At 73.0% G+C, this 228,127-nt stretch carries 194 protein-coding genes and 2 pseudogenes (2 of these 196 running past the window's edge); 84 read left to right on the top strand and 112 right to left on the bottom strand.

The window, feature by feature from the left end; genetic code table 11:
* The 3 genes from D1J63_RS01485 to D1J63_RS01475 all read right to left on the bottom strand — a co-directional run.
* Positions 1-623, bottom strand: partial view of an RNA polymerase sigma factor SigF gene (locus D1J63_RS01485; RefSeq protein WP_125627368.1) — the 5' portion only. 223 nt of this gene lie to the left of the window's left edge; only the first 623 of its 846 coding nucleotides appear in the window; the start codon lies at positions 621-623; the stop codon falls past the left edge of the window.
* Between the two features lie 151 nt (positions 624-774).
* On the bottom strand, positions 775-1,704 hold the full coding sequence (locus D1J63_RS01480) for an anti-sigma factor RsbA family regulatory protein (RefSeq protein ID WP_125627367.1): 930 nt from the start codon (positions 1,702-1,704) through the stop codon (positions 775-777).
* Positions 1,701-2,054: an STAS domain-containing protein gene (locus tag D1J63_RS01475; protein ID WP_125627366.1), complete on the bottom strand. Its 354-nt coding sequence runs from the start codon at positions 2,052-2,054 to the stop codon at positions 1,701-1,703. The genes D1J63_RS01480 and D1J63_RS01475 overlap by 4 nt, the downstream gene beginning before the upstream one ends.
* A gap of 174 nt (positions 2,055-2,228) precedes the next feature.
* Here D1J63_RS01475 and D1J63_RS01470 point away from each other — a divergent pair, with 174 nt between their 5' ends.
* Positions 2,229-2,585, top strand: a complete 357-nt coding sequence (locus tag D1J63_RS01470; protein WP_007389548.1) for a PRC-barrel domain-containing protein — start codon at positions 2,229-2,231, stop codon at positions 2,583-2,585.
* 68 nt (positions 2,586-2,653) lie between these two features.
* Here D1J63_RS01470 and D1J63_RS01465 read toward each other — a convergent pair whose 3' ends face one another.
* Both D1J63_RS01465 and D1J63_RS01460 read right to left on the bottom strand, forming a co-directional pair.
* Positions 2,654-3,217, bottom strand: coding sequence for a DNA starvation/stationary phase protection protein (locus tag D1J63_RS01465; RefSeq protein WP_102927819.1), 564 nt, complete (start codon positions 3,215-3,217; stop codon positions 2,654-2,656).
* A gap of 93 nt (positions 3,218-3,310) precedes the next feature.
* Positions 3,311-3,916, bottom strand: a complete 606-nt coding sequence (locus D1J63_RS01460) for a flavodoxin family protein (RefSeq protein ID WP_125627365.1) — start codon at positions 3,914-3,916, stop codon at positions 3,311-3,313.
* A gap of 44 nt (positions 3,917-3,960) precedes the next feature.
* Here D1J63_RS01460 and D1J63_RS01455 point away from each other — a divergent pair, with 44 nt between their 5' ends.
* The 3 genes from D1J63_RS01455 (at position 3,961) to D1J63_RS01445 (ending at position 6,470) form a co-directional block, all read left to right on the top strand.
* Positions 3,961-4,701 carry a class I SAM-dependent methyltransferase gene (locus D1J63_RS01455; RefSeq protein ID WP_125627364.1) on the top strand — a complete coding sequence of 247 codons (741 nt, stop codon included), beginning with the start codon at positions 3,961-3,963 and terminating at the stop codon, positions 4,699-4,701.
* Between the two features lie 106 nt (positions 4,702-4,807).
* The gene (locus D1J63_RS01450; RefSeq protein ID WP_232250525.1) at positions 4,808-5,638 is read left to right on the top strand and encodes a hypothetical protein; all 831 of its coding nucleotides are present in this window, start codon (positions 4,808-4,810) and stop codon (positions 5,636-5,638) included.
* Positions 5,639-5,747: 109 nt separating this feature from the next.
* The gene (locus D1J63_RS01445; protein WP_125627362.1) at positions 5,748-6,470 is read left to right on the top strand and encodes an FAD binding domain-containing protein; all 723 of its coding nucleotides are present in this window, start codon (positions 5,748-5,750) and stop codon (positions 6,468-6,470) included.
* A gap of 32 nt (positions 6,471-6,502) precedes the next feature.
* Here the strand turns inward: D1J63_RS01445 and D1J63_RS01440 are convergent, their stop codons facing one another.
* Positions 6,503-7,336: a lysozyme gene (locus tag D1J63_RS01440; protein ID WP_102927824.1), complete on the bottom strand. Its 834-nt coding sequence runs from the start codon at positions 7,334-7,336 to the stop codon at positions 6,503-6,505.
* A 327-nt stretch (positions 7,337-7,663) separates the two neighbouring features.
* On the opposite strand from D1J63_RS01440, the gene D1J63_RS01435 reads away from it, so the two are divergent.
* From D1J63_RS01435 to D1J63_RS01415, 5 genes are all read left to right on the top strand, one after another.
* Positions 7,664-9,388, top strand: a complete 1,725-nt coding sequence (locus D1J63_RS01435; protein WP_241235496.1) for an ATP-binding protein — start codon at positions 7,664-7,666, stop codon at positions 9,386-9,388.
* A 158-nt stretch (positions 9,389-9,546) separates the two neighbouring features.
* The gene (locus tag D1J63_RS01430; protein ID WP_164417489.1) at positions 9,547-9,966 is read left to right on the top strand and encodes a roadblock/LC7 domain-containing protein; all 420 of its coding nucleotides are present in this window, start codon (positions 9,547-9,549) and stop codon (positions 9,964-9,966) included.
* Positions 9,963-10,319: a DUF742 domain-containing protein gene (locus D1J63_RS01425; protein WP_031038983.1), complete on the top strand. Its 357-nt coding sequence runs from the start codon at positions 9,963-9,965 to the stop codon at positions 10,317-10,319. Before D1J63_RS01430 ends, D1J63_RS01425 begins: the two co-directional genes overlap by 4 nt.
* Complete coding sequence (locus D1J63_RS01420) at positions 10,300-10,959, top strand: ATP/GTP-binding protein (RefSeq protein WP_233644759.1); 660 nt, start codon at positions 10,300-10,302, stop codon at positions 10,957-10,959. Before D1J63_RS01425 ends, D1J63_RS01420 begins: the two co-directional genes overlap by 20 nt.
* Positions 10,956-12,218, top strand: a complete 1,263-nt coding sequence (locus tag D1J63_RS01415) for a cytochrome P450 (RefSeq protein ID WP_125627360.1) — start codon at positions 10,956-10,958, stop codon at positions 12,216-12,218. The genes D1J63_RS01420 and D1J63_RS01415 overlap by 4 nt, the downstream gene beginning before the upstream one ends.
* 13 nt (positions 12,219-12,231) lie before the next feature.
* Here D1J63_RS01415 and D1J63_RS01410 read toward each other — a convergent pair whose 3' ends face one another.
* The 3 genes from D1J63_RS01410 to D1J63_RS01400 all read right to left on the bottom strand — a co-directional run bounded on the left by D1J63_RS01410 (position 12,232) and on the right by D1J63_RS01400 (position 15,148).
* Positions 12,232-13,455 (bottom strand): cytochrome P450, encoded by a 1,224-nt coding sequence (locus tag D1J63_RS01410; protein ID WP_102932650.1) that lies wholly within the window; start codon positions 13,453-13,455, stop codon positions 12,232-12,234.
* An 81-nt stretch (positions 13,456-13,536) separates the two neighbouring features.
* Positions 13,537-14,262, bottom strand: a complete 726-nt coding sequence (gene pepE, locus D1J63_RS01405) for a dipeptidase PepE (protein ID WP_125627359.1) — start codon at positions 14,260-14,262, stop codon at positions 13,537-13,539.
* 43 nt (positions 14,263-14,305) lie between these two features.
* On the bottom strand, positions 14,306-15,148 hold the full coding sequence (locus D1J63_RS01400) for an IclR family transcriptional regulator (protein WP_125627358.1): 843 nt from the start codon (positions 15,146-15,148) through the stop codon (positions 14,306-14,308).
* Positions 15,149-15,279: 131 nt separating this feature from the next.
* Between D1J63_RS01400 and D1J63_RS01395 the strand changes: the two genes are divergently transcribed.
* The 5 genes from D1J63_RS01395 (at position 15,280) to ykgO (ending at position 19,377) form a co-directional block, all read left to right on the top strand.
* Positions 15,280-16,233 carry a DUF1177 domain-containing protein gene (locus tag D1J63_RS01395; protein WP_125627357.1) on the top strand — a complete coding sequence of 318 codons (954 nt, stop codon included), beginning with the start codon at positions 15,280-15,282 and terminating at the stop codon, positions 16,231-16,233.
* An 8-nt stretch (positions 16,234-16,241) separates the two neighbouring features.
* Complete coding sequence (locus tag D1J63_RS01390; RefSeq protein WP_164712678.1) at positions 16,242-17,630, top strand: cytosine permease; 1,389 nt, start codon at positions 16,242-16,244, stop codon at positions 17,628-17,630.
* A complete protein-coding gene (locus tag D1J63_RS01385) occupies positions 17,627-18,955 on the top strand; it encodes a M20/M25/M40 family metallo-hydrolase (RefSeq protein WP_125627355.1) in 1,329 nt (442 codons plus the stop codon). Before D1J63_RS01390 ends, D1J63_RS01385 begins: the two co-directional genes overlap by 4 nt.
* A 105-nt stretch (positions 18,956-19,060) precedes the next feature.
* On the top strand, positions 19,061-19,225 hold the full coding sequence (gene rpmG, locus D1J63_RS01380) for a 50S ribosomal protein L33 (RefSeq protein ID WP_019330754.1): 165 nt from the start codon (positions 19,061-19,063) through the stop codon (positions 19,223-19,225).
* Between the two features lie 29 nt (positions 19,226-19,254).
* Positions 19,255-19,377 (top strand): type B 50S ribosomal protein L36, encoded by a 123-nt coding sequence (ykgO, locus tag D1J63_RS01375; RefSeq protein WP_003978293.1) that lies wholly within the window; start codon positions 19,255-19,257, stop codon positions 19,375-19,377.
* An 86-nt stretch (positions 19,378-19,463) separates the two neighbouring features.
* Here the strand turns inward: ykgO and D1J63_RS01370 are convergent, their stop codons facing one another.
* Entirely contained in the window at positions 19,464-21,305 is a 1,842-nt protein-coding gene (locus D1J63_RS01370; RefSeq protein WP_125627354.1) for a TerD family protein, read from the bottom strand.
* A 151-nt stretch (positions 21,306-21,456) separates the two neighbouring features.
* Here D1J63_RS01370 and D1J63_RS01365 point away from each other — a divergent pair, with 151 nt between their 5' ends.
* Positions 21,457-22,530 carry a polyprenyl synthetase family protein gene (locus D1J63_RS01365; RefSeq protein ID WP_125627353.1) on the top strand — a complete coding sequence of 358 codons (1,074 nt, stop codon included), beginning with the start codon at positions 21,457-21,459 and terminating at the stop codon, positions 22,528-22,530.
* A 169-nt stretch (positions 22,531-22,699) separates the two neighbouring features.
* Complete coding sequence (locus D1J63_RS01360) at positions 22,700-24,133, top strand: WGR domain-containing protein (protein ID WP_125627352.1); 1,434 nt, start codon at positions 22,700-22,702, stop codon at positions 24,131-24,133.
* 12 nt (positions 24,134-24,145) lie between these two features.
* On the opposite strand, the gene D1J63_RS01355 is transcribed toward D1J63_RS01360, so the two are convergent.
* Together D1J63_RS01355 and D1J63_RS01350 are read right to left on the bottom strand one after the other, a co-directional pair.
* Positions 24,146-24,568: a DUF350 domain-containing protein gene (locus D1J63_RS01355; protein WP_061440648.1), complete on the bottom strand. Its 423-nt coding sequence runs from the start codon at positions 24,566-24,568 to the stop codon at positions 24,146-24,148.
* Positions 24,569-24,664: 96 nt separating this feature from the next.
* Positions 24,665-25,765 (bottom strand): DUF475 domain-containing protein, encoded by a 1,101-nt coding sequence (locus tag D1J63_RS01350; RefSeq protein WP_125627351.1) that lies wholly within the window; start codon positions 25,763-25,765, stop codon positions 24,665-24,667.
* A 194-nt stretch (positions 25,766-25,959) separates the two neighbouring features.
* On the opposite strand from D1J63_RS01350, the gene D1J63_RS01345 reads away from it, so the two are divergent.
* The 4 genes from D1J63_RS01345 to D1J63_RS01325 all read left to right on the top strand — a co-directional run bounded on the left by D1J63_RS01345 (position 25,960) and on the right by D1J63_RS01325 (position 30,324).
* Positions 25,960-26,415 (top strand): Fur family transcriptional regulator, encoded by a 456-nt coding sequence (locus tag D1J63_RS01345; RefSeq protein ID WP_125627350.1) that lies wholly within the window; start codon positions 25,960-25,962, stop codon positions 26,413-26,415.
* Positions 26,416-26,439: 24 nt separating this feature from the next.
* On the top strand, positions 26,440-28,662 hold the full coding sequence (gene katG, locus D1J63_RS01340; protein WP_125627349.1) for a catalase/peroxidase HPI: 2,223 nt from the start codon (positions 26,440-26,442) through the stop codon (positions 28,660-28,662).
* Between the two features lie 140 nt (positions 28,663-28,802).
* Entirely contained in the window at positions 28,803-29,813 is a 1,011-nt protein-coding gene (locus D1J63_RS01335; protein ID WP_125627348.1) for a phosphotransferase, read from the top strand.
* Positions 29,814-30,057: 244 nt separating this feature from the next.
* Positions 30,058-30,324, top strand: a complete 267-nt coding sequence (locus D1J63_RS01325) for a hypothetical protein (protein WP_102927352.1) — start codon at positions 30,058-30,060, stop codon at positions 30,322-30,324.
* Here the strand turns inward: D1J63_RS01325 and D1J63_RS01320 are convergent.
* Positions 30,267-31,295 (bottom strand): MerR family transcriptional regulator, encoded by a 1,029-nt coding sequence (locus tag D1J63_RS01320; RefSeq protein WP_125627347.1) that lies wholly within the window; start codon positions 31,293-31,295, stop codon positions 30,267-30,269. The genes D1J63_RS01325 and D1J63_RS01320 overlap by 58 nt on opposite strands.
* A gap of 93 nt (positions 31,296-31,388) precedes the next feature.
* Between D1J63_RS01320 and D1J63_RS01315 the strand changes: the two genes are divergently transcribed.
* The 6 genes from D1J63_RS01315 (at position 31,389) to D1J63_RS01285 (ending at position 39,166) form a co-directional block, all read left to right on the top strand.
* Positions 31,389-32,975, top strand: a complete 1,587-nt coding sequence (locus tag D1J63_RS01315; protein ID WP_125627346.1) for an alpha/beta hydrolase — start codon at positions 31,389-31,391, stop codon at positions 32,973-32,975.
* A gap of 52 nt (positions 32,976-33,027) precedes the next feature.
* Complete coding sequence (locus D1J63_RS01310) at positions 33,028-34,629, top strand: molybdopterin-dependent oxidoreductase (protein ID WP_125627345.1); 1,602 nt, start codon at positions 33,028-33,030, stop codon at positions 34,627-34,629.
* A 176-nt stretch (positions 34,630-34,805) separates the two neighbouring features.
* Entirely contained in the window at positions 34,806-36,500 is a 1,695-nt protein-coding gene (locus tag D1J63_RS01305; protein ID WP_125627344.1) for a cellulase family glycosylhydrolase, read from the top strand.
* A gap of 91 nt (positions 36,501-36,591) precedes the next feature.
* The gene (locus D1J63_RS37520) at positions 36,592-37,098 is read left to right on the top strand and encodes a hypothetical protein (RefSeq protein ID WP_277601456.1); all 507 of its coding nucleotides are present in this window, start codon (positions 36,592-36,594) and stop codon (positions 37,096-37,098) included.
* Positions 37,099-37,151: 53 nt separating this feature from the next.
* Entirely contained in the window at positions 37,152-37,841 is a 690-nt protein-coding gene (locus tag D1J63_RS01290) for a response regulator transcription factor (RefSeq protein WP_164712677.1), read from the top strand.
* Complete coding sequence (locus tag D1J63_RS01285) at positions 37,838-39,166, top strand: HAMP domain-containing sensor histidine kinase (protein WP_125627342.1); 1,329 nt, start codon at positions 37,838-37,840, stop codon at positions 39,164-39,166. The genes D1J63_RS01290 and D1J63_RS01285 overlap by 4 nt, the downstream gene beginning before the upstream one ends.
* Before the next feature lie 49 nt (positions 39,167-39,215).
* Here D1J63_RS01285 and D1J63_RS01280 read toward each other — a convergent pair whose 3' ends face one another.
* Positions 39,216-40,085 carry a CAP domain-containing protein gene (locus D1J63_RS01280; protein ID WP_125627341.1) on the bottom strand — a complete coding sequence of 290 codons (870 nt, stop codon included), beginning with the start codon at positions 40,083-40,085 and terminating at the stop codon, positions 39,216-39,218.
* 461 nt (positions 40,086-40,546) lie between these two features.
* Here D1J63_RS01280 and D1J63_RS01275 point away from each other — a divergent pair, with 461 nt between their 5' ends.
* The 4 genes from D1J63_RS01275 to D1J63_RS01260 all read left to right on the top strand — a co-directional run bounded on the left by D1J63_RS01275 (position 40,547) and on the right by D1J63_RS01260 (position 46,601).
* Positions 40,547-40,825: a phosphopantetheine-binding protein gene (locus D1J63_RS01275; protein ID WP_102932127.1), complete on the top strand. Its 279-nt coding sequence runs from the start codon at positions 40,547-40,549 to the stop codon at positions 40,823-40,825.
* Entirely contained in the window at positions 40,822-42,102 is a 1,281-nt protein-coding gene (locus tag D1J63_RS01270; protein WP_125627340.1) for a beta-ketoacyl-[acyl-carrier-protein] synthase family protein, read from the top strand. The genes D1J63_RS01275 and D1J63_RS01270 overlap by 4 nt, the downstream gene beginning before the upstream one ends.
* On the top strand, positions 42,099-43,100 hold the full coding sequence (locus tag D1J63_RS01265; RefSeq protein ID WP_125627339.1) for an acyltransferase domain-containing protein: 1,002 nt from the start codon (positions 42,099-42,101) through the stop codon (positions 43,098-43,100). Before D1J63_RS01270 ends, D1J63_RS01265 begins: the two co-directional genes overlap by 4 nt.
* Positions 43,101-43,226: 126 nt before the next feature.
* Positions 43,227-46,601, top strand: a complete 3,375-nt coding sequence (locus tag D1J63_RS01260; RefSeq protein WP_125635102.1) for a pyruvate carboxylase — start codon at positions 43,227-43,229, stop codon at positions 46,599-46,601.
* A 62-nt stretch (positions 46,602-46,663) separates the two neighbouring features.
* Here the strand turns inward: D1J63_RS01260 and D1J63_RS01255 are convergent, their stop codons facing one another.
* Positions 46,664-49,210, bottom strand: coding sequence for a discoidin domain-containing protein (locus tag D1J63_RS01255; RefSeq protein WP_125627338.1), 2,547 nt, complete (start codon positions 49,208-49,210; stop codon positions 46,664-46,666).
* 210 nt (positions 49,211-49,420) lie between these two features.
* Here D1J63_RS01255 and D1J63_RS01250 point away from each other — a divergent pair, with 210 nt between their 5' ends.
* Positions 49,421-49,810 (top strand): hypothetical protein, encoded by a 390-nt coding sequence (locus tag D1J63_RS01250; protein ID WP_125627337.1) that lies wholly within the window; start codon positions 49,421-49,423, stop codon positions 49,808-49,810.
* Positions 49,811-49,895: 85 nt separating this feature from the next.
* Here the strand turns inward: D1J63_RS01250 and D1J63_RS01245 are convergent, their stop codons facing one another.
* The 9 genes from D1J63_RS01245 to D1J63_RS01205 form a co-directional block, all read right to left on the bottom strand.
* On the bottom strand, positions 49,896-51,422 hold the full coding sequence (locus D1J63_RS01245; RefSeq protein WP_125627336.1) for a CYTH and CHAD domain-containing protein: 1,527 nt from the start codon (positions 51,420-51,422) through the stop codon (positions 49,896-49,898).
* Between the two features lie 28 nt (positions 51,423-51,450).
* Positions 51,451-52,644 carry a M23 family metallopeptidase gene (locus D1J63_RS01240; RefSeq protein ID WP_125627335.1) on the bottom strand — a complete coding sequence of 398 codons (1,194 nt, stop codon included), beginning with the start codon at positions 52,642-52,644 and terminating at the stop codon, positions 51,451-51,453.
* Between the two features lie 129 nt (positions 52,645-52,773).
* Positions 52,774-55,446, bottom strand: a complete 2,673-nt coding sequence (locus tag D1J63_RS01235) for a SpoIIE family protein phosphatase (RefSeq protein WP_125627334.1) — start codon at positions 55,444-55,446, stop codon at positions 52,774-52,776.
* 272 nt (positions 55,447-55,718) lie between these two features.
* A complete protein-coding gene (locus tag D1J63_RS01230) occupies positions 55,719-57,044 on the bottom strand; it encodes an alpha-glucosidase/alpha-galactosidase (protein WP_102930471.1) in 1,326 nt (441 codons plus the stop codon).
* On the bottom strand, positions 57,041-57,997 hold the full coding sequence (locus tag D1J63_RS01225) for a carbohydrate kinase family protein (RefSeq protein WP_125627333.1): 957 nt from the start codon (positions 57,995-57,997) through the stop codon (positions 57,041-57,043). Before D1J63_RS01225 ends, D1J63_RS01230 begins: the two co-directional genes overlap by 4 nt.
* A 46-nt stretch (positions 57,998-58,043) precedes the next feature.
* Positions 58,044-58,934 carry a carbohydrate ABC transporter permease gene (locus D1J63_RS01220; RefSeq protein ID WP_125627332.1) on the bottom strand — a complete coding sequence of 297 codons (891 nt, stop codon included), beginning with the start codon at positions 58,932-58,934 and terminating at the stop codon, positions 58,044-58,046.
* Positions 58,931-59,881 (bottom strand): sugar ABC transporter permease, encoded by a 951-nt coding sequence (locus tag D1J63_RS01215; RefSeq protein ID WP_125627331.1) that lies wholly within the window; start codon positions 59,879-59,881, stop codon positions 58,931-58,933. Before D1J63_RS01215 ends, D1J63_RS01220 begins: the two co-directional genes overlap by 4 nt.
* A 14-nt stretch (positions 59,882-59,895) precedes the next feature.
* Entirely contained in the window at positions 59,896-61,224 is a 1,329-nt protein-coding gene (locus D1J63_RS01210; protein WP_125627330.1) for an ABC transporter substrate-binding protein, read from the bottom strand.
* A 37-nt stretch (positions 61,225-61,261) separates the two neighbouring features.
* The gene (locus D1J63_RS01205) at positions 61,262-62,089 is read right to left on the bottom strand and encodes an endo alpha-1,4 polygalactosaminidase (protein ID WP_125627329.1); all 828 of its coding nucleotides are present in this window, start codon (positions 62,087-62,089) and stop codon (positions 61,262-61,264) included.
* Positions 62,090-62,462: 373 nt separating this feature from the next.
* Here D1J63_RS01205 and D1J63_RS01200 point away from each other — a divergent pair, with 373 nt between their 5' ends.
* On the top strand, positions 62,463-62,684 hold the full coding sequence (locus tag D1J63_RS01200) for a hypothetical protein (RefSeq protein ID WP_125627328.1): 222 nt from the start codon (positions 62,463-62,465) through the stop codon (positions 62,682-62,684).
* A 31-nt stretch (positions 62,685-62,715) separates the two neighbouring features.
* On the opposite strand, the pseudogene D1J63_RS01195 reads toward D1J63_RS01200, so the two are convergent.
* Positions 62,716-63,546: pseudogene (locus D1J63_RS01195) on the bottom strand (glycoside hydrolase family 16 protein); the annotation flags it as partial.
* A gap of 152 nt (positions 63,547-63,698) precedes the next feature.
* Positions 63,699-64,178 (bottom strand): annotated as a pseudogene (locus tag D1J63_RS01190) (family 20 glycosylhydrolase); the annotation flags it as partial.
* A 275-nt stretch (positions 64,179-64,453) separates the two neighbouring features.
* Here D1J63_RS01190 and D1J63_RS01185 point away from each other — a divergent pair.
* Positions 64,454-65,299 (top strand): GntR family transcriptional regulator, encoded by an 846-nt coding sequence (locus tag D1J63_RS01185; RefSeq protein ID WP_125627326.1) that lies wholly within the window; start codon positions 64,454-64,456, stop codon positions 65,297-65,299.
* A 210-nt stretch (positions 65,300-65,509) separates the two neighbouring features.
* Positions 65,510-66,931 (top strand): Gfo/Idh/MocA family oxidoreductase, encoded by a 1,422-nt coding sequence (locus D1J63_RS01180; protein WP_125627325.1) that lies wholly within the window; start codon positions 65,510-65,512, stop codon positions 66,929-66,931.
* 36 nt (positions 66,932-66,967) lie between these two features.
* Here the strand turns inward: D1J63_RS01180 and D1J63_RS01175 are convergent, their stop codons facing one another.
* Entirely contained in the window at positions 66,968-67,720 is a 753-nt protein-coding gene (locus tag D1J63_RS01175; protein ID WP_125627324.1) for a hypothetical protein, read from the bottom strand.
* A 331-nt stretch (positions 67,721-68,051) separates the two neighbouring features.
* Between D1J63_RS01175 and D1J63_RS01170 the strand changes: the two genes are divergently transcribed.
* Complete coding sequence (locus tag D1J63_RS01170) at positions 68,052-68,255, top strand: cold-shock protein (RefSeq protein ID WP_019330262.1); 204 nt, start codon at positions 68,052-68,054, stop codon at positions 68,253-68,255.
* Between the two features lie 96 nt (positions 68,256-68,351).
* On the opposite strand, the gene D1J63_RS01165 is transcribed toward D1J63_RS01170, so the two are convergent.
* From D1J63_RS01165 to D1J63_RS01135, 7 genes are all read right to left on the bottom strand, one after another.
* Positions 68,352-69,185 carry an alpha/beta fold hydrolase gene (locus D1J63_RS01165; protein ID WP_125627323.1) on the bottom strand — a complete coding sequence of 278 codons (834 nt, stop codon included), beginning with the start codon at positions 69,183-69,185 and terminating at the stop codon, positions 68,352-68,354.
* A gap of 58 nt (positions 69,186-69,243) precedes the next feature.
* Positions 69,244-70,056, bottom strand: a complete 813-nt coding sequence (locus D1J63_RS01160; RefSeq protein WP_125627322.1) for an SAM-dependent methyltransferase — start codon at positions 70,054-70,056, stop codon at positions 69,244-69,246.
* A 95-nt stretch (positions 70,057-70,151) separates the two neighbouring features.
* On the bottom strand, positions 70,152-70,724 hold the full coding sequence (locus D1J63_RS01155) for a helix-turn-helix domain-containing protein (protein WP_125627321.1): 573 nt from the start codon (positions 70,722-70,724) through the stop codon (positions 70,152-70,154).
* 30 nt (positions 70,725-70,754) lie between these two features.
* On the bottom strand, positions 70,755-71,549 hold the full coding sequence (narI, locus tag D1J63_RS01150; protein WP_125627320.1) for a respiratory nitrate reductase subunit gamma: 795 nt from the start codon (positions 71,547-71,549) through the stop codon (positions 70,755-70,757).
* The gene (gene narJ / locus D1J63_RS01145; RefSeq protein WP_125627319.1) at positions 71,546-72,358 is read right to left on the bottom strand and encodes a nitrate reductase molybdenum cofactor assembly chaperone; all 813 of its coding nucleotides are present in this window, start codon (positions 72,356-72,358) and stop codon (positions 71,546-71,548) included. Before narJ ends, narI begins: the two co-directional genes overlap by 4 nt.
* On the bottom strand, positions 72,355-73,890 hold the full coding sequence (gene narH, locus D1J63_RS01140; RefSeq protein ID WP_125627318.1) for a nitrate reductase subunit beta: 1,536 nt from the start codon (positions 73,888-73,890) through the stop codon (positions 72,355-72,357). Before narH ends, narJ begins: the two co-directional genes overlap by 4 nt.
* A gap of 1 nt (position 73,891) precedes the next feature.
* Entirely contained in the window at positions 73,892-77,590 is a 3,699-nt protein-coding gene (locus tag D1J63_RS01135; RefSeq protein WP_125627317.1) for a nitrate reductase subunit alpha, read from the bottom strand.
* 481 nt (positions 77,591-78,071) lie between these two features.
* Between D1J63_RS01135 and D1J63_RS01130 the strand changes: the two genes are divergently transcribed.
* Positions 78,072-79,136 (top strand): nitroreductase family protein, encoded by a 1,065-nt coding sequence (locus D1J63_RS01130; RefSeq protein WP_125627316.1) that lies wholly within the window; start codon positions 78,072-78,074, stop codon positions 79,134-79,136.
* Positions 79,137-79,194: 58 nt separating this feature from the next.
* Entirely contained in the window at positions 79,195-80,424 is a 1,230-nt protein-coding gene (locus tag D1J63_RS01125) for an MFS transporter (protein ID WP_125635100.1), read from the top strand.
* A gap of 58 nt (positions 80,425-80,482) precedes the next feature.
* Here the strand turns inward: D1J63_RS01125 and D1J63_RS01120 are convergent, their stop codons facing one another.
* Both D1J63_RS01120 and D1J63_RS01115 read right to left on the bottom strand, forming a co-directional pair.
* The gene (locus D1J63_RS01120; protein WP_125627315.1) at positions 80,483-81,703 is read right to left on the bottom strand and encodes a globin domain-containing protein; all 1,221 of its coding nucleotides are present in this window, start codon (positions 81,701-81,703) and stop codon (positions 80,483-80,485) included.
* A 235-nt stretch (positions 81,704-81,938) separates the two neighbouring features.
* Complete coding sequence (locus D1J63_RS01115) at positions 81,939-82,403, bottom strand: pyridoxamine 5'-phosphate oxidase family protein (RefSeq protein ID WP_102929908.1); 465 nt, start codon at positions 82,401-82,403, stop codon at positions 81,939-81,941.
* A gap of 239 nt (positions 82,404-82,642) precedes the next feature.
* Here D1J63_RS01115 and D1J63_RS01110 point away from each other — a divergent pair, with 239 nt between their 5' ends.
* Both D1J63_RS01110 and D1J63_RS01105 read left to right on the top strand, forming a co-directional pair.
* Positions 82,643-83,335, top strand: a complete 693-nt coding sequence (locus D1J63_RS01110; RefSeq protein ID WP_102929907.1) for a response regulator transcription factor — start codon at positions 82,643-82,645, stop codon at positions 83,333-83,335.
* A gap of 150 nt (positions 83,336-83,485) precedes the next feature.
* Positions 83,486-85,213, top strand: coding sequence for a GAF domain-containing protein (locus D1J63_RS01105; protein WP_125627314.1), 1,728 nt, complete (start codon positions 83,486-83,488; stop codon positions 85,211-85,213).
* Positions 85,214-85,230: 17 nt separating this feature from the next.
* Here D1J63_RS01105 and D1J63_RS01100 read toward each other — a convergent pair whose 3' ends face one another.
* The 9 genes from D1J63_RS01100 to D1J63_RS01060 form a co-directional block, all read right to left on the bottom strand.
* A complete protein-coding gene (locus tag D1J63_RS01100) occupies positions 85,231-85,689 on the bottom strand; it encodes a cyclic nucleotide-binding domain-containing protein (protein ID WP_102929905.1) in 459 nt (152 codons plus the stop codon).
* A 217-nt stretch (positions 85,690-85,906) separates the two neighbouring features.
* Positions 85,907-87,070, bottom strand: coding sequence for a YncE family protein (locus tag D1J63_RS01095; protein WP_125627313.1), 1,164 nt, complete (start codon positions 87,068-87,070; stop codon positions 85,907-85,909).
* A complete protein-coding gene (locus D1J63_RS01090) occupies positions 87,067-87,717 on the bottom strand; it encodes an ankyrin repeat domain-containing protein (protein WP_125627312.1) in 651 nt (216 codons plus the stop codon). The genes D1J63_RS01095 and D1J63_RS01090 overlap by 4 nt, the downstream gene beginning before the upstream one ends.
* A 457-nt stretch (positions 87,718-88,174) precedes the next feature.
* Complete coding sequence (locus tag D1J63_RS01085) at positions 88,175-88,828, bottom strand: maleylpyruvate isomerase N-terminal domain-containing protein (RefSeq protein ID WP_125627311.1); 654 nt, start codon at positions 88,826-88,828, stop codon at positions 88,175-88,177.
* A 117-nt stretch (positions 88,829-88,945) separates the two neighbouring features.
* Complete coding sequence (gene glpK, locus D1J63_RS01080) at positions 88,946-90,469, bottom strand: glycerol kinase GlpK (RefSeq protein ID WP_102930440.1); 1,524 nt, start codon at positions 90,467-90,469, stop codon at positions 88,946-88,948.
* 147 nt (positions 90,470-90,616) lie between these two features.
* Positions 90,617-91,447: an ammonia-dependent NAD(+) synthetase gene (nadE, locus tag D1J63_RS01075; protein WP_125627310.1), complete on the bottom strand. Its 831-nt coding sequence runs from the start codon at positions 91,445-91,447 to the stop codon at positions 90,617-90,619.
* 136 nt (positions 91,448-91,583) lie between these two features.
* A complete protein-coding gene (locus tag D1J63_RS01070; RefSeq protein WP_125627309.1) occupies positions 91,584-94,601 on the bottom strand; it encodes a family 16 glycoside hydrolase in 3,018 nt (1,005 codons plus the stop codon).
* Positions 94,602-94,744: 143 nt separating this feature from the next.
* Positions 94,745-96,064: a DEAD/DEAH box helicase gene (locus D1J63_RS01065; protein ID WP_125627308.1), complete on the bottom strand. Its 1,320-nt coding sequence runs from the start codon at positions 96,062-96,064 to the stop codon at positions 94,745-94,747.
* 174 nt (positions 96,065-96,238) lie between these two features.
* Complete coding sequence (locus tag D1J63_RS01060; protein ID WP_125627307.1) at positions 96,239-96,673, bottom strand: PGPGW domain-containing protein; 435 nt, start codon at positions 96,671-96,673, stop codon at positions 96,239-96,241.
* A 264-nt stretch (positions 96,674-96,937) separates the two neighbouring features.
* Between D1J63_RS01060 and D1J63_RS01055 the strand changes: the two genes are divergently transcribed.
* Both D1J63_RS01055 and D1J63_RS01050 read left to right on the top strand, forming a co-directional pair.
* Positions 96,938-98,803 carry a CocE/NonD family hydrolase gene (locus D1J63_RS01055; RefSeq protein WP_164712676.1) on the top strand — a complete coding sequence of 622 codons (1,866 nt, stop codon included), beginning with the start codon at positions 96,938-96,940 and terminating at the stop codon, positions 98,801-98,803.
* A gap of 38 nt (positions 98,804-98,841) precedes the next feature.
* Entirely contained in the window at positions 98,842-99,081 is a 240-nt protein-coding gene (locus D1J63_RS01050) for a DUF5302 domain-containing protein (RefSeq protein ID WP_125627305.1), read from the top strand.
* Positions 99,082-99,168: 87 nt separating this feature from the next.
* On the opposite strand, the gene D1J63_RS01045 is transcribed toward D1J63_RS01050, so the two are convergent.
* Positions 99,169-100,116: a methionyl-tRNA formyltransferase gene (locus tag D1J63_RS01045; protein WP_125627304.1), complete on the bottom strand. Its 948-nt coding sequence runs from the start codon at positions 100,114-100,116 to the stop codon at positions 99,169-99,171.
* Positions 100,117-100,292: 176 nt separating this feature from the next.
* Here D1J63_RS01045 and D1J63_RS01040 point away from each other — a divergent pair, with 176 nt between their 5' ends.
* The 9 genes from D1J63_RS01040 to D1J63_RS36865 all read left to right on the top strand — a co-directional run bounded on the left by D1J63_RS01040 (position 100,293) and on the right by D1J63_RS36865 (position 120,753).
* A complete protein-coding gene (locus D1J63_RS01040; protein ID WP_125627303.1) occupies positions 100,293-101,645 on the top strand; it encodes a lysine N(6)-hydroxylase/L-ornithine N(5)-oxygenase family protein in 1,353 nt (450 codons plus the stop codon).
* An 11-nt stretch (positions 101,646-101,656) separates the two neighbouring features.
* Positions 101,657-102,721, top strand: coding sequence for an iron ABC transporter permease (locus D1J63_RS01035; protein ID WP_164712675.1), 1,065 nt, complete (start codon positions 101,657-101,659; stop codon positions 102,719-102,721).
* The gene (locus D1J63_RS01030; protein WP_125627301.1) at positions 102,718-103,833 is read left to right on the top strand and encodes an iron ABC transporter permease; all 1,116 of its coding nucleotides are present in this window, start codon (positions 102,718-102,720) and stop codon (positions 103,831-103,833) included. The genes D1J63_RS01035 and D1J63_RS01030 overlap by 4 nt, the downstream gene beginning before the upstream one ends.
* A gap of 38 nt (positions 103,834-103,871) precedes the next feature.
* Positions 103,872-104,735, top strand: a complete 864-nt coding sequence (locus tag D1J63_RS01025) for an ABC transporter ATP-binding protein (RefSeq protein ID WP_125627300.1) — start codon at positions 103,872-103,874, stop codon at positions 104,733-104,735.
* Positions 104,736-104,822: 87 nt separating this feature from the next.
* Positions 104,823-105,881, top strand: coding sequence for an iron-siderophore ABC transporter substrate-binding protein (locus D1J63_RS01020; protein WP_125627299.1), 1,059 nt, complete (start codon positions 104,823-104,825; stop codon positions 105,879-105,881).
* On the top strand, positions 105,878-107,680 hold the full coding sequence (locus tag D1J63_RS01015; RefSeq protein ID WP_125627298.1) for an ABC transporter ATP-binding protein: 1,803 nt from the start codon (positions 105,878-105,880) through the stop codon (positions 107,678-107,680). The genes D1J63_RS01020 and D1J63_RS01015 overlap by 4 nt, the downstream gene beginning before the upstream one ends.
* 61 nt (positions 107,681-107,741) lie before the next feature.
* Positions 107,742-118,856, top strand: a complete 11,115-nt coding sequence (locus tag D1J63_RS01010) for a non-ribosomal peptide synthetase (RefSeq protein ID WP_125627297.1) — start codon at positions 107,742-107,744, stop codon at positions 118,854-118,856.
* Positions 118,843-120,543, top strand: a complete 1,701-nt coding sequence (locus tag D1J63_RS01005) for an ABC transporter ATP-binding protein (RefSeq protein ID WP_164712674.1) — start codon at positions 118,843-118,845, stop codon at positions 120,541-120,543. Before D1J63_RS01010 ends, D1J63_RS01005 begins: the two co-directional genes overlap by 14 nt.
* A 69-nt stretch (positions 120,544-120,612) precedes the next feature.
* A complete protein-coding gene (locus tag D1J63_RS36865; RefSeq protein WP_167751753.1) occupies positions 120,613-120,753 on the top strand; it encodes a hypothetical protein in 141 nt (46 codons plus the stop codon).
* Positions 120,754-120,798: 45 nt separating this feature from the next.
* Here D1J63_RS36865 and D1J63_RS01000 read toward each other — a convergent pair whose 3' ends face one another.
* Positions 120,799-121,914 carry an alpha/beta hydrolase-fold protein gene (locus tag D1J63_RS01000; RefSeq protein ID WP_125627296.1) on the bottom strand — a complete coding sequence of 372 codons (1,116 nt, stop codon included), beginning with the start codon at positions 121,912-121,914 and terminating at the stop codon, positions 120,799-120,801.
* A gap of 88 nt (positions 121,915-122,002) precedes the next feature.
* Between D1J63_RS01000 and D1J63_RS00995 the strand changes: the two genes are divergently transcribed.
* A complete protein-coding gene (locus tag D1J63_RS00995) occupies positions 122,003-122,215 on the top strand; it encodes an MbtH family protein (protein ID WP_061440594.1) in 213 nt (70 codons plus the stop codon).
* Positions 122,216-122,479: 264 nt separating this feature from the next.
* Here the strand turns inward: D1J63_RS00995 and D1J63_RS00990 are convergent, their stop codons facing one another.
* Complete coding sequence (locus tag D1J63_RS00990) at positions 122,480-123,052, bottom strand: TetR/AcrR family transcriptional regulator (protein WP_125627295.1); 573 nt, start codon at positions 123,050-123,052, stop codon at positions 122,480-122,482.
* A gap of 148 nt (positions 123,053-123,200) precedes the next feature.
* On the opposite strand from D1J63_RS00990, the gene D1J63_RS00985 reads away from it, so the two are divergent.
* The gene (locus tag D1J63_RS00985) at positions 123,201-124,379 is read left to right on the top strand and encodes an FAD-dependent monooxygenase (protein WP_125627294.1); all 1,179 of its coding nucleotides are present in this window, start codon (positions 123,201-123,203) and stop codon (positions 124,377-124,379) included.
* 114 nt (positions 124,380-124,493) lie between these two features.
* Here D1J63_RS00985 and D1J63_RS00980 read toward each other — a convergent pair whose 3' ends face one another.
* Complete coding sequence (locus tag D1J63_RS00980; protein WP_102932704.1) at positions 124,494-125,012, bottom strand: lytic polysaccharide monooxygenase auxiliary activity family 9 protein; 519 nt, start codon at positions 125,010-125,012, stop codon at positions 124,494-124,496.
* Positions 125,013-125,235: 223 nt separating this feature from the next.
* Positions 125,236-126,786, bottom strand: a complete 1,551-nt coding sequence (locus D1J63_RS00975; protein WP_125627293.1) for a hypothetical protein — start codon at positions 126,784-126,786, stop codon at positions 125,236-125,238.
* A gap of 73 nt (positions 126,787-126,859) precedes the next feature.
* Here D1J63_RS00975 and D1J63_RS00970 point away from each other — a divergent pair, with 73 nt between their 5' ends.
* Positions 126,860-127,681 carry an inositol monophosphatase family protein gene (locus tag D1J63_RS00970; protein WP_125627292.1) on the top strand — a complete coding sequence of 274 codons (822 nt, stop codon included), beginning with the start codon at positions 126,860-126,862 and terminating at the stop codon, positions 127,679-127,681.
* Between the two features lie 195 nt (positions 127,682-127,876).
* The gene (locus D1J63_RS00965; RefSeq protein WP_164712673.1) at positions 127,877-128,968 is read left to right on the top strand and encodes a ferritin-like protein; all 1,092 of its coding nucleotides are present in this window, start codon (positions 127,877-127,879) and stop codon (positions 128,966-128,968) included.
* A gap of 51 nt (positions 128,969-129,019) precedes the next feature.
* Here the strand turns inward: D1J63_RS00965 and D1J63_RS00960 are convergent, their stop codons facing one another.
* A complete protein-coding gene (locus D1J63_RS00960; RefSeq protein WP_125627291.1) occupies positions 129,020-130,525 on the bottom strand; it encodes a SulP family inorganic anion transporter in 1,506 nt (501 codons plus the stop codon).
* A gap of 394 nt (positions 130,526-130,919) precedes the next feature.
* Between D1J63_RS00960 and D1J63_RS00955 the strand changes: the two genes are divergently transcribed.
* Entirely contained in the window at positions 130,920-131,327 is a 408-nt protein-coding gene (locus D1J63_RS00955) for a MerR family transcriptional regulator (RefSeq protein ID WP_176152751.1), read from the top strand.
* A gap of 71 nt (positions 131,328-131,398) precedes the next feature.
* Here the strand turns inward: D1J63_RS00955 and D1J63_RS00950 are convergent, their stop codons facing one another.
* The 3 genes from D1J63_RS00950 to D1J63_RS00940 form a co-directional block, all read right to left on the bottom strand.
* Positions 131,399-131,791: a VOC family protein gene (locus tag D1J63_RS00950; protein ID WP_125627290.1), complete on the bottom strand. Its 393-nt coding sequence runs from the start codon at positions 131,789-131,791 to the stop codon at positions 131,399-131,401.
* A gap of 214 nt (positions 131,792-132,005) precedes the next feature.
* Positions 132,006-133,082: a P1 family peptidase gene (locus D1J63_RS00945; RefSeq protein ID WP_125627289.1), complete on the bottom strand. Its 1,077-nt coding sequence runs from the start codon at positions 133,080-133,082 to the stop codon at positions 132,006-132,008.
* A 33-nt stretch (positions 133,083-133,115) separates the two neighbouring features.
* Positions 133,116-135,782 carry a SpoIIE family protein phosphatase gene (locus D1J63_RS00940; RefSeq protein WP_125627288.1) on the bottom strand — a complete coding sequence of 889 codons (2,667 nt, stop codon included), beginning with the start codon at positions 135,780-135,782 and terminating at the stop codon, positions 133,116-133,118.
* Positions 135,783-135,958: 176 nt separating this feature from the next.
* Here D1J63_RS00940 and D1J63_RS00935 point away from each other — a divergent pair, with 176 nt between their 5' ends.
* Together D1J63_RS00935 and D1J63_RS00930 are read left to right on the top strand one after the other, a co-directional pair.
* Positions 135,959-136,789, top strand: a complete 831-nt coding sequence (locus D1J63_RS00935; protein WP_102928450.1) for an alpha/beta hydrolase — start codon at positions 135,959-135,961, stop codon at positions 136,787-136,789.
* A 53-nt stretch (positions 136,790-136,842) separates the two neighbouring features.
* Positions 136,843-137,775: a 2-dehydropantoate 2-reductase gene (locus D1J63_RS00930; protein WP_125627287.1), complete on the top strand. Its 933-nt coding sequence runs from the start codon at positions 136,843-136,845 to the stop codon at positions 137,773-137,775.
* A gap of 17 nt (positions 137,776-137,792) precedes the next feature.
* Here D1J63_RS00930 and D1J63_RS00925 read toward each other — a convergent pair whose 3' ends face one another.
* The 8 genes from D1J63_RS00925 to D1J63_RS00890 all read right to left on the bottom strand — a co-directional run bounded on the left by D1J63_RS00925 (position 137,793) and on the right by D1J63_RS00890 (position 148,182).
* Positions 137,793-138,611 (bottom strand): siderophore-interacting protein, encoded by an 819-nt coding sequence (locus D1J63_RS00925; RefSeq protein ID WP_164712672.1) that lies wholly within the window; start codon positions 138,609-138,611, stop codon positions 137,793-137,795.
* A gap of 15 nt (positions 138,612-138,626) precedes the next feature.
* Positions 138,627-140,945, bottom strand: coding sequence for a glycoside hydrolase family 3 N-terminal domain-containing protein (locus D1J63_RS00920; protein ID WP_125627286.1), 2,319 nt, complete (start codon positions 140,943-140,945; stop codon positions 138,627-138,629).
* On the bottom strand, positions 140,942-142,876 hold the full coding sequence (locus tag D1J63_RS00915) for a cellulase family glycosylhydrolase (RefSeq protein WP_125627285.1): 1,935 nt from the start codon (positions 142,874-142,876) through the stop codon (positions 140,942-140,944). The genes D1J63_RS00920 and D1J63_RS00915 overlap by 4 nt, the downstream gene beginning before the upstream one ends.
* 67 nt (positions 142,877-142,943) lie before the next feature.
* On the bottom strand, positions 142,944-143,987 hold the full coding sequence (locus D1J63_RS00910) for a LacI family DNA-binding transcriptional regulator (protein ID WP_125627284.1): 1,044 nt from the start codon (positions 143,985-143,987) through the stop codon (positions 142,944-142,946).
* The gene (locus tag D1J63_RS00905) at positions 143,984-144,811 is read right to left on the bottom strand and encodes a carbohydrate ABC transporter permease (RefSeq protein ID WP_102927208.1); all 828 of its coding nucleotides are present in this window, start codon (positions 144,809-144,811) and stop codon (positions 143,984-143,986) included. The genes D1J63_RS00910 and D1J63_RS00905 overlap by 4 nt, the downstream gene beginning before the upstream one ends.
* 14 nt (positions 144,812-144,825) lie before the next feature.
* On the bottom strand, positions 144,826-145,767 hold the full coding sequence (locus D1J63_RS00900) for a sugar ABC transporter permease (protein WP_125627283.1): 942 nt from the start codon (positions 145,765-145,767) through the stop codon (positions 144,826-144,828).
* Positions 145,768-145,849: 82 nt separating this feature from the next.
* The gene (locus D1J63_RS00895) at positions 145,850-147,139 is read right to left on the bottom strand and encodes an ABC transporter substrate-binding protein (RefSeq protein ID WP_125627282.1); all 1,290 of its coding nucleotides are present in this window, start codon (positions 147,137-147,139) and stop codon (positions 145,850-145,852) included.
* A gap of 143 nt (positions 147,140-147,282) precedes the next feature.
* Entirely contained in the window at positions 147,283-148,182 is a 900-nt protein-coding gene (locus D1J63_RS00890; protein ID WP_125627281.1) for an NAD-dependent protein deacetylase, read from the bottom strand.
* A gap of 462 nt (positions 148,183-148,644) precedes the next feature.
* On the opposite strand from D1J63_RS00890, the gene D1J63_RS00885 reads away from it, so the two are divergent.
* Together D1J63_RS00885 and D1J63_RS00880 are read left to right on the top strand one after the other, a co-directional pair.
* The gene (locus D1J63_RS00885; RefSeq protein ID WP_102927596.1) at positions 148,645-149,475 is read left to right on the top strand and encodes a PP2C family protein-serine/threonine phosphatase; all 831 of its coding nucleotides are present in this window, start codon (positions 148,645-148,647) and stop codon (positions 149,473-149,475) included.
* A gap of 39 nt (positions 149,476-149,514) precedes the next feature.
* Positions 149,515-150,504, top strand: coding sequence for an MASE1 domain-containing protein (locus D1J63_RS00880; RefSeq protein WP_102927597.1), 990 nt, complete (start codon positions 149,515-149,517; stop codon positions 150,502-150,504).
* Positions 150,505-150,541: 37 nt separating this feature from the next.
* On the opposite strand, the gene rhaS is transcribed toward D1J63_RS00880, so the two are convergent.
* The 3 genes from rhaS to D1J63_RS00865 all read right to left on the bottom strand — a co-directional run bounded on the left by rhaS (position 150,542) and on the right by D1J63_RS00865 (position 153,643).
* On the bottom strand, positions 150,542-151,621 hold the full coding sequence (gene rhaS / locus D1J63_RS00875; RefSeq protein WP_125627280.1) for a rhamnose ABC transporter substrate-binding protein: 1,080 nt from the start codon (positions 151,619-151,621) through the stop codon (positions 150,542-150,544).
* A gap of 164 nt (positions 151,622-151,785) precedes the next feature.
* Positions 151,786-153,132 (bottom strand): MFS transporter, encoded by a 1,347-nt coding sequence (locus tag D1J63_RS00870; protein WP_232249053.1) that lies wholly within the window; start codon positions 153,130-153,132, stop codon positions 151,786-151,788.
* A 64-nt stretch (positions 153,133-153,196) separates the two neighbouring features.
* Positions 153,197-153,643, bottom strand: coding sequence for a MarR family transcriptional regulator (locus D1J63_RS00865; RefSeq protein WP_125627278.1), 447 nt, complete (start codon positions 153,641-153,643; stop codon positions 153,197-153,199).
* A gap of 302 nt (positions 153,644-153,945) precedes the next feature.
* On the opposite strand from D1J63_RS00865, the gene D1J63_RS00860 reads away from it, so the two are divergent.
* Both D1J63_RS00860 and D1J63_RS00855 read left to right on the top strand, forming a co-directional pair.
* Positions 153,946-155,328, top strand: coding sequence for a peptidoglycan recognition family protein (locus D1J63_RS00860; RefSeq protein WP_125627277.1), 1,383 nt, complete (start codon positions 153,946-153,948; stop codon positions 155,326-155,328).
* On the top strand, positions 155,322-156,620 hold the full coding sequence (locus D1J63_RS00855; protein WP_125627276.1) for a hypothetical protein: 1,299 nt from the start codon (positions 155,322-155,324) through the stop codon (positions 156,618-156,620). The genes D1J63_RS00860 and D1J63_RS00855 overlap by 7 nt, the downstream gene beginning before the upstream one ends.
* Here the strand turns inward: D1J63_RS00855 and D1J63_RS00850 are convergent.
* Positions 156,557-157,612 carry a helix-turn-helix domain-containing protein gene (locus D1J63_RS00850; RefSeq protein ID WP_125627275.1) on the bottom strand — a complete coding sequence of 352 codons (1,056 nt, stop codon included), beginning with the start codon at positions 157,610-157,612 and terminating at the stop codon, positions 156,557-156,559. The genes D1J63_RS00855 and D1J63_RS00850 overlap by 64 nt on opposite strands.
* Positions 157,613-157,761: 149 nt before the next feature.
* Here D1J63_RS00850 and D1J63_RS00845 point away from each other — a divergent pair, with 149 nt between their 5' ends.
* The gene (locus D1J63_RS00845; RefSeq protein ID WP_125627274.1) at positions 157,762-158,160 is read left to right on the top strand and encodes a DUF2809 domain-containing protein; all 399 of its coding nucleotides are present in this window, start codon (positions 157,762-157,764) and stop codon (positions 158,158-158,160) included.
* Here the strand turns inward: D1J63_RS00845 and D1J63_RS00840 are convergent.
* From D1J63_RS00840 to D1J63_RS00830, 3 genes are read right to left on the bottom strand one after another with little or no spacing between them, the layout of a single operon-like run.
* Entirely contained in the window at positions 158,147-159,004 is an 858-nt protein-coding gene (locus D1J63_RS00840; RefSeq protein ID WP_125627273.1) for a biotin-dependent carboxyltransferase family protein, read from the bottom strand. The genes D1J63_RS00845 and D1J63_RS00840 overlap by 14 nt on opposite strands.
* Complete coding sequence (locus tag D1J63_RS00835; RefSeq protein ID WP_241235495.1) at positions 159,001-159,723, bottom strand: allophanate hydrolase subunit 1; 723 nt, start codon at positions 159,721-159,723, stop codon at positions 159,001-159,003. Before D1J63_RS00835 ends, D1J63_RS00840 begins: the two co-directional genes overlap by 4 nt.
* Positions 159,720-160,472 (bottom strand): 5-oxoprolinase subunit PxpA, encoded by a 753-nt coding sequence (locus tag D1J63_RS00830; protein ID WP_125627272.1) that lies wholly within the window; start codon positions 160,470-160,472, stop codon positions 159,720-159,722. The genes D1J63_RS00835 and D1J63_RS00830 overlap by 4 nt, the downstream gene beginning before the upstream one ends.
* 217 nt (positions 160,473-160,689) lie before the next feature.
* On the opposite strand from D1J63_RS00830, the gene D1J63_RS00825 reads away from it, so the two are divergent.
* The 4 genes from D1J63_RS00825 (at position 160,690) to D1J63_RS00810 (ending at position 164,136) form a co-directional block, all read left to right on the top strand.
* Positions 160,690-161,409 (top strand): DUF969 domain-containing protein, encoded by a 720-nt coding sequence (locus tag D1J63_RS00825; RefSeq protein ID WP_125627271.1) that lies wholly within the window; start codon positions 160,690-160,692, stop codon positions 161,407-161,409.
* Entirely contained in the window at positions 161,406-162,380 is a 975-nt protein-coding gene (locus D1J63_RS00820; protein ID WP_125627270.1) for a DUF979 domain-containing protein, read from the top strand. The genes D1J63_RS00825 and D1J63_RS00820 overlap by 4 nt, the downstream gene beginning before the upstream one ends.
* A gap of 80 nt (positions 162,381-162,460) precedes the next feature.
* Positions 162,461-163,111, top strand: a complete 651-nt coding sequence (pcp, locus tag D1J63_RS00815; protein WP_125627269.1) for a pyroglutamyl-peptidase I — start codon at positions 162,461-162,463, stop codon at positions 163,109-163,111.
* Positions 163,111-164,136: a DUF2891 domain-containing protein gene (locus D1J63_RS00810; protein ID WP_125627268.1), complete on the top strand. Its 1,026-nt coding sequence runs from the start codon at positions 163,111-163,113 to the stop codon at positions 164,134-164,136. Before pcp ends, D1J63_RS00810 begins: the two co-directional genes overlap by 1 nt.
* A gap of 20 nt (positions 164,137-164,156) precedes the next feature.
* On the opposite strand, the gene rpmF is transcribed toward D1J63_RS00810, so the two are convergent.
* Positions 164,157-164,327: a 50S ribosomal protein L32 gene (gene rpmF, locus D1J63_RS00805; protein ID WP_125627267.1), complete on the bottom strand. Its 171-nt coding sequence runs from the start codon at positions 164,325-164,327 to the stop codon at positions 164,157-164,159.
* A gap of 295 nt (positions 164,328-164,622) precedes the next feature.
* Between rpmF and D1J63_RS00800 the strand changes: the two genes are divergently transcribed.
* On the top strand, positions 164,623-165,951 hold the full coding sequence (locus D1J63_RS00800) for a GDSL-type esterase/lipase family protein (RefSeq protein WP_125627266.1): 1,329 nt from the start codon (positions 164,623-164,625) through the stop codon (positions 165,949-165,951).
* Positions 165,952-165,964: 13 nt separating this feature from the next.
* Here D1J63_RS00800 and D1J63_RS00795 read toward each other — a convergent pair whose 3' ends face one another.
* Complete coding sequence (locus tag D1J63_RS00795) at positions 165,965-166,588, bottom strand: TetR/AcrR family transcriptional regulator (protein ID WP_164712671.1); 624 nt, start codon at positions 166,586-166,588, stop codon at positions 165,965-165,967.
* Between the two features lie 84 nt (positions 166,589-166,672).
* On the opposite strand from D1J63_RS00795, the gene D1J63_RS00790 reads away from it, so the two are divergent.
* A complete protein-coding gene (locus tag D1J63_RS00790; protein ID WP_125627265.1) occupies positions 166,673-167,614 on the top strand; it encodes an aldo/keto reductase in 942 nt (313 codons plus the stop codon).
* Between the two features lie 47 nt (positions 167,615-167,661).
* On the opposite strand, the gene D1J63_RS00785 is transcribed toward D1J63_RS00790, so the two are convergent.
* The 3 genes from D1J63_RS00785 to D1J63_RS00775 all read right to left on the bottom strand — a co-directional run bounded on the left by D1J63_RS00785 (position 167,662) and on the right by D1J63_RS00775 (position 169,367).
* Entirely contained in the window at positions 167,662-168,195 is a 534-nt protein-coding gene (locus D1J63_RS00785; protein ID WP_102928587.1) for a TetR/AcrR family transcriptional regulator, read from the bottom strand.
* 22 nt (positions 168,196-168,217) lie between these two features.
* Positions 168,218-169,054 carry an alpha/beta hydrolase gene (locus tag D1J63_RS00780; protein WP_125627264.1) on the bottom strand — a complete coding sequence of 279 codons (837 nt, stop codon included), beginning with the start codon at positions 169,052-169,054 and terminating at the stop codon, positions 168,218-168,220.
* Between the two features lie 82 nt (positions 169,055-169,136).
* Positions 169,137-169,367, bottom strand: a complete 231-nt coding sequence (locus tag D1J63_RS00775) for a hypothetical protein (protein ID WP_102928589.1) — start codon at positions 169,365-169,367, stop codon at positions 169,137-169,139.
* 227 nt (positions 169,368-169,594) lie between these two features.
* Between D1J63_RS00775 and D1J63_RS00770 the strand changes: the two genes are divergently transcribed.
* The 3 genes from D1J63_RS00770 to D1J63_RS00760 are packed head-to-tail and all read left to right on the top strand — an operon-like array spanning position 169,595 to position 172,359.
* On the top strand, positions 169,595-170,581 hold the full coding sequence (locus D1J63_RS00770) for a PmoA family protein (protein WP_125627263.1): 987 nt from the start codon (positions 169,595-169,597) through the stop codon (positions 170,579-170,581).
* Positions 170,575-171,327, top strand: a complete 753-nt coding sequence (locus tag D1J63_RS00765; RefSeq protein ID WP_125627262.1) for a cupin domain-containing protein — start codon at positions 170,575-170,577, stop codon at positions 171,325-171,327. Before D1J63_RS00770 ends, D1J63_RS00765 begins: the two co-directional genes overlap by 7 nt.
* A gap of 15 nt (positions 171,328-171,342) precedes the next feature.
* Positions 171,343-172,359 carry a homoserine dehydrogenase gene (locus D1J63_RS00760; RefSeq protein WP_125627261.1) on the top strand — a complete coding sequence of 339 codons (1,017 nt, stop codon included), beginning with the start codon at positions 171,343-171,345 and terminating at the stop codon, positions 172,357-172,359.
* A gap of 38 nt (positions 172,360-172,397) precedes the next feature.
* On the opposite strand, the gene D1J63_RS00755 is transcribed toward D1J63_RS00760, so the two are convergent.
* Together D1J63_RS00755 and D1J63_RS00750 are read right to left on the bottom strand one after the other, a co-directional pair.
* The gene (locus D1J63_RS00755) at positions 172,398-173,387 is read right to left on the bottom strand and encodes an NAD(P)-dependent alcohol dehydrogenase (RefSeq protein WP_125627260.1); all 990 of its coding nucleotides are present in this window, start codon (positions 173,385-173,387) and stop codon (positions 172,398-172,400) included.
* An 84-nt stretch (positions 173,388-173,471) separates the two neighbouring features.
* Positions 173,472-174,125 (bottom strand): dihydrofolate reductase family protein, encoded by a 654-nt coding sequence (locus tag D1J63_RS00750; protein ID WP_164712670.1) that lies wholly within the window; start codon positions 174,123-174,125, stop codon positions 173,472-173,474.
* Between the two features lie 164 nt (positions 174,126-174,289).
* On the opposite strand from D1J63_RS00750, the gene D1J63_RS00745 reads away from it, so the two are divergent.
* From D1J63_RS00745 to D1J63_RS00735, 3 genes are all read left to right on the top strand, one after another.
* The gene (locus D1J63_RS00745; protein ID WP_125627259.1) at positions 174,290-176,512 is read left to right on the top strand and encodes a bifunctional glycosyltransferase family 2 protein/CDP-glycerol:glycerophosphate glycerophosphotransferase; all 2,223 of its coding nucleotides are present in this window, start codon (positions 174,290-174,292) and stop codon (positions 176,510-176,512) included.
* Positions 176,513-176,614: 102 nt separating this feature from the next.
* Positions 176,615-177,361, top strand: coding sequence for a DUF1838 domain-containing protein (locus D1J63_RS00740; RefSeq protein WP_125627258.1), 747 nt, complete (start codon positions 176,615-176,617; stop codon positions 177,359-177,361).
* Positions 177,362-177,412: 51 nt separating this feature from the next.
* The gene (locus tag D1J63_RS00735; RefSeq protein ID WP_102928674.1) at positions 177,413-178,003 is read left to right on the top strand and encodes a DUF998 domain-containing protein; all 591 of its coding nucleotides are present in this window, start codon (positions 177,413-177,415) and stop codon (positions 178,001-178,003) included.
* Between the two features lie 20 nt (positions 178,004-178,023).
* Here the strand turns inward: D1J63_RS00735 and D1J63_RS00730 are convergent, their stop codons facing one another.
* Positions 178,024-178,386, bottom strand: a complete 363-nt coding sequence (locus D1J63_RS00730; protein WP_102928673.1) for a hypothetical protein — start codon at positions 178,384-178,386, stop codon at positions 178,024-178,026.
* Between the two features lie 100 nt (positions 178,387-178,486).
* Between D1J63_RS00730 and sigJ the strand changes: the two genes are divergently transcribed.
* Positions 178,487-179,383: an RNA polymerase sigma factor SigJ gene (gene sigJ, locus D1J63_RS00725; protein WP_125627257.1), complete on the top strand. Its 897-nt coding sequence runs from the start codon at positions 178,487-178,489 to the stop codon at positions 179,381-179,383.
* A gap of 40 nt (positions 179,384-179,423) precedes the next feature.
* Positions 179,424-180,026 carry a GPP34 family phosphoprotein gene (locus tag D1J63_RS00720; RefSeq protein WP_125627256.1) on the top strand — a complete coding sequence of 201 codons (603 nt, stop codon included), beginning with the start codon at positions 179,424-179,426 and terminating at the stop codon, positions 180,024-180,026.
* Between the two features lie 12 nt (positions 180,027-180,038).
* Here the strand turns inward: D1J63_RS00720 and D1J63_RS00715 are convergent, their stop codons facing one another.
* Both D1J63_RS00715 and D1J63_RS00710 read right to left on the bottom strand, forming a co-directional pair.
* Entirely contained in the window at positions 180,039-180,422 is a 384-nt protein-coding gene (locus D1J63_RS00715; protein ID WP_061440543.1) for a hypothetical protein, read from the bottom strand.
* Positions 180,422-180,661 (bottom strand): hypothetical protein, encoded by a 240-nt coding sequence (locus D1J63_RS00710; RefSeq protein WP_030183180.1) that lies wholly within the window; start codon positions 180,659-180,661, stop codon positions 180,422-180,424. The genes D1J63_RS00715 and D1J63_RS00710 overlap by 1 nt, the downstream gene beginning before the upstream one ends.
* A gap of 150 nt (positions 180,662-180,811) precedes the next feature.
* On the opposite strand from D1J63_RS00710, the gene D1J63_RS00705 reads away from it, so the two are divergent.
* Positions 180,812-181,903: an NAD(+)/NADH kinase gene (locus D1J63_RS00705; protein ID WP_125627255.1), complete on the top strand. Its 1,092-nt coding sequence runs from the start codon at positions 180,812-180,814 to the stop codon at positions 181,901-181,903.
* A 43-nt stretch (positions 181,904-181,946) separates the two neighbouring features.
* On the opposite strand, the gene D1J63_RS00700 is transcribed toward D1J63_RS00705, so the two are convergent.
* Genes D1J63_RS00700 through D1J63_RS00690 form a run of 3 tightly spaced genes read right to left on the bottom strand, consistent with a single transcriptional unit; the run spans position 181,947 to position 184,431 of the window.
* Positions 181,947-182,693 (bottom strand): class I SAM-dependent methyltransferase, encoded by a 747-nt coding sequence (locus tag D1J63_RS00700; protein WP_125627254.1) that lies wholly within the window; start codon positions 182,691-182,693, stop codon positions 181,947-181,949.
* The gene (locus tag D1J63_RS00695) at positions 182,665-183,753 is read right to left on the bottom strand and encodes a MerR family transcriptional regulator (RefSeq protein WP_125627253.1); all 1,089 of its coding nucleotides are present in this window, start codon (positions 183,751-183,753) and stop codon (positions 182,665-182,667) included. The genes D1J63_RS00700 and D1J63_RS00695 overlap by 29 nt, the downstream gene beginning before the upstream one ends.
* 3 nt (positions 183,754-183,756) lie before the next feature.
* On the bottom strand, positions 183,757-184,431 hold the full coding sequence (locus D1J63_RS00690) for a HEAT repeat domain-containing protein (protein ID WP_164712669.1): 675 nt from the start codon (positions 184,429-184,431) through the stop codon (positions 183,757-183,759).
* 98 nt (positions 184,432-184,529) lie between these two features.
* Between D1J63_RS00690 and D1J63_RS00685 the strand changes: the two genes are divergently transcribed.
* Complete coding sequence (locus D1J63_RS00685) at positions 184,530-185,345, top strand: SAM-dependent methyltransferase (protein ID WP_125627251.1); 816 nt, start codon at positions 184,530-184,532, stop codon at positions 185,343-185,345.
* Positions 185,346-185,362: 17 nt separating this feature from the next.
* On the opposite strand, the gene D1J63_RS00680 is transcribed toward D1J63_RS00685, so the two are convergent.
* Positions 185,363-185,797 (bottom strand): VOC family protein, encoded by a 435-nt coding sequence (locus D1J63_RS00680; RefSeq protein WP_102927729.1) that lies wholly within the window; start codon positions 185,795-185,797, stop codon positions 185,363-185,365.
* 236 nt (positions 185,798-186,033) lie between these two features.
* Between D1J63_RS00680 and D1J63_RS00675 the strand changes: the two genes are divergently transcribed.
* On the top strand, positions 186,034-186,843 hold the full coding sequence (locus D1J63_RS00675) for a phosphatase PAP2 family protein (RefSeq protein WP_241235494.1): 810 nt from the start codon (positions 186,034-186,036) through the stop codon (positions 186,841-186,843).
* A gap of 45 nt (positions 186,844-186,888) precedes the next feature.
* Here D1J63_RS00675 and D1J63_RS00670 read toward each other — a convergent pair whose 3' ends face one another.
* From D1J63_RS00670 to D1J63_RS00565, 22 genes are all read right to left on the bottom strand, one after another.
* A complete protein-coding gene (locus D1J63_RS00670) occupies positions 186,889-188,214 on the bottom strand; it encodes a glutamate-1-semialdehyde 2,1-aminomutase (RefSeq protein WP_125635086.1) in 1,326 nt (441 codons plus the stop codon).
* An 8-nt stretch (positions 188,215-188,222) separates the two neighbouring features.
* Positions 188,223-188,774 (bottom strand): dTDP-4-dehydrorhamnose 3,5-epimerase, encoded by a 552-nt coding sequence (gene rfbC, locus D1J63_RS00665; RefSeq protein ID WP_125627250.1) that lies wholly within the window; start codon positions 188,772-188,774, stop codon positions 188,223-188,225.
* On the bottom strand, positions 188,771-190,003 hold the full coding sequence (locus D1J63_RS00660) for a polysaccharide pyruvyl transferase family protein (protein ID WP_164712668.1): 1,233 nt from the start codon (positions 190,001-190,003) through the stop codon (positions 188,771-188,773). The genes rfbC and D1J63_RS00660 overlap by 4 nt, the downstream gene beginning before the upstream one ends.
* Entirely contained in the window at positions 190,000-190,947 is a 948-nt protein-coding gene (locus D1J63_RS00655) for a glycosyltransferase family 2 protein (RefSeq protein ID WP_125627248.1), read from the bottom strand. Before D1J63_RS00655 ends, D1J63_RS00660 begins: the two co-directional genes overlap by 4 nt.
* Positions 190,944-192,233, bottom strand: a complete 1,290-nt coding sequence (locus D1J63_RS00650) for a hypothetical protein (RefSeq protein WP_125635084.1) — start codon at positions 192,231-192,233, stop codon at positions 190,944-190,946. Before D1J63_RS00650 ends, D1J63_RS00655 begins: the two co-directional genes overlap by 4 nt.
* Before the next feature lie 5 nt (positions 192,234-192,238).
* A complete protein-coding gene (locus D1J63_RS00645) occupies positions 192,239-193,522 on the bottom strand; it encodes a DUF4910 domain-containing protein (protein WP_164712667.1) in 1,284 nt (427 codons plus the stop codon).
* The gene (locus tag D1J63_RS00640) at positions 193,510-194,535 is read right to left on the bottom strand and encodes an NAD-dependent epimerase/dehydratase family protein (RefSeq protein WP_102927735.1); all 1,026 of its coding nucleotides are present in this window, start codon (positions 194,533-194,535) and stop codon (positions 193,510-193,512) included. Before D1J63_RS00640 ends, D1J63_RS00645 begins: the two co-directional genes overlap by 13 nt.
* 6 nt (positions 194,536-194,541) lie before the next feature.
* Positions 194,542-195,189 carry a PIG-L deacetylase family protein gene (locus tag D1J63_RS00635; protein ID WP_125627246.1) on the bottom strand — a complete coding sequence of 216 codons (648 nt, stop codon included), beginning with the start codon at positions 195,187-195,189 and terminating at the stop codon, positions 194,542-194,544.
* Positions 195,186-195,995 carry a glucose-1-phosphate cytidylyltransferase gene (locus D1J63_RS00630; RefSeq protein ID WP_125627245.1) on the bottom strand — a complete coding sequence of 270 codons (810 nt, stop codon included), beginning with the start codon at positions 195,993-195,995 and terminating at the stop codon, positions 195,186-195,188. The genes D1J63_RS00635 and D1J63_RS00630 overlap by 4 nt, the downstream gene beginning before the upstream one ends.
* Positions 195,992-197,242 (bottom strand): class I SAM-dependent methyltransferase, encoded by a 1,251-nt coding sequence (locus tag D1J63_RS00625; protein ID WP_125627244.1) that lies wholly within the window; start codon positions 197,240-197,242, stop codon positions 195,992-195,994. The genes D1J63_RS00630 and D1J63_RS00625 overlap by 4 nt, the downstream gene beginning before the upstream one ends.
* On the bottom strand, positions 197,239-198,483 hold the full coding sequence (locus D1J63_RS00620) for a glycosyltransferase (RefSeq protein ID WP_125627243.1): 1,245 nt from the start codon (positions 198,481-198,483) through the stop codon (positions 197,239-197,241). Before D1J63_RS00620 ends, D1J63_RS00625 begins: the two co-directional genes overlap by 4 nt.
* Positions 198,484-198,485: 2 nt before the next feature.
* Entirely contained in the window at positions 198,486-199,724 is a 1,239-nt protein-coding gene (locus D1J63_RS00615; RefSeq protein ID WP_125627242.1) for an O-antigen ligase domain-containing protein, read from the bottom strand.
* 1 nt (position 199,725) lies between these two features.
* Positions 199,726-201,270 carry a right-handed parallel beta-helix repeat-containing protein gene (locus D1J63_RS00610; protein WP_125627241.1) on the bottom strand — a complete coding sequence of 515 codons (1,545 nt, stop codon included), beginning with the start codon at positions 201,268-201,270 and terminating at the stop codon, positions 199,726-199,728.
* A 32-nt stretch (positions 201,271-201,302) separates the two neighbouring features.
* Positions 201,303-203,264, bottom strand: a complete 1,962-nt coding sequence (locus D1J63_RS00605) for an alginate lyase family protein (RefSeq protein ID WP_125627240.1) — start codon at positions 203,262-203,264, stop codon at positions 201,303-201,305.
* The gene (locus D1J63_RS00600) at positions 203,261-205,447 is read right to left on the bottom strand and encodes a bi-domain-containing oxidoreductase (protein ID WP_125627239.1); all 2,187 of its coding nucleotides are present in this window, start codon (positions 205,445-205,447) and stop codon (positions 203,261-203,263) included. Before D1J63_RS00600 ends, D1J63_RS00605 begins: the two co-directional genes overlap by 4 nt.
* A 71-nt stretch (positions 205,448-205,518) precedes the next feature.
* Complete coding sequence (asnB, locus tag D1J63_RS00595; protein WP_125627238.1) at positions 205,519-207,453, bottom strand: asparagine synthase (glutamine-hydrolyzing); 1,935 nt, start codon at positions 207,451-207,453, stop codon at positions 205,519-205,521.
* A 3-nt stretch (positions 207,454-207,456) separates the two neighbouring features.
* Positions 207,457-209,019, bottom strand: a complete 1,563-nt coding sequence (locus D1J63_RS00590) for a Wzz/FepE/Etk N-terminal domain-containing protein (protein WP_125627237.1) — start codon at positions 209,017-209,019, stop codon at positions 207,457-207,459.
* Positions 209,016-210,383 (bottom strand): Wzz/FepE/Etk N-terminal domain-containing protein, encoded by a 1,368-nt coding sequence (locus D1J63_RS00585; RefSeq protein ID WP_125627236.1) that lies wholly within the window; start codon positions 210,381-210,383, stop codon positions 209,016-209,018. Before D1J63_RS00585 ends, D1J63_RS00590 begins: the two co-directional genes overlap by 4 nt.
* Entirely contained in the window at positions 210,380-211,663 is a 1,284-nt protein-coding gene (locus D1J63_RS00580) for a glycosyltransferase family 4 protein (protein ID WP_206436744.1), read from the bottom strand. Before D1J63_RS00580 ends, D1J63_RS00585 begins: the two co-directional genes overlap by 4 nt.
* Entirely contained in the window at positions 211,653-212,978 is a 1,326-nt protein-coding gene (locus D1J63_RS00575; protein WP_125627235.1) for a nucleotide sugar dehydrogenase, read from the bottom strand. The genes D1J63_RS00580 and D1J63_RS00575 overlap by 11 nt, the downstream gene beginning before the upstream one ends.
* A 70-nt stretch (positions 212,979-213,048) precedes the next feature.
* Entirely contained in the window at positions 213,049-214,512 is a 1,464-nt protein-coding gene (locus D1J63_RS00570) for a sugar transferase (RefSeq protein WP_206209983.1), read from the bottom strand.
* A gap of 464 nt (positions 214,513-214,976) precedes the next feature.
* Positions 214,977-215,825, bottom strand: coding sequence for a helix-turn-helix transcriptional regulator (locus tag D1J63_RS00565; protein ID WP_125627234.1), 849 nt, complete (start codon positions 215,823-215,825; stop codon positions 214,977-214,979).
* A 144-nt stretch (positions 215,826-215,969) separates the two neighbouring features.
* Here D1J63_RS00565 and D1J63_RS00560 point away from each other — a divergent pair, with 144 nt between their 5' ends.
* The gene (locus D1J63_RS00560) at positions 215,970-216,749 is read left to right on the top strand and encodes an NAD(P)H-dependent oxidoreductase (protein ID WP_125627233.1); all 780 of its coding nucleotides are present in this window, start codon (positions 215,970-215,972) and stop codon (positions 216,747-216,749) included.
* Between the two features lie 33 nt (positions 216,750-216,782).
* Here the strand turns inward: D1J63_RS00560 and D1J63_RS00555 are convergent, their stop codons facing one another.
* Both D1J63_RS00555 and D1J63_RS00550 read right to left on the bottom strand, forming a co-directional pair.
* The gene (locus D1J63_RS00555) at positions 216,783-217,178 is read right to left on the bottom strand and encodes an ankyrin repeat domain-containing protein (RefSeq protein WP_102927480.1); all 396 of its coding nucleotides are present in this window, start codon (positions 217,176-217,178) and stop codon (positions 216,783-216,785) included.
* Positions 217,179-217,275: 97 nt separating this feature from the next.
* A complete protein-coding gene (locus D1J63_RS00550; protein ID WP_102927481.1) occupies positions 217,276-218,739 on the bottom strand; it encodes a catalase in 1,464 nt (487 codons plus the stop codon).
* Positions 218,740-218,927: 188 nt separating this feature from the next.
* Between D1J63_RS00550 and D1J63_RS00545 the strand changes: the two genes are divergently transcribed.
* The 3 genes from D1J63_RS00545 to D1J63_RS00535 all read left to right on the top strand — a co-directional run bounded on the left by D1J63_RS00545 (position 218,928) and on the right by D1J63_RS00535 (position 220,734).
* Entirely contained in the window at positions 218,928-219,341 is a 414-nt protein-coding gene (locus D1J63_RS00545) for a Fur family transcriptional regulator (protein ID WP_125627232.1), read from the top strand.
* Positions 219,342-219,471: 130 nt separating this feature from the next.
* Positions 219,472-220,200, top strand: coding sequence for an NAD(P)H-binding protein (locus D1J63_RS00540; protein ID WP_125627231.1), 729 nt, complete (start codon positions 219,472-219,474; stop codon positions 220,198-220,200).
* On the top strand, positions 220,201-220,734 hold the full coding sequence (locus D1J63_RS00535; protein ID WP_125627230.1) for a hypothetical protein: 534 nt from the start codon (positions 220,201-220,203) through the stop codon (positions 220,732-220,734).
* Positions 220,735-220,753: 19 nt separating this feature from the next.
* Here D1J63_RS00535 and D1J63_RS00530 read toward each other — a convergent pair whose 3' ends face one another.
* The 5 genes from D1J63_RS00530 to D1J63_RS00505 all read right to left on the bottom strand — a co-directional run bounded on the left by D1J63_RS00530 (position 220,754) and on the right by D1J63_RS00505 (position 226,624).
* Entirely contained in the window at positions 220,754-222,523 is a 1,770-nt protein-coding gene (locus tag D1J63_RS00530) for an ATP-binding cassette domain-containing protein (protein ID WP_125627229.1), read from the bottom strand.
* 347 nt (positions 222,524-222,870) lie between these two features.
* A complete protein-coding gene (locus D1J63_RS00520) occupies positions 222,871-223,299 on the bottom strand; it encodes a cold shock domain-containing protein (RefSeq protein WP_125627228.1) in 429 nt (142 codons plus the stop codon).
* A gap of 63 nt (positions 223,300-223,362) precedes the next feature.
* A complete protein-coding gene (locus D1J63_RS00515; RefSeq protein WP_164712665.1) occupies positions 223,363-224,379 on the bottom strand; it encodes a C-terminal binding protein in 1,017 nt (338 codons plus the stop codon).
* On the bottom strand, positions 224,366-226,156 hold the full coding sequence (locus D1J63_RS00510; protein WP_125627227.1) for an IlvD/Edd family dehydratase: 1,791 nt from the start codon (positions 226,154-226,156) through the stop codon (positions 224,366-224,368). The genes D1J63_RS00515 and D1J63_RS00510 overlap by 14 nt, the downstream gene beginning before the upstream one ends.
* Positions 226,157-226,165: 9 nt before the next feature.
* Positions 226,166-226,624: a universal stress protein gene (locus tag D1J63_RS00505; protein WP_125627226.1), complete on the bottom strand. Its 459-nt coding sequence runs from the start codon at positions 226,622-226,624 to the stop codon at positions 226,166-226,168.
* 224 nt (positions 226,625-226,848) lie between these two features.
* On the opposite strand from D1J63_RS00505, the gene D1J63_RS00500 reads away from it, so the two are divergent.
* A protein-coding gene (locus D1J63_RS00500; RefSeq protein WP_125627225.1) for a glycoside hydrolase family 15 protein crosses the window boundary here: on the top strand, positions 226,849-228,127 show its 5' portion. 548 nt of this gene lie beyond the right edge of the window; only the first 1,279 of its 1,827 coding nucleotides appear in the window; the start codon lies at positions 226,849-226,851; the stop codon falls past the right edge of the window.

Here is a 228,127-nt window from a genome sequence, read left to right as displayed (position 1 = left end):
CCGATGAAGTCCGCGAGCGCGGACTCGCCGTCCTCGCTGCCGTTGATGGTGGCGTCCAGGGAGGCGGAGTTGTAGCCGTTGGCCGCCAGCCGGGCCTCGACGACCTCGTCCTCCGGCAGGCTCATCAGCTCCGAGAGCTCCTGCGTGGTGGGGTTGCGGCCGAGGCGGCTGCGGAGCTCCTCGGTGGCGCGGGCGAGCTGGACGCGGGCCTCCTGGAGGCGGCGGGGCACGTGCACGGCCCACGAGGTGTCCCGGAAGAACCGCTTGATCTCGCCGACGATGTAGGGCACAGCGAAGGAGGTGAACTCCACCTCACGGGTGAGTTCGAACCGGTCGATGGCCTTGATCAGGCCGATCATGCCGACCTGGACGATGTCCTCCATCTCCTCCGGTCCGCGGCTGCGGAACCGGCCGGCCGCGAAGCGGACCAGGGACATGTTCATCTCGATCAGCGTGTTGCGGGCGTACTGGTACTCGGGCGTGCCCTCCTCCAGCACCGTCAGCTGCTCGAAGAACAGCTTCGACAACTCCCGCGCGTCCTTGGGCGCCACCTTGGACGGGTCCGCGATCTCCGGCATCTCCGCCGTGGCGTGCTCGGTGGCCTGCGCGGTCGTCGTCGTCATGATGTGCCCTCCCGGTTGATCGGTCGTCGTTGTCACCTTGTCGGCCGACGCACGATCGCCTACCCCGAGTCAGACGGCGCATGCATGGCGAAGTGCCGGAACGGCCGACGAGGGCTCAGGGACGGTGCCCTCGGCCCGGGCGGCGGGCGCCTCACAGACCGAGACAGAAGCGGACCGCGGTGCCCCCGTCGGTGGTGTGCACCCGCACCAGGTCGGCGACGTAGTGGACGAGCAGGAGACCGCGGCCGCCGATCTGGCCGGGCTCCGCGGGCCGGCGGCCGGCGAGCGGATCCGTCAGCCGTCCGCCGTCGCGGACCTCGCACACCACCTGTCCCGCCTCGGCCCAGACCGCCAGCGTTCCGCCGCCGCCGCCGTGGATCACGCTGTTGGTGGTCAGCTCGGACACCGCCAGTTCCGCGTCCTGCAGCCGCCGCCCGGCCAGCCCGAGCGAGGCCGCCCGGTCGACCGCGAAACGGCGCGCCTCGGGCAGCTCCCCGGCCCCGAAGGCGAGGACGCCGGCGTCGGGCGGGCAGGTGAGCGGCTCGTTGTAGCGGGCGACGACGGCACGCCAGTCGTAGGCCTCGCTGGCCCGCGCGTCCCCCTGGGCGATGACCGTCGGGTGGGTGGCCAGGGCGTCGGCCAGGACGTTCGCGGCCAGCCGGGTCTCGTCGTACGGGCACAGGATCGTCGCGGGGCGGCCCGCGAAGGCGGCGTTGATCAACGCCTCGTGCTGGGCGCACGCGGGGTACTCCGCAGCGCTGCGCCCGGCCCAGACCGGCTCGCCGACGATCCGCACCCGGGCCCGCGCGTGCGCGTCGGCGAACGCGCGCAGCACGCCCGGGATGATCCGCCCCGGATTGCGCCCCGCCTCGGTCATGTCCAGGAAGGTGACGTCCCGCGCGTCCGCGCCCAGCCCGCCCCGCACCAGCTCCAGGTTGGGGCCGGGCACGGCCACCGCCACCGGCTCGCCCGCGGCCAGCCCCTCCCGCACGAACGCCACCGTCCGGTCCGTGTACTCGGCCTCCGAGCGGTAGAACAGCGCCGGGTGGGTGAATGTCTCCTCGGTGGTCGGCGTGCTCATCGCGGCGCCACCTCGATCCGGTGCAGGGACGGCCAGAAGAGGTCCAGGACCCGCGGAAGCTGCGGGGGCGGACGCTCCACCACGACCCGGCCGACGGGCAGCCTCATGGCCGTGACGGCCAGCGCCGTCACCCCGGCCACGTCGACGAAGCGCACGCCGGACAGTTCCACGTAGGACACGTCGGTGTGCTGCCGGGACAGCTCGGTCAGGGCCTTCTCCCAGGACAGCCGGGTGCTCACGTTGATCTCACCGCTGGCACGGATACCCGTACGGCCGGACAGCGGGCCCACGTCGAGCACCGCACCGGTCCGCACACGGGCCGGGCCGCCCGGAGCGCCTGCGCCGTCCACACTCGATCCCCCTTCGGAACTCCGCCCGGCACCCGTCCGCCGCCAGGGCACTCCTTCCGGCCAGGCAGCCTATCCCGGATCCGCCCCCGTACGCCGGTGAGGGGACAAACAGGCGACAGCCGGGCGAAGCGGGGAACACGACAGAGAGCGCGTCCTCGGAAGGGAAGAACAGGCATGTTTGAAGCCGAAAACATTCGTGACTGGCGCGGCCTCGACGTCGTGGACTACGACGGCCGCAAGATCGGGACCCTGGAGTCCATCTACTTCGACACCCTCACCGACCGGCCCGCGTTCGCCACGGTCACGATCGGCCTGCCGACCCGCCGGCGGCTCGTCTTCGTGCCGGTGGACAAGGCCACCGTGGGGCCGCAGTACCTGAAGGTGACCTACGACAAGTCGCTGGTCAAGGACGCCCCCGGAATCGACCCGGACGGTGAGCTCGCCGCCGAGGACGAGGGCGCGGTCTTCGCCCACTACCACCTGCCCTACGAGCAGGGCAGCCGCGGCGAACGCCGCCTCGGCCGGCGCTGAGGCGCCCCTCGGGGGGCCGTGTCCCGGCCGCACGGGCGGGACACGGCCCCCGGGTTCGGACAACCCGGTTACGAGACGTCCGCGCCGCGCGCCGCCCCCTCTGTCTCGGAGGTCGCACTGCCCGTGGCGAGGGTGCCGCCCGCGCTCTCGAGATGGGCCCGCACGAACCACTGGAACTGCTCCAGGTCCCTGAGCTGCCCGATCAGCAGGTCCTCCGTGGCGGTGTCGATCTTGCCGGCCTCCTCGACCGCCGCGCGCATGCCCTCGACCACGCCGGTGTACACCACGTCGAGCGCGCCGAGATGGGCGATGGCGTCCGCCCGGCCGATGGAGTAGTCGTCCCACTTCCGCTCGGCCACCAGCGCGCCGGGGGTGCCCTGGGCCACCCCGCCGAGCGCGGCGATGCGCTCCGCGACGTCGTCGGCCATCTCGCGCACCTGGTCCACCTGGGGGTCGATCATCTCGTGGACCGCGATGAAGTGCGGACCCACCACGTTCCAGTGCACGTGCTTCAGCGTCAGGTGCAGGTCGTTGAGGGCGTGCAGGCGCAGCCGGAGCACACCGATCAGCCGCCCGGCGGCCTCGCGCTCGATGCCGGGGACCGTGTACTTCGGGGTCAGGTCGTGCGTCATGGCGGACCTCAGCTCCTCATGCGTTGCGTACGTCGTTGCTCGTGCACGAATGCCCCGTATCGGCACCGGCAGACATGCCGGCCTGCGCCGCGATCAGGACGGCGGCGCCGGCAGCGGCATCGCACCGAGGGCGCGCGCCGCGTGCACGAGGTTGGACGCCATGGCCCGGCCGGTGGACACCGACCAGTCGTGGCCGCGCTCGTCGTCGAGGAAGTCCGGACCGGGACCGGGGCCGAGGTGCCAGTAGGTCCAGGCCTGGCCGGGGATGGTGTAGCCGATGTCCGCGAGCCCGCCGCAGATCTCGCTGATGACATGATGGGCGCCGTCCTCGTTCCCGGTGACCAGGACGCCCGCGACCCGGTTGTAGGCGACCGGGCGGCCCTCGTCGTCGGTCTCACCGAGCATGGCGTCCATGCGCTCCAGCACCCGCTGTGCGACGGACGAGGGGCGGCCCAGCCAGGTCGGCGACGCGACGACCAGGATCTGCGAGGCCAGCAGCTTCTCGTGCACGGCCGGCCAGTCGTCCCCGTCGCCCATGTCGGTCTCGACCCCCGGTTTCAGATTCAGGTCGACGGCCCGGACCACGTCCACCTCCGCCCCGTGACCTTTGAGCGCCGCGATCACGGTGGCGGCGAGCGCCTCGGTGTTCGACGGCTGGGGCGAGGGCTTGAGGGTGCAGTTGATGACGAGTGCGCGCATGAATTCCCCTGTTCCCCGGCCGGGTCGGCACTATCGTCGGCCGTATGGCTGACGAGTGCTTCCAACATCCGCGGCTCGCCGCGCTCTACGACGTGCTCGACACCGACCGCGGCGACCTCGAGGCGTACCTGCGCATGGCCGACGAGTTCGGCGCGAGCAGCGTGCTGGACATCGGGTGCGGGACCGGCGTGTTCGCCCTGCTGCTGGCGGAGCGCGGCATGGACGTCGTCGGCGTCGATCCCGCCGGGGCGAGTCTCGACGTGGCCCGGGGCAAGCCGGGCGCCGACCGGGTGCGCTGGATCGAGGGCGACGCCGCCGCACTGCCCCCGCTGCGCGTCGACCTGGCGACCATGACGGCGAACGTCGCCCAGGCGATCACCGGCCGCCACGACTGGCAGGCGACGCTGCGCGGCGCGTACGAGGCCCTGCGGCCCGGCGGACACCTGGTGTTCGAGACACGGGACCCGGCCCGGCGCGCCTGGGAGGAGTGGACCCGCGAACACACGCACCAGGTCGCTCGGATTCCCGGCACGGGCCCCGTCGAGAGCTGGTGCCGGCTCCTGGACGTGAGCGGCCCGCTGGTCACCTTCCGGTGGACCTACGTCTTCGCGGCGGACGGCCAGGTGCTCACCTCCGACTCGACGCTGCGCTTCCGCGAGCGGGACGAGGTGGCGGCCGACCTGACCGGGCAGGGGTACGAGGTGCGCGAGGTGCGCGGGGCCCCCGACCGCGAGGGCAGGGAGTTCGTCTTCGTCGCGCGACGCCCGGAGGCGGACGGACACTGACGCCACCGGCACCGCGGCGACCTCCGGAACCCGGCAACCAACGCCGCCTCCTCACTGCCCGGCCGCCCTCCTGACACGGCGGCCTCCGGGCGGCCACCCTCGCCGCATGGCCCGTTTTCAGCACACCGTGACCCTCGCCCCCGTACCGCGCCGCTGGTTCGAGTCGTGCGTCGCCACACTGCACGACCTGGCCGAGGACACGGACGCCGAGGACACGGACGCCCAGGGAGCGCGCCTGCGGCTGCCCGACGGCCGCCCACTGCCCGGACTGGTGCTGGCACGGGGCCGGCATCTGCGGCCGGGGGCGCGGTACCGGCCCGTGCACGAGGAGAGCGGGGAACCGGACGCGGACCAGTGCGTCACCGTGCGCGCCTGGGACCGCCGCCGGGAGACCGCGCTGGAGGTCGTCACCGTCGACGGCGCCCCGGACCACCCCGCCCGGCTGGACTGCGCCCTCACGCTCACGAGCGCCGAACGGCCGCGCGAGGCGTCGCTGTCGGTGACGCTGACCCCGAGCGGCGGCAAGCGGGACAAACACCTGGGCGGCACCGGACGTGTACACCTCGACCTGGACGGGTGGTGGCGGGCGACCGGCCGGGGCCGCCACCCGTCCCGCGCTCCCCTCACCGGAACCCTGACACACGCGTACGCCCGCGTCGGCGTCACGGTCGTGCCGCGCCCCGCCCCGGACGGACGCTGGCTGGTGACCGTGAGAATACGGGCCGGGGGCCGCTCCTTCGCCCGTCCGCTCGTGCCCCTCGCCGCCGCGCTGCTGGGACGCCGCGCCCGGCGGGCCTGCGCCGAGTCCCTGGACCGGGCCGCGGAGACGTGGAACGCCCAGGTCCCCGCACTCGTCCGCATGGACGCCGAACGCCTGCGCGCCGAACTGACCGACGCACTGCTCGGCGCGCGAAGGGCGCACACGGGAAAGGAGTGAGCCCTGTACGCGCCCCCTCCGCGGTGCGGACAATCCCAGTGACCGTGATCACCCGGCGGAAGACGCGGTGTCGTCCGGCCGCCGACTCCCGGGAAGCAGGTCGATCGCCATGCTGCTGCGTCAGCCCACATCCGTGTCCGAAGCACAGGAGTGCATGGCGCAGGGGGCGGTGCCCATCGGCGGGGCCACGCTCGTGTGGGCCACCTGGCAGCGCGACGGCTTCCCGGAACTGGCCATGTCGCTGCGCGCACTGCCGGAGGCGAACACCGTCGAACCCGAGGCGCTGGGCGCGGCCGTGGTGCTGCACCGCATGGACGACCGGGTCCCCGAGGTGCTGCGCCGGGCGGCGGGCTCGGTGGGCACCGGAGCGGTACGCCGGACGGCCACCGTCGGCGGCAACCTCGTGGGCAGCAGCCTGCGCTGCCTGCTTCCCGCGGCCCTCGTGCTGGACGCCCGCGCCACGGTGCTGGGCCCCGACCGCCCCTACGAGACCGATCTGGCCGAGGTGGTGGCGAAGCGTCACCTGATGCTCGGCCTGCGCTGGCGCACCCCCCTGGCCAGCGGCTACCGCAAGCAGCCCGCCGAAGCCGGCGGCCCGCCGCCGCTGGTGGTCGCCACCGCGGTGCACGCCGACGGCGACGGCGGGCGGCGACTGCGCGTCGCCGTCCGAGACGGCTACGACGTGCTCAGCGAGAGCGCCACCTGCGACGCGGGCGCCGACCAGGCCCTGGACCTCCTGGAACGGACGGACATCGGCGCCCTGCCCGCGGGGGTCCGGGACGTGGTCCGGGAGCAGGTCGCCGACATCCTGGACGCCCTCGCCGGCCGCTGAGACGACGGCCGGCGACGGCGCGGGTGTGCGCGTCAGCCGTTGGCCAGGGCCTTGACACGGTCCAGCGCCCCGTTGAACTTGTCGTGGTCGCCGACGGTCGGTCCGGACGAGGTGTACTGCCACATGGTGTGGAAGTCCCAGCCGGCCGGGAGCTCCCCGACGGTCGAGGCGTACCGCGCGATCCACAGCGGGTTGCTCGCGCCGAAACCGCTGTAGTTCCCGGTGCACTGCGTCCACCAGTTGGTGGACGTGTAGACGGCGGCGTGACGGCCGGTGCGCTGCTTGTACCGGTCCAGGAAGGCCCGGATCCAGCTCACCATCTGACTGTGCGTCCGCCCGTAGCAGGTGGCCCCGTACGGGTTGTACTCGATGTCCAGGACGCCCGGCAGCGTCCTGCCGTCCTTGGACCAGGCCCCGCCGTGGTCGACGAAGTAGTCCGCCTGGGCGGCGCCGCCGGAGGTGTCCGGGGTCGCGAAGTGGTACGCGCCGCGGACCATGCCGACGTCGTACGAACCGCCGTACTGCTGGGCGAAGTACGGGTTCCGGTAGGAGGTCCCCTCGGTGGCCTTCACATAGGCCCACTTCACACCGCTGTTCCAGAGGGTCGACCAGGCGACGTTGCCCTGGTGGCTGGAGACGTCCACCCCCTCGGTCTGGGCGACGCGGGTGCCGACGGGCCGGCCCTGGACGCCTTCGTGGGCGAGGACGCCCGTACCCATGTGGGCGGTACCGCGGGCGGGCGTCCGGGTGTCGTCGGCCGAGGCCGGGACGGCGGACAGCGTCAGGAGGAGTGACTGGGCGGCGAGGATGACGCCTGAGGTGAGCAGGCGTGAGTGGCGTTTCGCCACGGCTATGGGTCTGCGCATGGCATCCATCCGAACCGGAGTCGGGCCCCACCGCATCCCGCGTTCGTCCAGACGGTGCTGCCGGACGGTCCGCTCCGGAGAACCTCCGCCTCGAGAAGAACGCCAGTACCACATCGCTGCGTTCGATTGGCGAGATGTCGGGAAAGTTCCCTCCTCGGTGGGGTCTGCGCTCGGTCCGGCATGGGAGGCCAACGCGCTGACTAGCATGAGCCGCAGGCCCACCGGAGTGATCACCACGCACCCGGTGGCACGGCTCCGGCCCGCGGCCGCCCCAGGTCGACCGGCCTTCTCCCCGCTCTCAAGGACCAGAGGGACCGCGGAATGTCAATGTCTGCACCCCCCACCCCGCCCCGGACGCAGAAACCAGGCCGCTCCACCCCGGCCGTCCCGCTGCTCGTGCTCCCGGCCGCCGCCGCGGCCGCGGGCGCCGCCTGGGCGGCCGCTCCCGACACCGCCCGGAGCTGGACCGCGACCCTCGCCGTCACCTCCTGGCTGTGCGTCGCCCTCTCCGTCGGCCTCGGCTCCCACCTGGTCGGACGGGCACGCCGGACGGCGGCGGCCCGGCGGACGGAGATCAACGCCCTCAAGGGCCGGCTCGCGCAGGAGAACGCCGGCCTGGTCCACCTCGTCAACGTGGCGCTGCCGGGCATCGCGCAGCAAGTCCGCGACGGCACCGGCGCGGAGGAGGCCGTCGCCAACACCGCCCCCGCCTCCGGCCCCCACCTGCGTCAGGTCGTACAGAGCTTCGCCGCGCTGGTGGAGGACGCCGTACGGCACGCCGCGGACGCCGAGTCCCGGCGGCAGCAGGCGGTGCACGAGGCACGCAGGAGCGCCGCCGAGCTGGAACAACTCACCAAGAGCACGCTGCCCGCCGCCGTGGAGAAACTGCGGGACGGCACCTCGGCGGAGATCGTCCTGTCCGAGCTGGAGTGGCCGCGGGGAGCGGGGCCGCGCGCCTGCGCCGAGCTGTTCGTCCGGGAACTGGCCCACAGCGAGCGCCGCACCGCCGCCGCGCAGGCCGCCTCCGCCAAGTCCCTCGGCCGCGTCCAGGCCAAGGCCGTCAGCATGCTCGCCGACCTGAGGGACATGCAGGATCGTCACGGCGAGGAGGTCCTCGGCGATCTGCTGCGCCTGGACCACAGCACCTCCCAGCTCGGCCTCATCACCGACCGGCTGGCCCTCCTGATGGGCGGACGCTCCAGCCGGGCGTGGAACAGGCCCATCGTGATGGAGAGCATCCTGCGCGGCGCCGTCGGCCGGATCGCCGCCTACCAGCGGGTCCGGATGCACTGCTCCACCGACGCCGCGATCTCCGGCTACGCGGCCGAGGGCGTCATGCACCTGCTGGCCGAACTCATGGACAACGCGGCCAACTTCTCGCCACCCATCGACGAGGTCCACGTCTACGTGGAGGAACGTACCGCCGGAATCGTCGTCACCATCGAGGACAGCGGGCTGAAGATGGCCGACGCCGCCATGCGCCACGCCGAAGAGGCGGTCTCGGGACGGATGAACGACCTGGCCTCCCTCCAGGGCACCCGCCTCGGCCTCGCCGTGGTCGGACGGCTGGCCGCCAAGTACGGCGTCGGAGTCAGCTACCGGCCCTCGTCGCGCGGCGGTACGGGCGTCGTCGTCCTGGTGCCGCCCCAGCTGCTCGCCCAGCAACGGGACCCGGGGCCCGCGCCGACCGGCCGCACGTTCGGCGGTGGCGGCGGCTACGCCGTCCCCGGGCCCGCCCCCGCCGCGGAAGCCCCGGCACACGCGCGGCGTGTCCCGGACGTCCGGCCGGTGGAGCGCGCCGTGCTGCCCGAACAGGCGGCGCGACCCGGCCCCGCGGCGGCCACGCCGGGCGGACTGCCCGTGCGCTCCCCGGGCCGCACCATGGCCGAGGCCGAGGCCGAGCGTGAACAGCGGGACCACCACCGGCTGCCCGCCGACCCGGCGGCGTCCGCCCAGCGCGACGCCGGGGCCAGCTTCGGCGCCTTCCACCGCGGACGGCGGTCCGCGGGGGCCGCCGGGACACCGGAGTCCGAACCGCCCGCCCCGGACTAGGGACCGGGCCGACGCCCGTACCGGCACACGCCTCGCACCGTACGGCGCCGGCCGATTCCCCCGCCCCACCCATTCGCCCCTATCGCTCGTGCCGCTCGTGAGATTGGAGGAACGGGCCGGTGACCGCAGCACCGGGAACCACCGGCCCCGCACCCACCATGCAGACCACCGACAACAGCCTCACCTGGCTCCTGCAGAACCTCCTGGACCGCACCCCCGGTACCCGCCACGCCCTCGTCCTGTCCCGCGACGGCCTCAAGCTCTGCTGGACCGAGCACCTCACCCTGGACCGGGCCGACCAGCTCGCCGCGATCTGCTCGGGCATCCAGGCCCTCGCCCAGGGCGCCTCCGTCGAGTTCGGCAACGGAACCGGCGGCGTACGCCACTCCATGACCGAGTTCCACGGCGGCCTGCTGTTCATCGTGGAAGCGGGCGAGGGCGCCCACCTGGCCGTCGTCGCGGTCGAGGACGCCGATCCCGGTGTCGTCGGCCACCAGATGACCGAGCTGGTCGAGCAGATCGGCGACCACCTGAGGGCCGAGCCGCGCCACGCCGTCCCCGGGGGCAGCTCGTCGTGACGCGCAGGCCCGTGGACACCGGCGCACCCGACCGGCTCTACACGGTCACGGGCGGGCGCAGCCGTGCCGACGACTCGTTCGACCTCGTCACCCTGGTGGTCGCCGAGTGCGGGCCGACGGCCGGCATGCAGTCGGAACACGTCCGCATCCTCGACCTGTGCCGGCACCCCACGGCCGTGGTCGAACTCGCCGCCGAGCTGGCCCTGCCGATCACGGTGGTCCGCATCCTGCTCGGCGACCTGCTGGCCACCGGCAGCATCACCGCCCGCCACCCGCGCCTGGGGCAGACCGCCGCGTCGCACCCCGATACCGCCCTGCTCCAGGAGGTGCTCCATGGACTCCGCAACCTCTGACCCGACGGCCTCCGCGGTCCCGCACACGGTCACGGAAGCCCCCGCGCCCTCCGGCCGCACGCCGCTGACCGACGCCGCGGAGACCGGGCTGAAGATCGTCGTCGTGGGCGGATTCGGAGTCGGCAAGACCACCCTCGTCCGCTCCGTGAGCGAGATCCGGCCGCTCAACACCGAGGAGGTCATGACCCAGGCCGGGGTCGGCGTCGACGAGACCGGCTCGGTCACCGCGAAGACCACCACCACGGTGGCCTTCGACTTCGGTCGCATCAGCCTCAACGACCGCATGGTGCTGTACCTGTTCGGCGCCCCCGGTCAGGAGCGTTTCTGGTTCCTGTGGGACCGGCTGTTCTCCGGCACCCTCGGCGCGGTCGTCCTGGTGGACACCCGCCGGATGGACGACTCCTGGTACGCGATAGACCGGCTGGAACACCACCGCACCCCCTTCGTGGTGGCCGTGAACCGCTTCGACGACGACACCGCCCGGCACTCCCTGGACGAGATCCGGCTGGCCCTCGCGCTGCCCGACCACGTGCCGCTGATCGACTGCGACGCGCGGGTGCGGACGTCGGGCAAGAACGTCCTGGTCACCCTCGTGGACCACCTCTACCAACTGGCCCTGGCCCAGGAGAGCGCATCGTGACCGATCTGGACCCGTCACCCCACCCCGTCGCCGCGCCGGGCTGCCCCGCGCACCCGGACGCCGTGCCGCTGGCCGGACTGGAGTACCAGCAGACCCCGTCGGAGCTGTACCGCGGACTGCGCGCCGAACACGGCGCCGTCGCACCCGTGCTCCTCGACGGCGGCATCCCCGCCTGGCTGGTCCTCGGCTATCCGGAGGTCAGCTATGTGACCAGCCACGACGACCTGTTCGCCCGGGACTCGCGCCGCTGGAACCAGTGGGGCAGCATCCCGCCCGACTGGCCCCTGCTGCCCTACGTCGGGCATCAGCCGTCCGTCCTGTTCACCGAGGGCGAGGAGCACCGGCGGCGGGCCGGGGTCATCACCCAGGCGCTCGCCGGCATCGACCAGTTCGAACTGGCCCGGGACTGCCGGCAGCTCGCCGACCGGCTCATCGCCGCCTTCGCCGGCAGCGGCCGCGCCGAGCTGATGAGCGGCTACGCCCATCCCCTGCCGATGATCGCCGCCGTGCGCATGTGCGGGATGCCGCACAGCGGCGCCGAGACCCAGCAACTCGTCGAGGACCTGCGGATCTCCCTCGACGCGGCCGAGGGCGACGACCCGGTCGCCGCGTACACGCGCGTGGGCGAGCGCATCCACCGGCTGGTCCGCCACAAGCGCGAACGCCCCGGACCCGACGTCACCTCCCGGATGCTGACCCACCCGGCGGGACTGACCGACGAGGAGATCGTCCAGGACCTGATCTCCGTCATCGCCGCCGCCCAGCAGCCCACCGCCAACTGGATCGGCAACACGCTCCGCCTGCTGCTCACCGACGAGCGCTTCGCCCTCAACGTCTCCGGCGGCCGCCTCAGCGTGGGGGAGGCCCTCAACGAGGTGCTGTGGCTGGACACCCCCACGCAGAACTTCATCGGCCGCTGGGCCGTGGGCGACACCCAGCTGGGCGGCCGGCAGATCCGGGCCGGCGACTGCCTCGTCCTCGGCCTCGCCGCGGCCAACACCGATCCGCAGCTGTGGCCCGAGGCCCACGTCGGCGCCGAGAACTCCGCGCACCTCTCCTTCAGCAACGGCGAACACCGCTGCCCCTACCCGGCGCCGCTGCTCGCCGACGTCATCGCCCGCACCGCGGTCGAGACCCTGCTGGAACGCCTTCCCGATCTCGTACTCGCCGTCGAGCCGGGGGAGCTGACCTGGCGTCCCTCCATCTGGATGCGCGGTCTGACGGCGCTGCCCGCCGTCTTCACGCCCGTCGTGGCCTGACGCGTACGGCCCGTCAGGCCGCGGGGGTGAACCGCACCGGCAGCGACTGCGGGCCCCGCGTGAACACGCCCCGCTCCACGACCTCGAACCCGTCCTCCGTGCGCAGGTCGGGCAGGGCGTCGAGGAGCTGCCCGACCCCGGTCTCCACCTCGGCCTTCGCCAGCAGCGCCCCGACGCAGAAGTGCCGGCCCAGCGCGAAGGCGAGATGGTCGGCGGCGGCCGAGAAGGCGGTCGTGGTGGTCAGGTCGTCGCGCATGATGTCGAAGCGGTCCGGGTCGCGGTAGCGGTTCTCGTCCCGGTTGGCCGCGCCTATCAGACAGGTGACGGTGGCGCCGGCGGGTATCGTCCCGCCGCTGAGCGTGACGTCCGTCGCCGTCTGACGCATGATCATGTGGACCGGCGGGGTGTAGCGCAGCGTCTCGGCGAAGGCACGCGGGATCAGGCTCCGGTCCTCGCGCACGGCCGCCAACTGCTCCGGGTGGGCCAGCAGGTTGGCGAAGATGCCGGCGATCGCCTTGTCGGTGGTCTCGCCGCCTGCCGCGAGCAGCAGGCTGCAGAACGCCTTGATGTCCTCGTCGCTCATCCGCACCCCGTCCACCTCGGCGGCGCACAGCGTGGACAGCAGGTCGTCGCCCGGCTTCTCGCGGCGCTCCCGGATGACGGGGATCATGTACTCGGCGAACTCCACGCGGGTGCGCGCACCGGCGGCGGCGACCTCCCGGTCACCCGAGAGGTTGCCCAGGAACGCGATGACCGACGTGTACCAGCCGTGGAACCGGTCGTGGTCGGCCTTGTCCAGACCCAGCATGTCCGCGATGACGTTGACGGGGAACCGGGTGGCGTAGTCGGCGACCAGGTCGGCACGTCCCGTGTGCCGGAACGCGTCGATCAGCTCCCGGGAGTTGCGCTCGATCACCGGCAGAAAGCGCTCCTGGAGGTCGGCCCCGCGGAAGGCCGGGGCGACCAGGGCGCGCCGGACCGCGTGCTCCCGGCCGCTCAGCTGGAGGATCGTCCGGCCGTGCACGGGCTCGAGCTGCCAGTCGTAGTTCTCCGTGGTGAACTGCCCCGCACGGTCTTTGAAGACCCGTTCCACGTCCTCGTAGCGCGAGACGATCCAGCTCTGCGTGGCCTCGTGCCGGATGAGGGGCGCGCTGTCCCGCATCGTCCGGTAGGCCGGATACGGGTTCGCCGCGAACTCGGGGGAGAGGATGTCGGGGACCTGCTGCGCGGTGGACATGAGACTCCTCGGTCGACAACGGCCTTGTCCCACCAGGCTATTGACGAGGCGACGCCTTCGACAGACCGCGCGGCGGACGGGTCAGGAACGGGTGTCGAACTCGCCCCGTACCGCGAGGAGTTCGGACAGGTCCGAGCCCACCGCCAGCTCGCGCGGATCCGCTCCCCGCCGGAACAGCCGGGCGTCGCGCTCGCCGCCGAGCACGGCCCGCTCGCCCTCGACCCGCAGCCAGGACCCCTCCCGCAGGCCCAGCACGGGCACGTCGTTCTCCTCCAGGAACTCCCGGAGCCGCTCCTCGCGGGTCTCGCCCTTGTGGGTGGAGGCGGGGTCCGGGTCGAGGTAGTGCGGATTGATCTGGAACGGAACCAGCCCGAGCGTCTCGAAGGACGGCGGCTCGACGATCGGCATGTCGTTGGTGGTGCGCAGCGAGGGCGCCGCCATGTTGGTCCCGGCGCTGGCCCCCATGTACGGCAGCCCGCCGGCCACGGCCTCGATCAGCGCCTCCCGCAGCCCCGTGCGGTACAGCGCGGACAGCAGCCGGAAGGAGTTGCCGCCGCCGACGAACACCGCGTCCGCCTCGCCGAGCCGCGCGAGCGGATCGCCGCCCTCGTGCACGCCCCGCACCTCGATCCCTGCGTCGGACAGCGCGCCCCGCACCCGGGCGGTGTAGGCGTCGTGGTCGGCGAGCGCGTACGGCACGAAGGCGAGCCGGGCCCCGGTGGGCAGGAAACCGGTCACGGTGCCGAGGGCGTGTTCCAGGTAACCGCGGCCGTGCTGGGTGGAGTTGGACAGGAGCAGAAGATTCACGGGGTCGGTCCTCGCAGACGGGTGGATCGGGTGGATCGGTGGGTCAGGCGGTGGGGGGTGTGCGGGATGCACGCGGGCGTCGGTGGTGCTGGGGCGGATGCGTCAGCCGCTGCTCCAGCAGCCGGACGGCCCGGCGCAGCACCTCCAGCCGGTCCTCGGGCCCTTCGGGGAAGCGCTCCTTGGCGGCGCCGAGACTGAGGCTGCCGTAGGGCTCCGAGCCGAGGAACACCGGCATGGCGACCGTGCCGATGCCGGCGTCGTACTCGCCGACCGTCCACGCGTAGCCCTGTGCGCGGACGGTGCGGAACTCGCGCTCCAGCTGGTCCGGGTCGGTGACCGTGCGCTCGGTGAAGCGGGCCATCGGGCGCCCGCGGAAAAGCCGGTGGCGCTGGTCGTCGGGCAGGAAGGCGTAGAACGACTTGCTGGTGGCGCCCGCGTGAGCGGGGTACAGCTCGCCGACCAGCGGGTAGTAGCGCAGCGGTCCCTCCTCGCCCTCGACGGCCGCGACACAGCGCATGTGGAAGCTGTCGGGCAGGCAGAAGAGCACCGTGTCGCCGGTCGCCGTCCGCAACTCCTGGAGCACCGGTTCCGCGAGCAGTTCCAGGGAGCCCGAACGCTCCCAGAGGCGGCCCAGGCGCAGGGCGGCCGGGCCGATCCGGTAACGCCGGGTGGCCGGGTCGGAGACCAGGAAGCCGCGACCCGCGAGGGTGGAGAGCAGCCGCTGGGCGACCGAGGTGTCCCAGCCGAACTCGGCGGCGATCTCGGTGACCCCCCAGTCCGGACGGGTGCGCTCGAACGCCAGCAGCACCAGCAGGGCGCGGTCGACGGTCTGCAGCGCCCCGGCCGGTGTCCTGCGGTCCAGGGGCTCAACGGGGCGACCGGGCATGACGGCTCCTCTCCCTCACATCTCGCCATTCAGACTCGTATTGCAGATAACGGGAAACAGTTGCGGACAACGCTAGTCGATCCCGAACCTGCTGTGAGCACCGCCCCCGGTGCGGATCAGGAGAACTGCCCATGTTGAAGTACGTCCTGGACCTCGTGGATCTGCTCGACGATCCCGACGTCGACGGCAAGCGCGTCGCCGCCCACCTCGACTCCGTGGCGGGTCCGGAGGGCTCCGGCGCCGAGGTCACCACCGTCACCGGCGAGCGCGGCTCGACGGACTTCGTGCTCGTGCGGATACCGGGCCGGGCGGGCCGTACCAGCGGTGGCTCCGCGCGGACGCTCGGCGTGGTGGGGCGGCTCGGCGGCGTCGGGGCGCGCCCGGAGGCCGTCGGCCTGGTCTCCGACGCGGACGGCGCGGTCGCGGCGCTCGCCACCGCCGCCAAGCTCCTGGACATGCGGCGCCGGGGCGACGTGCTCGACGGCGACGTGATCGTGGCCACGCACATCTGCCCGAACGCCCCGACCGCACCGCACGACCCGGTGCCCTTCATGGACTCGCCGGTCGACATCGCGACCATGAACCGGCACGAGGTCACCGGGGAGATGGAGGCCGTGCTCTCCGTCGACACCACCAAGGGCAACCGGATCATCAACCACAAGGGCCTCGCCCTGTCGCCCACCGTGAAGGAGGGCTGGGTGCTCAAGGTGAGCGAGCGGCTCGGCGAGCTGCTGGCCGTGGTCACCGGTGAGCCCTTGGTCACGTACCCGGTGACCACGCAGGACATCACCCCGTACGGTAACGGTGTACACCACATCAATTCGATCCTGCAGCCGGCCACGGCGACGGCCGCTCCGGTGGTCGGCCTCGCGATCACCTCGGCGGCGGCGGTGCCCGGCTGCCAGACGGGCGCGAGCCACGAGACCGACATCGCGGCCGCCGCCCGGTTCGCCGTCGAGACCGCCAAGGCCTACGGCGGCGGACAGCTCGACTTCCACGACGATCAGGAGTTCGACGCCCTCGTGTCCCGATACGGCTCGCTGACCCGGCTGCAGACCCTCGGCCGCGAACCCGGGGGGTCGTGATCATGCCCATGGACAAGAACTCCGCCGCGAAATCGGCGCAAGCGGCCACGGGAGCCGTCGGCAGCGACGACTACGCCCTCTCCCGCGTCCCGCGCGACAAGCGGCTCGGCTTCTGGACGATGCTGCTGCAGTGGCTCGCCCAGTCCGGCTCCATCTCGCAGTTCACCCTCGGCGCCACCATCGGCGTCGGCATGACCTTCGGCGACGCCTTCCTCGCCTTCACCCTGGGCGCGGTGATCCTGGAAGTCGTGATCTTCGCGATCGGCCTCGCGGGCATGCGCGAAGGACTGGCGACCCCGCTGCTCACCCGCTGGGCGGGCTTCGGCCGCAACGGCTCGGCGCTGGTCAGCCTGGTCATCTCGGTCACCCTCGTCGGCTGGTTCGGCGTACAGAACACGATCTTCGGCGACAGCGTGTCCGCGCTCGTCGGCGGCCCCTCCTGGCTGTGGTGCACGGCCGCCGGTGTCGGCATCACGGTGCTGGTCATCTTCGGCTTCAAGTACATGGCCGTCTTCGCGAAGATCGTCACGCCGCTGTTCTTCGCCATGGTCGCCTGGTCGGTCACCGACGCGCTCAGCGACCACTCCTTCTCCGAGCTGATCCACTCCCCGGCGCCCGGCGAGACCATCCCGCTCGCCGTCGCCGCGACCGCCATCGCGGGCGGCTTCATGACCGGCGCGATCGTCTCCCCGGAGATGACCCGCTACAACCGCAAGGGCAGCCACGTCTTCCTGCAGAGCGCCTCGTCGATGATCCTCTCCGAGTACATCGTCGGCCTGACCGGCGTCCTGCTCGGCCACATGGTCGGCAGCGGCCAGGTCTCCCAGATCGTGCTCTCCACCTCCGGCGTCTTCGGCGTGCTCGTCGTCCTCATGTCCACCGCGAAGATCAACGACTGGAACCTCTACGGCTCCTCGCTCGGCGTCGTCAACTTCTTCCAGGTCGTCTTCGGCAAGCGCGTGCACCGCGGCGCGGTCACCATCGTCCTCGGCATCGCGGGCACCCTGCTCTCCGCGATCGGCATGATGACGCACTTCACCGACTTCCTGTCCGTGCTGGGCGTGGCCATCCCGCCGGTGGGCGGCATCATCGTCGCCGAGTACTGGGTGGTGCGCCGCATGCGGGCGCCCCTGGACGCCACCCGAGACGCGCAGACCCTGCCCGCCACCTCGCCGACCTGGGTGCCGATGTCCCTGGTCATCTGGGCGGTCGCCTTCTGCGTCGGCAAGTTCTACGACGGCGGCATCCCGGCCCTGAACTCCCTGCTGACCGCCTTCGTCCTCTACTGCGTCCTCGGCCTCGCCGGCTGGATCAGGACGTACGGCACCACGGCCCTGGACGACACCACCGAACCCACCCCGGCCGCCTCCGGCACGGCCACCGTAGGAGCACCGTGAGCACCACCGCACCCGCCATAGTCCCGGCCTCCGAGCAGGCACAGCGGGAGGTCGTCGACCTGTGCGCGGAGCTGATCCGCTTCGACACCTCCAATCCCACCAGCGACGAGCGGGCCTGCGCCGACTGGGTCGTGGCCCGCCTCGCCGAGGCCGGAATCTCCTCCGAGCTGGTGGAGAGCGCCCCGGGCCGCGCCAACGTCGTCGCCCGCATCCCCGGCGCCGACCCCTCGCGCGGCGCCCTGCTGGTCCACGGCCACCTGGACGTCGTACCGGCGGACGCCGTCGAGTGGCGGGTGCCGCCGTTCTCCGGCGAGATCCGGGACGGCTACCTCTGGGGACGCGGCGCCATCGACATGAAGGACACGGTGGCCGTCATGCTGGCCACCGCCCGCCACTTCGCCCGCACCGGCACCCGGCCCGCCCGCGAGATCGTCCTCGCCTTCCTCGCCGACGAGGAGGCCGGCGGCAGGTTCGGTGCCCACTGGCTGGTGGAGCACCGGCCCGAGCTGTTCGCGGGCGTCACCGAGGCGATCGGCGAGGGCGGCGGCTTCAGCTACGCCCTGGACGACACCCGGCGCCTCTACCCGATCGAGAACGCCCAGCGCGGCATGGCGTGGATGGAGCTGACGGCCGCCGGGCGCGCCGGGCACGGGTCCTCCCCGAACGACGAGAACGCCGTCACCGACCTGGCCGAGTCCCTCACCCGCCTCGGCCGGCACACCTTCCCCGTCCGGCTGATCGAGCCGGTGCGTGCCCTGCTGGCCGAGGCCGCGCGCCTCCAGGGGGTCGACCTCGACCTCGACGCCGAGGACCTGGACGCGGAGCTGGCCAAGCTGGGCCACGTGGCCGACTTCATGCAGGTCGTGCTGCGCAACTCGGCCAACCCGACCATGTTCACCGCGGGCTACCAGACGAACGTCATCCCGGGCCGGGCCACCGCCCGCGTCGACGGCCGCTTCCTGCCGGGGCACGAGCAGGAACTGATCGACACCATCGACGCCCTGCTCCTGCCCTCGGTGTCCCGCGAGTGGGTCAACCACGACATCGCGATGGAGACCTCCTTCGACGGCCCGCTCGTCGACGCCATGTGCGCCGCCGTCCGCGCCGAGGACCCGGACGGCCACCCGGTGCCGTACTGCAATCCGGGCGGTACCGACGCCAAGGCCTTCACCAAGCTCGACATCCGCTGCTTCGGCTTCAAGGGGCTCAAGCTGCCCCACGACCTCGACTACGGGCGGCTCTTCCACGGCGTCGACGAGCGGGTGCCGCTGGAGGGCCTGCGGTTCGGGGTGCGGGTGATGACCCGGCTGTGGCAGGACTGCTGACGCGCCACGGCCGACGGGAATGCCCCGGCGGCCGCCGGCGTTGTGCGGCGTGACTGACATGCGCGGGACAGAACGGCAGCCCGCGCCGCGGTCGGAAGGAGCACCATGGCACGCAGCACCGCACGCCCGGTCGTCAGGCTGAAGTCGACGGCGGGCACCGGCGTCACCTACGTCACCCGCAAGAACCGCCTCAACGACCCCGACCGGCTCGTCCTGCGCAAGTACGACCCGGTGGCGGGGGAGCACGTGCCGTTCCGCGAGGAACGCTGAACGGCGCCGAGGAACAGGAGGAGGCAGTCGTGAAGGTCCGCAACTCCCTGCGCGCCCTCAAGGCCAGGCCCGGCGCCCAGGTGGTGCGCCGCCGTGGCGTGACCTACGTGATCAACAAGAAGGACCCGCGCTTCAAGGCCCGCCAGGGCTGAGCAGCCGCGTTCGACGGCCCGGCCCCCGCCGCAGACGGACAGGGGGCCGGGCCGAGGCGTGTCCCGTTCGGGGTACGCGGCCGGGGTCAGTCGGTCACGTCGACGCCGTACCCCCGGGCGAGGGCGCCGAGGTCGTGGTCGTAGCCCTGCCCGACGGCGCGCAGCCGCCAGCTCTCCCCGCGCCGGTAGATCTCCGCCAGGAGCATCGTGCGCTCGGTGGTGGCTGCGTCCAGCGTGGCCTGGGCGAGGGCGGCCGCGCTGGTGCCGGGGCCGGAGACGATGTGCAGGGCGCCCACGTCGCCGAAGGCGGGGGAGCCGTCGATCGCCGCCGCGACGACGACCTTGCGGGCCGAGGGCGGCAGCGTGGCGAGGTCCACGCTGACGGTCTGCTCCGTCGGTCCGTCGCTCAGCAGCCGCACCGTGCCGCCCGGGTTCTCCGGGGCGCCGTAGAAGACGAAGTCCTCGTCGAAGGAGACCTGCTCGTCCTCGTCCAGCACGAACGCCACCACGTCGATCTCGCACGCCGTCTGCTGCGCCCAGGAGGCGGTGACGGTCCAGCGGTCCGCCGGCCCCCGGCCCTTCGGCAGCGGAAGGTCGACGACGCCACCGCGCGGCAGCACATGGGCGGCCGCGCGCCCCTCTCCCGCCCCGGCCGCCTCCGTGACCACCGGTGCGACCAGCCACGCGGCGTCATGGACGGGCAGGAGCAGCGCGGTGATCCTGGCGAGCCGGCGGTCGCCGTGGCCGCCGTCGAGGACGACCACGTCGGTGACACCGGCGGAGAGGTTGATGGCCGCGGCCCCGCCGAGTTCGACGACGCGGGTGCGGGCGGCCACCGCGTCGGGGTGGGTGCCGCCGAGCACGAGGACCCGGCGTCCGGTCAGTGGCCCGCGCGGCTTCCCGGAGCGCTTCGCGCCGGGCTTCGGACCGGCGGCCTCGCCCGCCGCGGGGCCGCGTGGCGTAGGCACGGCCGGGAGCCCGGGGGAGAGCGCGCTCGCCGCCCCCTCGTGCCGGGTGCCGGGGCGGACGTCGCCGAGCAGCCGCAGGAAGGCCGACTCGTCGATCACCGGCACGCCCTCCGCTCGTGCCCGGCGCGCCTTGGCCGAGCCCCCGGAGGGCTCGTTGGTGACCAGGGCACTGGTGTGCCTGCTGACCGAGCCCATCATGTTGAGGCCCGCCGCGACGCCCCGCAGCACCAGGTCCGCGCGGTCGGACCCGGTCTCCCCGGTGACGGCGACCTTCATGCCCTGCACCAGCGGCCCGCCCGGGGTCAGCCGCCCCGGGTTGCGGAAGGCGCACGGCGTCTTCGGCGGCTTCGGCGCGAACCGCGGGTCCTGTCGCGGCGGGCAGGCCACCAGGGGCAGCGGCAGGTCGAGCCCGGCCGCCGCCCGCAGCGAGGCGCGCAGCACCCCCGCCAGCACCCGCGTGTCGTCCAGCGCGTCGTGCGCCTTGAGCCGGGGCACGCCATAGTGCGCGGCGAGCGTGCCGAGCTTCAGGTCGTCGGTCGGCGGGTCGACGCGCCGGTTCAGGGCCAGGGTGCACAGCCGCCTGTTCACGGGCAGCCGCAGCCGGGCCCGTGCGAACTCGTGCGCGAGGAAGTCGTAGTCGAACTGGGCGTTGTGGGCGACCAGCACCCGGCCCTCCAGCAGTGCCCCGATCCGCTCGGCCACCTGCTCGAAGGCCGGCGCCCCGCGCAGCCGCTCCGCCGTCAGGCCGTGCACGTGCACCGGCCCCGGATCGCAGCCCGGATCCAGCAGGGTGGAGAACTCGCCGGTCTGCTCGCCGTCCGGGCCCAGCGTCACCACGGCCACGGACAGCACCCGGTCGCGGCGCGGTACGAGACCGGAGGTCTCCACGTCGACCAACGCCCATTCGAAGGCGTAGTCGCGCAAGTCGGACAGATCGGAGGGGGCAGACGCGAGAGACATGAAGGAAGGATGGAGGTGCATTCACATCTTCTTCAACTCCAACGCCCATTCCTCCCGTTATGCGGTCTTCTCCGCCCGCGTCGCACGCTCCCGGCCCGCCCTGACACACTGCTGAGCGCGTCATCCGCCCCGCCCACAGGAGGACTTCGTCATGACCGAGCAGCCGCCGGCCCGCGTCGCCGGGTACGAGCGCCGGTTCAACACGCTCTTCGCGCAGTACTTCGACACCCTGGGTACGACCCTGGACACCCCGTCCTTCAGCCGTTTCACCCCGGACTGCGTCGAGTTGCTGCGCGACCTGTCGCTGCGCGGCGGCAAGCGGATGCGGGTCGTCCTGCTGCACGAGGCCGCGCGCCTGGTGACCGCCGAGCCGGTCGAAGGGCTGGACGCCGCCGCGCTGAGCGTCGAACTCCTCCAGACCCACGGCCTGGTGCACGACGACCTCATCGACGACAGCGCCACCCGCAGGGGCGGCCCCACCACGTACTACGCCTACCGGGAGAAGTTCCCCGGGCATCCACGCGCCGCGCTCGCCCTCACGGTGCTCGCGGGCGACCTCGCCCTGGCCCTCTCCCTGCGTGTGCTGCTGGAGGCCCGGCTTCCCACCGAGGTGCGCCAGGCCATGGTCGAGGTCCAGACCCGGGCCGCGGCCGACACCTTCGTCGGCCAGATCGTCGACCTGGAACGCGACTTCAGCGCCACACCCCCGGACGACGAGATCCTGCACGCCGTCGCCGACCACAAGTCGGCCCGGTACTCGGTCCTGGCGCCCCTGCGTCTGGGACTCCTGGCCGCGGGCGAGCGACCGGACGCCCACGAACCCGGGTTGAGCGACTACGCGCGCCTGATCGGCATCTGCGGACAGATGCGCGACGACTACCTGGACCTGTTCGGCGACGCGGAGGCGATGGGGAAGCCGACCGGCACCGACATCCGCGAGGGCCGGCACACCTACACCGTGGTCCGGCTGCTGTCCGCCGTCAGCGGCGCCGAGCGGGACTTCGTGCACCGGGCCCTCGGCGATCCCGCCTGCACACCGCAAACCATCGCCGAGATCCGCGCGATCGGCGAGCAGGCCGGCGTCGCCGACCGGATGCGCGCCGACATGCGTCAGTACGCCGAGCGGGCCCGCCTGGTGGCGGAGAGCTGGCGTCCGCGCCGGCGCGAGGACGCGGTCGCCTTCTTCGAGCAACTGCCGCGGTGGAGCGTCGAACGGGCCGCCTGATCCGCTCGCACCCCGGCCGGCCGGAGCGCCGCGGTCTCCTGCGCGCCGGCCGGCAGCCGGGCGGGCCGTCCGGGCCGCTCACCACGGCCGATTGTCAGTGGCACCTTCTACGGTTCTGTCAGTGGAACCCGCGGAACACGCCGTGGGACCGACCGGGGAGAGGTCTGCCATGTCGAGGACGTACCTGGAGCTGTCGCAGGACGGCGGGGGCGCGCACAAGTTCTACGAAGTCACCGTCCAGGGACAGGTCGTGTCGGTGCGCTACGGCCGCATCGGCGCCGCCGGGCAGACCCAGACCTCCACCTTCCCCACCGCGCAGAAGGCCGAGGCCGCCGCGGCCAAGAAGATAGGCGAGAAGATCCGCAAGGGCTACGAGCCCGCCGTGCAGGGACAGCGCGCGCCCCGCGCCGTCACCCGCCGCCAGGTGGCCTCCGCACCCTCCACGGCCCGCGCGGTGGCCCCCGTCCTGTGGCGGTTCCGCACCGGCTCCGCCGCGTTCGGCATCCACATCGACGAGGACAAGTGCTGGGTGGGCAACCAGGCGGGCGACGTCTACACCCTCGCCCACGGCGGCGAGGTCCTCGCGCGCTACCAGCTGCCGGACGGCGTCAAGTGCCTGGTCGCCGACGACTTCTGGATCTACGCCGGCTGCGACGACGGCCGGGTCTACGACCTTTCGTCCAAACTGCCCTTCGCCGCCTACGACATCGCGGCCGACGTGGACATCTTCTGGCTCGACATCCACGAGGGCGTGCTGAACGTCGCGGACCGCGCAGGCCGGCTCACCGTCATCGACCACGAGGACGAGCACCAGTGGTCGCGCGGCGGGCGCGGCGAGCACGCCTGGATGGTGCGCGCCGACGACCGCGCCGTCTACCACGGGCACACCCGCGGCGTGACGGCCCACGCACCCGACGGCGGCACCGAGTTGTGGCACACCCCCACCCAGGGGGCCGTCCTCTTCGGCTGGCAGGAGGACGACGCGGTGTACGCGGGCACGGCGCGCCACACCGTCCAGCGGCTGTCCAAGGCGACCGGCGTCATCGAGGCGACCTACCACTGCGACAGCCCGGTCTACTCCTGCGCCACCTCACCCGGCGGCCGGTTCGTCTTCGCCGGCGACTCCGCGTCCTCGGTGTACTGCTTCGACCGGGACGGCACCCGCCTGTGGAAGCTCGGCACCGGCGGCGGCTCCGCCCTGTCCATGCAGTACCGCGACGAGCGGCTCTTCCTCGTCACCACGGACGGCTCCCTGGTGTGCGTGGACGCGAGCGAGACGGCGGTCGCGGCCGCGCAACAGGGCTCGGTTCCCGTCGCCCGCGACGTCAAGCTCGCCGCCACCCTGCCGACGTACGCGCCGGCCACCGCGGTCGCCGCCGTGGCGACCGTGACCGCGGCGCCCGCGGGCTCGGTGGTGGTCGAGTGCGTCCAGGAGAACGGCCGTACCCGCATCCACGTGGTGTCGGAGGGGTACGACCACTCGTGGAACGTCCAGTTCCCGAGGGCGATCAGGGAACCCGGCGCGCGGTACGTGGTCGACGCCCTGCACGCCGCGTCGGGCGGCTTCTACCGGGTGCGCGGGGACATCAGGCGCCTCCAGTGACGGGGCGCGGCGTCAGGCGATGGAGGCGGCGATGACGGCGGACACCGCCAGGTTGCACGACGCCGTCACCCATACCGCCGGGTGCGGCTCCGGCTCGACCAGCGTCGCGCCCAGCCGCCCCGGGGTGATCAGATCGACCACCAGGAAGGCCACGGCCATCATCACGAGCCCCAGCAGCCCGAACACGGCCGTGGACACCAGACCCTTGCCGAAGTCCTCGTACGTCGTCCATATGGAGGTGAAGACGATGCCGCCGATGCCGAGCAGCGCGGAGCTGAGCACCAGAGCGGCGTTGCGGTTGCGCTGCTCCCAGATCTGCCGGCCGAGCTTTCCGGGCGTCAGCAGGTCCACGAGGACGATGCCGAGGACCAGGAGGACCAGCCCCAGGCCGCCGTAGGCGGCGGCCCGGCCGAGTCCGTTGACGATGTCGGTCATGGCGTTGCCGGCTCCGTAGCGTGAGAGATCGCGCGCGTCGGATCGCGAATGATCGTGGTCAAGGCGCTGCAAAATGTAGCGCACCTGCCGTGTCGCTCAAGAGGCGGTCCGCAGCGAGCGGTTGCGCCGCACGGACGACCAGAACGACGCACCGATCAGGACCACGCCGACGAGGCCGGTGATGATCTCGTTGATCTGGTACTGGATGGTGACCAGCAGGATCAGCGACAGCGCGCCGATGGCGTAATGGGCGCCGTGCTCCAGGTAGACGTAGTCGTCGAGGGTGCCCTGGCGGACCAGATAGACGGTCAGGGACCGCACGTACATGGCGCCGATGCCGAGGCCGAGGGCCATCAGGACGATGTCGTTGGTGATGGCGAAGGCGCCGATCACGCCGTCGAAGGAGAAGGACGCGTCCAGGACCTCCAGGTAGAGGAACATGAAGAAGGCCGCCTTTCCCGCCAGCTCGACGGGGGACCCGCGCCGTCCCGCCCGTTCCGCCCTCTCCTCCGCCTGCTGCTCGCGCTCCTCCTCGTGCTCGAGCCGTTGCTCGAAGAAGCCGGAGAGGCCGCCGACGACCATGTAGGTGATGAGGCCGGCGACGCCCGCGAGCAGGACGGTCTCGGCCTTGTCGGCGTGCGTGCCGCCGTGCTGGTGGGCGTGGGCGCCGAAGGTGGTCGCCGAGATCAGCAGCACGATCAGGGCGATGCAGACCGACAGCATGTCGACGCTGCCGAGCCTGGCCAGCGGACGCTCCAGCCACCCCAGCCACTTGATCTCCCGGTCCTCGAAGACGAAGTCCAGGAAGATCATCAGAAGGAACATCCCGCCGAAGGCGGCGATCGACGGATGGGCGTCGGTCACCAGTTCCTGATAGCGGTCCTTGTCGGTGAGCGCCAGGTGCACCGCGTTCCACGGACTCAGCCGGGCACTGATCGCCACGATCACCACGGGGAAGACCAGCCGCATCCCGAAGACCGCGATCACGATGCCGACGGTGAGGAAGATCTTCTGCCAGAAGGCGTTCATCTTCTTCAGGATCCCGGCGTTGATCACCGCGTTGTCGAAGGACAGGGAGATCTCCAGAACGGAGAGAATCGCCACGATGCCGAGGGCGGTCCAGCCGTCGTAGAGCACTCCGGCGGCCAGGCCGAGGGCGGTGACCACGAAAGCCCAGCGGAACGTCTTCACAAGCACCGGCAACTCATTCCTGTCGTCGCACTGATACGGGGCGGCATCCCCTGCCAGTGCCCGCCACGCACGTTTCCTACCACGCCCGTCCGGCGGCACCCGGACAGGCGTTCCGGACGACACCCGACAGCGGCGGCCATCCAGAGTGGAGCCCCTCGTTTCCTTGAGTCGTTCGTGTGCCAGGGAGTAGGTTCGCCCCCATGACGGCATCCCGGAACTCCCGGAATCCGGCCACCGCCGACGAGCTGCGCCGGGCGGGACTGCGGGTGACCGCCGCCCGCGTCGCGCTGCTCGAGACCGTCCGGGAGGGCGACCACCTCGACGCCGAGGCCCTCACCTCGGGGGTGCGCCGACGCGTGGGGCACGTCTCCCTCCAGGCCGTGTACGACGCCCTGCACGCCCTCACCGCGGCACGGCTCGTGCGCCGTATCGAACCACCCGGCGGCCCGGCGCGGTTCGAGGGACGGGTCGGTGACAACCACCACCACGTCCTGTGCCGGTCCTGCGGCACCCTCGCGGACGTCGACTGCGCCTTGGGCGACGCGCCGTGTCTGACGGCCTCCGACGACCACGGCTTCGTGATAGACGAGGCCGAGGTCATCTACCGGGGCCTGTGCCCCGGCTGCTCCACCCCCGGCAGTTCCCCAGCACCGTGATCCGCCCCGTTCGGAAGGATTCCCATGTCCGAGAACCACGACGCCATCGTGACCGACGCGAAGGCCGAGGAGACGGGCGGCTGCCCGGTCCCCCACGGACGCGCCCCGCACCCCACGCAGGGCGGCGGAAACCGTCAGTGGTGGCCGGAACGGCTCAACCTGAAGATCCTCGCCAAGAACCCCGCCGTCGCCAACCCGCTGGGTGAGGAGTTCGACTACGCGGCCGCCTTCAACTCCCTCGACCTGCCGGCCGTGAAACGGGACATCGCCGAGGTGCTGACCACCTCGCAGGACTGGTGGCCCGCCGACTTCGGCAACTACGGCCCGCTGATGGTCCGGATGGCCTGGCACAGCGCGGGCACCTACCGCATCAGCGACGGCCGCGGCGGCGCGGGCGCCGGCCAGCAGCGCTTCGCCCCGCTCAACAGCTGGCCGGACAACGGCAACCTCGACAAGGCCCGCCGCCTGCTGTGGCCGGTCAAGAAGAAGTACGGCCAGAACCTCTCCTGGGCCGACCTGCTCGTCCTCACCGGCAACGTCGCGCTGGAGACGATGGGCTTCGAGACCTTCGGCTTCGCCGGCGGCCGCGCCGACGTCTGGGAGGCCGAGGAGGACGTCTACTGGGGCCCCGAGACCACCTGGCTCGACGACCGGCGCTACACCGGCGACCGCGAGCTGGAGAACCCGCTCGGCGCCGTCCAGATGGGCCTGATCTACGTCAACCCGGAGGGCCCGAACGGCAACCCGGACCCGATCGCCGCCGCCCGCGACATCCGTGAGACCTTCCGCCGCATGGCGATGAACGACGAGGAGACCGTCGCGCTGATCGCCGGCGGCCACACCTTCGGCAAGACCCACGGCGCCGGCCCCGCCGACGCCGTCGGCGACGACCCCGAGGCCGCCCCCATGGAGCAGATGGGACTCGGCTGGAAGTCCACCCACGGTACGGGCAAGGGCGGCGACGCCATCACCTCCGGCCTGGAGGTCACCTGGACCAGCACGCCGACCCAGTGGGGCAACGGCTTCTTCAAGAACCTCTTCGAGTTCGAGTACGAGCTGGAGCAGAGCCCGGCCGGCGCCCACCAGTGGGTGGCCAAGGACGCCCCGGAGATCATCCCCGACGCGCACGACCCGGCCAAGAAGCACCGCCCCCGGATGCTCACCACCGACCTGTCGCTGCGCCTCGACCCGATCTACGGGCCGATCTCCCGCCGGTTCTACGAGAACCCGGAGGAATTCGCCGACGCCTTCGCCCGCGCCTGGTTCAAGCTGACCCACCGCGACATGGGCCCCAAGTCCCTGTACCTCGGCCCGGAGGTGCCCGAGGAGACCCTCCTCTGGCAGGACCCGCTGCCCGAGCCCCAGGGCGAGGCCATCGACGCCGAGGACATCGCCACCCTCAAGACCAAGCTGCTGGAGTCCGGCCTGTCCGTGGCGCAGCTGGTGTCCACCGCCTGGGCCTCCGCGTCCACCTTCCGCGGCAGCGACAAGCGCGGCGGCGCCAACGGCGCCCGCATCCGCCTCGAACCGCAGCGCGGCTGGGAGGTCAACGACCCCGACGAACTGGCCCAGGTCCTGCGCGTCCTCGAAGGCGTCCAGCGGGACTTCAACGCCGGCGCGGGCGCCAAGCACGTCTCCCTGGCCGACCTGATCGTGCTCGGTGGCTCGGCGGCCGTCGAGAAGGCCGCCAAGGAAGCCGGATTCGAGGTGGAGGTCCCCTTCGCCGCGGGCCGCGTGGATGCCACGGAGGAGCACACCGACGCCGAGTCCTTCGAGGCGCTCGAGCCGACCGCCGACGGCTTCCGCAACTACCTCGGCAAGGGCAACCGGCTGCCGGCCGAGTTCCTCCTGCTCGACCGGGCCAACCTGCTCACCCTGAGCGCGCCCGAGATGACCGTCCTGGTCGGTGGCCTGCGCGTCCTGGGCGCCAACCACCAGCAGTCCCAGCTCGGCGTGTTCACCCGGACGCCCGGCTCGCTGACCAACGACTTCTTCGTCAACCTGCTCGACCTGGGCATCACGTGGAAGTCGACGTCCGAGGACCGGACCACGTTCGAGGGCCGCGACGCCGCCACGGGCGAGGTCAAGTGGGCCGGCAGCCGCGCCGACCTGGCCTTCGGCTCCAACGCCGAACTGCGGGCGCTCGCCGAGGTCTACGCGAGCGACGACGCCAAGGAGAAGTTCGTGCACGACTTCGTCGCCGCCTGGGTCAAGGTCATGAACCTCGACCGCTTCGACCTGGCCTGATCCACCCCGTCCTCGCAGTCCCACGGCCGCCGGACGGGCCGGTGCCGACACCAGCGGTACCGGCCCGTCCGGCGGCCCCGGCGGTCCTTGCGAGGGGAAAAGCGGTGGTCACGCACAGCGCGTCGTGCTGGGATGGCCCGATGCTCAGTGACGCACCGGAGGCCGTGGACCGGGGGCGGTACCGGGACACCGTCACCCCGTGGGAGGAACCGGCCTGGCGCGCCGAGGTCCTGGACTGGGTCCGGTCCGGGCTCACCGCCCGCGGGCTGCGGCCGACGGGACAGTGGCGGGTGCGGCTGCGGCCGTGGTCCGTCCTGCTGCGGCTGTCCGTCCGGGAGGGCGACGCGGTCTGGTTCAAGGCGAACCCTCCGGGCAGCGCCTTCGAGGGCGCGCTGACCGCGGCACTGGCCCGCTGGGTCCCCGGGCACGTCCTGGAGCCGCTGGCGGTGGACACCGACCGGGGCTGGTCGCTGCTGCCCGACGGGGGACCGCTGTTCCGCCAGGTCCTCGAACGGGAGACGGTCACTCCCGGCGCGTGGGAAGAACTCGTGCGCCAGTACGCGGCCGTGCAACACGCCCTGACCGCGCGGGCGCCAGAGATCGAACGCCTGGGTGTCCCCGCCGTCCCCGTGCGCGCGCTGCCCGGCGTCCTCGACCGGCTCGACGACAGCCCGCTGCCGCACCGGGACCGGGTCGCGCTGCGGGACCTGCGCCCCCGCGTGCTGGACTGGTGCGCGGAACTCGACGCCCTGGCCGTCCCCGACTCCCTCGACCACGCCGACCTGCACGAGGGGCAGTTGTTCCGTCCCGCGCCCGGCAGGTTCACCTTCTTCGACTGGGGCGACGCCGTCGTCGCCCACCCCTTCGCGGGCCTCGTCGTCCCCGCCCGCCGGGCCGCCGAGCACCACGGTCCGCAGGTGCTGCCGCGCCTGCGCGACGCCTACCTCGAACCGTGGACCGACGCCGGCCGAACGGCGGCGCGGCTGCGCCGGGCGGCGAGCCTCGCCTGGCGGCTCAGCGCCCTGAACCGCGCCGCCGCCTACGGCCGGCTCTTCCCCACCGCGTCCGGTGCCGCCGGTGCCGCCGGTGCCGCGACGGCCGCGGCGGGGGCTCGCTGTCTGCTGGAACTGCTGGACGAGCCGCCCTTCTGACCCGGTCCCGGCCCTAGGGAGTGTCGTTTGGATCTTGCCGGGGGCGCGGGGTCTGGCACGCACATCTGCGGCGTTGTCGTCGGTTGCCAGGGCTCCGCCCTGGCGCCCTCCTCCGCCTTGCAGCTGCACGCACCAGATCCCGCTCGGGTTGGCAGCAACGCACCGATGCCCGGAGTCGGCCTGATCCAAACGACACCCCCTCCTCGCACGGGTCGTTGTCAGTGCCGGATGCGAGGCTTCACGCATGGATGAGGTGGAGTTCATGCGCGGCAGGGTCTACGGCGCCGACCACGACAACCCCGGGCCGCGCGCCGGACGCGTGTACGCGCATCTGGTGGGCGGTCCCCTGGACGGCCTGCTCCTGGACGTTACGGACCTCACGGAACAGGAGCGCGGCCGCGCCGTGGCACTGGCGACGGAGATAGGCCGCTACGGCCCGGGCGGCCGCTCCGCCTACGCCCCGAGGCCGGGCGACGCCCGCCGCTTCGACTGGCGGGGCGACGTGCCCTGAACCGGCACCGCCCCCGTCTGCGCGGTCAGCGCCGCCAGCAGCCAGTCGTGCGCCGTCCCCGGGGTCGGCTCCGGCCGCCCGCCCGGCGCGGTGTTCACCTCGGACACCAGCTCCCAGTAGCCGTCCAGACGTGGATCGGCGGCGAGCTGCCCGGCCAGCCGGCGCCGGAAGTCCGGGGTGTCCCGCACCCCGTACGCGCTCGTGTACGCGCCCACGAAGCCGTCCAGCGCCTCACCCGGATGCGGCTCCCGGCCCCGGCGCAGCTGCGCCCCGGCCAGCTCGTACGCCTCCGCGAGCGCCGCGTACAGCACGGCGGCCCCCCGTGTCCCGGCGGCACGGTGGGCCTCGGGCTGGGGCTGGGCGGTGCCCGGACACGGGGCGAGGGTGAGGGCGTTGAGGCGGGCGAAGGCCAGGACCTGGGCCGGTGAGGGGTCGTCGGGCGGCTGCGGGACCGCCACGTCCAGGAAGGCCCCGGCGGACCGGGCCGGCATCCGTGCCGGCAGCCACCCGCGCCAGAACCGCACCAGCGGCGCCGTGCTGGGCGGGACGGACACGGCGCCGATCAACCGCAGCCGGTCGGCCTGCTCAGCGGGCGGCGACTCCTGCACCAGCCGCAGTGCGGCCTCCCGCCAGCGCAACGCCCTCAGCTCCGAGCCGACCTCGCGCAGCCGGCCCGCCACCGCGGCCTCCAGTGCCCCGCCCGACCCGCTCCCACCGCCCGCCGCACCGTCCGCCTGCCGCTCGTCGAGAATCCGCCGCACCTCGGGAACGCCCAGGTCCAGGGCGCGCAAGGAGCGGATCAGCCGCAGTCGGTCGAGGGCCTCGGGGCCGTAGCGCCGGTGCCCTCCGGCGCTGCGGGACGCCTCCGGCAGCAGACCTCGGTCCGAGTAGAAGCGGACCGTCTTGACGGTGACGCCCGCGCCCTCGGCCAGCTCGCCGATGCCGCACAGCCCGTCGTGGGACGTGAACACTTGAACCTCCCTCAGGGGGAGTTCCTACCGTACCGGCGACGGCGGGCCGGTGATCGGGCCGGGCCGCGCCACGGACGGAGGAGAGAGCAGACCATGACCGCGTTCATCCTGGTGTCGGGCATGTTCACCGGCACCCACATCTGGCAGGACACCGTCGCGCGCCTGACCGCGGCAGGCTCCGAGGTGCACACGGTCGCCCTCACCGGCCTCGACGGACCGCGCGCCGCCGGCGACGGTGCCGTGGACCTGGAGACCCACATCGCGGACGTGCTCGCGGTGGTCGACTCGGTGGTCGGCGCCGCGGGCGGGGCCGGGGGCCGGCGGATCGTCCTGGTCGGCCACGACTACGGCATCCACCCGGCGGTCGGTGCCGCCGACCGGCGCGCCGAGCACATCGAGCGGATCGTCTACCTGGACTCGGGCCTGCCGAGGGACGGCGTCCCGGCCCTGGCCGCCGTGCCCGACCAGTCCCTGCGCGACCGTCTCGCCCGAACTCCCGGAACCGCCGGAACCGCAGGGGCGGACGAGACCCCGGGCCTGTTGCCGCCCCCGGCGCTCGACGAGTGGCCGCGCTGGGGCAGCACCGCGGGAGTCCCCGACGCCGCACTGGACCGGCTCACCGCCCTCGCCGCGCCCCAGCCCCTGGGCACCCTGCTCCAGCCGCTGCGGCTGACCGGCGCGGTCGCCCCGGTGCCCACCACCGGCGTGCTGTGCACGGGCAACGGCACGAGCATCGAGCTGATGCAGATGCTGGTGCGCCTGGGCGACCCCGCGCTGCGCCCCCTGACCGACCCCCGGGTGACCTTCTTCGAACTCCCCACCGGCCACTGGCCGATGCTGTCCTGCCCCGCCGAGCTGACGGACGTGCTGTTGCGGGCCGCGGCGGGCGAGGGACACCGGCTGGAGCCGGTCGACGACGCCGAGGGGCCGGGGCACCTGCGGCCGTTCCTGATGGACGTGCCCGACGTCCCGAGGGAACGGCACGGAAACATCGACCTCTACCTGCCCGACGCCGGGGAGCCGCGCCCCGCGGTGGTGTTCGTGCACGGCGGCCCGGTCCCCGCCGACGCCCGGCCGACCCCCAGGGACTGGCCGGGCCTGACGGGGTACGCACGGTGCGTGGCCGGGGACGGAGCCGTGGGCGTCCTCCTCGACCACCGCCTGCACGACCTCGGCGACTACGAGCGGGCCGCCGCGGACGTGGCCGCCGCCGTGGAACTGGCGCGGGCCGATCCGCGGGTGGACGGGGACCGGATCGCGCTGTGGTTCTTCTCCGGCGGTGGCCTGATCGCCGCCGACTGGCTGGACGCGCCCCCGGCATGGCTGCGCTGCCTGGCGGCCACCTACCCCGTTCTCGCGCCGCTGCCGAACTGGGGGCTGTCCGAGACCCGCCTGCGACCGGTGCGCGCCGTGGCGAACGCGGGCGACCTGCCCATCGTGCTCACCCGGGTGGGGCTGGAGATGCCGGAGCTCGCCGCCACCGTCGAGGAGTTCCTGGCCGAGGCCAAGGACCGCGGGGCGGACGTGGAGGTGATCGACGTGCCGAACGGCCACCACGGCTTCGAGACCATCGACGTGACCGACGAGTCGCGCGCGGCGGTGCGGCACGCGATGCGCACGGTGCTCGGCCACGCCTTCGGGACGGGGACGGAGCCGGGGACCGGGGCCGGGACGCCGTGACGGCGGGCGACGCGCCACCAATCCGTCCGCCGCCCGGTGCCGGATCACCTTTGTGAGCGACCACGACAAGACCCCACGCACCTCGTCGGCCGGGACCCGGACCCGCCTCCCGCTGGGGGCCCTGAGCGGCCTCCTGGCGGGTGGCGCCGCCCTCGCCGTCGCCGAGTCGGCGGCGGCCGCGGTGCGCCCGCAGGCCGGGCCGGTCGTCGCGGTCGGCGGAGCCGCCATCGACCGTACGCCGACCGCCGTGAAGGACTGGGCGATCCGCACCTTCGGCAGCGACGACAAGCTCGTGCTCCTGCTCGGCATCCTCGCCGTACTGACCCTGTTCGCCCTGGCCCTCGGCGCGCTCGCCGTCCGCCACCGGCGCACCGGTGCCGGGGGAGTCCTCGCCTTCGGAGTCGTGGGCGCCGCGGCGGCCCTCGGCAGGCCCGACTCCACCGGTGTCACCGACGCCCTCCCCTCCGTCCTGGGGGCGATCGCCGGCGCGGTGCTCCTGTACGTCCTCGCCGGCCTCCTCCCGGCACCGCACCGGACGGAGCCGGGGGAGCGGGGCGAGGGCTGGGACCGGCGCCGTTTCGTCCTCGCGGCGACCGCCGCGGCCGCGGCCTCGGCGGGGGCCGGCGTCCTCGGCCGGGCCCTGAGCGGCGCGGGCGGCCGGGAGGCGGTCGCCTCACGCGAGAACGTCACCCTTCCGCCGCCCGGCTCCCCGGCCCCGGCGGTGCCCCGGCGGGCACGGGCCGGGGTGGAGGGGGTCAGCCGCTTCATCACCCCCAACGGCGACTTCTACCGCGTCGACACCGCCCTGGTGGTGCCCAAGGTGGACGCCACCGGCTGGCGGCTGCGCGTCCACGGCGACGGCGTCGCCCGGGAGCGGACGCTGACCTTCGACGACCTCCTGCGGCGCGAGCTGATCGAGCGGGACATCACCCTCACCTGTGTGTCCAACGAGGTGGGCGGCCCGTACGTCGGCAACGCCCGCTGGATCGGCGTCCGGCTCGCCGACCTGCTGGACGAGTGCGGCGTCCGGCCCCCGTCGAAGGGCGGCCCGGCGGACCAGTTGGTGGCCCGCTCCGTGGACGGCATGACCATCGGCAGCCCGGTCGAGGAGGTCATGGACGGCCGCGACGCCATGCTCGCCGTCGGCATGAACGGCCAGCCCCTGCCCTTCGCCCACGGATTCCCCGTCCGCATGCTCGTGCCCGGCCTGTACGGCTACGTCTCCGCGTGCAAATGGATCGAGGACATCGAGCTGACCACGTTCGACGCCTACGACGCCTACTGGGTCGAGCGCGACTGGGCCCGCGAGGCACCGGTCAAGACCCAGTCCCGGATCGACACCCCGAAACCGTTCGCCCGGCCGAAGGCGGGCACGGTGATGGTCGCCGGAGTCGCCTGGGCCCAGCACCGCGGCATCGACAAGGTCGAGATCCGCGTCGACGACGGGCCCTGGCAGGAGGCCACCCTCGCGGCCGAGGACTCGCGCGACACCTGGCGGCAGTGGTCGTACGCCTGGCAGGCCACCAGGGGCGGCCACCACCTCACCGTGCGGGCCACCGACCGCACCGGCGAGGTGCAGACCGAGAAGCGCACCCGTACCGTGCCCGACGGCGCGAGCGGCCGGCATTCCGTGGTGGTGACGGTCGACGGATGACCCCGGGCGCACGGCCTCCGGGCGGGGTACCGGCCCCGCCCGCCCGGCGGGGCAAGCGTTTTCTGTCGCGCTTATTGACGTGTACGCGGCGGCGCCAGTTTCATGGTGGTGCTTGTGGGAGCGCTCCCACAACATTGCTCGCCGTCCGTGCCCGCACTACCCGCCCTGGAGTCGCCGTGCGCACAGCAAGACGCGATACGCCCGTACCGAAGACGCTCTCCGCCCGCCTGCCGACCGTTCTGGCCGCCCTGATAGGGCTGGTCGTCGCCGGGTCCCTCTTCCCGGGGGCCGCCCTGGCCCAGTCACCCGGCACCCGGGCGGCCGGCGCCGCGCAGGCGGTCGGCCTGCATGTCAGTGACGGCCGCCTCCTCGAGCGCAACGGCAACGACTTCGTCATGCGCGGGGTCAACCACGCCCACACCTGGTACCCCGGCGAGACGCAGTCGCTCGCGGACGTCAAGGCGCTGGGCGCCAACAGCGTCCGGGTCGTCCTCTCGGACGGGTACCGCTGGAGCGAGAACGGTCCCGAGGACGTCGCCGCCGTCATCGAGCAGTGCAAGGCCAACCGGCTGATCTGCGTCCTGGAGGTGCACGACACCACCGGATACGGCGAGGACGCCGCGGCCGGCACCCTCGACCACGCCGCCGACTACTGGATCGGCCTCAAGGACGTGCTGGCCGGCCAGGAGGACTACGTCGTCGTCAACATCGGCAACGAGCCCTGGGGCAACACCGACCCCGCCGGCTGGACGGAGCCGACCACGGCGGCCGTCAAGAAGCTGCGCGCCGCCGGGCTCCAGCACACGATCATGGTGGACGCCCCCAACTGGGGCCAGGACTGGCAGGGCGTCATGCGCGCCAACGCGCGGACCGTCTACGACGCCGACCCCACCGGCAACCTCGTCTTCTCCATCCACATGTACAGCGTCTTCGACACCGCCCAGGAGATCACCGACTATCTCAACGCCTTCGTCGACGCGAAACTGCCCATCCTGATCGGCGAGTTCGGCGGCCCCGCCGACCAGTACGGCGACCCGGACGAGGACACCATGATGGCCACCGCCGAGCAGCTCGGCCTCGGCTACCTCGCCTGGTCGTGGAGCGGCAACACCGACCCGATCCTGGACCTGGCGCTCGACTTCGACCCGAGCAGGCTCAGCGACTGGGGCGAACGCATCTTCCACGGCGCCAACGGCATCGCCGGGACCTCGAAGGAGGCCACCGTCTACGGCGGCGGAGCCCCGGACGACACCCAGCCCCCCACGGCACCCGGCACCCCGGCCGCCACCGCGGTCACGGACACCTCCGTCACCCTCGGCTGGACCGCCGCCACCGACGACACCGCGGTCACCGGCTACGACGTCGTCCGGGTCGGCGACGGCACCGAGACCCGGATCGCATCCTCGACGACCACCACCGCCACCGTGACCGGCCTCAGCGCCGGCACCACGTACACCTTCGCCGTCTACGCCCGCGACGCGGCCGGCAACCGGTCCGCCCGCTCCGCCGCCGTGGAGGTCACCACCGACGAGGGCGGCGGCACCCCGGGCGCGTCCTGCTCCGTCGGATACCGCGTCGTGGGCGAGTGGCCCGGCGGCTTCCAGGGCGAGATCGCCGTCCGCAACACCGGGAGCGAAGCCGTCGGTCCCTGGACGCTCGCGTTCGCCTTCGCGGACGGGCAGAGCATCACGAACATGTGGGGAGGCACCGCCACCCAGGACGCGGGCGCGGTCAGCGTCGCCCCGGCCTCCTACACCTCCACCATCCCGGCCGGCGGCACGGTCACCCTCGGCTTCACCGCGCGCAAGGGCGACACCAACACCGCCCCGGCGGCGTTCACCCTCGACGGAGCCTCCTGCGTGACCGCCTGACCGAGGGCAGGGGCGAGAGGAGGGCGCGGGTGAGGAACGTCACCACGACACCTCACGGACGTCGGCCCGGCTCTGCGGCTGTGTCGTCGCGGTGATCTCCGAGCGGTGGCGGCTCGCCGCGAACGTCACCTTCAGCGTCTGCGGCGCGCTCTGCTCCGTACTCACCGTGAAGCCCTGGTTCGGCACCGCCGAGATCAGGCACACCCCGCCGCCGCCGAACCGCACGGTCGCCTTGCCGCCCTCGGACGGCACCGTGTACACGCCCGCCCCGCCCTCCTCGCACCCCGGGTCGCCCCCGCCCCCGGGGGACCGCGGGGGAGTGGTGCGGGCGCTCGGCGTCGGCGTGGGGGCCGGCGTCGGCCCGGGCGGCTCCGCGCTGGTGCGGGACGGCGTCGGGCGGGGCGCCCGGCTGGTGGGCGACGGGCTGGGAGTGGCCGTCACGGTCTTGGACACGGTCGGCCGGGGCGGGGCGGGAAGCTCCTTCGGCGCCGTCTGCGCGACCGGTGCGGTCGGCCGGGTCGAGCCCACCACGAAGTGGATCGTGATGATGACGGCCGTGACACTGGCCGCCGTGCAGGACAGCCAGATGATCAGGTAGCGCAGGAGGCGGGACACGACACCATAGTGACGGACCGGCTAACGTGCCTGCCCATGGCCTCCGTACTTGTCGTCGAGGACGACCCTGTGATCCGGGCCGCGCTGATCGAGGTCCTCACCGGACACGGCTACGCGGTGAAGACCGCACACCAGGGTTTCGAGGCGCTGCGCGACATCACCCAGAGCCCGCCGGACATCGTCGTGCTCGACCTCGGGCTGCCCGACCTCGACGGACTCGACGTGCTCAGGATGATCCGGGGGATATCCCGCGTCCCGGTGCTGGTCGCCACCGCCCGGGACGAGGAGTCCGAGATCATCAGGCTGCTCAATGCCGGGGCCGACGACTACCTGGTCAAGCCGTTCTCCGGCGGTCAGCTCGCGGCCCGGCTCGCCGCCGTACTGCGCCGCTCCGTGCCCGCCGACCTCCCCGCCGCACGGCCGCCCGTCCTCCGGGTCGCCGACCTGCGCATCGACCCGACCGCGCGCACCGCCCACCTCGGCGGCCGGGAACTCGCACTCACCCGGCGGGAGTTCGACCTGCTCGCCTACCTGGCCGCCAACGCCGACCAGGTCATCTCGAGGCAGCGCATCCTCACCGAGGTGTGGCAGCAGCCGTACGTCGAGGACCAGACGGTCGACGTCCATCTCTCCGCGCTCCGGCGCAAAATGGGTGAGAAGGCGCGAAAGCCCCGCTACCTCCACACCGTGCGGGGCATCGGCATCAAGCTGGTCAGCGCGCCATGAGACGAGCCCTCGCCGGGATCGCCCTGGCCGTCACCTCCATGGTGGCGCTGTCCTTCCTCATCCCGCTGGCCCTCCTCGTCCGGGAACAGGCTCGCGACCGGGTCACCACCGCGGCCGAACAGCGGGCCGCGGCCCTCTCGCCGGTGCTCGCCCTCACCACCCGGCGCGCCGACGTCCAGCAGGCCGTCGCGGAACTCGGCTCCTCCGACCAACTGGTCGTACGACTGCCCGACGGCACCTTCGTCGGGACACCGCACGCGTCCGAGGAGGCGCTCGACCGGGCCGTACGGGGGCGCGAGACCCTCGCCGTCGACACCCCCGACGGCTGGGCCTACCTCCAGCCCGTCGTGCTGCGGGGCGAGCGGGTCGCGGTCGTCGAGGCGTACGTGCCTGCCGCCGATCTCACCCGGGGCGTCGCGGCCTCCTGGGGCGTGATGGCCCTGCTCGCCGTCGGGCTGGTGGGCGGCTCGGTGCTGGTCGCCGACCGGCTCGGCGCCCGCGTGGTCCGCTCCTCCCGGGGCCTGAAGCGGGCCTCCCTCGCCCTCGGCTCCGGCGACCTCGGCGTACGGGTGGAACCGGACGGCCCGCCCGAGCTGCAGGAGGCGGGAGCGGCGTTCAACACCATGGCGGACCGGGTCGTCGACCTGCTCGCCGTCGAGCGCGAACTGGTCGCCGACCTCTCGCACCGGCTGCGCACCCCGCTGACCGCGCTCTACCTGGAGGCCGACCGGATGGGCGCGACGCCGAGCGCCCAGCGGGTCACGGAGGCGGCGGGGCAGCTCGAGCGCGAGCTGGACTCGATCATCGCGGCGGCGCGCACGCCCCTGGCGTCGGCGCAGCTCACCGGGGCCGGGCCGGGCACGGCGAAACCGTGCGACGTCGCCGAGGTGGTCGCCATGCGGCTGGACTTCTGGTCGGTCCTCGCCGCCCAGCAGGAGCGTCCGTTCGAGCGCTCCCTCACCCCGCGTCCGACGCCCGTGGCCTTCCCCGAGGACGACCTCGCGGCCGTCGTCGACGCCCTGATCGGCAACGTCTTCCGGCACACCCCGCAGGGCACCCGGTTCCTCGTGCGCGTGGAACGGCGGGAGGCGCACGTGCACCTCACCGTCGACGACGCCGGCCCCGGGGTGGCCGATCCCCGGGCGGCACTCACCCGGGGCGTCAGCGTCGGCGGTTCCACCGGGCTCGGCCTCGACATCGTGGCCCGGGCCGCCCGTACGGCGGACGGCGAACTGACGATCGCCCGCGCGCCGCTCGGGGGCGCGCGGGTGACGGTGTCGTTCGCGCTGGCGGACGCGCCGGTGCCCGGCGGCGGCGCACGCTGAGGTCCCGGTGGCGGTGTCCGCCGCGGAGCCGAGGCCGGGCCGGCCGGCGTCAGCGGCCGGTGCCGAAGTCCTGCGTCCACCAGGGGCCGCCGTCGCCGAAGTGGACGCCGACGCCCAGCTCCTTGAAGGAGCAGTTGAGTATGTTCGCGCGGTGGCCGGGGCTGTTCATCCAGGAGTCCATCACCGAGGCGGCGTCCGCCTGGCCCCGGGCTATGTTCTCGCCCAGCGTCGACCACTGGTAGCCGGCGGCCTCGACGCGGCTCGCCATGGTGGAGCCGTCGGGACCCGTGTGGGACATCACACCGCTGCTCGCCATGACATCGCTGTAGTCGTCCGCGGCCCGGGTCAGCCTGTCGTTCGCGGTGACCGGCGAGCAGCCCGCCGCGGCCCGCTCCTCGTTCACCAGCGCCAGGACCTGCGCCTCGGCACCACCGGTCGCGCCGGAGCCCGAGCCGGACCCGGAGCCGCCGCCCGACCCCGAGCCGCTGCCCGCGCCGGACGAGCCCTCGCCGCCCGGCCCGTCGCCGGCGCTCTTCGTGGTGACCTTGACGGGAGCCTCCGAGGCCGGTGCCGAAGCCTTCGCGGCACGGGTCGTCGGGCTCGCCGACTTCTCGGGCTTCTTCTTCGGCTCGGCGCTCTCGCTCGGGGAAGCGCTCGCCGTGGCGCTCGGGCTCGCCGACGCGGAGGCGAGCGGCGCCGCACCGCCCGCCGCGTCCTCGGCGTTCGGTGCCTGGTCGGCGGCGTTCGCGGTGACCCGGTCCGAGGCCCCGCCGTCCTCGCCGTCGGTGACGGCCAGCGTGATCCCGACGCCCGCCGTCAGGGTGATGGCGCCGAGGGCCAGCGCGGTGCCGCGGGTCCTGAGCCCGCCGCGGGGACGGGCGTGGGAGCGGGACGGGCGAGCGGCTCGGCGGGAACCCATGCGCAGGACACCTCGGCTTGTCGGTCGGCTGACGGAGCCCCCGTACCCGGTGGACGCGAGTGCGCCCACCGGGACTGTGGGGGGTGTTCGAGAGCCTAGGACGCGACCGGCGTGGAAACGGCCGTTCGAAGGTCATCTTCAGAAAGCCTTAAAAGAGCCGCCAAAGTCCGTTGAGGAAGTACGGCACCACCACCCGCCCCTTACGCACCCGCCGTCCGCCACCCTCGGTCCACGGCGGGGCGCTTCACAGTGAAAGGAGGACACGGGTGCCCACAGGGCCTCCGGACGTGCCCCCGACGCTCCGCCGTCACCCCGGCCACGGCGATTGCCGCCCCGGACGGCCGGACAGCCTGTCGGCGTGCAACCGGCAGATCGCCGGACACCACCGGTGCGCCCGGGGGACCGGGTCCTCCCGCCCACCGCCTCCGGGCGCACCGGCACCGACCGAGGAGGAACCGGACATGCCGTCCACCGCCGATGAATCACGGCTGCTCGACGAAGTACGTGACCTGCTGGCCGCCACGGTCGAGGACCTGGCCGTGGAGGAGATCCATCCCGACTCCTCCCTCCAGGACGACCTGGGCGTCGACTCGCTGGCCCGGCTGGAACTGGTCGCCGCCATCGAGGACCGCTGGCAGATCGAGGTGCCGCACGAGCAGGCGGAACAGCTCATGACGGTGCGGCAGATCGCCGCCCACCTCGCCGACGCCGTCGCCGCCCCCGCGGGCGGCACCGCGTGAGCCCACGGCACGCGGCCGACCCGGCCCCCGAGGAGCGGGCCGCCGTCGTCACGGGGCTGGGGCTGACCACCTCGCTGGGCGGCGACGTCCCCACCACCTGGCGGGCCCTGCTGGACGGCGTGTGCGGCGTCGAGCGGGTCGCCCTCGGGGAGCCGGACGGGCCCGCGCAGGAGTACCTCGCGGCCCCGGCCGCCGTCGACCCCGGGACCGTCCTGTCGCCCGCCAAGGCGGCGCACTGCGACCGCGCGGCGCAGTTCGCCCTCGTCGCCGCGCGGGAGGCCGTCCGCGACGCGGGGTTCACCGACGTGTCGGCACTCGCCGCGGACGGCTCGCGGGTGGCGGTGGTCGTCGGGGTGGGGCTGGGCGGGATCACCAGCGTCCTCGAGCAGGACCGCCGCCTGCGGACGCAGGGTCCGGGGCGGGTGAGCCCGCGCACCATCCCGGTCATGCTGCCCAACCACCCGGCGGCCGAAGTGGGGCTGCTGGTCGGCGCCAAGGCCGGGGTGCACGCCCCGGTCAGCGCCTGCGCCTCCGGTGCCGAGGCCCTCGCCCAGGCCCTCGGCATGATCCGGGACGGCCGCGCCGACATCGTGGTCGCGGGCGGCGCCGAGGCCGCACTGCATCCGCTCGTCCTGGCCGGGTTCGCGCGGCTGCGGGCCCTCTCCCGGCGCCACGACGACCCCAAGGGAGCCTCCAGACCCTTCGACGCCGACCGGGACGGCTTCGTCATGGGGGAGGGAGCCGGCCTGCTCGTGGTCGAGAGCGCCCGGCACGCCGCTGCCCGCGGCGCCCGCGTCCACGGCCGGCTGACCGGCGCGGGCATCACCAACGACAGCCACCACGTGGCCCAGCCGGCGCCCGGCGGAACGGGCTGCGCGGCCGCGGTCGACGCCGCGCTGCGCGACGCGGGGCTCGCTCCGGAGCGGGTCGGGCACGTCAACGCCCACGCCACCTCGACGCCGCTCGGCGACCTCGGCGAGGCGCGGGCCCTGCACAGCGTCTTCGCCAAGGGCGTGGACGACATCGCGGTGAGCGCCACCAAGGCCGCGTTCGGGCACACCCTCGGTGCCGCCGGAGCCATCGAGGCCGTCCTCACCGTGCTCGCCCTGCGGGACAGGACCGCACCTCCCGCGTGCAGTCTCGAACGGGTGGACCCGGAGGTCGGCCTGAACGTCGTCGGCCGCGACCCCGCGGCACTTCCCTCCGGGCCGCTCGCGGCCGTCACGACGAGCATGGGATTCGGCGGGCACAACGTGGCGCTCGCCTTCGCCTCATGAGGGACGGCCTCCCGGCCCCCGCCGGCGGCACACCGCGCACCGTGCTGATGTGCCCCGGCCAAGGGGCCTACCTCCCCGGCGCCCTGCGTCACCTGGGCGAAGTCCCCTCCGTCGCCCGGGTGCTGCGGACGGTGGACACCCACAGCACCGCGCTCGGCGGCCCCCGGGCGTCCGTCGCCGGTCTCCTCACCGACCCCGCGGCACCCGAACCCGGCCGGCTCGTGCGCGCCGATCCCCTGGGCTTCGACCTGGCCACCTACGCCGCGGTGGTCGCCTGTGCCACCGTCCTGCTCGACCTCGCCGTGCCGCCCGTCCACGCGGTGCTCGGGCACAGCGTGGGCGACCTCGCCGCGCTCACCGTGGCCGGCGTCATCACGCCGGAACAGGGGGTCCGGCTGCTGCACGTCCGCGACCGGCTGCTGCGCGAGGCCGCGCTGCCCGCGGCGGGCCTGCTGGCCACCGACCTGACCGCCGAGCAGGCGGCGGACCTGCTGAGCGCCGCGGACCTGCCACAGGTGCTGATCGCCGCCCGCAACGCCCCCGGCCAGACCGTCCTGGCCGGTCCCGACGACCAGTTGGCCGCCGTCCGGCACACCGTCCTGGCGCTCGGCCGCCGCGCCACCCCGCTGACCAGCCGTACGGCCTACCACCACCCGCTGCTCACCGAGGTCCACCGGGCCTTCCGGCGCCTTCTGCGAGCCCAGCCCGTCGCGCCGCCCACCCTCGCCGTGTACACGGCCACCACGGTGGGGCCCGCCCGCGCCCCGGCCCACCTGCGCACCGTGGCGGCCGCCCACCTCACCGAGCCCCTCGCCCTCCCCCGCACGCTGCACGCGATGCGCCGGGCAGGTTTCATCACCTACCTCGACAGCGGCCCCCGGGCCCTGCTGAGCACCCTCGCCCGGGCCGCCCTGCCCGGCTGCGCCACCGCCGCCCCCTCCCGCACCCCGGCCGGCCTCGACCGCATCCGCCGGCGCCTGGCCACCGCCCTGCCGTGAAGGCCCTTGACCCGGCACGGACGGCGCGCGTACATGAGGGAACCGGGAGTGGCCCGGCTCACATGGCGTACCGAGGGCGGCGCCGACACCATGGTCTCGTCACCCGGCAGGCTGAAGGGATCAAGAATGTTCCGCAAGGTGCTGGTCGCCAACCGCGGTGAGATCGCGATCCGTGCGTTTCGGGCGGGCTACGAGCTCGGCGCGCGCACCGTCGCCGTCTTCCCGCACGAGGACCGCAACTCGCTGCACCGGCTCAAGGCCGACGAGGCCTACGAGATCGGGGAGCAGGGGCATCCGGTGCGCGCGTATCTCTCCGTGGAGGAGATCGTCCGCGCCGCGCGCCGTGCGGGGGCCGACGCCGTCTACCCGGGCTACGGGTTCCTGTCCGAGAACCCCGAACTCGCCCGCGCCTGCGAAAAGGCCGGAATCACCTTCGTCGGGCCCAGCGCCCACATCCTCGAACTGACCGGCAACAAGGCCCGTGCCGTGGCCGCCGCCCGCGAGGCCGGCGTACCGGTGCTCGGCTCCTCGGCGCCCTCCACCGACGTGGACGAACTCGTGCGCGCCGCCGACGAGGTCGGCTTCCCCGTGTTCGTCAAGGCGGTCGCGGGCGGCGGCGGGCGCGGCATGCGCCGCGTCGAGGAACCCGCCCAGCTGCGCGAGGCCATCGAGGCCGCCTCCCGCGAGGCCGCCTCCGCCTTCGGCGACCCCACGGTCTTCCTGGAGAAGGCGGTCGTCGAACCGCGCCACATCGAGGTGCAGATCCTCGCCGACGGCGAGGGCGACGTCATCCACCTCTTCGAGCGGGACTGCTCGGTGCAGCGCCGCCACCAGAAGGTCATCGAGCTGGCGCCCGCGCCCAACCTCGACCCGGCCCTGCGGGAGCGGATCTGCGCCGACGCCGTGAACTTCGCCCGGCAGATCGGCTACCGCAACGCGGGCACCGTGGAGTTCCTCGTCGACCGCGACGGCAACCACGTCTTCATCGAGATGAACCCCCGCATCCAGGTCGAGCACACGGTCACCGAGGAGGTCACCGACGTCGACCTGGTCCAGTCCCAGCTGCGCATCGCCGCCGGCGAGACGCTCGCCGACCTCGGACTCGCCCAGGAGAACATCACCCTGCGCGGCGCGGCCCTGCAGTGCCGCATCACCACCGAGGACCCGGCCAACGGCTTCCGCCCGGACACCGGCCGGATCAGCGCCTACCGCTCGCCCGGCGGTTCCGGCATCCGCCTCGACGGCGGCACCACCCACGCCGGTACGGAGATCAGCGCGCACTTCGACTCGATGCTGGTCAAGCTCTCCTGCCGGGGACGGGACTTCACCACCGCCGTGAACCGGGCCCGGCGCGCGGTCGCCGAGTTCCGCATCCGCGGCGTCGCCACCAACATCCCGTTCCTCCAGGCGGTCCTGGACGACCCCGACTTCCAGGCGGGCCGGGTCACCACCTCGTTCATCGAGCAGCGCCCGCACCTGCTCACCGCCCGGCACTCCGCCGACCGCGGCACCAAGCTGCTGACCTACCTCGCCGACGTCACCGTGAACAAGCCGCACGGCGAGCGCCCCGAGCTGATCGACCCGCTGACCAAGCTGCCGGCCGTACCCGCCGGTGAACCCCCGGCCGGCTCCCGCCAGTTGCTCGCCGAGCTGGGCCCGGAGGGCTTCGCCCGCCGGCTGCGCGAGTCGCCCACCATCGGCGTCACCGACACCACCTTCCGCGACGCCCACCAGTCGCTGCTCGCCACCCGGGTGCGCACCAAGGACATGCTCGCCGTGGCGCCCGTCGTCGCCCGCACCCTGCCCCGGCTGCTGTCCCTGGAGTGCTGGGGCGGCGCCACCTACGACGTCGCGCTGCGCTTCCTCGCCGAGGACCCGTGGGAGCGGCTGGCCGCCCTGCGCGAGGCGGTGCCCAACATCTGCCTCCAGATGCTGCTGCGCGGCCGCAACACCGTGGGCTACACCCCGTACCCCACCGAGGTGACCGACGCCTTCGTGCAGGAGGCCGCCGCCACCGGCATCGACGTCTTCCGCATCTTCGACGCCCTCAACGACGTCGAGCAGATGCGGCCCGCCATCGAGGCCGTACGGCAGACCGGCACCGCCGTCGCCGAGGTCGCGCTCTGCTACACCGCAGACCTGTCGGACCCCTCCGAGCGGCTCTACACCCTCGACTACTACCTGCGGCTCGCCGAGCAGATCGTGAACGCCGGCGCCCACGTGCTGGCGGTCAAGGACATGGCCGGACTGCTGCGCGCCCCGGCCGCCGCGACCCTGGTGTCGGCGCTGCGCCGGGAGTTCGACCTGCCGGTGCACCTGCACACCCACGACACCACCGGCGGCCAGCTCGCCACCTACCTGGCCGCGATCCAGGCCGGCGCCGACGCCGTCGACGGCGCCGTGGCGTCCATGGCCGGGACCACCTCGCAGCCGTCCCTGTCGGCGATCGTGGCCGCCACCGACCACACCGAGCGGCCCACCGGCCTGGGCCTCCAGGCCGTCGGCGACCTGGAGCCGTACTGGGAGAGCGTGCGCAAGGTATACGCCCCCTTCGAGGCGGGCCTCGCCTCCCCGACCGGCCGCGTCTACCACCACGAGATCCCCGGCGGCCAGCTCTCCAACCTGCGCACCCAGGCCATCGCCCTCGGCCTCGGCGACCGCTTCGAGGACATCGAGGCCATGTACGCCGCCGCCGACCGGATGCTGGGCCGCCTGGTGAAGGTCACCCCGTCCTCCAAGGTCGTCGGCGACCTCGCCCTGCACCTGGTGGGCGCCGGTGTCTCCCCGGCGGACTTCGAGGCGGAACCGGACCGGTTCGACATCCCCGACTCCGTCGTCGGCTTCCTCCGCGGCGAGCTGGGCACCCCGCCCGGCGGCTGGCCCGAGCCGTTCCGCACCAAGGCACTGCGGGGCCGCGGCGAGGCCAAGCCGCTCGCCGAACTGTCCGAGGACGACCGCACCGGACTGGAGAAGGACCGCCGGGCGACGCTCAACCGGCTGCTCTTCCCTGGCCCGGCCCGCGAGTTCGAGACCCACCGGGCCTCGTTCGGCGACACCGGCGTCCTCGACAGCAAGGACTTCTTCTACGGGCTGCGCCCGGGCAAGGAGTACACCGTCGACCTCGACCCCGGCGTGCGGCTCCTCATCGAACTGCAGGCGGTCGGCGACGCCGACGAGCGCGGCATGCGCACCGTGATGGCCACCCTGAACGGTCAGCTCCGCCCGATCCAGGTCCGCGACCGGTCGGCGGCCACCGACGTACCCGCGACGGAGAAGGCCGACCGGACGAACCCCGGCCACGTCGCGGCGCCGTTCGCCGGCGTGGTGACCCTCGCCGTCGCCGAGGGCGACGAGGTGGAGGCCGGGGCGACCGTGGCCACCATCGAGGCGATGAAGATGGAGGCGTCCATCACCGCGCCGAAGTCCGGCACGGTGACCAGGCTCGCCATCAACCGCATCCAGCAGGTCGAGGGCGGCGACCTCCTCGTCCAACTCGCCTGAGGAACCGGGCTTCCGGCCCGACGGGCGACGCGCCCCGCACCGCTGCGGGGCGCGTCGTCGGCTCAGGGGAACTGGACGACCTTGGACGGCACGGTGTCCGTCCCCGACGTGGCCGCGCCGGTGTCGTTGATCACGTGGCGGTACTGGCCCATGCCGCCGAGCGAGATCACCTGGAGGTTGCGCATCCTGATCCCCGGCTTGACCGGCACCTGGAACCCGTGGTGCTGGACGATGGTCGGGTCCGCGGTGAAGTTGCAGTAGCTGCCCAGCGCCACCGCGTCGTGCACGTCCACCGAGTCGGCGACCTTGTAGGCCGCGTAGCCGACGATGCCGTCGTGGGTGATGGCGGCCTCGTTCGGGGCGTCGTAGGCCTTCTCGTTCTGGAAGAAGATGGTCCGCCCCCGCTCCCCGCTCCAGTAGACGTCGTACTTGTTGAAGTGCTCGACGAACAGCCCGGTGGCGAGGACGTCGTCCCCGTTGACCCGCAGGCCGTAGTCGGCTCGGTTGGTCTCCCAGCCGACGCCCTCGCCGTGGTCGGCACGCCAGATCCAGGTGTGATCGATGATCACGTCGTCGCTCTCGACCACGACGGAGTCGGTGGCCTTGCCGGGTCCCGCACCGCCGACGCGGATGAACACGTCCTGCATGGTCGTGGGGTTGGCGGAGTGGTCGGCGTTCCCGTCCGGCGTTCCGATGCGCAGCAGCGTGTCGGAGTTCTGCGGACCCGCGTCGATGAGGAAGCCCGCGAGCCGCACGCCGTCGACGTCGGCCACGTGCATGGCGTCGACGCCGCCGTCCGGAATGATCGTGGCCAGACCGAGGCCCAGCACGACGGTGTTGGCGCGGTCGACCTCGATGGTCCGGTCGATGTGGTAAACACCGGGCGTGAACAGCAGGTTGAGGCCCTGGTCGAGCGCGGCGTTGATGGTCGCCGCCGTCGCGCCGGGCTTGACGACGTAGAACTGGCTCAGCGGCAGCGAGGTGCCACCGGCGTTGGCGGGCCAGGACACGCCGCGCGCGTTGGTCCGCTTGGCGGGGACCCGCACCTTGTACTCGTCGCCGTCCAGGTACAGGAACGGCTTCTCGCGGGAGACCGGCGTGGTGTCGAGCGTGGTGTACGGGCCGGTCTCGAAGTTGCCCGCCGGCGCGCCCTCGACGCCCGTGAACGTCATGTTCCAAACCCCGTTGGTCCAGCCGCCGACCGAGCTGTCCCGGGTGTACCACTGCTGCTGGGAGTAGGGACCGACGGTGCCGTCGATCTTCGAGTCGGCGATGTAGCCGCCGGAGGCCCAGCCGTAGCCGTTGGGGGCGAGGTTGAGGCCGCCCTTGACGTGGATCCGGCGGAACGGGGCCGCCTGGGCGACGGCCCAGCGGTCGGTGCCGTTGGACGGTGTGATGGCGAGGTTCTCGGCCGAACGCCAGAAGTTCTGCGTCGCGTTGCCGTTGAACCAGCCCGCGTCCACGGTGATGTCACCGTTGATCTGCGTGTCGTCGGGGTTGAGGCCCAGACCGGAGATCGAGGTGTAGAAGCCGATCTGCGCGTTGATCCCGTTGTACGTGCCCGGCTTCAGCAGGAACTGGTAGCGCCCGCTGCCGAACTGGTTGGACTCCTGCTGGGCGAAGACCTGGTCGAACTTCTGCTGGAGGCCCGGCGTGGAGGGGTCCACGACGATGACGTTCGGCCCCAGGTCGCCGCCGCCCTCGACCGGGGGAGTGCCCGTGGTGCCGGTGTGCACGGCGACCTCCCACAGCGAGTAGCCGTAGCCGGTGGCACGGGCCGTGCCGAGGACGCGGACGTAGCGGCCGGAACCGCTGACGGCGTAGGAGGACTTGCCCCCGGTCGCGCCCGTGACGCTCTTGAGCGTCTGCCAGTTCTGCCCGTCCGAGGAAGCCTCGATCCTGAAGTCCTTGGCGTACGCGGCCTCCCAGTTCAGGTCCACCTCGCACAGGTCCCGTACGGCGCCGAGATCGACCCGCACCCACTGGGGGTCGGAGGCCTGGCTGGACCAGCGGGTGCCGGGGTCGCCGTCGAAGGCCGCGGCGGCGGGCGTCCCGGCGTTCTCGACGGAGGAGGCGGCGGCGGGCCTGCCCTGCGCGGCGTTGGCGCTGTCGCACGAGCCGCCCGGCGTGGTGCCGCCGGTGGTGCCGAAGACCTGGAACTCCCACAGGGAGTAGCCCCAGGGCGTGGCCCGGTGGACGCCCTGCATACGGACGTAGCGGCCCTGTCCCGTGACGTCGAGCGTGTCGGTGCCGCCGTCGCCGCCGGTGACCGTCTTCGCGTCGGTCCAGGTGCTCCCGTCCTGGGAGAGCTGGATCGTGTAGTCCTTGCCGTAGGCCGCCTCCCAGTCGAGCACCACGCGGGTGACGGAGGCGGTGGTGCCGAGGTCGACCTGGAGCCATTGGTCGTCGCTCGCGGCCGACGACCACCGGGTGGTCGTGTCGCCGTCGACGGCGTTGCCGGACGGCGTTGCGGCGTTCTCGGCCGAGGACGCCGTGGCCGTCCGGCCCTGGGAGAGGGGAATGTCGGCCGCGGTGGCCGTCATCGGGGCGGGAAGGGTGACGAGCGCCGCCGTGGCGACGAGCGCGACACCCAAGGATCTCAGTCTCATGCGGGTGCTTTCTGGGGATGCGGACAGGATTGGTCCACCGCGTTGTGAAGCGGCTTAGTTCAAGGTGTGATTTAAGTGGTGAGTAATCGATCCGGCAATAGTCCGGGCAGGACTTGTCAGTGCCGTGCTGAAGAATGCGGTCCATCGAGATCAACACCGGCCGGACCGGGTAGGCGTTCTCGAGTCACTGACCTGAAAGGGCCACAGCCGATGCCGCTCACCGCCGCCGTCCGTCCGCACTCCGCCGACTCGGGCGAAGCCCGGCGCCGCGCGAAACCCGGTGCCGCCGAGGCCGAGGTCCTGCGCATCGTCACCGACGCGCGGACGCCCGTCTTCGTCACGGTGCGCGCGGACGGGCGGCGCAGATACAGCTACTGGCGCCCGCTCGACTCCGTCACCGGCCGCGGCGGCTGTTACGTCGCACTGCCGACCGCCGAGTGCGACACGCTGCACGCCGCGGGCCGGATATCGCTCGGCGAGCCGCTCGCCGACCCGAACCGGATCACCTACCGGGTCAGCGCCACCCGCACCCCACCGGCTCCGCCGCGCACCCCACCGGCTCCGCCGCGCGCCCTGCCGGAGCGGGCGCGCGCGGCGTGAGGGCGGCTCTTCCCGCACGGCGCGCGAGGACACACGGAGCCGCGCGGCGCGCCGAACGGCCGTCCCGTGTGCGGCGCACCGCGGGTCAGTGTTCGAGCGGGGCCCGCAGCGCGGGGTCCGACGCCGCCCGCCACACCTCGGTCAGCTCCCGCTGCCGGGCCTCGGCCCCCGCCCGTTCGAGACCGTGCAGCAGCCCCCAGGTGAACGCGGACTCACCCGCCCCGTGGGCGGCCACCGCCAGCTCCCGCAGCGTGTGCTGGGCGACCACCGCGTCCTGGTGCTCGCCGAGCAGCTGCTGCACCGCCTTGGCGCGTTCGCCGAGCCGGGCGACCGGCTTGCCGAGCGCGGGACGCGCCACCTCGGCCGCGTAGCGGAGCTTCTTGGCCACCTTGCGGGCCTCGTGCAGCGCCGTCTCCCGCGACCGGCCCGCAGGCTGCGCCAGGGCGATCTCCATCCGTCCGGCGAGACGGCCGTACTCGTCGAGCACCGCCCGGGCCATCGTACGGGCGGGCTTCCTCCCGGCCCCGGCCCGCAGCGGCGGTCGCCGGACCAGGGCGTCCAGCGCGTCCAGCAGGCGCAGATAGCGGGGCGTGGCCAGAGCCTCCCGCGTACGGGACCGCGCCTCGCCGCCGTGGGACACCTCCCAGACGCGCAGCCGGGCGGCGACGGGACCCAGCACGAGTTCGTCCGGCAGATCCGTCAGCGCGGCACCGATGCGCTCGCCCAGCACCTCCTGATCGCGCGCCGCCCCCAACTCGCCGGCCAGCCAGCGCAGTTCCGCGCGCACGGGATCGGTGACCCGCCGGTCGAGGACCGACCGGTAGGAGCGCAGGCAAGCGCGCAGCCGCCGGCACGTGACGCGCATCCGGTGCACGGCGTCGGGCAGGTCGCCCCGGACCGCAGGATCCAGCGACACCAGCCGGCCGGCCTGCTCCCTCACATACGCGAGCACGTACGCGCCGGGAGAGCCGGCCACCACCTCCGGACCACGCTCCGGCCCCGCCCCCGCCCCCGTCTCCCGCAGGGCCCGGGCGAGCTTGGACGGGCTGTCGGCGCGGACGATCCCCTTCTTCCGCAGCTTCTTCTCGACGACATCCAGCAGCCCGGCGTCGACACCCTCGGCGAGTTCGACCTCCAGCTCGCCCCACTCGGCACGCCCACCGCCGGACGCCGCCGCGTCCGCGCGCACCTCGTCGAGGCTCAGCTCGGCGAGCACCCCGCCCTCCGCGTCGCGCAACCGCCGCACGGTACGGGTGGACCGGATGCGTACCACCGGACGCAGCTCGGCGCCCCGCGTGCGGGACAGGGCCAGCTCGCGCAGCGACTCCGGCACCTCGTCCGAGAGCGGGGCCCACACCTCCTCCCGGGTGTCCCCGGCCAGGGGCAGTTTCAGGTGCCAGCCCGCGTCCGGACCGCCCGTACGACGGCGCAACGTGGCCGAGGACCCGGCGAGCCGCAGGTCCTCGGTGTCGTGGTACACCGCGTCCAGTTCCTCGGGCCCGGCCGCGGTGACCGAGGCGACGGGCCCGACGCCGGTGAGGTCGGGCAGGCCGGCGACGCCGCCGGAGGGCGGCTCGTACTTCCGCTCTGTCTCGCGCTTCGACTGGGTCATGCTCAGTCCTTCGACACGATCGGCCGGATCAAACCCCGTTCGGGACGACCCATGGGCGCGGATCCGTGTAGTACCCGTCGAGGATGACCTCGAAATGCAGGTGCGGGCCGGTGGACAGGCCGGTGGAGCCGACCCGTCCGATCGGGGCCCCGGCCTCCACGGTCTGCCCCACGGCCACGCCCAGGGAGGAGAGGTGACTGTAGGTCGTCTCCACCCGCTTGCCCTGGATGGTCCCGTGGTCGATCACGATGCGGTTGCCGTACGCGCTGGTGAGCGCGGCGAACACGACCCGGCCCCGCCGTGCCGCCACGACCTGCGCGCCCTGCGGCGCGGCGAAGTCCACACCGGTGTGCAGCTTGGTGACCCCCGTCAGCGGATGCTCCCGCGACCCGAAGGGCGAGGTGATGGTGAGCGGGCTGACCGGCGCGGTCAGCAGGGCGCCGGCCGCCCCGCCCGCACCGCCGCCGGAGTCCTCCCGGTCGAGTGCCTCGTAACGGGGCAGCAGGGCCCGGACCTCGGCGAGGTACGTCTTCGCCGCCGACGGTACGCGCCCCGCCTCCGTGACGGCGTCCTCTCCCACGGCGTACGCGGCGAGGGTCAGCTCCACCAGGTCGCCGTTGATCCTGCCCTCGGTGCGCAGTTCGGTCACCTTCCCGGCCAGCGAGCAGTCCCGCCGGCCCAGCGCCATGATGGCGTCCGCCGGGTCGCGCGGCGAGGACCGACCGTTGCCGTCGTCGTCCTTGCCCCAGGTCCGCCACTCGTCGTCGGTGAAGGCGGCGATGCCCTTCTGGCCGGAGAGTTCGTCGGAGTCGTCGCTCCAGCCCGAGAGCTGGTCGATCTGCGCGGCGAGCACGGACGGTTCGAGGACGGTGCAGGCCGAGGCCGCCCTGCGCAGCCACGGGATGTACGAGGGGTCGATGTCCACCGCGGCGGACGGGTCCGTGGCGGAGTCGTCGTCGGACCCCGGGCTCGGCAGCCCGCCCAGCGCGAGGAAGGCGGCCACACCGGTGACGGTCACGAGAGCCGGCAGCAGCAACAGGGTGACGGGCCCCGGCCCCCGGCGCCTGCGACCGCGGGGTTGTTCCGGCTGTTCCGGCTGGTCGGGCTGTTCCGGCCGGTCGGGCTGGAGCGGGTGGTCCGGTCGACCGGGCCGGTGCGGTCCCGGCCGTGGGCCGGCCGTGTCGTCGGCCGCCTGCGTCACGGTCAGCCGCTCGTCGTTCACCAGGCCGCTCGCCGGTACGTGATGCTCACGGGGGGACGCTAGCGCCGCCCGCCCGCAGGCGTCAGGAGCCTACGAGGCAGAAGGGGATGCCCGAACGGGCAGGCCGGGCGGCGCCCGGCGCCGCGATCGTCACCCCTCGGTCGGCCCGTCGCGGTCGTGTCCGGACGAGGGGGGCGTGGGGCGGACGGCGAGGACCGCGATGTCGTCGACGCTGTCCGCCCCCAGGCCGATGAGCAGCTCGTCGCAGAACACGTCCAGGGGCTCGTGGGCCAGCTCGGCGGCGTGCCGGCGCAATCGCTCCAGCGCGTCGTCCAGGGGCTCGTCGCGACGCTCGACGAGGCCGTCGGTGTACAGCAGCAGCGTCGAGTGGGCGGGCAGCGCGTCACGCGCCGTGGCCCGGGCCGCGTCGGGGTCCATACCGAGCAGCAGCCCCGCGCCGCCGTCGAGGTAGCGGGCCCGGCCGTCCCGGGTGACCAGCAGCGGCGGCAGATGGCCGGCGGAGGAGTGCGTCAGCTCCCAGGGGCCGTGCGCGGGGCCCTTGACCAGGCCGTAGACGCAGGTGCCGGTGGCCTCCCGGTGGAGGCTGTGGTTGGCCAGGTCCAGTCGGCGCAGCACCTCGGCGGGCGGCTCCTCGCGGTCCACGGCGATGCCCCGGAGCATGCTGCGCAACTGGCTCATCGCGATGGCCGCGTCCAGATCGTGCCCCGTGACGTCCCCGATGATCACCGCGGTGTTCCCGCCGGGCAGCACGAAACTGTCGTACCAGTCCCCGCCGACCTGCGCGGTGGTCGAGGAGGCGGCGTAGCGGGCGGCCAGCCGCAGCCCCTCGACCTCCGGCAGCACCGGCAGCAGCGAACGCTGGAGCCGTTCGGCGATGGAACGGGTGTCCTGGTACAGGCGGGCGTTGTCCACCCCCAGCGCGAGACTGTGCACCAGATCGTCGACGAGCGTCAGGTCGTCCTCCGTGAACGGCCGGCCGCCGGGCGCGCGCGCCAGGGTGAGCGCGCCGAAGATCCTGCGGCGGGCCCGCAGCGGTGCGACGACGGCGCTGCCCGCCCCCAGTTCCCGGAACAGTTCGACGTACGACCGGTCCAGCGCGCTCCCGGTCCGGCCCCGCTGCGGGGCGTCCGTGAGCAGGAGCGGCCCGGCGCCGCGCAGCACCCGGGCCAGCGGGCCGCGCGACTCCTCGGAGACCTCCGCCAGCGCTCCCTCGTACGCCCCCGGGCGCAGGGCGCGGGGGTCACGGTGGACGACGCAGGCCCGGTCCACCCGCGCATCGGCGGTGTACAGGTCCACCACGCACCAGTCGGCCAGCCGCTCCGTCAGCAGCCGACCCGCCCGCTGCAGCCCCTCGTCCAGGTCGAGCGTGTTGTTGAGCTGCGCCCCCAACTCGGCCAGCAGGGTGAGCCGGTCGAGCGCCGACAATCCGCCCCGGGCACCGGCCGCCCGGGTACCGGCCTCCGGGACGCCGGGTGACCGGCCGCCGTCCGGCTCCCCGGTCGCCGCCTCCCTGATCCTGCCGGGAGCCCTCGGCCCGTCGAGGAACGTGGTCGCCCGCGGGACGAGCTGTGCGACGAAGACGGTGCGGCCGTCGGCCGTTTCCTGGGTCTGGATGTACAGCCGGACCGGCACCAGCCGTCCGCTGCGGTGCAGCGCGGGAAGCGGCACGGAGCGTCCCACGATGCGGGTGCGGCCGGTGAGCAGCATCGAGGTGAACGCGGCGGTGTGCCGCTCACGCAGGTGCTCGGGGATGAGGGTGGTCAGACGGCGGCCGACGAGGTCGTCCGGTCCCCAGCCCAGCAGATCGGCCGCCGCCCCGTTGGCCGCGACGATCCGGTTGCCCTCGTCGGCGGCGACGGTCGGCATCCTGCTGGCCCGCACCTGACCGACGTCCCAGGGAACGAGCTCGGCGGAGCTGATCTCCGGCTCGCGGGGGACCACGGTCCAGGCGGCGGGCGGCGCCCCGGTCAGCTGCCCGGCGATCTCGTCGAAGAGCCACTCCTGGAAGGCGCGGCCGCGGGGCAGCGCCGGCAGGGCCAGCAGCCGTTCCTCCCGGGCCCGCTCCTCGGCCAGGTCGAGTACCCGGTGCAGCGCTCTCACCGCGGGCACGGCGTCGGGCGGCAGCGGAAGGGGCAGGGTGCGCAGCCCCGACTCGGGAACCGGTACCTCCAGCGCGGCCGTCAACCCGGCACTGATCAGGTTGTTGACGTCGTTGGCGGCTGCGAGGTCCTCGGGCGCCACCCCGAGGAGGTCTCCCGCTGACGCGGCGAGGGTCAGCTCGCGCAGCACCACGTGCCGGTGCTGCCGGCACGCCGACTCCAGGGCGGTCGGCACGTCGACGAGCGTCACCGTCCCCTCGGCGGGCCGCGGCGGCACGGCGGTCTCCCACCCGGACGACGGCGGCGGCGGACCGTCGTGCCACAGCTCGAACCACACCGTCTTGCCCGCGTCACCGCCGTCCGCGCCGTACCGGGAGGCCAACTTCTCCACCAGAGCCAGCCCCTGTCCCGTACCGGCGTACGGCGAAAGGCGCTGCGGTACGAGTCCGCGGCCGGGCCGCCGGTCCCCGACCCGTACCCGCACCCGGCCGTCGAGGCGTGCCACGCTCACCTCCACCTCGGTGCGCGCGTGCAGCACCGCGTTGGTGACCAGCTCGCTCACCAGCAGCTCGGCCGTGCCCACCAGGTCCGAAGCGGCGCCCTGGAGCGCGGCACGCACGAACCGGCGGGCCGCCACCACGTTCGTCGGCCCGTCGGGAAAACGCCGTGACACCGCTGCCGGCGGTGGATCGGGGCAATCCATGACCCCAGTCTGTGCCCCGTACGGCCCGCCTCGCAGCGTGCGCCGTCCCGGCGCGCCCCGCTCCCGCCGGCACTCCTGTCCGCCGGTCGGGTGACGGGCGCCCGGTGAAAGGCCGGGCATACGGGCCGAGTCGCGGCCGGGGGAGGGAGTCGACGGTGCCCGGTACGACGCCGGGTCTGGCAGGCGGCCGGTTACTCCGATAGCTTGCAGGTGCGGCCCCGCGTTCTCCCCCGTACGCGGGGCCGCACCAGTCCGCCCGCGCGGCGGTCGGCTCAGCGGGCGAGCGCGCCCCGCAGCCCCGGCTGCAGCCGGTCCCCGTGGGCGCGGACCATGTCGTCGCACAGCTCCCAGATCTCCTCGACCCTGAGCGTCGCCGCCGTCGCGGGGTCGGCCATCGCCGCGTGCCGGATGTGCCGCGGGTCGTCCTCCACGGCCGCCCGCACCACCAGGTCGGTGGTGCTCAGGTAGGCCCGGTTCAGGGCCGCCAGCTGCGGGGGCAGCGACCCGGCACGGGTGGGCTGGACGCCCGCGGAGTCGACCAGGCACGGCACCTCGACGGTGCCCCGGGCGGGCAGGTTCTCGATCAGACCGTGGTTGGGCACATTGCCGTAGACCGTGCGGGGGGTGCCGGTCACGATGCTGTGGATGATCTGCGGCGCGTACTCCATGGTGCCCTCGACCGAGAGCGGCGCCCCGCAGGCCAGCGCGTCACGGGTGCGCTCGTACTCGGCCACGTTCTCGTCCACGATGCCCAGGTAGGCGCCGACGGGCAGCCGCAGCCGCTCGATCTCGCTGTCGTGGTGCAGGTACCAGGGCACGTACTCGGAGGAGTGCTCGCTGGTCTCCGTGGGGTAGTGGCCGAGGCGCCGGTACATGTCCATGCGGACCCGGCGGCGCAGCTGCGGGTCCTCGGCGATCAGGGCGTCCAGGCGAGGGTGGAGGTCCTCGCCCCCGTGCTCCAGACGCAGCACCCACGCCTGGTGGTTGACGCCCGCGGCCCGGTAGGTGACCTCCTCGTAGGGGACCTTCAGCAGTTCGCACAGGCCGTGGACCGTCCAGAAGACCGAGTGGCACAGGCCCACCACCCGCGTCAGACCGGTGGCCTCGGCGAGGTACTGGACGTTCATCGCCATCGGGTTGGTGTAGTTGAGCAGCCAGGCGTCCGGACAGACCTCGGCGATGTCCTGCCCGAGCGCCTTGAGCAGCGGGAAGGTGCGCAGCGCGCGGAAGATGCCGCCGACGCCGAGCGTGTCGCCGATGGTCTGGCGCAGTCCGTAGCGGGCCGGCACCTCGAAGTCGGTGCGGGTCGCCTCGCCCATGCCGACCTGCACGATGTTGATGACGAAGTCGGCACCGACCAGGGCCTCGCGGCGGTCCGCGTGCGCGGTGACCCGGGGCCGGGCGCCGCGTTCGGCGGCGATGTACTCGGCGGCCGCCCGCGCGGTGGCCAGACGCTCGGCGTCGATGTCGTGCAACGCGATGTGCGCGGACTTCAGCTCGTCGAACGCGAAGAGGTCGGCGAGCAGACCCTGGGTGAAGACGACGCTGCCGGCTCCGACGAAGGTGATCTTGGGTGCGGTCGGGTGGGCGGTGCTCATGCGGGGTTCTCTCCGTTGCGGGTGACCTGGGCGAACGCTTCGTCCCAGGTGGGCTGGGCGGTGGTGCCGCCGTGCGCGCGGGTGGACAGCGCGCCGCAGACGGCGGCGAGTTGGAGGGCCTCGGGCAGGGCGAGCCCGGCGAGGAGCGCGGCGACGAAACCGGCGTCGAAGCTGTCGCCGGCGCCCACCGTGTCGACGGGGCGGGCCGGGATGCCGGGCGTGCGGAGCAGGGTGTGCCCGTCGTGGCACAGGGCGCCCTCGGCGCCGTTCTTGACGACGACCGTCGGCCCCCGGTCGGCGAGCGCGGCGGCGGCCTTCCCGAGGTCCGGGCCGTCGAGCCCGGCCAGCCGCCGTGCCTCGGCCGCGTTGGGCAGCAGGTAGTCGGTGTGCGGGAGTACGGCGTCCAGGCCGGCCGGGTCCCAGCGGTCGGAGGGGTCGTCGTTGGTGTCCAGCGACGTCGTCGCGCCGTGCGAGCGCGCCGTGCGCAGCAGTTCGGGCAGACCGGCGGCGAGCGCGGGCAGCAGGAAGTACGACGCGGCGTGCACGTGCCGGGCGGCGGCGAGCAGCGCGGCCGGGACGTCCGTGGCCGTCGTGGCCGGCAGCGTGCCCGGGGCGGTGACGATGGCTCGGTCGTCGCCCCGGGTGAGGACGACGGTGAGCGGCGTCGGCAGCCGCGGATCGACGAGCAGGGCACCGGTGTCGACGCCGTGGGCGTCGAGGGTGTCGCGGACGTAGCGGCCCGCGTCGTCGTCGCCCACGCGGCCGGCGAACGCCACCCGCAGGCCGAGGCGGGCCGCGCCGCACGCCATGATCGCGGCGGAGCCGCCGAGCGTGAGGGCGCCGTCCGGGACGAGTTGTTCCCGCTGTCCGAAGGCGAGGGGGGCGTCGAGGGGCCCCACGACGACGTCGGGATTGGCGTCGCCGACGACGAGCAGGTCGAGGCTGTGCGGCATGGGTCTTCCCTGGAGTGAGGGTGGACGGCGGACGACGGGCGGGCGGTCAGCCCTTGAGTCCGCTGGAGGTGATCGACTGGATGAAGGTCTTCTGCGCGCCGAGGAAGGCGAGCAGGACCGGCAGCACGGTGATGACGTTGCCCGCCATCACGGCCGCCCACTGGGTGTGGTGCTGCCCCTGGAACGTGGTCAGCCCCAGTTGCAGCGTGTACTGCGTGTCGTGGTTGATGGCGATCAGGGGCCAGGTCAGGTCGTTCCACGTGGTCAGGAAGGTCAGGACGGCCACCGTGGCCAGCGCCGGACGCGACAGCGGCAGCACGATCCGCCACAGCACCCGCAGCCGGGAACAGCCGTCGATCCAGGCGGCCTCCTCCAGCTCCCTGGGCAGCGAGAGGAAGAACTGCCGCAGCAGGAACACCGCGAACGGCGTGACCAGGGACGGCACGATCAGCGCGCCCAGGGTGTCGATGAGGCCGAGCTTCTTCATCACGAGGAAGGTCGGGATCATCGTCAGCTGGAACGGCACCGCCATGGTGGCCAGCATCAGCCCCATCAGCACCCGGGAGCCCGCGAACCGCATCCGGGCGAAGGCGTACCCGGCCAGCGAACCGAGGACGAGGTTCGCGGCGACCGTGACGGCGGAGACGATCAGCGAGTTGACGAACCAGCGGGGGAACATCGCGTTGCCCAGCACGTACCGGTAACCGCCGAGGTCGATGCCGGACGGCCACAGGGCCGGCGGGAACCGGTTGATCTCCGCGTTGCTCATCACGGAGCTGAGCACCAGCCACACCAGCGGCACCGCGAAGACCAGCGCGAGCGGGGCGAGCAGCAGGTGCCAGGGGCTGAACGGGAGCCGGGGGCGGCGCCGTTCGGCGACGGCGGACCGTGTCGCCATTGCGCTCGTGGTGCCCGGGCGGGCGGAGGTCGCCGTCATGATCGGGCCCCTTCGAGACGGTGGCGTCCCCGACGCCGGACGAGACGGACCGCCCCCGCGACCAGGCCGAGGGCGACGGCCAGGACGTACGCGGCCGAGGCCCCGTACCCGGCGGTGGCGTTCTTGAAGGCCTGCTCCCAGATGAAGTAGACGATCACCGTCGTCGAGCCGAGCGGGCCGCCCTTGGTGGTGACGTACACGAGGTCGAAGACCTGGAGGGACTGGATGGCCTGCCACAGCACCAGGAAGACGGTGACCGGGGTGAGCGTGGGCAGCGTGACGTGGCGCAGCAGATGCCGGCGTCCGGCCCCGTCGAGACGGGCCGCCTCGATCAGCGACTGCGGCACGTCCTGGAGGGCGGCGAGGTAGACCACGACGCAGAACCCGGTGCCGCTCCACAGCGTGATCGCCACCAGCACGAGCAGCGCCTGGGAGGGATCGGACAGGAAACCCTGCGAGGAGACCCCCAGACGGTGCAGCACCGAGTTGGCCGCGCCGAACTCCGGGTCCAGGATGAAGGAGAACAGCACGCCCTGCGCGGTCGCCGACAGCACGAACGGCACGAAGATCAGCGTGCGGTAGAGGCCGACGAGGCGGATGCGCCGGTTCAGCACCAGCGCGAGGGCCAGGCCGAACAGCAGGCTCAGCGGCACGTACAGCACCGTGTAGAGCAGGGTGTTGCGGACCGCCTGGCTGAAGTTGGGGTCCTGGGCGAGGGCGCGGTAGTTGTCCAGGCCGACCCAGCGGCTGGGCGTCACCAGGTCGCTGGCCTGGAAGGACAGCAGCAGCGACCAGACCACGGGGACGATGCTCAGACCGAGGACGATCAGGACCGCCGGTGAGACGAACGCCCAGGCGGCGGTGGTCTCGCGGCGGCGCTTGCGGCGCAGCGGCCGTGGGTCCGGCGGCGGGCCCTCGACGGTGAGGGGGCGGGGGAGGCGCGGCATGGCGGTGTGGCTCCTCAACGCGGTATGAGCAGGGCGGCGTTGGCTTCGTCGGCGCAGGCACGCAGCGCCTTCTCGGGGGTGCTGCGCCCCAGGAGCACGGCGACGATCGCCTGCCCCAGAGCCTGCGAGACCTCCGGGTACGCCGGGTGCACGGGGCGTACCCGTGCCGTCTCCAACGCCGTGGTGAACACGTTCAGGCCCTCGGTGCGGGCGACCTTGTCCTGCCAGGCGGGCAGGGCCTCGGTGCGGCGGCTGAGCGGGAGGCTGCCGGCCTCGATGTCCCAGCGCACGTCCTGCTCGGGCCGGGCCAGCCAGGTCAGGAAGGTGCGGGCGGCCTTCGCCCGGGCCTCGCCGTTGTCGAACACCGTCCAGGTGTCGGGCCCCGAAATGGTGACCGGGCGCCCGCTGAAGGAGGGCAGGGGGACGACGTGGTAGTCGATCCCGGCGGTCTCGATGTCGGGCAGTTGCCACGGCCCGGTGACCACCATGCCCATGCGGCCGGACTGGAACACCTGGTACATCTGCTCGCTGCCGGGCTTGGGATCGACGTACACGCTCTTGTCCCGGGCCAGGTCGGCCACCACCTGGAGCGCCCGGGCGCCGGTGCCGGCGAAGCCGATGCCCTTGCCGCCGTCGTCGACGACGTCGCCGCCCAGGTCCCAGATCAGTGGCCACAGCCGCCACACGGTGTCCTCGTCGCCCGTGCCCGGCCAGCCGGTGCCGAACCGGCCCCGGCCCGACTCGGTGAGCGTGCGGGCCGAGGACACGAAGTCCTGCCACGTCCAGCCGGCCTTCGGCAGCGGCAGACCGGCCTCGCGGAACAGCTTCCTGTTGCAGACCACGGCGAGCGAGTCGAGCACCGCGGGTGCGGCCCTGACCCTGCCGTTGAGCGTGACGGCGTCCCTGGAGGCAGCCCAGTAGCTCTTCCACGGCACGGGGCCCGACCCGACCGTGTCGGTGAGGTCCACGACCTGCGGGCTGCGGGCCACCCGGGCCAGGTCCGACCCGAAGATGTACGCGATGTCCGGGTAGGAGCCGGCGGCGAGGGCGGCCGTCACCTTCTGCAGCATCACGTCGGCGAGCACACCGCCGCCCAGCTTCACCCTGATCTTCGGGTGGGCCCGTTCGAAGTCGGTGACGAGCCCCTCCAGGGCCTTCTTCGCCGTGTCCGCCTGGCCGTGCCACATCTCGACGGTGACCGTGCCGTCGGCCGCGACGCCGTCGTCAGGACCGGTCCCGCAGCCGGTCACCGCGGTGCCCGCGAGTGCCGCGAGGGCGGCGCCCCCGCCGGCCCGCAGCACGCCCCTGCGCGAGGGGCGCGCGGCACGTCGGACCGCATCCATCTGTACCTCCAAGGACTTCACTGTCCGTCGGCCGGGGTCAGCAGGTCTCACGGACGTAGCCGCTGCTGCCCTCCGGCGACACGTCCAGGTCGCGCCGGACGATGCTCAGCTCGTCGCCGAAGCCCGCGCACGCCTTCGACAGGCCCTTGGCGGTGTACTCGATGACGATCACCCGGTCGCCGAACGCGGCCGTGTAGTCGCCGCACTCGTCCCACTCGCCGCACTCCTCGGCGACGGCGAAGTCCAGCCCGTTCCGCTCGCGGTTCGGGGCCAGTTCGACGGTGTTCTTCTGACCGATCGCCAGCCCGTCGGAGTGCGCGCGCTCCGCCAGCAGCCTGATCAGGCCCTGGGCGTCCGCGGCGTCCAGCAGGTCGCCCGCGCGGGTGTAGCTGTCGTAGTTGTCCGGCTCGACGGCCTGGAATCCCTTGTCCGCGCAGCCGTCGATCCACGTGCCGACCTTCGCGGCGATGCGCTCGCGCTTGTCGGCGGTGCGGATGTCGAGGAAGGCCTCGCCCCAGTCGGTGTCGTAGACGACGTCGCCGTTGGCGTCGCGCAGCAACAGGTCGTCGTCCCAGTCGCCCTCGGCGCCGGGCTGGGCCTGGAAGGCGTTGACGTAACAGATGTTGTACAGGCCCGGCGCGGGGGAGGCCGTGTGGTCGCGGCTGACCACGTCCACGCCGGCCGGCGGGGTGTAGGCGCCGCCGATCTGGTAGTCGAAACCCGCGTGCGCGGGGGGCGGGGTGTAGGCGGCCGCCTCGGCCCGGGCGCTGCCCGGGACGAGGGCGGCGGCGGTGACGAGAACGGCGGTGGCGCCCAGGCCGGCCAGCACCGGCTTCCTACGGGTGTGCACCTGCGTACGGCTCATGGTTCGAGCTCCGGAGGGGTGGTGGGCACGTCCCCGCCTCGGAGGCGCGTGGCCGTCCTGGCGACTCAGTCCGGGCTTCTGGCGCGAAGCCAGCTACCGGCTGGGCGTACCTCTGCCGCCGATCACACGGCATCGGCGTTGATCGGGAGTAAATCGACCGGATCCAGCGCCTGTCAAGGGTTCGAAGCGAGAGAGCATGTGCGTGAAAATGATCGGAAAGAGCTTTTTCCATGCAGGATCAATCATCATGCGTCGATGCCCGGCCGCCCGGGAACGATGGATGCGTGCCAGGTGGGAGCCGTGATCGCACGGCTCCCGTGGGGCTGGTAGCGTCGCGTGGTCGCGGCGGGCGGCGCGAGAGAGGTGTCGGTGCGTGGGAGAGCGGCAGGACCGTGAGTGGGTGGCGATGACGCCGGGCGACTTCGACCGTGACGCCCCCCTGGTCCTCAACGTGAGCACCGGGCCCGCCGCCGTCCCGGCAGAGCCGGACGAGTACGGCACCGCCCCCCTGTTCGGCGAGGCGGCACCCGCCCCCGGCACCCGGCGCCGCAAGAGCCGGGGACGGCCTTCGGCGGCCCAGGAACCGCTGTTCTGACCGTCCCCGCACGGGTGCCTCCCCGCCAGGGTCAGGAGGCGGGCACCTCGTCCACGAACCCGGTGCCGGCGGCGCGGTACCCGGCGACCTTCGCGGCGACCTCGGCCGGGGTGAGCACCTGGTCCTTGACGTGCAGGACGTAGTCGACCTGCTGGTCGTAGGCGCGCGGCGTCGTCGACGTTTGGCCGTTCAGGTCGATCAGCCACTGGTTGAAGTTGATCGACATCGGCCGCTCGGGCAGGTACCGCGCGTCGTGGGTGCCGAACACCTGTCCGTCGACGTAGTACGTGATGGCACTGTCGTCGATGGTCACCACCAGGTCGTGCCAGCCGGCGTAGCTGCTGCGCTGCTCCGAGTGCTGGTTGACGGCCTGCCAGGGATCGGGGTCGTAGGTCTCCCACGAGGTCGTGTACAGGATGTTCGACGGCTCGCCCCACCCTCCGTTCGGCAGGTACTCGAAGTCGTACTCGGCGTAGTCGTCGGCCATCGGCGCCTTGAGGTCGTTGATGGTGAAGAACGTCTGCACCAGGTGGTCCCCGTCGGGCCCCGACTTCGGCGCGTCGGAGAACCTCACGCGGGCCGCGTAGGTCCCGTTCCGGAACTTCGTGGACTTGGTCAGCACCTCGGTCTGCGTGGTGGAGGCGCCGGTGCCTGCCGTGGAGGTCTCCAGGTTCATCACCGAGTTGCCGCCCGAGGAGACGAAGGTGACCTTCGACGGGTCCCAGGTCGCCCCGGGCACGCCGGGCCCGCCGGAGTTGGCGCGCACGCTCCAGCCGTGCGCGGAGAGCGCGGGGTCGGAGTGCGAGCCGTAGTCGAAGTCGTCGAACAGGGTCTGACCACCACCGGGCGGGTCCGTCGGGTCCGCGGTGGTCCCGCTCGCGCTGGTGCGGTACTGGACGGCGAGCCCGTCGGCCGCGGTGGCCGCCCGGGCGGGGAGGGCGGTCAGGGCTCCGCCGCCCAGCAGCACGGCCAGGGCGAGCGCCAGGCGGGCGCGGCCCGCGGAGGGTCGGTTGCTCATGCGGTTCCTTTCGGTACGGCTCCCGCCTGCGCGGAAGCCTCGGTGGGTGGTGCGCGGTGTGGGGGAACGACAGGGGGCCGGCCGCCGGCGGGTTCAGCGGCCGCCGCCCACGCGGGGCGGGACAGGGGCAGGGGCCGCGGGTCGGCGTGCGGGACGCCGGCCCAGACCCGGTCGGCGAGCGCGCACAGCCGCGGGTAGGTGAGGTACTCGATGTGCTCCGGCGTCCGCACGAACTCCGTCCACAACTGGCCTGGCGCCCAGCAGCCGGGACGCCGCCTCCGGCGTCGGCGGCGCGAGGTCCGCGCGATGAATCAGGGTTGCAGCGCGCGCGGCCCCGCGAGCGCCTCACGGGCGGCACGGGCACGCGCCCGGGGGCTGCGCTCCCACTCCGTGGTGGGGACCTCGTCGCCGCCGATGTGGACGTACGGCGAGGGGAAGACGTCCATCACCTCGTCCAGGACGGTGCGGAAGAAGTCCGGCGCCGAGCACCAGCGCGGAGGGCAGGGCGAGCGAACGGTACTTCACGGTTCACCTCTGGGAGAGCGGGGACGGACGACGCACCCATACTTGACCAGTAAGGGGCGCTTGGCTTACCAGTCGGTGTTGCTCGAAGGTGGCATGGACCAATGAGAGCGTCAACCCCTCACGTATGTACGGGCTTTCGGCCCTGTCGATGCGAAGTTTGGCTGGTTCGCGACCGATGTGGACAGGTAAGCTCGGCTGACCAGTAGACCAGTCACAGGAGTACTGCATGGAGATCGACGCCGCCGCCTCCGGTGCGGTGCTCAAGCGGGAGCGCGTCCGCGACGCCATCCTGGAACTCGTCGAGGAACGGCGCCCGGGGGACGCGATTCCCTCGGAGCGCGTTCTGTGTGCCGAACTCGGCGTCTCGCGTCCCACGTTGCGGGCGGCGGTCGACGAACTGGTGGTCGCCGGGCTGCTGGTGCGCGAGCACGGCCGGGGCATGTTCGTCGCCGCCGAGAAGATCACCCAGGAACTGGTCTCCGGCCGGCAGGCCTTCAGCCTTCCGCAGGCCGCCGGTGCCTGGACCAGCAGGGTCCTGGAGGTCCGCACCCTGCCCGCGGGCGCCCGGGTGGGCCGCAAGCTGCGTATGTCGCCCGCGGCGCAGATCCACTACGTGGCCCGCCTGCGCCTGGTCGACGGATCACCCATGGCCATCGAGTACCTGCACGTACCGGCCGACCTCGTCGCGGACCTGACCAGTGAGGAACTGGAACAGGGCGACCTGTACGAGCACCTGGGCGAGCGGCACGACGTCCGGGTCAGTGAGGCCGTGCAGTCCATCGAGCCCACCGTGGTCACCCGCGCGGAGGCCGACCTGCTGGACGTGCCCGAACTCTCCCCGGCGCTCCTCTTCGAGCGCCTGACCACCGACACCCGGGGGCGGCCCGTCGAGTACGTGCACTCCCTCTACCGGGGCGACCGCTACCGCATCGTCTCCCGGCTCACCCTGGGCCCGCGCGACCGGGCGACACTCCCCGGCGACGGACACCACCCGGGCATCCCGCCGGGGGACTTCACCACCAAGGATCCCGTCACGCTCTCCACGCGCGGAGTGGTGCAGGACGGGATGTAGCGGCGCCGTCTCCGACCCTCCCGGTGCGTGGAAGTGCTCGGAACGGCTGCGCATCGAGCACGTATTGACATGTCACGGCGGAGCCCGCAGAGTCATGCCCCGAAAGTGTTCGACAGCTCGACAGTTCGACAGTTCGACAGCCCGACGTTGCCCGACAACGCCCGACCGCGCCCCGACCGTGATGCGAACGCCACGAGGAGTGTTGCCGTCATGTCCCGAACGCCCGCTGTCTCCCGCCGACTGCTCCTGGGCTCCGCGGCCGCCTCCGGCGCCCTCGCGGCCGGGATCGGGGCCGCCGCCCCCTCCGCCGCGGCATCCGACGAGGCGCCCCGCCGCAGGCCGGGCCAGAAGTCGATGATCGGCGTGCCCTTCGCCGCCCACAGAACCGTCCGCGTCGGCATCATCGGTCTCGGCAACCGGGGCGGGAGCATGATCACCGGCTGGGCGGCCGTGCCCGGCTGCACCGTCACCGCCGTCTGCGACATCCGCGCCGACCGGGCCGAGCGCGCCGCCGACCGCCTGGAGAGCAAGGGCAGGCCGCGTCCGGCCGCGTACGGCGGCTCCGCCGACTCCTACGCACGGATGCTCCGCCGCGACGACATCGACCTCGTGTACATCGCCACGCCCTGGGAGTTCCACTACGAGCACGGCCGGGCCGCGCTGCTCAGCGGCAGGCACGCCGTCGTGGAGCTCCCCATCGCGACGGAACTGCGCCAGCTGTGGGATCTCGTCGACACCTCGGAACGCACCCGCAGGCACCTGCTCCTGTCCGAGAACTGCAACTACGGCCGCAACGAGCTGGCCATGCTGAAGGCGGCACACGACGGCCTGTTCGGCGACATCACCAACGGCCACGGCGGCTACCTGCACGACCTGCGCGAACTCCTGTTCTCCGACACCTACTACACGGACTCCTGGCGCCGCCTGTGGCACACCCGCAGCACCGCCTCCTTCTACCCGATGCACGGTCTCGCCCCGATCGCGGCGGCCATGGACGTCAACCGCGGTGACCGCATGACCACCCTGCGCGCCACCACGACGGCCCCGAAGGGACTCGCCGACTACCGGGCCCGCTTCGTCCCGCGCGACCATCCCTCCTGGAAGGAGACCTACATCAACGGTGACCTGGTCACCTGCCTGATCGAAACGGCACGGGGCAGGACGATCCGCGCGGAGCACGACGTGAGTTCGCCCCGGCCCTACAGCCGTATCAACACCCTCGCCGGCAGTCGCGGCATCGTCGAGGACTACGCGGGACCCGCCCCGACCGGCGCCCGCATCTACGTCGAACCGGACCACAGCGGCCACACCTGGCGCGACTTCGAGGCCTACCGCAAGGAATACGACCACTGGCTGTGGCAGAAGGTCGGCGACGACGCCGCGAACAACGGCGGCCACGGCGGCATGGACTACGTCCTGCAGTGGCGCACCGTCCAGCTGATGCGCGCGGGACTGGTGCCCGACATCGACGTCTACGACTCGGCCGCCTGGTGCTCGCCCGTGCCCCTCAGCGTCACGTCACTGGCCAGGGGCGGCCGCCCCGTCGAGATACCGGACTTCACCCGGGGTGCCTGGCGGGAGCGCAGGCCCGGCCTCGACTCGGAGCCCACCGACATGCCGCCCGTCGGCTGAGCACGGCACACCGGCCGCCACGCGGGCCGGGACGCCCTACCGCGCCAGGACCTCCTCCGGGCCCATGACGACGACCGGTTCCTTGTCCGGGTCCAGGGTGGTCAGCAACGTGCGCATGTGCTCCTCGCTGAGGGACACGCAGGCGTTGGTCGGCCCGTCGTGGTCCACGTGGAGCCAGACCCCGCCGCCCTTGTCCTCGCCCAGGGGGCGCGTCTTGTCCAGCGGGGTGGTGCCGGGCACCCGGTTGTAGTCGATGGCGATCACGTAGTCGAACGACCCCTCCAGGGGCTCGCCCAGATATCCGGTGCCCGACACGGAGAACGCCGGATCCTCGTCGTAGGGGAGCAGGGTGCCCGGGTCGGGCAGCCTGCCCCCCGCGTCGCTGAGGCCGAAGACGCCGATGGGCGTGTGCAGGTCGCCCGCCTCGTGGTCGTCGGTCCAGCCGCGCAGACCGTTGTGGGCGGGCCACGGACCGGCGACCGCCCGCCAGCCCTCGCCCGGATATTGCTCGTAGAGCACCACCCGGGCCTCGGACGAGTCCTCGGTCTCGCCCGTGACCACCACGGCCTGCCGGGTGCCGGCCGGGAGACGCTCCCGCACGGCCGGTCCGACGCCGGGCAGTGGACGGGGGAAGGAACGCGGGGGAGCGGGGCGCGGGGCCGCGGAACTCGCGGGTGCCTGCGCGTCCTGCGAGGAGGCGCCCGCGGGCTCCCGGGCGCAGCCGGTCGCCAGCGCACCGGTGCACATGACGGCGCCGATCACCAGGGCCAGCGCTTTCCTGACGGTCATATCGATCTCCGACTCCGTGGGTGGACTCTTCATAGCTAGACCACTTCCGGAACCGGGTTGTGCGGCCGCCTCGCCGTCTCCCCCGGATGGCGCAGCGGAGACCCGCGCCACGGTGGCCGAGGGGGCGAGCTCGGCAACATGGTTGCCGCTCGGACCCCTTACTCACTGGTGGGGCTCGGACATGCCGTGTAGCGTCAGCAGCAGATGTCGTGGTTCGCCCAGACCGCCCGCGCCGGAGTGCGGGCGGTTTGCTGTGCAATGCCGGAGGACCAGGACGACCACCTCCGGGTTCGCGCGGTGCGGATCCGATAACGGCTGAAAGGCAAAAGGCATGGCCAGCGGAACCGTCAAGTGGTTCAACTCTGAAAAGGGCTTCGGCTTCATCGCGCAGGACGGCGGCGGCCCCGACGTCTTCGCGCACTACTCCAACATCAACGCCACGGGCTACCGCGAGCTGCAGGAAGGCCAGGCCGTCACCTTCGACATCACCCAGGGCCAGAAGGGCCCGCAGGCGGAGAACATCACCCCCGCCTGACCGGGAGATCGTCCAGCGGGGCGGGCCCCCGGGAAACGCTGGTTTCCCGGGGGCCCGCCCTGTGGCACACCGCCGCCCGCGGTACGCGCGCGGCCGTCAGGGAACGCGGCGGAAGAAGTCCAGCAGGGCCGCCGTCAGCTCGGCAGGGGCGTCCTCCTGGACCAGATGGCCCGCGTGGGCGATCGGCTCCCACCGGGCACCGGGGACGAGAGCGGCGAGTTCGCGTCCCTTGGCCACGGGAATCCACGCGTCGTCCTCACCCCAGCAGACCAGCGTCGGGACCTGGAGACCGGCGTACCGCTCCTGTACCTCGTCGGTGTACCGCTGGTCCGCCTGGGCGATCTGCCGATAGAAGGCCGGCTGACCCGTTTCGCCGAGCCAGGGCTCGACCAGCCGGTCCAGGACCGCCGGGTGCAGCCCCGGACCGCCGGTGGAACCCACGTACTCGCGCACCAGCGCCCGGTGCAGCGCCCCGGGCAGCCGCCCGAAGACCTCGGCGTTCTCACGGACCAGCCGGAAGAACGGCGACCCCCAGGGCGCCAGCGCGACCGGGTCGACCAGGGCGAGCGCCCCGTACCGGGCGCCGTGCAGCAGATGCGCCCGCAGCGCGACGGCGCCGCCGAAGTCGTGGGCGGCCACGAGAGGACGCCGCAGCCCCCAGTGATCCAGCAGCTCCGCGAAGACCCGCCCCTGCGCAGCCAGGGACACGTCCTGCCCCTCGGACTTCTCCGACAGCCCGTAGCCGGGCATGTCCCAGACGAACACCTGGTGGTCGCGGGCCAGCGAGCGGGCCACCGCCCGCCAGACGTACGAGGAGAAGGGCGTGCCGTGCAGCAGCACCAGCGGGCGCCCGTCCGGAGCGCCCAGCCGGTTCCAGCGGACGGTGCCCGAAGCGCTGGGGAACGACTCGGGCAACGGCCATGCGGACATGGTGCGGCTCCCTTTCGGTACGACTCGGTACGGCGCCGTACGGCGCGGGGTCAGGGCGTCACGGCTTGCGGGCGAGCCCGCCGTGCTCGCCGATGATGTCCGGCTGGTCGGCGCCCGCCTCCGGACGCCACCGGGTCACCGGGACCACGCCGGGCTCCACCAGCTCCAGACCGTCGAAGAACGCCGTGATCTGGTCGACGGTGCGCAGGATGTACGGTGCGGCGCCGCTCGCGTTGTAGGCGTCCTGGGCCCGGTCGAACTCCGGGTCGATGCCGCGAGAGCCGTCGTTGATCGAGAGGTAGCTGCCGGACGGCAGGGCGTCGACGAGCCGGGCGGCGACGGACCGCGCCCGGTCGTAGTCGGGGATGTGGCCCAGGATGTTGCTGAGGATCAACGCGATGGGCTTGTCGAAGTCCAGCGTCTCGGCGGCCGCCGCGAGGACGGTGTCGGGGTCGAGCACGTCGGAGTCGATGTACGAGGTCGCGCCCTCGGGGGTCGAGTAGAGCAGCGCGCGGGCGTGCGAGAGGACCATGGGGTCGTTGTCGACGTAGACGATCCGCGCCTCGGGCGCGATGCGCTGGGCGACCTCGTGGGTGTTGTCGGCGGTCGGCAGTCCGGTCCCGATGTCGAGGAACTGCCGGATGCCCGCCTCGGCGACCAGGTGGGTGATGTTGCGGCGCAGGAAGGCGCGGCTGCTGCGGGCGATGGTGACGATGCCGGGGAAGACGGCGGTGTAGGCGTCGCCGGCCTGCTCGTCGACCGGGTAGTTGTCCTTCCCGCCCAGCCAGTAGTTCCAGATCCGGGCCGAGTGCGGCACAGACGTGTCGATCTTCTGCTGTGCGGCGTTGGCGGGGGTCGAGGGGTCGCTCATGGGTGCGGTCCGTCTTTCAGCCGAGGCGTGGGTGCTTGACCACAACCTACGTCGCAACGGCCTCTTCCTGTACACCGGTTAACCGACCGGACGGGTCAGACCGCCTCGCCCGCCACCGCGGCGCCGAGGGCGTCGACGCACTCGGCGAGGAGCTGCCGCAGCGTCTGCTCCCCGGGCCCGTGGATCCAGCGACCGAAGGCCACCTTGAGCACGGCGATCGCCGCCTCGGCGGCCAGCCGCGCCGTCAGGTCCGCCACGCCGCGGTCCCGCAGCGCGTCGGCGAGCGCACCGGAGAGGGACGCGAGCTTGATCAGCTCTCGTTCGCGCAGTTCCGCGTTGGCGTCGATGACGCTCTGCCGCAGGCGGACCAGGTCCCCGCGCTCCTCGAAGACGTCCGCCGCGGCGTCGAGGGCGGCCACGGCCGCCTCCATCGGCGTCGCGGCGGGGGGCGCCGCCGCGACGGCGCCCACGCAGAGTTCCTCGAGCCTGCCGGAGCCGGCGAAGAGGACTTCCCGCTTGTCGGCGAAGTGCCTGAAGAACGTCCGCTCCGTCAGCCCCGCACGCCTGGTGATCTCGGCCACCGGGGTCTGTTCGTAGCCGCGCTCCACGTACAGCTCCAGCGCCGCCTGCTCCAGGCGGCCGCGCGCGTTCGGCTCCCATCGACCCATGCCGCGGAGTCTACGCGAGGGCAGCCACTGTCATGATCGGCGTCCTCCGGTCCCTCCCACCGCGCGGGGTCGCGTCCCGGCAGGCCGGGCGGGCAGGGCCGGTGCCGCGGTGCCGCGCCGCCGGTAGACCAGGTAGGGCCGGACCAGATATCCGACCGGTGCGCTCCAGACGTGCACCAGCCGGGTGAAGGGCCACGCGGCGAAGAGCAGACAGGCGCTCAGCGCGTGGAGCCGGAAGAGCAGCGGGGCGTCGGCGATCGCCTCCGGCCGGGGCGCGAGCACGAACAGGCCGCGGAACCAGACGGACACCGTGCCCCGGTAGTCGTACCCGCCGCCGAAGACGTTGTGCGCGGCGGTGGCGGAGATGCCCAGCAGCACGGTCAGGGTCAGCAGCGGGAACAGCACCTTGTCGCTGCGGTCGGTGCCCAGCCGGATCCGCCGGGACAGCAGCCGCCGGGCGCACAGCATGCCGAGCCCCGCCACCATGGCCACGCCCGCCACCGAACCGGCCCACACCGCGCCCGTGTGGTAGAGGTGCTCGTCGATGCCCACGGCGCCGGTCCAGGAAGCGGGTACGGCCAGGCCCACCACGTGCCCGGCGATCACCATGAAGGCGCCCAGGTGGAACAGCGGGCCGCCCCAGCGCAGCCACCGGTGCTCGAGGAGCTGACTGGTGCGCGAAGTCCAGCCGAACTGGTCCTGCCGGTAGCGCCACACGTGCCCGGCCACGAACACGGCGAGACAGACGTAGGGGACGGCGACCCACAGCAGGAGTTCGGCGCCGGTCGCGGGCGCGGCGAGGGGGGACGAGGAAGTGGTGTTCATGAGCGGCCTTCGGTGCGGGGGGCGTCCGCCGTGTGCGGGGCCAGGGTCGGAGGGGCGGCCATCGGCGGGACGAAGGCGGACCGCGGGGCGAACTCGCCCTGCCCGTAGGCCGGGTGGACGTCGGCGGCTCCGTAGGGATCGAGGCCCACCTGCTCGTCGGGCGGGCCCTCGGCGGCGAGCCGCGCCACGGCCGCCCGGTCCGCGTCGGTCGCCGGCGGCAGCAGGGTCAGCAGGGCCGCGAGCAGGTGGCGGTACGGCGAGCCGGACTCCGCCAGCGCGTGCCGGATCAGCTCCAGGCCGCGCCGGTGCATCCGCAGCGGTGCCTCGCCCGTGCCGGGGCCCGCGAGCGCCGCGAACTCCAGCACGACCGGCAGATGGTCGGGCAGCTCCACGCCGTCGGTGTCCCACCCGGCGGCCCGGTAGCGCCGGGCCAGGGTGAGCAGCGCCATGCCCCGGCGCCGGGTGTCGCCGTGCAGGTAGTAGGTGAGGTACAGGCTGCTGCGGCGGCGCAGGTCGAAGGTCTCGACGTAGTGCCGGGCGAGCGCGTCGGGCTCCTCGCGGGCGAACCAGTCCATGAAGGCGCCCAGTTCGTGGGCGGCCGCCGATTCCGGCAGCGCCGCCACGGCGGACACCAGCCGCGGCCGGTGCGAGGCCAGTTCCTCGTCCGGGTACTGCGTCAGCAGCGACAGCAGACGCAGCAGCAGCGCCCGGTCCTCCGCCTCTCGCGGTGACACCGGCACCCGGCGCCGGACGGCCGCGCGGACACGGGTGCGGACGATGGCCGGGACGGTGGTGGGCAGCGGGCTCATGCGGAACCTTCCGACGGCGTACGGCGCAGGGTGGGCATGCCGAGGGCGACCTTGCCGCCGGCGGACTCGACGGGGCAGCCGCTCTCCACGGCGCCGAGCGCGGCCGCGTCCTCCTTGTGCGCGGCCGGCACCACGTAGCGGTCGGCGTACTTGGCCACCGCCAGCAGCCGGTGCAGGTCCCGGGCGTCCGCTCCGGTCAGCCCGACCGCGCCGAGCGCCGCTTCGTCGCCCGCCTCGCCGAGGGACACGGCGCGCATGTACGAGCGCAGCGCGGTCAGTTTCATCAGCACCCCGCCCACCACGTCCGGGTCCCCGGCCGTGAACAGGCTCGCCAGGTATTCGAGGGGGATGCGCAGCCGGGTCACCGCCGCGAACACGTGGTCCGGGTCGTCCTGGTCGCCGCCCGCCACGCTGACGGCGTCCAGGACGGGGGAGAGCGGAGGCACGTACCAGACCATCGGCAGGGTGCGGTACTCCGGATGCAGGGGCAGCGCCACCCGGTACCGCGCCACCAGGTCGTACACGGGGGAGCGGCGGGCCGCCTCCAGCCAGTCCTCCGGAATGCCGGACGCCCGCGCCGCCGCGAGCACCTCCGGATCGCGCGGGTCCAGGAAGACGCCGCGCTGGGCGTCCAGGAGGTCCTGCTCGTCCGGGGTCGCCGCCGCCTCGCCCACCCGGTCGGCGTCGTACAGCAGCAGGCCCAGGTAACGCAGCCGGCCGACGCAGGTCTCCGAGCAGACGGTGGGCTGGCCCGCCTCGATCCGCGGGAAGCAGAACGTGCACTTCTCGGCCTTGCCGGTGGCGTGGTTGACGTACACCTTCTTGTACGGGCACGCCGTCACGCACATCCGCCAGCCCCGGCAGCGGTCCTGGTCGACCAGGACGATGCCGTCCTCCACCCGCTTGTACATCGCGCCGGACGGACAGGCCGACACACAGGCCGGGTTGAGGCAGTGCTCGCACAGCCGGGGGAGGTGGAAGAGGAAGGTCTGCTCGAACTCGAAGCGGACCTTCTCGGCCCACTCCCCGCTCAGGTTGGGGTCGCCGCCCGCGTGCTCCGGCGCACCGCCCAGGCCGTCCTCCCAGTTGGCGCCCCAGGTGATGTCGGCGGGCCGGCCGGTCAGCACCGAGCGCGGCCGGGCGACCGGCAGGTCGGGGCCTGCGGGCGCGCTCACCAGGTTGTCGTAGTCGTAGGTCACCGGCTCGTAGTAGTCCTCGATGACCGGCAGGTCCGGGTTGGAGAACAAGGAGAGCAGCCGCCTGACCCGGCCGCCCGAGCGCAGCACCAGCCGCCCCCGGCGGTCCAGGGTCCAGCCGCCCTTCCACTTCTCCTGGTCCTCGTAGCGGCGCGGATAGCCGATGCCGGGCTTGGTCTCCACGTTGTTGAACCAGGCGTACTCGACGCCGGTGCGGTTGGTCCAGGTCTGCTTGCAGGTCACCGAACAGGTGTGGCACCCGATGCACTTGTCGAGGTTCATCACCATGGCGACCTGGGCCATCACCCGTCCGACGGTGGATTGGCCACGGGGCATGTCAGTACTCCACTCGCTGGCTTCGGCGGCGGATCACGGTGACCTCGTCGCGCTGGTTGCCGGTCGGCCCGTAGTAGTTGAAGGCGTAGGTCAGCTGGGCGTGGCCGCCGGCCAGGTGTGTGGGCTTGAGCAGCAGCCGGGTCAGCGAGTTGTGCATGCCGCCGCGCCTGCCGCCGATCTCGGTCCTCGGCACGTTCACGGTCCGGTCCTGGGCGTGGTACATGTACACCGTGCCCTCGGGCATCCGGTGGGTGACCACCGCACGGGCCGCCACGACGCCGTTGCGGTTGTAGGCCTCGACCCACTCGTTGTCCCGGACGCCGATCCGCTCCGCGTCGGCCGTGGACATCCAGATCGCCGGGCCGCCCCGGGACAGGTCGAGCATGTACTTGTTGTCCTGGTAGTTGGAGTGGATGGACCACTTCGAGTGCGGGGTCAGGTAGCGGACGGTGACCTCGGCCCGGCCGTCCTCGTGCAGGTGCTCGTCGCCGTAGTGCCCGATCGCGTTCAGCGGGGGCCGGTAGACGGGCAGTTGCTCGCCCAGCTCGGCCATCCAGTCGTGCTGGACGAAGAAGTGCTGGCGGCCGGTGAGGGTGTGCCAGGGCTTCTTGTGCTCGACGTTGATGACGAACGGCGAGTAGCGGCGCCCGCCGGCCTCCGAGCCCGACCACTCGTACGAGGTGATGACCGCGCGGGGCTGGGTGCGGGTGTCGGCGAAGGTGATCCGCTCGGCCTCGCGCTCGGCGGCCAGCTCCACCAGTCCTTCGCTGCCGGTCTGCCGCTCCAGCTCCCGGAAACCCTCCGTCGCCAGGCGGCCGTTGGTGGTGCCGGACAGGGCGAGGATCGCCTCGCACATGTCGGAGGCGGTGGCCAGCGACGGGCGCCCGGCGCCCACCCCTTCGCGCACGGTGCCGCAGCGGTGCCGCAACTCCTCGATCTCCCGGCCGGGGTGGACGGTGACGCCCTTCGTGGTCGTGCCGAGGGTGTCCAGGAGCGGGCCGACGGCGCGGATCTTCTGCGCGACGGCCGCGTAGTCCCGCTCGAGCACGACCAGTTTCGGCATCGTCCGCCCCGGCACCGGCTCGCACTCGCCGGCCCGCCAGTCGCGCACCACGCCGCCCGGCTGGGCGAGTTCGTCCGGGGTGTCGTGCTGCAACGGCATCGCGAGCACGTCGGTGCGGGTGCCCAGGTGCTCGGCCGCCAGCTCGCTGAACCGGTCGGCGATGCCCAGGAAGGTGTCGTAGTCGGTGCGCGACTGCCACGGCGGTGCGATGGCCGGGGTGAAGGCGTGCACGAAGGGGTGCATGTCGGTACTGGACAGGTCGTCCTTCTCGTACCAGGTCGCCGCCGGCAGCACCACGTCGGACAGCAGCCCCGTCGAGGTCATCCGGAAGTCCATGGTGACCAGCAGGTCCAGCTTCCCCTCCGGCGCCCGCTCGTGCCACACCACCTCCTCGGGCCGCTGCTCCGGCGGGGTCTCGGCCGAGCGGACGGCCGCGTCGGCACCCAGCAGATGGCGCAGGAAGTACTCGTTGCCCTTGCCCGAGGAGCCCAGCAGGTTCGCCCGCCACACGGTGAGCACCCGCGGGAAGTTGGCCGGGTCGTCGGGGTCCTCGACCGCGAACCGCAGCCGTCCGGCCTTCAGCTCGTCCACGACGTGCTCGGCGACCGGGCGGCCCGCGGCGGCCGCCTCGTCGGCCAGGTCCAGCGGATTGCGGTCGAAGCCCGGGTGGCCCGGCGTCCAGCCCAGGCGCACCGCCTGCGCCAGGCAGTCCGCGAAGCCCTTGCCCCGGAACCGGCCCTCCCCGAGCGGGGACGCCAACTCATCGGGACCGAAGGCCTCGTAGCGCCACTGGTCGGTGTTGAGGTACCAGTACGAGGTGCCCGCCATGTGCCGCGTCGGCCGCTGCCAGTCGAAGGCGAACGCCAGATGCTGGAAGCCGGTCAGCGGGCGGACCTTCTCCTGGCCGACGTAGTGCGCCCAGCCGCCGCCGTTGACGCCCTGGCAGCCGGTCATGGTGGTCAGCGCCAGGAACGCGCGGTAGATGGTGTCGGAGTGGAACCAGTGGTTGGTGCCGGCCCCCATGGCGATCATCGAACGGCCGCCGGTGCGCTCGGCGTTGCGCGCGAACTCGCGGGCGATACGGGCCGCCTGCGCGGCCGGCACCGAGGTGATCGTCTCCTGCCAGGCGGGCGTGTACGGCTGGTCGGCGTCGTCGTACGAGGCGGGCCAGCTGCCCGGCAGGCCGGGCCTGGACACCCCGTACTGGGCCAGCATCAGGTCGAAGACGGTGGTGACCCGCCGGCCGCCGATCCGCCGTACCGGGACCCCGCGCACCATGACCGAGCCGCCCTCGGTGGCGCCCTCGTCGAACCGGGGCAGCGCCACCTCCGCCGTCTCCTCGGCCGTCTCCAGCAGGCTCAGCTCGGGCTCGACGCCGTCGAGGTCGAGGTTCCAGCGGCCCCGCCCGGCCTCCCCCCACCGGAAGCCGAGCGAGCCGCCGGGGACGACCGTCTCGCCGGTCGCCCCGTCCAGGAGCACCGTCTTGAACCGCGCGTGCTCCTCCTCGCCGCCGAGGTCGGCCGCGGTGAGGAAACCGTCCGGGACCAGCCCGTGACCGCTCTCGCGCAGGGTCACCAGGAACGGTGCGTCGGTGTAGGTGCTCAGGTAGTCCCAGAAGTACGGCACCTCGCGGTCGACGAGGAACTCCCGCAGGATCACGTGCCCCATGGCCATCGCCAGCGCCCCGTCCGTGCCCGGGTGCGGAGCCAGCCATTCGTCGGCGAACTTCACGTTGTCCGCGTAGTCGGGCGAGACCGCGACGACCTTCGTACCGTTGTAGCGGGTCTCGGTGAGGAAGTGCGCGTCCGGGGTGCGGGTCACCGGGATGTTGGAGCCCCACATCACCAGATAACCCGCGTTCCACCAGTCCGCCGCCTCCGGCACGTCCGTCTGGTCGCCGAAGACCTGCGGGGAGGCGGGCGGCAGGTCCGCGTACCAGTCGTAGAACGACAGCAGCGTGCCGCCGATCAGGGACATGAAGCGCGAACCGGCCGCGTACGACGCCATCGACATCGCCGGGATGGGGGAGAAGCCGGCCACCCGGTCCGGGCCGTACGCCTTGACGGTGTGCACGTGCGCGGCGGCGACCATCTCGTTGACCTCGTCCCAGCCGGCGCGCACCAGACCGCCCTTGCCGCGGGCCCGCTTGTACGCCCGCGCCTTCGCCGGGTCACCGGTGATCTCCGCCCAGGCCGCCACCGGGTCCCCGAGACGGCGTCGGGCCTCGCGCCACAACTTCAGCAGCGCCCCCCGGACATACGGGTAGCGGACCCGGCCGGGGGAGTAGGTGTACCAGGAGAACGACGCCCCGCGCGGGCAGCCGCGCGGCTCGTACTCGGGGCAGTCGGCGCCGATGGAGGGGTAGTCCGTGGCCTGGTGCTCCCAGGTGATGAGGCCGTCCTTGACGTACACCATCCACGAGCAGGACCCGGTGCAGTTCACACCGTGGGTGGAGCGCACCACCCTGTCGTGCGACCAGCGGTCGCGGTAGAAGCCCTCCCATCGTCCGTCGTCCTCACCGAACACGGCGCGGCCGTCGGCGGACACCTCCCGGCGGGTCAGCAGCCTGCGGGCGGCCAGCGGCCAGTTCTCCGCGGCGCCCGACTGCCGGCGCCGCCCCTCGCGATCGTTCTCCATGGTCCGGAACGCTAGGCCGCGCCCGCCGGGCACACCCGGGGTCGCGCGGCCCCCGCCCGCTGGGCGACCGGCCCCCTTCCCGCGCCCGCTACGGGGACCAACGGCCCCGCGAAGAGGGCCGGTCGGCGCGGGGCCCGGCACGCCCCCGGGTGCATGCTGACGGTGATCGACGGGCGCCGCCCATCGGTCCGACGCACCCGCGGGCCGCCGGCCGCTGAAATCCCCCGTCCCCGGCCGGCTCACCCGGGTGCGTCGGGGCGCCCGCCCGGACGGTCACGCGTCCGGCCGTCCACCACGGCCGGACGCGATCAACACCACGGGGCGCGCCGCCAGGACGGGCGCGCGACGAGCACCGCCCGCCGCGTCGCGCGGCCGGCGGGGCCACCCGGCCCGCCGCCGGGGGCCGTTCACCCCTCCCCCCGGGTACGGCGGCGACGCAGGGTGAACGGGAAACGGGCAGAGCTTTCGCGAAGGAGCCGCCATGCAGACCCGGGAAGTCGACGCCGCCGCCGTCCAGACCCTGCTCGCCGCGGCCGTCGCGGCGCCGTCCGTGCACAACACGCAGCCCTGGCGGTTCGGCCTGGACGCGGACAGCCGGACCGTCGAGGTACACGCCGACCACGCACGGTGGCTCCCGGCCGCGGACCCCGGGCGGCGCGCCCAGCACCTGTCCGTGGGCGCCGCCGTCCTCAACCTCCGCCTGGCCGCCGACCATTTGGGCTGGGACCCGGCCGTCGAACTGCTGCCCCCGGTCGGCGACCCGAGCCTGCTGGCGACCGTACGCCTGGCCGAGCGCCCGCCGAACGGTGCGGAGCGGTGGCCGGGCGAGCCACCCCGGCCGGGCGTGCTGTACGAGGCCGTGGAGCGCCGGCACACCAGCCGGATGCCCTTCACCGGCCGCCCGGTGCCCGATCCCGTCGTCACGGAGATGGTCGCCGCCGCCCGCGCCGAGGGGGCGTACCTGGACGTCCCCGACATCGTCGCGACCCGCCGCCTGCTGCGGCTGACCGCGGCCGCCGAGGCCCGCAACGCCGCCGACGCCGAGCGCGTCGCCGAGACCCGCGCCTGGCTCACCGCGCCGGGCTCGGCCTCCCCCTATGGCATCCCCGCGACCGCCCTGGGACCCCGCGACGGCTCCGGGCACGTGCCGATGCGCGACTTCGCCGCCCCGCTGCCCGCGCTCGGCCGCCCGGCCATGCGCTTCGAACGGCACGTCCAGGTGGCCCTGTTGTGGACCTCGCACGACCGGCGCGAGGACTGGCTGCGCGCCGGGCAGGCCCTGCAACGCGTGCTGCTCACCGCCACCGCGCACGGCGTGCGCACCTCGATGCTGCACCAGGCGATGGAATGGCCCGACCTGAGGGCGGCGATGAGCGGCACCCGGCAGCGCCACCACCCGCACCTGCTGATCCGGTTCGGCTACGGACCGGAGGGCGGCCGCACCCCGCGCGCCGCCGGGACCCCCGGCCCTCCCGCCGGGGACCCTGCGACCGCCGGACGGGACCCCCGGCCCATGCCGTCGCACCGCCGTACGCCGCGAGAGTGATCAAGGACGAACTCCGCGACGGACGACGGAATCGAGGACGGACGGCATGGTCCAGCAGATGAGCGAGCAGCGGGACACGGCACCACCGGAACGCACGGACGGGCCCGGGCCCGTACCCGGCCGGGCCTGGCCGATGCTGGCCCTGGCCACGGCCGGGTTCGCGGTCAACTTCTGGGCCTGGGCGCTGCTGAGCCCGCTCGGCCCCCGCTTCAAGGAGAGCCTCGGGCTGACCTCGTTCGAGCAGTCGCTGCTGGTGGCGGTGCCCGTCGTGGTCGGCTCCCTCGGCCGGATCCCGGTCGGCGCCCTCACGGACCGGTACGGCGGGCGCGTCATGTTCCCGCTCGTGTCGGCGGCCACCATCGTGCCCGTGCTCTACGTGGGTCTGGCCGGGCACTCGTCCCTGGCCGCACTGCTGGCCGGCGGCTTCCTCCTCGGGATCGGCGGCACCTCCTTCGCCGTCGGCGTGCCCTTCGTCAACGCCTGGTTCCCGCCCGAGCGGCGCGGCCTCGCCATCGGCGTCTTCGGCATGGGCATGGGCGGCACCGCGATCAGCGCCCTGTCGACGGTGAAGCTCGTGGACGCGTACGGCACGTCCGCCCCGTTCCTGATCACCGCGGCGGTGCTGGCGGTGTACGCGGTGGCGGCCGCGCTGCTGCTGAGGGACGCACCCGGACGCGCCGTCCCCACCGAGCCGCTCGCCCGGCGGCCGGCCGCGACCCTGCGGCTGTCCCTCACCTGGCAGGCGTCCGCGCTGTACGCGGTGGCCTTCGGCGGCTACGTCGCCTTCTCCGTCTACCTCCCCACCTACCTGAAGACCGGCTACGGGCTCACCCAGGCCGACGCGGCGAACCGCATGGCCGGGTTCGTGCTGCTCGCCGTGGCGATGCGCCCGGTGGGCGGCTGGCTCTCCGACCGGATCGGACCGGTACGGGTGGTGACCGGCACGCTGGTGGTGGTGCTGGCCGCGGCGCTCGTCCAGTCCTCGACGCCCGCGCTGACCCCGGTCGGCACCGCCGCCTTCCTGTCCCTGGCCGGCGCGCTCGGCGCGGGCAGCGGCGCGGTGTTCGCCCTGGTGGCCCTGCTGGCCCCGGCGAACAGGCTCGGGTCGGTCACCGGCGTCGTGGGCGCAGCCGGCGGCCTCGGCGGCTTCGTGCCACCCCTGGTGATGGGCTCCCTCTACGGCACCTACGGCTCGTACGCGCTCGGCCTGCTCCTCCTCGGGGCCGTCGCCGCGGCGGCACTGACGTACACCGCCACCCGGCTGCGCCGCACGACTGCCGGTCGCTGACCCCGGGCAGCGCCCTGCCCCCGCCGGCCGCGTGACCGGCGGGGGCAGGGCGTCGTCGTCAGGCCCGCGGCTGCGCGGCGTCCGCCAGCCACAGGTCGGGGCCGAACACCTCGTAGCGGATGCGGCGGGCCGGGACACCGGCCGCGAGCAGCTGGGCGCGCACCCCGCGCATGAACGGCAGCGCACCGCACATGAACACCGAAGCCCCGTCGGGCAGTTCGAGCCCGGACAGGTCCATCAGGCCACTACGCGCCGCGGGCTCCTCGGGGCCGGGGCGTTCGTACCAGAACACGGCACGGGCGTCCGGCAGCCGCTCGACCAGCTCCCGCGTCTCGGCGCGCAGGGCGTGCTCGGCGGGGGACCGGTCGGCGTGCAGGACCAGCACCCGTCGGGTGGACCCCAGCGCGGCGAGGTGCGACAGCATCCCGGTGAGGGGCGTGCAGCCGATGCCCGCCGAGACCAGCACGACGGGGGCCCGGTCCCCGGCGTCGTCGAGGACGATGTCGCCGGACGGCGTCGACAGGGTCAGCTCGTCACCGCGGCACACGTCGCCGAACAGCAGGTTGGAGACCTCGCCGTCCGGTGATCCGTCGGCGCCGGTGACCCGCTTGACGGTGATCCGGCGCAGCTCGCCGCCCGGCTCCGCGGACAGGCTGTACTGCCGCAACTGCCGTACCCCGTCGGGCATCAGCACGCGCACGCTGACGTACTGGCCGGCCCGGGCGCGCGGGGCGGGCTTCCCGTCGGCCGGGCGGATCACGAAGGACACCACGTCCGCGGTCTCCGTACGGCGCTCGACCACCGTCCAGGGCCGCCAGACCTGGCCGGGCCGCAGCCCCGCCTCGTGGTACAGACGCGCCTCCATGGCGATCAGCGCGCCGGCCATCAGCCAGTACACCTCGTCCCAGGCCGCCGCCACCTCCGCGGTGACCGCGTCGCCCAGGACGTCGGCTATCGCGGCGAACAGGTATTTGTGCACGATCGTGTACTGGTCGTCGGTGATGCCCACGGAGACGTGCTTGTGCGCGATGCGCTCCAGCAGGGCGTCCGGACGGGTGTCCGGGTGGTCGAGGAGCGCGCCCGCGAACGCGGCGATCGAACCGGCCAGCGCCCTGCGCTGGGCGCCGCTCGCCTGGTTGCCCCGGTTGAACAGCCCGTCGAGCAGTTCCGGCCGGTCGTGGAACATCGTGGCGTAGAAGCGCGAGGCGATCTCGTCGAGCGCTCCGGTCACGGCGGGCAGCGTGGCCCGGACCACGGACGCGGACTCTGCGGACAGCATGGAACCTCCCGTAAGGGGATGGGGGAGTCGATGACCGCGGCACTGGATGCGGCGGCGACTTCCTGTGTATCAGCGGGCGGCCCGCGTTTTTGCCCCGTCGCGCCCCGGGCGGCGTACGCGGGACCAACGGACGCCGGAACAGGGCCGTTGGTCCCCACGGGGTCGCGTCATGCCGGGGCTCAAGGTCCCTGGGGCAGGACTCCCTGCGGCCCTGCCCCCGCACCGTCGGACGGTGTCACACCGTCGGCGAGGGCCGTGCCTCGGTGAGCCGGACGCCGGTGATCAGGTCGGGGACGATCCGGATCGCGTAGTCCATCGACCGGTCCACCCAGGGGCGCAGCAGGGCCTGATAGCGGGTCAGTTCCCCGGGGTCGGTGACCGGTTGCGCGTATCCGGTCACCACCACGCTCCAGCCCAGGTGCGTGTCCGGGTCGATGGAGTCGGCCTCGTAGGCGACCACGACGCCCGGATCACCGGCCTTCCACGTGCGGGAGGTCAGGGCCGCCCCCTCGTGGGTGCGGATCACGATGTCGCCGTCGTCCAGGACGTGGTTGACCGGCCGGATCGTCGGCAGCGCCTGCCGGGTGAAGACGACCCGTCCCAGGGACACGCTGCCCAGCAGCGCGAGTGCCTCCTCGGCGCCCAGCTCGATGCTGCGCCGCGGCGCCACCGGGGCCGAGGGGACGTGCTCGCAGGTCATGGCATGCTTTCGTCTCGGTCACAGGTACGGTCGCTTCATTGGAGCGCCGTCCGTGAGCCGTGCGCTAGGGCCGTTCGGCCCCCGGAACGGCTCTGCCCGGCCCCGCGCGGTCTGCCGCGCGCCGGACGGGGCCGACCGGCCCTGGCCCTTCGGCCCCGGGCGCTGGAGGATCTCCGTAAGAGGAGCCGCCGTCCCACGGAGAGCGGCTTGCCGAGAGAGCGCAGACGAGGAGCATGTCGATGGCGGACACCGAGCGGCCCGGCCCCGCGGACCCGATCCGGGTCTTCCTGCTGGACGACCACGAGGTCGTACGGCGCGGAGTGCGCGACCTGCTCGACGACGAGCCGGACATCACCGTCGTGGGGGAGGCGGGCACCGTGGAGCAGGCCCTCGTCAGGGTCCCCGCGCTGCGCCCCCACGTGGCGGTGCTCGACGTACGGCTGCCCGACGGCGACGGGGTGGGCGTGTGCCGGGAGCTGCGCTCCCGCATGCCGGAGCTGGCCTGTCTGATGCTGACCTCCTTCGACGACGAGGAGGCCCTGCTGGACTCGATCATGGCGGGTGCGGCCGGGTACGTGCTCAAGCAGATCCAGGGCTCCGACCTCGTCAGCGCCGTGCGCACCGTCGCCGCCGGCCAGTCCCTGCTCGACCCGAGCGCCGCGACCAAACTGATGGCGCGGCTGCGCGGCGAACAGGCCAAGGAGGAGGCGCCCGAGGCCCTGCCGGGGCTGACCGACCGCGAACGGGAGATCCTCGCCCTGATCGGTGAGGGCCTGACCAACCGCCAGATCGGACAGCGCCTCTACCTCGCCGAGAAGACGGTCAAGAACCACATCTCCCGGCTGCTCGCCAAGCTGGGCGTCGAGCGCCGCATCCAGGCGGCGGTGATCGCCACCCAGGCGCAGGACCGGCTCCGCCGGGAAGGACACTGATCCGGCACGGAGGGCGTCCGCCGCGTCGGGAAGGGTGAGGGGGCATCCGGCGGCGCCCCTGCGGCCCCGTGCCCGAGCGGTGCCCGCTACCGTGGAACGTGACCGGGGCGGCCGGCTGCCGGCGCGTCGCAAGGACCTGGAGGATCACCCGTGGACAGCCCTGACCAGGCGGAAGCCCGGGTCCGCCTGCCGCAGCTGCGGCTGGACGAGCTGCTGGAGGAACTCCAGGCCCGGCTCGACGCCGCCAGGGGCACGCGCGACCGGGTGCACAGCCTGCTCGAAGCGGTGCTCTCGGTGGGCCGCGAGCTGGACCTCGAACACGTCCTGCGCAGCATCGTGGAGGCCGCGGCCGCCCTCGTCGACGCGCGGTACGCCGCCCTCGGCGTGATCGGCCCCGACGGCAAGCGGCTCTCGGCCTTCCACACGGTCGGCGTCAGCGAGGAGCAGATCGCCAGGATCGGCCCCTACCCCGAGGGGCACGGCATCCTGGGCGAGCTGATCCGCCACCCCGAGCCCCTGCGGCTGTCCGACCTCTCCGAGCACGCCGCGTCGTACGGTTTCCCCGCGAACCACCCGCCGATGCGCACCTTCCTCGGTGTCCCCATCCGGATCCGCGACCAGGTCTTCGGCAACCTGTACCTGACCGAGAAGCGGGGCGGGGCGCAGTTCGACGAGGAGGACGAGTCGGTCCTGTCGACGCTGGCCGTGGCCGCGGGCGTCGCCATCGACAACGCCCGCCTGTACGAGCAGTCGCGGCTGCGGGAGCGCTGGCTCCAGGCGAACGCGGAGATCACCCACAGCCTGATGTCCGGCAGCGAGCGCGGCGCGGCACTCGGCCTGATCGCGGAGCGGGCCAGGGAGATCACCGGCGCGGCCCTCGTCGTACTCACCATGCCCATGCCGGACACGGACTCCCTGGTGGTCGAGCTGGCCACCGGACAGGGCGCCGAGGACCACCGGGGTCTGGTGCTGCCCATCGACGACAGCCTCACCGGCCTCGCCTTCTCCACCGCCGAGCCCGTCCGCAGTCCGGACATCACCCGGGACGCGCGCGTGTCCACCGCGGCCCCCCGCTTCACCGGGCTCGGCCCCGCGGTGGCCGTGCCCTTCGGCGCCGCCGGCGAAGGCGTACGGGGCGTGGTGCTGCTGGTGCGGCAGGCGGGCAAGGCGGTGTTCTCCGCGAAGGAGACGGAGCCGCTGCAGGGATTCGCCGCGCAGGCCGCCCTCGCCATGGAGCTGGCGGAGCGGCGCCGGGACGCCGAGCAGATCGCCGTGCTCCAGGACCGGGACCGGATCGCCCGGGACCTGCACGACCTGGCGATCCAGCGGTTGTTCGCCACCGGGATGACACTCCAGAGCGCCGGCCGGCTCATCGACAACGGCTCCGCCTCGGAGCGGGTGCTGCGGGCGGTGGACGACCTGGACGAGACCATCAAGATCATCAGGTCGACGATCTTCGGTCTCCGGGCGCGCGGCACCGCCGCCGGTGCCGGACTGCGGGGCCGCGCGGTGCGGGTCGTGGGCGAGGCGGCCCCGGTGCTGGGCTTCGCCCCCAGCCTGCGGATGGAGGGCCTGCTGGACACGGAGGTGCCCGGCAGGGTCGCCGAACACGTGGTCGCGGTGCTGTCCGAGGCCCTGACCAACGTGGCCCGGCACGCGCGCGCCGACCGGGTCGCGGTGGCCCTGGAGACCGACGGCCGCGAGGTGCGGCTGACCGTCACGGACAACGGCGTCGGCATACCGTCCGAGGGCCGGCGCAGCGGGCTGCGCAACCTGGCGGAACGCGCCACCCAGCTGGGCGGCGAGCTACGGCTCACCGGGCCCGCGGACGGCGGTACCACCCTGGAATGGCGGGTGCCCCTTCCGGACGGGGACTGAGCCCGAGGGGCCGGCGGTCAGAGCAGACCGCCGCTGCCGTACGGCGCGTACAGGTCGAGCAGCCGGATCCGGGCCGCCTGCAGCCGGTGGGCGACGACCCTGCCGACCCAGACGGCGACCGTGCGGCCGAACTCGGGGTCGCGGGCGCACATCTCCCGCATGGCGTCCGCGTCGAACTCCCAGGCTCGCACGGGGGTCGTGGCCTCACCGCCCATGTGCCACAGGTAGGGCGGGAAGTGCCAGGACCAGCCGACGAGTTCCCCGTGGCCCAGGGTCTCGATGACGGGGGGCCGGCGGCCGGGGACGCGCAGGTCGAGGCTGATGGTGCCGGTCCGGACGATCCAGAACCGGTCGGCGCGCCGTCCTTCCTCGAAGAGGCGGGTGCCCTCCGCGACGGAAACCTCCCGTGCGATCCGCATGAGGCGTTCGCGGTGGTCGCCGTGGAGGGCCGCGGACAGGGTGGTGGCAGAGGTCATCGCTCCGGCTCCTTTCATGCGGTCACCGCGGACGGACGGCGAGGGAACCGCTCGGCGGAGCGGCCGGCCCGACGGTCCGTGACCGTCGCGCGTCCGGCCGTCTCTCGCCGTTCTCTTCGGGTGCACGCCGGGGGCTGTTGAGTCCAGGGTCCCGCCGACCGGCACCGGACACCAGGGACCACCCGGTCCTCGCCATGGGCCGATCGGCCCCGATGCCTCACGCGCCGCCGAGGACCACGACGGCCAGCGGCCGCTCGCCCACCGGGAGCCGGGTCACCCCGCCGGTGCCGACGTCGACGACGCTCAGGCCGTTCCAGTAGCCGTCGCGGGTGAAGCCGCCCGAGACGTAGGCGGTGCGGCCGTCGGCCGACAGGGCCACGGTCTCGTGCGGGCCGTCCAGGGGGATGACCCGTTCGTCGCCGTCGGGCCTGCGAACGGTCAGGGACGGACCGTCGTCCTCGGACGGGTCGATCGGGCCGGTGCCCACCACGTAGAGAGTGCCGTCGGCGCCGGCCGTGACGCCGTGCTGGTGGGTGTTGGCGGTCATCTCCTCGATGCGGACCCGCCCGGTGCCGGGATCGACGACCGCCAGGCGCTCGCCCTCGAAGGGCAGCAGCAGAGCACCGTCGGAGGGGCGTACGGCGGTGTAGTGGGGCTTGAGCCAGGAGCCGAGACCGCCCTCGGTGCCGTACGGGGCGACCTCGATGCGGCGTGCGGTCCAGTCGCCGGTGTCGACGACGCTCACGTCGAAGGAGTCGTGGTTGGTGGCGTAGACGTGCCGCCCGTCGCGCGACACGTCGACGTCGAAGGGCCGGCGGCCGACCGGGACGACCCGTGTCACCTCCCGCCGCCGCGTGTCGACGACCTCCAGGGTGCCCTTGCCGCCGGGGACGTTGACCCCGACGTAGACGCGGCTGCCGTCGGGGGACAGGGCGATGCCCATGCCGCCGCCCCGGTACTCGCCGGTCGTCACGGGGCCCGTGTCCGTCCGGTAGGGGATGAGGGCGGTGCGTTCGCGGGTGCGGGTGTCCACCGCGGCCACGCCCTCCGCGGTCGCCACCCACGCCGTGCCGTCGTCGCCCAGGGCGATCCCGTACGGTGCCGTCCCGACCCGTACCGAGCCGAGGTCGGCCGCAGCGCCCCGGGCGGCGGGGTCGACGAAGGTGACGGTGTCGGCGCCGAAGTCCGTGACCAGCAGGGCGCCCTCCGGTGTGCGCGCCGAGGCGCCGCCGGAGTCCTGCGTGCGGCCGGCGGTGCCCGAGGAAGGGGCGGACACCGCGGGCGCGGTCCGGTCCTCGCCGGCGTCCGACGCGCATCCGGCCAGCGCCGCGGTGACGGCGGCCAGCGCGGCGAGGCGGCCCCCGGGGGAACGCCGGTTCACCGCCGCCCACCCTCTTCGCCGGCCCCGCCGTCGCGTGACTCGGCCCGCCGCAGCAGGTCCGCGATGGCCCCGAAGCCCCTGCGCTCGGCATGGGCCCGGGCCGTGACACCGTCACCGTCCGGCAGCGAGGGGTCGGCGCCCGCGTCGAGCAGGGCCGCCACGACGTCCAGGTGCGTACGGTCGCCGTCGCCGAGGACGACCGCTTCGAGGAGCGCCGTCCAGCCGAGCCGGTTGACGTGGTCGACGTCGATGTCCGTCTCCGCGAGCACGGCCCGGACGTAGGCCACGTGGCCGCGTTCGCTCGCCGGGATGACCGAGACGCCGCCGAAGCGGTTGGTGAGCGTGACGTCCGGCCCGCCGGGCAGCAGGGCCCGCATCATCGCGACGCTGCCCGTGACCCCGGTGACCAGCCACGCGCTGTCGTCGCGCGCGTCCTGCGCGTTGACGTCCGCGCCGGCCGAGACCAGCACCTCGGCGACCGCGACCCGGTCGGCCAGGGCCGCCCGCAGCAGCGGTGTGCGGCCCTGTTCGTCGCGCAGTTCCCGGTCGGCACCGGCCCGCAACGCGGCCCGGACGGCGTCGGCGTCGCCGCGGCGAACGGCGTCCGACAGCGTGCGGTCGGCGGGGGTGGGAGGCTTTGCGGTCATGGTCGGACGGCTCCGCGGGTCGGTGACAGGTGCCTCCAGTCTGGGCCCGCCGGACACCGGCGCGGGTCCACGCACCGGCTCCTGCGCGGCTGCCGGACGGACGACGCCCTTGTCGTCCGATCGGACGACCCGCCGCCCCTCGACGGTCCGTTGACCGGCCGCACCGTCGACCGGCCCGTCGATCGGCCGCGCCATTGACCGGCCCGTCGATCGGCCGCACCACTGACCGGTCCGTCGACCCGCCGCACCATCCATCGGTTCGTTGACCCGCCGTACGACCAGCCGGTCCGCCGACCCGCCGTACCGTCCGCTGGTCCGCCGGCCCACCGCCCGTCCGTTGATCCGGTGGACCCGCCGCACCGCCGCACCGCCGCACCGCCCACCGGTCCGTCGACCTGCCGTCCGCCCGCGCGAATCGCCGGTCAGTCGAGGCGCCGGTCAGCCCTCCCGTTCCCGGTCAGCCGACCGGAAACGGCAGCCGCGCCGCCAAGGTGCCCAGCGCGGCCGTCTCCGCCGCGGTCGGCGCACGCCGTCCGGTGCCGATCAGCAGCGCGTCCCGGTCGGTGAACGACGCGGGAAACGTCGCCGCGACGACCCCTTCCAGCAGCTCCCGCGAGCGCCTGAGCCCTTCCGCCGGCGGTCCGGCCGCGTCCGGGACGTGCGCGATCAGGTCCAGATGGTGCAGCGTCCACTCCAGGACGTACGCCGAGAGGTAGTCGCCCGCCGTGAGCACCTGGTCCTGGGTGCCGACCCGGCCGGCGGGATCCGCGAGCGCGGCGGCCCGCCCGGCGGCGGAACCGACGTCGTCCAGGTGGAATTTGAGCAGCCCCGGCTGCTCGTAGGCGGCGGCCAGCCGGACGGTCAGCGCGTCGAGCGGGTCGTCCCCCGTCGGGGGCTCGACGACTCGCCAGTAGGTCACCGCGTTCCGGGTCGGCTCCCCGGCGGAAGGGGTGGCCAGGGTGATCAGGACGTCCTGGGCGTCGATGACCAGGTGGCACACCAGGTCACGGACGAGCCACCCGGTGCAGCCGGACGGACGGGCGAAGTCATCGTCGGAGAGGTCGGCGACCGCGGCGAGCAACGCCGACCAGGAACGGGAGAAGGCATCCACGCCCGACAGCCAACACCACCGCCCGCCCCCCGCGCGACCGGATTCGCGGTGTCACCGGACGCCGCCGCGAGGACGGCGCCCGCCGTGGCCGGCGCTCGGGAACGGCGCCCGCAGGGATCAGCTCTCGGGAACCTTGACCCAGTCGAGCGTGCGCTCCACCGCCATCTTCCAGCCCGCGTACCCCTTCGCGCGCTGCTCCTCGGACCACTGGGGCTCCCAGCGCCTGGACTCGCTCCAGTGGGTGCGCAGTTCGTCGGTGTCCCGCCAGAAGCCCGTGGCCAGCCCCGCCGCGTAGGCAGCGCCCAGGGCGGTGGTCTCCGCGACGACGGGACGGCTGACGGGGACGCCGAGGACGTCCGCCTGGATCTGCATGCAGAGGTCGTTGGCGGTCACACCGCCGTCGACCCGCAGCACGTCCAGGTGGACCGAGGAGTCCTGCTCCATGGCCTCGACGACGTCGCGGCTCTGGTAGCAGATGGACTCCAGCGTCGCCCGGGCCAGATGAGCGTTGTCGTTGTACCGGGCGAGGCCGACGATCGCGCCCCGGGCGTCGGAGCGCCAGTACGGGGCGAAGAGGCCGGAGAAGGCGGGGACGAAGTACATGCCGCCGTTGTCCTCGACGGTGCGCGCGAGTTCCTCGCTCTCGGCCGCGGTCTTGATGATCTTCATCTGGTCGCGCAGCCACTGCACGGCGGACCCGGTCACCGCGATGGAGCCCTCCAGCGCGTAGACCGGCGGGTTGTCGCCGAACTGGTAGGCCACGGTGGTGAGCAGGCCGTGCTGGGAGCGGACCAGTTCGGTGCCGGTGTTGAGGACCAGGAAGTTGCCGGTGCCGTAGGTGTTCTTGGCCTCGCCGGGGGAGAAGCAGACCTGGCCGACGGTCGCCGCGTGCTGGTCGCCCAGGACCCCGGTGATGGGAACGGCGGCGCGCAGCGGCCGGGAGGTCCGGGTCGTACCGTACGCCTCCGGGTGCGAGGAGGGATTGATCGTGGGCAGCATGCTGCGCGGGATGCCGAAGAAGCCGAGCAGTTCGTCGTCCCAGTCGAGCGTCTCCAGGTCCATCAGCATGGTCCGGCTCGCGTTGGTCACGTCGGTGGCGTGGATGCCGCCGTCCGGGCCGCCGGTCAGGTTCCACAGGACCCAGCAGTCCGTGTTGCCGAACACCGCGTGTCCCTGTTCCGCCGCCTCACGGACGCCGTCGACGTTCTCCAGGATCCACTGGATCTTCCCGGCGGAGAAGTACGTCGCCGGCGGCAGCCCGGCCTTGCGGCGGATGACGTCGCCGCGGCCCGACCGCTCCAGATTCGCCGCGATGGCGTCGGTGCGGGTGTCCTGCCAGACGATGGCGTTGTAGTAGGGACGGCCGGTGCGCGGGTCCCAGACCACCGTGGTCTCCCGCTGGTTGGTGATGCCGATGGCCGCCAGGTCGGTCCCCGACAGACCGCCGTTGCGCAGGGCGTTCTGCATCACCGAGTTGGTGCGCTCCCAGATCTCCACCGGGTCGTGCTCCACCCACCCGGAGCGGGGGAGGATCTGCTCGTGCTCCAGCTGGTGCTTCGCGACCTCGTTGCCCCCGTGGTCGAAGATCATGAACCGGGTGCTGGTGGTCCCCTGGTCCACCGCGCCGATGAAGTCCGCCATGTTCGCTCCGTCTCTCCGGCCGGTGTCGGTCCTGGTTCGGGCACCTCCTCGGACAGACTAGGACGGGTTACGGCAAACCGCACATAAAGCGCATGGGGGGCGCCGTGGCCGCCGGTGACGGCGGCGCCGCCGTCACCGGCGGGTGGATCAGGGCGCGATCGGCAGCCGGCGCTTGTGGTCGGTCTGCCGGTAACGGGTGACGATCGTCTGGAAGGTCTCCTCCTTCACCGGCTTGCCCTCCAGGAAGTCGTCGATCTCGTCGTAGGTGACTCCCAGCGCGTCCTCGTCGGCCTTGCCGGGGTCGAGGGTCTCCAGATCGGCCGTCGGAACCTTCCCCACCAGCTCGGCGGGGGCGCCCAGCGCCTCCGCGACGGCGCGCACGCGGCGCTTGGTGAGACCCGTCAGCGGTACGACGTCGGCGGCGCCGTCGCCGAACTTGGTGAAGAAGCCGGAGACCGCCTCGGCCGCGTGGTCGGTGCCGACGACCAGGCCGCCGTGTGCACCGGCCACGGCGTACTGCGCGATCATGCGCTGCCGGGCCTTGATGTTGCCCTGCACGAAGTCCTGGTGGTGGGCGTCGCGGAAGGCCACGTCGGCGGCGAGCAGGGCGTCGAGCGCCGCGTCGCTGGCGGGCTTGATGTCCACGGTCAGCACGTGGTCCGGCTGGATGAACGAGAGCGCCAGCTGGGCGTCGTGCTCGTCCGCCTGGACCCCGTGCGGCAGCCGCATCGCGTAGAAACGGGCTTCGTGCCCGGCGGCGCGGGCCCGCTCCACGGCGAGCTGGCACAGCCGGCCCGCGGTGGTCGAGTCGACCCCGCCGCTGATGCCGAGCACGAGGGCGCGCAGACCGGTGGAGGTCAGCCGCTCGGCGAGGAAGGCCACTCGGCGCTCGATCTCCTCTTCGGCGTCGAAGGTCTCCGCGACCTCCAGCTCCCGGGCGATCTCCTTCTGCAGGGCGATGGACGCCGGCTCGCTCAATTCCGCTCCTTGTTCGACGGGCAGGGTGTTTCCGGTTTCAGCCTACCCAGAGGCGCCCGCGCCACCGGCCCGCCCACCGGATCCGTGGAACGGGCGGTGCGGGGCGGCCCTGAGCGACCGCCCCGCACGGCGTGCATCAGTGCAGCGGTTCGACCCGGATGTCGCGGAACCGGACCTTGTTGCCGTGGTCCTGGAGCCGGATCGCCCCGGCGGCCGGAGTCTCGGCCCGGCCCGCCGCGGTGTGCCCGTCGAGTGCGACGTCGTCGTGGACCGTCCGGCCGTTCCACACCACCGTCACCCGCGCGTCGGCGGTCTTGGCGCCGTTCTCGTCGAAGCGGGCGGCACGGAAGACGATGTCGTACGTCTGCCAGGTCTCCGGGGCCGTCGCCGCGTTGGTGTCGGGTGCCTTCTTCAGATAGATCGCCCCGGCCTCGTTGGTGTCCGGGGTGGTGTCGCCGTAGGAGTCGAGGATCTGCAGCTCGTAGCGGTCCTGGAGGTAGATTCCGCTGTTGCCGCGGTCCTGGCCGGTCACGTCGTCCGGCAGCAGCGGCACCCGGAACTCCAGGTGCAGCCTGAAGTCCTGGTAGGCGTCCTTGGTGCGGATGTCGCCGCAGCACACCTCCATCGACCGCTCCTCGGTCAGCGGCCAGGCCACCTTCCGTCCGTCCGTGTGCTGCCACTGCTCCTGCGAGGCGGCGGTGCCGTCGAACAGGGCGACCCGGGCGCCTTGACGGTGCACGGTGATCAGGTCGAGGTTGACGTGTCCGGTGTCGCCGGGGTCGTAGCGGTAGGAGACCGTGTTGTGGCCGGCGCGCAGCCGCACGCTCTCGGTCCGCGTGGACCAGGTGTCCCAGTCCCCGGTCGAGGGCAACAGGGTCTGGCGCACCTTCTCCCCGTTGGCGTAGAGGGAGAGCGACTTGGTGCCCTGGAAGGGGTTCGGGCCGTTGGAGTAGCGCAGGTTCACGTCGTAGGTGCCGGGCCTCGGCACGGTCACGTCGAAGGTCGTGGTGACCTTGCCCTCGGTGGCGTAGCGGTCGACGAACCCGCTGCCGGAGTAGCCGACGTGGTCGGTGTTGACGCCCGCCCTCCCGGTGAGGCGCGCCTCCTCGGCCTCGTACAGCGTCGCGGCGGGCGGCTGCTTGCCGGGCATCTCGTTGAGCGTGTACCAGGCCTCGGTGCTCCACAGCGTCTCGCCGGAGGCCGAGGCGAAGGGGCGCGGGGAGCGCACGTGCACGACGCGGTCCGGCTTCAGGCCGTCCAGCCGCAGCCGGACGGTGCGGCCGTCGTCCGAGAGCGTCGCGGACCGTACGGTCAGCTCCTCCTCGGCGATCTTCGGGCCGCCGTAGTCGGACGTCGGCGTGTAGCGCCACTGCTCGGCCTCGTAGCCGGCCACCAGGCCGGCGGCCGTCTCCTCGGACACCGGCTGGGTGTACGTCAGGTCGAAGCCGCCCGGCACCGCCCGCATCTTCTGGATGTCGAAGGTGTTGCCGCCGTTCGGCGTCAGCTTCTGCAGACCGAACTTCAGCTTGCCCGCCTGGCCCCAGTTCCCGTCGGCGCCGAGACCACCGGTGTAGATCGCGCCGTCGGGGCCCAGCGAGACCCGGTTGACGCCCGCCTCCAGGCCCTGGGTGTAGCGGAAGACGGCGCCCTGGTACTGGCCCTTCACCTTCTCCAGGTAGGCGCGCTGCAGCCCGCCGTAGGTGACGTCGCCGATCAGCATCTGGCCCGCGAACCTGCCCTTGGTCAGGTACAGCGGGGTGGAGGGCGAGTTGCCGATCTCGTTCTGCGGCAGCCACAGCACCGGCTCGGTGACGGGGGAGTCCTCGAAGGGCCCGGCGGGTTCGGTGTAGTGGTTGAAGAAGCGGTCCTGCTTGATCTGGACGAGCTTCGAGGCGGGCAGCCAGCCGCCCTGGTTGTCGGTGGCGAACAGACTGCCGCCCGGCCCCCAGCCGATGCCGTTCGGGGTGCGCAACCCGCCCGCGATCGGCGTGATCTTCCCCGTCTTCTTACTGACCCTGTACGTCGTCCCGCGGTTCGGCGCGGGCTGCGGGGTGGTGGTCGCGCCGCCGAGGTCGATGGCGACGGAGAGGTTCACGTAGAAGTAGCCGTCGCGGTAGAGCAGCCCGAACGCGAACTCGTGGAAGTTGCCGCCGTACGGCCAGGTGGCGACCGTGCGGTACTCGTCGGTCACGTCGTCGCCGTCGCTGTCGACCAGCCGGGTCAGCTCGTGCTTCTGCGAGACGTAGAGCGAGCCGTCGACGTACTTGATGCCCATGGGCTCGCGCAGCCCGCTCGCCACCTTCTCCACGGTCACCTTGTCGCGGCTGGTGTCACCGGTGACGTTGTCCAGGAGGTACACCTCTCCGGCAACGTTGTCGGTGCCGCCCCAGGTGCTGATCGCCAGGCGGCCGTCGGGCAGCCAGTCCATGCCGGTGACCTGCGGTTCGAAGCCCTCGGGGCGCAGGTCGGTGAGGTCGAGGTCGGGGCGCACGGAGGTGAGCGGCAGACCGTCGCCGGGGGTGTCGCGCCCGGCCTCGCACTCCTTGCGGCCCGGCGCCGTCACCCGCACGACCCCGGCGTCGGTGCTCAGCGCCTCGGTGGGTACGACGGCGAACGCGCTCTCGCCCGGCGGCATCCAGGACAGCTGGAGCTGCTGGCCGCCGCCGCGGTCGAAGTGCTCGATGCGCAGCGGGTGCGCGCCCGCGGTGAGCTCGACCGTTCCGTCCTTGGGCTCCGCGCCGTGCAGTCCGTCGTGGTCGATCACCGTGGCGCCGTCGAGGGTCAGCCGGGAGCCGTCATCGCTGACCAGCCGGAACACATAGGTGCCGTCCCGAGGGGCGGTCAGGTAACCGGACGCCTCGGAGACGAAGTTGTCGGCGATGCCGCCGAAGTCGGACGTGGTGGACCAGTCCACCGTCGGCATCAGCTTGTCGTGGTTGGGGGTCTGGCCCGGTTTGAGGGTGCACAGTTCGTCGAGGGGCGTCTGGACGTCGAACACGCGCAGCGTGACGCCGGGTTCCTGCGGCGGGACGTCGGCGGGGGCCGCCGGGGAGGCCGAGGCCGCCGGAGCCGCCCAGACACCACCGATCGAGACGGCCGACGTCAGCAGGAGGATGAGGTGTCTTCGGGCACGCGACAACAACCGTGGGCGCATTGGTCCTCCGGAAGGTGGGGACCGGACCGTGCCGGAAATCGCTCCGGTCTTGTGCGGTGGGACGGGTGTTCCGCCGTCAAGGTAGGAGACTTCCGCTTGGCATGTCCATACTTTGTCATCGGTGTGTGCAAAGTTCCGGACGGTCAGCGGCCCCTGCGCACCCGGGCCGCCGCGCGGGCCTCCGCCGCCTTGCGTGCCTCGGACGCCTTGCGCGATCCCTTGGCGGCGCGGCCCGGGCGGGTGCCCATCCCGCGGAAGGGCGCGTTTCCGGCCTCCTTGCCCTGGCCGGCCGGCGGCCGCCTGGCGCCGGTGAGGTCCGTGAGCTTCTGCTCGCCGGAGCGCACCGGCGTGACCGTCGGCCGGATCCCGGCCTCGGACATCATCCGGTTCACCTCGCGCCGCTGGTCGGGGGTGACGAGCGTGACCACGCTCCCCGCCCGGCCGGCGCGCGCCGTGCGTCCGCCGCGGTGCGTGTAGTCCTTGGCCTCGGCCGGCGGATCGACGTTGACGACCAGGTCGAGATCGTCGACGTGGATGCCCCGCGCCGCGACGTTGGTGGCCACCAGCACGGTGACCCCGCCGTCCGCGAACCGGGCGAGGGTGTGGGTGCGCTGCGGCTGCGACTTCCCGCTGTGCAGGGCGGCCGCGGACACCCCGGCGGCGCGCAGGTGCCGGGTGAAGCGGTCGACGCCGGCCTTGGTGTCGAGGAACATCAGCACCCGGCCGTCGCGGGCGGCGATCTCGGTCGCGGTCGCGTACCTGTCGGCGGGGTGGACGAGCAGTACGTGATGCTCCATCGTCGTCACCGAGGCCGACGCCGGGTCGACCGAGACGTGGACCGGGTCGTGGAGGTGGTCGCGCACCAGCTGGTCGACGTCGTGGTCGAGGGTGGCCGAGAACAGCAGCCGCTGGCCGTCGGAGGGCACCTGGTCGAGGATGCCGGAGACCTGTGGCAGGAACCCCATGTCGCACATCTGGTCGGCCTCGTCCAGCACCGTGATCCGCACGCGGTTCAGGTGGCAGTCCCGGCGGGTCACCAGATCGGCCAGCCGCCCGGGCGTCGCGACGACCACTTCGGCGCCGGCGCGCAGCGCCTCGACCTGCCGGTTGATCGACAGACCGCCGACGACCGTCGTCAGACGCACGTCCAGTGCCCGCGCGTACGGCGTCAGCGCCTCGCTCACCTGCTGGGCCAGTTCCCGGGTCGACACCAGGACGAGGGCAAGCGGCCGCTTCGACTCCGCGCGCCGGCCGGCGGTCCTGGTGAGCAGGGGCAGCCCGAAGGCCAGCGTCTTGCCGGACCCGGTCCGCGCCCGGCCGAGGACGTCCCGCCCGGCCAGCGCGTCGGGCAGGGTGGCCGCCTGGATCGGGAACGGCTCCGTCACCCCGAGGCCGGTCATCGTCTCCACCAGCGCCGGTGGCAGCCCGAGGGCGTCGAAGGATGCGGTCGGCTTCGCGTTCATGGGGGGACCTTTCTGATCAGCCGCCCGGAACGCGACCGGGTCCGTACCCCTCGGTACGGACCCGGGCGCCTCAAAACGTGGCGCCATTTTACCAGCGCGGACCCCGGGGCCGGTTTCACCGGCGCGGGCCCGGCCCCGGGGCCGGCCGACTGCGCCGAGCACCGTCCCGACGGCTCAGCGCGCTCCTTCCGACTCCGGGGCTGAGCCGCGCCGCGCCGCCCGGACGCGGCGGTGGCTCCACACGAGCAGGGCGAACAGCACGAAGCCGGAGATGATCAGACTCGCCCCGGTCGCCCACCCGGAGTACGGCAGCTCGGGAACGAGGCCCCACACCACCCCGGCGGCCATCAGGAACAGCCCCACCAGCACCGAGCCCGCGATCCGCCACCCGGAGGCGACGCTCTCCTCCGCCGCGCGCATCGCCCGGACACGGACCGGGGCCACGAACCGGTCCAGGGCCGGAACGGCGCGCGCCAGCAGCACCACCCCGGCGAACACGAGCAGCAGGCCCGGCCCGGGCAGCACCAGCAGGGCGACGCCGATCAGCAGCAGGACGGCCCCGAGGACGCCGAGGGCGGTCCGCCGGATCGACTCGACACCCCGCGCCATGGCGCCCCACTCTCCTGCGGTCGGGAAAGAACTCCGCTTCCGTCGGCGTGCCCAACCTTAGGCAGCAATCGGCGCGCGGGCGATTCCGGCGCGGACCCGGGGGCGGGGACCCCGCGAGGAGTCCGCGGGCCGTTCCGCCCGCCCTGTCCGTCAATGCCCCCTGTGGGACGGGCAGTTGTGGGCACGCCCCATCGACGTGCGGGGACTTCGCTGCTAGACCTGCACCACCCGTACCACCTGCACCCGCCTTACAAGGAGGAGCATGTGAGACCACGTCGCGCGGCCGTGCGAACCGCATCGGCACTCGTCGCCGCCCTCGCCCTGACCGCCGGACTCGGCGGCACCGCCGTCGCGGCGCACGAGGCGGAGGCCGGGCCGGCCGTCACCGGGACCGGCCCCGTCACGCACGAGCAGAACGACCGCGTTCCGGAGGGCTCGGTCTGGACCCAGCACTACTTCCCGTCCTCCGACCGCTCCGGCACCCGCCTCCACGCCGACGTCCTGCTCCCCGAGGGGCTGAAGCGGAAGGAGAAGGTGCCGGTCATCCTGTCGATCGGCCCGTACTTCGCCCACGCGGGCCAGACCGGCCCCGAGGGCTGGACGCACACCGGGCCCTCCGCCCGCTTCCAGGACTTCATCGAGGGCACCGACCTGTTCGACCGGGGCTACGCCTTCGTCATGGTGGACCTGCGCGGCTTCGGCGGCTCCACCGGCTGCCTGGACTGGGGCGGACCCGGCGAACAGGCCGACGTGAAGGCCGCGATCGACTGGGCGGCGAAGCAGCCGTGGTCCACCGGCGCGGTCGGCATGTACGGCAAGTCGTACGACGCCGTCACCGGCCTCATCGGCAACAACCTGGACCAGCGCGCGCTCAAGGCCGTCGTGGCCCAGGAGCCCCTGTGGGACATGTACCAGTACATCTACTCCAACGGGGTGCCCCGCCCGAACGTGACCGGGACCGCCGGCGCGTACAACTCCATCGCCTCGATGCCCCCGATGGCGGACGACGACCCCCGGTACCGGGCCGCCGCGCGCTACGAGGAGAGCCACCCGGAGTGCCTGACGGAGAACTCGGCCGGCTACCGGATATCCGACCAGTCGGACGAGCACTGGACCTCCCGCGACCTGGCGAGGATGGCCAGGGGCAGCGACACCCCGCTCTTCGTCACACAGGGCTTCATCGAGAACAACACCAAGCCCGAGGAGATGGAGGAGTACCTCGACAACCACCGCGGCCCCGAGCGCGGCTGGCTGGGCCAGTGGGACCACGTGCGCGGCGGCGACCGCGTCGGGGACGGACGCCTGGCCATGGGCCGTGAGGGCTGGTACGAGGAGACCCTGTCCTTCTACGACCAGTACCTGAAGGGCATCAGGCCGACCGTGCGATACCCGGCCTACGCCGTCGAGGACTCCACCGGCGCCTGGCGGGCCCAGCGCACGTGGCCCGTCGGCGAGCGGTCGGTCACCGTACCGCTCGGCGGCGGCTCCTACGTGGACGACGGCGGCGCGTCCGCCCGCGCGGCCCTGACCGCGTCCGGCAGACCGGCACCGAAGGCACCGCCGCAGCCGACCGGCGAGTGGGACATGGAGAACGCGCCCGCGACCGAGCAGCGGACCCCGCCCGGGCTGGCCGCGGAAGCGGCGCAGCGGCAGCGCGCCGGTGAGGTCGCCTCCAGCTTCTTCGTCTGGTCGAAGCCGCTGCGCAAGGAGACCCGCGTCACCGGAACCCCGCAGGTGTCCCTGACGGCCCGCGGCGAGGGCAACGTCATGCTCAAGCTGTACGACGTCGCCCCGGACGGCACCGCCGTCATGTTCGACGAGCAGGTCTCCCTGGTGAAGTCCGGCCGGATGAGCGTCGACCTGAAGGCGACCGACTGGACCCTGGCCGCCGGGCACGTCCTGGCCGTGGAGATCGGGTCCATCCAGACCGGCTCCTGGCGCGACACGCCCTCCGGCGAAACCGTCGAGGTGAGGGGAGCGAAGCTGCGGCTCGCCCTGGACGACCCGGCCGACGACGTCGCCACCCCCGGCGACCGGTCGCCGTATCTGGACACGTACCTGCGCCAGTACACGGTGAACCTGCCGGCCGGTCCGGGCACATTCTCGGTGGTTCCGGGCGGCCGGCCGTGACAAGCTGTGCTCCTGTTGTCCGAGCCCAGGAGGTCGTCATGACGGAAGAGTCTTCACCGCAGGCAGGTTCGGAACCGGCGGAGGGCGAGGGCACTACCCTGACGCCCGGCGCCGACGGTCAGTACGACCTGAAGGACAAGTTCCGGCAGGCACTGGAGCGCAAGCGCGGCAAACAGGCGGAGGCCGCGGCCCTCGCCGCCACCTCCGACGTGGCGAAGATCCGGGGCGCCCACGGTCCCGCCGCAAGTCAGCGCTCGTTCCGGCGCAAGAGCGGCTGAGAGCGCGCACGACCGCACCAAGCGGGGCCCGGCCGTGGCAGCACGGCCGGGCCCTGTGCGTGGCGGAAGCCGGGCCGGTGGGGGAGTTCAGGGACGGGCGGTCAGATAGCCGCCCATGGACGTGAAGTACTCCGACGCGGCCAATTCCCGTCCGTCCTGCGTGCGCACCCGCGTGACGGCGAGGCCGTGATTGCGGCCCCGGCGCGCGTCGGCCCCGGCGACGATCACCACTCCCTCGCCCTCGCGGTAGAAGATGCGGCCGGGCGTACCGCCGTAGCGGCCCTCGGAAACGACGGCGGCGAGGATTTCGAGCCGCCTGCCCCGGTGGAAGGTGAAGGCGCTGGGGTACGGCTCGGACTGGGCCCGGACCAGGCGCTCCAGGTCCTCGGCCGACCAGTTCCAGTCGATGCGGATGTCCTCGGCGGACCGCTTGTGGAAGAAGCTCGCCGCGGACCGGTCCTGCGGGGTGAACTCCGTCTGCCCGGCGGCGATCAGCCCGAGGGCGCCGACGGTGACCGGGGCGATGAGGTCGACGGTCTTGTGGAACAGGTCGGTGGCGGTGTCCGCCGGCCCGACCGGTACCGCCTCCTGCCGGACGATGTCCCCGGCGTCCAGCTCGTCGTTCATCATGTGCGCGGTGACGCCCACTTCGGTCTCGCCGTTGATCAGCGCCCAGATCAGCGGGGAGAACCCGGCGTACTTCGGCAGCAGCGAGTCGTGCACGTTGAGCGTGCCGTGGCGCGGCAGGCCGAAGATGCGCGGGGGGATCCAGGTCCGCCAGTTGTTGGCCACGATGATGTCCGGATCGGCCTCCTTGAGGCGCTCGAACAGTTCGTCGTCGTCCGGACGATTGCGGATCAGCACCGGGACGCCGTGCTCCTCGGCGAGGTCGGCGACGGAGTCGCTCCAGATCTTCTCGTACGCGTGCTCGCTCTTGGGATGCGTCACCACCAGGACCACGTCGTGTTCGGAGTCCAGCAGGGCTCGCAGGGTGCGGTGGCCCCAGGTCTGGTAGCCGAACATGACGACCCGCATGGGCGTTCCTCCTCGAGGCAGGGACTGACCCGGGCAGCTAAGCAAGCCTTACCTTAGTGCGCAACACCCCCTACGGGTGCGCCAGTTGGCCGGAATCGGACGTCCGTGCGCCCTATCGACAGCCGTATCTCATTAGCTTAGGCTCACCTAAGTTTCCGGTGCACGAGGGGAGTGACATGTCACAGGTTCTTCCTGCTGACTCGACGCTGGTCCACGACCTCATTGGGATCGGCTTCGGGCCGTCCAATGTCGCCATGGCGATCGCGATCCGCGAACACGACGCACGGGCCGGCGGGCAGGAGGTGCTCGACGCCCGCTTCTTCGAGCAGCAACCGCGCTTCGGCTGGCACCGCGGCATGCTGATCGACGACGCGACCATGCAGGTGTCCTTCCTCAAGGACCTGGTGACCCTGCGGAATCCGGCCAGCGAGTACAGCTTCCTCTGCTATCTGCAGAGCAAGGGGCGGCTGATCGACTTCATCAACCACAAGAACCTCTTCCCGCTGCGGGTCGAGTTCCACGACTACTTCGAGTGGGCCGCGGCCAAGGTCGACGACATGGTCTCCTACGGCCACGAGGTCGTCGGCGTCGCGCCCGTCGAGCGGGACGGCGTCGTGGACCACCTGGAGGTGACGGTCCGTTCGGGGGAGGGGCTCGAGGTCCACCGGGCTCGCAACCTCGTCGTCGGCACCGGGCTGCGTCCGCTCGTCCCCGAGGGCGTGGAACGCGGCGACCGGATCTGGCACAACTCCGAACTGCTGGCCAGGGTGGACGCGTTGGAGGGCACCTCGCCCTCCCGGTTCATCGTCGTCGGTGCCGGGCAGAGCGCCGCCGAGAACGTCGCCTATCTGCACCGCCGCTTCCCGCGGGCGGAGGTCTGCGCCGTCTTCGCCCGCTACGGCTACAGTCCGGCCGACGACAGCGCGTTCGCCAACCGCATCTTCGACCCGGCGGCGGTCGACGACTACTTCACCGCGCCCGGCAGCGTCAAACGCCGGCTGATGGACTACCACGGCAACACCAACTACTCCGTGGTGGACATCGATCTCATCGACGACCTGTACCGGCAGATGTACCGGGAGAAGGTCCTCGGCACCGAGCGGCTCCGCTTCCTCAACGTGTCCCGGCTCGGTGACGTCGAGGAGACGCCCGACCGGGTGCGCGCCACCGTGACCTCCCTGGTCACCGGCGAGGAGACCCGCCTGGACGCGGACGTCCTGGTCCTCGCCACCGGCTACGGCCCCGCCGACCCCCTCGGACTGCTCGGCCAGGTCGCCGACCGCTGTCTGCGCGACGAAGAGGGTCGGGTCCGGGTCGAACGGGACTACCGCGTCGCCACGGACCCCGACCTGCGCTGCGGCATCTATCTGCAGGGCGGCACGGAGCACACGCACGGCATCACGTCGTCGCTGCTGTCCAACACCGCCGTCCGGGTCGGCGAGATCCTCCACTCGCTCCTCGGGGGCCTCAAGTCGCCCTCCGACGAGGCCCGTACGGTCGCCGACGGGACCGGCACCGGCGCGCGTTGATGTACGACGCCATGACCACGACTGCGGCCGAGCGCCCCGAGTCCCCGCCGAGAGGACCGACAGAGCTTCGACGGCGCCGAGTTGCCGGACTGGGCGTGCTCGCGGTGCTCCTCGTGGTCGCGGCGGCGGCCTCGCTGGCGGTCGGAGCGCGGGCGCTCAGTCCCGCCGAGGTCTGGCACGGGCTGTTCGCGGCGCCGGAACCCGACCAGGGGCTCACCGAGATCAGGCTGATCGTGCAGACCGTGCGCGTGCCCCGCACGGTGCTCGCCGTCGTGGTCGGCGTCGCGCTGGGCGTCGGAGGGGCGCTGATCCAGGGATACACGCGCAACCCCATCGCCGACACGGGGCTGTTGGGCGTGAACTCCGGTGCCTCGTTCGCCGTGGTGTCGGGGATCGCCGCCTTCGGGTTCACGAGCCCCTTCCAGTACGTCTGGTTCGGCTTCGCGGGCGCGGCGGTCGCCGGAGTCGTCGTGTTCGGGCTGTCGAGCATCGGCCGGGGCGCGGGCAACCCGCTCACGCTGGCGCTGGCCGGGCAGGGGGTCACGGTGTTCCTCGCGGCGATGACCACGGCGGTCGCGCTGACGGACAAGGCATCGCTGAACGCGCTGCGGTTCTGGAACGCGGGCTCGCTGACCGGTGTCGGCTTCGACGTCATCTGGCCCGTGTCCGCCTTCGTCGCCGCCGGACTGCTGGCGGCACTGACCACGCTGCCCTCCGTCAACCTGCTCAACCTCGGCGACGACGTGGCCCGCGGACTCGGCGTGAACATCGCGCTGACCCGCACCGTCGGCATCGTCGCCATCACCCTGCTGGCCGGGGCGGCGACGGCGGCCTGCGGCCCCATCGCCTTCCTCGGGCTCATGGTGGCCCACGTCGCGCGGTATCTCACCGGCCCGGACTACCGCTGGCTGGTGCCGTACGCCGGGCTGCTCGGGGCCGTCGTACTGCTGGTCTGCGACATCGTGGGGCGCCTGGTGGTACGGCCGGGGGAGCTGGACGCGGGCGTCGTCGTCTCGCTCCTCGGCGCACCGTTCTTCGCCGTCCTGGTGTGGCGCGGAAAGTTCAAGAACGCGTGAACGGGGCGGACATGAAGGCGAGTGGAGCGAACGGTACGGACGCGGCGGGGGGCGTGACGGCGGACGGGCAGGCGTCGGTGGCGCCCGGTGTGCGGTTCGGCGGCGTGTCGTTCGTGTGGCGGCCCTGGGTCGCGGGCGTCACGCTCCTGCTCGCCGTCGCGGGCTTCCTGGTGTTCTGCCTCTCCATCGGCGTCGGGGACTTCCCCATCGGCCTGCCCCGGGTCGTCGCGACGATCCTCGGCCGGGGCGAGCAGGTCGACGAGTTCGTGATCATGGATCTGCGGATGCCCCGGGCCCTCGCGGGGCTCGTCGTGGGCATCGCGCTCGGGGTGTCCGGCGCCCTCACCCAGTCGATCGCCCGCAACCCGCTGGCCAGCCCGGACGTCCTCGGCATCACCAGCGGTGCCGGAGCGGTCGCGGTGTTCCTGGTGACGGTGTCGGGCGGCGCCGCGACGGCCGTCGTCGACTCCGTGGGCCTCTCGGCCGCGGCGCTCGCGGGCGGGCTCGGTACCGGTCTGCTGGTGTACTTCATGGCGTGGCGCCGCGGCATCGACGGCTTCCGGCTCATCCTCATCGGCATCTCGGTGAACGCCGTGATGCAGGCGATCACGACCTGGCTGCTGGTCACCGCCGACATCAGGGACGTGGCGCGGGCCCAGGCATGGCTGGTCGGCTCGCTGGACGACCGGTCGTGGAGCGAGGTCCACGTCGCGCTGTGGTGCACGCTCGTCCTCCTGGCCGTCGTCGCCTGTGTCGCCTTCCAGTTCAAGCCACTGCACTTCGGCGACGAGGTCGCCGCCGGGCTCGGCGTCCGCTACGGCGCGGTGCGCGCGGTCCTGCTGCTGTGCGCGGTGCTGCTGGCCGGCGTGGCGGTGAGCGCGGCGGGACCGGTGCCGTTCGTCGCGCTGGTGGCGCCGCAGGTGGCGATGCGGCTGGCACGCTGCCCGACGCCGCCCCTGGTCGCCTCCGGCCTGGTGGGGGCGCTGCTGCTGACCGGCTCGGACCTGGTCGCGCGCACCGCCCTGCCGGTCTCGCTGCCGGTCGGCGTGGTGACCGCGGCCATCGGCGGACCCTTCCTCGTCTATCTGCTGGTGCGGGCCAACCGCGGATAGCTGGTACAAAGTAAGGTGAGCCTAATCGAGGGGGCCTTGTGGTCGTTCAGTCCATCACCGGGACCGAGACGGGAATTGACGGCACCTCACGGCTGGCGGCCCGGGGCGTCAGCGTCGGGTACGGCGCGCGGTCCGTCATCGACGGCCTCGACGTGGCGATCCCGCCCGGCGTGATCACCACCATCATCGGACCGAACGGCTGCGGCAAGTCGACCCTGCTGCGGACCCTGTCCCGGCTGCTCAGGCCGACCAGCGGCACGGTCGTCCTGGACGGTGAGGACATCGCCGCGCTCAGGACCCGCGACGTCGCGAAGAAGCTCGGCCTGCTACCCCAGGCGCCGGTGGCGCCGGAGGGCCTGACGGTGTCCGACCTGGTCGCCCGGGGGCGCCATCCGCACCAGAGCTGGCTGCGGCAGTGGTCGTCGGACGACGCCGACGTCGTACGGCGCGCGCTGGCCATGACCGGCGTCGCCGACCTCGCGGACCGTCCGGTCGACTCGCTGTCCGGCGGGCAGCGTCAGCGCGTGTGGATCTCGATGACCCTGGCCCAGGGCACCGACCTGCTGCTGCTGGACGAGCCGACCACGTATCTGGACCTGGCGCACGCGGTCGACGTGCTCGACCTGGTCGACGACCTGCACGAGGCCGGGTGCACCGTCGTCATGGTGCTGCACGACCTCAATCTGGCCACGCGCTACAGCGACAACCTCGTCGTCATGCGGGAGGGCGCGATCCTGGCCCAGGGACACCCGCGCGAGGTGATCACGGCCGACCTGCTGCACGAGGCGTTCGGGCTGCGCGCCATGGTGATCGACGACCCGGTCGGAGACCGTCCCCTTGTCGTGCCGATCGGGCGCACCCACGCCGAACTCGGCCGAACGGCCCAGGAGTTGTCGCGGTGAGGGTAGGCTAACCTCACTCGGGCGCGATAAGGTTTGCTGCCCTCAGGCGGGGACCAGTGGACGGCGCGACAGCAAAGGGATCTCCGGATGCTCCTCAGAACGACGCGTATGAAGCCCTGGCGACGGCTCGCGGCGGTCCTGTCGGCCGCCGCGCTCGGCGTCGGCCTCCTCGCGGGATGCGGTTCCGACTCGGACGACTCCGCGGACAGGGCCGGCGGCGAGGCCCCGGCCGCCGCCGGCGCCTTCCCGGTCACCGTGGAGCACGCGTTCGGAACGACGAAGATCGAGAAGGCACCCGAGCGGGTCGTCTCCGTCGGCTACACCGACGACCAGACCGTTCTCGCCTTCGGCATCAAGCCCGTCGGCATGGTCGACCAGTACCCCAACCCGGCCGGCCGCAGCCCCGACATCAACACCCAGTGGCCCTGGGTGAAGGACAAGTGGGGCGACAGCAAGCCCGAGGTCGTCATGAAGAACGGTGACACGGGCCCCAACTACGAGAAGATCGCCGCCCTGCGCCCCGACCTGATCGTCGCCGTCTACTCCGAGATCGACCGGGCCGCCTACGACAAGCTCTCCAGGATCGCGCCCACGGTGGGCCGCACCAAGGGCGAGAAGGAGCCGTTCAGCGCCCCCTGGCAGGACAACGCGCTGCACATCGCCAAGGCGCTCGGCAAGGCCGAGGAGGGCGAGAAGATGGTGGCCGACATCCAGGGCAAGCTGGACGCGGCCAAGCAGGCGCACCCGGAGTTCGCGGAGCAGACCGCGGTCGTCCTGTCCTGGTACAAGGACTCGGTGGCCCCGTTCACCTCCACCGACGTACGCGGCCGGCTCGTGACCGGTATCGGCTTCAAGTACCAGACGAAGATCGACGAGGTCGCCGGCGGCGACTTCTACACCACGCTCTCGCCCGAGCGCGTCGACCTCGTCGACGTGGACCGCGTCTTCGTCATCAACGACAAGGCGGACCAGGACGCGCTGAAGAAGTTCGAACTGTTCACCAACCTGGACGCCGTCAAGAACGGCAAGGTGTCCTACCTGCTGGACAGCGAGGGCCCGGCGGTCGGTGCGGCCATCTCCCAGGGCACCCTGCTCTCCATGCCGTACGCCGTCGACGAACTCGTCAAGTCGGCCGGGCAGGTGTGAGCGTCACCGAAACCCGCGCCGCCACGGCCCCGGCGGCCCTGCGCACGGCCACCGGCCGCGAGGCCGGCCGCTGGGTCGCGGCGCACTGCCGCGAGATGCCGTGGCTGACGGCCACCACGGTGCTCAGCACGGTGGCCGGAGCGGCGCTCCAGGTGCTCCCGGTGCTGCTGCTCGGCCGTGTGGTCGACGCGGTGGCCGCGGACGAGTCGCCGTCGGTCCTGGTCACCGTGGGAGCCCTCATGGTCGCCGCCGCGCTGCTCGGCGCGGCGGCGACCGCGGTGTCGACCTACCTGATCGGGCGCCTCGGCGCCGACCTGCTCGCCCGGCTGCGGGAGGGCGCGGTCCGCGCGGTCCTCGGCATGCCCAGCGCACGCGTGGAACAAGTGGGCCGCGGCGACGTGCTGTCCCGGGTCGGTGACGACGTCGCCGTGATCTCCAAGGGCATCCGCACGGCCGTCCCCACGGTGTTCTCCGCGGGCGTCCTCGTCGTCATCGCCACGGCCGGAATGTTCGGCCTGGACTGGCGGCTCGGGCTGGCGGGCGCCGGCGCGCTGCCGGCCTACGCGCTGGCCCTGCGCTGGTACCTGCCGAGGTCCGCGCCGCTGTACCGCGAGCAGCGGGTCGCCCAGGCCGACCGGGCGCAGGCCCTGATCAGCGGTCTGAACGGCATCGACACAGTCCGCGCCTACCGGCTCGAGGAGGCCTTCCGCGAGCGGGTCACCCGGGAGTCCTGGCGGGTGCGCGACCTCGGCATCGAGGTGTTCCGGTTCTTCGGCCGCTTCGTCGGCCGGGAGAACCGTGCCGAGTTCATCGGGCTGACCCTCATCATCGTGGTGGGCTACGCGCTGCTGGAGGCGGATGCGGCCACCCTGGGCGAGGTGTCGGCGGCCCCGCTGCTGTTCCACCGGCTGTTCACCCCCCTGGGCGCCATCATGTTCACCTTCGACGAGGCGCAGAAGTCGGGCGCGAGCCTGACCCGACTGGTCGGCGTGCTCGGGGAGGACGCGGAGGACCGGCTGGTCGGCGACACGTCCGCCGGGACGGCGGCGGCCGGAGCGTACCCGGTGACCGTGCGGGGGCTGACGTTCACCTACCCGGGTGCCGAGGAACCCGTCCTCAGGGACGTCGACCTGACGATCCCCGCGGGTGGCTCGCTCGCCCTGGTGGGCGCCACCGGCGCCGGCAAGACGACCCTGGCCGCGCTGGTCGCGGGCATCGGGAACCCGCAGGCCGGATCGGTGTGCGTCGGACCGACCGATCTGGCGGGCCTGGACGAGGCCGGGGCGCGGGCCCTGGTGAGCATCCTGACGCAGGAAACGCACGTGTTCTCCGGACCACTCGCCGACGACCTGCGGCTGGCCGCGCCCGAGGCGAGTGACGCCGAACTCCTGGACGCCCTGCGCACCGTCGGTGCCGCCGGGTGGGTCGACGCGCTGCCCGACGGGCTGGACACCCCGGTCGGGGAGGGCGGCGAGCGGCTGGACGGGACCAAGGTCGCGCAGGTCGCGCTGGCCCGGCTGGTGCTCGGCCGGACGCCGGTGGTGGTGCTGGACGAGTCGACCGCGGAGGCGGGCAGCGAGGGCGCCGCCGAGCTGGAACGCGCGGTGCTGGCCGCGTGCGCGGGCCGCACCACGCTGTTCGTGGCGCACCGCCTGACCCAGGCCATGGCCGCCGACCGGATCGCCGTACTGGACGCGGGGCGGGTCGTCGAGGAGGGCACGCACGAGGAGTTGGTGGCTCTGGGCGGACGCTACGCACGGCTGTGGCGAGCCTGGCGCGAGGGCGGCCGGGCGGGGTAGTTAGGTTTGCCTTAGTTAGGTTAGCCTGCCTTCATTCCTTGGAAGGGGCGTTGAGTCTTCGATGATGGAACCGACCGCTTCTCTCGTCCGGCTCTCTCTTGGGCAGCTGACCGACATACGCCGGCGCACCGGCGACTTCTCCGACCGGGTGATCGCCGAGGCGTGCGCCATCGGACTGTCGTACTGGACCTCGGGCCGGGGTCCCGCCGGCCTCGACCTCGCCGAAGGCACGCTCTTCACCGACGTACTCGCCTGGGCCGACAACGGCGGCACGGCGCCCGGCGATTGGGCCGTCGGGGCCGACGGACGGAGCATCACCCTTCCGGACGGCGTCGCACCGGACGACGCCCGGCGCGCGCTCGACGACCTGGCAGACTTCCCGGACCGGCCGCTCGGCACCATCGGCCCGTCCGGCCCGGCGGAGCGGCTGGAGAACCTCGCCCGCTGGAACGACACCGGCGCCGACCGGGTCCGCCCCACCCTGGTGGAGATGTTCCGCGAACAGGCCCGCGCCAGACCGGACGCCGTGGCCGTCGTCGACGAACACCGCACCCTGACCTACCGTCGGGCGGACGAGCTGTCCGCGCAACTGGCCCACCACCTGATCGCCCGTGGGATCACCGCCGAAGACGTGGTCGGCATCTCGCTGGAACGCTCCGCCGAGATGGTGATCGGGCTGCTCGGGGTACTCCGGGCGGGCGGCGCGTTCGTCCCGCTCGACCCGCACTGGCCCGCCGAACGCCGGGCCGTCGTCGTCGAGGACGCCCGGGTCGTCGTACAGCTCAACTCCTCGGGCGAGCACGCACCGGACGAGCCGGAAGCGGTGGCCGTGGACCTCGGCGACTGGCGGTTCGGGACCCACCCCACCGAAGGACCGGGCGTCACCCTCCCCGGCGACTCGCTGGCATACGTGATCTTCACCTCCGGTTCGACCGGACGGCCCAAGGGCGCCATGATCCGGCACGAAGCCATCAGCGAGCGCCTGTTGTGGCAGATCCACGAGATCCTGGGCTTCGGGCACGACGACGCGTCCCTGTTCAAGGCGCCGCTGTCCTTCGACATCTCCATCAACGAGATCTTCCTGCCCCTCGTCAGCGGCGGCAGGCTCGTCGTCCTGCGGCCCGGCGGGGAACGCGACCCGCACCACCTGCTCGGCGTGATCGCCGAACAGCGCGTCACCTTCACCTACCTCGTCTCGTCCATGCTGGACGTCCTGCTGGAGATGGCGGGCGACTCGGGATGCCTCGACAGCCTCCGGCACGTGTGGTGCGGCGGCGAGGTCCTCACCCCCGAACTCTACGAGCGCTTCCGCGCCCGACTCGACATTCCCCTCTACCACGGCTACGGCCCCGCCGAGACGACGATCGGGGTCTCGCACGTCGTCTACCGGGGTGCGGCGGAGCGCCTGTCGACGTCGATCGGCCGGGCCAATCCCAACACCCAGCTCTATGTCCTGGACGACGAACTGCGGGCGGTCCCGGTCGGCGTCGGCGGCGAACTGTACGCGGGAGGACTGCTGCTGGGGCGCGGCTATGTGAACGCGCCGGGGCTGACCGCCTCCCGGTTCGTGGCGAACCCCTTCGCGAACGACGGCTCCCGGCTGTACCGGACCGGCGACCTCGCGCGGTTCGCCCCCGACGGCACGCTCGACTTCCTCGGCCGCGCGGACAACCAGGTCAAGATCCGCGGCATGCGCCTGGAGATCGAGGACGTCGAGGCCGGCCTCGCGGAGCATCCCGCAGTGCGCCACACCTGCGTCGTCGCGAAGAAGAACGCGGCGGGCGGCACCTACCTGGTGGGATACGTCATCCCGGCCGCCGGCCACGAGGACCTGCGCGCGGACGACGTCAAGGCCTGGGCCGGCGCGCACATGGTCGAGTACATGGTGCCCACCCACGTCGTCGTGATGACGGAGTTCCCGCTCACCGCGAACGGGAAGCTCGACCGGAACGCGCTGCCCGAGCCCGTCGTCGGCACCGCCTCGTTCGTCCCGCCCGGCACCGACGCGGAGCGGACGGTGTGCGCGGCGGTCGCGGCACTGCTCCACCTCGACCGGGTCGGCGTCGACCAGGACTTCTTCCGGCTCGGCGGAGACAGCATCCTGGCCATCTCCCTGCTGAGCGCGTTGCGCGAGGCCGGGCTCTACGTCACGGCGGGGCAGATCTTCACCCACAGCACGGTGGGCGCGCTGGCGGCGGTGGCGAGCCGCGAGGACACCACGGCCGTGGACCACCGCGACGTGCCCTTCGGCACCGTCGTGGGCTCTCCCGTCGTGCAGTGGCTCGGCGAGACCACCGACGCCGTCGACGGCTTCGTGCAATCCGTCGTGCTCAACACCCCGGCGGACCTGACCGCCGACGCCCTCGACACGATCCTCGCCGCGGTCGTCCACCGGCACCCCATGCTGCGGGCCAGGCTGGTGCGCGGTGAGCGCTGGGGGTTCGACATCCCGGACACGGACGCGGACACGGACGCGGCCAAGGACTCGGACGCGGCTACGGCACCGGCAGCGGTGCTCTGGCAGGAGAGCGACCTGCCGCTCGACGCCTGCCTCGCCCTCGCCACCGAAGGACTGGATCCGGCGGGCGGCGCGATGCTGCGCGCCGTCTGGCACCGCACGTCACGCCGGCTGGTCCTCGTCGTCCACCACGTGGTGATCGACGGCGTGTCCTGGCGCGTGCTGATGGACGACCTTGCCACGGCCTGGCGACAGCTCGCCGCCGGCGCGGCGATCGAACTCCCGGCGGAGGGAACGTCGTTCCGGCGCTGGACCCAACTGCTGGAGCGGGCGGCGTTCGACGCGGACAGCGCCCCCTACCGGCGCCCGCTGCCGGGGCCGGACGAACCACTGGGCAGACGCGACCTGACCGCGGAGGACACCGTGGCACGGGAGCGGGTCCGGACCGTCCGGGTCGACGCCCGGACCACGGCCGCGCTCCTCGGTGAGACACCCGCGAAGTTCCACGCGGGCGTCAACGACGTACTGGTGACCGCGCTCGCCGTCGCCCTCGCCCGATGGCGCCGCGACCTCGGCCAGGAGCAGACCTTCGCGCACCTCGAACTGGAGGGCCACGGCCGCGAGCCGCGCTTCGTCGCCCCGTCCGCCGGCTTCGAGCCGGAACTCTCCCGCACCGTCGGCTGGTTCACCACCCTCTTCCCCGTGACCGTCGACCCCGGCACGGCCACCGACCCCACCGCACCCGAACACCTGGCCGCCGCGCTGAAGGCGGTCAAGGAGGACCTCGCGCGCGTTCCGGACAACGGCGTCTCCTACGGCGCCCTGCGCCATCTGGCCCAGGTCGCCTTCGACACCCCCGCACCCCAGGTGCTCTTCAACTACCTGGGCCGCTTCGACGCGGGATCGTCGGCCGACTGGCAACTCGCCCGCACCACGGGGCAACTGGGCGAGAAGCGCGACCCGCGCATGCGCCTGCCCCGCGCCCTGGAGTTCAACGCGATCGCCGAACCCGCCTCCGACGGCGCCTACGAACTGGTCACCGCCGTCTCCTGGCCCGACGGCGTGTTCACCGACGCGGACATCACGACCCTCGGCACCTACTACCGGGAGGCGCTCACGGGGCTGGCCGCGCTGGAGCACGGCGGCCACTCACCAAGCGACTTCCGCCCCCTGCCGCTCAGCCAGGCCGACGTCGACGCCCTGGACGGCCCGGCGCTGCGGGACATCCTCCCGCTGACACCGCTGCAGGAAGGCCTGTACTTCCACTCGGTCTACGACGGCGAAGCCACCGGCAGCTACGTCGAACAGCAACTGCTCACCCTGGAGGGCGAGGTGGACCCGGAGCGGCTGGCGGCGGCCGCCACCCGGCTGCTCGCCCTCCACCCCAACCTGGCCGCACGCTTCGTGGCCCTGGCCGACGGCCGCGTGGTCTCCGTACTGGAGAGCGGGGCCGAGGCGCCCTTCACCACACTGGACCGTCCCGGCATCACCGACGACGAGATCCGTGAGCTCGCCGAGCGTGACCGCCGTGCCGGATTCGACCTGGCCGCCGGCCCGCTGATGCGGTACACACTGGTCCACGCCGGAGCCGGCCGGCACGTCCTGGTGCAGACCGTGCACCACATCGTCGCCGACGGCTGGTCGGTCCCGCCCATGCTGCGCACCCTGCTGGCCGAGTACCACGCGCCGGGCTCCGGGTACGCGCGCCGCGGCTTCCCCGACCACGCACGCCGGCTCGCGGCGCGGGACGACGAGGCGGGCGACCGGGTGTGGGCCGGGGAACTGGCCGGGCTCCCGGGACCGTCCCTGATCGCCGAAGGACACACGCCCTCGGAGCATTTCGCCGACTTCGCCATGACGGCGGACACCGACGTCGACGCGGCGGCCAGGTCGGCCGGCGTGCCCCTGAGCGTGGCCGTGCACAGCGCCTGGGCGCTCACGCTCGGCGCCATCCTGCACAGCCACGACGTCGTCTTCGGCTCCACGGTGTCCGGACGCGACGCCGACGTGCCCGGCATCGAGGACATGGTGGGCCTGTTCATCAACACGGTCCCCCTGCGCGCCCGGTGGGCCGGCACCACGACCGCGCGCGAACTGCTCGCCTCCGTCCGGGCGCACCAGAGCGCGGTACTGCCGCACCAGCACGTCTCGCTGGCGCGCATCGCCCGCCGGGCGGGCGCCGGAGCGCTCTTCGACACCCTGGTGGTCTTCGACGTGGCGCCCGACCTGCACGCACTCCGGCGCCCCGGCGACACCCTCGTCGTCACCGGCATCGTCAACGAGGGCTCCCCGCACTATCCCCTGACCCTGGTGGTGGAGCGCACACCGGAAGGCGCCCCGCGCTTCAATCTGGTCTTCGACGCCGAGTTGCTGCGGGAGAGCGACGTCCGCGGGATCCTGCGCACGTTCACGCGCAACCTCACGGGGCTGCTCACCCGGCCCGACGCCCCGGTCGACGACCCGATGTCCCGGGGAGCCGGGCGCGCCGAGCCGGTCGCACCGACGACCCTGAGCGAACTGTTCGACGCCGCGGCGCGCCGTGCCCCGGCCGCCACCGCCGTCACCCAGTGCGCCCTCGACGGCGCCACCCGGTCCGTTACCTACGGCGAGCTGGCCCGGGCCAAGGACGTCCTGGCCGCCGTCCTGCGCGCGGCCGGCGCCGGCCCCGGCAAGCGGGTCGCCGTCGCCGTGCCGCCCTCCGTCGAGCAGGTCGCCGCCCTGGTCGCCGTCGTCGCCGCCGGCGCGGCCTACGTACCGCTGGACCCGGCGTACCCGGACGAGCGCCTGGAGTACGTGCTCGCCGACTCCGCCCCGCAGGTCGTCCTGGTGGACCCCGGGCAGCGCGACCGCTTCACCCGGCTGCTGGCCCGCACCGGCGTGCCGGCCCGCGTGCTGGTGCCGGGGGAGGAGCACGACGACCACCCGCACCCCGCCGGGGAGCCGGGGCCGGGACCCGGTTGGCACGACCCGGCGTACGTGATCTACACCTCAGGATCGACCGGCCGGCCCAAGGGCGTCGTCGTCCCGCACTCCAGTGTCGTGACGCTCCTCGACCGCACCCGGCCCGCGATGGCCTTCGGCCCGGACGACGTGTGGGTCCAGTTCCACTCCTTCTCCTTCGACTTCGCCGTCTGGGAGCTGTGGGGCGCCCTCGCGCACGGCGGTGAGCTGCTCGTACCGGACTACGGGCTGACGCGTTCCCCGGTCGACTTCCACCGCCTGGTCCGCGAGCGCGGGGTCACGGTGCTCAACCAGACCCCGTCGGCGTTCCACCGCTTCGCCGAGGCCGACCGGCACGCGGGCGAGCCGCTGCCCGCACTGCGCCGGATCATCTTCGGCGGGGAGGCGCTGGACCTCGGGCGGCTGCGCGACTGGGTCGAACGGCACGGCACCGACGCGCCCGAGCTGGTCAACATGTACGGCATCACCGAGACCACCGTCCACGTCACCCGACGGGTGCTGACCGCCGCCGACTTCGCCCCGGGCGCCCCAACCACCAGCCCGGTGGGCGGCCCGGTCCCCGGGCTCGTCACGCACCTGCTCGACGACCGGCTCCGCCCGGTGCCGCCCGGCCGGGTGGGCGCCATCTACGTCTCCGGCGACCAGGTGTCGCTCGGCTACCTGGGCAGGCCTGGGCTGACCGCGGGCAGGTTCGTGGCGGACCCGTTCAAGGCGGACGGCTCCCGCATGTACCACACCGGTGATCTCGCCCGCCGGACCCTCGGCGGCGAGCTGGAGTTCGTCGGCCGCGCCGACGACCAGGTGCAGCTGAAGGGGTTCCGCATCGAGCCGGGCGAGGTGGAGTCGGCGATCCGCGACCTCGACGGCGTGGTCGACGCCGCCGTCACCGTGGCGGACAGCGAGGACCATCTGGTCGCACACGTCGTGGGCCGGGCGCCCGCGGACCTCACCGCGCTGCTGGCGGCGAAACTGCCCGCGCACATGGTGCCGGGCCGGGTGCTGCCCGTGGACGCCCTGCCGCTGACGGTCAACGGGAAACTGGACCGCAAGGCGCTGACCGAGCGCGCCGCGCTGCCACCGGCCGCGAGCGGGGGTGCGGCGAGCGGTGGTGCGCTGATCGGAGGTGCGGCGGGTGGTGCGCTGATCGGGGGTGCGGCCGGTGGTGCGCTGATCGGGGGTGCGGCGAGCGCTGGGGCGCCGGACGGCGGTGCGTCGATCGTCGGTGCGCCGGACGGCGGTGCGCCCGGGGGCGGGGGCCACTCCGCCCTCGCCGCCCTCGTCGGCATCTTCGCCGACACGCTGCCCGGCTCCGTCCCGGACGCCGACACCGACTTCTTCACCGCCGGAGGCGACAGCATCGTCGCCATCACCGTGATCAACCGAGCCCGGGCGCTCGGCCTGCCGGTCGCACCCCGCGACGTGTTCCTGCTCCGCACCCCCCGCGCGCTCGCCGAGCACCTGGCCACCCGCACACCCGGTGCGACGGCACCCGGGCCCGCGCCCGACCGCCAGGAGGACGGCCCGCTGCCGCCCACGCCGATCATCCTGCGCCGGCGGGCACTGGGCGGCTCGCTCGCCCGGTTCGCCCAGGCCAGGACGTTGATCGCACCCGACGGGACCGGATTCGCCGACGCGGAGCGCGCCGCACGGGCCGTCGTCGCCACGCACCCGGCGCTGCGGCTGCGGCTGCGGACCGACCACGGGGTGTGGTCCCTGCGCACCGAACCCGTCCGCGAGGTCACGGTCGCCCGCGCCGCCGGCACCGACGCGACGGCCGCGGCCGACGAGGCGGCCGGCCGGCTCGACCCCGAGACCGGCGACGTCATCGCGTTCACCTGGCTGGAGGCGAGCCGCACCCTCGTGGTGGCGGTGCACCACCTCGCCGTCGACGCCGTGTCCTGGCTGATCCTGCTGGACGACCTCGCCGCCGCCATGCGCGGTGCGGCCCCGGCCCCGCCGACCACCTCCTACGCCGAGTACGCGGAAGCACTCGCGTACCGGTCCACCCACGAGACCGACGGCCTGACCCACTGGATCCGCACGCTCCAGGCCCCCGCCCCGCTGCCCCCCGCCCAGAACCCGCGCGAGCGGACGGTCGTACTCGCACCCGACGTGAGCGACCGCGTCACGCGCACCGCGCCCGCCGCACTGGGGCTCGGCCTCACCGAGCTGCTGTGCGGCGCGCTGCGCACCGCCCTGACCCGGGTCCAGCCGTCGCCCACCGATCTGGCGGTCGACCTGGAGCGGCACGGCAGGGTCCCGGCCCTCGGCCACCACGACTACACCCGCACCGTCGGCTGGTTCACCGCCATCGCGCCCGTACGGCTCACCGCCCGCACCGACCCCGTCGCCGCGGCCCGCGAGGTCGCCGAACGCCAGCCGGACGAGCACGCGCACGTCGCCTACGGCGGGCTCAGGTACCTCAACCCGCAGACCGCCCCGCTGCTCGCCGGCGCCCACCCGCAGGTCCTCTTCAACTACCTCGGCCGGGGCAGCGAGTCGGAGGCACCACGGCTCACCGGCGCGGACCCGGACAGCCCCTACGCCGTCGAGGTCAACTCCTGGACCGACGCCGCCACCGGCCGCCTGCACGCTGTCTTCACCCTCGCCGAGGGCGTCCCCGACGAGATCACCGAGCACTGGCAGCGCGCACTGGAACACCTCGCGGACGCCGCCGGCACGGCCGAGCGGACGGCACCGGTCACCCCGCTCCAGCGGGGCCTGTACTTCCAGGCCCAGCTGACGGGCCCGGCCGGGCACTACGTCGCCCAGAGCTGGTTCACCTTCGAACGACGCCTGGACCCCGAGGCGTTGTCGCGGGCGATGGCGTACGTCCTCGCCCGGCACCCGGCCGTCGGCGCGGGCTTCACCCCGGACGAGGACGGGAACCCGGTCCAGGTGCTCTCCGCCGGTCGGCGGGTCGACGTCCGCACGGTCGAGGCGGCGACGGACGCGGAGGCCGACGCCCTCCGGCTCCGGGACCGGGAGGCCGGCTTCGACCCCGGCGAGCCGCCGTTGATCCGGCTCACCGTGGTCCGTCTGCCCGACGACCGCGACGGCCTGCTGCTCAGTTACCACCTGCTGCTGTGGGACGGCTGGTCGCGGGAGATCGTGCTGCGCGACCTCTTCGACGCCTACCGAGCCGTCGTCGAGGGCGCGCCCCTCGACGCCGTACCGGCCATGCCGCGCTTCGAGGACCACGCCCGTGCTCTCGCCGCGAAGGACCCGGCCGAGGCGGAACGCTTCTGGGCCCGGCACCTCGCCGGCCTGCCCGGCCCGACCCTGCTCGCCGGACCGTCGCCCGCCCTCTCCGACGCCCTGCCGCGCGCCCTCGTGCACACGCTGACCACCGGACAGTCGAGCGCCCTGCGCGAGGCGGCCCGGGCCCACGGCGTCACCCTGAACACCGTGCTGACCGGAGCCTTCGGCCTCCTCCTCGGCGCGCGCACCGGCCGCGCCGACGCCGTCTTCGGCGTGACCGTCTCCGGCCGCGAGGGCGCGGGACTGGCCGACGTCGTCGGCGTACTGCTCAACACTGTGCCCATGTGGACGCGGGCCCGGCCGCACGACACGGTCGGCGCCTATCTGACCGCCGTACAGGCGGCCCGGGTCGAGGCCATGGAGCACGAGCACCTCGGACTCGGCGAGATCCAGCGGGCCGGCGGCCACGACACGCTGTTCGACAACCTGTTCGTCCTCCAGAACTTCCTGGACCTGGACGCCTTCGCCGAGATGAACGCCAGGCACGGCATCACCTCGGTGCGGGCCGACGACTCGACCCACTATCCCTTCACGTGGGTGGTCACCCCCGGCGAACGGCTCACCGTCAAACTGGAGTACCGCGACCAGGACACCCCGGGCGCCCAGGACCTCCTCGACGACTACCTGCGCGTCCTGGACCGCCTGACCCGTGCCGTCGGTCCGATCGGCGCGCTGCCCGGCCCGGCCCCCGCGCCGGAGCCCGCGCCACGCACCGAGGTCGGCACGGACACCGTCGTGGACCGCTTCGACCGGGCGGCCGACCGCGACCCGCGCCGGACGGCACTCGTCGCCCACGGCTCGGCCATGACCTTCGCCGAACTGCGGGACCGCAGCCGGGCGGTGGCCGGTGTGCTCGCCCGGCGCGGCATCGGCCCCGAGACGACGGTCGGTCTCGCGATCCCGCGCTCCCTCGACTCGATCGTGGCCCTCTTCGCCGTACTGCGCACCGGCGCCGCGTACGTGCCGCTGGAGCTGGACCACCCGGACGAGCGGATCGCCGCGATCGTCGCGGACGCCCGCCCGGACGCCGTACTCACCGTGAGCACGGTGGCGCACCGGCTCACCGGCGGCCTCGACCTGATCGAGCTGGACCGTCCGCTGCCCGGGGCCGAGCCGTTCGTGACCTTCGCGCCGGACGACCCGAACCGGCTGCGGCACCCCGCCTACACGATCTACACCTCCGGCTCGACCGGCCGGCCCAAGGGGGTGGTGACCGAGTACGCCGGACTCACCAACATGCTGCTCAACCACCAGCGGCGGATCTTCGAACCCGTCCTGACGGCGCACGGCCACCGAACCTTCCGCATCGCCCACACCGTGTCCTTCGCGTTCGACATGTCGTGGGAGGAACTGCTCTGGCTCGCCGACGGCCACGAGGTGCACATCTGCGACGAGGAACTGCGCCGCGACGCGCCCAGGCTGGTCGCGTACTGCCTGGAGCACGGGATCGACGTCGTCAACGTCACCCCGACCTACGCGCAGCAACTGGTCGCCGAGGGCCTGCTCGACGACCCGGCCCGCCGGCCCGCGCTGGTGCTGCTGGGCGGCGAGGCCGTCACCCCGGCCCTGTGGACACGGCTGGCCGAGACGGAGGGCACCGTCGGCTACAACCTGTACGGGCCCACCGAATACACCATCAACACCCTCGGCGTCGGCACCTTCGAGTGCCCCGACCCGGTGGTGGGCGTCGCGATCGACAACACGGACGTGTACGTCCTGGACCCGTGGCTGCGACCGCTGCCCGACGGGGTCCCCGGCGAGCTGTACGTCGCGGGCGTCGGCATCGCGCGCGGCTACCTCGGGCAGCCCGCCCAGACCGCGCACCGCTTCGTCGCCTGCCCGTTCGGCGCCCCGGGCGAGCGCATGTACCGCACCGGGGACCTGGTGGCGCGGCGGCCGGACGGCAACCTGACCTACCTCGGCCGCACCGACCAGCAGGTCAAGATCCGCGGTCACCGGGTGGAACCCGGCGAGGTGGAGGCCGCGTTCGCCGCCCACCCGGCGGTGCGGTTCGTCGCCGCCGTCGCCCAGCCCGACCCGCAGGTCGACGGCGCCCACCGGCTGGCCGCCTACCTCGTCCTGGACGGCGCGGACCTGGCCGAGGTGGCCGCCGAAGTGGGCGCCGCACTGCCGGACTTCCTCCGCCCCACGCACTACGCCCAGGTCGACGGCATCCCGCTGACCGTGAACGGGAAGGCCGACACCAAGGCGCTCCCCGAGGCCAAGCCGCTGGGGGCGCTGACCACGGCGGTGGAGCGCGCACCGGAGACGGAGACCGAGACGACGGTGTGCGAACTCTTCGCCGAGGCCCTGGACCTGGACGACGACGAGGTGAGCGCCGTGAGCGACTTCACGGCGCTCGGCGGCCACTCCATGCTGGCGGTGCGGCTGACCGGGCTGCTCCGCCGGGAGTACGGTCCAGTGATCACGATCCGCGATCTGTTCACCCTGCGAACCCCGGAAGCGATTGCCCGCCATCTCGATGACCAGTCCTGACACCCAGCGGCCCCGCGCGGGGTCCGACATCCTCCGTACCGCCCTGCGGCGCAACGTCGGCGCGATGGCCTGGGGCACCGTCCTCATGGGCCTCTACCAGGCCGGTGAGACCGCCTTCCCCATCGCGCTCGGCCTGATCGTCGAGCACACCATGCGCCACCGCGGCCTCGGCGCGCTCGGCCTCTCCGTCGCCGCGCTGGCCGTGATCATCACGACCGTGTCGCTGTCCTGGCGGTTCGGGATGCGGATCCTGCAGAAGGCCAACACGACCGAGGCACACCGCTGGCGGGTCCGGGTCGCGGGCGCGGGACTCCAGCCGGTCGCCAGGGACGTCGACCTCAAGTCCGGCGAGGTGCTGACCATCGCCACCGAGGACGCCGACCAGACCGCCGACATCATCGAGGTGGTGCCACTGCTGATCAGCTCGCTGGTGGCGGTGCTGATCGCGGCGGTCGCCCTGGGGCTGGCCGACCTGCGGCTCGGACTGCTGGTCATCGTGGGAACCGTCGGGATCCTGTCCGTCCTGAGCGTGATGTCCAGACGCATCGGCTCCAGCACCCGCGAGCAGCAGGCGCGGGTGGCGCGGGCGGGCGCCAAGGTCGCCGACCTCATCATCGGCCTGCGCCCCCTGCACGGCTTCGGCGGCAACCACGCGGCGTTCCGCTCCTACCGCCGGGTCAGCACCGACGCGAAGCAGCAGTCGGTCACCGTCGCCCGCGTGGGCGGTGTCTACGCGGGCACCGCGCTCGCCCTCAACGCGGTGCTCGCCGCCGCCGTGACCCTCACGGCGGGGTGGCTCGCCTTCGAGGGACGGATCAACATCGGTGAACTGGTCATGGCCGTGGGCCTCGCGCAGTTCATCATGGAACCGCTGAAACTGTTCTCCGAGATGCCGAAGTACGTGATGATCGCCCGTGCCTCCGCCGAGCGGATGGCCCTGGTCCTCACCGCGCCGCCGGTGACGACACCCGGGCGGGAGCGGCCGGCCGAGGGCACCGACCTGGAGGTCGACTGCGTCCGCCACGGGACGCTGCGCAAGGTGCGCTTCCGGGTGTCCGCCGGTGAGTTCGTGGCCGTCGCCGCGTACCAGCCGCGCGCCGCGGCCGACCTCGCGGCGGTGCTCGCCCTGAACGTCCCGCCCGACGCGTACGAGGGCACGGTGCGGGTCGGCGGACGGGACCTGGCGGACCTGGCGGTCGAGGCGGTCCGCGAGCGGCTGCTGGTCAACCCGTACGACGGCGAGATCTTCGCGGGCACCCTGCGCTCCAACATCGACCCGACGGGCACCAGCCGTATCGTCCCCGAAGCGGTCGAGGCGTCGATGCTGACCGACGTCGTCGCCCTGCACCGGGAAGGGCTCGACCACGCCGTCCGGGACCGGGGCGCCAACCTCTCCGGAGGCCAGCGCCAGCGGCTCTCCCTGGCCCGCGCCCTCGCCGCCGACACCGACGTCCTGGTGCTGCGCGACCCGACCACGGCCGTCGACGCCGTCACCGAGCAGCTCATCGCGCGGGGCGTGGCCGAGCTGCGCCGGGGCCGCACCACCCTGGTGATCACCAGCAGCCCCGCCCTGCTGGACGCCGCCGACCGGGTGCTCGTCCTGGACGACGGCGTCGTCACCGCCGAGGACACGCACCGCGGCCTGCTGGCCACCGACGAGCAGTACCGCATGGCAGTGACCAGATGACCGGCCGGCCCGTTGACCGGGTGCCCCCGTGCCGGATGTTTGGTCCGGCGCGGACAGGAAAGGGGCTCTGTGATCACCGGAGGTGACAATCCGGTGCAAAGCGTGTGGAAACCCGACCGCAAGGAGGTATCGATGTCCTCGAAACGACGTCGCAAGAAGAAGGCCCGCCGCAAGAACGGCGCCAACCACGGCAAGCGTCCCCAGAGCTGAGGACGTCCCGGCGTCGGGGGTGGGCGGCAGCCGTGCCGCCCACCCTCACGTTCCGGCCGCGCCGTCCGGCGCCAGTACCCAGGCCACGTCCCGCAGGAGCGCCTGTCGCCAGCCCGCCCGGTCGTGGTCCGACGCCGACCTGGAGACCCGCACGGTCGCGCCGGCCCGCGCGGTGAGGTCCTCCACCAGGGCGCAGTGCGGCAGCATCCGCCCCTCGTGCTCGCCCACGTCGAAGGCCACCCGCAGCCCGGACAGGTCGGGACGCCCGCGCAGCCGGGCCGCGAGGGTACCGCCGAGCGGGCCGCCCAGCGGGTCCGCCAGGTCCGCGGCCTGCGGAGTCCACCACACCGACGGCGACTGGCAGGCCACCCGCGAGACCAGACCGGGGAACTCCAACGCCGCGTAGAGCGCACTCAGGCCGCCCAGGCTCTGCCCCGCGACCACGAGCCGGTCCGTGTCGGCGGGCACACCGCTCTCCGCCACGAGGGGCAGCAACTCGTCCCGCACCGCCTCCCACAGCTCGGGCCGGCAACCGAACTCGGCCGCGCGGTCCCTGGCGGGCAGGAACACCAGCGTGACCGGTGGCATCCCACCGCTCGCGACGGCCGAGTCGAACGCGGTCGCGGCAGGGTGCAAATAGAGCCAGTCGTCCCCGTCGAGCAGCAGCACCAACGGTCCGCCCCCGCCCGCCGGATGGACCCGCACGGTACGCCGCCCACCCAGCCGTTGGCTCGTCCACCGCAGCCGGGTGCGGGGGAGGGGCGGGACGTCGTCGGCGCCGACCGCCGGCCAGTGCGGCTGGGGCGGCGCGTCCGGGGTCGCGGCCACGGACCGCTCGCCGCCCGCACCGGCCGGGTTGCACGGGTCGGCGTACGCGGCGTCGCCCACCAGGAACCGGTACGTCACCCGCAGCCGGGCCGGCATGCGCACCAGCGCGTACCAGCAGTCCGTGACCCCCCACCGGCGCAGCGGCACCGGATCCGACCAGCTCTCGAAGCCGAGGGTCGCCGCCTCGGACCCGCGCCGCAGGAACAGGGTCGTCCAGCCGCCCTCGCCGTCCGGCACCGACGCGGGCGTGCGCGCGGCGGCCCAGAAGTCCTCCGTGCCGGGAGCACCGGGCAGCCCGAACCCGGTGAACGGCTCTTCCCCCGTCAACTCCATGCAGGTCTCCTTGTGGAGCGCGAAGCCCGAAGGCTAAGCTCACCGATCATTAGGCGAGCCTAACCTAATCTCTCGGGAGGTTCCGGGTATGAGCACCAACCCGTTCGACGACACCGACGGCCGCTTCCTCGTCCTCGTCAACCACGAGGGACAGCACTCGCTCTGGCCCTCCTTCGCCCAGGTGCCCGGCGGATGGACCGTCGCCTTCGAGGAGAACACCCGGGACGCCTGCCTGGAGTACGTCGAGACCAACTGGACGGACCTGCGTCCCCGTTCCCTGGCCGAGTCCGCCGATTCCTGAACGGCACCGCTCGCGCCGCCCGCCGATCTTGTCGGCCCGGTATTTACGGAATCGCTTGAGGTCGACGGGAATCCGGCCCTGCCCCGGCGGTGCCGCTGGTCGCTCTCGCCCTCGTCCACGACGACGCCGAGCACGAGCGGTTTCGCTCACTCCGGCCGGGGGACGGCTGCTGGGGGCGCTGCTCCCGGGGTCTGAGCGGCCGACCCGGTCGTGGACGGCGTAGGGCGGGATCCACCGGCGCGGCGGGCGTCGTTCCCGAGCGGCCTACCGCCACCCGTGCAGGAGCAGATCGAACACCGTCTCCACCGTCGCCCGTGGATCGTGCCGGCCCGCTGTCAGGGCGGGGACCTCGAGGACGAACCGGGCCAGTGCCGCGCACGCCGGGTCGTCCGGCTCCCGGCCGAGTTCCTCCGCGATCACGGTGCCCAGCGCGTCGGCGTGCCGCATCCACATGCGCTCCGCGTACTCCCGCAGCGCCGGAGTGCCGTTGACCAGGGAGGTGAAGCTCTCCCGGCGCGGATCGGTCACGATCGGCACCCAGGTCTTCAGGGCGTGCGCGCGGAGCGCCTCGACCACCCCCTGTCCCTCGGGCCGTTCGCGGACGGCGGCGGCCAGCGCGGCGTCGACCTCCTCCTCGCGGTCGAAGACCAGCGCCTCCTTGCTGGGGAAGTGCGCGAAGAGGGTCGTGGTCGAGACATCGGCCTTCTCGGCGACATCGCGGACGCTGACGCGGTCGAAACCGTGCTCGAGGAACAGCTCCAGCGCCGCGTCGGCGATGGCCTGCCTGGTCGCGGCCTTCTTCCGCTCGCGCCGGCCTGGGATCGGAGAGTCGGGCATGGAGGTCACCCTACCTCGCCACTGGATCGACACCGGAAGCGGACCGAGAAAGTAAGTGCACCGAGTCACTAACTGGAACAGTTGCACTTTCTTACTCGCTTCTGCTTTGGTGGTGGCACGGGGGACCCGCCGACGGAAGGAACCCGCCATGAAATCTCCGGCACCCGCGCACGCGCGGATCAGCATCATCGGTGCGGGCCCGGGAGGGCTCACCTGCGCACGCGTGCTGCGGCAGCACGGCATCGCGGCGACGGTGTACGACCGGGACCCGGACGCGGCCTCCCGGGACCAGGGAGGCTCGCTCGACCTGCACGAGGAGGACGGCCAACTGGCGCTGCGCGAAGCGGGCCTGATCGAGGAGTTCTTCGCACTCGCCAGGCTGGAGAGCCAGGAGGAGCGCCGCCTCGACACCAGGGGGCGCCTCCTCGGCCACCGGCTGCCGGACGAGGGCGAGACGGCCCGCCCGGAGATCGACCGGGGCCAGCTGCGGGACCTCCTGCTGCGGTCGCTCGACGCCGGGACGGTGCGCTGGGGGCGCGCACTGAAGTCGGTGAGCGGTCCGGCCGACGGGCCGCGGACCCTGACGTTCACCGACGGCAGCACGGTGGAGACGGACCTCGTCGTCGGAGCGGACGGCGCCTTCTCCCGCGTCCGCGCGGCGGTGTCCGACGCCGTTCCGCGCTACACCGGGGTCGGATTCCTGGAGGCATGGTTCGACGCCGTGGAATCCGCGCATCCGGAGCTGGCCGAACTGGTCGGCCGGGGCAGCGCCCACGTGGCCGACGGAGAACGGGGGCTCTTCGCGCAGCGCAACAGCGGCGGCCACATGCGCGTCTACCTCATGCGCCGAGTCCCGCTGGACTGGATGGCGGCGAGCGGTCTCCGGCCGGAGGACACCGAGGGCATCCGGGCGCGGCTCCTCGCCGAATACGCGGGCTGGTCGCCGAACATACTCCGCCTGCTCACCGAGAACGACGGCGCCTACGTCGACCGCCCGCTCTTCGCCCTGCCGGTGCCGCACACCTGGCGGCACACGCCCGGCGTGACCCTCCTCGGGGACGCCGCTCACCTGATGCCCCCGCTCGGCGTCGGGGTCAACCTGGCCATGCTCGACGCGGCGGAACTCGCGCTCGCCCTCGCTCGCTCCGCCACCGTCGAGGATGCCGTGCGCACCTACGAGAAGACGATGCTCCCGCGCTCGGCCGAGATCGCGGGGATGCTGGAGGGCGGGGCGGGGTTCCTGCTGGAGGAGCCGGACGCCGAGGACCTCGCGCGCGACCCCCTCGCGGCCGAGCGGGCCGGTGGACGCGAGGGGGCGGGCGGGTAGGGCGGCGCCTGGCAGCTCCGGGCAGCCGTAGAAGCAGAGGCAGGGACGGCGTAGGGGGAGCGACCGCGCACCCGCGAGGGGCGTGGTCGCTCCCGGACGGCTCCGCCCGGCTCGTCAGCCGCCGACGTTGACGTCGATGCAGGCGTAGAACGCGTTGGAGGTGTCGGCGACGTTCCAGACGGCGAGGACCTTCTGCTGTCCGGTGAGTCCACCGAAGTCGACCTGGTGGTTCACGACCGCGCCCGGCTTCGCGCCGCCGTCGTCGAACAGGGCGATCCGCCGGCCGCCGACGTAGTACTCCCAAGTGCTGGTGGCGTGCTGTGCGGTGAGCTGCCACGAGAACGTCGTGGTCTTCGACACCGGGGTGACCTTCCAGCCCTTGCTGTCGTCGTCCAGCTCCGCGAACCGGCTGTTGCCGCCGCTGCAACTGGTCAGGCCCTTGGGGCCCTCGACGCTCTGGGGCTCGTACTTGATGTCGCCGCAGGACACCGTGCCCGCCGCGCACTGGGCCTGCCGGCTGGGCGGGTCGGAGATGTAGCCGTGGGCGCTCGCCGAGGAGGCGGGCAGGCTGACGGCGACGACGGGGGCGAGGGCCGCGCCGATCAGGGCAGCGGTCTTCCGGCGTGCGTGCATGGGGAACTCCTTCACTTCCGGCCGTCCCGGGGCCACGCGCGGCCGTGTGTGGGGGACCGCGCGCACGCCGAGTACGGCCTCTCGTGGGTGGGGCCAGGAGGCGCGAAGGCGACGCGCACTCACCGTCCCCGCAGGGGCGTGGGGACCCCGGCAGGGCTCAACTCCGTAAACGGAGCGGTGAGTTCTGTTGGACTAGACCATACAAGCGGTCGACGTGACCGTGTCAAGAGTGTGTCAACGGCGAACCGGCCTCCGGGGAAAGCCGGTTGATCAGATCCCCCATCACGGCACGCGGCAGGGACGGATTGCCCGCCGCCGCCTCCACCACCTGCCAGTCGGCGTCGTCCAGCAGTTCCAGGAGAACGGGCGGGGGAAGCGCCGGATGACCGGCGGCCCGGCGACGCCCCTCCTCGTCCACCAGGCAGGCGCGCAGGGCGGTGGCCGTGGCGCGGGGGTGCCGGGCGACCTCGCGGAGCGCCTTGCGCGCCGCCTGCCCGTGCCGGGTGATCTCCTCCAACAGGGCCGCGGACGCACCGGGGTTGGCGGCCACCTTGGCCACGACCCGGCTTCCGTGCCGGTCCACCATGGCGCGTAGCTGCCCTTCGGACAGACCCGGGTCCGTGGCGACGGACTTGACCACCTTGGCGTCGGCGTCGGTGGCCAGTGCGTCGCGTATCCGGGCCGGCAGATCGCGCCGCTGGGCCAGGAACATGCGTGCCGCGGGGCCCGACGCCCGAGCCAGTTCCTCGACCTCGGCGGGGGAGGCGGCGGCGATCCGGGGCAGCAGGGTGGGCCCGATACGGGTGTTGCCGGCCACGCGGACGAGCACGTCGAGGGGCACGTGGGGATGATGTGCCACCGCGCGCCGTACCCCGTGGGACGGATCGCCGGCCAGTACGCGCAGCAAGGCGCCGTCGACCGCGGGATTGGCGGCGACCTCCTCCCGGACCCCGGGGACGGGATCGGCCGCGAGCCGTTCGCTCACCCGAGGGGGCAGGTCGGTGCGGGCGGCCAGCGTCCAACGCACAAGCGCCGACGGGTGATCGACGAAACCGGCGGCGGCCTCGGCCGGTGTGGCGGGGTTGCGCAGCGCCGCCTCCTGGACGGCGAGCACGGTGGACTCGTGGGAGCCGTCGCACGACGCCCCCGGCGGCAGCTCGCAGTCCGGCCTCGGACATTCCCGGTCGTGCACGAACGGAACCTCCTCCCGGTCGCAGACCAGGCACCGTCGCGCGGCAGGCAGTCCCGCACCGGTGAGCAGCGCCGCCAGCAGGGCCGGCGGGGTGGACCCGTTGGCCGCGACGGCGCGACGGACCTCCGCGTGCGGGTGGGCCGCCAGCCGGGCGGTCACCTCCCGCGCGGCGTGCGACGCCACCTCCGCGACGACCGGCACGTCGACGTCCGCGACGAGTGCCTCGGCCACGTCGGCCGGGAGACGCGGGCAGGCGGCCAGTCGCTCCCGGCGCGCACGGTCCGGATCCTTCGCGAGCAGACGCGCCCACCGAGGGGGACCGCCGCCCTCGCCGAGCAGAGCGAGGGCGGCGTCCGGCTGTGCCACCGGATCGATGTCGGCCTCGGTCAACCGCCCCTCGTGCACCAGCCGGACCGCGATCTCCGGCACGCGCGTCACCAGCGCGCGTACCTGCGCAACGGTGAGGTCCTCGCGCACGGCCAGCTCTGCGGCGGTGTCGGCGTCGGCAACGGTGATCAGCCGGTCGACCAGTTCGGCGGGCAGTGCGGAGTTGGCGGCGAGGCCGCACAGGACATGGCTCACAGGGGGCATTGTGCCCGGGCCGCGAACGCGTGCGGACAGGGCGGGGACCGCGGCGGCCGTTACCCTGCACCCCGTGATCAACTCACCTGTGAGTCAAGGCGACACCGATGTGGCGATCGCCGCAGCCCGGGCCGGCGCGGAGATCGTGCGCACCCGGTACGGGCAGCGGCTGGCCCGATTCGACAAGGGGGGTGGGGACTTCGCCACCGACGTCGACGTGGCGGCAGAGGAGGTGATCCTCGACGTCATCCGTGCCGCCCGGCCGCAGGACGCGATACGCGGGGAGGAGAGCGGGCGGCGGGGACCGGCCGACGCCGTGCGGGAATGGTTGGTGGACCCCCTGTGCGGCACCCTCAACTACGCCGTCGGCACCATGCTGGTGGCCGTCAACGTGGCGCTGCGCGACGGTCCCGCGGCGGTGGCCGACCCGTTCGGCGGCGAGGTCTTCCACACCGACGGGGACAGCGCCCGGGTCCGGCGCGACGGCCGGGACACGGCACTGGAGCCCACCGCGGCCACCCGGCTCGTCGACGTGAACCTCGACCCGCCCTTCCCGGGCGCGCCCGCGTTCCGTGCGGTGGACCTGCTCGCCCACCCCGGGTTCCGGCAGGAGTTCCGGCCCCGGGCGGTGTCGACGACACTGGCACTGGCCTGGGTCGCCGCCGGGAAACGCGCCGCCTATGTCACCGACGGCACCGGCCTCACCGAGAGCGTGCACTTCGCCGCGGGCATCGCGCTGTGCCGGGCGGCCGGCTGCGTCGTCACCGCGGCCGACGGCGGCCCGGTCGGTCCCACGGGCCGGGGGCTGGTGGCGGCGGCCGACGCGGAGACCCACGGGCTGTTGCTGTCGCTGATACGTGAGCCGCTCGACGCCGGCCCGGGTCGGCGCGGGTAGGGCCGACCGGGTAGAGGATGCCCCGTTCGGCGCCGCCCGCCCGGGAAACGGCCTCGGCGCTGCTAGTTTCGCCAGCCGTCGGACAAACGCGGACGTCTCGGTCAGAGGCGGGCATCGCTTGCAGAGGGAGTACGGGTGACTGGTGTGCGCGAGGAAGCGTCGGGGACGGGCGCCCCGTTCGGGCGAAGGACCTTCATGGCGTCGGCCGTCCTGACAGCGGCCGCACCCGTCGCGACAGCCGCGCCCGCCTCGGCCGCCGCGCCCGTTCGGGCGGCCGAGCGACCCGAGGGCGCCGTGTCCGGCTGCCGGTCCGTGGCCCGGCTGCTGGCCGTCCCCCACAGCGGCCGCGGTGTCGACTGGCTGCGCGAGGCCCTGCAGGTCGCCGTGGCCCTCGAACTCGCCACGATCCCGCCCTACCTGTGCGGATGGTGGTCGGTGGGGGACCGCACCAGCCACGTCGCGCGCCTCGTCCGGCGCATCATCGGCGACGAGATGTACCACATGGGCGTCGTCTGCAACCTGTTGGTGGCCGTGGGCGGCCGGCCGCGGATCACGGACGCGGCCCTCGCCTACCCGGGCCCGCTGCCCGGCGGGGTGCGCGACGGGGTGAACGTCTACCTCTCGGGTCTCAACAGGCCCTTCGTGCACGACGTGATGATGGCGATCGAAGCCCCCGAGACCCCCCTCGCCCGCGGCTTGAACGGTTCGCCCAGCATCGGCCACTTCTACGACGACCTCATGAACGCCTTCCGGACCACGGCGCCCGAACTGTCGGCCCGGGGACAGCTCTCCCAGCACATCGGCTCCGACGTCCTGGAACCCGTGACCGACCTCGACGGCGTCGAGCGGGCCATCGAGACCATCAAGGAACAGGGCGAGGGCACCACCAGCTCCCCCGAGGACGCCTTCGGGGACGACTACCCGGCCCACTACTACGCCTTCGGCGAGATCTACCACGGACGGCAACTGCGCCGGGAGCACGACGGCTGGCGGTTCACCGGCGCCCCCGTGCCCTTCCCCGACGCGCGCCCCATGGCCCGGGTCCCGGCCGGCGGGTGGCCCGACCCGTCGAAGCGTGTCCAGGACCTCCTCGACCGCTTCGACACCGCCTACGCCAAGGTGCTGAGCACACTCGAAGCGGCCTGGGCCGACGGCGACGCGCGCACCCTGCGCTCCGCCGTCCGGACCATGGGCGGGCTGGAGGCCCCCGCGCTCGAACTCATGGAGATCCCCGTCCCGGGAGCTCCCGGCACCTACGGCCCCCAGTTCCGCCCGCCCCACGCCTGATGCCCGTCCCACGCGTGAGGCCCGCCCCACGCGTGACGACGGCCCCGAGGATCAGTGGTGGCCGGCGAGGGTGCCGCCGAGCCTCTCGCGCATGACGGTGCTGTGCTCGTTGAGGCCGACGATCTCGACCTGCTTGCCGCGCTGCGCGTACTTGGTCTCGATCGCGTCCAGGGCGGCGACGGACGAGGCGTCCCAGATGTGGGTGGCGGACAGGTCGATGACCACCCGGTCGGGGTCGCCGGCGTAGTCGAAGCGCGAGACCAGGTCGTTGCTGGAGGCGAAGAACAGCTCGCCGGTGACGGAGTAGACGACCTGGCCGCCGTCCGGGTCGGTCACCGAGGTGACGTCCGCCAGGTGGGCCACCCGCCTGGCGAAGACGACCATCGCGGTGACGGAGCCGACCACGACGCCGATGGCCAGGTTGCTGGTGGCGACCACGACCGCGACGGTGACCACCATGACGAGGATCTCGCCGGCCGGCATCCGCTTGAGCGTCCTCGGGGCGACGGAGTGCCAGTCGAACGTCGTGAACGACACCATCACCATCACCGCGACCAGGGCCGCCATCGGAATGTCGGACACGACCGGCCCGAAGACGATGCACAGCACCATCAGGAACGAGCCCGCCAGGAACGTGGACAGGCGGGTACGCGCGCCGGACACCTTCACGTTGATCATCGTCTGGCCGATCATGGCGCATCCGCCCATGCCGCCGAAGAAGCCGGTGACGATGTTGGCGATGCCCTGACCGATCGACTCGCGGGTCTTGTTGGAGTGGGTGTCCGTGATGTCGTCCACCAGCTTCGCCGTCATCAGCGACTCCATGAGCCCGACCAGCGCCATCGCGAGCGCGTAGGGGGCGACGGTCGTCAGCGTGTCGAGGGTGAACGGCACGTCGGGCAGCCCCGGCACCGGCAGCGCGTGGGGCAGCTCCCCCTTGTCGCCGACGGTCGGTACGGCGATGCCGGCCGCCACGGTGACGACGGTCAGGACGACGATGGAGACGAGCGGCGCGGGGACCACCCGAGTGACCCTCGGGAAGAGCACCATCAGCACCAGCCCGGCCGCGATCAGCGGGTAGACGGGCCAGGGCACGTCGGTCATCTCCGGCACCTGCGCCATGAAGATGAGGATGGCCAGGGCGTTGACGAAGCCGACCATCACCGAGCGCGGCACGAACCGCATCAGCCTGGCCACCCCGAGCGCGCCGAGCACCACCTGGAAGACACCGGCGAGGATGACCGCCGCGACGAGGTAGCCCAGGCCGTGCTCGCGGTTCAACGGGGCGATCACCAGGGCGACGGCACCGGTCGCCGCGGAGATCATCGCTCGGCGGCCACCCACGATCGAGATGGTGACGGCCATGGTGAAGGCCGCGAACAGGCCGATCTCCGGGTCGACCCCGGCGATGATCGAGAACGAGATCGCCTCCGGGATCAGGGCCAGGGCGACGACGAGTCCGGCGAGGACCTCGGTGCGCCACACCTTCGGGTCGGAGATCCAGTCGGGCTTGAGGCCGCGCAGGCGCGCGGCGGGGGAGAGTGCGGGAGCAGACAAGAGGGAGGTACCCGTCGTGGTCGGGCACGCCCGGCAGCGAAGGGGCGTGCGGGGAAGCGCGAGGGCCGCGCGGTGGTGGGCCGAGGGGGAAGAACACGGCGCGCCGTCGAGAACGGCCGCCGGCTCAGGGGCGAAGCGTCATGGCGGGCAGACGGCGGCGCGGGGCATCATGGGCATGCGCTCGCACTCTCCTGCCGGCGTCGGTCTTCGCCGGGGGCTTCCTCGGCCCCGGCAATGGCATGGTGGACCGGGTCTCCCGCACCTGTCGGGTCTCCCGCACCATGGAGTGCCGAACGGCACAGCGGCCCGGCACCCGGGCAACTCTACCCTAACGTTACGGTAGAGATCCAAGCCGTCGCGGTGACGGCGGGACGGACGACGAGGAAGGCGCAGCGTGAGCGGCGGGCACATGCAGATCGGCGAGGTGGCGGCCAGGACCGAGTTGTCGCTGCGCACGATCCGGCACTACGAGGAGACCGGCCTGGTCGTCCCCTCCGCCCGCTCCCAGGGCGGCTTCCGTCTGTACACGGAGGCCGACGTCGCCCGCCTCATGGTCGTGCGCCGCATGAAGCCGCTCGGCTTCACCCTCGACGAGATGCGCGATCTGCTGGAGGCCACCGACCGTCTGGACCGGGGCGACGGACCGCTGCCGGCCGACGAGCGCGAGCAGCTCCTGGAACGCGTCCGCGACTTCGAACGGGCGGCCCGGCAGCGGGTGGCCGACCTGCGGACCCAGCTGGCGCGGGCCGAGGAGTTCGCCGCGACGCTGGCCGCCCGCCTGGAGAGCGCGACGGCTCCGTAGACGCGACGGCCGCGCCGCCGCACCGGCTCCCGCGGGGCCGGGCCGCGCCGCGCCGCCGGATACGCTCGCGGCTACTGGCCCTGCATGATCTGGATGAGATTGCCGCAGGTGTCGTCCAGGACCGCCGTGGTGACCGGACCCATCTCCATCGGCTCCTGGGTGAAGTGCACCCCGAGCCCGCGCAGCCGCTCGTACTCCGCCCGCACGTCGTCCACGGCGAAGGAGGCGGCCGGAATGCCGTCCTGGGCCAACGCCGTCCGGTACGGACCCACCGCGGGATGACCGGAGGGCTCGAGCAGCAGCTCGGTCCCGTCGGGAACCTCCGGCGAGACCACCGTCAGCCACCGGTCCCCTCCGGAGCCCACGGGCACGTCGTGCTTCTTCAAAAAGCCCAGCGTCTCGGTGTAGAAGCGCAGGGCATGGGCCTGGTCGTCGACGAAAACGCTGGTGAGCTGGATCTTCATGGGAGCTTCTCCGGTCGTGGGTTCCGGGCCGTCGGGTCACGAGGTGCTCGGGCGGGCCGAAACCCTCCGGGACACCACCTCCCTATCAAGCGCCCGCGTACCCGGCAAACGGCTCCGCCCTCTGCCGGGGCCGAGGCGGTGGGCCTCCGGCCGACGCGGTCGGTGTCCGGCCGGGGCGGGACGACCGACGTACGGCCGTCCCGTGCTCGTTGGTTCAACGGTCGCCGAAGCCCGGGACCGGGCCGGCCAAGGCGGCGACCAGGGCGTCCTCGGCGAGCGCGGGCACCGTCCGGCCGCCGAAACCGGTCGTCGTGCTCGCCGCGAGCAGCGAGTTCAGCACCGCTTCCTCGACCCCGTCGAGGACGGCCTCGAACAGCGGGCCCAGATCGGCGTCCGCCACCGGCCGGCCGGCGTCCGGCCGGGTGCCGAGGGCGACGGCGTAGTCACCGCTGCCGTGGCTGTACGCCGAGCCCGTGCGGGCCAGCGCGAACACCGCGCGCCGTGCGACACGGGTGAGCTGCCGGGGGTCGAGCGGAGCGTCGGTGGCGACCACGATCATGCAGGAACCGACGTCCGCGTCCGGGCCCGGACCGTCCGGCGCGACGCCGGGGGACGGGGGAGTGAGGGTCCGGCCGAGGACCCGCAGCGTACCGCCGAAGTTCGCCTGCACCAGCACGCCCACCGTGAAGCGCCGGCCCCCCACGTCCGGGACGCGGGAGGCGGTGCCGACACCGGCCTTGAACCCCAGCGCGACGGTTCCGGTCCCCGCGCCGACGCACCCCTCGGCCACCGGACCGCCCGAGGCCGTGTCGAGGGCGGCCCGCACGTGCTCCTCGTGCACGGGCCGGGCCCGGATGTCGGACAGGAAGCCGTCGTTGCACTCGCCCACGACCGGATTGAGGCTCCGTACCTCCTCGCACCCGGGCCGCTCCAGCATCCAGCCGACGAGGGCGTCGGCCACCCGGAACGCCGACAGGGTGGAGGTGAGCAGCACGGGGGTCTCCAGCGCGCCGAGCTCGGCGAGCTGGGTGGTACCGATCAGCTTGCCGTAGCCGTTGCCCGTGAACACCCCGGCCGGCAGCGGCGTGCGGGGACCGACGAGGTCCGGCACGACGGCGGTGACTCCGCTGTGCACGTCCGGCGGCCGGCGCACGGTGGTGTGCCCGACGCGGACCCCCGGCACGTCGGTGATCGTGTTCAACGGCCCGGTGCCGCACGATCCGACGACGATCCCGAGGTCACGGGCCCGGCGCCGGGTGGCACCGGGCCGCGGAGGAGGCGGTGATTCCATACGGCCGGACGCTACGCCCCGAGGGAGCGGATGTCAGGGCTCCGTGCCGAGGCGTTGCTCGGTCCAGATCACCTTGCCCCCGGAGGTGTAGCGAGTTCCCCAGTTGTCGGCGAACTGGGCCACGAGGAAGAGGCCCCGGCCGCCCTCGTCCAGGGTGGTGGCGCGGCGCAGGTGCGGCGACACGTTGCTGCCGTCGGACACCTCGCAGATGAGGTTGCGGTCGTGGATGAGCCGCACCCCGATGGGGCCGGTCGCGTACCGGATCGCGTTGGTAACCAGTTCGCTGAGGATCAGTTCCAGGGTGAACGCTTCCTCCTGCATGCCCCACCGCTCCAGCCGCCGCGTGGCGTCGGCCCGGACGCCGGCCACGGCCGAGGGATCGGACGGCACGTCCCAGTACGCGGTGTGCTCCTCGTCGAGCTGCCGGGTGCGGGCCACCACCAGCGCCACGTCGTCGCGCGGGGCCGCGGGCAACATGGCGTCCATGGCCGCCTGGCACATCTGCTCCGGCGTACGCCCCACCGACGCGAGCGCTCGGCGCAGGCGCTCGATCCCCTCGTCGATGTCGTGCCGCCGGTCCTCGATCAGACCGTCGGTGTAGAGCACGATGCTGCTGCCCTCGGGCAGCGACACCTCCGTGCTCTCGTAGGGCAGTCCGCCCAGGCCCAGGGGCGGGCCGGCCGGTACGCCGGGCAGGTGGGCCCGGCCGTCCGGGTGCACGAGGATGGGTTCCAGATGGCCCGCCCTGGCCATGGTGCACAGGCGTGAGACCGGGTCGTAGATCGCGTACAGGCAGGTGGCGCCCGTCAGCGTCGGTGTCCCCTCGCCGCCGTCGCCTTCCTGGTCGATACGGGTGACCAGCTCGTCCAGGTGCCACAGAAGTTCGTCGGGCGGCAGGTCGAGCGTCGAGAAGTTGTGGACGGCGGTGCGCAGCCGGCCCATCGTGGCGGCGGCGTGCAGCCCGTGCCCCACGACGTCGCCCACCACCACGGCGACCCGCGCGCCGGGCAGGGGGACGACGTCGAACCAGTCGCCGCCCACACCGCCCAGCCCCGCCTCCGCCGGCAGGTAGCGGTGTGCCACGTCGACCGCGTTCTGCTCGGGCAGGGCATGCGGCAACAGGCTGCGCTGCAGCGTGACCGCCATGGTGCGCTCCCGTGTGAAGCGGCGCGCGTTGTCCGTGCTCGCCGCCGCGCGGGCGGCCAGCTCCTCCGCCAGCGACAGGTCCTCCGGGGTGAAGGACGCCGGTTCCTTGGAACGCCAGAAGGTCGCCACCCCGAGAACGGCCCCGCGGGCGAGCAACGGCGCGACGATCATGGAGTGGATGCCGTGGGACACCAGCTCGCGCGCTCGCTCCGGATCCTGGGCCTGCCAGCCGAAGAAGGCCGGCATGTCCCTCTCCAGCACCGTCCGGCCGGAGTCGAAGCCGGCGGCCTGAGGGGTGTCGGGCTCGAAGTGGATCAGCGCACCGACCGGGTACAGGGGCGCGTCCCGACGGATGCCGTGCACGGCGACACGACGCAGCTCCGCCGTGCCGAGCCGGTCCGGCTCCTCGCCCCGCAGGACGGCGTCGGCCAGGTCGACGGTGACGTAGTCGGCGAAGCGGGGCACGGCGAACTCCGCCAGTTCCTCGGCGGTGCGGGTCACGTCCAGGGTGGTGCCGATGCGCAGCCCGGCGTCGTACAGCAGCCCGAGCCGTTCCTGGACCACCTGGACCCGGCCGGTCAGGGCGCTGAGCTCCGTGGTGTCCCGCAGGGTGGCGACCCAGCCTCCCGGCCCGGAGGGCTGCGCCGTGGGTCGCTGGCTGACGGCCAGCAGCCGGTCGCCGACCTGGATCACCTCGTCCGTGGTCTCCCGGCCCGACAGCAGGAGCCGTTCGGCTTCCGCGGCGAGTCCGAGGTCCGTGACGGGCCGCCCGCTCACGTCCTGCGACAGCGCCAGCAGGCGCCGTGCCTCGTCGTTGGCCAGGAGCAGACAGCCGTGCGGATCGACGATGAGCACCCCTTCGCGAACCGCGTGCAGAACGGCGTCGTGGTGCTCGTACATGCGCGTCATCTGCGCCGGCCCGAGACCGCGCGTCTGGCGCCTCAGACGCCTGCCGATCAGCGCGGTCCCGCCGGTGGCCGCCGCGAGCGCCAGCCCCGCGGTCCCCAGGACGATCGGCACCTGCCGCCCGGAGACCCCGCTCACCCGGTCGACGGTGATGCCCGCGGACACCAGCCCGACCACCTTGCCCCCGGGGCCGGTCACGGGGACCACGCTGCGCACGGAGGGGCCCAGCGTCCCCGTCGTCGTCTCGGTGACGGTGCCGCCCCGCTGCGCGGCGGCGATGCTGCCGATGTAGTGCCGGCCGATCTGGGCGGGGTTCGGATGGGTGTAGCGGATGCCCGTGGGACTCATCACGACGACGAAGTCCATGTGGGAGCGCTCACGGGTCTGTCTGGCCTGCTGCTGCAGCGCGGCGCTCGTACGGCCGTCGGACACCGCCTGCCGCACCGAGGGGCTCGAGGCGACGGCCGAGGCCACGGCGAGGGACCGTTGCCGCGCTCCCCGCTCGGCGTCGGACCGTGACTGCAACAGCAGGGCGACGGCCGCCGAGGTCACGAGAAGCAGGACGACCACGACCTGGAGAGCGAAGATCTGGCCGGCAACGCTGCGTGTCCCACGCCAGGACCGCAGCCGCCGGAGCAGCTGGTCCATAGGGTCCATTTAACGTCGCTGCGCCGCCGGACGGCGAGCGCGTGCGCCTTCCCGGCGGAGTTCACCGGCTTCCGACCGACCCGCACTCCTGACCGGTATGAGTGAAAAATGTCGAATGTCGGTTTACGGCGTAGGGTGGCTGGCGCGGATCCGTCTTTCACGCGGAAGGAATGGCAATGGGTACGGTCACCACCTCCGACGGCACGGACATCTTCTACAAGGACTGGGGGCCGCGCGACGGCCTGCCGATCGTCTTCCACCACGGCTGGCCGCTCAGTGCCGACGACTGGGACAACCAGATGTTGTTCTTCCTGTCCCACGGCTACCGGGTCGTCGCCCACGACCGGCGTGGTCACGGACGCTCGGGGCAGCCCTCCGGCGGCCACGACATGGACACCTACGCCGCCGACGTCGCGGCCCTGACCGACGCCCTCGACCTGCGGGACGCCGTACACATCGGGCATTCCACCGGGGGCGGCGAGGTCGCTCGCTATGTGGCGCGCGCCAAGCCGGGCCGGGTCGCGAAGGCCGTGCTCGTCAGTGCCGTTCCGCCGGTGATGGTGAAGTCCGAGAGCAATCCCGGCGGGCTGCCGATCGAGGTCTTCGACGAGTTCCGCGCGGCCCTGGCCGCCAATCGCGCGCAGTTCTACATCGACGTGCCGTCCGGCCCCTTCTACGGCTTCAACCGGGAGGGCGCGACGGTCTCCCAGGGGCTGATCGACCGCTGGTGGCTGCAGGGCATGACGGGCGCCGCCAACGCGCACTACGAGTGCATCGCGGCCTTCTCGGAGACCGACTTCACCGACGACCTCAAGCGGATCGACGTCCCCGTCCTCGTCGCGCACGGCACGGACGACCAGGTCGTGCCCTACGAGAACGCGGCGCCCCGGTCGGTGGAACTCCTGCCGAACGGCACCCTGAAGTCGTACGAAGGACTCCCGCACGGCATGCTCTCGACCCACCCGGACATCCTCAACCCCGACCTCCTGGCCTTCGTGAAGTCGTAACGGGGCATGATGGCGACCGTTCGGACGGTTGCCGAGGGAGTGGGGGAACGGACATGCGCATAGCGGTGATCGGGGCGGGCGGAGTCGGAGGCTGCTTCGGAGCCCGGCTGGCCGCGGCGGGGCACGAGGTCACCTTCGTGGCCCGGGGCAGCCACCTCGAGGCCATCCGCCGGTCGGGTCTGGTCGTGCGCAGCCCGTTGGGCGACGTGCGCACCTCGCCCGACACCGTCGTCGCGAGCGTCTGCGAACTCGGCCCCACCGATCTGGTCCTCGTGGCCGTCAAGTTGTGGGACACCGAGTCCGTCGCCGAGCAGCTCAAGTCCTCGGCGGCGCGCGACGCGACGGTGCTGTCCCTGCAGAACGGGGTGCACAAGGACGCCGTCCTGCGCGACCGCCTGGCGGACGAACAGGTCCTGGGCGGCGTCTGCTTCATCTCCGCCTTCATCGAGGAACCGGGAGTCGTCAGGCACAACGGCACCCTGCAGAAGGTCGTGCTCGGTCCCTACCGGCCGGGCTCGGCGGAGACCGCCCGGGCCGTGCTCGCCGCCTTCCGGGACGCGGGAATCGACGCGGAGGCCGACGACGACATCGAGCGGGTGATCTGGGAGAAGTTCGTGTTCCTCGTGGGCCTGTCGGCGACCACGGCGACCGTCCGTCAGCCCGTCGGCGTCATCCGCGCCAACGAACGGAGCCGACGGCTCCTGTACGACGTCATGGCCGAGACGGTGGCCGTGGCGCAGGCGTCGGGAGTACGGCTGGACAGCGGCTTCGCCGAGGACCGGCTCGGCTTCTGCGACACGCTCCCCGCTGCCATGACCTCCTCCATGCACAACGACCTGGAGAAGGGCAACCGCCTCGAACTGCCCTGGCTCAGCGGGGGCGTGGTGGACCTCGCCGACCGGCTGGGCGTTCCCGCGCCGCGCAACCGGACGGTGGCCGACATCCTCGCGCCGTACGTCCTCGGCCGCCCGGACGCCGTTTCCTGACCGGGGCGGCCGTGGACTCAGGCCGCGGCCGGCGCCTCGTGCTTCCAGAACCCCGAGAAGGTGATGCGATCCTTCGGCAGGCCGAGGCGGTTCAGGTGCCTGCGTCCTTCGGTGGCCAGCGTCGACTCGCCGACGACGAAGGCGTATCCCGTCGTGTCGGCACGGGTCAGCCGGCGCAGCTCACGCAGCGCGGCGGCGCCGGGAACCGAGGCGCCGTCCCGCCGTACGACCCAGGAGACCGTCATGCCGGCTGGGGCGTCCAGGTCGCGGCGGTCGCCGTCGGTGGGGATCTCCTGGATGAGCCGCCCCACGGCGCCTCGGGGAAGCGAGCGCATGATGCCCGCCGTGGCGGGCAGTCCGGTCTCGTCGGCCACCACGATGACCTCCGAGGCGTCCTGCGGACAGTCGAAGAGGATGCCCTGGTCGAGCAGGGCGAGGGTGTCCCCGGGGCGGGCGGCGCAGGCCCAGATCGCGGCCCGGCCCTCGATCTCGCCGGTGGGTCCGCGGTGGACGACGAAGTCGATGTCCAACTCGGCGGCCCGACAGCGGTAGTCGGCCACGGAGTAGTTGGCGCAGTGCGGCCGCTCCTCCTCCGGGATCGCGAGATAGGGCTGCCACCACTGCGAGCCGGTGAACTCCGGCAGACGCAGGTCGCGTTGATGCGGGAGCGGGAAGAACAGCCGGAACCAGTGGTCGTACCCCCGCCACGGGAAGCCGTCCAGTCCCGGCCCGGAGACCGTGACGCGCTGCATGGACGGGGAGACCCGCTCGGTCCGTACGACGCGGGCGCGGAACATCTGCGGGTGCTGGGGCGTGAGCCGTCGAACCTTCGCCATGAAGGTAAGGCTAACCTAAATCACGTTCGAATCCGAGTCCGTGGCCTCCGAGGCCGTGGTCCAGGCGTCCGTGATCTCCAGGCGTGCGCCCCGGGTCCGGTCGGACGCCGGGCCGGTCTCCAGTTCCACCACCCCCGGCTCCACGGCGAGGCGGAGGTCGCGCCCCACCGACGCCAGCGTGTCCGGACCCACCTCGAAGACCGCCTCGGCCTCCTCGCCGGGCGCGATGCTCAGCCGGACGAAACCGCGCAACTCCCGCACGCGAGGCCAGGACGTGCCCCCGGACAGACGGCGCACATAGAGCTGGACCGTCTCCTCGGCCGTCCGGGCCCCCGTGTTGCGGACCGTGACCCGGCAGGTCAACCGCGGGGCCCGCACGCCGACTCGCGCGTGCGAGAGGCGCGGCGCCCCGTACGCGACGCTCGTGTACGACAGGCCGTGCCCGAAGGCATGCAGCGGCCCGGCGCTCTGGTCGACGTACCCGCGGTAGCGGTGGTCCTTCCCGTTGTAGTGGACGGGCAGTTGGGCGGCCGACCGGGGTACGGAGACCGGCAGCCGGCCGCGCGGCTCGGCGTCCCCGAACAGCACCTCGGCCACGGCACGGCCCCCGCGCGGCCCCGGGTACCAGGCGCTCAGCACCGCCGCCGCGGGCGCGTCCAGCTCGGGCAGGGCGTGCGGGCGGCCCTGGACCAGCACGACCACGACCGGGGTTCCGGTCGCCGACACCGCGGCCAGCAGGGCCCGTTGCCCGGGCGGCAGCATCAGGTCCGCGAGGTCGACACCTTCACCGCAGGTCATGTCGGCCGGGCTTCCCGACCCCGTGACGGCCGCTCCGTTCGCGTCGAAGACCGTGTCCGAGGAACGGGCGCTGGAACCGCCCAGCACCAGCACGGCCACGTCTGAGCCGGCCGCCAGCGCCACGGCCGCCGGGACGTCCGACACGTCGTCACCCACCAGACCGCACCCCCGGCCGTGCACCACCTCGGTGCCGGGCGCGACCGCCGCGCGGATGCCCTCCAGCACCGTGATGCCGCTGCCCGGCTGCTGCGGCGCCGTGTAGTCGCCGATCTGCTGTGCCAGGGAGTCGGCGTTCGGTCCGAGGACCGCCATCCGCCGCGCCGCTCGGGACAGGGGGAGCACCCCGCCCGTGTGGGAGAGCAGCGTCACCGACGCGCGGGCGACGCGCTCGCCCACCTCGGCGGGATCGGGGAGGCCTTCGGTGACCTCTTCGGCCGTCGGCAGGGGCGCCTCGAACAGGCCCAGGCGGAACTTCAGCGCGAGCACCCGGGCCACCGCGGCGTCCAGCGCCGACTCGGAGACCAGGCCGCGTTCCACCGCCTCGCCCAGCCGGGTGAAGGAGTCGTCCCACAGGCTCAGGTCGCACCCGGCGTCCAGCGCCAGCGCTCCCGCCGCCACCGGGTCACCGGTGAGCCGCACCAGCCGGTCCACCGCCGTGCCGTCCGCCATGACGACGCCCTCGAAGCCCCACTCCGTGCGGAGCAGGTCGGTCAGCAGGTACCGGTTGGCGACGCAGGGCAGACCCTCGAACTCGTTGTAGGCGGCCATCACCCCGGCCGCCCCCGCCGCCACCCCGGCCCTGGCCGCCGCCAGGTGCACCTCGTGCAGTTCGCGCGGCCCCAGCTCCGTCGCCGCGCTGTTGCGCCCGCCCACGGTGGCGCCCTGCCCGGCGAAGTGCTTGAGGACCACGGCCACACCCGCCCGGCGCGCGCCCTCGACCAGGGCCTCGGTCATCCGCGCGGCGAGGTGGGGGTCCTCGGCGAAGCACTCCTCGCTGCGTCCCCAGCGCGGATCGCGCACCAGGTCGAGGGCGGACACCAGCGCGATGTGCGCGCCGCGCGCCCGCAGTTCGGCGGCCGCCCCGGCCACCGCGTCGGCGTACAGGTCCGGGTCCCAGGTGGCACCGACCGCGAGGTTCACCGGGAGCACCGTGCCGTCCAGCGCCTGGTGGCCGTGCGGCATCTCCTCGACCAGCAGCACGGGTATGCCGAGCCGGGTGTGCTCCATGACGTGCCGTTGCACGTCCGCCGCCGTGCGCGCCCCGTCCCCGGCGTCCAGGCCGTCCGCGAAGCCGACGCCCGACCAGGCGTCGGCCCGCTGAAGCCCGTACAGCGCGCCCATGCCGTCGAAGGCGGCGACCTCCGCGCGGAAGGCGTCGGTGAGCCGGTGTCCCTGCCCGGCACGCTCGTAGGCGTCCCAGCCGTACATGCGCTGGTTGACCTGACCGACCTTCTCCGCGAGGGTCATGCGGCCCAGCAGGTCACGGACGCGGTCCGGCACCGGCGCGGCGGGGTCCCGGTAGCGGGGGAGGGTCATCGCAGCTCCAGCACCACTACGCCGTACGCGTCGAGCGCCACGTCCTCGACCGGGCGGCCGTCGGTCAGCTCGTGCAGCTTCCCCTCGGCGTCCGGACGGACCACGAGCGGCTCCGGGCTCTGGCTGACCAGCCACACGAAACGGCGCCCGTCGGCGTGGACGAGGACGTCCGCCGAGACGTGCGGATCGGCGACCGTGACGGGTCGGCGCACGCCCGCCACCTGAGCGAGCGCGGCGTAGAGACGGTGCGTGACGTCGGGGTTGACGCGCGCCGTGCGGGCCGCCATGTGCTCCAGCGGATAGGTGGCCAGCACCGTCCGGCCCACCCCGGTCTCGTGGACGATCAGGGCCGGTCGCCCGTGGGCGTCCACCGCCACGACCCGTCCCGCCCGCGGAACGACGGGCAGATAGGCGCGGCTGTCCTCGTTCCCGGCGACCGGGAAGCGCAGCACCTCGCCGGCGCGCAGGCCGCCGAAGTCCTCCGTGAACGTCATCTCCAGTACGTCGTCCTCGATCGGCTCGGCGACGCCGTAGGACAGCTGCAGCTCCACGCCGAAGAGCCCGTCGAGGTCGTCGAACCAGGGACCGCGGGTGACGGGGTGTTCCCCGGAGCAGAAGGACAGGTACACGGTGGCGCCCTCGGCGGCCCGGCGGGCCAGTTCCCTGCGGGTGCGGGTGGTGAGCTGCCGGGTGGCCGGCAGCAGATAGAGCGACGCCTCGCCCGGCAGCCCGTCGGCCTCGCGGGTCAGGGCCACCGGCAGGTCCGCGGCGTGCGCGGTGACGTAACCCTGGTGCAGGGACGTGAAGATGAGCGGCCGGTCGGCGGGACGGCTGTAGGGATAGCCCCGTTCGAGGAAGGCGGGGACGACGAGGGCGGCGTCCGCGTCCGTGCGGGAGCAGCGCCGGAAGTCCACGGCCTTCAACACCTCGGCGAAGGCGGCCAGTTCTCGCAGTGGTTCCTTGGGCGCCCCGGCGGAGTCGGTGATGCCGAAGTGCATCTCGAAGGGGTGGTGGTCGTAGGGGGACTGGTCCCACAGGCCGTCGTAGTCGGTGTTGTTCCAGGCGAGCCAGCCGGTGGCGCCGCCCAGCAGCGAGTTGTGCAGGGTCTGCCGGTAGAAGACGCCCGCGTTGGCGGCCGAGACGGTGTCGGTGGACAGCCCGAACTCCTCCAGGACGACGGGCTGTCCGGTCACCGAGGCCAGCTCGCACTCGAAGGCGGCCCGGTAGTGCTGCCGCGGCCGGTCGGTGTCCGAGCGGTACACGTGCGGGCCCACGAAGTCGACGTACTCGGCCGTCTCCCGCAGCGAGAACCCGTTGTCACGGCCGGTGACCTCGATGCCCCACGCGCCGTCGCCCAGCGACACCGGCTGCGTCGCGCCCGTCGCCCGCACCGCGTTGCACATGGCCTGGGCCCATGCGGTCACCACGTCGGAGGACGGCGGGTCGACCTGGTAGATCCGGCCGTATCCGGGCATCTCGTTGGTGATCAGCCAGCCCGTGACCGCGGGGTGGTCCTTGAAGCGGCGTGCCATGCGGGAGACGAACCACGCCTGCCGGCCGACCATCCACACGTCCTCGTACAGGTCGCGGTTGCCGCGCCAGGCCGGGTCCCAGTTCTCGCCGGACATGTGACCGACGATGAACGTGGGTATGGTCCCCATGCCCGTCTCCGTGTGTGCGTCGAGGAAGTCCTCGAAACGGGCGCACAGTTCGTCGTCGATCCGATGCGGCTCCGGGTGGAAGTCGGGCCAGTAGAAGAAGGACCGGGTCGTGTTGAGACCGTGGTCGGCGAGCACGCGCAGTTCCTCGCGCACGGTCCCGGGATCGTAGTTCCGCCACATCAGCGGGCCGCCGGTGCGGGACCAGAAGTTGGCGCCGAGCCAGGGCAGGACGTCGGTCTGGTGGGTGAGCTGGGCGCTGTGGCGTCGCATGGTCCTTCTCGGGTGGTGGGGGTGCGGATGGTGCCTGGCGGCCGCGGTCGGCCGCGGCCGGCGGTGGTCAGGTGGGGGCGGGCCCCGTGGACTCGCGGACGACCAGGCGCGGCCGTTCCGCGAGGGCGGCGTCCTCGACCTCCTCGCCGCACAGGGCCAGCAGCATGCGGGCGGCGGCCGCCCCCACCCGCTGCACCTGCTGGTCGACCGTGGTCAGCCGGGGATGGAGCCAGCTGCCGAGCGGCAGGTTGTCGTACCCGACGACGGACACGTCCCGGGGCACGGACAGCCCGGCGCGCTGCGCGGTGCCGATGCCGCAGACCGCCATCGAGTCGTTGGCGTACACGATCGCGGTGGGCCGGTCGGCGGAGTCGAGGAGCGCCTCGGTGGCGCCCACGGCGCGCCGCTCGCTGAAGTCGGTGGGCAGGACCGCGAACGGGCGCAGGCCCGCCCCGCGCAGCGCCTCCTCGAAGGCCGCCCGGCGTACGCGCGTGTGCTGGAGCTCGGGCGGCCCGCTGACGTAGGCGACGCGCCGGTGGCCGAGGCCCAGCAGGTGGGCGACGGCCTCGGCGATCCCCGCGCCCTGGTCGCGCAGCCCGACCCGCGGGACGACGGCCGTGTCGTCGGGCGAACCGAGCAGCACCGCCGGCAGCCCGAGACGGGCGAGCAGCGCGGGCCGGGCGTCGTCGTCGCGGGCGTCGGTGAGCACGGCGCCGTCCACCCGGCCCTCGGCCGCGAGCCGCTCGTACAGCGCGTTCTCCTCACGGTGGCCGCTGACCAGGTGCAGCAGCAGACCGTAGCCGCGCGGCGCCAACTCGCCCTCTATGCCGGTGATCAGTTCACTGAAGTGGGGGTCGGAGCCCAGCACGTCCGTGGGGCGCCGCACCACCAGGGCGAGGCTGCGGGTGCGCGCGTTGCGCAGGGCCGCGGCGGAGGCACTGGGCGACCAGCCCAGCTCCAGCGCGGCGTCCAGGATCCGGCGGCGCGTCGCCTCGGAGAGCCGGCCCTTGTTGTTGAAGGCCTGGGACACGGCGGCCGTCGACACCCCGGCCGCCGCCGCGACCGCCTTGATCGTGGGCCGGCGCCCGGCCCGCTCGGTGGAGACGCTCACATCTTCACCGCCCCGCTGACCAGGGCCTGCTGCATGCGCTTCTGGAGCAGGGTGTAGACGACCCACACCGGCACCAGCGTCAGCACCGTACCCGCCGTCAGCACGCCGTAGTCCGTGCCGGTGATCGACTTCAGCGTGGGCAGGGCCACCTGGACCGTGCGCTGCGCCGGGTCCGGGCCGATGATGACCAGCGAGTACAGGTACTCGTTCCAGAAGGTCAGGAAGTTCAGCAGCAGCACGGTCGCGATGCCCGGCAGGCACATCGGCGTGTACACGTGCCGCAGCACCGCGAAGGTCGACGCCCCGTCGAGCCGGGCGGCCTCCTCCATCTCCGGCGGGATGGTGCGCATGAACTGCACCAGGATCACCACCGACAGCGGCAGCGCCGTGGCCGGCAGGAACAGCACCATGAAGATCCGGGTGTGGAACAGCCCGGTGGCCGCCGCCAGGAGGAAGGTGGGGAAGAGCGCCGCGAACGTCGGGATCAGGAAGCCCAGCGAGAAGACCTTCTCGACCACGCCCGCCAGCCGACCGGTCGACCGCGCCAGCGCGAACGCGGCCGGGATCGCCAGCAGCAGCGTGAGCGCCAGCGAGAACACCGTCACCAGCGCCGAGTTGACGACCGCGAGCCCGAGGTCGGCACTCTCGAAGGCCGTACGGAAGTTGCCGAACCCCAGCGACGTGGGCGGGGCGAAGGGGTGCGCGAAGATCTCGTCGTTGGACTTGAACGCCGAGGCCAGGAAGTAGTACAGCGGGACGACGAGCAGCACCGCGTACGTCCACACCAGGACGTGGGCCGGGAGCCAGCGCTTGCCGAGCTTCATCAGTGCTGCTCCGATCAGTAGTTCTGGCGGAAGACGCGGCGGATCGTCAGCAGCCCGACGAGTCCGGCGAGGAAGAGGAGGACGCCGACGGTCTGGCTGTAGCCGAGGTCGGCGGCGATGAACGCCTTCTGGTAGACGAGGAACGACAGGGTGGTGGACGACGTGCCCGGACCGCCCTGGGTGAGCAGCAGCACGTGCTGCGCGGAGCCGAACAGCGTCCACAGGAACTGGAGCATCGTCACCACGCCCACGTAGTCGCGGATGACGGGGAAGTGCACCGACCACATCGTCCGCCAGTGCCCCGCCCCGTCCAACTGGGCGGCCTCACCCAGCTCGTCGGGCACACTGCCCAGCCGGGCGGCGAACAGGACGGCGGTGAAGCCGATGCCCGCCCAGATGTCCAGGGCGATCAGACACGCCAGCGCCGTCGACGGCGAGGCCAGCCAGGCGTCGGCGAGGGAGCCGAGACCGACGCTCTCCAGCCCGCCGTTGAGCAGGCCGTCCGGGGAGAGGGCCGCGTAGAACACCATCGCCTTCGCGGGCGTCGAGATCAGCCCCGGGATGAAGAGCAGGTACCGGAGGACCCGGTGGCCCGGCGGCCGCTGGGCCACGTAGTACCCCAGCATGAACGCGCAGACGATCATCACCGGGACGGCGACGGCCAGTTGCACGGCGGTGTTGCGCACCGCGTCCCAGAACACCGGGTCGTCCAGCACCACCCGGGCGTTGTCCAGCCCGGCGAAGGACACCGGCTGGAGCATGCCCGGCCAGTGCAGGGCCGCGATGACGAAGATGGCGAGCAGCGGCCCGACCATGAAGACCAGGTACCACACCAGCGCGGGCACCGCGAGGACGGTGCCGCCCTGCCGGGGCCGGCGCGCGGCCGGGGCGGGGGACGCGGGCGGGGCGGCCTTGCGGGCCGCACTCCCGTCCGGCGTCGTCGTGAGCGTCGTCATGCGGTGACTCCCGGAGAACGGGTGGGACGGGGGAGAGGGACGAGAGGGCGCCGGGCGCCGGCCGCGGGGGTGTCCGGGCGGCTCATGCGGAGCGGTACGCGGACTCGAGGGCGGCGCGCACACGGGCCGGACCGGTGCCGCGGGTGAACGACGTGCTGGTCGCGGTGATCAGCGGTTGCGCGGCGGCCGGTGGCACGTACACGTCGGGCAGCAGCACCTGGCTCACCTCGGGGCCGAGCCGCTGGGCCGCACCGACCAGCGGGAAGTCGGTGGAGACGGCGTCCGTGCGCAGGGCCATGTCCCGGCCGCTCTCGGTCACGAACCGCGCGACGACGTCCTCGCGGTACATGAACCGCAGGAACTTCTCGACGTGCCCGATCTTGCGGACGCCGTTGGGGCTGATCCAGAAGCCGATGAGGGTGTAGGCGCGGATGACGGTCGGGCCGTCGTGCGCCGCCCCCTCCGCGAGAGGCCAGCCGCCGACCTCCGTGTGCCGGGCCACCTGCTCGGGCACCTTGGCCAGCGCGGAGGACATCGCCGACTGGACGGCCGCCTCCCCGGTGTTGAACTGCGTCGTCATCGAGTCGGAGGTGAGGCCCTGGGCCTTGTCCGCGAAGACGCCGGCGTCGCGCAGGTGCGTGAAGTACTCGATGCCCCGGCGGGCGCCGCGCCCGGAGAAGTCACCCGTCGAGTAGACGTGCCGGGCCTCCTCCTGGGACAGGAAGGTCTGGATGATCTGCGCCAGCAGCTTCTGGCCGGTCCAGTCGTTGCCGCCCACGGTCACCGGGGCGATGCCCTTGGCGCGCAGCCTGCGGGCCGCGGCGATCAGCTGGTCCCCGGTGGTGGGGATCTCGCCGACCCCGGCCCGGTCCAGCAGGGCGCGGTTGTACGCGACGGGCCAGTTGGTGGCGAAGTAGGGAAAGGCCCGGACCCGGCCCTCGTCGTCCGTCCAGTCGGCCAGCGCGGTGGGCAGGACCCGCCCGCGCAGCCCCCAGTCGTCGAGGTAGGGCTTGACGTCGACGGTCGCGCCCACGTCCGTCCAGGCCAGGGTCTTGTCGTAGAGGTTGACCATCACGACGTCGGCCTCCTTGCGGGCCAGTCGTGAGGTCTCGTACACCTGGGCGAGGTCGTCGCCGTTGATCAGGTTCTTGACCTTCACCCCCGGGTTCTCCTCCCGGAAGCGGTCCACGGCCGCGAGGTACGTGGGGGAGCCGGGCGCGGTGGTGCCGAGCTGGGTGTGGACGACGAGCGTGTCCGGGTCGGAGTCCGCCGACGCCAGCGACGAGCAGCCGGACAGAGCGGGCAGGGCCGCGGCCGCGGCCAAACCGGAACCGGCGGCGAGCAGTTCGCGCCGTGTCAGCGATGAGCGCACAGGGGTGGTCTCCAACCAAGCGGTTAACGATTGGTTAATCGATGTACCTCGTGAGGTGCGAGGACCATATGGAGTGCAGGGACCACGGTCAAGGGGGTGAGGCGAGGAGATTGCGTACCGGGCGAGTGGCGCGAGCTGCCTGGTCAGGTCGTCGTCGCGGCTGCGACGGTCAGGCCCAGCCGGTCCGCCACGGCTGTGAGGGCCGGTCCCAGCGGCAGCGCGATCCTGGTGACGGCCAGCCGGTCCCCGCGCGTGGCGTCCCGGTTGACGATCAGAACAGGCTTGCCCGCCTCGGCCGCCTGGCGGACGAAGCGGAGCCCCGACATGACCGTCAGCGACGAGCCGAGGACCAGCAGCGAGGACGTCGCACGCACCAGTTCGCGACAGTGCTCGACGCGGCGCGGCGGCACGTTCTCCCCGAAGAACACCACGTCCGGTTTGAGGATGCCGCCGCACACCGTGCACGGCACCACCCGGAAGTCCCCGACCTGTTCGTCCGTGAGGTCGGCGTCGCCGTCCGGGTTGATGCCGGCGGCCACCGGGGAGAAACCGGCGTTCACCTCCTCCAGTCGGCGGGCGAGTTCGCGACGCGGGCTGAAGGCACCGCAGGACAGGCAGACGACCCGGTCCAGGCTGCCGTGGAGCTCCACGACGCCCTCGCTGCCCGCGGCCTGGTGCAGACCGTCGACGTTCTGGGTGATCACACCGGTGAGCAGACCGTGCCGCCCGAACGCCGCCACCGATCGGTGACCCGCGTTGGGCAGGGCGCGGCCGAAGGTGCGCCAGCCGAGGTGACTGCGCGCCCAGTACCGGCGGCGGGCGTCGGGCGAGCCGGTGAAGTCCTGGTAGGTCATCGGCGTGTGCCGGCTCAGGCTGCCGCCCTCGCCCCGGTAGTCGGGGATGCCCGACTCGGTGGAGATTCCCGCCCCGCTGAGCACCAGCACACCGCCGGCGCCCAGGGCGTCGGCGACGGGTGCCAGGTCCGTGGTGCCCGGCGGCAGGTCCGCTCCCGGGGTCCAGCTCAGAGTGGGGCGCATGCGCATGCGGCAAGGGTACGGAACGCGCCGCCGTTCCGGGCGCCACGGGCCGGCACCGCCCGCCGCCCCCGCGCCATGGACCCGCGCGCCCGCGTCCCGTGCAACCGGCTGGCACCCCCGCCGCCCCCGCCGCCACGGGCCGGTACTGCCCGCCGCCCCCGCGTGCCGTCGGCAAGACGGAGCCCGTCCGGCGCCGGCCGCCGTCTCCCGGTGGGCGAGGAGCGCTGTCTGCCGCCGTGCTTCCCGGTATGACGGAGGTGGCCGGGAAAACGGCAGCCGCCGTGTCTCCTGGTACGGCGCACCGCCGCCCCCGCGCTTCCGGCGTGACACGCACCCCCGCGCCGCCCCTGGGCCGCCCCGGTCCCGGACGGCTCCGGCATGACCTTTCGCGTCCCGGGTGACAGACTTGGCACTGTCCAGGGGGCCGAGAGGCCCTGCCGGGAGAGGCGGCCTGGCGGGGAGTGGTCCATGTTCCGCAAGCGTCCCGCACCTGACGGTGAGGAGCTGCTCGCCCGGCTGGCCGCGCTGACCACGCAGGCGAAGGAGCTCGCCGAGCTGCGGCGGTCCCAGGTGGAGCTGGCGATCGCCCTGCAGCGGGACATGCTCCCCGCGGACCTCCCCGCCGTACCCGGCATCCACCTGGCCGCGTGCTACTCGCCCGCGTACGCCGGGCTCAACGTGGGCGGCGACTGGTACGACGCCTTCACCCTCCCCGACGGCCGCATCGGCCTCTCCGTCGGCGACGTCCAGGGCCACGCCATCGACGCCGCCGCCTTCATGGGGCAGGTGCGGGTCGGCCTGCGGGCGCTCGCCTCCGTGACCAGCGAACCCGGCGACCTCCTGGCCTGCACCAACGAACTGGTCCTCTCCCTCAACAAGGATCTGTTCGCCACCTGCACCTTCATGCGGTACGATCCGGCGACCGGCCTGCTGGAGAGCGCCCGGGCCGGCCACATCCCGTGTGTCCGGGCCACCGCGGACGGCCGGGCCGAGGTCTGCCGGGACGAGGGCGGGCCGCCCCTGGGCGTCATGGAGGGCACCGACTATCCCGTGACCCGGTACCGGCTGGGGACGGGCGGGGTGTTCGTCCTGGTCACGGACGGCGTGGTGGAGGGGCCGTCGCTGAGCGTCGACGACGGCCTGGAACGGGTGGTCCGGCTGGCGAGCCTCGCCGCCGCCGTCGGTATGGAGGCCCACGCGCTGGCGGCCGCCGTACTCAAGAACGCCGCGCTGATCGGGCACGAGGACGACGCGGCCGTGCTCGTCATCGGCCATGACGGGCGTTCCGTTACGCCGTAGGGCGTTCCCGTCTCGCCGGCCCGGCGGCACCGGTGTCTGATGGCTGCTGTGCTGGGTATCCGTGCATGGCCGAGACCGGTCGTCGTCGTCTGTGCCACGCTGCTGGTCGCCGGTTGCTACTACGCGGCGGGCCGGATCGGGCTGTCCCAGCAGCTGACCGCCGACGGTGCGGTCGTCACGCCCATCTGGCCGCCCACCGGCCTCGCGGTCACCTGCCTGCTCCTGTTCGGGCCCTGGTGCGTGCCGGGCATCGCCCTCGGCGCGCTGCTCGTCATCCTCTCCCTGGGGGTCCCGGACGTCGAAAGCGTCGGCATCGTGGCCGGCAACACCGCCGCCCCCGTCTGCGCCTGGCTGATGCTGCGCGCGGTGGGGTTCCGCGTGAGCCTGAGCCGCCTCCGGGACGGGCTGGCGCTCGTCTTCCTGGGGGCGCTGACCGCCATGCTGATCAGCTCGTGGGCGGGCGTCGGCATGCTCGTGCTGTCGGACAAACTTCCCACCGACCATCTTGGGATCGTCTGGCTGGCCTGGTGGGTCGGCGACGCGATGGGAGTCGTCCTCGTCACCCCGCTGCTGCTCCTGCTGTACCGCGCCCGCCTGCCGCCCCCGTCCGTGCGCTGGGCCGAGGCCCTCGGGCTCACCGCGGCCGTGTGCGTCCTGGTGCCCCTGATCATGTACAGCTCGGTGAGCGTGCTCTTCCTGGCCTATCCGATCCTGATCTGGTCGGTGCTGCGCTTCCAGCTGGCGGGCGGTATCCCGTGCGCACTGTTCGTGTCGGTGATGGCCACGGTCGTGGCCCGGCAGGATGCCGGGTCCTTCGGGAAGCTGACCGACGTCGAGACGATGATGAAGCTCCAGGCGTTCAACGGGACGCTGGGACTGACCGCGCTCCTGCTGTCCGCGGTGATCAGCGAACAGCTCCACACCAGGCGGTCGGTGGAACTGGCCTGTCAGGAGCTGGTCGAGGCGCTGCAACACCTGAACGCCGGTGGCTCCGGCAGTCCGGGGCCGCACGAAAGGGGTGTCCCGTGAGCCCGGCGGCGGCGCCCCGCCGCCCGGCGCGGGGAGGTCAGAAGTCGTAGTCGTCGATGTTCCCGGCGTCGAAGACCGTCGGGTCGCCGAGGGTGATGACGCCGTTCGCACCGAGTTTGAACCAGCCCAAGTCCCCGGCGAGGAACATCTGCCCCTCCCGGCCGGTGATCTGCCCCGAGGCGAGGGCCACCGCGGCGTGACCGGCCAGCTCACCGAGCTTGGCCGGGTCCCACAGCAGGAACGCCTCCACCGTGCCGTCCTCGATGTACGGACGCATGTCGTTGGGCGCGCCGAGCCCGGTGAGCTTCACCTCGCCCTTGTGCGACGACTGGGAGAGGTACTTCGCGGCCGCCTTGATCCCGTTGGTGGTGGGGGAGATGATCCCCTTCAGGTTCTTGTGCTCCCGGAGCAGTTCCTCGGCCTTCCGGTACGACTTCTCCGCCTCGTCGTCCCCGTAGACGACGTCCACCAGCCGCATGTCCTTGTACCGCGGATCCTCCAGCTCCTTCTTGATGCTGCTGATCCAGGCGTTCTGGTTCGTCGCAGTCCGGGCGGCGGACAGGATCGCGATGTCCCCCTTGTAGCCGGTCTGCTCACCGAGCAGCTCCAGCTGCCGTACGGCGATGTCCTCGGCGCTCGCGGGAGAGACGAAGGCGTAGCGGCACTCCGGCTTCGTGTCGGAGTCGTAGGTGACGACCTTGATGCCCTCGTCCATGGCCTGCTTCAGGGCGTTGCACAGCGCGTCGGGGTCCAGCGCCGAGACCGCGATGGCGTCGACCTTCTGCTCGGTGAGGTCGTCGATGTGGGACACCTGCCCGGAGGCGTCGGCGCCCTGGTCCGTGCCCACCTCCTTGAAGGTCGAGCCCAGTGACTTGACGGCGCGCTCCCCGCCCCGGTCGGCGACCGAGAAGTACGGCGTGTTGACCTGCTTGGGAAGGAAGCCGACGGTCAGGCCCGTCCTGGTGGGCGCGTTGGGGGAGGCCTCGGCGTTCTTGGCGTTCGCCGTCGTGTCGCCGCCCGCCGGGCCGTCGCCGTCACCGCACGCGGCGGTGAGAAGACTCAGGGAGGAAACGGCGGCGACGAGTACGGAGGCACGGCGGGAGGGGGTCTTGTGCATGCGCTTCTTTCGCGTGGGGCCGCCCTGGCGTGGGGGGCAGGGGCACTGAAAGGATTCAATGAAGCTTGACCGGACGTTAGGCAGAAAGATCGTCGCGGTCAATGCACTTGCGGGAAACAGTTCTTGGGCCCGCGGCCCCGCGGGCGTGCCCCGCCGGAAGTTGCTCAGGCCGGGGCCCGTGTGCCCGCCCCCGACGCCCGGCCGAGCGTGCGGTCGAAGAGGGTGAGCAGCAGATACAGCACACCGGCGCCGAGCATGACCCAGGCGAGCCGGTGCAGGCCGCCGGTGTCGGCGTGTTGCCCGAAGGAGGCGGCCGTCGCCGAGGAGGCGACCATCGAGCCGATGTAGGCGAACGTGCGCAGCAGCCCGGCCGAGGAGGCGGTGCGCTCCGGATCGGCCTGGAAGTAGACGGAGTTCTGCAGGGCCAGGTTGTTCAGCCCCTGCGGGACGCCGAAGACCAGCGCGACCAGGAGCAGTGTCCACAGCGGGCTGTCCCCGGTCAGCGTGAGGATCACCAGGCACGCGACGATCTGCCCGGCCGCGCCGAGCAGCAGCCTGCCCCGTACGCCCGTGCTGCGCCCCGACACGATCGAGACCCCGATCGCCAGCAGGAACATGGGCATCTGCACCAGACCGGCGTGGAAGGGCGTCAGCCCGAAGCCCTCCTCGGTCCACTGGGTGAAGCCGTAGAGGAAGGCGTACGCGACGACGTAGGCGACGAGTGCCCGCCCGTAGGTGGCCAGTAGCGGGGTGTTGCCGCCGAGCACGCGCAGGTCGACGAACGGGGTGGCGGCCCGCAGCTCCCGGACCGCGAACGCGGCTGCGGCGGCGGCCGAGAGGGCGAGCAGGTACCAGTCGCTCGGATGCGGGTTCATCAGGAAGAGCAGCAGCGTGACGAGCATGGCGGCGAACAGGCCCATGCCGGGCAGGTCGAGCCGGGCGGCCAGGTGTCCGTGTCGCGTGGAACCGCTCGCCGGGTCCGCCTTGGGCAGCCGCAGCAGACCCAGCAGGACGGCGGCGACGGCCAGGGGCACGTTCAGCGCGAAGGTGGCGCGCCAGCCGCCCACCGCGATCAGCAGACCGCCCAGCAGCGGGCCGACGACGGCGATGGTCTGGTTGGCGACCGCGAGCGCGGTGAGCACCCCGCCGGGACTGTCCCGCCCGGTCCGCTGGGCCTCACTGCGCACCAGCGCCATCGCCGCCGGATAGCCGGCGCAGGTGCCGAACCCGAGCAGGACGCGTGCGCCGATCAGAACGCCCAGGTTCGGGGACAGGGCGCCGGCGACGCCGGCGACGCCCACGAGGCCGGTGCCGAGGAGGAAGAGCCGGCGCGGCCCGAAGACGTCGATGAGCCGGCCGACGACCGGCTGCCCGAGCGAGGTGGCCAGATAGAGGGCGGAGACCAGCCAGGCGGTCTGCGCGGCCGGCGCGCCGAGCGCCCTGCCGATCGGCACCAGGGCGACCGCGATGATCGTGGAGTTGATCGGGTTCAGTACCGAACCGAGCAGCATCGGCGGCAGCAGTCCGCGGTCGAAGCCGGGTTTCCCCGCTCCGACCGCCGGGCCCGCCTTCGCGTCAGTCACGGGTCAGTCGCTCCAGGACGGCCATGGTCGCGATCACCGCGCGACGTTCCTCCTCCGTGCACCTGGCCTGCAGCCGGTCGGCGAGCCATTCCGTCCGGACCTGCCGCCCTTCCTCCACGCGGCGCACGCCCTCGGCGGTCAGCGTGATCAGCAGGCGGCGCCCGTCGTCCGGGTCGGGCTGCCGGTCGACCAGGCCCTTGGAAGCGAGTGCCGAGATCGTCGCCGTCATCGACTGGTGCCGGACGCCTTCGGTGGCGGCGAGCTCGCTGGCCGTGACGCCCCCCTTGTCGGAGAGCCTGGCCAGGACCGAGGACTGACCCAGGGTGAGGTCCTCGACCTCGGACGCCTTCAGGATGCGGCGGCGCAACCGGCTGATGACCGCACGGACCTCGCGCGACGCCTGGACGGCCGAGGGTGAGGGGCTCTCGTTCTCGCTCATGGCTCCAGACTAATGTCCACAGGGCGGGCTGTACAGGCTTGGCTGTATATGTCGACGGGTGAGCGGGTGACGGGTGCCGACTGTGCACGGGGCCGCGCGCGTGACCGCGAGGTGTTTCGCTCACGCTGCAATGACTTGCTCACGACAAGTCGGTCGATCCATCATGCGACGGCCGGTGTGCGGGCAACTCCCGTGCCTCATGGACGGATTCGGCCCGCGCGCCCGGTCGGCCGCGCCCTCCCGGTGCCCGTGCGGCCGCCACCCCGCCCCCCACGGGCACCGGAGAGAGCGGAGCACCCCACATGTCCTCCGGACTCCCCGCCAGACGTGCGCGCACCGCACTGTGCGCGACGGCCGTCGCGGCTGCCCTGGCCCTGCCGCTGACCGGCCCTCCGTCCCCGGCCGCCGCCGCACCGTCCGCCCCGCCCGGCACCTCCGTCACCACGGCGTTCGCCCGCGCCGCCGAGGCCCATGACGTCCCCCGGGACCTGCTGGTCGCCGTCGGCTACGGCGAGACCCGCCTCGACGACCACGCCGGACTGCCCAGCCAGGACAACGGCTACGGCATGATGCACCTGGTCAGCAACCCCGAACGGCACACCCTGGAGCAGGCCGCGCGGCTCACCGGCGCGAGCCTCGCCGACCTCCGAGGGGACACCGGCGCCAACATCGACGGCGCCGCCGCCGTACTGCGCGCCCTGGCCGACGAGGCCGGACTCGACGCCGCCGACCGCGACCGGCTCGGCGCCTGGTACCCCGTCACCGCCCGCTACGGCGCCCCCGGCGGCAGAGCCACGGCCCGGCTGTACGCCGACGCCGTCTACGACCTCCTCGCCGACGGCGTCCGGACCCGCGTCGACGGCGGCGAACGGATCACCGTCGCCCCGCACAGGGTGCGGCCCGAACGCGGGCCGTACGCGGGGACCGACGCCGACGCGGGGCTCGCCGCGGCCGCCGAATACCCCTCGGCGCTGTGGAACCCGGCCTACTCCGGCAACTACGCCGCAGGCCGCAGTTCGGCGATCACCACCGTGGTCGTCCACGTCACCCAGGGCTCCTACGCGGGGTCCATCAGCTGGTTCCAGAACCCGTCCGCCCAGGTCAGCGCCCACTACGTGGTGCGCTCCTCCGACGGGCAGATCACCCAGACGGTCCGCGAGGGCGACACCGCCTGGCACGCCCGCTCGGCCAACCCCTACTCCGTCGGCGTGGAGCACGAGGGCTACGTCGACGACCCCGCCTGGTTCACCGACGCCATGTACCGCTCCTCGGCTGCGCTGACCCGCTACCTCACCGACAAGTACGGCATCCCCAGGGACCGCGCGCACATCGTCGGACACAGCGAGGTCCCCGGCAACGACCACACCGACCCCGGCCCGAACTGGGACTGGGCCTACTACATGAGCCTGGTTCAGGGCGACGGCGACGGCGCCACCGGCACCCCCTTCCCCACCTGGGGCAGCCACGTGAGCATCCGTCAGGAGCCGACGACCGACTCCGCACGGGTGGCGAGTCTGCCCGGACCGACGACCGTCCGCGTGGCCTGCCAGGTCCACGGCGGCCTCGTCGAGTACGACGGCTACAGCAACGACGCCTGGTCGTACCTGCCCGACCGCGGCGGTTACGTCTCCAACATCTTCATCGACGTCGACGACGCCTGGCTCCCAGGAGTGCCCACATGCTGACCCCTTCCTCCCGGCGCCGCGGATCCGCCCCGCGCCGCAGACCCCGCACCACCCGCGCCCTGACCGGTACCGTGTGCCTGCTCGCCCTCGCCGGTACGGCCCTTGCCGCCGGGCCCGCCCCGGCCGCCGACGCCGCGGTCCCGCCCGCCCCGGTGTCCTGGCGCGCGGACCTGTCCCGGACCGGTGCCGACGACGTCAACGTCCGGTACGACGCGGGCGCCCTGCGGGTGCGGGACGGCTCCGTCAGCCCCGCCTCCCTCGGCCGGGACCGCGGCTACGCCTCCGCCGTACTGGAGACACACCACGTGGACCGGCCCGTGAACCGGGTAGCCGTGGACCTCGACGCGACGGTGCCCGACGCGGCGAGCGTCGAGGTCGACGTGCGCGGACGCGCGGCCGACGGCACCTGGACCGAGTGGCGGCGGGCGGCGGCCGGCGCCCCGGCCGACCTGCCCCGGTACGTCGTCGACGTCCAGACCCGGCTCACCCTGTGGAACGCCAAGGGCGAACCCACCGCGGCCGTACGGGCGGTGACCCTGACGGCCCACGACACGGGCACCGCGCCCGCCGAGCCCACGCCGACGACCAGGGCCTCCGCCTTCTCCGCCCGCGTCTACGCCACCCGCGAGGGCCTCGTCGGGCACACCACCGCCAACGGGCACGTCATCCAGGCCAACGACCACTTCGTGGCGCTCCCCTCCCGCCGCGCCCTGTCACCCAACGGCAGCGGCCAGTACTCGGTGCAGGTGTGCGGGCCGGCCCGCTGCGAGACGGCGCCCGTGTGGGACGTCGGCCCGTGGAACACCCACGACGACCACTGGAACCCCTCGTCGGTGCGCGAGCAGTGGAAGGACCTCCCGCAGGGGCTGCCCGAGGCGCAAGCCGCGTACGAGGACGGCTACAACGGCGGACGCGACGAGTTCGGCCGGCAGGTCGCCAACCCGGCCGGCATCGACCTCGCCGACGGCACCTTCTACAACGTCGGCCTGAACGACAACGGCTGGGTGACCGTCACCTACCTGTGGACCGAGGGCGGCGGCGACACCACGTCGTTCCCGACCTGGGGCACCGACGTGAGCATCCGGCAGCAGGCGACGACCGCGTCCACGCGCGTGGCGAGTCTGCCCGGGCCCACGACCGTGCGGGTGCGCTGCCAGGTCCACGGCCAGCTCGTGAACTACGACGGCTACAGCAACGACGCCTGGTCCTACCTGCCCGACTACGGCGGTTACGTCTCCAACATCTTCATCGACGTGGCCGACGCCTGGCTCCCGGGCGTGCCCACCTGCTGAGCCTCCAGGAGGGCGGACCCGAGCGCCGTGCGGCGGTGCAGCACCCGGTTGCCCTCGCGCCGGGTGCTCACCAGCCCCGCCTCGCGCAGCACGGCGGCGTGCCGGCTCGCCGTGGAGGGGGCCAGGCGCAACGCGCCGGCCAGGGCCGTCGTCGTCATCGGCGCCTCCAGGGACTCCAGCATCCAGGCCCGGGAGGCGCCGATCAGCTGTGCGACGGACGGCCCGGCCGCCCCGGCCCGCGACCGCGCGAGCCAGCCCGGCTCCGGGTCCAGCGGATGCACCAGCACGTGCGGCAGCGACTCGTCCACCAGGGCCAGTGGGGTGCGTACGCAGAAGAAGGCGGGCACCAGCGTCAGCGGGCGCCCGCCCAGCCGCAGCACCCGGGACTCGGGGTAGGGGGCGGCGAGCCGGGTACCGTCCGGCCGCCGCCAGCCCGGCAGTTCCGCGTAGCTCCCCAGCAGCGCCTCCGCCCCGCCGGCGAGCGCCGCCTCGGCCCGGCGGGCACGGTCCTCGCCGGCCCGGGCGCGGATCACGGACAGGTACGGGGCCACGGCCAGCGCGTGGTATCTCCGCAGTGTGCCGCCGAGCCACCGCAGTGCCGCCGACTCCCCGGTGGCGACCCACCGTACGCTGCGCGGCACGGGACGGTGCGACCGAGCACCCAACCGGGTCAGTTCGGCGACGAGCCGGCGCCGGGGCGTCGACTGCACCCGGTCGACGGCGTCCTCGAGACCGAGGTCGCCGTGACCGGGCGTCAGGAAGTCCGGGAAGTAACCGACGGCCGGACACAGGGGCATCAACGCCCTGACATCGTCGGCCAGTCCGGCCCGGTGGAGGGCCCGGCGCACCTCGCGGCGCCAGGGGCCGTAGGTCAGGAACTCCTGGCCGTTCTGGAGCAGGTGGAGGCTCAGCACCGTCTCCCAGAGGGCGTCGGTGCCGCGGGCCACCCGTAACCGGGCCAACGCACCCTGGTCGAACTCGACTTGAAGCACTGACCCCACTCCACTCGCGTCCCGGCGGGTTCTCGCGGAAGAAAGCTGACCACGCAGTCGTGCGGTGCCAGACGATGGTGCCCGAGGTCTACGCGCGTCCGCCAGAGCCCGCGGAGAACCGGCGACGGAGCCGACCGCACAATGGGCGCATGACTTCCTCCTCCACCGGGGCCGCCGCGCGGGACGACCCGACGCGGACGCGTCTCGCGGCCGCCGGGGCCGCAGCCGTGATCGTCGGTGCCGGACTGACGCTCAGGGCCGTGGCGACGGGGGAGGTGGCCAAGTACGGCGGCGACGCGCTGTACACCCTGCTGCTGTTCGCCCTCGTCCTCGTGGTGGCGCCGGGGACGGCACCGATCAGGGCCGCCGCACTGGCCCTGGCGGTGAGCTGGGGCGTGGAGTTCCTCCAGCTCACCGACGGGCCGGCGCACCTCGCCCGGCAGAGCACGGCCGCCCGTCTGGTCCTGGGTTCCACCTTCAACGCGCCGGATCTGTTCTGGTACGCGGTCGGCGCGGTGACCGGCCCGCTGGTCGTCAGGCGACGGTGAAGCGCACCGGTGTCCCGACCGCTGCCTGGGCCGCCGCCGCGAGAGCCGGCTCCGGGACGACCGCGATCACCGGGTAGCCGCCCGTCGTCGGGTGGTCGTGCAGGAAGATCACCGGGCGTCCGTCCGGCGGGACCTGTACGGCCCCCAGGACCATGCCCTCGCTGGGCAGTTCGCCCGTCGACGTGCGCTGCAGCGGCGGCCCCTCGGTGCGCAGGCCGATGCGGTTGCTGTGCGGGGAGACGCGGTAGGCGGCCGAGGTGAGCGTGCGCAGCGCGGCCGGGGCGAACCAGTCGGCACGGGGACCCGGGCGCACCGGCAGGACCAGTTCGGCGGGCGGCCCGGGCCAGGGGGCGGCGACGGGCAGCGGCACCGGCCCCGAAGGGGCGCCCACCGCCACGACGTCCCCGCCCCGCAGGGGGGAGGGACCCAGCCCCGACAGCAGGTCCGTCGAACGGCTGCCCAGGACGGGGTGGGCGGCGACGCCGCCCGCGACGGCGATGTACGAGCGGACGCCCGCGGTCACCGTCCCGACGTCCAGGACCGCGCCCGCCGGCACCCGCACCGGCGAGCCCCAGGCGGCCGGCCTGCCGTCGACCGTCACCGGGCAGGGCGCCCCGCCGACCACGACGGCGACGTCCCGGTCGGCCCGCAGGGCGCAGCCGGTCACCGTCGTCTCCAGGACGGCGGCGTCGGGATCGTTGCCGAGGAGACGGTTGGCGAGCCGCATCGCGGGCGCGTCCAGCGCGCCGGAGCGGGGGACACCCAGGTGGGCGTGGCCGGCCCGGCCGGCGTCCTGCACCGTGGTGAGCGCACCGGAGCGCACCGTCGTCAGCCTGACCGTCATGCCCCGGCCTCCGGGCTCGTCCCGGCCGCGACGCCGACGCCGGTCGGGGCGCCGCCCGCCGGGGCGCCGGTGGCCGTGACGTCGTCCGCTGTGACGAACCGCACGCGCGTCCCCGGCGTGAGGAGCGCGGCCCGCTCCCGCGCCGGGTCCCACAGCGGACGCGGGTCGGGCATGGTGCCGATCAGCTGCCAGCCGCCCGGAGTGGCGCGGGGATAGACGGCGCTGTACGGACCGGCGAGGGCCACCGCGCCGGCCGGCACACGGGTCCGCGGCGTGGACCGGCGCGGAACGTGCAGCCGGGGCGGCAGCCCGGTGAGATAGCCGAACCCGGGCGCGAAGCCGCAGAACGCGACCCGGTAGGTGTGCGCGCGGTGGCACGCGCCGACCTCGTCCGGCGCGACCCCCCACAGCGCCGCCACGTCGGCCAGGTCCGGTCCGTCGTAGCGCACGGGGATCTCCACCACGTCGCCCGTGTCGTCCGCGACCGGCGGCACCTCCCAGCCGGCGACCGCGCGGGCCAGCGCCCGGGGGTCCGACACGCCGTCCAGCAGGACGGTCCGCGCCCCCGGAACCACCTCGGTGACCGGCGGCAGCGTGCCGGCGGCGCGCCGGCGCAGCACCTCGGCGTGGAAGGCCGCGGTGTGCTCGGCGTCGGACAGCTCGACGAGGAGGGCGTGGACGCCGGCGGGACGCGCCGTGAGGGACCGGGCACCGCTCATGCGAAGGCCCCGATCCCGACCCCGGCCGTCTCCAGCGCCGCACGCACCCGGGCGGCGATCCGGGCGGCGTTCGGTGTGTCGCCGTGCACGCACAGCGAACGGGCGGCGACCGCGACGGTGGTGCCGTCCACCGACTCGACGGACCCCTTCACGGCGAAGGCCACCGCACGGCGTACCACCGCGTCCCCGTCCGTCACCACCGAGCCCGGCTCACCGCGGGGGACCAGGGTGCCCCGCGCGGTGTAGGCGCGGTCCGCGAAGGCCTCCGGCACGCCGGTGAGTCCCGCGTCCGCGGCGGCCGTGAGCAGCCGCGAGCCGGGCAGGCCCAGCACCGGCAGCGCGCCGCCCGCCAGCCGTACCCCGGCCACGACCGCACGGGCCTGCCCGTCGTCGTGGACGGTGCGGTTGTAGAGCGCGCCGTGCGGCTTGACGTAGGCGACCGTGGCCCCGGCGGCCTCGGCGAAGACCCGGAGCGCGCCGATCTGGTACGCCACCTCGGCCGTCAGCTCGTCCGCGGGCACGTCCATGGCACGTCGTCCGAAGCCCGCCAGGTCGCGGTAGGACACCTGCGCCCCGATCCGCACCCCGCGCTCCGCGGCGAGGTCGCAGACGCGGCGCATCACCGAGGGGTCGCCCGCGTGGAATCCGCAGGCGACGTTGGCGCTGGTGACGACGGAGAGCAGGGCGTCGTCGTCGGTGAGGGTCCAGCGGCCGAAGCCTTCACCGAGATCTGCGTTGAGGTCGATCACACCTTGAACGTAGACGATCGTTGAACGATCCGACAAGAGACCTCCGGGTTGTCCGCTTCCACATCGGTGAGGATTCACCTCTTGTTAGATCGTTCAACGATCGCTAGTGTCCGTGCATCTGCCACGTATCTGGAGCTATGGTCCCCGGGACCGATGAGTCACGTTCCGAAGCTCCGGATCCGTGCCCTGCCCCCTCATGCCTGAAGAAGGCCACCGAATGATCGTTCTCCTCGGTGTGGTCGTGGTGATCCTCGGATTCGTCACGCGCCGCAACCCCGTCCTCGTGGTGGGCGTCGCCGGTATCGTCACCGGACTGCTCGGCAAGATGAACCCGCTGGAGGTCCTCGCGGCCTTCGGCCGGTCGTTCGCCGACAGCCGCTCGGTCACCGTCTACGCCATCGTGCTCCCGGTGATCGGGCTGCTCGAGCGCTACGGCCTGCGCGAGCAGGCCCGCAATCTCATCGGCCGGCTGGGCAAGCTCAGCGCCGGCCGGTTCCTCACCGTCTACCTGCTGGTCCGGCAGGTCACCGCGGCCTTCGGCCTGAACAGCATCGGCGGCCCGGCGCAGACCGTGCGGCCCCTGGTGGCACCGATGGCCGAGGCCGCCGCCGAACGCTCCACCGGGGCCAAGCTGCCCGACAAGCTGCGCGAGAAGGTCCGCTCCTACTCGGCCTCGGCCGACACCGTGGGCGTCTTCTTCGGCGAGGACTGCTTCATCGCCATCGGCTCCATCCTGCTGATCACCGGATTCGTGAACTCCACGTACCACCAGGACATCGAGCCGACCCAGCTCGCCCTGTGGGCGATCCCGCTCGCCGTCTGCGCCTTCCTCATCCACGGCGCCCGGTTGCTGCTCATGGACAGGCAGCTCGAGCGCGAGATGGCGCAGGCCGCCGCCGAACACGACCTTCCGCTTCCCGAGGGGGCCGACAAGTGATCAAGGTCGAATGGCTGTACTGGCTGATAGGCCTCGTCTTCGTGGTCATGGCCGTGCAGATGGCCGCGGACCGCAGCAACCCGAAGCGGTGGACGTCCGCCGCCTTCTGGGGCCTGCTCGGACTCACCTTCCCCTACGGCACCGGCGTCGCCAACGCCACCGCGGGCAACGGCGGCTGGACCCTGCCCGCCGAACCGCTCGGCGTCGCCGTCCTGGCCCTGATCGTGCTGGCCGGCTTCAACTTCCTCGGCAAGGGCGTCCCGGTCACCACGACCGGCGAACAGCGCGAGGCCGCCGCCTCCCGGCTCGGCAGCAAGATCTTCATTCCCGCGCTGACCATCCCGCTCGTCGCGATCGTCTGCGCCTCCCTGCTGGACGAGTCCGGGCTCTTCGAGTCGGGCAAGGCCACCCTCCTCGGGCTCGGCCTCGGCTGCATCGCCGCGCTCGTCGTCGGGATGCTGGTGACCGGCGAGAAGAAGATCTCCGTCCCGATCCACTCCGGCCGCTCCATGCTGGAGGCGATGGGCTCCGCCCTGCTGCTGCCCCAGCTCCTGGCCGTGCTCGGCTCGATCTTCGCCGCCGCCGGGGTCGGCGACCAGGTCGGGGACATCATGAATAAGGTCCTGCCCGACGACTCCAAGTACTTCGCCGTCGTCGCCTACTGCGTGGGCATGTTCCTGTTCACCGTCATCATGGGCAACGCCTTCGCCGCCTTCCCCGTGATGACCGCGGCGATCGGCTGGCCGGTCCTCATCCAGCAGATGCACGGCAACGAGCCCGCCGTCCTCGCGATCGGCATGCTGGCCGGCTTCGCCGGCACCCTCTGCACGCCGATGGCCGCGAACTTCAACATCGTCCCGGCCACGCTGCTCGAACTGAAGGACCAGTACGGGCCGATCAAGGCACAGCTGCCGACGGGCATCGCGCTGCTCGGCTGCTGCACGGTCATCATGGCGCTCTTCGCCTTCTGACCGTCCCGCCCGGCGACCGCCCGCCCGGGCCCGCCCGCGCCGGCACCCGTACGACCCGACCCGCAAGGCAAGGAACGCCCATGACCCGTGTCCTCATCACCGGCTTCGCCCCCTTCGGCGGCGAGCGCGTGAACCCGTCCTGGCAGGCGGCGTCCCTGGTGGCCGCCGAGCCGCCCACCGGTCTCACCGTGACCGCCGTCGAACTGCCCTGCGTCTTCGGCGAGTCCCTCGACGTCCTGCGCGAGGCGATCCGGGACCTGGCACCCGACCTGGTGCTCTGCCTGGGCCAGGCGGGCGGGCGCCCGGGCGTCACCGTGGAGCGGGTCGGCATCAACGTCGACGACGCCCGCATCCCCGACAACGCCGGCGGACAGCCCATCGACGAACCGGTGGTCCCGGGCGGCCCCGCCGCCTACTTCTCCACCCTCCCCCTCAAGGCGTGCGTCGCCGCGATGCGCGAGGCGGGCGTCCCGGCCGCCGTCTCCAACACGGCCGGCACCTTCGTCTGCAACCACGTGGCCTACGGCCTCGGCCACCTCGTCGCCACCGAGTTCCCCCACGTACGCGGCGGGTTCGCGCACGTGCCCTGGGCGCCGGAACAGGTGCCCGACGGCACCGCGCCCGCCCTGCCGCCCGCCACCGTCGCCCACGGCCTGCGCGCCCTGCTGGCCACCGCCGCCCGCACCCCCGCCGAGCAGGACCTGAAGGTCACCGAAGGAGCCACCCACTGATGCCGCTGAGCGCCCACGCGGCCACCTTCGCCCAGCTCGCCCTGGCGAACATCACCCGCGAGTACCCCAACTTCCCCGCCCACCTGATCACCTCGGCCGACGAGCACCTCGAACCCCGCTCCCTGCACCCGGCCTTCTACGGCGCCTACGACTGGCACTCCTCGGTGCACATGCACTGGCTGCTCGTCCGTCTGCTCCGCCGGCACGGCGGCACCCCCGCACTCCCCGGCACCGAGGCGGTCGTCGACGTCCTCGACCGCCACCTCACCCCCGCCAACCTCGCCGCCGAGGCCGCCTACCTGCGCGACCGCCCCTCCTTCGAGCGTCCCTACGGCTGGGCGTGGCTGCTCGCACTCGCCGCCGAGTGCCGGGCGCACGGCGGCGCGGAGGGCGAGCGCTGGACCGGGGCACTGCGGCCGGCCGTGGACGCCGTCGACGGACTGCTGGCCGACTGGCTGCCCAGGGCCACCTATCCCGTGCGGCACGGCAACCACCCCAACAGCGCCTTCGCGCTGAGCCTCGCACTGGACTCGGGCGAGCTGTCGGCCGGGACCGACCGGGCCGTCCGGGACCGCCTGCTGAGCTGGTTCGCCGACGACCACGACGCGCCCGCGCACTGGGAACCGTCGGGGCAGGACTTCCTGTCCCCGGCGCTCACCGAGGCCGACGCGATGCGCAGGGTGCTCGCACCCGAGCGGCTCGCGGCGTGGCTGGACCGCTTCCTGCCCGTGCTCGGCACCGGCGCTCCCTGCGCGCTGCTGGAGGTGCCGGTGGTCTCCGACCACGCGGACCCGCAGATCGGCCATCTGCTCGGCCTGACGCTCAGCAGGGCCGCCGCGCTGCGCTCCCTCGCCGAGGCGCTGCCGGACGGTCCGGTCCGCGCGCGCCTGGCCGAGGCGGCGGCCGCGCACCTCACGGCGGGCCTGCCGGCGGTGGCGCGCGGTGACTTCACGACCGACCACTGGCTGGCGACCTTCGCCGCACTCGCGCTCGATCCGCCGGCCTCGGCGGCCCCGCGCCCCTGACCTCGCGTCGCCCGGGGGTGTCAGTCCTCCGGGCGAAGGAGGCCGCGCCGGTATGCGGCCACCAGATGCCTCGGGACCCGCAGCGTCACCCCGTCCACCGTCACCGGCACCAGGCTGGGCGCACTCGCCTTCCACCGGGCCCGGCGGTGACGGGTGTTGCTGCGGGACATCTTCCGCTTGGGAACGGCCATGGCAAGGGTCCTTTCGGCAGACGGCCGGACGGCTCCGCGTGCGCTCGGGCAGCGGCGGAGCCGTGCTGGGACCCCGACGCTACATGAAAACGGTGTTCATTACTAAACCGCGGTGCCGACCCGTGCCGCTCGCGGTCGGTCCGGGCGGCTGCCGCCCACAACACCGTGCAGTGGACGCGGAGTTGAGGTGCCCGCGGGGCCGGAGAGGTGGCGGTGCCCCACGTGGCGTGCGGCGGGGGAGGGGCGGGGAGGATCCAGTTCGCACCCGTCCAGCCCCGTCGGAAGGCAGGCACCGATGCACCGTCTCCTTGCCCGATCGCTCACCACCGCCCGGGCGCCCCTGGCCAGAGGCGTCGCGGCCGCCCTGGCCCTCGCCCTGGCGTCCTCCGTCCTCGCCGCCTCCACGAGCACCGCCGCCGCTCCCGCCGGCACCGGGCCGGACCGGCACACCGGGGGCGGCGCCTGGTTCACGGCCTGGGCCGCCTCGCAGCAGAACCTCGCGCCCACCCCGCTGCGCGACCAGTCGCTGCGCATGATCACCCACCTGAGTCAGGGCGGTGACGCGGTCCGGATACGCGTCCAGAACACCTTCGGCGACACGCCGCTCACCGTCGACGCGGCGACCGTGGCACACAGCGACGGCAAGGACGCCGCGACCGAGGGGCGTCCGCGCGCCGTCACCTTCGACGGCCGGCGCCGGGTGGTCGTGCCGCCCGGCGGTGAGGTGTGGAGCGACACCACCGGGCTCCGCACCGCCGCGCAGGACGACGTCGCCGTGTCGCTCTCCGTCTCCGGCACGGTGGCACCGGGGCGGCACGACAGCGCCTTCCGCACCAACTACCTGACCCCGCCCGGCTCCGGCGACCACACAGCCGACCCGTCCGGCGCCGCGTACACCGAGACGACCGGCTCGACCCTCCTGGTCAGCGCGGTCGACGTGCGCAACCCGCGCCTGCGGGGCAGCCTCGTGGCCTACGGCAGCTCGGTCGTCGACGGCACCGGGTCGACGGACTGCGGGCCCGGCTGCAGCCGCCCAGGAGCCAACCTGCGGTGGACCGACGACCTCGCCCGGCGGATCACCTCCGAACTGCCGCCCACTCGGCAGTTCGCCGTCGCCAACGCGGGCATCGGCGGCACCACCAGCGCCGCGACCTGCCCGGGCATCGGTGAGCCGGTGCGCGGCCTGGACGCCGCCGCGCGGCTGGAGCGCGACGTCCTGTCCCTGCACGGGGTCACGGGGGTCCTCTACTACTACGGAACCAACGACCTCCCGGCCGGCTGTGATGCCGCGCGGATCGAGGCGAGTTACCGCGAGGTCTTCCGGAGGCTGCGGGCCGCGGGCATCAAGGTGTACGTCACGCCCATCACCCCCCGCCCGGGCTACACGGACCAGCACAACCGCGACCGGCACGCGGTCGGTACGTTCGTCTCGAAGTGGAACAGCTGCGGCGGCACCTGTGACGGGATCCTCCCCTTCGACCAGGTACTCGAAGACCCCGTGCGGTCGAACAGCATCCACCCGCCGTACGACACCGGTGACGGTGTCCACGCCAACATCGCCGGACAGCAGGCCCTCGCCGACATCGTCTCGCTCCCGATGCTCGCGGCGTCGGCCCGCCGGTGACCGCCCGCCGGGGTCATGAACTCCCGGGCGGGCGAAGGGCGTCGACGACGAGGTCGAGCAGCCGGTGGGTGCGCTCCGGCTCGTCGTCGGCGGCCGTCGAGAGGAACACGCCGAGCAGCATCGCGGTGACGTCGTCGGGTGCGACGTCCGCGCGGAGGGTGCCCGCCCGGGCCCCCGCCGCCAGCACGGTGCCGATCGCGGCCGTGATGCGCTCGCGGGTGGCCGGCGTCGCGAGGCGTCCCGAGGCCCAGGCGCTGTGCAGGGTGTTGAGCATGGAGCGCTTCGTCGCGACGAACGCCGCGTAGCGCTCCATCCAGGCGCGCAGTGCCCGCTCGGGCGGCAGCTCGTCCAGCAGCGCGGAGGCACTGGTCGTGACGTCGTCCAGCTCGGCGGCGTAGACGGCCTCGACCAGCGCCTCCCGGGTGGGGAAGTGGCGGTAGAGCGTGCCGATGCCGACACCCGCCGCGCGGGCGATGCCCTCCAGCGGGACGGTGTCGTCCGCGGCGGTGAACGCGGCCCGTGCGGCGGCGACGAGCTTCTCGCGGTTGCGCCGCGCGTGGGCGCGCAACGGCCGCTCGGTGCCGGTCCGCCCGTCGGGCCGATCGGTGACGTGGCTCGGTTCCTGGTCCCGACTCAAAGCGGAGGGTCCTCCGGTAGTGCTACATTCGATGAAGCGGAGGGTCCTCCGCTTCTGCCATCTTCTCATGAGGACGGACTTGCCATGACGTCAACCGGTACCTCCTCCGGCGCCACGAACGCCGGCACCCCGCGCCCCGGCGGAACGGGGCCGCTCGCCGGCCGCACCGTCTCGCGGATCGGCTACGGCGCGATGCAGCTCGAACGCCTGCACTCCGACCGGGCCGCCGCCGTCGACCTCGTGCGCCGCGCGGTGGACCGCGGTGTCGACCACCTGGACACCGCCCAGTTCTACGGCGACGGATTCGTCAACGGGGTCATCCGCGAGGCGCTGCGCCCGACGGACGACGTCGTCGTCGTGAGCAAGGTCGGCGCCGACCCCGACCCGGGCGGCCCCCTTCCGCTGCGCCCCGCCCAGCGACCGGAGGAACTGCGGGCGAGCGTCGAGGACAACCTCAAGAGCCTCGGCACCGACCGGATCGCGGTCGTCAACCTGCGCCGCCTCGACACGGGCCCCGGCCTGCGCGCCGAGGGCGACCAGGTGGTGGACCTCGACGACCAGCTCGCCGAGCTGACCCGGCTGCGCGACGAGGGCAAGATCGGCGCGATCGGCCTGAGCAGCGTGACCCTGGACGGACTGCGCCGGGCCCTTCCGGCGGGCATCGTCTGCGTGCAGAACGCGTACAGCGTCGTGAGCCGCGACGACGAGGACATGCTGAGGCTCTGCACCGCCGAGGGCATCGCCTGGGTGCCGTACTTCCCGCTCGGCGGCGCGTTCCCCGCCATGCCCAAGGTCGCCGACGAGCCCGCGGTGCACACCGTCGCGGAGGCGCTCGGCGTGACGCCGGCCCAGGTGGGCCTCGCCTGGCTGCTCCACCACGCCCCGAACGTGCTCCTCATCCCCGGCACCGCCGACCCCGGCCACCTGGAAGCGAACCTCGCCGTGGGCGGGATCGCCCTGGACGAGTCGTCCCTCGCGGCGCTCGACGCCGTGCGGAGCCGCTCGGCGGACGTGCGGCTCGGCTGACGGCGATCCGGCCCCGGTGGCCTGACCGGACGTGCGCGGCGCCGGTGTCACAAGGTGCGCAGGCCCCGGTCCGCGAAGGCGATGAGCCACTCGAAGCTCTCGTCGACGTCGGTGCTCCACTGGAAGCCGTCCGCCGCCTGCAGCGTGGCGAAGCCGTGGAAGAGGCTGCGGAGCAGGCGCAGGGCGTGGTTCACGTCGTGTTCGGGGATGTCGTAGCCGCGCAGGACCGCGGTGAACGCGCCGAGCAGCCGCTGCCCGGCGGTGGCCAGCGGGTCCTCCGGTCCCGACGGTTCCTGGCCGATCGTCGCGGCGTACCGGCCGGGATGCGCCAGGACGAAGGCGCGGAAGGCGCGCGCCGCGGCCGCCAGCGCGTCACGGCCCGCGTATCCCCGGACCGCGTCACCGACGGCGTCGGCGGCCTCGTTGAGGGCGAGGGCGGCGATCCGCCGGTTGAGGTCGTCCTGTCCGCCGACGTGCTTGTACAGGGAGGGGGTGCGCACCCCGACCCGCTCGGCCAGCAGCCCCATCGTGAGGCGGGCGAAGCCCACTTCGTCGGCCAGCGCGGCACCCGCCGCGACCACGGCCGCCGGGTCCAGCCCCGCCCTAGGCACGGGCGGCGTCCGAGCGGAGGAAGGCCAGCACGAGCGAGACCACCTGGTCGGGGAACTGGTCGTGCGGGTAGTGACCGGCGCCCTCGATCATCTCCAGGCGGCCGAGGCCGGACGGCAGGGCCTCGACGACCGCGGCACCCTCCGCGTGCGGGTCGGCCCAGTCCGGGTCGAGCGTGCCCATCACGACCAGCACGGGGCAGCGCACGTTGCCGAGCTGTGCGCCGGCGTCGGTGGGCGCGCTGCGGCCCATGCCCTGCATGGCCTTCATCCGGCCCGGCTCGCGCAGCAGGGACTCGATGCGGCCGAGCCGTTCGGACCAGTCGGCCGGCCTGACGCCCGGGTACGCCACGTCGAGGTACGAGCGCCACAGCGGCAGACTGCCGAACAGGCCCGTGCCGAGCAGCCGCAGCATGCCCTGCCGGAACCGCCTGACCCGCAGGTCCCCGAGGCGCACCGACTGCTTGCGGGTGAACGGCGCCAGCTCGACGACCGAGGTGATCAGCGAGGGTTCCCGTGCCGCGGCGATGGTGGCGGCACCGCCCGAGACCGAGTGGCCGATCAGGACGGCCGGACCCCCCAGGTGACGGATCAGGGCGAGCAGGTCGCCCGCGATGGCGGTGCGGCTCCACTCCGGCCAGTCGGCCCCGGACTCGCCGCAGCCGCGCAGATCCACCGCGGCGACCCGGTGACCGGCTGCCACCAGCCGCGGAATCACGGCGCGGTAGGCGGCGCGGCTGTCCCCCATGCCGTGCGCGAGAACGATCAGCGGTCCCGAGCCCGTCACCTCGTACGCGATCGTGCCGCCGTCGACGGCAAGGTACTCGGTCATGTCCGACTCCCCAGTCTGGCTAACGTCATTAACTAAAAGCTACTGACGTTAGCCACGGCTGTCAACACCTCGCCCGCGGCACTCAGTCGGCGGGAGTGTGCCGCCCCGCCGCACGCCGTACGGCCGACTCCACCTCGCGGTGCGGCATGCCGGTCTCCTCGGCGTAGGCGGCGATGCCCCGGGCGAGGGCGGCGGTGGCGTCGGACCAGACCGCCAGGGCGACCGTGGCGTTCTCGCCCCTGTTGCTGCGGTAGCGGTTGTCGGCGGCCTCGACGGCACGCCTGAGTTCGATGAGTCGTCTCGGGATTTCCATGGTCGAAAACCTAGGGCGACACCGTGATCGCTCCGGTGTCCCGTCGAGCGGGAGTGCTCCTGACGAGGGCACTCGTCGTTGCCCCCGTCGCTGCCCATACGGTCCGGTGGTGTCGCGGGCCCGGAGGCGCGCCCCGGTCGCGAGGGGCTTGACCGGGTGGACGCGGGCCGGTTAGAACGTGGGAACGCCAGGACAGTAAGCGGTTGCTACGAGGAAGAGGTCCACGCATGACGCTCTCGCTCACCCATGTCGACGGCGACCGCGTCACCGTGGCCCACCGGGCGACCGGAACGGAGTTGTTCTCCTACGTGTACCGCCCCGAAGCCGACTGGGAGGCGCCCAAGCCGTACCTCCACCCGGTCCGGACCCTGTCCGGCGCACTCGTCACGGACTACCGGCCCAACGACCACCGCTGGCACAAGGGCCTGCAGCTGACCGCCTCCCACCTCTCCGGACAGAACCTGTGGGGCGGCAACACCTACGTCCACGGCGAGGGCTACCTCGCGTTGCCGGAGCGCGTCGGCTCGATGGCCCACGTGGCCTTCGAGGAGGTCGGCGTCGAGGGGGCCCGGGCCGTCATCGCCGAGAAGCTGACCTGGCACCCGCACGGCGGCGACCTGTGGGCCGAGGAGGAGCGCCGCATCGAGGCGGGCGACGTCGACCCGGACACCGGCAGCTGGACGCTCACCTGGACGTCCGCGGTGACCAACCGGCGTGCCGAACCACTGCGGTTCGGCAGCCCGACCACCCACGGACGCCCCGCCGCCGGATACACCGGGCTGTTCTGGCGCGGCCCGCGCGCCTTCCGCGGCGGCCGGGTCCTCACGGCGGAGCCGCCCGGTTCCGCCGACGCCGCCGGGTCCGAGGGGTCCGGCAGCAGCGGGACGTCCTCCGTGCCCTCCGACGGCGACCCGATGGGCTCCCAGTCCCCCTGGCTGGCCTACGTCGGCGAGCACGACGGACGGGACGGGCACGCCACGCTCGTCTTCGAACACGCCCCCGCCAACGACCACTTGGGCAAGAAGGGCGCCCACCCGGCGCACTGGTTCGTGCGCAGCGACCCCTTCGCCGCCGTCGCACCCTCCTGGGCCTTCCACGAGGAACTGGTCCTGCCGCCCGGCGAAACCCTCGCCCGGACCTACCGCGTGGTCGTCGCCGACGGCGCCTGGGACCGTGCCCGGGTCGCCGCGCACCTCGCGGGCCTCGGGTGGTGAGCCGGGCCTACGACGGCTTCCCCGCCGCGGTGGGCGTGTCCCGTCTGACCGTGTACGACTGGCCGACCGTCGACGGACTGCCCGGCGGCGGCACCCCGCACCTCCACCTGACGTGCGGCGAGGGCTACGTCGTCACGGCGGGCCGGGGAGCGGTGCAGACCCTCACCACCTCGGGCTTCGAGGAGACGCCCCTGGAGCCGGGCACGGTCGCCTGGTTCACCCCCGGCACCATCCACCGCCTCGTCAACGGCGGGGACGACGAGGGCCTGGAGATCACCGTCGTCATGCAGAACCGCGGCCTGCCCGAGGCGGGCGACGCCGTCCTCACCCTGCCCCCGGACCTGCTCGCCGACCCCGGCACGTACGCCGACGCGATCCGCGTCCCCGCCGACAGCCCCGAAGCCGAACAGGCCGAGGCCGTGCGCATCCGCCGCGACCTGGCCACCCGGCGTTTCCTCGAACTCCGCGAGGCCACCGAGAACGGCGATCCCGAGCCGCTGAGGGCGTTCCAGCGGGCCGCGGCCGATCTGGTGCGGCCACGACTGGACGCGTGGGAGAGGCAATGGCGCGAGGGCGCGCACGCCGCGGCGGAGGCGACCCGGGCCCAACTCGACGCACTGCGCGGCAGGGACGAGGCGCACCTGACCGCCGCCCGGGTCTTCGCGACCGGTCCCGCGGCCAACGGACGCTTCGGCATGTGCGGCAGGCTGGCCGTCTATCCCGGGCTGCGACCACCGGCGATGTGAGAGGATCCCGGGTCCATGGGTGCAGGCACTGAAGAGACTCGGACCCCCGTGGTCCTCGCCGGGTACGGCCCGGTGGGGCGCGCGTTCGCCGACCGGTTGGCCCGGGACGGCGCCGCGCTCCAACACCGTTACGGCGTAAGGCCCCGGGTGGCCGCCGTACGCGCGAGCGCGGCCCAGTGCCGGCCCGCCGCCGACGGGTCGGTGCCCCCGCGCCCGGACTGGGGCCCCACGGAGCCGCTGGGCGAGACCCTCGACCGCACCGGCGCGCACGTGTTCGTCCAGGCCGTACCGTCCTCGCCCGAACTGCGCCCGCGCGCGGCCGAGGAGGCCGTGACCGCACTGCGCCGCGGCATCCACGTGGTGACCGCCACCAAGAGCCACCTGCTCACGCACTGGCGGCAACTGGACGAGGCCGCGCGAGCGGGCGGCAGCACGATCAGGATCTCCGGTGCCACCGGTGCGGCCCTCCCGGCGGGCGACCTCGCCCGCACCTCACTGCGCGGCCTGGACTGCCGGACGATCCGCGCCTGCCCCAACGGCACCGCCACCTTCGTCCTCGACCGCCTCGCCGAAGGCGGGACGCTGGACGACGCGATCCGCGCCGCGCGGCTCCGGGGCATCGCGGAGGCGGATCCCTCGGCGGACCTGTCGGGCGAGGACGCCGCCACCAAGGTGCGGCTGCTGGCCGCGCTGGCCTGGGGCTGGGACCCCTCCGAGGCGCGGGTGCGGGCCCAGCCGGTCGACGGGACCACCGCGGGCCGGGCCCGGGACGCGGCTTCCCGGTCCCGCCGGCTGCGCGCGGTCGCCGAGGCGGCGGCGGACGAGCCCGGCGTCGTGCGCGTACGGCTGGAGGAGACGGGGCCGGGCGATCCGCTGTACGCGCTGACCGGGCCGGAGAAGGCCGTGGTCTTCGGCTGTCCCGACGCGGGGGACGTGACCGTGAGCGGCGGACGGTCGAGCCCGGAGGGAGCGGCGCTGGCCCTGGTGAAGGACACCGTCGAGGTCACGGCCCCGCGTACCGGCTTTTGCTGAAGCGCCCCGGTTCGGCGCCGACTCGACGTGCGGGACGCTCACGGCACGGTGATCACGGTCTTGCCGCGGGCGTGCCCCTCTTCGACGTGCCGTACCGCCTCCGCGGTGCCGGCCAGCGCGAAGGTCCGGCCGATCACGGGCGTCAGCTGCCCGGCGTCGACGAGCGCGGTGACGGCGAGCAGGTCCTCGTGGGCCGGCCCGTCCGGGGTCGCCGGGAGGATCGGGCGCAGCCGGTGCCGGGTGACCGCGTTGACCGCCGCCACCTTCGCCATGGCGCCGATCGCCCCGAACACGCGGCCCGGAGCGCCGCCGCCGGCCGCCACCAGCGCGCCCGCCGGGGTCAGCACCCGGCGCAGCCGCCCCAGCGGGTGGTTGCCCACCAGGTCCAGGACGACGTCGTAGCGCTCGCGTCCGTCGGTGAAATCCGCACGCGCGTGGTCGAGGACGTGGGCGGCACCCAGTGAACGCACCAGAGCGGTGTTGCGGGCGCCGCACACCGCGGTGACCTCCGCGTCCAGGACCGCCGCGATCTGGACGGCGAAGGTGCCCACCCCGCCGCCCGCCCCGTTGACCAGCACCCGCTGCCCGGCCCGCACCCGGCCCACGGTGCGGATGCCGCGCAGGGCGGTCACCGCGCCCATCGGCAGCGCCGCGGCCTGCTCGAAGGTCAGCCCCGCGGGCCTGGGCACCAGCAGCGCCGCGGTGGTGGCCGCGTACTCGGCGAAGGCCCCCGGGCAGAAGCCCAGGACCGGATCGCCGGGGCGGAATTCCCGCACGCCCGCGCCGACCCGCTCCACCACCCCGGCCGCGTCGATCCCGGCCACCCGGTGCTTGGGCCGGGTGAGCCCCATGCCGCCCGTCAGTCGCGCCGCGTACGGGTCTCCCCGCAGCATGTGCCAGTCGTAGGGGTTGACCGCGGCCGCGTGCACGCGCACCAGCACCCGGCCGGCCCCGGTGGCGGGCCGGTCGATCTCCCGCAGCCGCAGGCTGTCCGGCGGGCCGAACCGCTCCTGGACCACTGCCTTCATCGCCCTGCCACCATCCCCTCGGGGACCCCGGGACCGATCGCGGGTCGCGCGGTGAGGGCACCGTAGGGGCCGGGCCCACCCCCGTCAATGGCCGAACCGGGCCGGGCTCCACCCGCTCGCGCCGGGGTGGACGGCATAGGCGAGATGGGTGGCGTTCGGCGTCGGGTTCGCGCTCCGCCGGACCAGTGTGCGCGGCGTGCCGCCGGTGAACAGCGGTGTTCCGGAGCCCAGTACGACGGGTGCGAGGTGCAGCGACAGCACGTCGACCAGCCCGGCGTCGAGAGCCGAGCCGATCAGGGCGCTGCCGCCCATCAGGACGACGTCGAGGTCCTCGCCGCGATCCGCCGAGGCCGCCTCGGCACGGTCCCGCGCGACGGCGAGCGCGTCGGGCAGGCCGGTCGTGACGAACGTCCAGTCGAGGCCGGTGAGCCGGACCGACTCCGGCTTCGAGCCCGTCACGACGACGAACGCGGGCCTGCCGACCTCCGCGGCGCCGTAGCCGACGGTGTCGTCCCAGCCGCCCGGGCCGTCGACGAGGTCGAAGAGCCGGCGGCCGAGGACGACGGCGCCCGAGCGGGCGGTCGTCTCACGCACGATCCGACGTTCCTCGGGGTCGTCGGAGAAGGCCCAGGTGTGCAGGGCCTCGCCGCCGGTGCCCAGACCGTTGCCCGGGCCGGGGTCGGGCCCGGTGACGTAGCCGTCGAGGGAGATCGAGATGTCCGCGATGATGTGAGTCATGCAGGGTCGACCGGATTCGCCGCCCGAATTCATCGCCACGTGGTGGGCCACATACCGGTTCCGGCTCTCCCCAGACATTCACAGTGCGCGTACAACGTTTCACAAGCTTCGCGAGTCTCCCTGTTCAGCCTCGCTCAATCCACGCTTCACCTGGAGTTGTCCGCATGCCTCGGTTCAGCATCGTCATTCCCGTGTTCAAGGTGCAGGGCTACCTTCGCGAGTGCCTGGACTCGGTGCTCGGGCAGTCGTACCGGGACATCGAGGTGATCGCCGTGGACGACTGCTCACCGGACTCCTGCGGCGCGATCATCGACGAGTACGCCGCCCGTGACGCCCGCGTCAAGGCCGTGCACCTGCCGGAGAACGTCGGCCTGGGCCGGGCGCGCAACACCGGGCTCCAGCACGCCCGGGGCGACTACGTCCTGTTCCTCGACAGCGACGACTCCTACACCCCCGGCCTGCTGGAGGCGCTGGCCGGCCGGCTCGACGCCGTCGGGGAGCTGGACATCCTCGTCTTCGACCACGTGCGCACCTACTGGTGGGGGACGGGCGGCCGCAGCCAGACCGCGGGCCTGTTCGAGAAGGCGGGCACCGACGTCTTCCGGCTCAAGGACCGGCCCGAGTACGTGGAACTGTTCCTGGTGGCCTGGAACAAGGCCTTCCGCCGCGAGTTCTTCCTGGAGCACGGCTTCCAGTACGCCCCGGGTCTGTACGAGGACGCGCCGGTCACCCACATGGCGATGGTCACGGCCGAGCGCATCGGCTGTCTGAACAGGGTCGGTGTCGAGTACCGCCAGCGCCGTCAGGGCGCGATCACGAAGACGCCGGGGCGCAAGCACTTCGACATCTTCGAACAGTACGAGGGGCTGTTCGCGTTCCTCGCGGAGCGTCCCGAGCTGGCCTGGGCCACGCCCATGCTGTTCGAACGGGCCGTGTTCCACATGCTGTTCGCGCTCAAGCGCCCCGAGCGGGTGCGGGTCGCCGACCGCAAGGAGTTCTTCGACCGCACCGCGGACTTCTACGCGGCGCACGTCCCGGACGGCTTCACGATGCCCGACGGACCCACCGGCGTGTACATGCGGGCCGTGGCCAAACGGCTCTACCGCGCCTACCGGGCCACCCAGTTCGCGGCCCGGGCCAAGACGGCCGGGCCGAAGAAGGTCCTCAAGGCCAAGACCCAGGCCGGCAGGCGCGCGTACGCGGGCCTGTACACCCTCCAGCGCCGACGCCCCACGGACCCCCGCCTCGCCGTGTACACCTCGTACTGGGACCGGCTGCCGGCCTGCAACCCGCTCGCCGTCCACGACAAGGCCAAGGAACTCGTCCCCGACGTGCACGGCGTCTGGGTGGTGCGCAAGGAACTGGCCGGCCGGGTACCCGAAGGCATCGACTACGTGGTGCGCGACTCACGCCGCTACTGGGAAGTCATGGCCCGCGCACGGTACTTCGTGAACAACGTCAACTTCCCCGACCACATCGTCAAGCGTCCCGGGCAGATCCACCTGCAGACCCACCACGGGACCCCGCTCAAGCGCATGGGCCTGGACCAGCAGGCCTATCCCGCGGCCGCCCGGGGCATGGACTTCGCGCGCCTCCTCGACCGGGTGGACCGGTGGGACGTCAGCGTCTCCTCCAACCAGCACTCCACCAAGCAGTGGGAGCGCGCCTACCCCGGCTCCTACGAGTCCCTCGAGGCGGGCTACCCCCGCAACGACCGCTACTACGGCACCGGCGCCGAGGACATCGCCGCCATCCGCGCCCGGCTCGGCATAGCCCCGGGCAGGACCGCCCTGCTGTACGCGCCGACCCACCGCGACTACCGGCCCGGCTGGACGCCCTCCTTCGACCTGGCCCGCCTGGCCAGGGCGCTGGGCGACGACTTCGTGCTGCTGGTGCGCACCCACTACTTCTACGACCTGAACCCGGAGCTGAGCGACCTCGCCGCCCGGGGCGCCGTCATCGACGTCTCCCGCCACCCCAGTGTCGAGGACCTCTGCCTGGCGGCGGACGCGCTCGTCGCCGACTACTCGTCCATCACCTTCGACTACGCCAACCTCGACCGGCCCATCGTCATATACGCCGACGACTGGGAGATCTACTCCCAGGTCCGCGGCGTCACCTTCGACCTCCTCTCCGGCCGCCCCGGCGACACACCGGGCGCCGTCGCCACCACCGAGGACGAGCTCATCGACACCTTCCGCAGCGGCCGTTGGCGCGGGACCGAGGCCGCCACGCTGCGCGCCGCCTTCCGCGAACGCTTCTGCCAGTACGACGACGGGCACGCCGCGGAGCGCGTGGTGCGCCGCTTCTTCCTCGGGCAGGAGGCCGGGCCGGCGACGGTCCCGCTGGCCCGGCGCACCCCGGCGCCGGCACCGGCCCTCGGCTGACCGGAACCGCGTCACGCCCCGGAAGGACCGCTTCCGGCCGTTTCCGGGGCGGGCGCGGCGTTTCCCGCCCGGCGCGGGCGGGCGCCGCGCACAGTGGTGCCCATGACGACACCCGAGCAGTCGCTCCGCGCCCTCGCCCGTACCCGGGCCTCCCTCGACGGAGAGGACGTCACGTACTGGTGGTCCGGAAGCGTGTACTCCTGGGCACCCGACGAACCCTACGAGCGCCTCTTCGGCTTCGAGGGCGTCAACGTCGCCCGCCTGGTCCACGACGCCGAGGACGGCCCGGGCTCCTACCGGCTGCTCAGCCGCGAGGCCGCCTTCTACCTCGACCCGGTCACCGGCGAGATCCTGGAGACCTGGCGGGACCTGCCGGTGGTGCACGTCTGGAACGACCCGGCGAACCAGAAGTGGCGCCCCTTCCCGGTGCCGACGACCGACCTCGGCGGGCAGGTCTGCTTCAGCCTGGAGATCCCGCTCGCCTACCCCTCGCCCCTGCCGGTCGCCCAGTACCCCGAGCACTCGGCCGGTGACACCTACCGGGCCCTGGAGCTCTTCCAGTTCTTCGCCCACCGCGCGGACCTCGCCGGTCCGGCCCCCGGCGTGCCGGCCACCATGTCGTGGACCCGGATGTCCCCGTGGGTGCCGTGGATGGCCCGCGGCGGGCGACCGGGCGGCCTCGCCTACCACTGCCGGGGCCGCAAGCTCGCCGCGTACACCGAGGTCCCCGAGCGGACCCGGGCCCACATCGCCGAGCACCACCCGGAGTTCGCGCGGGCCCCGCGGAAGTGGAGCGAGCCGAACGAGACCAGCTGGACGTACTTCCGCAGGCTCGACCCGCCCGCGTGAACCGTCGCCCGGTCGAGGGCTCGCCCGACCCGGACGGTTTATGGTTGCCCGATGCGATTTGTCCCCAGATGGGTCCTGCTCTCGTCGGGATGCGCGCCCGTCCTGCTGATCGCGGGCTGGGCCGGCGCGGCGCGGTTCGAGGGATCCTCCTACGACCCCGTCACCCAGACGATCAGCACCCTGGGCTCCTACGGAGCCGCCGGGTTCTGGGTGATGACGGCCGGCTTCCTGGCCCTGGGCGTCTGCCATCTGCTGACCGCCTGGGGACTGCGCGCGGCCGCCACCGCCGGACGCGTCGCGCTGGGCGGCGGCGGACTCGCCGCCCTCGTCCTGGTGGCGCTTCCCGCGCCCAGCAGCGGGGGCTCCCTGCGCCACGGAGCCGTGGTGGTGGTCGGGTTCACGCTCCTGGCGGTGTGGCCGGTGCTGGCCGTCAACGGCGGACCGGCCGGCCCCTGGGCACTGCGCCTGGCACCCTCGATCGCGGCGACGTCCCTGATGGCGGCCGGCGGCGTGTGGTTCCTGATCGAGATGCGGCGGCACGGCGACGCCGGCGTCGCCGAACGCGTCGTCACGTCCTTCCAGTCGGTGTGGCCCTTCGTGGTGGCCGCCTCCTGCCTCCGCCACGCCCGGCAGCAGAGCTGATCCCCGGTTCACCGAAACGCTCAGCGACGCACCAGCGCCAGCACACTCAGCCCGAACATCAGCACGCCCAGGGGAAGATGGACCGACGGAACGTGCGCGATGCCCAGCACCACCTGGGCCGAGGCGAGGACGAGGAAGCCGGTGGCGTGCCACACGGGCGTGAGCGGGCCACCGCCGGGCTTCCACGCGAGTACCGCCGCGAGCACGTACAGCATCGAGGCCCCGTACATCACCCGCGCCCCCGCACTGTGCAGCGTCTCTCCGTAGGACGCGGTCAGCAGCAGTCCGGCGGAGACCGCCTGGAGGAAGATGGTCAGCGTCTGCAGGGCTATCGCGACCCGCAGGAACGAGAATCGGCGCTGCGCCGTCACCTGGGTTGCCATGGCGCGGTCCTCTTTTCCGCCCCGGGGGGCAGTAGATCGATAGGCTCTCACCAGCCCGACGACACGGGCCGGCGAAAGGTAAGGCGGGGGGCGGTCGGGCATGGGCACGGCTGGGACGGGCACCGACGCGACGGTCGCTGAACGGCGTCAACTGATCAACGTCGCCTACCGGTTGCTCGGTTCGCTGGCCGAGGCCGAGGACGCCGTGCAGGAGGCGTACGCGCGCTGGTACGCGCTGCCCCCGGGCCGGCAGGCCGAGATCGTGTCCCCGGGCGCCTGGCTGACGACCGTGACCGGCCGCGTCTGCCTGGACGTGCTCGGCTCGGCGCGGGCCCGGCGCGAGCGCTACGTCGGCGCGTGGCTGCCCGATCCGCTCCCCGACCGCGCCGAGCGGGAGCACGGCCCCGGCGCCGATCCGGCCGACCAGATGGTGCTGGACGAATCGGTGTCCATGGCCTTCCTCGTCGTCCTGGAGTCGATGACCCCCGCCGAGCGGGTGGCCTTCGTACTGCACGACGTCTTCCGCTACCCGTTCGCCGAGATCGCCGGAATCCTCCGGCGGAGCCCCGCGGCCTGCAAGCAGCTCGCGGCATCGGCCCGGCGCCGGGTGCGTGCCGCGCGGGCTCCGGCGACGGCGGCGGCCGTGCGGGCCGACGTGGTGCGGCAGGTCAAGGAGGCGTGGGAGACCAGGGACATCGCGGCCCTGGTCGACCTCCTCGACCCGGCCGCCGTCATGACCGCCGACGGCGGGGGCAGGGCCGGTGCCGCCCCGCGCCCGATCGAGGGCGGTACGCGCATCGCCCAGTACATGGCCGCCATGGCCGAGAGGACCCCGGGGCTGGAGCTCGTGGAGCGGTCCGTCAACGGAACACCGGGCCTCGTGGCCCGCCACGCCGGCGCCGTGGCGACCGTCGCCGCGTTCGAGGTCGCCGAAGGCCGCGTCACCCGGATCTGGGCGGTCCGCAACCCCGAGAAGCTGCGGCCCTGGGTAGGCTGAACCGGAGCGCAGCCGACGCGGCAGACGGGGAGCATCCGCCATGACCACAGCGCACGATCTCACGATCGTCTCTCTCGAGGTCCCCTCCGACTACCCGGTCGAGCGTGGCGACCTGTCGCTGGCCCTGGCCGGGGCCGAACTGATCGACCTGCTGGAGGCGGGGACGGTCGCGCTGGACGGCCCCCTCCTGCGACTCGTGTCGCCGACGCGGTCCGGGGACGCGCTCCTCGACACGGCGGCGGACCTGATCGGTCGGGAGCCGCCCGAGTCCGTGGCGGACTGGCTGTGGCGCCGGGGAGACGGCCTGGCGGCGCGGTACCTCGGCGCGGCGGGCGCGGACGACGGTGGCCGCAGACGCTCGCGGTGGAACACGCGCCGGACCGCCGACCGGCCGGTCCCGGCCGACGCCTCGGCCCGTCGGCGTGCCACCGACCGCTGGTCGGGCGGCGATCCGGTGCTGGTGGGTCTCGCGGCCGCGGTGGGCATCCGGCACGAGGCGGCCGACCGGGTGGCTGACCCGGAGGACGACGGGATCGCGACCGTGCTCGCCGCCGTGCACGACGCCGTGGTGGAGCTGGCCGCCACCCGGCAGCGTCGCAGCATCGAGGAGGCGGCGTTCGACAACATCTGGCGGGGGATGTGACGGCCGCGCGGGTCAGATGCGCCAGGAACGGAGCGACTCGGCGACGTCGTAGATGCTCAGCCGCGTCTCGCGGACCTTCCTGATCAGGTCGGACAGGGCCCCGTAGGGCGGATCGATCCCCTCACCGGACTGGTCCATGTACTGACCGGTGACGAAGGCCGCGAAGAGGCTGTTGCGGTGGGGGAGCGGTTCGAGGCGCACGATGGTGTGCAGCAGGGCGGCCGCCCGCCAGGCGCTGTCCGGGTTGGAAGCGGCCAGGGTCGGCATGCGGGTCTTGTGCCGGGCCACCGCCGCGACGAGCGCCGAGTAGTCCGTGACCGACACGTCCTCGTCGTCGAGAGCGGCGTCCTGGACGTCCAGGAGCCACGGGACATCGATGTACAAGGGCTCGCTCATCAGGCGGCGCTGACTCCCTCGCCGCGCTGGGACGGCGGGATCTCGTCCGGGAAGGCCTCGTCGAACTCGGCGCGCAGCCGGTCCGCCCACGAGGCGGCGCCGGCGACGAACCGCTTGCGCTGCATCTCGCGCACACCGAGGTCGTGCATGTACTGCTTGAGGCTCTTGCCCTCGGCCGCGGCGGCCGCGCGCACGCCTTCCATTTCTTCCTCGGTGAAGGTCACGTTGAGTGATGGCATACCGGCATGGTACCTACTCGGTACCTGATGCGCGACTCACCGGACGGGGGAGGACCGCCCGGCATGTCGATGCCCGCACCGCCACGACGGTCGGCGAACATTTCGTCGATCGCGGTTCCAGGGGCGCCGCCCGGAAGCAGGGAGGCAGTGGTGACGGTCGAACGGGTCGGACTCGTGGTCCACGGAGGCCGCGAAGGCGCCGCACTGGCGGCACGGCAGGTCCGGGAATGGTGCGACGAGAACGCCGTGGTCTGCACGGACATCGACGTGTGGAGCGGCGAGGGCCGGCGCAGCGCCCGCGAGGAGGTGGCCGCGGCGGGCGACCCGGACCTCGTCGTCACCCTGGGCGGCGACGGCACCTTCCTGCGCGGCGCACGGCTGGCGGCGGAGAACGACGCCCTGATCCTCGGCGTGGACCTGGGCCGCGTCGGATTCCTGACCGAGGTCCCCGCCCCGGCGGTGCGCTCCGCGCTCGACGCCGTCCGGGGCGGTCACCTGGAGCCGGAGACCCGCATGCTGCTCACGCTGCGTGCCTCCCGGATGCTGGAGATCCCGGCCGAGATGGAGGCGCTCCTGCGGTACGGGCGAGGACCGTTGCTGCCACCCCCACGCGTGCGTACCGACTGCGAGAGCGGGAACGAGTGGGGGATCGCGCTGCACGTCACGGCCCTCAACGACGTGGTCCTCGAAAAGCTGTCGCGGGACCGGCAGATCTCCGTCGGCGTCTACGTCGCCGGCCGGCTGCTCGCCTCCTACTCCGCCGACGCGCTGCTCGTGGCCACGCCGACCGGCTCCACCGCCTACAGTTTCGCCGCGGGCGGCCCGGTCGTCTCGCCCCGCGCGGAAGCGCTCGTCTTCACGGCGGTGGCCCCGCACATGACGTTCGACCGCTCGGTGGTCACCGCCCCCGACGAGCCCGTCGGACTGCGGATCCTCGAACGGTCGGGACGGGCCGCCGTGAGCGTCGACGGGCAGCTGCGGGGCGTACTGGATCCGGGCGACTGGCTCGGCGTGTACGCCGCTCCCCGCCGGCTGCGAGCGGTGCGGCTGGGCCCCATGGACTTCTACGGCCGGCTGCGCGAGCGCATGCGGCTGACCGACGCCCCGGCCGCGGTCGCCGACGGCACGCCCGCCCCCCTGTGGCCCGTCAGCACACCCCCGCCCGGAGACCTGGCACATCTGGCGATGCCCGCACCCCCGGCCGAGGGCGGCTCCGCCGGTCCGCTTCGAGAACGGCCGTGAAGAGCACGTGCGGGCTCCGCCGTACGACGGAGCCCGCCTCGCGTCAGGCGGGCTTGCGCCACACCGAGACGTGCTTCGGGGAGTCCTGGGTGAACGGGGTCCCGTCCCAGTCCCCGACGCGACGCTCCAGTTCGAGGCCGGCGATCCGCGCCATCAGGTCGAGCTCGGCCGGCCAGGCGTACCGGTGCCGGGAGTTGGCGCGACGGTAGGTGCCGTCGTCCGGGTCGCGGGTGAAGTGATTCGAGACGAGGACCTGTTCGACCAGGTCGAAGGTGTCGAAGCCCAGATGCCGCTCCGAGACGTCGAACGGCACCGCGACCTGTCCCGGCGGCAGGAACCGCAGCGGCGGCACGCCCAGCTCGATGACGAAGCGGCCGCCGGGGCTCAGATGACGTGCCGCGTTGCGGAAGCACTCGACCTGCTCGTCCTGGGTGAGCAGGTTGGTGATGGTGTTGTAGACGAGGTAGACCAGGGCGAACTCGCCGGGGACGACGGTCGTGGCCATGTCCCCGAGGGACACCGGCAGGGTCTCCTCGTCGGTCTTCCGGCGCAGCACCGCCGCCATGTGTGCGGAGAGCTCGATGCCCACCACCGGCACACCGCGCTCCCGCAGCGGGACGCCCACGCGGCCGGTTCCGATGGCGAACTCCAGCGCCCGGCCGTCTCCGGCCAGTTCGGTGAGGAAGTCGAGGGTCGGTCCGAGGACGGCGGCGGAGGCCATTCCGGTCTCGGCCTCCTCGGCGTCGTAGCGGTCGGCGGTCTCACGGGTCCACAGTTCGCTGCTCGTCACGGTCGGCGATTGTGCCGGGCGCGCGGGACCCTGTCGAAGGCCTTTCGGCCGGGGCGTCACCGACGGCGCGCAGCCGCAGCAGATACGTCGCGGTCAGCGCGACCGCACGGTCCTCGTCCTCGGTCAGCTCCACCAGGGCACCGGACGCCCTCGCACCGGGGATGCCCGCCAGCGCCTGGGTCAGCCGGCCCCGCGCGGGCGCCTGGGTGGTGTCGTGGGCGAGGCGGCCGACGAGCCCCTTCGCGATCCGGTCCGCCGTCGCGGTGTCGGCCGCCAGGACGCTCAGCGCGTCGGCCGCGTCGGTGTCGTTCCTCCCCTCCACGACCATGTCGATCAGCGTCGGGACGGCCTCGCCCACCCCACGCGTCCCCAGCGCCAGCGCGGCGTGTCCGCGCACCGCGGCGTCCGGGCTGTCGAGCGCGTGCCGCAGCCGTGCGCCGGCCTCACCGCCGGGCAGCTCGGCGAGGGCCTTGACGGCACGCTCCCGCACCGCCGCCACCGGTGACGCGAGACCCTCCGCCAGCAGTGGCGCGGGGTCGTCGCCCGCTCGTGCCAGCGCCCACCTGAGAGCTCCGGCGACGTTGTGGTCCGCCTCGCTCAGCACCGCCTCCACCAAGGCCTCCATCGGCACCGCGGCCTCATGGGCCGAGGACAGGGCCGCGCGCTGACGGGTGTCCGCGCTCTTCGAACCCAACGCCTGGAGAAGCGCGACGACCTGGAGGACGTCCTCCCAGCCGGCCGGGCCCGCGGCGTCGATCCGGCGCAGCCGGGTGAGCAACTCGGTTTCGGCCGCGATGCGTTCACGGGTCCGCCGGACGAGGTCGTCGACGAGTGCCGAGGGCGCGAAGCCGGGCTCGTCGAGCGCGCGGCCGATCTCGCGCAGCGACAGCCCGAGCGAGCGCAGGCTCTCGATGTGGAAGATGCGCCGGATGTCGTCCTGGGAGTACTCCCGGTAGCCCGAGCCCGTACGGCCCGAGGGCCGTACCAGGCCGAGCGACTCGTAGTGCCTGAGCATGCGGGCACTGACCCCGGACCGTCGCGCCACCTCACCGATCAACACGTTCTATCGTCCCCCGTCGGGCGCCCCGCCGAGAGCCACGGCGCGCTTCGCCTCCTCGATCGCCGCTTCGAACCCGGTGTCGGGGTCCCGCAACAGCCGTTGCGTGGCGAGGGCGTGGGCCCGCACGGATGGGGCCGGCGCGCTCGCCGCTTCCTCCAGCACCACCGCCGTCGCCGCCTCGCCCAGCGCGACCAGTGCCCGGCTCAGACTCAGCTGCGTCTCCCGGTCACCGCGCCCCAGTTGTGTCACCAGCGCCGCGGCCAGGGCGGCCTCCTCCCCGTCGGGGACGAGCACGACCGCGGCCCGCCAGGCACTGCGCGCCACCTCGTCGTCCGCGTCGGACAGCACCGCCGGTGTGATCGCCGGCCACGCCCGCCGGTCCCCGATCTTGGACAGGGTGTGCAGGGCCTGGCTCCGGGCCTGCGGGCGCTGCGAGCGCACCTCGCGGACCAGCAGGGGAAGCGTCATGGACACCGGATGACGGGTGAGCGCCCAGGTCAGCATGTCGCGGACGAAGAACTCCGGCTCGATCGCGGACCGCTCGACGAGCTTGTCCACGAAGCCCGGGTCCGGCGCCGAGCCGACGGCCAGGGCCGCCCGCAGCCGTACGGACGCATGCCCGTCCTCCAGACCCCGGATCGCCCGCACCGGGTCCCCGCCCTGTCTCGTCATGGTCATCGGGACCACCTCCTCGGCGGCCAGTGAAGACCTTGTCACCGTGTCAAGGTCAAAGAAGTGGTGGTCGGGGTGGCGCCCGGGGGGAGAAGATGGGTGCCATGACGGGAGAGAGTTCCGCGATCGACAGCACCAGGCCCAGCATCGCCCGTGTCTACGACTACCTGCTCGGCGGCAAGGACAACTACGCCGTGGACCGGGAGATCGGCGACGTGTTCAAACGGGACCTTCCCGGTTCGGTGGCGATCGCCTTCGCCAACCGCGCGGCGTTGACCCGGGCGGTGACGGAGATCGTCACGACGACCGGGGTGCGGCAGTTCATCGACCTGGGCAGCGGCCTGCCCACCGCCGACAACGTCCACCAGGTCGCGCAGCGGCGGGTGCCGGACGCCCGCGTGGTGTACGTCGACACCGACCCCCAGGTGCTCGTCCACGGCCGGGCGTTGCTGGAGGAGAACGACCGGACCCGGGTCGTGCCCGTCGACGTGCGCGATCCCGAGGGGATCAGGAACCACCCGGACACCCGGGAACTGATCGACTTCGACCGCCCCGTCGCCGTCATGTTCAGCGCCATCCTGCACCACGTCAACGACGACGAGGACCCCGCCGGGATCGTCCGCTACTGGCGCGACCGGGTGCCGTCCGGGAGCTGCTTCTTCGTCAGCCACTTCCGTTCCGGGAACAACCCGGAGACGGCGGAGGCCGAGAAGGTCCTCCAGGCGACGTTCGGCCGCGGCCGGTGGCGGACCGACGCGGAGATCGAGGCCCTGCTGGAGGGTCTGGACATCCTGGAGCCCGGGATAGTGCCGGCGCCCCTGTGGCGTTCCGAGGAGGCCGGCGCTCCCTGGAACGGTGGGCAGCGGGAGTTGACCGTGTGGGAGCGTCTCATCGCCGCCGGGATGGCCCGCAAGCCCTGACCCCGCGAGGGCGATGGTCAGTCGAGGCAGAACTCGTTGCCCTCGACGTCCTGCATCACGATGCAGGACTCGTTCTCCTCGTCGGCGGGCAGTACCCGCTGCTTGACCGCGCCGAGCGCGACCAGCCGCGCGCACTCGGCCTCGAGCGTGGCGAGGCGTTCGTCCCCCACCAGTCCGGTGCCGGCCCGCACGTCGAGATGGACCCGGTTCTTGGCGACCTTCCCCTCGGGAACGCGCTGGAAGTACAGGCGCGGGCCGACTCCGGAGGGATCACTGCACCCGAACCACGCGTCCCGGTCCTCAGCGGGCAGGGAGCCGTTGTAATCGTCCCACGTGGCGAACCCTTCCGGCGGCGACGCCGCGACGTACCCCAACACCTCGCACCAGAAGCGGCCGACGCGCTCGGGCGACGCACAGTCGAAGGTGATCTGGACCTGCTTGATCGACGACATCCGCGCACCCTAGCAGGGACGTTGCGTTGGCCGACGACCCTTTTCGGCGCCCCGCGGCCCCGAGGACGAGGGGAGTTCCGGGACACCGCCGAACAATTCACGGCACCCTTTCTCCAATGGCCCGAATCGGCTGTTATCAGGTCCGCGGGAACGACTACGGTGGCCTCGACCCGAGGATGATCGGTGGGAACCGCCCGCGAGCCGGGCGACGCGGGGGAGTGGACGAGAACGTGGGAGTGTACGGCAGGTCCCCCCGGGGTGGGGGGCGCGCGACCGGCCGGTCGACGTCCGCGGTGCTGCCGCCCCCGCTGCGCGTCTGGTTCGGCCCGCTCGCCCTCCTCGCCGCGCTGGTGGTCGTCGTCTTCGGAGCCCGGTACGCCGGCGAGAGCGGGCCGAGCGCGACCGACGCCCGGATCTGGGCGGCGGTGGACGGGGTGGGCCCGCCGTGGCGGCACGTCGCCGTGGTCACGGACTTCCTGGGGGAGCCCGTGGGAGCCGTGCTCCTGGTCGCGGTCCTGGTGACGGGCTGCCTGCTGCTTCGGGACCCGCGCGCGGCGGTGTTCCTCGTGACCGGCTCCGGCCTGACCGTGGCAACGACGACCCTGCTCAAACCGGTGGTGGGACGCACCATCCACGGCGACAACCTGTCCTACCCGAGCGGGCACACCGCCTTCCTCACCGCCCTCGCCCTCATGCTGTCGCTGCTCGCGACCGGCCGGTCCGGCCTCGGCAGGGCGGCGGGTGTGCCGTTGGTGTTCGTGGCAGGGTTGGTGGCCGGCGCGGTGATGGGGTGGGCGCAGGTCGCCCTTGGTTCGCACTACGCGACCGACACCCTCGGGGGCTGGTGCACCGCGATGGCGGTGCTGCCGGTCACCGCGTGGCTGGTCGACCGGACGGCCGACCGGCTGACCGACCGGAGCACCGCCCGGACGACCGGCCACGGGGCCGACCGGACGGCCGACCGGACGGCTGAACGACCGGCTGAACGAACGGATGAGCGGCAGGGCGACCGGAGGGCCGACGCCGGACGCCGGCCGTGCCGCTGACGCCCCGACAGACGGTGTCGTCCCTCCGTCGCCGTGCACCTCACGTCACGCCAGGCGGCGGAACACCGGCTTCACCGCGCGCCCGCCCATCCAGGGTGTCGGATCGGCGGCGTCCAGTGCCTTCCGGTACACCGCGCACGCCTGTGCCACGACGTCGACCGTCCGATCGACGTCCGCCTCGCTGAGCGCCCCGCTCACCACGAACGACGGGGCCAGCACCCCGCCCGCGAGGAGCCGGCGCAGGAACAGGGTGCGGTACTCCTGCGACGGCCGCCGGTTCTCGTCGAGGGTGGCGAAGACCAGGTTGCTGGCCCGGCCCCGGACGACGACGTGGTCGCCCACGCCCATGCCGGCCGCCGCCTCGCGGACACCGGCCGCCAGCCGCTCCCCGAGGGCGTGCAGTCGCGCGGTGACGCCCTCCTCGACGTACGTGGCCTGCACCGCCATCGCGGCCGCCAGCGCGTGCGTCTCCGCACCGTGCGTGGTGGACAGCAGGAAGACCCGCTCGCCCGGGTGACGCAGCCCGCCCCGCTCCATCAGCTCGCGGCGCCCGGCCAGCGCGGACACGGCGAACCCGTTGCCCAGCGCCTTGCCGAACGTGGAGAGGTCGGGGACGACGCCGTACAGACCCTGGGCGCCCGCCTCCGACCAGCGGAACCCGGTGATCATCTCGTCGAAGACGAGTACGCAGCCGTGCCGGTCGGCCAGAGCGCGCAGCCCGGCGAGGTACCCGGGCGGCGGCTCCGTGTGCGTGGCCGGCTCGAGGATCAGGCAGGCCACCTCGTCCCGGTACCGGACGAGCAGTTCCTCCGTGGCGGCCAGGTCCCCGTAGGGGAACGCCAGGGTCAGCTCGTCGGTCGCCGCCGGAACACCGGCGGACATCGGCGTGGTGCCGATGAACCAGTCGTCGACGGAGAAGAACGGATGGTCGGCGCAGACGGCCACCCGGGACCGCCCGGTGGCCGCCCGGGCCAGGCGCACCGCGGCGGTGGTGGCGTCGGAGCCGTTCTTCGCGAACTTCACCATCTCGGCGGTCGGCACCGTCGCCAGGAAGCGCTCCGCGGCCTCGACCTCCACGACGGACGGCCGGACGAAGTTGCTTCCCCGGTCGAGCTGGCGCCGCACGGCCTCCGTCACCCGGGGATGGGCGTGCCCGAGGCTGACCGACCGCAGGCCGGAGCCGTACTCGATGTACCGGTTGCCGTCGACGTCCCACACGTGGGCACCGCTGCCGTGGCTGATCACCGGGGCCAGGTTCTCCGGGTACTGGTCGTCGCCCTTGGCGTAGGTGTGGGCGCCCCCGGGCACCAGGGCGTGCAGCCGCTCGTTCGCCTGCCGCGACCGGGGCAGACCCGGCTCTTCCGCGTTCACTCGGTGCTTCACCCTTCCCTGTGCTTGAGGACCTCGGCGAGGCTCGGTGCCCGCCGGTCCCGCTCGGACACCGAGGTGACCGGCAGCGGCCAGTCGATGGCCAGGTCCGGGTCGTCGAAGGCGATCGTCACGTCCTCGGCGGGATCGTGCGGCCGGTCGATCCGGTACGAGACGTCGGAGGGGTCCGTCAGCGACTGGAAGCCGTGCGCGCACCCCGCCGGGATGTACAGGGCCGCCTGGGTCTCGCCGGACAGCTCGAAGGTGGCCCGGCCCAGGTAGGTGGGCGAGTCCGGCCGCAGGTCCACGACGACGTCGAAGATCCTGCCGTACGAGCACCGGACCAGCTTGGCCTCGCCCGCGCCGGAGCGCAGGTGCATGCCGCGCAGCACGCCCCGGACCGAGCGGGACACGCTGTCCTGTACGAAGGCGGCCGGATCGAGGCCCACCGAGCGGACCACGTCGGCGTCGAACGTGCGGCAGAAGAAGCCGCGTTCGTCGGCGTGCGGCGTCGGCTCGAACAGGTACGCGCCGGCGATCAGGGGGACTTCTCGCGCCTTCATGGTGTCTCCCGCAGGGCGTGGGTGGGGCCGGCCGCCGGGAACAGCGCCGCGGCCAGGTCGGTGAACTGCTGCTCGACGCGCCGGGCGACGGCCAGGTTGCGCTGGACCAGGGTCCGCCGCACCCGGGCCGCGTTCCGCTCCAGCTCGCGGAACTGTTCGAGGAGCCGGTCGGCGTCGGCCTCGCGGGCCGGGTGGCAGTACGCGCCCATGCCCATCTCCGCCATGAGCACGTCGCTCTTCGCCGAGTAGCTGAGGGCGAGCGTCGGTGTGCCGGCCTTCAGAGCGCAGACGATGTTGTGGTAGCGGGTCGCCACCACGCTGTCGGCGCACGCCGTCTCCTTCATCAGGTCGGCCAGCGAGGCCGCCTCGGCGACGGTGACCAGCGGCGAGGCGACCGCGTCGACGATCGAGGCGGCCACCGGCCGGTCGAGCTCGTCGCCGGTGAGCAGCCGGACCGGCCTGCCCTCCTCGACCAGCGCGCGGACGAACCGCGTCGTCCCGTCGAGGTAGCGCCGGTGGATCTCCTCGGCCCGGTCGCGTTCGTCGTTGCTCCCGTGGAAGTCCATGACGCCGACGCAGACCGGGCCCGGCATGCCCGCGGACTCGTTCCCCGCCGGCGCCGGCAGGGCGAACACCAGGTCCGCGTAGACCTCGTCCCGCGCGGTGTTCACGCCCATCGCCCGCATCGCGTCGCGCGACTGGGTGTCCCGGTAGGACCGGTACGCGGCCAGCCGCGTCGACCAGCGGGTCAGGATCCGGGTCGGCCGGTTGCCGATCGGCCCGGCGCCGACGCTGACCAGCGCGACCGGGGTGCGGAACAGCCGGCCCATCGCGCAGAGCAGGAACAGCGAGTACGGGAAGCCCCACGGCCGCAGCGGCAGCGTGGTCTCCAGGACGCCCGTACCCGGCACGATCACCGCGTCGTGCCGGCGCACCCAGGCGGCGGTGCGGACGACGTCCACGAGTTTGCCGAACCCCTTGGCCGCGATCGCGCTCGCACGGGACGCGGTCCGGTACTCCCCGCGATACCAGTTCAGCCGTGTCGCGGGGATTCCGTACCGGGTGGCGACGATCTCGGGTCCGCCGCACATCGCGTCCACGACCGCCCCGGGACGCGCGGCACGCAGATGGTCGAGCACCGCTTCGAGCGACCCGTCGTTGCCGCTGTTGCCGGCGCCGAGCAGACCGAACACGCCGATGCTCAAAGGCTTCTCACGCATGGAGTTCATCCCTGCCTTCCCTCGCGGCCGGCGACGAGGGCGTCGACGGAGACGGTGAGCCGGCCGGGGCCGACGGGGGAGCGGTCCTCGACCCGCTCGCCGGCGCCGGGCCGCACCCGGCTGGTCATCCACGCGGCCAGATGGCGGTGGCAGGCGCGCCGGTCGGCCGACGACAACGGCGCCCGCCCGATCGCCGAGACGAAGCCCCAGACGTACTCGGCCAGCAGGCGCGGCGTCGGGTGCAGCGGGCCCGCCCGGCGCGGGTCGAGGTTGACGCACCGGGAGCGCTTGGAGGGGTTCGCCCGCTCGGCACGGGTGGGGTGGTCGCGCCGGAAGTACAGCAGCTCCGGCACCTGGTGGAAGGGCCCGTGCAGGGTGATCTCGGCGACGAACGTGCGGTCCGCGTGGTGGTAGCTGTCGTGCGGCTTCACCCGGCGCAGCACGTCGGCCCGCATCACTCCGTAGAAGTCGTCGCCGCCGGGCTCGAACAGCAGGCTGCGGAAGCGCTCGGGAGCGCGCGGCGAGTCGGTGGCGAGTCCGTACTCGTAGGGGACCTTGACCTTGCCGTCCCCGTCGATGACCGCCTGCCCGCTGTGCGCCAGGACCACCTCCGGCCGCTCGTCCAGCGCCTCGACGCAACGGCGCAGCAGGTCCCGGGCGTACAGGTCGTCGTGCGAGGCCCACTTGAACAGCTCGCCGCGGCACTGGGTGAACACGTAGTTGTGGTTCGGGGCGGCACCGATGTTCCGGGGCAGCCGGATGTACCGGATGCGGGAGTCCCGCGCGGCATACCGGCGGCAGATGTCCTCGGTGCCGTCGGTCGACGCGTTGTCGGTGATCACCAGTTCGAAGTCCTCGTAGGTCTGCCCGAGGAGGGCGTCCAGCGACTCGGCCAGATACTCCTCGCCGTTGTAGACGGGAAGGCCGATGCTCAGCCGGGGGTGGGGGGTCATGTGGTCCTCACTTCGGAAAGGGAAAGGTGGTCGCGCTCGCGCAGGGCGGCCCGCAGCTCCAGCCACCACGCGACGGAACCGCAGACGGACGCCGCGGCGGCGCCCCAGGCCGAGCCGACCGTGCCGCCCGCGACCGCACCGCCGAGACCGCCGGCGACGTAGCAGGCGGAGGCGAACAACTGACAGCGCAGACTGCGCCGGGCCGCGGCGAGCGCCCGCAGCCCGGCCGCCGCACCCGTGCCGAGCCCGGCGCCCGCGACGCTGAGCGTGACCGGCACGATGAGCTCCGAGGCACCGCTCCAGACGTCACCGAGAACGAGCTCGCCGAGCCGGTCCGGCACCAGCAGCAGCGCCGCGCCCCACAGCACGGCGGCGACGGTCTGCCCCGCGCCGAGCAGGAAGCAGAACCTGCCGAGCCGCTGCGGAGCCTGCCGCAGCACCCGCGCCGACTCCGCCACGGTGACCAGCGACAGACCCATCAGCACCGCGAGGAACGGGCCGAGCAGCAGCTCCGCGCCCCGGATCACGCCCACCGCGCCGACGCCGACGATCGCGCCGAGCCCGTACGCGCGTATCTGCCCGGCACCGCTGACGCCGACGTTCTCGACCAGGTACCGGTAGCCGAGGTCGCGGTGGTCGCGATGCCACTCGCGGGCTCCGCCCGGCCGGGGCCGGATGCCGGACTGCAGGCAGCCGTACCCGGCGGCCACCGCGGCGGAGCCGCCCCAGGCGAGGAGGAAGGCCGTCACGCTGCCCACCTGGGCCGCCACCACCATCGCCGGGACGAGTGCGACGGCCCACACGACGTCGTTGACGAACGCCTTGCGGCCGACGCCTGCGGCGAAGAACGAGTACCGCCAGGCGTCCTGGAGCAGCAGCCCCGGCAGGACCACGCCGAGGGCGGCGAACGCGGCACCCACCTGGCCGCCGATGCACAGCCCGGCGACCAGGGACACCGTGCCGATGCCGGTGCCGACGAGGAGCGCGGTGCCCGAGGACCGGGCCACCGCCCCGCGCCAGGACGCGTCCGACACGCCGCTGAAGCGGACCACGAGAGGGTCGGTGGCCAGTCCGCGGGAGACGTTGAGCACCACGCCGTACGTCACCCAGGCCAGGCTGAACACGCCGAAGGCGGTCAGCCCCAGCGAGCGCGCCACGTAGATGCCCACCACGAAGTTGGACAGGCTGGAGGCCGCCTGGTCGGCCAGCCCCCACGACAGCCGGCCGAGGACGCCCCGCCGCGCGGGCCCCGCCGGTGCCGTGGACTTCTCCCCCTCGACGGTCATCGGCGTCATGCCTTGATCAGCCCGGCGCCGTGCAGGGCCTCGGCCGCCACGGCGACGGTGTCGAACGGCAGCCCCGAGCGCTCGGCCACGTCCAGCAGACCGTGCTCGCCGTCGGAGAGGCTGAGCACCCACAGCATGGCCATCTGGGCCTCTTTCGCGTCGCTGCGCCCGCCCAGCGAGTCGTACAGCCCGCGCCGCCCCAACTGCGGCTCTCCGTAGGGACTGAGGTTGACGTACCGCCGGTTGCGGTCGAGCAGCCCGAACGCCTCACGGCAGACGGCGAGGGTGTCCGCCATCGCCGCCGGGGAGACGAAGTCCAGGTTGTCGGCCGACGTGTGGTACTCGGGGTAGCCCGCGTACGGGGTCCGGGTCAGCGAGCCCACACCGAGGTCGAACCCGGGGGAGCAGTACTGCCGCTCGTCGTAGCCGTACGGCGTGAACTCGGTGATCCGGTGCGGGCGTCCGGAGTCGTCCAGTACGTGCCGCAGGACGCGGTCGATCTCCGCGTCGCCGCGCCTGCTCTGCTTGTACGTCAGCTGCCCGGGGTCGCCCGCGCAGGCCAGCACCAGGCCGTGCTTGACCCGGTCCACCCGTTCCCGGTTGCGGGCCAGCCAGGTGATCGCCCCGATGGTGCCGGGCGCGAAGATGAACCGGTATGTGTGGTACGGCTGCCGCTCGGCCAGCTCCCGGGCCAGGAACACCGCCACCGCGACGCCGGCCAGGTTGTCGTTGGCCAGCGACGGGTGGCAGACGTGGCAGGAGACGATCACCTCGTCGGGCACCTGCCCGGGGACCACGTGCTCGGCGTAGGTGAGGTGGCCGTCCGCCAGGGTGGAGTCGATGCGGACCTCGTAGTCGCCCTCGGGCAGTGCGTCGAGCGTCTCCTGGGCCAGGCAGAAGCCCCACTCGGGCCGGTAGTAGCTCGTGCGGTAGGGCACCCAGGACGGGTGGTCCGGCAGGGTGTGCAGGTGTGGGCGCAGCTCGGCCAGCGGCATGGTCGCCGACACCGGCACGCTGTAGCCGAGCACATGCAGGCTGGACGCCGCGAAGTCGACGACCCGGCGGCCCGTGCCGTCGGCGACGTACGCGTCCCGGATGTTCCACTCCTGCGGCACCGTCCAGTCCAGCACCCGAGTCCCGGTCGGTACCTCGTGCACGTGCAGAGGGATGTACTCGTCGACGATCCGCAGGGTCGCGCGCACACCGTCGCCCGTGATGCTCCGGCAGAGCGGGTACATCCGCTCCACCAGCTCGTACATCTCCTCTCCGGACTGGGTCATCGGCGCCACCGAAGGGTGTCGTCGACGGCGCCGGTCGCGGAGGCCTCGCGCAGTACGGCCAGGCGGGTGAAGCGCTGCTCGAAGCTCTCCCGGGTCAGCCCGTGCTTCCGGTAGGCGTCGGCGAGTTCGAGCGCGCCCTGCTTCACCGTCCACTCGCAGTCGAAGCCGGGGATCGCGGCACGGAAGCGGGAGAAGTCCACCCGGTACGAACGCGGATCGGCACCCGTCTCCCCGGTGATCACCACCTTCGAGCCGGACACCGCCGCGGCCACCTCCTCGGCGATCTCGGCGACCGTCACGTTGTTGACCTCGCTGCCGATGTTGAACGCCCGGTCGTGCACCGCCTCGCGCGGAGCCTCCAGTGCGGCCGTGAACGCCCGGGCGATGTCGGCGGCGTGCACGAGGGGACGCCACGGGGTGCCGTCGGAGAGCACCAGCACCTCACCGGACAACAGGGCGTGTCCCACCAGGTTGTTCAGCACGATGTCCGCGCGCAGCCGGGGCGAGAAGCCGAAGGCGGTGGCGTTGCGCATGTACACCGGGCTGAAGTCGCCGTCGGAGAGCGCGTGCAGGTCGTCCTCCACCCGCACCTTGGACTCCGCGTACGGCGTCACCGGCCGCAGCGGCGCGTCCTCGGTCACCAGCTCGCCGCCGCCCGCGGCGCCGTAGACGGAGCACGTCGACGCGTACAGGAAGCGCTGCACCCCGGCGTCCCGGGCCAGCCGGGCCAGTCGCACGGACGCCTGGTGGTTGATGTCGTAGGTGAGTTCGGGCGCCAGCGAGCCCAGCGGGTCGTTGGAGAGCGCGGCCAGGTGGATCACCGCGTCCACCCCGGCCACGTGCTCGGCGGTGATGTCCCGCAGGTCCACCCGGCGGCCGGGCGGGTCGTCGGGCACCGGGCCGAGGACGCAGTCGGCGAACAGGCCGGCGTCGAGGCCGACGACCTCGTGTCCGGCGGCCGTGAGGACCGGGGCCATCACGGTGCCCAGGTAGCCCTGGTGTCCGGTGAGCAGTACGCGCAAGGTGGTTCAACCCCCCAGGTTGAGAGTGAGTTTGGCGACGTCGAACGCCTCGGCGTAGCGCGCGTGGCATTCGATGCCGCGGATCCGGGCCAGCCCGAGGAAGGCCTCCCGGTCGTACCAGGGCCGGTGCCGCTGCGAGGGATAGTGCTCCTGCAGCAGCCGCACCTTCTGTTCGGCGACGTCCTGGGACAGCGGCTGGTACGCCGTCGGACGGCCCAGATCGCCGTCCCACTTGACGATCTCGTAGCGGAGCACGAGATGGTCGCGGAACGCGGTCGTCATCAGCTTCGCCAGGCCGCGGTGGTCCTGGTGCGCGTCGTCCGTGCGCGGGGCCAGCACCAGGTCGGGCTCCGTCCGCCCGCGCAGCTCCTCGACCGCGGCCTTGGCCTCCTCCCAGTGCGCCGGCATCCGGCCGTCCGGCAGCTTGAGCACGGTCAGCCGCAGGTCGGCGCCGGGGCAGAAGGCGGCGAGCGCGGCCCGCTCCTCCTGCTCCCGTTCGCCGCCACCGCCGGAGAGCACCAGCGCGTCGACGCGCACCCCCGGCCGCGCCAGGCACAGCGTCAGCAGGGTGCCGCCGGCGCCGATGGCGATGTCGTCGCAGTGCGCGCCCACCGCCACGACCCGGTCCGGGCGCCCGGCACCGAGCGCGATCACGCGGTCCTCACCCCGGCGGGCGCCGTGGCGCCGTCCCGCTCCCACACGGCCCACGGACGCTCGCCCCGGGTGTAGGCGGCGTCCAGCGCGGCCCGCTCCTTCACGGTGTCGGTCGGCTTCCAGAAGCCGCGGTGCTGGTGCGCCACCAGCCTTCCGTGCTTGGCCAGTTGGGTGCAGCCGTCGGCGACCAGGTCCCCGTTCTCCGGTATGTGGTCGAAGACCTCCTGGCGGAGCACGAAGTAGCCGCCGTTCTCCCACAGCGGCAGGTCGCTCACCGCCGTGATGCCCCCCACCAGTCCGTCCTCGCCGAGGTCCACGCAGTGGAAGGAGGACTGCGGCGGCACCACCATCATCGAGGCACCGGCGTCCCGCCGGGCGAAGGAGTCGATCATCTCGGGCAGCGGTGCGTCGGTGAGCACGTCGGCGTAGTTGGCGAGGAACATCTCGTCGCCGTCCAGGTGGTGCCGCACCCGGCGCAGCCGCTCCCCGATCGGCGACTCGATGCCGGTCTGCGCGAACGTGATCGTCCAGTCGGCTATGTCGGTGGACAGCAGCTCGGTCCGGCCGCCCCGGAGCACGAAGTCGTTGGACGTCGTCTCCTCGTAGTTGAGGAAGAAGTCCTTGATGTGATGGGCCCCGTAGCCGAGGCACAGGATGAACTCCTTGTGCCCGAAGTGCGCGTAGTAGCGCATCACGTGCCAGATCAGCGGCCGCGGACCGACCATCGCCATCGGCTTGGGCACGTCGTCGGACGCGCCCTCGCGCATCCGCATCCCGTAACCGCCGCAGAACAGGACGACCTTCATGCTGTGACCTCTCGGGACGCGGCCTCGACGATGCTCAGTTCCGGGATGGGGAAGACCAGCCGGCCGCCCCACTCGTGCACGAAGGAGAGCTGCTCGACCAGCTCGGCCCGCAGGTTCCACGGCAGGACCAGGACGTAGTCCGGACGGTCGGCGGCGATCCGCTCGGGCGGCAGGATCGGGATGCGGGTGCCCGGGGTGAACCTGCCGTGCTTGTACGGGTTGCGGTCGACCGTGTAGGCGAGCAGGTCGGGCCGGACGCCGCAGTGGTTGAGCAGGGTGTTGCCCTTGCCCGGGGCGCCGTAGCCCACCACCGTCTCGCCCCGCTCGGCCGCCTCGATCAGGAACCGCAGCAGGTCCCGGCGCACCTTGGCCACCCGGGCGGAGAACTCGGTGTACCCGGACAGCTCGCGCAGCCCGGCCGCCTTCTCCCGGTCGAGCACGTCGGCCACCCGCCCGCTCGGCTCACCGGCCACCTCGGCCGGGCGGGCCCACAGCCGGATCGAACCGCCGTGCGTGGGCAGCAACTCGACGTCCACCAGCGTGAGTCCGCCACTGGCCAGCGCGCGGATCGCGGAGGCGACCGTGTAGTACTGGAAGTGCTCGTGGTAGATCGTGTCGTACTGGTTCTCCTCGATCAGCGTCAGCAGGTGCTGCACCTCGACGGAGACCCAGCCGTCGTCGGCGACCAGGGCACGCAGCCCCTTGGTGAAGCCGACGACGTCCGGGATGTGCGCGTACACGTTGTTGGCCACGACCAGGTTCGCCGGACCGTGCTCGGCGCGCACCCCCGCGCCGGTGTCCGGACTCAGGAACTCCGTGAGCGTGGGCACGCCCGCCTCCCGCGCCGCCGCCCCGACGTTCACCGACGGCTCGACGCCCAGGCAGCGGATCCCGCGGTCCACCATGTGCCTCAGCAGATACCCGTCGTTGCTCGCGACCTCCACCACGAAGGAGTCCGGGCCGAGGCCCAGCCGCTCCACGGCACCGGTGACGAACGTCCGCGCGTGCTCCACCCAGGAGGTCGAGTAGGAGGAGAAGTACGCGTACTGCGTGAACGTCTCCTCCGGCGTGATCAGCGCGGGTATCTGCGCGAGCCAGCAGTCGGTGCACACCCGCAGGTGCAGCGGGTAGGCCGGCTCGGGCCGGTCCAGTTGGTCCGCGGCGAGAAAACTCTCGCACGGTGGCGTCGCTCCCAGGTCGACGACGCTCTCCATCGCCGCCGAGCCGCAGAGTCGGCATCGTGTCATGTCCTGCCCCCATCCCCCCTGCCCGCGGGGGTGTCCCCGCCGCGAGCCTTCGCCGACCGCCCCGCGATCGCGGCGCGGTACCCCTCCACCAGGCGCTCCAGCCCGACGGCCGGGCTGAAACCCTGTTCGTAACGGCGCCGGGCCGCCAGGCCCATCCGCCGGTTCCGGTCCGGTTCGGCCGTGATCCGGCGCAGGCACGCGGCGAGCGAGGCCGTCCCGCCCGGCCGGTGCAGCAAGCCGGTCACCCCGTCCTCGACGAGCTCCACGAAGGCGCCGTGCCCGGCGGCGACGGTCGGAACGCCCGCCGCCATCGCCTCGACGACCACCAGGCCGAACGCCTCCAGCCATGTCGACGGCGCCACCACGGCCACCGAACGCGCGACCGCCCGACGGCACTGCTCCGGGTCGTACAGGCCGACACAGCGCACGTCGTCCCGGCCCGCCGCCCACGCGGTCACCTCGCCCTCCAGCGGCCCCGTGCCGGCGATGACGAGCGGCACCCCGACCCCGCCGCCCGCGGCGACCTCGTCCCACGCCGCCATCAGCAGCCGTACGCCCTTGGCCTCCGCGAGCCGGCCCAGATACAGCACGTGCTCTCCCGTGCCCGAGCGGCGGGCGTCCGGGTCGGGCACGAAGTTGTGCTTCACCGCCAGCCGTTCGGCCGGCATGCCCGCCGCCACCAGGACGTCGCGCTGCGCCGCCGAGATGCAGAAGAACCGCTCCACCCCGGACCACCAGCGCCGCCGGTTGACCGACAGGGAGACCGCGAGCGGCACCGTCGCCAGCCGCGAGTTCCGGTAGCAGCCGTGCCGTACGGCCGGCAGCGGCGTGGCCGCCCCGACGCACTCGGTGCACGACCGGCCCTCGCGCTGCAGCGTGCCGGGCGGGCAGACCTGCGTGTAGTTGTGCAGCGTGGCCACGGCGGGCACCCCCGCGTCGGCGCAGGCCGCCAGCACCGAGGGCGACAGGAGCGGGAAGACGTTGTGCACGTGCACCACGTCCGGCCGCTCGGCACGCAAGCGGGCGGCCAGCTCCCTGCGGACCGCCGGATTCCACGGCACCAGGAGCGGCACCGCGACCTTGCCGGGCAGGGACCGGCCGGCGATGTCGTCGCTGCGCCGCTCGAACACCCCGACCCGGTGGCCGGCGCCGCGCAGCAGCGCCACCTCCTGGTCGACGACGTTGTTCTCTCCGCTCGGCTGGGCCGAGTTGTAGCGGTTGTGCACCACGAGGACGTGCATGCTCAGGACACCTCCGAGGTGCGGGCCCAGCGCGGGACGCGGCGCCGAGGGGGTTCGGTGGCCGTCGGGGGCGCGGCCGGGGCCGGCGCCGTCAGCAGGGAGGCGGCCACGGCCAGGTGCAGCAGATACGGCGAGGCGTCGCCGAGGCCCGCCTCGGTGTACGACGCGAGGGCGCAGTAGCTGATCAGGAAGATCGCGCAGGCCCTCGCCGGCGACGGGGGCCGCAACAGCGCGACGCCGCCCAGCACGACGAAGACCGCCGCCACCAGGGCGACGCCGATCAGGCCCTGCTCGTGGTAGACGGCCAGCCAGCTGTTGTCGATCGGCAGCCCGTCGAACGACTTGTCGCCCAGGCCGATCCCGAACACCTTCTCCCCGGTCGTCCGGGGCGCCGCCAGCAGCGCGTCCCAGACCTTGGCCCGGCCGGTGAGATTGCTGAAGTTCTCCTCGCTCTGCCCCCGCAGGAACCACGCCTGGAGCGCCGAGGCGAACACCACCGCGGCCACCGCCGCGGTGAGCACCGCCCAGGAGAAGAAGCGGCGGGCGGCGGCACTGGTCAGGGTGAGCGAGCCGATCGCGAGCGCCAGACCGACCAGCAGACCGAGCGTGGCCGTACGGGTGTGGGTCAGCAGCAGCAGGACGAGCGAGGGCACGATCACGAGGGCCGCGCTGCGCCGGTCGGTGCGGCCGCTGAGCAGGAGCAGCACGGAGAGCCCGATGATCACAGCGGCGTACTGTCCGATCTGCGGCGGGGTGAGCGGCCACAGCGCGCCGACCAGCCGCCCGCCGTAGAGGTCGGGCAGGGCCGCACCCGGCGAGACGAGCGCACCGGCGGCCACCGAGCACAGGACCACGAAGTACCACCGGACGTGCTGCCGCACGAACGTGGTGCCGCCGTCCCACCAGCGGCTGAGCAGCCACAGGGTGCCGACGAAGAGAGCCATCCGGGCGCAGCGGAACAGCGCGCCGAACCCGGACTGGAGGTCGGCGCTGGAGATCACGCTCGGCACCAGCAGCAGGGTGAGCAGGAGCAGGTAGGCGCTGGGGCGCACCCGCAGCCGGAGATTGAGCGCGAGCGCCAGCGTGAACGCGACGGCCAGTGCACCCATGGTGACCATCTGGATCAGCGAGCGGGGCAGCGGGACGATGGTCTCGGCCCCCGTGGAGCCGAGCGTGTTGAGGATCAGCAGTCCCCAGACCGTCCCGACCAGTTTGGGCGTGCGGTTCGCGTCCGCGTCCATCTCAGTCACCTCCCCGCGCACGGAAGGTGCTGCCTGCGTCCTGCCGGTAGGGCGCCGCCCGCCACGCCTCGAAGTCGAGGACCCGGCTCGGGTCGTGGGCGACGAACCGCCACGGTCCGACGTAGACGTTGTCGTGCCAGCGGTTGTCCTGGAGGTGCGTGACGGCCTTGGCCACCTTCTCGCCCTGGTACGGGGACCAGTCCGGGTAGGTGCCGTAGTTGGCCAGCAGCGCCATGCGGTCGCAAGCCTCCGTGCACTCGACGACGGTCTTGTCCAGGACGAAGCGGTTGTCGTGGATGTCCACCCGCTGGGTCTTCCACCGGCAGTCGGCGTACAGGGGCGCCCTGGTGATGCCCGGCCGCGCGCAGCGGTCGGTGTCCGCCACCAGCAGCGTGCAGTCGCCGGACGAGGTGTTGGCCGGGCTGTTGCAGAACCGGTCGGCGTTCTCCCACAGGGTGATCCCGGACCAGTTGTCCTCCAGCAGGTTCCCGTAGATCTCGATCCTGTCCGTGCGGGCCTCGACCCGCGGCTCGCCGCCGGACTCGGAGATGTAGACGGTCGCGTAAGGGAAGTTGTCGCCGCCGCCGGTGTTCTCGCGGCCCTCGACCCAGTTGTTGCGCCGGATCGTGTTCTTGCGGACGACCGCGTTGTAGCTGGTCTCGTAGATCAGCGCGGCACCGGCGTTGGACTCCAGCACGTTGTTCTCGATGAGGAAGTCGTTGTTGTTGGTGTCCGCCCACAGGCCGGTCCCGCGGTTGTCGTGCACCCAGTTGCCCCGGACGTCGGCGCCCTGGACGGCCCAGAACTTGATGCCCCCGGTGCAGCCGCAGCCGGGCCGCTCGCGCTCCCAGTCGCCGGTGTTGTTGCCGGTGATTTCGTTGCCCTCGACCACCAGGTCGTTGATGATGCCGTCGCCCTTGTAGGCGTTCATGCCGTACTGACCGTTGTCGCGCAGACAACTGGCGCGGACCTCCTGCCGGTCGCCGGCCATCAGCCCGGCGCCGGAGTTGTTCCGGATCGTGGCGTGCTCGATCACCCACCCGTCGGCGGAGTCGTGGTTGACCACGCCCTCGTCGTGCGGTGCGGCGAAGTTCTGCACGGTGAGATGGCTGATGGTGACGTCGCGCGCGGTGCCGCCGAACGCGTACTGGTTGGTCTTGCGACCGTCCAGCACCGCGCCCGGCGCGCCGATGTACCGGTTCCCCTCCTTGGGGACGACCTGGGAGTAGCGGTCGGACTCGAGCCGGTGCTTGCCCGGCCGGAGCCAGAAAGTGGTGTGCGCGGGGCTGTTGCGGGTCTTGGCGGCCAGGTCGCCGGCGACCGCCGGGTCGACGGTCACCGCTGACTCGGGTGCCTCGGCCGGTCCGGGCTCGGGCTTCTCGCACACCCGCGCCACGGACCTCGCACCGGACGAGGAGGACGACGACGCGGACGGCTTCGGCGCCGGATCGTCCGGTGCGTCGTCGCAGCCGGTCACCAGCAGCACCAGCGCCAGTGCCAGCGGCGCCGCGGCCGACCGCACCCGACCCCTCCACGTGATCTCCATACGTCCTCCCCCCTTCCTTTTCCTGGTTCGTGTTACCGGTCGCGAAACCCGAGCACGGTCGTGAACTCCCGCGCGCCGTCGGTGAAGCCGGTGCCGACCAGCGTGGTGGCGGGCTCCTTGCGCCCGAAGCCGGGGGAGTACCAGCCCAGCGGCGGGTCGGTCTCCCCGCGATGCGCCCGCCAGGACAGCTCGCCGGGCAGGTCGAGGACCGCGCCCCGCTCCTCGCCGTCCCGCCGCCAGGTGAGCACGGCACGGTGGTCCCGCAGATCGGCGGAGACCGCCGGACCGAGGTGGAACGCCAGCCGCACGGCCCGCCGCGGGCCGCGCACCTCGTCCACCACCCGCACCTCACGGGTCCCGGCCCTCAGCTCCACCCGGCGGCGGTGCACGGACGGCCCGTACCCGTCGTGCTCGGCGCACCAGCGCGACACCTCGGGGTCGGACGTGTCCACGGACAGGACGCGGCTGCGGGCGTGCCGCGTCCACAGGAACGGGCCGCCCGGCACGGACTGGTCTGCGCCGTCCAGCTCCAGGGTGTTGTGGCCGAGGGTCGAGCGGAAGTACCGCCGCCACTCGGGCTGCCCGTGGTAGCAGAACGTCCCCGGGTCGGCGAGCACGTCGACCCCGTCGTGCCGCACCTCCACCGAGAGCGCGTCGGCGTGGGCGTGGGCGGCGATGGACAGGAAGCCGTGCGGGCCGCCGTCGCAGCGGCACCAGATCCCCCCGGGACCGCGCAGGACGGTGAGCCCGGCGTCCGCGAAGTGGTCCGGTCGGATCGCCGGCCGGGCCACGGCCGGGCCGGTCCCCTCCTTCGCGTAGGGCCGGATCAGCGCGGCCAGCAGCGGGGTGCGCACATCGGTGCCGGTCACCGTCGGCCACCAGGGCAGCGCGCCGAACACGGCGTCCCCGGTGGCCAGCAGCGAGGCCCAGCGGTCGGTGCCCGCACCGTCCACGACCAGGCCGTGTCCGTCGTCGGCGTCACCCTGGCGCGGCGGCCGCAGCCGGTCGTCCACGACGGCGGCGAGCGCGTCGGTCATCCGCAGCAGCACCAGCCGGACCGTCGCGGGAACCGGCACACCGGCGGCGTCCGCCTCCGCCACCGCGGCCAGGCCGAGTTCGAGCACGAGGCCGTGGTACTCGGTGGCCAGTTCACGGCTGAGACCGGACAGGAAGGTGTTGCCGCGCAGGTGCCGCTCCAGCGACCGCAGCGCGTCGTCGCGCCAGCGTGCCGAGGAGGGGAACCACCCGAAGGCACAGGCGGCGGCGAACTGCCCGGCGGCCTCGGCGACGACATGGTTGTTCGCCGAGGAGCCCCGGCTGGGGAAGCCGGCCAGCCAGCGCTGGTGGTGCCAGACCTGCTTCCGCGCCACCGGATTGTCCTCGAACAGGGCCGGCGCGCCCGGCCAGCCGTCGAGCAGCCGGCGGATCCACACCCAGGACAGCAGCCGGATCCCCAGCTCGATGCCGCTGATCCAGTGCACCCCGCGCAGCGGCGCGTTGGCCGACCACCACGAGCGCAGGTGCTCGGCCACCCGCTCGGCGTACCGCTCGTTCCCGGTGACCGCGTAGGCGGCGGCGAGCACGGTGAGGTACTGGTGCCGGGACGGCTCCCAGATCTGCTTGATGTCACCGGCCGCGTCCTCGTCGCGGTACGGCACGTCGAAGGCGTAACCGCCCGGAGCCCGGCGGCCGGTCTTCGGGTCGTACCACCAGTCCGGGTCGGCCAGGTCGTCGCGGGGCACGCCGAAGTACTCGGCGTGCCCGGCCATCAGCCGGTCCGCCTCGGCGACGAGACGCTTCACGGCGTCCGGCGGCACCGCGGCGACCGCCCCGGCGGGCAGCACCGCGGTGAACCGGGCGCCGGTCACAGCAGGGGCGAGGGGCGGCGCCGACCGCCACCGGCGCCTGCGCACCGCGTCGCCCACCCGTCCGCCGACCTCGCGCGGGCCCATCCGGGACAGCCGCCGCAGGTACCAGCCCGTGCCCAGGGTCATCGGGCCTCCGCCAGGGTCACCGGAGCGCCGGCTGCCAGCGAGGACCGTACGGCGAGCGTGGCCGCCGTGGTGGCGGCCAGCGACTCGAGTGGCACCGGCATCGGGCCGCCGGTCCGCACCGCCCTGACGAACGCGGCCAGTTCGGCCGACTGGCCCTTGTCCCGGGCCTTGGGCAGCCGCGAACTGACCCACCGCTTGCGGCCGTCGTAGACGGAGGTGCGGACGAAATCGTCGAGCTGCAGCACCTTGCCGTCCGCGACCAGGTCCAGCGTCTCCTTGGGGAAGCCGGCCGCCCCCGTCGTGACATAGCTGACGGTGGCGGTGGACCCGTCCGGGTAGCCCAGCACGACCTGCAGGTCCTCGTTGCCGGACGCGGCGACCGCGTACACCGAGACCGGGTCGGCGCCGAGCAGCCAGCTCGCCGTGTCGACGAAGTGCCCGCCCTCACCGGCGAACCGCGAACCCTCGGTGTCCTGCCTCAGGTACCAGCTGCCGTGGTCGAGGCGGCCCGCGTTGACCAGATAGCGCAGGCTCGCCGGCCCGGTGCGGTCGCCGAGCCGCTGCCGGGCCTCCCGCAGCAGCGGCGCGAAGCGGCGGTTGAAGCCCACCTGCAGCCGGTCGTTGCCGGACTCCTCCACCGCCGCGAGCACCCCGGCCAGCTCCTCCTCGGTGAGCGCCAGCGGCTTCTCCACGAACACGGCCTTGCCCGCCAGCAGCGCCTTCCGGGTCAGTTCGGCGTGCGAGCTGTGCCGGGTGACCACGAACACCGCGTCGACGGACGCGTCGCCGAGCACCGCGTCGAGGTCGGTGGTGGCCTCGGCGAAGCCGAACTTCCGCTGGGCGTTGGCCGCGGACAGCGCCGTGGTGGTCACGACCGTCGACAGCTCGACGCCGTCGCGCCCGGCCAGGTGCGGCAGCAGCATCGAGCTCGCGTAGTTCCCCGCGCCGACGAACGCGAGACGCACCGGTGTCCCCGCCGCGCGCACCGGACTCCGCTTCGCCCGCACGGCGGGCACCGTCACCGCGGGCGCCTCGGCCGGTGCTCCCGCCCCGTCGGCCCGCTCCGGGTACCGGAACAGCACGGCCACGGCCTTCAGGTCGCCGTCCTTCAGCCGCCGGTACGTCTCGACGGCGTCGTCGAAGGCGGCCGTGTGGGAGATCAGGGGCGCCACGTCGACACGGCCGCGGGCGACGAGATCGAGGAAGCACGCCAGGTTGCGGCGCTCGGTCCAGCGCACGTACCCGATCGGGTAGTCCCGCCCCTCCAGCTCGTACTCCGGGTCGTAGCGCCCGGGGCCGTAGGAGCGGGAGAACCGTACGTCGAGCTCCTTCTCGTAGTACGCGTTCCACGGCAGGTCCAGGCGGCACTTGCCGATGTCGACCACCCGGCCGCGGTCCCGGCACAGCCGCGCGGCCAGCTCGACGGGCTGGTTGCTGCCGCCCCCGGCGGCCAGGTACACCTGGTCCACGCCGTGACCGTCGGTGAGTTCGGCCACGGCACTCTCCACGGCCGGGGACGCCGGGTCCCCGCAGGCCGCCGCGCCCAGCCGCTCGGCCAGCTCGCAGCGCACCGGGTCGGGATCCGCGCCCACCACCCGGACTCCCGAGGCGGCGAGCAGCTGCACCACCAGCTGCCCGATCAGCCCCAGCCCGACGACCAGCGCCACCTCACCGAGCCGCGACTCGCCCTGCCGCACACCCTGCAGGGCGATCGACCCGACGGTGCCGAAGGCCGCGTCCCGAGGTGCGAGACCGTCCGGCACCGGGGCGTAGAGGTTCTTCGGCACCCAGTTCAGCTCGGCGTGCAGCGCGTGCTCGTTGCCGGCGCAGGCCACGAGGTCGCCGACCTTCACGTCGTCGATCCCGGCGCCGACCTGCTCGACCACCCCGCACAGCGAATAGCCCAGCGGCGTGTAGGAGTCCAGCTTGCCCATCACCTTGCGGTAGGTGGCGGGCACCCCGTTGGTGGCCACGCTCTGCACGACCTTGGCCACCTGGTCCGGCCGGGAACGCGCCTTGCCCAGCATCGACATGCCGGCCTCGGACACCTTCATCAGCTCGGTGCCGGTGGAGATCAGCGAGTAGGCGGTCCGCACCAGCACGCCGCCCGGCTTGCAGCCCGGCACCGGCACGTCGAGCAGCGCCAACTCGCCGCTCTTGTAGTTCTGTACGACCTGTTTCACCCGAAGTCCTCTTGTCTCTGTGCCGGTTGCCCGTGCCCGTTGTCCGTGTGCCGGTCCGCGCCGGGAGACCCCTATGCGGCCGACGAAGTGTTCCGGCCTTCCCCGGAGATCGCGCCGCGATACCAGTACTCGAGGGTCAGTACGTGCCACAGGTGCTTGGAGAAGTCCCGCTGCCCGGCGGCGTCCTCGGCGACGAGCCGCCGCAGCGCGTCCCGGCGCAGGAACCCGGAACGGACCAGCTCTCCGTCGTTGACGACCTCGCGCACCAGCGGTGCGAGGTCCCGGCTCATCCAGGCCCGCAGCGGGGCGCTGAACAGGCCCTTGGGCCGGTACACGATCTCCCTGGGCAGAATCGAGGTGGCCGCCTCCTTGAGGGCGGCCTTGCCCTGCCGGCCCACGATCTTGCGGTCACCGGGCACGGCGAACGCCGCCTTCACCACCTCGACGTCCACGAACGGGACCCGCACCTCGGTCGACGCGGCCATGCTGGAGCGGTCCGTGTAGGCGAGGTTCAGGCCCGGCAGGAACATCCGGGCGTCGCCCAGGCACATGCGGTTCACGAAGTCGTCGAGGTCGTTGTCCGCGTAGACGTCCGCGTGCTCGGTCAGCACCTCGTCGACCGTCCCCGCGAGATCCGGGTCGATCAGGCCGAGCAGCTCCTCCCGGCCGTACATGGTGTAACTGCGCCGGAACGCGGTCTCCTCCGGCAGATCGGCGAAGGAGAGGAACCGCTTGGCGAAGCGCACCGACCGCAGTCCCCGGCGGCTCGTCGCGACCGGCAGCCGGTCCACCGCCGCGGACACCCCGCGCCGCAGCGGCCGAGGGACGCGCTGGTAGCGCAGCGCCAGCAGGTTGGCCAGGTGCTTGCGGTAACCGGCGAACAGCTCATCGGCGCCCATCCCCGAGAGCATCACCTTGACCCCGGCCTCCCGGGCGGCCGAACAGATCAGGAAGGTGTTGATCGCGGCGGGATCGCCGATCGGCTCGTCCAGGTGGTACGTCATCCGCGGCAGCAGTTCCAGCACGTCCGGGGCGATCTCGATCTCGTGCAGCTCGACGCCGAACCGTGCGGCCACCTGCCGGGCGTAGCGCAGATCGTCCGGCATCGCCTCGAACCGGGCGTCCTCGGCGCGGAAGCCGATGGTGTAGGCGGAGATCCCGGGCCGGTGACGGGCCGCCAGGGCGGTCAGATAGCTGGAGTCGAGCCCGCCGGACAGGAAGGTCGCCACGGGCACGTCGGACAGGAGGTGGTGGCGCGTCGACTCCTCGACGACGGCGGCCAGGTCCGGCCGCTCTCCGCCGCGGGCCCGCTCCTGTCCCTCGGCGGCGACGTCCCTCAGGTTCCAGTACCGGCCGCGCTCCACCCGCCCGTCGGGCCGGCACCGCAGCCAGCTGCCCGGCGGCAGCTTCTCCGCCTCGCGGAACGCGCAGCGCGAGTCCGGCACCCAGTAGTACAGCAGCGACGCCACCAGCGCCGCGTGGTCCACCTCCAGCTTCCCGCCGGTCACGGCGGCGAGCGCCTTGAGCTCGGAGGCGAACACGAGGCCCCCGCCGCGCCGGAGCAGGAACAGCGGCTTGATGCCGAGCTGGTCGCGGGCGAGCACCAGCTCACCCGTGCGCTCGTCGAAGACCGCGAACGCGAACATGCCGCGCAGCCGGGGCAGGCAGTCCGTGCCCCAGCGCCGCCAGGCCTCCAGCACCACCTCCGTGTCCGACGTACCGCGAAAGCGCACGCCCGCGGACTCCAGCTCGCCGCGGAGCGCGGGGGCGTTGTACAGCTCGCCGTTGTAGGTCAGGGCGAGGCCGTCCGACACCATCGGCTGGGCGCCGGTCCCGGACAGGTCGAGGATGGCCAGCCGACGGTGCCCGAGATGCACCTCGCCGTCCCCGGCGGGGTGGCTGTACCGGCCCGCCCCGTCGGGACCGCGGTGGGCGAGGACGTCGGTGAGCCGGTCGGTCACGGCCTTGCCGCCCGGCCAGTGGTACGTGCCTGCGATGCCACACATGTGCTACCGCGCCTCCTGGTCGCTGTCCGGGACCCGCGCGGCCGACATCGACGGCCGTTCCGTCCTCGGCCGCCCTTCCCCCACCGCATGAACGACGCGGGAGGTGCCCCCGCCGCCCGCCCGCCCGGGCCGTTCGTCGATGCCGCGCGGCGTCGGACGCGGACCGTCCCACAGGGTGCCGTCGGTCCGGTCCCGCGGATCGGGGTCGATCAGCACCACGCCGATCACCGTGATGCGCTGGTCCGCGAGCTGCCGCGCCACGGTGTGCAGCCAGGCGGCGCTGCCGTGCCCGGCCCGCACGACGAGCACCGTACGGCCGCCGAGGTACCGCAGATCCGTCCACGCCGTCCCGGGCGCCACCGAGCCGACGCCGAGCCGGCGCCCCCCGGTCGGTTCGGCCGCGGCACGTTCGCCGCTGAGCACGGTCGGCCCCGGGGACCCCCGCCGGCCGTCGGCGAGCTGCGTGCCGGGCAGGCCGTCGACGACGGCCACGGGCCCGTCGGCCTCCAGCGCCCCGGCGAGGTCCAGGGCGATCACCGCGGCGGCGCGCGCACAGCCGAGTTCCAGGAGCGACACCGGTTCGGGGGAGCCGCGCACGATGCGGCCCAGGGTGGTGGTGAGCCGTTCGCGGGCCACCCGGGTCCGCCGGCGCTGCCACCGCCCCGCCCCGCGGCGCGGCCCGCGGCGCAGCTCGGCGAGGACCGAGGCGCCCAGGTTCGCCGCGATCTCCCGGCGCAGCACGGGACGGTCCGCCACCACCGCGCCGACCGCGGCCAGCGCGAGCCCGAGGACGAGCCCGAGGACGAGCCCGATCGCGGCGTCGATGCCCACCGCCTTGGGCAGCGAGTGCCGTACCGCGTGCGGGGCGTCCACGATCTGCGTTCCGGCGACGACCTCGGGTGTGCCGGTGCGCGCCTCCGCGGCCCGCTGGTCGAACTCGGCGATCCGCGAGTCGAGTTCGGCCCGGCGGGCGTAGAGGGACTCGATGCTCGCCGACGCCTTCGGTTCGTCGTCCGGTGAGCGGTCCCCGATCGCCTCGTTGACCTCGGCGAGCTCCTTGCGCATGCGGTCGCGCTGGTCGAGCAGGGACTCGGCCTCGGCCTCGGCGGACTGCCGCATCCGCCGTACGTGGTCCGCGACGAAGGCGTCGGCCAGCGCCTTGGCCCGGGCCACCGCCTGAGCGTCGCTGTCACCCGTCACATCGATCCGCAGCAGGTTGTTGGTCAGGCCGGTGCCGCGGTAGTCCTCCATGAAGTCTTCCGGGCTCTCCCGGGAGCCGAGGGTGCGCAGGGCCTGCTCGGCGATCCGCGAGGTGGCCAGCAGTTCGACATCGGTGCGGATCAGGGTTCCCGTGTCGTTGGGCTGGTCCTCCTTGTGCGCGACCAGCACCTTGGCCACCGCCGCGGGCGGGGGCGGCAGCAGGACCGCCACGGCCGCACCGGCCAGCAGCCCCAGCAGGGCCAGGGCGCCCCACAGACGGCGCCGCCTGCGCACCGCCACCACCAGGGACTGAAGGTCGAGGAGCGGAGCGGAGCCGGGCGAACCGGCGTCCGTGCGCGTCGTCATGCGGAACCTCCCGTCGCGTGGTCGTGCACCGCGGCCGTCGCGGTGGCGGGCTCCACGGGCCGGTCGGCCGGCCCCGAGGTCCGGGCCCGGACGGCGCCGGCGACGACGACGCCGACGACCTCGTGCCCGCCGTCCGCACACGCCCCGGTGACACCGGCGAGCTCCTCGGCGGTTCGGGCACCCGCGCTGAGGACGACCACGGCGCCGGACTCGCCGTCGCGGTCCGGCACCAGCGGCCGGGACACCGAGACCTCCACCACCCGCAGCAGCGGATCGCCCTCGGCCTCGGCGGCGAGCCGCCCGGCCGCCCGGCGGGCGACCTCGTCGTCGTCCGGTACCACGACCAGCACCCGCCGGGCCGCCGGCAGGCGCTCCCGCAGGCGGGTGCACACCCGCCGGTAGCGGATCCGCCGGCCGGTCTCGTCGCCGGAGGACCGCGGGGCCGGCAGGTCCCAGCGCGTGTCGACGCCCAGCAGCCGCCGCAGGCGGCCCCGTACACCGCGCGCCTTCGGCCGGTGCGCGCGCCGCTGAGCGGGTACGTCGACGGTCCCCAGCAGCGCCGCGCCCAGCGCCGCCGCGATCTCCGGTTCGGAGCGCGGCCGCCGGTTCACCCGCGCGGCGGCGAGATGGCCGACGATGGCGAGGACGAAGAACAGCAGCGCACCGCCGCCGACGAGTTGCCACCTGGTCGGCGGCGCCTCGCCGGTCGGCCGGGGGGCGGGGCCCATGACGACCAGGCCGGCCTTGTTGGTCGCGGGGTCCGCCTCGTCGAGCTTCTGCATGGCGTCCTGCAGCGCGGTGCGCAGCTTCTCGAGCTCGGTGCGGGCCTGCACGCTCTCCACGGTCTGCCCGGGGTCGGCCGCGTTGGCGAGGTCGGTGATGCGCTGGTTGGTCCGCGCCACCTGCTGCCGCAGTGCCTCGGGCCCCGTCGCACCGTCGGGATCGGTGGTGCCGCTGGCGATGCGCGCCGCGTACGCCACGAACTGCTGGGCCACCTCGTCGGAGAGCCGTTGCGCGCGCTCCGGGGTGTCGGCCTTCCCGGAGATCTTGATGATGTTGCCGTCGGTGATCTTCGCGCTCACCCTGTCCCGCAGTTCCTTGTCGCTGACGTCGCTCCAGCGGAGCGCGTCGCCCGCCTTGTCGACGACCGACGAACTGGTCGCGATCTCCACCTGGGTGAGCAGTTCGCGCTGCTCCCACTGGCCCGGCAGCAGGACCGAGGCCGACGCGGTGTAGCGCGGTGGGAACAGCACCGAGACGCCGTAGCCGACGAGGGCGCCCACCACGACGAGGACGGCGAGCAGCCGTCGGCGCCTGCGGAGAATCCGCCCGACCGTGACCAGGCGTATCGTGTCGTCACTCAACGGCGCTGCCTTCTCCCTGCGTCGATCGCCGTACGACAGGCGGCGGCGTACGCGGCGAGCAGCGACGCCTGCGAGTTCCGCCAGGCCAGCTGTCCGTTGATCCGCTCCTCGCCGATCTTGCCCATCCGGGCCCGCCGCTCCGGGTCGTCCAGCAACTGCGCGACCAGCGTGGCGAACGCGCCCTCGTCGTTGGCGGGCGCGTACACGGCGGCCTCACCGGCGGAGACCCGCGCCTCCCGGAGGTCGAAGGAGACGATCGGCCGGCCCATCGCCATGTACTCCAGGACCTTGTTCATGGTCGACACGTCGTTGAGCGGATTGCGCGGGTCGGGGGAGAGGCACACGTCCGCGGTGGACAGGTAGCGCACCAGGTCGGCGTCCGGGACGCGCCCGGTGAACTGCACCTGGTCGGACAGCCCCAGCGACCTGGACAGCTCGACCATCGCCTCGAAGGCGTCACCTGAGCCGACGAAGACGGCGTGCCAGTCGGTCCGTCCGAGCTCGTCGCGCAGCTTCGCGAGGGCCCGCAGCGCGTAGTCGACGCCGTCCTGGGGGCCCATGACGCCGAGATAGCACAGCAGATGGGGCTTGCCGCGCTTCAGCTCCGGCTCCGGCGGCACCGGCTGGAACCGGTCGGTGGCGGGCGCGCTGCGCACCACGAAGACGTCCTCCGGGCGCCGTCCGCCCCGGTGCACCGCGACGGCCTTGTAGCTCTCGTTCGTGGCCAGCACGATGTCCGCGGCCCGGTAGGTCATCCGCTCCAGCGCGCACACGCCGCGGTAGAGCAGGTCCTTGCCGCGGCCGAACCGGGAGAGGTACAGCTCGGGGATCAGGTCGTGCTGGTCGAAGACGAACCGCGCGCCGTGCCGCTTGAGCCACAGCGCCGGCAGGAACAGCAGATCGGGCGGGTTGCAGGCGTGGACCACATGCACCGGCCCGACCCTGCGGGCCAGCCGGGCCGTGTGCCAGAGCGCCGCCCCGTACTCCCGCAGGTACCCGGCCGGTCCTCCGGTGGCCGCCCGCAACGGGTAGCGGTGGATGCGCACCCCGTCGATCTCGATCTCCGCCTCCGTGTCCCGCTTGGTGCCCCGGGGACAGATGACGTCCACCGTCCAGCCCGCGTCGCGCAGGGTCGTGCACTCCTGCCACACCCGCCGGTCGAAGGGCACCGACAGGTTCTCCACCAGGATCAGCGCGCGCCGCCCCCGCCGGTCGCCGTCGCCGCCGGTGTGCGGGGTGTCGCCGGAGGCCGCGCCGCCGGACGTCGTGTCACCAAGCAAGGCCCATGTACCCCGGTTCGGTCCGGCGCGTGTCGGCGTCGGGAAGGTGGATGAGGTCGATCAGCAGCGGGTCTCCGCCGTGGGGGAGTGCGGACAGCACGTCCGGGTCCCTGGTGCCGACCAGGCACACCTCGGCGTGCGCGAGCACCTCGTCGACGGAGTCCGCGAGCAGTTGCGCGAGGTGCGGCAGCCGGGTCTCGACGTACTCGCGGTTGGCGCCGAGCAGCCGGGACAGGCTCACGTTGGCGTCGTGGATCCTCAGGTCGTAGCCCTTGCCGAAGAGCCGCTCCGCCAGCTCGACGAGCGGACTCTCGCGCAGGTCGTCGGTGCCGGGTTTGAAGGACAGCCCGAACAGGCCCACCCGGCGTTTCCCGGCGCGCTCCACCAGCTCCACCGCACGCTCCAGGTGCGCCGAGTTGGAAGGCAGCACGTGGGAGAGGATGGGCACCGAGACGTCGGCCCGCTGCGCCGCGTGGACCAGGCTGCGCAGGTCCTTGGGCAGGCAGGAGCCGCCGAAGGCGAAGCCGGGCCGCAGGTAGGCGGGGCTGATGTTCAGCTTGCGGTCCGCCAGGAACACGTCCATCACCTGGTGCGAGTCCACCCCGAGCGCCCGGTACACCGCGCCCAGCTCGTTCGCGAAACCGATCTTGAGGCCGTGGAAGGCGTTGTCCGCGTACTTGATCGCCTCGGCCGTCGAGACCGGCACCCGGAACACCTCGCCGGGCAGGCCCTCGTACAGTGCCAGCACCGCGTCGCCGCTCGCCGGGTCGAGTTCGCCGACGACGGTCTTGGGCGGGTCGAAGAAGTCCCGCACGCTGGTGCCCTCGCGCAGGAACTCCGGGTTGACCGCGACCCCGAAGTCGACCCCGGCGGTGCCGCCGACGTACTTCTCCAGGATCGGTATCAGCAGGCTGGCGCAGGTGCCCGGGAGCATGGTGCTGCGGAACACCACGGTGTGCCGCCCGCCGCTCCCGCCGCGCTCCGCCAGCGCGGCGCCGATCTCCTCGGTGACCCGCTCCAAGTAGGTGGTGCACAGGCTGCCGTTGGGCTCCGACGGCGTGCCCACGCAGATCAGGGAGATGTCGCTGTTCATGATCGCCTCGCGGACGTCACGGGTGGCGCGCAGCGCACCGCTGTCCACGACCTCGGCGATCAGTTCGCCGATCCGTTCCTCGACCACCGGGGCCTTGCCGTCGTTGACCAGGTCGACCTTCACCTGGTTCACGTCGACCCCGATGACCTCGTGCCCCTTGCCGGCCAGGCACGCGGCCGACACGCAGCCCACATAGCCCAGGCCGAAAACACTGACCCTCATGACCCGTTCCTCCCCCCGGGCAGGCCCCGACGGCCTGCCGTCCGCGCGCCGGTCCGACGACCACCGCGCATCAATAGGCCCCCTGCCCGTGCAGTACCGCACGGAGCGTCTTCCACAAGATCACCGTGTCCAGGGCGAGCGACCAGTCCTCCACGTACCGCAGGTCCAGCCGGACCGCTTCCTCCCACGGCAGGTCGCTGCGCCCGCTGATCTGCCACAGGCCGGTGAGGCCGGGCTTGACCAGCAGCCGTCTTCGGATGTCCGGACCGTAGGCCGCGGACTCCTCGGGCAGCGGCGGTCGCGGACCGACGAGCGACATCGATCCGGTCAGTACGTTGAACAGCTGCGGCAACTCGTCGATCGAGTACCGGCGCAGCACCGTGCCCACCCGGGTCACCCGCGGATCCCGGCGCAGCTTGAACAGCAGGCCCGCGCCCTCGTTGCGGTCGGCCAGCGCGGCACGCGCCCGGTCGGCGCCGGCGACCATGGTGCGGAACTTGACGATGGTGAACTCGCGGCCGTCCTTGCCGACCCTGCGTTGGCGGTAGAGCACCCCGCCCCGGCTGTCCACCAGGATGAGCAGTGCGACGAACACCATCAGCGGCATGAACAGCGTCAGCAGGATCGCCGCGCCCATCCGGTCGACGACCGCCTTGACCGCCCGGCGGCCTCCGGTGAAGGTCGGCATGCTGACCCGCAGCAGCGGTATCCCGAGCACCGCGTCGACGTGCAGCCGGGGTCCGGCCACCTCCATCAGCACGGGGGCCACGACCATCTCGGCGTCGCTGCCCTCCAGGTTCCAGGCCAGCCGCTGCAGCCGGTGCGGTGACCAGTGCGGGTCCGGGGTGACGGCGACGACCCGGTAGCCGTCGCGGCGGACGTGGTCGGCGACGTCCGACAGCGGACCGACGACCGGCACGCCGTCCAGCTGGTCACCGTCCTCCGGTTCCGCGCCGTCGGTGCACACCGCGTCCACCCGCCAGCCGAGGTGCGGGAAGCGCCGGGTGCGGGTGATCAGGTCGCGCACGGTGGCCGGACTGCCGGCCGCGAGCACCGGTCTCAGGCAGCGTCCCTCCTTGCGCTGCCGGTGCAGCCACAGACGCAGCAGATACCGCGCGACCATGGTGACGATCGCGATCGCGGGGACGGCGACGAAGATCCACAATTTGATGTTGCGCGAGGTGAGGGCGATTCCGCCGAGCGCCAGTACGACGGTCGCCATGAACAGTGAGCGTCCGAGCCGGCGGAATTCCTCGGCTCCCTGACCGAGTACCGCCGGGGACCACGACCGGCTGACCGCGAGTGCCCCCAGCACCAGCAGTTCGGTGCCGAAGGCGAGAATTCCCCACTTCTCGTGCCAGTTGGCCGCGTCCCGAACCCCGAAGAAATTTCCTATGCCGGCCACCACGACGGCCGTGGCCACGGTATCGCTGGTGATCACGGTACGGCGGTACCGCTGCTCCCAGTCGATCGCGGGCCGGCCGATGGCCCCCTCCGCCAGCTGCCCGCGTGCCGACGGAAACGCGCTGACCAATCCCCCTTGCCGCACAGAACCCCCCAGGTTCCCAGTGGTTCGACGTGTTCGCCTAGCACTGTTCCTCCCCCTCGGGAGGCCCCCGCCTCCCGCGCCGTGCTGTTCCTCCCCACGGGCGGCCCCCGCCTGCCCGCGCACGGCGTTCTGGACGTGTCACAGAAACGTGAACAACTCACAGTGGTAGCAGCAGACCCCCCTGCCCCCGACCTAAAGATCATTCTTGGTCGCCTCATGCCTGAACAGCTGAAGCACGGTCAATCTAGACCATCGCGGCCACCGTGTAGAGAGGATGTGTGTAATTCATGGTCAAGCTTTGGGAGTTGATCAATGAACTCGTGAAAGCCCATGGATGTCTTTGCGCCACACCCTTTTCAGTGCGGCGAGTTCGGCGCCCGTTTTCCCCTTCTCCTGCGCGCACGCACCGATGGATCGAGCCACGGTGGACGGCCCGGGCCGGTGAGGCATCAGGCCCCGTGAGGACCGAGGGATCGGCTCCCGGCACGGGGTGCGACGTCACCACCGAGCGTCTCCAGCAGACGCAACCCGTCCTCCGTGGGACTCCCGGGTGCCGCGGAGAGCACCAGCAGCTCCATGCCCGACTGGTCCGGCAGCGCGAAGTTCTCCTGGTGCAGCTCCAGCAGCCCGACCAGCGGGTGCCGGTACGCCTTGCGCCCATGGGTGCGGGCGCGTACGTCCGCGCGGGCCCACAGACGGCGGAAGCGGTCGCTGCCCATCGCCAACTCGCCGATGAGCGAGGCCAGGCGCGGGTCGTCGGGGTACTTGCCGGCCGCGAGACGCAGGTGTCCGACCACGTCCAGGGTGCACGTCTCCCAGTCGGCGTACAGGCCGCGCTCGGTCTCCTCCAGGAAGATGTGCCGCGCGGTGTTCAGACCCTGCGGCCGACGGCCGTAGAGAAGCCCGGCGAGACGGTTCCCGGCGACCACGTCCAGCCGGTGATTCATGATCAGGGCGGGGGCGTCGGCGACCAGGTCGAGCACGCGCAGCAGCTCGGGGCGCAGGCGTCCGCCGGGCGACTTCGCGCGGCGGCGCTGGCACGCGAGCCGGCCCAGATGCCCGCGTTCGGTCTCGTCGAGGCCGAGCACCCGGGCGAGGGCGTCGAGGACCTGCTCGGAGGGCTGGGTGGCGCGCCCCTGCTCCAGGCGTACGTAGTAGTCGACGCTGACCCCGGACAGGTGGGCGACCTCCTCGCGGCGCAGCCCCTCGACACGGCGACGGCTGTCGACGGGGATGCCGACGGAGGAGGGGTCGACCCGGGAGCGCCGGGTGCGCAGGAAGCCCGCGAGATCGTCCATGGCCCCCAGTATGGCTCCGCCACCGCGCGTGAGGGTGGCCCTGCCGGTACCAGGAAGTCCCGTCCGACGGAAGCGGCGGCCCTGAACAACGCGGACGCGCCGGCGGAACATCGGTGGCGGCCGACGCCGTCGAAGGGAACAGCCATGAAGACGCTCATCGTCCACGCCCACCCCGAGCCGCGCTCACTGAACGGTTCGCTGAAGGATCTCGCCGTGTCCACGCTCGAGGCCGCCGGACACGAGGTGCGGGTGAGCGACCTCTACGCGATGGGCTGGAAGGCCGTGGTGGACGCGGCGGACTACGGCGAGCAGGTCACGAGCCCGCTGCGGGTGGTGTCGAACTCCGGCCGGGCGTTCGAGGCCGGCGCGCTCACGCCCGACGTGGCGGCCGAGCAGGAGAAGCTGCTGTGGGCCGACACGGTGATCTTCCAGTTCCCGCTGTGGTGGTACACGATGCCGGCGATCCTGAAGGGCTGGGTGGACCGCGTGTTCACCCACCGTTTCGCGTACGGCGTCGGAGTGCACGACGAGACCCGGTACGGCGAGCGCTTCGGGGAGGGGACGCTGCGGGGACGGCGGGCGATCCTGTCGGTCACGGTCGGCGGCCCCGAGTCCCACTACACCGACCGGGGGATCAACGGCCCGATCGAGGACCTGCTGTTCCCGATCCACCACGGGATCCTGTACTACCCCGGCCTGGAGGTGCTGCCGCCGTTCGTGCTCCACGGCGCCGACCGGCTCACCGAGGGTGGCTTCGAGGACGCCGCCAAGGCGTGGAGGGAGCGGCTGCTGTCCCTGGAGACGACCGAGCCGATCGCCTTCCGTCCCCAGAACCTCGGTGACTACGACATCCCGTCACTGCGTCTGAAACAGGGCCTGGAGACACCGGGCCGCCAGGGCTTCGGCCTGCACGTGCGGGGCTAGGAGGCGGGGGCGGTGCGGCTCCCTGCGGTGGGATCAGCTCGCGAGCAGGTGGGTCCGGCCGAACATGGACGCGGCGGCGCGCGCGGTCGGGGTGCCCGAGTCCAGGTCCGCGCCGGCCTCGCGCAGTACGGCCACCACGTCGTCGGCGCCCTTGAACAGGGCCCCGGCGATGGGGGACTGGTCCCGGTCGTTGCGCAGGTCGGGGTCGGCGCCGTGGCCGATCAGGGCCTGAACGGTGGCGGCGTGACCGTGGTACGCCGCGAGCATGAGCAGGGTGTTGCCGGCCGGGTCGCGCACGTCCACCGGCAGCCCGTGGGTCACGAACTCCACCAGTTGACCGGTGTCGCCCTCCCGGGCCAGGTCCATGGCGATGGCGACGACGCGCTCCGTCTGCTCGGCGGTCAGCCCACCGCTGTTGTGCTTGTCCATGAAGTCTCCGTGGCGGTACGCCCCCGCCGGCGCGGGCACCTCAGGGGTGCCCGCGCCGGCGGGGTGCCGGGTACCGCGCGTCTCGCTGACCGGACGGTCAGAGGTTGCCGGCGGCCAGGGCCTCGATCGCCTTGCGGACGCCCTCGCCGTAGGCCGGGTCGGCCTTGGTGCAGTTGGCGATGTGCCGCTCGACGGTCTGCTCGGAGGCGCCGTTGATCGCGCGCGCCGTGTTCTCGAAGAGAACCTGCTGCTGCTCCGGGTTCATCTGGCGGAACAGGTTGCCGGGCTGCTCGAAGTAGTTGTCGTCGTCCTCGCGGTAGTTGAACCGGTCGGCGACGGCACCCACGGCCAGGGCGGGCTCGCGGTAGGCGGGCTGCTCCTGCCAGCGCCCGTAGGAGTTGGGCTCGATGCCCGGGGTGGCGCCCTGGTTGCCGTCGACGCGCATGCCGCCGTCGCGGTGGTAGGAGTTCACCGGGCTCTTCGGGGCGTTGACCGGGATCTGGTGGTGGTTGACGCCGAGGCGGTAGCGCTGGGCGTCGCCGTAGGAGAAGAGCCGGCCCTGCAGCATCCGGTCGGGGGAGAAGCCGATGCCCGGGACCACGTTGGCCGGGCTGAAGGCGGCCTGCTCGACGTCCGCGAAGTAGTTGTCGGGGTTGCGGTTGAGCTCCCACTCGCCGACCTCGATCAGCGGGTAGTCCTTCTTCGACCAGACCTTGGTGAGGTCGAAGGGGTGGAAGCGGTAGTTCTCCGCGTCCGCCTCCGGCATGACCTGGATGAACAGCTTCCACTTCGGGAAGTCGCCGTTCTCGATCGAGTCGAAGAGGTCGCGCTGGTGGGACTCGCGGTCCTTGCCGACCAGGGCCTCGGCCTCGGCGTCGGTGAGGTTCTTGATGCCCTGCTGTGTGCGGTGGTGGAACTTGACCCAGAACCGCTCGCCCTCGGCGTTGACGAAGCTGTAGGTGTGCGAGCCGAAGCCGTGCATGTGCCGGTAGGAGGCCGGGATGCCGCGCTCCGACATCACGATCGTGACCTGGTGCAGGGCCTCGGGGAGGTTGGTCCAGAAGTCCCAGTTGTTCTCGGCGTTGCGCAGGTTGGTGCGCGGGTCGCGCTTCACCGCGTGGTTGAGGTCCGGGAACTTCAGCGGGTCGCGGAAGAAGAAGACGGGGGTGTTGTTGCCGACGAGGTCCCAGTTGCCCTCTTCGGTGTAGAACTTCACGGCGAAACCGCGGATGTCGCGCTCCGCGTCGGCGGCGCCGCGCTCACCGGCGACCGTGGAGAACCGGGCGAACAGCTCGGTCTTCTTGCCGATCTCGGAGAAGATCTTCGCGCTGGTGTAGCGCGTGATGTCGTGCGTCACCGTGAAGGTGCCGAAGGCGCCCGAGCCCTTGGCGTGCATCCGGCGCTCGGGAATGACCTCGCGGTCGAAGTGGGCGAGCTTCTCCAGGAACCACACGTCCTGCAGCAGCATCGGTCCACGCGGACCCGACGTCAGAGAGTTCTGGTTGTCGGGAACCGGTGCACCGGCAACCGTGGTCAGCGGCTTCTGGTTGTTCTCAGGCAAGGCTTGCTCCTCGGTGTGGTTCGTCGCATGGCGCTCGAAGGCCTGACGGTCCCGGCCGGCCGGCAGTCCGGGGCAAGCTGCCCCGCGCGTTCATGAGCACACCCTACCTTGGACAGGATCTAAGGCAAGGTGCCATCCAGAGCGATATCCGCTCTTGAGTTGGCGCCGTTCCCTGCTAGGGTGCTCGCATGAGTGATCTCCTGGAGAGGCTTCGCGAACGCGGCTGGCGTCTGACCGCACAGCGCCGCGTCGTCGCCGAGGTCCTCGACGGAGACCACGTCCACCTGACCGCCGACGAGGTGCACGCCCGCGCCGCGCGGCGACTGCCCGAGATCTCCCGGGCGACGGTGTACAACACCCTGCGCGAACTGGTCCACCGGGGCGAGGTCCTCGAGGTGTCGACCGACGGCCGCGCCAAGCGCTACGACCCGAACGCGCACCGCCCCCACCATCACCTGCTCTGCTCACGCTGCGGTTCGATGCGCGACGTGCGGCCGACGGGCGACCCCCTCGGGGACCTCCCGCCGTCCCAGTCCTTCGGCTTCACCGTCTCCGAGGTGGAAGTGACCTACCGCGGCATCTGCCCCGACTGCGCCGCCTGAGCGCGCGGACGGACCGCACACCGGGTCCCGCGAAACCTCATCCCTTCGGGGCGTTCAAAGAGCCGTCCCCTCCGTACACCGACACAGTGGTTCCTGAACCACACGGATCCGGAGGGAAGAGGGACATGTCATGAAGATCGCGGTCATCGGTGGTACGGGGCTGATCGGTTCGCAGGTCGTCGAGAAGCTGAACGCCGCCGGACACCAGGCGGTGCCCCACTCGCTGTCCACGGGCGTCGACGTCGTCGACGGCGCCGGAGTGGACCGGGCGGTCGAGGGAGCCGACGCCGTCGTCAACCTGACGAACTCCCCGACCTTCGACGACGCCTCGCCGGCCTTCTTCCGGACTTCGATGGACAACCTCCTGGCCGCGGCGGACCGGGCCGGGGTGGGGCACTTCGTCATCCTCTCGATCGTCGGCGTCGACCAGGTGCCGGAGCTGGACTACTACCGCGCGAAACTCCTTCAGGAGGAGATCCTGCGGAGCGGCCCCGTCCCGTACTCGATCGTGCGCGCCACCCAGTTCATGGAATTCATGGAGGCCGTGATGTCGTGGACCTCCGACGGTGACACCGTCCGGCTGCCCGCCACGCCGATCCAGCCGATCGCGGCGAAGGACGTGGCGGCCGAGGTCGCGGACGTCGCCGTGGGCACCCCGCTGAACGGCATCCGCGACATCGGCGGACCGGACGTGTTCCCGCTGGACGAACTGGGCCGCCTGACCCTCTCCCGCAACGGCGACGGCCGTACGGTGGTCACCGATCCGACCGCCGGCATGTTCGCGGCGGTCAAGGGCGACGTCCTCACCGACCGGGACGCCCGTCTGGCCCCCACCCGGTACACCGACTGGCTCGCCTGAATGAGCGAACACACCGGGCCCGCGCCCGCCGGGAGCCTCACACCGAGGGGGATCCTCCGGAGCAGGCCGGAGCGGTGGCTGTTCAAGGGCATCTACGGCCTGGTGCTGGCGAGCGCCCTGGTCGCCGCTCTGGACGTACCGGGGGAGGAGGCCAACCCCGGCCAGGACGCGCTGTGGGTCCTGCTCACCGCGCTGACGTCGGGCGCCGCCCACGGCTACGCGCATGTCATCGCCCGGCGTGCGTCCGGCGACGGCACGACCGGACCGAGCAGACTGCGCGCCGTGCTCTCCGAGTGGCCGCTGGTCGTCGCCGTGCTGCCGACCGTGGCGATGCTGCTCGCCGCCACGGCCGGGTGGTGGACGGAGGAGACGGCCGCCGACACGGCCCTGGTGGTCAACACCGTCGCCCTCTTCTGCCTGGGCACCCTGGCCGCCCGCACCGCCGGACTCGGCCGGCTGGCCTCCTGCCGCGCGGGCGCCCTGGACATGCTGCTCGGCCTGGTGATCATCGTCGCGGACGCGCTGATCGAGTGACGGCGGCGCCCGTCCCCGGTCAGCGGTCCTGGGAGAGCGCGAGGAGCTCGGCGAAGGTCCCGCCGGCATGCACGAGGTCCTCGTACCGGCCCTGCTCGGTGATCCGCCCGTGCTCCATGACGACGATGTGGTCGGCGATCTTCGTGTTCTCCAGACGGTGGGTCACCACGATGGTGATGCGCTCGGCGGCGACCGCCTTGATCCGCTCGAAGATCTGATGCTCGCCGCGCGGATCCATCTGCGAGGTCGGCTCGTCCAGGATCAGCAGCCCCGGGCAGCGGTAGAGCGCCCTCGAGCACGCCACGCGCTGCCACTGGCCCCCGGAGAGCTCGGTGCCGCCGAAGACGTCACGGGAGAGCAGCGTGTCCAGTCCCGAGGGGAGGCGGTCGACGGTCTCGCGCAGGCCGACGGCGTCCACGGCCTCCCACACCGGGGCGTCGTCGTGGGTGCGGGGCTGCCCGAGGGTCACGTTCTCGCGGACCGGCATCGGCCACTGGGCGAAGATCTGCGGCACCAGACCGACCTGCGCCCACACGGTGGCGGGATCCACCTCGGCGAGGTCCGTGCCGTTCCAGGTGACCCGGCCCTTGTCCGGCAGGTAGATGCCGGTGAGCAGCCGGGTCAGCGTGGACTTGCCCGAGCCGTTGGCCCCCACGACGGCGAGGATCTGACCACGTTCCAGGGTCAGGGAGACGCCGTCCACGGCGGGTTCCTCCTTGCCCGGGTAACGGTAGACGACCTCCTCGAGCCGGATTCGCTCGGTCGGTGCCTCGTGCCTGCCGGGCCCGCGTTCGGGGACGCGGGCCGCGGCGTCGTCGAGGAAGGCCTGCATGTCGCTCAGATAGAGGCTGGTGTGGAAGACCGCGGCGCCGTTGACGACGACCTGGGACAGCGCGGCCAGCGTGGTCTGCACCGCGATGACGGCCGTGGCCGCGACCGCGAGTTCGATCCGGCCCGAGACCGCCAGCCAGGCGAGGACTGCCCAGGTCGCCACGAGGAAGACACCACCGGCCGACGCGGACAGCACCGCGATCCGCAGCGTGCGCGGCGCGGCTGCCAGCGTGCGCCGGTCGCAGCGGTCGGACAGCGTCCGGTACCAGTGGACGAGGTAGTCCGTCATCGAGTTGGCGCGGACCTCGTCGCCGTACTTCGACGTGGTCGCCCACCAGCGCATCATGCCGCGTACGTTGCGGTCGGCGATGTTGGCGTAGTGGACCTCGTAGTCGACCCGGGCGGTCAGGACGGCGCCCACACCGGCCGGCAGCACGGCGAGCAGGAGCAGCGGCAGCATCAGCGGATTGAGCGCCGACAGGACGCCGCCGGCCGTGACCATCCGGATCAGCGCGGACAGGAACCGCTGTGCGTCGGTGACCATCACCTGGGTGCGGATCACCCCCATCTCCGCCGCCTCGTGCCGGTCCGAGAACCCCTCCTGCGCGTATGCGGAGGCCTCCACCCGGCACACCGCCTCGACCAGAGCGCTGTCCGTCTCCGTCGTCAGCCTGGGGGTGATCCGCCGCTCGGAGTACGTGGCCACCGCCGCGGCACCGCGGCCCAGCGCGGCGGCGAGCGCGACCACCAGCAGCGCCGGGACGGCCCCGCGCAGCCGGTCACCCGCGGAGCCCTCGCCCAGGACGGGCTCCATGGCACGGGCGGTCGCGGTCAGCAGCACGGCGGCCGAGACACCGGTGACCACCTGGCAGCCGAGCAGCAGTTGCACGGCCCGTCGGTCCGTCCGCCACGACAGGCGGGCGATCCGGCCGAGGACGGCGGGGATCTGCGCGCACATCCGCCAAAACGACACCTCGGCGAGCGGATTGACGGAATACCGTCCGCTGTAGGTGATCTCCGCCGGCTGCGGCGGTGGAGGAGGAGCAGCGGCTTCCTGCCGCTGTCCGTTCTGCTGTCCGGTCGCGTCGGTCGAGGTCAACGGGTCCCCCTTGACGGTCGTTGAGCGTGGTCGTGAAGCTCAACGACCGGACCGGGATATCGAACACATGTGTTTCGGTCGCCGTCGCCACCCCGGAATTCGGCGCCCGCGGGTGCGTGCAGGATGCACGGACCCGGTCGGGGCAACACAGGTGGGGAGCGGGGAGGTTGGCCGAATCCAGTAGGACCGGTCGGGGGAGCGCGAGCTCAGTCCTCCACCCAGCCGTGACCCTCGCCGAACTTCAGGAGCGCGCCGCGGATGGTGAGGACCTGTTCCGCGGTCAGCTGCGGACTGGCGGTCAGCAGCAGTTCCGTCACGTCGCGCCGGTACTCGTCGGACGTCAGCACGTCGCACATCGGATGGCCGTTCTCGTCGGACACCGGAACCCGGGGCGCGGGCTCCTGGTGGCGCCGCGCGGCCCTGGGCCGCTCGCCCTCGGCGAGGCGGATGTCCGACGCCTTGAGCCCGCGCTCGCCGCTCTCCACCTCGAACTCCACGGCCAGACCGGAGCGCACGTACTCCTCGGGAATGAGCAGATCGTTCACGTGCAGGAAGATGTCCTCGCCGCCGCCGTCCGGCGCGATGAACCCGTAACCCCGCGTACTGTCGAAACGCACCACACGACCCGCGACCATGCGGACCCCCCAACCTCTGGAAACCACACCCGCCCGGGGCCCTTCCCCGGAGCCGTGTGCATGCTATCCGGCCGCGTTCCCGGTGGCCGTCACGTCGTTGACGGGGTACCGCGCGGGCTGCCCCGTGAGGACCCGTACGGCCTCCTCCGCCGCGATGGTGCGCACCGTCCCGATCGCTTCCTCGGAGTAGTAGGCGGCGTGCGGGGTGACGATCACGTTGGGAAGGTCCAGGAGGGGGTTGTCCGGCCGCCAGTCGCGTTGCTTCGCGGGCTCCTCCTCGATGTCGTCCAGCGCCGCGCCGGCGATCCACCCCTCGGTCAGCGCCTGGTGCAGCGCGGAGTCCTCCACGATGGGCCCGCGCGCGGTGTTGACGAGCAGGGCGGTGGGCTTCATCCGGCGGAGCGTCGCGCGGTCGAAGGTGTGATGTGTCTGCGGGGTGAGCGGAGCCTGGACCACCAGATGGTCGGCGCCCTCCACCAGGTCGTCGAAGGAGACCGGCCGGACCCGGCGGGCACGGATCTCCGACTCGTCGACGAAGGGATCGTGCGCCCACACCTCGACACCGAAGGCCCGCGCCCGCTCGGCGACGAGGCGCGCGATGACGCCGAAGGAGAGCAGGCCCAGCACCTGCCCCCGGAGCCGGTGGACGGGCCTTCCCGTCTTCCAGTGCCATTCGCCCCGCCGCGTCGCCCGGTCGTACCGGCAGATCTTGCGGGCCCCCGCGAGCCAGAGCGCCACGGCATGGTCGGCGACCTCGTCGGCGCACCAGTCGTTGGGGGCGTTCGTGACCTGGATGCCGTGCCGGGTCGCGGCGTCCACGTCGACGATGTCCACGCCGGTGCCGTAGCGGGCGATCACCCGGCAGTGGGGCAGCGCGTCGACGGCCCGGGAGCCGACGCGCGCGTACTGGGTCAGAATGCCGGCGGCCTCCCGGCCCGCCTCGATCACCTCGTCCTCGCTCTTGCACTGCGCGGCGACGAGACGGAGCCCGGCGCCTTCGACGATCGCGCGCTCGATGTCCACGTCGCCGAAGTCGGAGTCGGCGATCAGAACTGTTCGGCCGGGGTCAGTGCGAGTCACGCGGAATCCCCTTGGTGTGGACGAGATCCTGGTAGGACACGGCGAGTTCGAGGCAGCCGCCGCTGTCCAACTGGCCCACCGTGGCACGGTAGATCTCCTGCCACGGCGTCTGGTGCTCCGGCGTCGGCGGTTCGTGCCGGGCCATCCGCTCGGAGATCTCCTCGTCCGGCAGGAGCACGTCGACACGTGCCCGGTCCAGGTCGATGCGGATCCGGTCACCGGTGCGCAGGACGGCGAGGTTGCCGCCGACCGCCGCCTCGGGGCTGGCGTTGAGGATGGACGGCGCGTCCGACGTGCCGCTCTGGCGGCCGTCGCCGAGGGCGGGCAGCGCGGTGAGGCCCCGCCGGCTCAGCGAGGCGGGAAGCTCCATGTTCACGACCTCTGCCGAGCCCGGGTATCCCACCGGCCCCGTGTAGCGGATGACGAGGATGCAGTCCTGGTCGATGTCCAGCCCGGGGTCCTCGATGCGGGCGTGGTAGTCCTCGGGACCGTCGAAGACGATGGCGCGAAACTCGAAGACGGACGAGCCGTCGGTACTCGGCAGGCGACGGGCCCGGAAGCTGTCGGTGATCACCGACGTTTTCATGATCGCGGAGTCGAACAGGTTCCCGCTCATGACGAGAAGGCCGCCCCGCGCGGTCACCGGGTCGTCGAGGGGGCGGATGACCGCCGGGTCGGCGGCCGGGGCGCTCTCCAGGTTCCCGGCCACGGTACGGCCCGAGACCGTCATGGCGTCACCGTGCAGGTGACCCGCCTCCAGCAGCGACCGCATGACCGCCGGGACCCCGCCGGCGCGGTGGAAGTCCTCGCCGAGGAACTCGCCCGCGGGAGCGAGGTTCACCAGCACCGGGATGTCGCGGCCCACGCGCTGCCAGTCCTCGTTGGACAGGTCCACCCCCACGTGCCGGGCGATGGCGTTGACGTGGATCGGCGCGTTGGTCGACGCGGCGACGGCCGAGGCGACGACGATCGCGTTCTCGAAGGCCTGCCGGGTCATGACCTTGCGCGGGGTCAGGCCCTCACGCACCACGGCCACCGCCCGGAGGCCGGTGTCGTAGGCCATCTGCGCCCGCTCGGCGTAGGGGGCCGGAATGGCGGCGCAGCCCGGGAGGGACATGCCCAGGGCCTCGGCCAGGCTGTTCATGGACAGCGCGGTGCCCATCGTGTTGCAGTGCCCGATGCTGGGCGCGGAGGCGGTCACGCGCGCCATGTACTCCTCGTGGTCGATCTCTCCGGCGGCGAGCAGGCGTTTCGACTGCCAGATCACCAGTCCCGAGCCGGTCCGCATCCCGTTGTGGTAGCCGTTGAGCATGGGACCGCCGGACAGGACGATCGCCGGAAGGTTCACCGTCGCCGCCGCCATCAGGCACGCGGGGGTGGTCTTGTCACAGCCCGTCGTCAGGACCACGCCGTCGAGCGGGTATCCGTAGAGAACCTCGACCAGTCCGAGATAGGCGAGGTTGCGGTCCAGTGCCGCGGTCGGGCGTTTGCCCGTCTCCTGCAGCGGATGGACGGGGAACTCGAACGGGATCCCGCCACCGTCGCGGACCCCGTCCCTGACCCGGTCGGCCAGTGCGAGATGGTGCCGATTGCAGGGGACCAGGTCGTTGCCCGTCTGGGCGATGCCGATGATCGGTCGTCCCGACCGGAGTTCGGCGGCCGTGAGGCCGTAGTTCAGGAACCGCTCCAGATACAGGGCGGTCATCTCGGGGTTGTCCGCGTTGTCCCACCAGGCCCTGCTGCGCAGCTCTGCCCCGGCTCCGTCGTCCTGCGTCATACGGGCTCCTCAGCCGTCCTCGCCGCGCACCACTAGAACCGGGCAGGGCGCGTGCTGAACGCAGTGCTGGGCCACCGATCCCAGCAGCAGCCCGGTGAAGCCCCCGAGTCCCCGGCTCCCGACCACGAGCAGTGCCGCGCCCCGGGCGGCGTGCAGCAACACCCCGGCCGGGGTGCCGTAACGCGCCTCGGCCCGCACCTCCGCCGCGGACCGCGGTCCCACGGCCTCCTCGACGGCCCGGGTGAGTTCCTGACGGGCCCGGGCCTTCAGGGCGCCTTCGTCGCTGCTCGACGGCGGCAGCCAGCCGAGCGCGCCGTGGAACTGCGGGAACTCCCACGCGGTCACCGCCTCGACCGCACCGTGGGTGAGCTCCGCCTGACGCACGGCCCAGCGGACGGCCTGTTTCGACGCATCCGACCCGTCCACTCCGACGACGATGCGGCCCGTTTCCTCGGGCTGGTCAACCATGAACGCTCCTCCGCTCGGCGGTGGCGCACGGCCTGCGGGCATCGGTGACCCGCGGCCGGAGGATCATCCCCAGTATTGCCCGACCCCGCCGAACGCGCAGTTCGGCACCGGCGCGCGGCCGGCCCGACGGGTACGTCCGCACGGCCTGGTTTGCGGGCCGAGCCGGCTTCGGTGACTCTGGATCATGAGGACAGGCGCAGGCGGGCTGCTGAGGAGCAAACGGTATGTACGATCCCGACCCGCCGTTCCGGCCGGTTCGCCGACCGGACGGCTACCTGCCCCTCGAGGACCTAGGCCTGATCGGGGACGGCACCACCGCGGCGCTCGTCGGCCTCGACGGCAGCATCCCGTGGATGTGCCTGCCCCGTTTCGACTCCGACCCCGTCTTCTGCGCGCTGCTCGACCACGCACGGGGCGGCCACTTCACCGTGACGCCCGAGAACCTGCGCGAGGCCCGGCAACGGTACGAACCCGACACCGGGGTGCTGCACACGGAACTGCGCAGCGACACCGGACTGGTGCGCGTCACGGACGCGCTGGCCCTGCGCTCCGGAGCCGACCTGTCCGACGACGCGCCGTCCGGCCGCGGCGAACTCGTCCGCTCCGTAGTGGTCCTGGAGGGACGGGTACGCCTGGCGGTGGAGGTGGAACCGCGCGGCGGCGCCGAAGCCCACCAGCTGTACAGCGGACTGGAGGTACGGCCCGCCCGCAACGAGGGACTGCGCCTCCACCTGCGCTCCAACCGCCCCCTGAGCGGCCTGCGGACCGTACACGACCTGGAGCAGGGCGACCGGCTCGACCTCGTCCTGTCCTGGGGACGCTTCCACCGCCACCACCGCTTCGACCCCGAGGCCATGCTCCACCAGACCGCGGAGGCCTGGCGGCGGTGGATGCGCAGTTGCGACTACGCCGGCCCGCAGGAGGCACTCGTCAGGCGGGCCGCGATCACCCTGAAGCTGTGCGACGACTGGGCGAACGGCTCGCTGGTCGCCGCCCCCACCTCCTCGCTGCCCGCGCCCATCGGAGGCGTCCGCAACTGGGACTACCGCTACGCCTGGATCCGGGACGCCGCCTTCGCGGTCTTCGCGCTGCGCCGCATCGGCTTCGGCGGCGAGGCCGACGCCTTCCTCGGCTGGGTCCTCGACGCGTTCGAGCGCAGCCGCCGGCCGCTCATCATGTACACCCTGGACGGCGGCCGGGTACCGGACGAGATCGAGGACGCCGGGCTGGAGGGATACCGGGGCTCCTCGCCCGTCCGCTGGGGCAACGGCGCCGCCGACCAGCGTCAGCACGACGTGTACGGCGAGATCCTGGACTGCGCCGACCAGTGGCTGCGCCGTGGCGGTGAGATACAGCCCGCCATGTGGGCCAGTCTGGCGGGGCTCGCCGACACGGCAGTGCACGCCTGGCGCCGGCCGGACCAGGGACTGTGGGAGATCCGCGGCGAGGGCCGTCCGTTCACCTACTCCGTCGGCCTCTGCCAGGTGGCTCTGGACCGGGCGG

This window comes from Streptomyces sp. KPB2 (assembly GCF_003950055.1).
GTDB classification, from domain to species: Bacteria; Actinomycetota; Actinomycetes; order Streptomycetales; family Streptomycetaceae; genus Streptomyces; species Streptomyces salinarius.
Note: the sequence above shows the minus strand (reverse complement) of the source record. Positions and strands in the feature narration are given on the sequence as shown.

What these genes read in the sequence shown, in the direction of transcription:
- D1J63_RS01420 (WP_233644759.1), top strand. Translation starts at nt 10,300, where the DNA reads ATGGACTCCGCAACCTCTGACCCGACGGCCTCCGCGGTCCCGCACACG.
- D1J63_RS00995 (WP_061440594.1), top strand. Translation starts at nt 122,003, where the DNA reads ATGAGCACCAACCCGTTCGACGACACCGACGGCCGCTTCCTCGTCCTC.
- D1J63_RS01035 (WP_164712675.1), top strand. Translation starts at nt 101,657, where the DNA reads ATGACCACGACTGCGGCCGAGCGCCCCGAGTCCCCGCCGAGAGGACCG.
- D1J63_RS00770 (WP_125627263.1), top strand. Translation starts at nt 169,595, where the DNA reads ATGACGCTCTCGCTCACCCATGTCGACGGCGACCGCGTCACCGTGGCC.
- katG (WP_125627349.1), top strand. Translation starts at nt 26,440, where the DNA reads ATGTCCGAGAACCACGACGCCATCGTGACCGACGCGAAGGCCGAGGAG.
- rhaS (WP_125627280.1), bottom strand. Translation starts at nt 151,621, where the DNA reads ATGCACAAGACCCCCTCCCGCCGTGCCTCCGTACTCGTCGCCGCCGTT.
- D1J63_RS01450 (WP_232250525.1), top strand. Translation starts at nt 4,808, where the DNA reads ATGGCCCGTTTTCAGCACACCGTGACCCTCGCCCCCGTACCGCGCCGC.
- D1J63_RS01285 (WP_125627342.1), top strand. Translation starts at nt 37,838, where the DNA reads ATGAGACGAGCCCTCGCCGGGATCGCCCTGGCCGTCACCTCCATGGTG.
- D1J63_RS01180 (WP_125627325.1), top strand. Translation starts at nt 65,510, where the DNA reads ATGTCCCGAACGCCCGCTGTCTCCCGCCGACTGCTCCTGGGCTCCGCG.
- D1J63_RS00745 (WP_125627259.1), top strand. Translation starts at nt 174,290, where the DNA reads ATGCCTCGGTTCAGCATCGTCATTCCCGTGTTCAAGGTGCAGGGCTAC.
- D1J63_RS00930 (WP_125627287.1), top strand. Translation starts at nt 136,843, where the DNA reads ATGCGCATAGCGGTGATCGGGGCGGGCGGAGTCGGAGGCTGCTTCGGA.
- D1J63_RS00780 (WP_125627264.1), bottom strand. Translation starts at nt 169,054, where the DNA reads ATGACCGAGTACCTTGCCGTCGACGGCGGCACGATCGCGTACGAGGTG.
- D1J63_RS01280 (WP_125627341.1), bottom strand. Translation starts at nt 40,085, where the DNA reads ATGGGTTCCCGCCGAGCCGCTCGCCCGTCCCGCTCCCACGCCCGTCCC.
- D1J63_RS01365 (WP_125627353.1), top strand. Translation starts at nt 21,457, where the DNA reads ATGACCGAGCAGCCGCCGGCCCGCGTCGCCGGGTACGAGCGCCGGTTC.
- D1J63_RS01470 (WP_007389548.1), top strand. Translation starts at nt 2,229, where the DNA reads ATGTTTGAAGCCGAAAACATTCGTGACTGGCGCGGCCTCGACGTCGTG.
- D1J63_RS00775 (WP_102928589.1), bottom strand. Translation starts at nt 169,367, where the DNA reads ATGGAAATCCCGAGACGACTCATCGAACTCAGGCGTGCCGTCGAGGCC.
- D1J63_RS01325 (WP_102927352.1), top strand. Translation starts at nt 30,058, where the DNA reads ATGGATGAGGTGGAGTTCATGCGCGGCAGGGTCTACGGCGCCGACCAC.
- D1J63_RS00710 (WP_030183180.1), bottom strand. Translation starts at nt 180,661, where the DNA reads ATGCCATCACTCAACGTGACCTTCACCGAGGAAGAAATGGAAGGCGTG.
- D1J63_RS00555 (WP_102927480.1), bottom strand. Translation starts at nt 217,178, where the DNA reads ATGGACAAGCACAACAGCGGTGGGCTGACCGCCGAGCAGACGGAGCGC.
- D1J63_RS01205 (WP_125627329.1), bottom strand. Translation starts at nt 62,089, where the DNA reads ATGAGCCGTACGCAGGTGCACACCCGTAGGAAGCCGGTGCTGGCCGGC.
- narJ (WP_125627319.1), bottom strand. Translation starts at nt 72,358, where the DNA reads ATGAGCCCGCTGCCCACCACCGTCCCGGCCATCGTCCGCACCCGTGTC.
- D1J63_RS00980 (WP_102932704.1), bottom strand. Translation starts at nt 125,012, where the DNA reads ATGCACGCACGCCGGAAGACCGCTGCCCTGATCGGCGCGGCCCTCGCC.
- D1J63_RS00680 (WP_102927729.1), bottom strand. Translation starts at nt 185,797, where the DNA reads ATGTCGTCGATCAAGCAGGTCCAGATCACCTTCGACTGTGCGTCGCCC.
- D1J63_RS01045 (WP_125627304.1), bottom strand. Translation starts at nt 100,116, where the DNA reads ATGCGGGTCGTCATGTTCGGCTACCAGACCTGGGGCCACCGCACCCTG.
- D1J63_RS01005 (WP_164712674.1), top strand. Translation starts at nt 118,843, where the DNA reads ATGACCAGTCCTGACACCCAGCGGCCCCGCGCGGGGTCCGACATCCTC.
- D1J63_RS01010 (WP_125627297.1), top strand. Translation starts at nt 107,742, where the DNA reads ATGATGGAACCGACCGCTTCTCTCGTCCGGCTCTCTCTTGGGCAGCTG.
- asnB (WP_125627238.1), bottom strand. Translation starts at nt 207,453, where the DNA reads ATGTGTGGCATCGCAGGCACGTACCACTGGCCGGGCGGCAAGGCCGTG.
- D1J63_RS01460 (WP_125627365.1), bottom strand. Translation starts at nt 3,916, where the DNA reads ATGCGCGCACTCGTCATCAACTGCACCCTCAAGCCCTCGCCCCAGCCG.
- D1J63_RS01115 (WP_102929908.1), bottom strand. Translation starts at nt 82,403, where the DNA reads ATGACCTGCGAGCACGTCCCCTCGGCCCCGGTGGCGCCGCGGCGCAGC.
- D1J63_RS01135 (WP_125627317.1), bottom strand. Translation starts at nt 77,590, where the DNA reads ATGGAGAACGATCGCGAGGGGCGGCGCCGGCAGTCGGGCGCCGCGGAG.
- D1J63_RS01360 (WP_125627352.1), top strand. Translation starts at nt 22,700, where the DNA reads ATGTCGAGGACGTACCTGGAGCTGTCGCAGGACGGCGGGGGCGCGCAC.
- D1J63_RS01290 (WP_164712677.1), top strand. Translation starts at nt 37,152, where the DNA reads ATGGCCTCCGTACTTGTCGTCGAGGACGACCCTGTGATCCGGGCCGCG.
- D1J63_RS00885 (WP_102927596.1), top strand. Translation starts at nt 148,645, where the DNA reads ATGTTCCGCAAGCGTCCCGCACCTGACGGTGAGGAGCTGCTCGCCCGG.
- D1J63_RS01345 (WP_125627350.1), top strand. Translation starts at nt 25,960, where the DNA reads ATGACGGCATCCCGGAACTCCCGGAATCCGGCCACCGCCGACGAGCTG.
- D1J63_RS00845 (WP_125627274.1), top strand. Translation starts at nt 157,762, where the DNA reads ATGACTTCCTCCTCCACCGGGGCCGCCGCGCGGGACGACCCGACGCGG.
- D1J63_RS01110 (WP_102929907.1), top strand. Translation starts at nt 82,643, where the DNA reads ATGGCGGACACCGAGCGGCCCGGCCCCGCGGACCCGATCCGGGTCTTC.
- D1J63_RS01315 (WP_125627346.1), top strand. Translation starts at nt 31,389, where the DNA reads ATGACCGCGTTCATCCTGGTGTCGGGCATGTTCACCGGCACCCACATC.
- D1J63_RS01275 (WP_102932127.1), top strand. Translation starts at nt 40,547, where the DNA reads ATGCCGTCCACCGCCGATGAATCACGGCTGCTCGACGAAGTACGTGAC.
- D1J63_RS00840 (WP_125627273.1), bottom strand. Translation starts at nt 159,004, where the DNA reads ATGACGGTCAGGCTGACGACGGTGCGCTCCGGTGCGCTCACCACGGTG.
- D1J63_RS00545 (WP_125627232.1), top strand. Translation starts at nt 218,928, where the DNA reads ATGAGTGATCTCCTGGAGAGGCTTCGCGAACGCGGCTGGCGTCTGACC.
- D1J63_RS01235 (WP_125627334.1), bottom strand. Translation starts at nt 55,446, where the DNA reads ATGGATTGCCCCGATCCACCGCCGGCAGCGGTGTCACGGCGTTTTCCC.
- D1J63_RS01430 (WP_164417489.1), top strand. Translation starts at nt 9,547, where the DNA reads ATGCAGACCACCGACAACAGCCTCACCTGGCTCCTGCAGAACCTCCTG.
- D1J63_RS00965 (WP_164712673.1), top strand. Translation starts at nt 127,877, where the DNA reads ATGGCGTCGGCCGTCCTGACAGCGGCCGCACCCGTCGCGACAGCCGCG.
- D1J63_RS00900 (WP_125627283.1), bottom strand. Translation starts at nt 145,767, where the DNA reads ATGACGACGCTCACGACGACGCCGGACGGGAGTGCGGCCCGCAAGGCC.
- D1J63_RS00690 (WP_164712669.1), bottom strand. Translation starts at nt 184,431, where the DNA reads ATGACCATGACGAGACAGGGCGGGGACCCGGTGCGGGCGATCCGGGGT.
- D1J63_RS00540 (WP_125627231.1), top strand. Translation starts at nt 219,472, where the DNA reads ATGAAGATCGCGGTCATCGGTGGTACGGGGCTGATCGGTTCGCAGGTC.
- D1J63_RS01000 (WP_125627296.1), bottom strand. Translation starts at nt 121,914, where the DNA reads ATGGAGTTGACGGGGGAAGAGCCGTTCACCGGGTTCGGGCTGCCCGGT.
- D1J63_RS00510 (WP_125627227.1), bottom strand. Translation starts at nt 226,156, where the DNA reads ATGACGCAGGACGACGGAGCCGGGGCAGAGCTGCGCAGCAGGGCCTGG.
- D1J63_RS01185 (WP_125627326.1), top strand. Translation starts at nt 64,454, where the DNA reads ATGGAGATCGACGCCGCCGCCTCCGGTGCGGTGCTCAAGCGGGAGCGC.
- D1J63_RS01070 (WP_125627309.1), bottom strand. Translation starts at nt 94,601, where the DNA reads ATGCGCCCACGGTTGTTGTCGCGTGCCCGAAGACACCTCATCCTCCTG.
- D1J63_RS01225 (WP_125627333.1), bottom strand. Translation starts at nt 57,997, where the DNA reads ATGCCGCACAGCCTCGACCTGCTCGTCGTCGGCGACGCCAATCCCGAC.
- D1J63_RS00565 (WP_125627234.1), bottom strand. Translation starts at nt 215,825, where the DNA reads ATGGACGATCTCGCGGGCTTCCTGCGCACCCGGCGCTCCCGGGTCGAC.
- D1J63_RS01215 (WP_125627331.1), bottom strand. Translation starts at nt 59,881, where the DNA reads ATGCCGCGCCTCCCCCGCCCCCTCACCGTCGAGGGCCCGCCGCCGGAC.
- D1J63_RS01060 (WP_125627307.1), bottom strand. Translation starts at nt 96,673, where the DNA reads ATGGCGCGGGGTGTCGAGTCGATCCGGCGGACCGCCCTCGGCGTCCTC.
- D1J63_RS00730 (WP_102928673.1), bottom strand. Translation starts at nt 178,386, where the DNA reads ATGGCAACCCAGGTGACGGCGCAGCGCCGATTCTCGTTCCTGCGGGTC.
- D1J63_RS00950 (WP_125627290.1), bottom strand. Translation starts at nt 131,791, where the DNA reads ATGAAGATCCAGCTCACCAGCGTTTTCGTCGACGACCAGGCCCATGCC.
- D1J63_RS00835 (WP_241235495.1), bottom strand. Translation starts at nt 159,723, where the DNA reads ATGAGCGGTGCCCGGTCCCTCACGGCGCGTCCCGCCGGCGTCCACGCC.
- D1J63_RS00810 (WP_125627268.1), top strand. Translation starts at nt 163,111, where the DNA reads ATGCCGCTGAGCGCCCACGCGGCCACCTTCGCCCAGCTCGCCCTGGCG.
- D1J63_RS00735 (WP_102928674.1), top strand. Translation starts at nt 177,413, where the DNA reads ATGCGATTTGTCCCCAGATGGGTCCTGCTCTCGTCGGGATGCGCGCCC.
- D1J63_RS01210 (WP_125627330.1), bottom strand. Translation starts at nt 61,224, where the DNA reads ATGGATGCGGTCCGACGTGCCGCGCGCCCCTCGCGCAGGGGCGTGCTG.
- D1J63_RS01155 (WP_125627321.1), bottom strand. Translation starts at nt 70,724, where the DNA reads ATGGGTCGATGGGAGCCGAACGCGCGCGGCCGCCTGGAGCAGGCGGCG.
- D1J63_RS01125 (WP_125635100.1), top strand. Translation starts at nt 79,195, where the DNA reads ATGAGCGAGCAGCGGGACACGGCACCACCGGAACGCACGGACGGGCCC.
- D1J63_RS01390 (WP_164712678.1), top strand. Translation starts at nt 16,242, where the DNA reads ATGGACAAGAACTCCGCCGCGAAATCGGCGCAAGCGGCCACGGGAGCC.
- D1J63_RS01175 (WP_125627324.1), bottom strand. Translation starts at nt 67,720, where the DNA reads ATGACCGTCAGGAAAGCGCTGGCCCTGGTGATCGGCGCCGTCATGTGC.
- D1J63_RS00760 (WP_125627261.1), top strand. Translation starts at nt 171,343, where the DNA reads ATGGGTGCAGGCACTGAAGAGACTCGGACCCCCGTGGTCCTCGCCGGG.
- rpmG (WP_019330754.1), top strand. Translation starts at nt 19,061, where the DNA reads ATGGCACGCAGCACCGCACGCCCGGTCGTCAGGCTGAAGTCGACGGCG.
- D1J63_RS01165 (WP_125627323.1), bottom strand. Translation starts at nt 69,185, where the DNA reads ATGTCCGCATGGCCGTTGCCCGAGTCGTTCCCCAGCGCTTCGGGCACC.
- D1J63_RS01090 (WP_125627312.1), bottom strand. Translation starts at nt 87,717, where the DNA reads ATGACCGCAAAGCCTCCCACCCCCGCCGACCGCACGCTGTCGGACGCC.
- D1J63_RS00650 (WP_125635084.1), bottom strand. Translation starts at nt 192,233, where the DNA reads ATGACCGTCGAGGGGGAGAAGTCCACGGCACCGGCGGGGCCCGCGCGG.
- D1J63_RS01400 (WP_125627358.1), bottom strand. Translation starts at nt 15,148, where the DNA reads ATGCCCGGTCGCCCCGTTGAGCCCCTGGACCGCAGGACACCGGCCGGG.
- D1J63_RS01230 (WP_102930471.1), bottom strand. Translation starts at nt 57,044, where the DNA reads ATGAGCACCGCCCACCCGACCGCACCCAAGATCACCTTCGTCGGAGCC.
- D1J63_RS01250 (WP_125627337.1), top strand. Translation starts at nt 49,421, where the DNA reads ATGCCGCTCACCGCCGCCGTCCGTCCGCACTCCGCCGACTCGGGCGAA.
- D1J63_RS00985 (WP_125627294.1), top strand. Translation starts at nt 123,201, where the DNA reads ATGAAATCTCCGGCACCCGCGCACGCGCGGATCAGCATCATCGGTGCG.
- D1J63_RS01370 (WP_125627354.1), bottom strand. Translation starts at nt 21,305, where the DNA reads ATGTCTCTCGCGTCTGCCCCCTCCGATCTGTCCGACTTGCGCGACTAC.
- D1J63_RS00575 (WP_125627235.1), bottom strand. Translation starts at nt 212,978, where the DNA reads ATGAGGGTCAGTGTTTTCGGCCTGGGCTATGTGGGCTGCGTGTCGGCC.
- D1J63_RS00825 (WP_125627271.1), top strand. Translation starts at nt 160,690, where the DNA reads ATGATCGTTCTCCTCGGTGTGGTCGTGGTGATCCTCGGATTCGTCACG.
- D1J63_RS00935 (WP_102928450.1), top strand. Translation starts at nt 135,959, where the DNA reads ATGGGTACGGTCACCACCTCCGACGGCACGGACATCTTCTACAAGGAC.
- D1J63_RS01220 (WP_125627332.1), bottom strand. Translation starts at nt 58,934, where the DNA reads ATGACGGCGACCTCCGCCCGCCCGGGCACCACGAGCGCAATGGCGACA.
- D1J63_RS00790 (WP_125627265.1), top strand. Translation starts at nt 166,673, where the DNA reads ATGACGTCAACCGGTACCTCCTCCGGCGCCACGAACGCCGGCACCCCG.
- D1J63_RS01435 (WP_241235496.1), top strand. Translation starts at nt 7,664, where the DNA reads ATGTCTGCACCCCCCACCCCGCCCCGGACGCAGAAACCAGGCCGCTCC.
- D1J63_RS01040 (WP_125627303.1), top strand. Translation starts at nt 100,293, where the DNA reads ATGTCACAGGTTCTTCCTGCTGACTCGACGCTGGTCCACGACCTCATT.
- D1J63_RS00905 (WP_102927208.1), bottom strand. Translation starts at nt 144,811, where the DNA reads ATGAAGCTCGGCAAGCGCTGGCTCCCGGCCCACGTCCTGGTGTGGACG.
- D1J63_RS01465 (WP_102927819.1), bottom strand. Translation starts at nt 3,217, where the DNA reads ATGACGCACGACCTGACCCCGAAGTACACGGTCCCCGGCATCGAGCGC.
- D1J63_RS01120 (WP_125627315.1), bottom strand. Translation starts at nt 81,703, where the DNA reads ATGCTGTCCGCAGAGTCCGCGTCCGTGGTCCGGGCCACGCTGCCCGCC.
- D1J63_RS00870 (WP_232249053.1), bottom strand. Translation starts at nt 153,132, where the DNA reads ATGCTGCTCGGTTCGGTACTGAACCCGATCAACTCCACGATCATCGCG.
- D1J63_RS00530 (WP_125627229.1), bottom strand. Translation starts at nt 222,523, where the DNA reads ATGTGCGCGCAGATCCCCGCCGTCCTCGGCCGGATCGCCCGCCTGTCG.
- D1J63_RS00915 (WP_125627285.1), bottom strand. Translation starts at nt 142,876, where the DNA reads ATGCGACGCCACAGCGCCCAGCTCACCCACCAGACCGACGTCCTGCCC.
- D1J63_RS00925 (WP_164712672.1), bottom strand. Translation starts at nt 138,611, where the DNA reads ATGGCGAAGGTTCGACGGCTCACGCCCCAGCACCCGCAGATGTTCCGC.
- D1J63_RS01455 (WP_125627364.1), top strand. Translation starts at nt 3,961, where the DNA reads ATGGCTGACGAGTGCTTCCAACATCCGCGGCTCGCCGCGCTCTACGAC.
- D1J63_RS01445 (WP_125627362.1), top strand. Translation starts at nt 5,748, where the DNA reads ATGCTGCTGCGTCAGCCCACATCCGTGTCCGAAGCACAGGAGTGCATG.
- D1J63_RS01100 (WP_102929905.1), bottom strand. Translation starts at nt 85,689, where the DNA reads ATGACCTCTGCCACCACCCTGTCCGCGGCCCTCCACGGCGACCACCGC.
- D1J63_RS00505 (WP_125627226.1), bottom strand. Translation starts at nt 226,624, where the DNA reads ATGGTTGACCAGCCCGAGGAAACGGGCCGCATCGTCGTCGGAGTGGAC.
- D1J63_RS00800 (WP_125627266.1), top strand. Translation starts at nt 164,623, where the DNA reads ATGCACCGTCTCCTTGCCCGATCGCTCACCACCGCCCGGGCGCCCCTG.
- D1J63_RS01020 (WP_125627299.1), top strand. Translation starts at nt 104,823, where the DNA reads ATGCTCCTCAGAACGACGCGTATGAAGCCCTGGCGACGGCTCGCGGCG.
- sigJ (WP_125627257.1), top strand. Translation starts at nt 178,487, where the DNA reads ATGGGCACGGCTGGGACGGGCACCGACGCGACGGTCGCTGAACGGCGT.
- glpK (WP_102930440.1), bottom strand. Translation starts at nt 90,469, where the DNA reads ATGGCGGACTTCATCGGCGCGGTGGACCAGGGGACCACCAGCACCCGG.
- narH (WP_125627318.1), bottom strand. Translation starts at nt 73,890, where the DNA reads ATGCCCCGTGGCCAATCCACCGTCGGACGGGTGATGGCCCAGGTCGCC.
- D1J63_RS00615 (WP_125627242.1), bottom strand. Translation starts at nt 199,724, where the DNA reads ATGGACGCGGACGCGAACCGCACGCCCAAACTGGTCGGGACGGTCTGG.
- D1J63_RS00920 (WP_125627286.1), bottom strand. Translation starts at nt 140,945, where the DNA reads ATGACCCTCCCCCGCTACCGGGACCCCGCCGCGCCGGTGCCGGACCGC.
- D1J63_RS00605 (WP_125627240.1), bottom strand. Translation starts at nt 203,264, where the DNA reads ATGACCCTGGGCACGGGCTGGTACCTGCGGCGGCTGTCCCGGATGGGC.
- D1J63_RS00755 (WP_125627260.1), bottom strand. Translation starts at nt 173,387, where the DNA reads ATGAAGGCAGTGGTCCAGGAGCGGTTCGGCCCGCCGGACAGCCTGCGG.
- D1J63_RS01260 (WP_125635102.1), top strand. Translation starts at nt 43,227, where the DNA reads ATGTTCCGCAAGGTGCTGGTCGCCAACCGCGGTGAGATCGCGATCCGT.
- D1J63_RS00880 (WP_102927597.1), top strand. Translation starts at nt 149,515, where the DNA reads ATGGCTGCTGTGCTGGGTATCCGTGCATGGCCGAGACCGGTCGTCGTC.
- D1J63_RS01335 (WP_125627348.1), top strand. Translation starts at nt 28,803, where the DNA reads ATGCTCAGTGACGCACCGGAGGCCGTGGACCGGGGGCGGTACCGGGAC.
- D1J63_RS00750 (WP_164712670.1), bottom strand. Translation starts at nt 174,125, where the DNA reads ATGACTCACATCATCGCGGACATCTCGATCTCCCTCGACGGCTACGTC.
- D1J63_RS00855 (WP_125627276.1), top strand. Translation starts at nt 155,322, where the DNA reads ATGCTGACCCCTTCCTCCCGGCGCCGCGGATCCGCCCCGCGCCGCAGA.
- D1J63_RS01050 (WP_125627305.1), top strand. Translation starts at nt 98,842, where the DNA reads ATGACGGAAGAGTCTTCACCGCAGGCAGGTTCGGAACCGGCGGAGGGC.
- D1J63_RS00990 (WP_125627295.1), bottom strand. Translation starts at nt 123,052, where the DNA reads ATGCCCGACTCTCCGATCCCAGGCCGGCGCGAGCGGAAGAAGGCCGCG.
- narI (WP_125627320.1), bottom strand. Translation starts at nt 71,549, where the DNA reads ATGAACACCACTTCCTCGTCCCCCCTCGCCGCGCCCGCGACCGGCGCC.
- D1J63_RS01480 (WP_125627367.1), bottom strand. Translation starts at nt 1,704, where the DNA reads ATGAGCACGCCGACCACCGAGGAGACATTCACCCACCCGGCGCTGTTC.
- D1J63_RS00720 (WP_125627256.1), top strand. Translation starts at nt 179,424, where the DNA reads ATGACCACAGCGCACGATCTCACGATCGTCTCTCTCGAGGTCCCCTCC.
- D1J63_RS01410 (WP_102932650.1), bottom strand. Translation starts at nt 13,455, where the DNA reads ATGTCCACCGCGCAGCAGGTCCCCGACATCCTCTCCCCCGAGTTCGCG.
- D1J63_RS01130 (WP_125627316.1), top strand. Translation starts at nt 78,072, where the DNA reads ATGCAGACCCGGGAAGTCGACGCCGCCGCCGTCCAGACCCTGCTCGCC.
- D1J63_RS00560 (WP_125627233.1), top strand. Translation starts at nt 215,970, where the DNA reads ATGAAGACGCTCATCGTCCACGCCCACCCCGAGCCGCGCTCACTGAAC.
- D1J63_RS01245 (WP_125627336.1), bottom strand. Translation starts at nt 51,422, where the DNA reads ATGACCCAGTCGAAGCGCGAGACAGAGCGGAAGTACGAGCCGCCCTCC.
- D1J63_RS00685 (WP_125627251.1), top strand. Translation starts at nt 184,530, where the DNA reads ATGACGGGAGAGAGTTCCGCGATCGACAGCACCAGGCCCAGCATCGCC.
- D1J63_RS00715 (WP_061440543.1), bottom strand. Translation starts at nt 180,422, where the DNA reads ATGAGCGAGCCCTTGTACATCGATGTCCCGTGGCTCCTGGACGTCCAG.
- D1J63_RS00630 (WP_125627245.1), bottom strand. Translation starts at nt 195,995, where the DNA reads ATGAAGGTCGTCCTGTTCTGCGGCGGTTACGGGATGCGGATGCGCGAG.
- D1J63_RS00590 (WP_125627237.1), bottom strand. Translation starts at nt 209,019, where the DNA reads ATGACGACGCGCACGGACGCCGGTTCGCCCGGCTCCGCTCCGCTCCTC.
- D1J63_RS00890 (WP_125627281.1), bottom strand. Translation starts at nt 148,182, where the DNA reads ATGCGCATGCGCCCCACTCTGAGCTGGACCCCGGGAGCGGACCTGCCG.
- D1J63_RS00940 (WP_125627288.1), bottom strand. Translation starts at nt 135,782, where the DNA reads ATGGACCAGCTGCTCCGGCGGCTGCGGTCCTGGCGTGGGACACGCAGC.
- D1J63_RS00610 (WP_125627241.1), bottom strand. Translation starts at nt 201,270, where the DNA reads ATGGAGATCACGTGGAGGGGTCGGGTGCGGTCGGCCGCGGCGCCGCTG.
- D1J63_RS00865 (WP_125627278.1), bottom strand. Translation starts at nt 153,643, where the DNA reads ATGAGCGAGAACGAGAGCCCCTCACCCTCGGCCGTCCAGGCGTCGCGC.
- D1J63_RS00860 (WP_125627277.1), top strand. Translation starts at nt 153,946, where the DNA reads ATGTCCTCCGGACTCCCCGCCAGACGTGCGCGCACCGCACTGTGCGCG.
- D1J63_RS00535 (WP_125627230.1), top strand. Translation starts at nt 220,201, where the DNA reads ATGAGCGAACACACCGGGCCCGCGCCCGCCGGGAGCCTCACACCGAGG.
- D1J63_RS00945 (WP_125627289.1), bottom strand. Translation starts at nt 133,082, where the DNA reads ATGGAATCACCGCCTCCTCCGCGGCCCGGTGCCACCCGGCGCCGGGCC.
- D1J63_RS00740 (WP_125627258.1), top strand. Translation starts at nt 176,615, where the DNA reads ATGACGACACCCGAGCAGTCGCTCCGCGCCCTCGCCCGTACCCGGGCC.
- rpmF (WP_125627267.1), bottom strand. Translation starts at nt 164,327, where the DNA reads ATGGCCGTTCCCAAGCGGAAGATGTCCCGCAGCAACACCCGTCACCGC.
- D1J63_RS01255 (WP_125627338.1), bottom strand. Translation starts at nt 49,210, where the DNA reads ATGAGACTGAGATCCTTGGGTGTCGCGCTCGTCGCCACGGCGGCGCTC.
- D1J63_RS01160 (WP_125627322.1), bottom strand. Translation starts at nt 70,056, where the DNA reads ATGAGCGACCCCTCGACCCCCGCCAACGCCGCACAGCAGAAGATCGAC.
- D1J63_RS01065 (WP_125627308.1), bottom strand. Translation starts at nt 96,064, where the DNA reads ATGAACGCGAAGCCGACCGCATCCTTCGACGCCCTCGGGCTGCCACCG.
- D1J63_RS01265 (WP_125627339.1), top strand. Translation starts at nt 42,099, where the DNA reads ATGAGGGACGGCCTCCCGGCCCCCGCCGGCGGCACACCGCGCACCGTG.
- D1J63_RS00625 (WP_125627244.1), bottom strand. Translation starts at nt 197,242, where the DNA reads ATGACACGATGCCGACTCTGCGGCTCGGCGGCGATGGAGAGCGTCGTC.
- D1J63_RS00660 (WP_164712668.1), bottom strand. Translation starts at nt 190,003, where the DNA reads ATGAACTCCATGCGTGAGAAGCCTTTGAGCATCGGCGTGTTCGGTCTG.
- D1J63_RS00655 (WP_125627248.1), bottom strand. Translation starts at nt 190,947, where the DNA reads ATGACCCCCCACCCCCGGCTGAGCATCGGCCTTCCCGTCTACAACGGC.
- D1J63_RS01395 (WP_125627357.1), top strand. Translation starts at nt 15,280, where the DNA reads ATGTTGAAGTACGTCCTGGACCTCGTGGATCTGCTCGACGATCCCGAC.
- rfbC (WP_125627250.1), bottom strand. Translation starts at nt 188,774, where the DNA reads ATGAAGGCGCGAGAAGTCCCCCTGATCGCCGGCGCGTACCTGTTCGAG.
- D1J63_RS01170 (WP_019330262.1), top strand. Translation starts at nt 68,052, where the DNA reads ATGGCCAGCGGAACCGTCAAGTGGTTCAACTCTGAAAAGGGCTTCGGC.
- D1J63_RS00520 (WP_125627228.1), bottom strand. Translation starts at nt 223,299, where the DNA reads ATGGTCGCGGGTCGTGTGGTGCGTTTCGACAGTACGCGGGGTTACGGG.
- D1J63_RS00620 (WP_125627243.1), bottom strand. Translation starts at nt 198,483, where the DNA reads ATGCACGTCCTCGTGGTGCACAACCGCTACAACTCGGCCCAGCCGAGC.
- D1J63_RS01355 (WP_061440648.1), bottom strand. Translation starts at nt 24,568, where the DNA reads ATGACCGACATCGTCAACGGACTCGGCCGGGCCGCCGCCTACGGCGGC.
- D1J63_RS01440 (WP_102927824.1), bottom strand. Translation starts at nt 7,336, where the DNA reads ATGCGCAGACCCATAGCCGTGGCGAAACGCCACTCACGCCTGCTCACC.
- pcp (WP_125627269.1), top strand. Translation starts at nt 162,461, where the DNA reads ATGACCCGTGTCCTCATCACCGGCTTCGCCCCCTTCGGCGGCGAGCGC.